This is a genomic window from Levilactobacillus mulengensis (assembly GCF_003946045.1).
GTDB lineage: Bacteria > Bacillota > Bacilli > Lactobacillales > Lactobacillaceae > Levilactobacillus > Levilactobacillus mulengensis.
Window position 1 is genome coordinate 172,483 of sequence record NZ_RHNW01000002.1, and the last position, 197,217, is coordinate 369,699.

General features: G+C 50.9%; 168 protein-coding genes and 2 pseudogenes (1 of these 170 only partly in view). 50 read left to right on the forward strand and 120 right to left on the reverse strand.

The window, feature by feature from the left end; all coding sequences use genetic code 11:
• The 10 genes from EKM84_RS03065 to EKM84_RS03110 form a co-directional block, all read right to left on the reverse strand.
• Window positions 1–925: the 5' portion of an ABC transporter ATP-binding protein gene (locus EKM84_RS03065; RefSeq protein WP_125763542.1), read on the reverse strand. The gene continues 722 nt to the left of window position 1, outside the view; only the first 925 of its 1,647 coding nucleotides appear in the window; it begins with the start codon at window positions 923–925; the stop codon falls past the left edge of the window.
• Window positions 913–1,809 (reverse strand): energy-coupling factor transporter transmembrane component T, encoded by an 897-nt coding sequence (locus tag EKM84_RS03070; protein WP_225418120.1) that lies wholly within the window; start codon window positions 1,807–1,809, stop codon window positions 913–915. The genes EKM84_RS03065 and EKM84_RS03070 overlap by 13 nt, the downstream gene beginning before the upstream one ends.
• Window positions 1,810–2,142: 333 nt before the next feature.
• Window positions 2,143–2,781, reverse strand: a complete 639-nt coding sequence (locus EKM84_RS03075) for a TetR/AcrR family transcriptional regulator (protein ID WP_125763546.1) — start codon at window positions 2,779–2,781, stop codon at window positions 2,143–2,145.
• A 437-nt stretch (window positions 2,782–3,218) separates the two neighbouring features.
• Window positions 3,219–4,433, reverse strand: coding sequence for an ABC transporter permease (locus tag EKM84_RS03080; RefSeq protein ID WP_125763548.1), 1,215 nt, complete (start codon window positions 4,431–4,433; stop codon window positions 3,219–3,221).
• On the reverse strand, window positions 4,430–5,155 hold the full coding sequence (locus EKM84_RS03085; protein WP_125763550.1) for an ABC transporter ATP-binding protein: 726 nt from the start codon (window positions 5,153–5,155) through the stop codon (window positions 4,430–4,432). The genes EKM84_RS03080 and EKM84_RS03085 overlap by 4 nt, the downstream gene beginning before the upstream one ends.
• 230 nt (window positions 5,156–5,385) lie before the next feature.
• Window positions 5,386–5,712 carry an arsenite efflux transporter metallochaperone ArsD gene (gene arsD, locus EKM84_RS03090; protein WP_125763552.1) on the reverse strand — a complete coding sequence of 109 codons (327 nt, stop codon included), beginning with the start codon at window positions 5,710–5,712 and terminating at the stop codon, window positions 5,386–5,388.
• A gap of 12 nt (window positions 5,713–5,724) precedes the next feature.
• Window positions 5,725–7,452, reverse strand: coding sequence for an arsenical pump-driving ATPase (gene arsA, locus EKM84_RS03095; RefSeq protein ID WP_125763554.1), 1,728 nt, complete (start codon window positions 7,450–7,452; stop codon window positions 5,725–5,727).
• Between the two features lie 5 nt (window positions 7,453–7,457).
• A complete protein-coding gene (locus EKM84_RS03100; RefSeq protein WP_125763556.1) occupies window positions 7,458–7,778 on the reverse strand; it encodes an ArsR/SmtB family transcription factor in 321 nt (106 codons plus the stop codon).
• A 346-nt stretch (window positions 7,779–8,124) separates the two neighbouring features.
• A complete protein-coding gene (locus EKM84_RS03105; protein ID WP_125763558.1) occupies window positions 8,125–8,823 on the reverse strand; it encodes a type 1 glutamine amidotransferase in 699 nt (232 codons plus the stop codon).
• A gap of 79 nt (window positions 8,824–8,902) precedes the next feature.
• Complete coding sequence (locus EKM84_RS03110; RefSeq protein WP_125763560.1) at window positions 8,903–9,448, reverse strand: hypothetical protein; 546 nt, start codon at window positions 9,446–9,448, stop codon at window positions 8,903–8,905.
• A 250-nt stretch (window positions 9,449–9,698) separates the two neighbouring features.
• Here EKM84_RS03110 and EKM84_RS03115 point away from each other — a divergent pair, with 250 nt between their 5' ends.
• From EKM84_RS03115 to EKM84_RS03125, 3 genes are read left to right on the forward strand one after another with little or no spacing between them, the layout of a single operon-like run.
• Complete coding sequence (locus EKM84_RS03115) at window positions 9,699–10,235, forward strand: DUF1697 domain-containing protein (RefSeq protein WP_125763562.1); 537 nt, start codon at window positions 9,699–9,701, stop codon at window positions 10,233–10,235.
• 56 nt (window positions 10,236–10,291) lie between these two features.
• Window positions 10,292–10,840 carry a DUF1697 domain-containing protein gene (locus EKM84_RS03120; protein WP_125763564.1) on the forward strand — a complete coding sequence of 183 codons (549 nt, stop codon included), beginning with the start codon at window positions 10,292–10,294 and terminating at the stop codon, window positions 10,838–10,840.
• Window positions 10,833–11,243, forward strand: a complete 411-nt coding sequence (locus EKM84_RS03125) for a peptide deformylase (protein ID WP_125763566.1) — start codon at window positions 10,833–10,835, stop codon at window positions 11,241–11,243. Before EKM84_RS03120 ends, EKM84_RS03125 begins: the two co-directional genes overlap by 8 nt.
• Window positions 11,244–11,299: 56 nt before the next feature.
• Here the strand turns inward: EKM84_RS03125 and EKM84_RS03130 are convergent, their stop codons facing one another.
• From EKM84_RS03130 to EKM84_RS03150, 5 genes are all read right to left on the reverse strand, one after another.
• A complete protein-coding gene (locus EKM84_RS03130) occupies window positions 11,300–11,671 on the reverse strand; it encodes a hypothetical protein (protein ID WP_125763568.1) in 372 nt (123 codons plus the stop codon).
• An 889-nt stretch (window positions 11,672–12,560) separates the two neighbouring features.
• Complete coding sequence (locus EKM84_RS03135) at window positions 12,561–13,901, reverse strand: dihydrolipoyl dehydrogenase family protein (protein ID WP_125763570.1); 1,341 nt, start codon at window positions 13,899–13,901, stop codon at window positions 12,561–12,563.
• Entirely contained in the window at window positions 13,902–14,225 is a 324-nt protein-coding gene (locus EKM84_RS03140) for a thioredoxin family protein (RefSeq protein ID WP_125763572.1), read from the reverse strand.
• Window positions 14,226–14,448: 223 nt separating this feature from the next.
• Entirely contained in the window at window positions 14,449–14,811 is a 363-nt protein-coding gene (locus tag EKM84_RS03145) for a hypothetical protein (protein ID WP_225418121.1), read from the reverse strand.
• Between the two features lie 21 nt (window positions 14,812–14,832).
• On the reverse strand, window positions 14,833–15,282 hold the full coding sequence (locus EKM84_RS03150; protein WP_125763574.1) for a hypothetical protein: 450 nt from the start codon (window positions 15,280–15,282) through the stop codon (window positions 14,833–14,835).
• A gap of 266 nt (window positions 15,283–15,548) precedes the next feature.
• On the opposite strand from EKM84_RS03150, the gene EKM84_RS03155 reads away from it, so the two are divergent.
• A complete protein-coding gene (locus EKM84_RS03155; RefSeq protein ID WP_125763576.1) occupies window positions 15,549–16,973 on the forward strand; it encodes an APC family permease in 1,425 nt (474 codons plus the stop codon).
• A gap of 49 nt (window positions 16,974–17,022) precedes the next feature.
• Here the strand turns inward: EKM84_RS03155 and EKM84_RS03160 are convergent, their stop codons facing one another.
• Window positions 17,023–17,967, reverse strand: a complete 945-nt coding sequence (locus EKM84_RS03160) for a 3-hydroxyacyl-CoA dehydrogenase family protein (RefSeq protein ID WP_125763578.1) — start codon at window positions 17,965–17,967, stop codon at window positions 17,023–17,025.
• A gap of 226 nt (window positions 17,968–18,193) precedes the next feature.
• Here EKM84_RS03160 and EKM84_RS03165 point away from each other — a divergent pair, with 226 nt between their 5' ends.
• Window positions 18,194–19,378: an MrcB family domain-containing protein gene (locus EKM84_RS03165; protein WP_125763580.1), complete on the forward strand. Its 1,185-nt coding sequence runs from the start codon at window positions 18,194–18,196 to the stop codon at window positions 19,376–19,378.
• A gap of 43 nt (window positions 19,379–19,421) precedes the next feature.
• Here the strand turns inward: EKM84_RS03165 and EKM84_RS03170 are convergent, their stop codons facing one another.
• Window positions 19,422–21,170, reverse strand: a complete 1,749-nt coding sequence (locus tag EKM84_RS03170) for a DUF262 domain-containing protein (protein ID WP_125763582.1) — start codon at window positions 21,168–21,170, stop codon at window positions 19,422–19,424.
• A gap of 232 nt (window positions 21,171–21,402) precedes the next feature.
• Here EKM84_RS03170 and EKM84_RS03175 point away from each other — a divergent pair, with 232 nt between their 5' ends.
• Window positions 21,403–21,750, forward strand: a complete 348-nt coding sequence (locus EKM84_RS03175) for an iron chaperone (protein ID WP_125763584.1) — start codon at window positions 21,403–21,405, stop codon at window positions 21,748–21,750.
• Window positions 21,751–21,881: 131 nt separating this feature from the next.
• Window positions 21,882–22,505: a DUF4867 family protein gene (locus tag EKM84_RS03180; protein ID WP_164511284.1), complete on the forward strand. Its 624-nt coding sequence runs from the start codon at window positions 21,882–21,884 to the stop codon at window positions 22,503–22,505.
• Window positions 22,506–22,580: 75 nt separating this feature from the next.
• Here the strand turns inward: EKM84_RS03180 and pcp are convergent, their stop codons facing one another.
• A complete protein-coding gene (gene pcp / locus EKM84_RS03185; protein ID WP_125763588.1) occupies window positions 22,581–23,228 on the reverse strand; it encodes a pyroglutamyl-peptidase I in 648 nt (215 codons plus the stop codon).
• Window positions 23,229–23,340: 112 nt separating this feature from the next.
• Window positions 23,341–25,560 carry an alpha-galactosidase gene (locus EKM84_RS03190; RefSeq protein ID WP_125763590.1) on the reverse strand — a complete coding sequence of 740 codons (2,220 nt, stop codon included), beginning with the start codon at window positions 25,558–25,560 and terminating at the stop codon, window positions 23,341–23,343.
• A 291-nt stretch (window positions 25,561–25,851) separates the two neighbouring features.
• Here EKM84_RS03190 and EKM84_RS03195 point away from each other — a divergent pair, with 291 nt between their 5' ends.
• Both EKM84_RS03195 and EKM84_RS03200 read left to right on the forward strand, forming a co-directional pair.
• On the forward strand, window positions 25,852–26,871 hold the full coding sequence (locus tag EKM84_RS03195; protein ID WP_164511285.1) for a PucR family transcriptional regulator: 1,020 nt from the start codon (window positions 25,852–25,854) through the stop codon (window positions 26,869–26,871).
• 20 nt (window positions 26,872–26,891) lie between these two features.
• Window positions 26,892–27,206: a winged helix-turn-helix transcriptional regulator gene (locus EKM84_RS03200; RefSeq protein ID WP_125763594.1), complete on the forward strand. Its 315-nt coding sequence runs from the start codon at window positions 26,892–26,894 to the stop codon at window positions 27,204–27,206.
• A 79-nt stretch (window positions 27,207–27,285) separates the two neighbouring features.
• Here the strand turns inward: EKM84_RS03200 and EKM84_RS03205 are convergent, their stop codons facing one another.
• Both EKM84_RS03205 and EKM84_RS03210 read right to left on the reverse strand, forming a co-directional pair.
• Window positions 27,286–28,722, reverse strand: coding sequence for a glycoside-pentoside-hexuronide (GPH):cation symporter (locus EKM84_RS03205; RefSeq protein WP_225418122.1), 1,437 nt, complete (start codon window positions 28,720–28,722; stop codon window positions 27,286–27,288).
• Window positions 28,723–28,749: 27 nt separating this feature from the next.
• A complete protein-coding gene (locus tag EKM84_RS03210) occupies window positions 28,750–30,309 on the reverse strand; it encodes a glycoside hydrolase family 31 protein (RefSeq protein ID WP_125763596.1) in 1,560 nt (519 codons plus the stop codon).
• 300 nt (window positions 30,310–30,609) lie between these two features.
• Between EKM84_RS03210 and EKM84_RS03215 the strand changes: the two genes are divergently transcribed.
• Complete coding sequence (locus EKM84_RS03215; RefSeq protein WP_125763598.1) at window positions 30,610–32,334, forward strand: phosphatase PAP2 family protein; 1,725 nt, start codon at window positions 30,610–30,612, stop codon at window positions 32,332–32,334.
• Window positions 32,335–32,403: 69 nt separating this feature from the next.
• On the opposite strand, the gene EKM84_RS03220 is transcribed toward EKM84_RS03215, so the two are convergent.
• The 4 genes from EKM84_RS03220 to EKM84_RS03235 all read right to left on the reverse strand — a co-directional run bounded on the left by EKM84_RS03220 (window position 32,404) and on the right by EKM84_RS03235 (window position 35,976).
• Entirely contained in the window at window positions 32,404–34,173 is a 1,770-nt protein-coding gene (locus EKM84_RS03220) for an ABC transporter ATP-binding protein (RefSeq protein ID WP_125763600.1), read from the reverse strand.
• A 42-nt stretch (window positions 34,174–34,215) separates the two neighbouring features.
• A complete protein-coding gene (locus EKM84_RS03225) occupies window positions 34,216–34,746 on the reverse strand; it encodes a MarR family winged helix-turn-helix transcriptional regulator (protein WP_125763602.1) in 531 nt (176 codons plus the stop codon).
• Between the two features lie 158 nt (window positions 34,747–34,904).
• Window positions 34,905–35,258, reverse strand: a complete 354-nt coding sequence (locus EKM84_RS03230; RefSeq protein WP_125763604.1) for a VOC family protein — start codon at window positions 35,256–35,258, stop codon at window positions 34,905–34,907.
• Between the two features lie 274 nt (window positions 35,259–35,532).
• Complete coding sequence (locus EKM84_RS03235) at window positions 35,533–35,976, reverse strand: VOC family protein (RefSeq protein WP_125763606.1); 444 nt, start codon at window positions 35,974–35,976, stop codon at window positions 35,533–35,535.
• Window positions 35,977–36,112: 136 nt separating this feature from the next.
• Here EKM84_RS03235 and EKM84_RS03240 point away from each other — a divergent pair, with 136 nt between their 5' ends.
• On the forward strand, window positions 36,113–36,829 hold the full coding sequence (locus tag EKM84_RS03240; RefSeq protein ID WP_125763608.1) for a sulfite exporter TauE/SafE family protein: 717 nt from the start codon (window positions 36,113–36,115) through the stop codon (window positions 36,827–36,829).
• Between the two features lie 56 nt (window positions 36,830–36,885).
• On the opposite strand, the gene EKM84_RS03245 is transcribed toward EKM84_RS03240, so the two are convergent.
• Window positions 36,886–38,274, reverse strand: a complete 1,389-nt coding sequence (locus EKM84_RS03245) for an MDR family MFS transporter (protein WP_125763610.1) — start codon at window positions 38,272–38,274, stop codon at window positions 36,886–36,888.
• Window positions 38,275–38,375: 101 nt separating this feature from the next.
• Here EKM84_RS03245 and EKM84_RS03250 point away from each other — a divergent pair, with 101 nt between their 5' ends.
• Window positions 38,376–38,810, forward strand: a complete 435-nt coding sequence (locus tag EKM84_RS03250; RefSeq protein WP_164511286.1) for a MarR family winged helix-turn-helix transcriptional regulator — start codon at window positions 38,376–38,378, stop codon at window positions 38,808–38,810.
• 142 nt (window positions 38,811–38,952) lie between these two features.
• Window positions 38,953–40,557 (forward strand): DUF5776 domain-containing protein, encoded by a 1,605-nt coding sequence (locus EKM84_RS03255; protein WP_125763614.1) that lies wholly within the window; start codon window positions 38,953–38,955, stop codon window positions 40,555–40,557.
• An 83-nt stretch (window positions 40,558–40,640) separates the two neighbouring features.
• On the opposite strand, the gene EKM84_RS03260 is transcribed toward EKM84_RS03255, so the two are convergent.
• The 10 genes from EKM84_RS03260 to argF all read right to left on the reverse strand — a co-directional run bounded on the left by EKM84_RS03260 (window position 40,641) and on the right by argF (window position 51,358).
• Window positions 40,641–41,405 carry an ABC transporter permease gene (locus EKM84_RS03260; protein ID WP_125763616.1) on the reverse strand — a complete coding sequence of 255 codons (765 nt, stop codon included), beginning with the start codon at window positions 41,403–41,405 and terminating at the stop codon, window positions 40,641–40,643.
• On the reverse strand, window positions 41,398–42,108 hold the full coding sequence (locus tag EKM84_RS03265) for an ATP-binding cassette domain-containing protein (protein ID WP_125763618.1): 711 nt from the start codon (window positions 42,106–42,108) through the stop codon (window positions 41,398–41,400). The genes EKM84_RS03260 and EKM84_RS03265 overlap by 8 nt, the downstream gene beginning before the upstream one ends.
• On the reverse strand, window positions 42,086–42,475 hold the full coding sequence (locus EKM84_RS03270) for a GntR family transcriptional regulator (RefSeq protein ID WP_125763620.1): 390 nt from the start codon (window positions 42,473–42,475) through the stop codon (window positions 42,086–42,088). The genes EKM84_RS03265 and EKM84_RS03270 overlap by 23 nt, the downstream gene beginning before the upstream one ends.
• Window positions 42,476–43,305: 830 nt before the next feature.
• Entirely contained in the window at window positions 43,306–44,721 is a 1,416-nt protein-coding gene (locus EKM84_RS03275) for an NAD(P)(+) transhydrogenase (Re/Si-specific) subunit beta (protein WP_125763622.1), read from the reverse strand.
• Entirely contained in the window at window positions 44,718–45,032 is a 315-nt protein-coding gene (locus tag EKM84_RS03280; protein ID WP_125575806.1) for an NAD(P) transhydrogenase subunit alpha, read from the reverse strand. Before EKM84_RS03280 ends, EKM84_RS03275 begins: the two co-directional genes overlap by 4 nt.
• A 2-nt stretch (window positions 45,033–45,034) precedes the next feature.
• Complete coding sequence (locus EKM84_RS03285; RefSeq protein ID WP_125763624.1) at window positions 45,035–46,234, reverse strand: NAD(P) transhydrogenase subunit alpha; 1,200 nt, start codon at window positions 46,232–46,234, stop codon at window positions 45,035–45,037.
• Between the two features lie 598 nt (window positions 46,235–46,832).
• Window positions 46,833–47,501 carry a hypothetical protein gene (locus EKM84_RS03290; RefSeq protein WP_125763626.1) on the reverse strand — a complete coding sequence of 223 codons (669 nt, stop codon included), beginning with the start codon at window positions 47,499–47,501 and terminating at the stop codon, window positions 46,833–46,835.
• Between the two features lie 255 nt (window positions 47,502–47,756).
• Entirely contained in the window at window positions 47,757–49,307 is a 1,551-nt protein-coding gene (locus EKM84_RS03295) for a YfcC family protein (protein ID WP_125763628.1), read from the reverse strand.
• Between the two features lie 108 nt (window positions 49,308–49,415).
• On the reverse strand, window positions 49,416–50,345 hold the full coding sequence (arcC, locus tag EKM84_RS03300) for a carbamate kinase (protein WP_125763630.1): 930 nt from the start codon (window positions 50,343–50,345) through the stop codon (window positions 49,416–49,418).
• A gap of 14 nt (window positions 50,346–50,359) precedes the next feature.
• A complete protein-coding gene (gene argF, locus EKM84_RS03305) occupies window positions 50,360–51,358 on the reverse strand; it encodes an ornithine carbamoyltransferase (RefSeq protein WP_125763632.1) in 999 nt (332 codons plus the stop codon).
• Between the two features lie 108 nt (window positions 51,359–51,466).
• Here argF and EKM84_RS03310 point away from each other — a divergent pair, with 108 nt between their 5' ends.
• The 6 genes from EKM84_RS03310 (at window position 51,467) to EKM84_RS03335 (ending at window position 57,908) form a co-directional block, all read left to right on the forward strand.
• Complete coding sequence (locus tag EKM84_RS03310) at window positions 51,467–52,762, forward strand: sensor histidine kinase (RefSeq protein WP_125763634.1); 1,296 nt, start codon at window positions 51,467–51,469, stop codon at window positions 52,760–52,762.
• A complete protein-coding gene (locus tag EKM84_RS03315) occupies window positions 52,762–53,595 on the forward strand; it encodes a DNA-binding domain-containing protein (protein ID WP_125763637.1) in 834 nt (277 codons plus the stop codon). Before EKM84_RS03310 ends, EKM84_RS03315 begins: the two co-directional genes overlap by 1 nt.
• Before the next feature lie 552 nt (window positions 53,596–54,147).
• On the forward strand, window positions 54,148–55,119 hold the full coding sequence (locus EKM84_RS03320) for a serine hydrolase (protein ID WP_225418123.1): 972 nt from the start codon (window positions 54,148–54,150) through the stop codon (window positions 55,117–55,119).
• A 194-nt stretch (window positions 55,120–55,313) separates the two neighbouring features.
• On the forward strand, window positions 55,314–55,685 hold the full coding sequence (locus tag EKM84_RS03325) for a cupredoxin domain-containing protein (protein ID WP_125763640.1): 372 nt from the start codon (window positions 55,314–55,316) through the stop codon (window positions 55,683–55,685).
• Window positions 55,686–55,701: 16 nt separating this feature from the next.
• Window positions 55,702–55,974: a cupredoxin domain-containing protein gene (locus EKM84_RS03330; protein ID WP_125763642.1), complete on the forward strand. Its 273-nt coding sequence runs from the start codon at window positions 55,702–55,704 to the stop codon at window positions 55,972–55,974.
• The gene (locus EKM84_RS03335; protein WP_125763643.1) at window positions 55,971–57,908 is read left to right on the forward strand and encodes a copper-translocating P-type ATPase; all 1,938 of its coding nucleotides are present in this window, start codon (window positions 55,971–55,973) and stop codon (window positions 57,906–57,908) included. The genes EKM84_RS03330 and EKM84_RS03335 overlap by 4 nt, the downstream gene beginning before the upstream one ends.
• Before the next feature lie 184 nt (window positions 57,909–58,092).
• Here EKM84_RS03335 and EKM84_RS03340 read toward each other — a convergent pair whose 3' ends face one another.
• The 8 genes from EKM84_RS03340 to relB (EKM84_RS03375) all read right to left on the reverse strand — a co-directional run bounded on the left by EKM84_RS03340 (window position 58,093) and on the right by relB (EKM84_RS03375) (window position 65,173).
• A complete protein-coding gene (locus EKM84_RS03340; protein ID WP_125763645.1) occupies window positions 58,093–58,563 on the reverse strand; it encodes a glutathione peroxidase in 471 nt (156 codons plus the stop codon).
• A 115-nt stretch (window positions 58,564–58,678) separates the two neighbouring features.
• Window positions 58,679–59,398 carry a matrixin family metalloprotease gene (locus EKM84_RS03345; protein ID WP_125763648.1) on the reverse strand — a complete coding sequence of 240 codons (720 nt, stop codon included), beginning with the start codon at window positions 59,396–59,398 and terminating at the stop codon, window positions 58,679–58,681.
• A gap of 157 nt (window positions 59,399–59,555) precedes the next feature.
• Window positions 59,556–60,008 (reverse strand): hypothetical protein, encoded by a 453-nt coding sequence (locus EKM84_RS03350; protein WP_125763650.1) that lies wholly within the window; start codon window positions 60,006–60,008, stop codon window positions 59,556–59,558.
• Window positions 60,009–60,354: 346 nt separating this feature from the next.
• Window positions 60,355–61,812, reverse strand: coding sequence for an NCS2 family permease (locus tag EKM84_RS03355; protein ID WP_125763652.1), 1,458 nt, complete (start codon window positions 61,810–61,812; stop codon window positions 60,355–60,357).
• A 268-nt stretch (window positions 61,813–62,080) separates the two neighbouring features.
• A complete protein-coding gene (locus EKM84_RS03360) occupies window positions 62,081–62,263 on the reverse strand; it encodes a hypothetical protein (RefSeq protein ID WP_125763655.1) in 183 nt (60 codons plus the stop codon).
• Window positions 62,264–62,397: 134 nt separating this feature from the next.
• Window positions 62,398–63,594: a multidrug effflux MFS transporter gene (locus EKM84_RS03365; protein ID WP_125763657.1), complete on the reverse strand. Its 1,197-nt coding sequence runs from the start codon at window positions 63,592–63,594 to the stop codon at window positions 62,398–62,400.
• Between the two features lie 470 nt (window positions 63,595–64,064).
• Window positions 64,065–64,871 carry a Cof-type HAD-IIB family hydrolase gene (locus tag EKM84_RS03370; protein WP_125763659.1) on the reverse strand — a complete coding sequence of 269 codons (807 nt, stop codon included), beginning with the start codon at window positions 64,869–64,871 and terminating at the stop codon, window positions 64,065–64,067.
• 83 nt (window positions 64,872–64,954) lie between these two features.
• Entirely contained in the window at window positions 64,955–65,173 is a 219-nt protein-coding gene (gene relB / locus EKM84_RS03375; RefSeq protein WP_125763661.1) for a type II toxin-antitoxin system RelB family antitoxin, read from the reverse strand.
• A gap of 394 nt (window positions 65,174–65,567) precedes the next feature.
• Here relB (EKM84_RS03375) and EKM84_RS03380 point away from each other — a divergent pair, with 394 nt between their 5' ends.
• Window positions 65,568–66,350: a DUF1828 domain-containing protein gene (locus EKM84_RS03380; protein WP_125763663.1), complete on the forward strand. Its 783-nt coding sequence runs from the start codon at window positions 65,568–65,570 to the stop codon at window positions 66,348–66,350.
• Between the two features lie 77 nt (window positions 66,351–66,427).
• A complete protein-coding gene (locus EKM84_RS03385; protein WP_125763665.1) occupies window positions 66,428–66,751 on the forward strand; it encodes a nuclear transport factor 2 family protein in 324 nt (107 codons plus the stop codon).
• A gap of 114 nt (window positions 66,752–66,865) precedes the next feature.
• Here the strand turns inward: EKM84_RS03385 and EKM84_RS03390 are convergent, their stop codons facing one another.
• A complete protein-coding gene (locus EKM84_RS03390) occupies window positions 66,866–67,750 on the reverse strand; it encodes a tyrosine-protein phosphatase (protein WP_125763667.1) in 885 nt (294 codons plus the stop codon).
• A 458-nt stretch (window positions 67,751–68,208) separates the two neighbouring features.
• On the opposite strand from EKM84_RS03390, the gene EKM84_RS03395 reads away from it, so the two are divergent.
• A complete protein-coding gene (locus EKM84_RS03395) occupies window positions 68,209–71,151 on the forward strand; it encodes a KxYKxGKxW signal peptide domain-containing protein (protein ID WP_125763669.1) in 2,943 nt (980 codons plus the stop codon).
• Window positions 71,152–71,673: 522 nt separating this feature from the next.
• Here EKM84_RS03395 and EKM84_RS03400 read toward each other — a convergent pair.
• Window positions 71,674–72,894 (reverse strand): RNA-guided endonuclease InsQ/TnpB family protein, encoded by a 1,221-nt coding sequence (locus EKM84_RS03400; RefSeq protein WP_125763671.1) that lies wholly within the window; start codon window positions 72,892–72,894, stop codon window positions 71,674–71,676.
• Between the two features lie 275 nt (window positions 72,895–73,169).
• Here EKM84_RS03400 and EKM84_RS03405 point away from each other — a divergent pair, with 275 nt between their 5' ends.
• Together EKM84_RS03405 and EKM84_RS03410 are read left to right on the forward strand one after the other, a co-directional pair.
• A complete protein-coding gene (locus EKM84_RS03405) occupies window positions 73,170–73,913 on the forward strand; it encodes a glucose 1-dehydrogenase (RefSeq protein WP_125763673.1) in 744 nt (247 codons plus the stop codon).
• Window positions 73,914–74,027: 114 nt separating this feature from the next.
• Window positions 74,028–74,255 carry a hypothetical protein gene (locus EKM84_RS03410; protein ID WP_125763675.1) on the forward strand — a complete coding sequence of 76 codons (228 nt, stop codon included), beginning with the start codon at window positions 74,028–74,030 and terminating at the stop codon, window positions 74,253–74,255.
• Between the two features lie 38 nt (window positions 74,256–74,293).
• Here the strand turns inward: EKM84_RS03410 and map are convergent, their stop codons facing one another.
• Window positions 74,294–75,082, reverse strand: a complete 789-nt coding sequence (gene map / locus EKM84_RS03415; RefSeq protein WP_125763677.1) for a type I methionyl aminopeptidase — start codon at window positions 75,080–75,082, stop codon at window positions 74,294–74,296.
• Between the two features lie 97 nt (window positions 75,083–75,179).
• Window positions 75,180–77,366 carry a hypothetical protein gene (locus EKM84_RS03420; RefSeq protein ID WP_125763679.1) on the reverse strand — a complete coding sequence of 729 codons (2,187 nt, stop codon included), beginning with the start codon at window positions 77,364–77,366 and terminating at the stop codon, window positions 75,180–75,182.
• 375 nt (window positions 77,367–77,741) lie between these two features.
• Between EKM84_RS03420 and EKM84_RS03425 the strand changes: the two genes are divergently transcribed.
• The 4 genes from EKM84_RS03425 (at window position 77,742) to EKM84_RS03440 (ending at window position 80,911) form a co-directional block, all read left to right on the forward strand.
• A complete protein-coding gene (locus tag EKM84_RS03425) occupies window positions 77,742–78,653 on the forward strand; it encodes a hypothetical protein (RefSeq protein ID WP_125763681.1) in 912 nt (303 codons plus the stop codon).
• A 132-nt stretch (window positions 78,654–78,785) separates the two neighbouring features.
• Complete coding sequence (locus tag EKM84_RS03430; RefSeq protein WP_125763683.1) at window positions 78,786–79,613, forward strand: undecaprenyl-diphosphate phosphatase; 828 nt, start codon at window positions 78,786–78,788, stop codon at window positions 79,611–79,613.
• A 239-nt stretch (window positions 79,614–79,852) separates the two neighbouring features.
• Window positions 79,853–80,251 carry an aggregation-promoting factor C-terminal-like domain-containing protein gene (locus EKM84_RS03435; protein WP_125763685.1) on the forward strand — a complete coding sequence of 133 codons (399 nt, stop codon included), beginning with the start codon at window positions 79,853–79,855 and terminating at the stop codon, window positions 80,249–80,251.
• A gap of 126 nt (window positions 80,252–80,377) precedes the next feature.
• Window positions 80,378–80,911 carry a hypothetical protein gene (locus tag EKM84_RS03440; protein WP_125763687.1) on the forward strand — a complete coding sequence of 178 codons (534 nt, stop codon included), beginning with the start codon at window positions 80,378–80,380 and terminating at the stop codon, window positions 80,909–80,911.
• 41 nt (window positions 80,912–80,952) lie between these two features.
• On the opposite strand, the gene EKM84_RS03445 is transcribed toward EKM84_RS03440, so the two are convergent.
• The 4 genes from EKM84_RS03445 to EKM84_RS03460 form a co-directional block, all read right to left on the reverse strand.
• On the reverse strand, window positions 80,953–81,441 hold the full coding sequence (locus EKM84_RS03445) for a hypothetical protein (RefSeq protein WP_125763689.1): 489 nt from the start codon (window positions 81,439–81,441) through the stop codon (window positions 80,953–80,955).
• 126 nt (window positions 81,442–81,567) lie between these two features.
• Window positions 81,568–82,746, reverse strand: a complete 1,179-nt coding sequence (locus tag EKM84_RS03450) for an AbrB/MazE/SpoVT family DNA-binding domain-containing protein (protein WP_125763691.1) — start codon at window positions 82,744–82,746, stop codon at window positions 81,568–81,570.
• Window positions 82,747–82,896: 150 nt separating this feature from the next.
• Complete coding sequence (locus EKM84_RS03455; protein ID WP_125763693.1) at window positions 82,897–83,760, reverse strand: aldo/keto reductase; 864 nt, start codon at window positions 83,758–83,760, stop codon at window positions 82,897–82,899.
• A gap of 6 nt (window positions 83,761–83,766) precedes the next feature.
• Window positions 83,767–84,636, reverse strand: coding sequence for an aldo/keto reductase (locus tag EKM84_RS03460; protein WP_125763695.1), 870 nt, complete (start codon window positions 84,634–84,636; stop codon window positions 83,767–83,769).
• 549 nt (window positions 84,637–85,185) lie between these two features.
• On the opposite strand from EKM84_RS03460, the gene EKM84_RS03465 reads away from it, so the two are divergent.
• Both EKM84_RS03465 and EKM84_RS03470 read left to right on the forward strand, forming a co-directional pair.
• Complete coding sequence (locus EKM84_RS03465) at window positions 85,186–86,061, forward strand: LysR family transcriptional regulator (protein WP_125763697.1); 876 nt, start codon at window positions 85,186–85,188, stop codon at window positions 86,059–86,061.
• Between the two features lie 108 nt (window positions 86,062–86,169).
• On the forward strand, window positions 86,170–87,210 hold the full coding sequence (locus EKM84_RS03470; protein ID WP_125763699.1) for an alcohol dehydrogenase catalytic domain-containing protein: 1,041 nt from the start codon (window positions 86,170–86,172) through the stop codon (window positions 87,208–87,210).
• A gap of 300 nt (window positions 87,211–87,510) precedes the next feature.
• Here EKM84_RS03470 and EKM84_RS14125 read toward each other — a convergent pair whose 3' ends face one another.
• On the reverse strand, window positions 87,511–87,675 hold the full coding sequence (locus EKM84_RS14125; RefSeq protein ID WP_164511287.1) for a hypothetical protein: 165 nt from the start codon (window positions 87,673–87,675) through the stop codon (window positions 87,511–87,513).
• Between the two features lie 131 nt (window positions 87,676–87,806).
• Entirely contained in the window at window positions 87,807–88,382 is a 576-nt protein-coding gene (locus EKM84_RS03475; protein WP_125763701.1) for an NADPH-dependent F420 reductase, read from the reverse strand.
• 754 nt (window positions 88,383–89,136) lie between these two features.
• On the opposite strand from EKM84_RS03475, the gene EKM84_RS03480 reads away from it, so the two are divergent.
• The 5 genes from EKM84_RS03480 to EKM84_RS03500 all read left to right on the forward strand — a co-directional run bounded on the left by EKM84_RS03480 (window position 89,137) and on the right by EKM84_RS03500 (window position 95,399).
• Window positions 89,137–89,568: an Rrf2 family transcriptional regulator gene (locus EKM84_RS03480; protein WP_125763703.1), complete on the forward strand. Its 432-nt coding sequence runs from the start codon at window positions 89,137–89,139 to the stop codon at window positions 89,566–89,568.
• 370 nt (window positions 89,569–89,938) lie between these two features.
• A complete protein-coding gene (locus tag EKM84_RS03485) occupies window positions 89,939–90,664 on the forward strand; it encodes a WxL domain-containing protein (protein WP_125763705.1) in 726 nt (241 codons plus the stop codon).
• A gap of 305 nt (window positions 90,665–90,969) precedes the next feature.
• Entirely contained in the window at window positions 90,970–92,052 is a 1,083-nt protein-coding gene (locus EKM84_RS03490) for a DUF916 and DUF3324 domain-containing protein (RefSeq protein WP_125763707.1), read from the forward strand.
• Window positions 92,053–92,070: 18 nt separating this feature from the next.
• On the forward strand, window positions 92,071–93,543 hold the full coding sequence (locus EKM84_RS03495) for an Ig-like domain-containing protein (RefSeq protein WP_125763709.1): 1,473 nt from the start codon (window positions 92,071–92,073) through the stop codon (window positions 93,541–93,543).
• A 635-nt stretch (window positions 93,544–94,178) separates the two neighbouring features.
• Window positions 94,179–95,399: an RNA-guided endonuclease InsQ/TnpB family protein gene (locus tag EKM84_RS03500; RefSeq protein ID WP_125763710.1), complete on the forward strand. Its 1,221-nt coding sequence runs from the start codon at window positions 94,179–94,181 to the stop codon at window positions 95,397–95,399.
• Window positions 95,400–96,715: 1,316 nt separating this feature from the next.
• On the opposite strand, the gene EKM84_RS03505 is transcribed toward EKM84_RS03500, so the two are convergent.
• From EKM84_RS03505 to EKM84_RS03520, 4 genes are all read right to left on the reverse strand, one after another.
• The gene (locus EKM84_RS03505; RefSeq protein ID WP_125763712.1) at window positions 96,716–97,846 is read right to left on the reverse strand and encodes a GGDEF domain-containing protein; all 1,131 of its coding nucleotides are present in this window, start codon (window positions 97,844–97,846) and stop codon (window positions 96,716–96,718) included.
• 841 nt (window positions 97,847–98,687) lie between these two features.
• Complete coding sequence (locus EKM84_RS03510) at window positions 98,688–99,368, reverse strand: GNAT family N-acetyltransferase (RefSeq protein WP_125763714.1); 681 nt, start codon at window positions 99,366–99,368, stop codon at window positions 98,688–98,690.
• 276 nt (window positions 99,369–99,644) lie between these two features.
• Entirely contained in the window at window positions 99,645–101,030 is a 1,386-nt protein-coding gene (locus tag EKM84_RS03515; protein WP_125763716.1) for a sensor histidine kinase, read from the reverse strand.
• A complete protein-coding gene (locus tag EKM84_RS03520; RefSeq protein ID WP_125763718.1) occupies window positions 101,011–101,715 on the reverse strand; it encodes a response regulator transcription factor in 705 nt (234 codons plus the stop codon). The genes EKM84_RS03515 and EKM84_RS03520 overlap by 20 nt, the downstream gene beginning before the upstream one ends.
• Window positions 101,716–102,374: 659 nt before the next feature.
• On the opposite strand from EKM84_RS03520, the gene EKM84_RS03525 reads away from it, so the two are divergent.
• Genes EKM84_RS03525 through EKM84_RS03540 form a run of 4 tightly spaced genes read left to right on the forward strand, consistent with a single transcriptional unit; the run spans window position 102,375 to window position 106,397 of the window.
• On the forward strand, window positions 102,375–103,412 hold the full coding sequence (locus tag EKM84_RS03525; RefSeq protein ID WP_125763720.1) for an ABC transporter ATP-binding protein: 1,038 nt from the start codon (window positions 102,375–102,377) through the stop codon (window positions 103,410–103,412).
• Complete coding sequence (locus EKM84_RS03530) at window positions 103,405–104,310, forward strand: carbohydrate ABC transporter permease (protein WP_125763722.1); 906 nt, start codon at window positions 103,405–103,407, stop codon at window positions 104,308–104,310. The genes EKM84_RS03525 and EKM84_RS03530 overlap by 8 nt, the downstream gene beginning before the upstream one ends.
• A gap of 1 nt (window position 104,311) precedes the next feature.
• Window positions 104,312–105,133, forward strand: a complete 822-nt coding sequence (locus tag EKM84_RS03535; RefSeq protein ID WP_404819512.1) for a carbohydrate ABC transporter permease — start codon at window positions 104,312–104,314, stop codon at window positions 105,131–105,133.
• Window positions 105,134–105,137: 4 nt separating this feature from the next.
• Window positions 105,138–106,397: an ABC transporter substrate-binding protein gene (locus EKM84_RS03540; RefSeq protein ID WP_125763724.1), complete on the forward strand. Its 1,260-nt coding sequence runs from the start codon at window positions 105,138–105,140 to the stop codon at window positions 106,395–106,397.
• 459 nt (window positions 106,398–106,856) lie between these two features.
• Here the strand turns inward: EKM84_RS03540 and EKM84_RS03545 are convergent, their stop codons facing one another.
• The 3 genes from EKM84_RS03545 to EKM84_RS03555 all read right to left on the reverse strand — a co-directional run bounded on the left by EKM84_RS03545 (window position 106,857) and on the right by EKM84_RS03555 (window position 110,065).
• On the reverse strand, window positions 106,857–107,534 hold the full coding sequence (locus EKM84_RS03545; protein WP_125763726.1) for a hypothetical protein: 678 nt from the start codon (window positions 107,532–107,534) through the stop codon (window positions 106,857–106,859).
• A gap of 466 nt (window positions 107,535–108,000) precedes the next feature.
• Complete coding sequence (locus EKM84_RS03550) at window positions 108,001–108,945, reverse strand: helix-turn-helix transcriptional regulator (RefSeq protein WP_225418124.1); 945 nt, start codon at window positions 108,943–108,945, stop codon at window positions 108,001–108,003.
• A gap of 112 nt (window positions 108,946–109,057) precedes the next feature.
• Window positions 109,058–110,065 carry an NADP-dependent oxidoreductase gene (locus EKM84_RS03555; RefSeq protein WP_125763728.1) on the reverse strand — a complete coding sequence of 336 codons (1,008 nt, stop codon included), beginning with the start codon at window positions 110,063–110,065 and terminating at the stop codon, window positions 109,058–109,060.
• Between the two features lie 502 nt (window positions 110,066–110,567).
• On the opposite strand from EKM84_RS03555, the gene EKM84_RS03560 reads away from it, so the two are divergent.
• A complete protein-coding gene (locus EKM84_RS03560) occupies window positions 110,568–111,110 on the forward strand; it encodes a TetR/AcrR family transcriptional regulator (protein ID WP_125763878.1) in 543 nt (180 codons plus the stop codon).
• Window positions 111,111–111,403: 293 nt separating this feature from the next.
• Here EKM84_RS03560 and EKM84_RS03565 read toward each other — a convergent pair whose 3' ends face one another.
• The 14 genes and pseudogenes from EKM84_RS03565 to EKM84_RS03630 form a co-directional block, all read right to left on the reverse strand.
• On the reverse strand, window positions 111,404–113,863 hold the full coding sequence (locus tag EKM84_RS03565; RefSeq protein WP_125763730.1) for a phosphoketolase family protein: 2,460 nt from the start codon (window positions 113,861–113,863) through the stop codon (window positions 111,404–111,406).
• Between the two features lie 614 nt (window positions 113,864–114,477).
• The gene (locus EKM84_RS03570; RefSeq protein WP_125763732.1) at window positions 114,478–116,067 is read right to left on the reverse strand and encodes a TIGR03766 family XrtG-associated glycosyltransferase; all 1,590 of its coding nucleotides are present in this window, start codon (window positions 116,065–116,067) and stop codon (window positions 114,478–114,480) included.
• Window positions 116,060–116,491, reverse strand: coding sequence for a 6-carboxytetrahydropterin synthase (locus tag EKM84_RS03575; RefSeq protein WP_125763734.1), 432 nt, complete (start codon window positions 116,489–116,491; stop codon window positions 116,060–116,062). The genes EKM84_RS03570 and EKM84_RS03575 overlap by 8 nt, the downstream gene beginning before the upstream one ends.
• Window positions 116,488–117,844: pseudogene (locus tag EKM84_RS03580) on the reverse strand (TIGR03111 family XrtG-associated glycosyltransferase). Before EKM84_RS03580 ends, EKM84_RS03575 begins: the two are co-directional and overlap by 4 nt.
• Window positions 117,844–118,443, reverse strand: a complete 600-nt coding sequence (gene xrtG, locus EKM84_RS03585) for an exosortase family protein XrtG (RefSeq protein WP_125763736.1) — start codon at window positions 118,441–118,443, stop codon at window positions 117,844–117,846. Before xrtG ends, EKM84_RS03580 begins: the two are co-directional and overlap by 1 nt.
• A 46-nt stretch (window positions 118,444–118,489) precedes the next feature.
• Window positions 118,490–119,698: a Firmicu-CTERM sorting domain-containing protein gene (locus EKM84_RS03590; protein ID WP_125763738.1), complete on the reverse strand. Its 1,209-nt coding sequence runs from the start codon at window positions 119,696–119,698 to the stop codon at window positions 118,490–118,492.
• A gap of 412 nt (window positions 119,699–120,110) precedes the next feature.
• Window positions 120,111–120,431: a hypothetical protein gene (locus tag EKM84_RS03595; protein WP_164511288.1), complete on the reverse strand. Its 321-nt coding sequence runs from the start codon at window positions 120,429–120,431 to the stop codon at window positions 120,111–120,113.
• Entirely contained in the window at window positions 120,432–120,839 is a 408-nt protein-coding gene (locus tag EKM84_RS03600; protein ID WP_164511289.1) for a nuclease-related domain-containing protein, read from the reverse strand.
• Window positions 120,840–120,969: 130 nt separating this feature from the next.
• A complete protein-coding gene (locus tag EKM84_RS03605) occupies window positions 120,970–122,625 on the reverse strand; it encodes an SWIM zinc finger family protein (protein ID WP_164511290.1) in 1,656 nt (551 codons plus the stop codon).
• Between the two features lie 300 nt (window positions 122,626–122,925).
• Window positions 122,926–123,390: a VOC family protein gene (locus tag EKM84_RS03610; protein WP_125763745.1), complete on the reverse strand. Its 465-nt coding sequence runs from the start codon at window positions 123,388–123,390 to the stop codon at window positions 122,926–122,928.
• A gap of 221 nt (window positions 123,391–123,611) precedes the next feature.
• Window positions 123,612–124,532, reverse strand: a complete 921-nt coding sequence (locus EKM84_RS03615; RefSeq protein WP_125763747.1) for a hypothetical protein — start codon at window positions 124,530–124,532, stop codon at window positions 123,612–123,614.
• A 133-nt stretch (window positions 124,533–124,665) separates the two neighbouring features.
• Window positions 124,666–125,229 (reverse strand): hypothetical protein, encoded by a 564-nt coding sequence (locus EKM84_RS03620; RefSeq protein ID WP_125763749.1) that lies wholly within the window; start codon window positions 125,227–125,229, stop codon window positions 124,666–124,668.
• Between the two features lie 30 nt (window positions 125,230–125,259).
• Entirely contained in the window at window positions 125,260–125,820 is a 561-nt protein-coding gene (locus EKM84_RS03625) for a hypothetical protein (protein ID WP_125763751.1), read from the reverse strand.
• 193 nt (window positions 125,821–126,013) lie between these two features.
• Complete coding sequence (locus tag EKM84_RS03630; protein ID WP_125763753.1) at window positions 126,014–128,269, reverse strand: BspA family leucine-rich repeat surface protein; 2,256 nt, start codon at window positions 128,267–128,269, stop codon at window positions 126,014–126,016.
• A gap of 282 nt (window positions 128,270–128,551) precedes the next feature.
• On the opposite strand from EKM84_RS03630, the gene EKM84_RS03635 reads away from it, so the two are divergent.
• Window positions 128,552–128,908: a hypothetical protein gene (locus tag EKM84_RS03635; RefSeq protein ID WP_125763755.1), complete on the forward strand. Its 357-nt coding sequence runs from the start codon at window positions 128,552–128,554 to the stop codon at window positions 128,906–128,908.
• 514 nt (window positions 128,909–129,422) lie between these two features.
• Entirely contained in the window at window positions 129,423–130,244 is an 822-nt protein-coding gene (locus EKM84_RS03640) for an aldo/keto reductase (RefSeq protein WP_125763757.1), read from the forward strand.
• A gap of 80 nt (window positions 130,245–130,324) precedes the next feature.
• Here the strand turns inward: EKM84_RS03640 and EKM84_RS03645 are convergent, their stop codons facing one another.
• Window positions 130,325–131,098, reverse strand: a complete 774-nt coding sequence (locus EKM84_RS03645) for an ABC transporter permease (protein ID WP_125763759.1) — start codon at window positions 131,096–131,098, stop codon at window positions 130,325–130,327.
• Between the two features lie 16 nt (window positions 131,099–131,114).
• A complete protein-coding gene (locus EKM84_RS03650; protein ID WP_125763761.1) occupies window positions 131,115–132,050 on the reverse strand; it encodes an ATP-binding cassette domain-containing protein in 936 nt (311 codons plus the stop codon).
• Window positions 132,051–132,199: 149 nt separating this feature from the next.
• Here EKM84_RS03650 and EKM84_RS03655 point away from each other — a divergent pair, with 149 nt between their 5' ends.
• From EKM84_RS03655 to EKM84_RS14130, 4 genes are read left to right on the forward strand one after another with little or no spacing between them, the layout of a single operon-like run.
• Window positions 132,200–132,718 (forward strand): MarR family winged helix-turn-helix transcriptional regulator, encoded by a 519-nt coding sequence (locus tag EKM84_RS03655; protein WP_125763763.1) that lies wholly within the window; start codon window positions 132,200–132,202, stop codon window positions 132,716–132,718.
• Between the two features lie 59 nt (window positions 132,719–132,777).
• On the forward strand, window positions 132,778–132,903 hold the full coding sequence (locus EKM84_RS14400; protein WP_263853620.1) for a hypothetical protein: 126 nt from the start codon (window positions 132,778–132,780) through the stop codon (window positions 132,901–132,903).
• The gene (locus EKM84_RS03660; protein ID WP_164511291.1) at window positions 132,890–133,063 is read left to right on the forward strand and encodes a hypothetical protein; all 174 of its coding nucleotides are present in this window, start codon (window positions 132,890–132,892) and stop codon (window positions 133,061–133,063) included. Before EKM84_RS14400 ends, EKM84_RS03660 begins: the two co-directional genes overlap by 14 nt.
• Before the next feature lie 24 nt (window positions 133,064–133,087).
• A complete protein-coding gene (locus tag EKM84_RS14130; protein ID WP_164511292.1) occupies window positions 133,088–133,264 on the forward strand; it encodes a hypothetical protein in 177 nt (58 codons plus the stop codon).
• A 75-nt stretch (window positions 133,265–133,339) separates the two neighbouring features.
• Here the strand turns inward: EKM84_RS14130 and EKM84_RS03665 are convergent, their stop codons facing one another.
• From EKM84_RS03665 to EKM84_RS03680, 4 genes are all read right to left on the reverse strand, one after another.
• A complete protein-coding gene (locus EKM84_RS03665) occupies window positions 133,340–135,877 on the reverse strand; it encodes an AAA family ATPase (protein ID WP_125763767.1) in 2,538 nt (845 codons plus the stop codon).
• Between the two features lie 239 nt (window positions 135,878–136,116).
• Entirely contained in the window at window positions 136,117–141,840 is a 5,724-nt protein-coding gene (locus EKM84_RS03670) for a lectin-like domain-containing protein (protein ID WP_125763769.1), read from the reverse strand.
• A 1,186-nt stretch (window positions 141,841–143,026) separates the two neighbouring features.
• A complete protein-coding gene (locus EKM84_RS03675) occupies window positions 143,027–144,388 on the reverse strand; it encodes an ATP-binding protein (RefSeq protein WP_125763771.1) in 1,362 nt (453 codons plus the stop codon).
• 137 nt (window positions 144,389–144,525) lie between these two features.
• On the reverse strand, window positions 144,526–146,565 hold the full coding sequence (locus EKM84_RS03680) for a MucBP domain-containing protein (RefSeq protein ID WP_125763773.1): 2,040 nt from the start codon (window positions 146,563–146,565) through the stop codon (window positions 144,526–144,528).
• 571 nt (window positions 146,566–147,136) lie between these two features.
• Between EKM84_RS03680 and EKM84_RS14265 the strand changes: the two genes are divergently transcribed.
• Window positions 147,137–147,772 carry a hypothetical protein gene (locus tag EKM84_RS14265; protein ID WP_191988060.1) on the forward strand — a complete coding sequence of 212 codons (636 nt, stop codon included), beginning with the start codon at window positions 147,137–147,139 and terminating at the stop codon, window positions 147,770–147,772.
• A 101-nt stretch (window positions 147,773–147,873) separates the two neighbouring features.
• Here the strand turns inward: EKM84_RS14265 and EKM84_RS03690 are convergent, their stop codons facing one another.
• The 15 genes and pseudogenes from EKM84_RS03690 to EKM84_RS03760 form a co-directional block, all read right to left on the reverse strand.
• The gene (locus tag EKM84_RS03690; RefSeq protein ID WP_225418125.1) at window positions 147,874–148,131 is read right to left on the reverse strand and encodes a hypothetical protein; all 258 of its coding nucleotides are present in this window, start codon (window positions 148,129–148,131) and stop codon (window positions 147,874–147,876) included.
• A 106-nt stretch (window positions 148,132–148,237) separates the two neighbouring features.
• Window positions 148,238–148,450, reverse strand: a pseudogene (locus tag EKM84_RS03695) (2,3-bisphosphoglycerate-dependent phosphoglycerate mutase); the annotation flags it as partial.
• Window positions 148,451–148,606: 156 nt separating this feature from the next.
• Complete coding sequence (locus EKM84_RS03700) at window positions 148,607–150,124, reverse strand: SIR2 family NAD-dependent protein deacylase (RefSeq protein ID WP_164511293.1); 1,518 nt, start codon at window positions 150,122–150,124, stop codon at window positions 148,607–148,609.
• A gap of 66 nt (window positions 150,125–150,190) precedes the next feature.
• Window positions 150,191–151,438 (reverse strand): SH3 domain-containing protein, encoded by a 1,248-nt coding sequence (locus EKM84_RS03705; RefSeq protein ID WP_164511294.1) that lies wholly within the window; start codon window positions 151,436–151,438, stop codon window positions 150,191–150,193.
• A 244-nt stretch (window positions 151,439–151,682) separates the two neighbouring features.
• Window positions 151,683–151,994: a hypothetical protein gene (locus EKM84_RS03710; RefSeq protein WP_164511295.1), complete on the reverse strand. Its 312-nt coding sequence runs from the start codon at window positions 151,992–151,994 to the stop codon at window positions 151,683–151,685.
• Window positions 151,995–152,298: 304 nt separating this feature from the next.
• Complete coding sequence (locus EKM84_RS03715; RefSeq protein WP_125763783.1) at window positions 152,299–152,904, reverse strand: zinc ribbon domain-containing protein; 606 nt, start codon at window positions 152,902–152,904, stop codon at window positions 152,299–152,301.
• 4 nt (window positions 152,905–152,908) lie between these two features.
• Window positions 152,909–153,421: a zinc-ribbon domain-containing protein gene (locus EKM84_RS03720; protein ID WP_125763785.1), complete on the reverse strand. Its 513-nt coding sequence runs from the start codon at window positions 153,419–153,421 to the stop codon at window positions 152,909–152,911.
• A 2-nt stretch (window positions 153,422–153,423) separates the two neighbouring features.
• Window positions 153,424–153,783, reverse strand: a complete 360-nt coding sequence (locus EKM84_RS03725) for a Mor transcription activator family protein (protein WP_225418126.1) — start codon at window positions 153,781–153,783, stop codon at window positions 153,424–153,426.
• 318 nt (window positions 153,784–154,101) lie between these two features.
• Window positions 154,102–154,635, reverse strand: a complete 534-nt coding sequence (locus EKM84_RS03730) for a hypothetical protein (protein WP_125763787.1) — start codon at window positions 154,633–154,635, stop codon at window positions 154,102–154,104.
• Between the two features lie 27 nt (window positions 154,636–154,662).
• Complete coding sequence (locus EKM84_RS03735; RefSeq protein ID WP_125763790.1) at window positions 154,663–155,406, reverse strand: hypothetical protein; 744 nt, start codon at window positions 155,404–155,406, stop codon at window positions 154,663–154,665.
• A gap of 162 nt (window positions 155,407–155,568) precedes the next feature.
• Window positions 155,569–155,820, reverse strand: coding sequence for a hypothetical protein (locus EKM84_RS03740; protein ID WP_125763793.1), 252 nt, complete (start codon window positions 155,818–155,820; stop codon window positions 155,569–155,571).
• Between the two features lie 112 nt (window positions 155,821–155,932).
• On the reverse strand, window positions 155,933–156,625 hold the full coding sequence (locus tag EKM84_RS03745) for a 2,3-diphosphoglycerate-dependent phosphoglycerate mutase (protein ID WP_125763795.1): 693 nt from the start codon (window positions 156,623–156,625) through the stop codon (window positions 155,933–155,935).
• Between the two features lie 174 nt (window positions 156,626–156,799).
• Window positions 156,800–157,891, reverse strand: a complete 1,092-nt coding sequence (locus EKM84_RS03750) for an AI-2E family transporter (RefSeq protein ID WP_125763797.1) — start codon at window positions 157,889–157,891, stop codon at window positions 156,800–156,802.
• Window positions 157,892–158,890: 999 nt separating this feature from the next.
• Complete coding sequence (locus EKM84_RS03755) at window positions 158,891–159,859, reverse strand: ROK family protein (protein ID WP_225418127.1); 969 nt, start codon at window positions 159,857–159,859, stop codon at window positions 158,891–158,893.
• A gap of 1,516 nt (window positions 159,860–161,375) precedes the next feature.
• On the reverse strand, window positions 161,376–162,278 hold the full coding sequence (locus EKM84_RS03760) for a hypothetical protein (RefSeq protein ID WP_125763801.1): 903 nt from the start codon (window positions 162,276–162,278) through the stop codon (window positions 161,376–161,378).
• A gap of 215 nt (window positions 162,279–162,493) precedes the next feature.
• Here EKM84_RS03760 and EKM84_RS03765 point away from each other — a divergent pair, with 215 nt between their 5' ends.
• From EKM84_RS03765 to EKM84_RS03775, 3 genes are all read left to right on the forward strand, one after another.
• Window positions 162,494–163,690, forward strand: a complete 1,197-nt coding sequence (locus EKM84_RS03765; protein ID WP_125763803.1) for an SAM-dependent methyltransferase — start codon at window positions 162,494–162,496, stop codon at window positions 163,688–163,690.
• Window positions 163,691–164,353: 663 nt separating this feature from the next.
• The gene (locus EKM84_RS03770) at window positions 164,354–165,229 is read left to right on the forward strand and encodes a hypothetical protein (RefSeq protein ID WP_125763805.1); all 876 of its coding nucleotides are present in this window, start codon (window positions 164,354–164,356) and stop codon (window positions 165,227–165,229) included.
• 321 nt (window positions 165,230–165,550) lie between these two features.
• Window positions 165,551–166,372 (forward strand): hypothetical protein, encoded by an 822-nt coding sequence (locus tag EKM84_RS03775; RefSeq protein WP_164511296.1) that lies wholly within the window; start codon window positions 165,551–165,553, stop codon window positions 166,370–166,372.
• Between the two features lie 182 nt (window positions 166,373–166,554).
• Here the strand turns inward: EKM84_RS03775 and EKM84_RS03780 are convergent, their stop codons facing one another.
• From EKM84_RS03780 to EKM84_RS03895, 24 genes are all read right to left on the reverse strand, one after another.
• Window positions 166,555–168,051, reverse strand: coding sequence for an RNA-binding domain-containing protein (locus EKM84_RS03780; protein ID WP_125763809.1), 1,497 nt, complete (start codon window positions 168,049–168,051; stop codon window positions 166,555–166,557).
• Window positions 168,052–168,395: 344 nt separating this feature from the next.
• Window positions 168,396–168,743, reverse strand: coding sequence for an AzlD domain-containing protein (locus EKM84_RS03785; RefSeq protein ID WP_125763811.1), 348 nt, complete (start codon window positions 168,741–168,743; stop codon window positions 168,396–168,398).
• Window positions 168,744–168,760: 17 nt separating this feature from the next.
• Window positions 168,761–169,567 (reverse strand): AzlC family ABC transporter permease, encoded by an 807-nt coding sequence (locus EKM84_RS03790; RefSeq protein ID WP_125763813.1) that lies wholly within the window; start codon window positions 169,565–169,567, stop codon window positions 168,761–168,763.
• Between the two features lie 195 nt (window positions 169,568–169,762).
• Complete coding sequence (locus EKM84_RS03795) at window positions 169,763–170,263, reverse strand: GNAT family N-acetyltransferase (protein ID WP_125763815.1); 501 nt, start codon at window positions 170,261–170,263, stop codon at window positions 169,763–169,765.
• Between the two features lie 87 nt (window positions 170,264–170,350).
• Window positions 170,351–173,365: a YhgE/Pip domain-containing protein gene (locus tag EKM84_RS03800; protein WP_191988061.1), complete on the reverse strand. Its 3,015-nt coding sequence runs from the start codon at window positions 173,363–173,365 to the stop codon at window positions 170,351–170,353.
• Window positions 173,366–174,104: 739 nt separating this feature from the next.
• Window positions 174,105–175,427: a serine hydrolase gene (locus tag EKM84_RS03805; RefSeq protein ID WP_125763817.1), complete on the reverse strand. Its 1,323-nt coding sequence runs from the start codon at window positions 175,425–175,427 to the stop codon at window positions 174,105–174,107.
• A 49-nt stretch (window positions 175,428–175,476) separates the two neighbouring features.
• Window positions 175,477–176,652: a sensor histidine kinase gene (locus EKM84_RS03810; RefSeq protein ID WP_125763819.1), complete on the reverse strand. Its 1,176-nt coding sequence runs from the start codon at window positions 176,650–176,652 to the stop codon at window positions 175,477–175,479.
• Between the two features lie 749 nt (window positions 176,653–177,401).
• A complete protein-coding gene (locus tag EKM84_RS03815; RefSeq protein WP_125763821.1) occupies window positions 177,402–178,091 on the reverse strand; it encodes a response regulator transcription factor in 690 nt (229 codons plus the stop codon).
• 491 nt (window positions 178,092–178,582) lie between these two features.
• The gene (relB, locus tag EKM84_RS03820) at window positions 178,583–178,837 is read right to left on the reverse strand and encodes a type II toxin-antitoxin system RelB family antitoxin (protein ID WP_125763823.1); all 255 of its coding nucleotides are present in this window, start codon (window positions 178,835–178,837) and stop codon (window positions 178,583–178,585) included.
• A 401-nt stretch (window positions 178,838–179,238) separates the two neighbouring features.
• A complete protein-coding gene (gene guaB / locus EKM84_RS03825) occupies window positions 179,239–180,378 on the reverse strand; it encodes an IMP dehydrogenase (protein ID WP_125763826.1) in 1,140 nt (379 codons plus the stop codon).
• A 199-nt stretch (window positions 180,379–180,577) separates the two neighbouring features.
• Window positions 180,578–182,269, reverse strand: coding sequence for a glycosyltransferase family protein (locus EKM84_RS03830; RefSeq protein ID WP_125763828.1), 1,692 nt, complete (start codon window positions 182,267–182,269; stop codon window positions 180,578–180,580).
• Window positions 182,270–182,275: 6 nt separating this feature from the next.
• A complete protein-coding gene (locus tag EKM84_RS03835) occupies window positions 182,276–183,925 on the reverse strand; it encodes a teichoic acid glycosyl transferase (RefSeq protein WP_125763830.1) in 1,650 nt (549 codons plus the stop codon).
• A gap of 82 nt (window positions 183,926–184,007) precedes the next feature.
• A complete protein-coding gene (locus EKM84_RS03840) occupies window positions 184,008–184,466 on the reverse strand; it encodes a histidine biosynthesis protein HisIE (RefSeq protein ID WP_125763833.1) in 459 nt (152 codons plus the stop codon).
• 203 nt (window positions 184,467–184,669) lie between these two features.
• Window positions 184,670–185,449 (reverse strand): hypothetical protein, encoded by a 780-nt coding sequence (locus EKM84_RS03845; protein WP_125763835.1) that lies wholly within the window; start codon window positions 185,447–185,449, stop codon window positions 184,670–184,672.
• A gap of 634 nt (window positions 185,450–186,083) precedes the next feature.
• A complete protein-coding gene (locus EKM84_RS03850; protein WP_125763837.1) occupies window positions 186,084–187,718 on the reverse strand; it encodes a glycosyltransferase family 39 protein in 1,635 nt (544 codons plus the stop codon).
• An 88-nt stretch (window positions 187,719–187,806) separates the two neighbouring features.
• The gene (locus EKM84_RS03855) at window positions 187,807–188,406 is read right to left on the reverse strand and encodes a hypothetical protein (protein ID WP_125763839.1); all 600 of its coding nucleotides are present in this window, start codon (window positions 188,404–188,406) and stop codon (window positions 187,807–187,809) included.
• A gap of 1,171 nt (window positions 188,407–189,577) precedes the next feature.
• Window positions 189,578–190,303, reverse strand: coding sequence for a DUF1129 domain-containing protein (locus EKM84_RS03860; RefSeq protein WP_125763841.1), 726 nt, complete (start codon window positions 190,301–190,303; stop codon window positions 189,578–189,580).
• 17 nt (window positions 190,304–190,320) lie between these two features.
• The gene (ychF, locus tag EKM84_RS03865; protein WP_125763843.1) at window positions 190,321–191,421 is read right to left on the reverse strand and encodes a redox-regulated ATPase YchF; all 1,101 of its coding nucleotides are present in this window, start codon (window positions 191,419–191,421) and stop codon (window positions 190,321–190,323) included.
• Window positions 191,422–191,426: 5 nt separating this feature from the next.
• A complete protein-coding gene (locus EKM84_RS03870) occupies window positions 191,427–191,630 on the reverse strand; it encodes a DUF951 domain-containing protein (RefSeq protein WP_125763845.1) in 204 nt (67 codons plus the stop codon).
• 20 nt (window positions 191,631–191,650) lie between these two features.
• A complete protein-coding gene (locus tag EKM84_RS03875; protein WP_125763847.1) occupies window positions 191,651–192,535 on the reverse strand; it encodes a ParB/RepB/Spo0J family partition protein in 885 nt (294 codons plus the stop codon).
• Window positions 192,525–193,292, reverse strand: coding sequence for a ParA family protein (locus EKM84_RS03880; protein ID WP_125763884.1), 768 nt, complete (start codon window positions 193,290–193,292; stop codon window positions 192,525–192,527). Before EKM84_RS03880 ends, EKM84_RS03875 begins: the two co-directional genes overlap by 11 nt.
• Before the next feature lie 14 nt (window positions 193,293–193,306).
• Window positions 193,307–194,140 carry a nucleoid occlusion protein gene (gene noc / locus EKM84_RS03885; RefSeq protein ID WP_125763849.1) on the reverse strand — a complete coding sequence of 278 codons (834 nt, stop codon included), beginning with the start codon at window positions 194,138–194,140 and terminating at the stop codon, window positions 193,307–193,309.
• A gap of 19 nt (window positions 194,141–194,159) precedes the next feature.
• Complete coding sequence (rsmG, locus tag EKM84_RS03890; protein WP_125763851.1) at window positions 194,160–194,888, reverse strand: 16S rRNA (guanine(527)-N(7))-methyltransferase RsmG; 729 nt, start codon at window positions 194,886–194,888, stop codon at window positions 194,160–194,162.
• A gap of 1,002 nt (window positions 194,889–195,890) precedes the next feature.
• Complete coding sequence (locus EKM84_RS03895) at window positions 195,891–196,772, reverse strand: metallophosphoesterase family protein (protein WP_125763853.1); 882 nt, start codon at window positions 196,770–196,772, stop codon at window positions 195,891–195,893.
• Window positions 196,773–197,217 lie beyond the last annotated feature (445 nt).

The following is a 197,217-nucleotide window of genomic DNA, read 5'->3' on the forward strand; positions in this document are numbered from 1 at the left end:
TTGGGTACCGTAGCGAGACGTGTTGCGCCTCGAAGTGCCAGTCCGCTGGCCGCGCAATGGCCTCGGGTTCCGGTAACGTCGCTGCTTTAAACCGCCAATCTCGCTGGGTAATCAGCCGCCGACCCGCCGTCACTGTCAACGGCAACGGTGTCGCATCCAGGTGATGGGCCAGAAAAAAATGGGGCACGGCCGGCACAAACGGCTGGAGCTTGGGAGCAGCCTGCATGCGCCGTAATCCCGTCGAGACATCCCCGTCATACGTGAGGTGCCCGTCTTCCAGGAGAATCAGCCGGTTGGCTAGGGCCAACACCCGATTCAACCGGTGCTCCGTCAATACGATGGTGATGGCAAGCTCATCGTGCACCTGTTGTAAAATGTTCAAAAAGTTCTGGGCTGTCGTCGGATCCAACTGGGCGGTGGGCTCATCCAGGAGAATCACCTGGGGCTTCAGCGCTAGGACCGAGGCCAAATTAACCAACTGGAGCTGCCCACCCGAAAGGTCCTGAATCGGCATGTGGAGAAACTGATTTAACCCTAGGAAATTAGAAACCTCAGCGATGCGACTGTTCATTTCGGCCGTCGAATAACCTAAGTTTTCTAAGGGAAACGCCAACTCCTCGATCACCGTGGCCATGATGGGTTGGACTTGCGGGTCCTGGGCGACGTAGCCCAACTGTTGCGCACTGACGGTGCTGGTGAGGTCGGCCACTGGCGTTCCCTGATACAACACGTCGCCACGCTGTTCACCAGCCGGCTTGAGTTCCGTCTTCAACTGCTTCAGTAAGGTGGTCTTGCCACTCCCGGTCGCCCCCACGACGGTGACGAACTCGCCGGCAGCGATTTTCAGGGAAATGTCCACCAGCGTTGGCTGTGTCTGCCCGGCATATGTAAATGATAAATTTGAACAGTTAATCAATTCTCGCATAACTTATATCCCCCCTCACCGACTAATGGTAATCCCACAAACGCTAGCAATGGGAGGAGTAACCAACCATCATGACTGCCCAAAATGGTAAATCTAGTGACATCACCAGTCCAGCCCCATCCTTGAAAACGGAGAATCATGGTCAGGCCGAAGATAACTAGGCTACCGACAATAAACCAGCCGTCCATAGCCTGCCAACGAAACGTCTGGTAGTGACTGCGCTTCTTGGCACCAAATCCACGGGCCTCCATCAAGACCGCCGTTTCCATGGCTGACGAAACGGAATCAATCAATAGGATTCGCAGCAACTGCCCCGTCTTCTGCAACCGCTCACGCCAACTGCCCTCGTTCAACACCACGTTGCGGGTCTTCTGGAGCATCAATAGTCGGCGGAATTTCTGAGTAAAGAGGTTGACCATTCGTAGCGAAATCGTCAGGAGCATGGCCAAACGTGGCACAACTGGGAATAATAGATAACTCAGCTTGGGCGTGGTGATGACCCCATTGAAGAGCACGAACGCCAGAATCATGCCACCCAACGAGAGGGCCATGGTCACCCCGTACAGTGTCGCGGTCTGCGTGATGCGAAAGGTCCAACCGCCCAACTGCCAGGACCACAACGTCTTGGCCCCCGTCTGATTTAAAATCACGTTAAAGACAAAAATCATCAGCATCAGTGAACCGACACCCTTTAGCGTTCCCCAAACCTTCTGGCGACTGAAGTACCAACTACATAAGACGGCTAACCCAACAAATAAAACGCCCGTTACTAATAAATGGTTAAACACCAGTAGGAGAACAAATAGTTCAACAAAATAAATTGTCGCCGTCAAAGGATGCAAGCGACTAAAGAAATTCAATTCGTCAAAGATCCCGACTCTCATGTTTGCTTCCCACCTATTCATTATGAAACCGTTTTCTAGTATTCTATGATAGCATCTCAGTTATTTCACAATCCCCAATATCTTGTTAAGGTTATCCTTTTTAGTACTACGAGTTGTGTTTTATTGCTATTTTTATATTTTCTTGTCACTACTGGTGGAAATTATACCAGGAATGTTGCTGCCGCGTTTAGCCAGGTCGACTGAACTGCTCCCTTGACGACCGCGTCGCCCCCATCACGGCGTCCTTTCCCCAAGTCACTTTTATTTTCACCGCACGCAAAAAGCCAGTCCCTCTCCCGCTACTGTGCGTGAAGGACTGACTTCTGATTAAGGTTATTTTGAAATGGTGCGCACGATTTGCTCACTGATTATCTGGAGGTCTTGTTGTTCCCCACCCACAATGCTGGGGGCAAAGTTGGACTCGATGATATAGCCGACCAATTGGCCCGCAATGATGCGAATGATTCCCGGACCATCAACGTCGTCACGTAATTCTCCCGTCTCACGAAACATCTTCAAAAGTTCTGCCAGGAAATTAAAGTCATCAACCGTCAACAATTTGCCAAACAAATCACGCATTTCCTGGCTAATCATCATTTCCATGGCCAGAATCTTAATCGCTTCTTTATTGCCCGTTATGAAGGCATATCGGTCGTGCACCATGAAGCTCACCATCTCTGGCAGACTTCCGCAGGCACGAATCCCATCAAAAAACGCATCCCGGTAATGGGGAAATAGATGTTCCATGATGGGTTCCACGATGGCCAACAGGAGATCCTGTTTCGTGTGAAAATACTTAAAGATGGTAGCTTGACTGATGCCCGCCTTTTCCGCTATTTGAACGGTCGAGGTGCCGTCGAATCCTTGCTCCGAGAAGAGCGTCAGCGCCGCCACCAACGCAGATTTCTTCCCCTTTGGCATTTTTTCGTGGTCTAGCCATTGGCGGTAACTACTAAATACATCCGGTTCCACACGCTTCACCCTTTCTAACGCTTTTGAACTTGATCTTTTACTCGCCTCCGGGTGAGTGAAAATAGGCCGTGACGCTGTGGGCGGGCGCCCGGAGCCGTAGAGCGGTCTCCGGGCTTACTTTGAGCCGCTTTGTGTCTCAAAGATACCAATTCCCTAAGCGGCACAGCCGCTAAGGGAATTCCTACGGCTGAACCCATTTTCATCATCCTTGCGACTTACTTCTGTTTGGGTCGTTAGAACGGACTCACTACTGGCTTAATCCCATTCCTCTTGGCGTTACGCCAGTACCTCAAGCTCCGTACTTACTTCTGTTTACACTGTAAGAACGTCCCCCACCACTTTATTTTCTAGCGGCTTAGCACGCTCTGGCTTTTATCCATTATTTGTTGATATCCAATTTATTATACGCGATTCGCAGCCCAATCTCTCGTCCTTTCCTAAACTTTCCGGTACCGCTTCAGGCCGATGATGTTCAAGAACGTCAGCACAACCAGGAAGACTAACAAGACCAGAATGTTCCCACCTTCGTCAAAGATGGACGTCCCCCGCATGATGACATCACTAACGGCATCGCCGGAGTATTTCAATGGGATGATGTAGGAAATATCTTTGACCCAATCGGCCATCGAGTCCAGTGGAATGATCCCGGAGAAGAAAATCTGTGGAATGACGACCAGGGGAATGAATTGCATCATTTGGAATTCGGAGTTGGCAAACGTTGACAGCAAAATTCCAAAGGCCAGAGCGACCAGCGCGAGAATCAGGTTGATCACAACCACGCTGGCCATGTTGCCGACCACTTCCATGCCAAGCAACCAAACCGTAATCAAAACGATGAGCACCGTTTGAATCACGGCCAGGATCCCATAGCTCAACATGTAGCCAAAGACGATGGACGACCGCTTAACCGGGGTTGCCAGCAACCGATCCAGGGTGCCCGTCGTCCGTTCCTTTAACAGCGCCATCCCGGAGATCAGGAAGACGAAGAAGAACACGAAGAAGCCCATTAGGATTGGTAACATTTTAGCAAAGTAGCCGGTATTCTTATCCCCATAAACGTAGTGATTGGTGATTTTGGGCGCCTGTTGACTAGTACTCTTGGTAGCCGTCGTCGTTGACTTGGCCTTTGCTGCTGCGGCCTGCTTGGCAGCGGCGGCGTTCCCTGTCGCGGCCGGGGTGCTAGCCGCCTGTTGCTTTTGCATAACCATCAGCTGAGCTTGGAGCTTGGCCATCCCGGTCGTGCTCTTCTTCAGTGCCGACTTCAGTTGGTCAACACTGGTGGCCGTGACGGCATTTTTAAACGCCATTTTAACCGCGGTCGTCTTACTGGAGTCCGTATTGGCGTAGGTCAAATCGTAGGTGTTGCCAGTCTTCTTGATAATGGCATCAATTTTTTCATCCTGCAACGCCCGCTTGGCAGCCGCCTTGGTGTCGTAGGTCTTCACGGCAACGTGCTTGATGTCGCCCATTTCTTGATTTAATTTCTGCGTGACGGCGACGGTTCCCACGTTCACGTCCGTGGTCGAGTTCGTGTTAAAGATCACACTCATTAGCAACATGATCAAGATGGGGGCGACAAACATTAACGCTAACGTTCGCTTATCGCGGATGAGTTCCTTCAGCACCCGGTTCATAATCGCAATTGTTCTCATTGTTCAACACCCTCCGCCTTTAAGAAAACGTCCTCAATCGTGTTCACGCCGTACTGTTGCTTCAACACTGCGGGCTTATCAAACGCCATGACCTTGCCGCCCAGCAACAGGGCCACCCGGTCGGTCAGTTCTGCTTCATCCATCACGTGAGTCGTAATCAAAATGGCCCGCCCCTCATCACGAATCTTCCCCAGTTCTGCCCAAATTTGCCGCCGCAGCGCCGGGTCAATGCCGACCGTGGGTTCATCTAAAATTAGCAGTTCCGGATTGCCCAGCAGCGCGATGGCCAACGACAACCGCCGCTTCATCCCACCGGAGTAACCGGCGACACGCTTCTTCAGGTCGGCCGTCAGATCAACGACGCCGGCGGCATGGGCAATCTCTGCGGCCATGTTGGCCTTGGCAATCCCCTTCATCAAGCCAAAGAATTTTAAATTCTCTTCCCCGGACAAGTCGTCGTACAACGCATCCGTTTGGGCCATGTACCCTATCCGCCCCAGCAATTCACGGTCGGGCATGACGGTGTCAAAAACTTTGGCAGACCCGCCGTTGGCAACTTCCATCCCCAAGGCCACCTTGATGACCGTAGATTTCCCAGCGCCAGATGGTCCAATCAACCCAACGATTTCGCCAGCGTTAACGGTTAAATTAATATCCTTCAAAACGGTCTGATCACCGAACTTCTTGGCCAAATGCGCTAAATCAATCATTGCTTGTGCCATAATAATGCCTCCCAAAACAGCTTTTGTGATAGGTGAGTGATTAATCACTTACTCAATAAGGTGAGTATATACTCACCTCTGATTTTTGTCAATAATGCTTAAAGTTTTTTCGGTCATTTACTGATTCAGCGCAGCATCCATCCCCCTGATTTCCTAGCGTTATGGCCAATTGTGCGCAGCAAAAAGTGGTCAACTTTTGACCGTCAACCACTCGTCTAACCTCATCTACATTAATGAACCTCGTCCCGCAACGTCAGGCCACTATAGTCTTCCATCTCCGCCGTCGTCGGGTAACCGCCCAGCTTCATGACCTTATCGCCCACAATGGTCACGGGTAGGACTTCAATGCCATAGTCCGCAATTAGCTTAGCAACCTGCTTTTCCCGCACGAACGCCTGGGGATTCTGAGCCAGGTTCCGCCGCAGGACCCGAACGTTATCGCTGTGATTGATCAGCTTGGTCTGCGCGGTCAGGCGAATCAGATTTGGGTTCACGCTGGGGCCACAAACCCCGGTCGGACAGCAAAGCGCTTCTTCGTAAATATTGATTTTTTTCATTTCGCTTATCTCCTAACTTTTGGCTGGTTGAAGGCGTTGGGCTTCGAAATTGGCTTGGACACCGACCACCGCCAAGTGATTGTCCGCGGCCGTGGCGACCCGGTCAATCCACGGTTGCTCATTTTGCGCTCGGACTTGGAGAAACGGACTCAATTTACCGGTGGTACCGAGCAAACTCTGGTTGACGACCCACCAGGTGTGGGCAATCTTCGCGCGGTCTAAGTCCCGTTGTAACCGGAGCGTTTCATACACCGGCGTGGCCTCTGGCAAGGTGACCATGATGGTTTCCGTCTGCTTCGGGTCTTGTAGCCGCGGGAACAAACGCGTAACTGCGGCGGGAACGGCGCCAGTCGTGCGTTTGACCTCGGCCGCGTAGCTTTCCGTCGAGGACAACAGGAGTAGCGTATGCCCGGTTGGCGCGGTATCGATGACCAGCACGTCGCTGTCGTCCTCATCCACGATCTTGGCAAAGGCCTCGAACGTCGCAATTTCCTGGGTGCACGGCGACTTCAGGTCCTCCATCACGTAGTCGACGTCCTCACTGCCCATGTCCTGCTTGGCTTGGGCGATGACGGCTTCCTGGTAGTCCTTGAGCACCTGTTGCTCATCGATGTGGCTGACCTGAATGGCCGGGTCTAACCGGAACCAGCTCAGGTGATCCGCGGGGTCGGTCGTGGTCAAATGCACGCGTTTGCCTTGGCGAGCCAGCTGTTGGGCCACCTGAACGGCGATGGTCGTTTTGCCCACGCCGCCCTTACCCATGGTGAAAATGATGCGCTGATTCTGTAGCGCTTGCACGACGCGGTCCAGCCCGGGATAATCGGCTACCGCTGGCGCTTGCTGGGTCAATTTTGGTTGTTCATCCGCTAGTAACTGACGCAGTTGGGGCACGCCACTCACGTTGTAGGCGCGCAGGGGCACCTGCCAAGCCACGGGTAAAATATTAAACGGAATCGCCGCCAGGTCGGCCTGTTGCTGCTGGTAAAGCTCTGGCGCTGCGGCCTGCTGGTCGGCGGGCAAGACGCCGTTGATCACCAGTTGATGATGCGTGATGCCCAGCTTAGCCAGTTCCGTGACGGTTCGACTGGCCTCCTGGAGCGTTGCCCGTTGTGGCCGTGCCACCAGCACCAACGTGGTTTGCTCCCCATCCGCCAACACCTGGGTGGCCTGATGGTAGCGTTCCTTTTCCTCGCCCAAGCCAGACAATTGACCCAGGCAACTCGTGCCAAATTTATTCTCATCGAGGTACTGACTCCACGCGGCGGGCAGCTGGAGCATCCGCAACGTGTGGCCGGTTGGCGCGGTATCAAAGAACACGTAATCATAGGTCTCGTTAACGGTTTGATTCGTCAACATATTCGCAAACTCATTGAAGGCGGCCACCTCGACCGTGCAGGACCCGGAGAGTTGTTCGGCCATATTGGTCAGTGCGGCTTCCGGCAAGACATTCCGGTACGGGCCAATCACGCTTTCCCGGTACGCCGCGGCGGCTTCGGTGGGATTGAAGTTGGCCACGTCCAGGTTGGGCACGGTCGCCACTGGCTGAAGGTGGTTGGTCAGTTCTCCGGGGAAAATGTCCTGGAGGTTGCTGGCCGGATCGGTACTGATCAGGGCCACGCGTTTGCCCTGATCCGCCAACTGAACGGCGGAGCTGGCCGCAATCGTGGTCTTGCCGACGCCCCCCTTGCCCGTGAAAAAGAGGTACTTGGTCAAATCAAGCTGATCTTGAACGTTTACCATGGCACTCATCCTTCCTTGGTCGTCGCCGGTTCCAGTTCACAAACGCAGCGCTGGTCGCTGGACAGAAGCGTGGTGGTCTGTTGGAAAAAGGCCGCCGCAAAATCCTCGCTGAGCGTGTAGTGCTTCCATTTGCCTTCTTTATAACTGGTCACAATGCCCGCATCCGCTAACACCCGCATGTGGTGTGACAGAGTCGGCTGGGTGAAGTTGAAGTGGTCCAAAATGTCACACGCACAGAGCGTGCCCTGCGAAAGTAACGAAATAATTTTCAAGCGGTTCTCGTCGGCCATCGCCTTTAGCGCGGCCACGTAAGCTGCATCATCCATTTGCTCGCCTCCCTATTCGTGCGTTTAGGTGTTGGGAATCACTGGTCGTTGTCATCCCGCGCTCTAGGCTGAGAAAGGACCTCAGCCAATACCGCCGACACAGCTGACCAACTTGGCCCACCTCTGGTCACTGACATAGACGATTAATTTCTACATAAAGCCACTGAATTCCTAGTTTTCCTCTATGTACCTCAGAAGTCACATTGATATTTATCTATATGAATATGATAACGCTTTCACAAACATTCGACAAGGCTCAGCCATCGTCATTTTACAAGCCGGCAGAAACCAAAAACACCCGCGCCGACAAAACGTTCGGTAGCGGGTGTTCACTCAATTATATTATTTACGTCAGCTGACCATTACCATCAGCCGAGACGTGCTTACTGATAAAATCTAGCAAACGGAAGGTCAACGCCTCAGTCTCAACGGATTCATCGTGGTCGAGGATTTCTTGGGGCGTCTGCTGCAAGACGGACCCCGTCGCGTAATCGCCATCGTTGACCACCATCTCACGCACGTTGTTAGGCTGCGGTTCGATGTGAAACTGTAGGCCAATCACGTTGTCGCCTAGCAAGAATCCCTGATTACGCAGATGCTGGCTAGAGAATAGCAGCTGGGCGCCCTGGGGAATCTCAAACATCTCCTCGTGCCAGTGTAAGACTTCCAAACTGGCGGGAATTCCCGCAATCGCTGTACTTTGCCGCGTGACTGGGGCCCAGCCCACTTCCTTAGCCGGGGCCTTTTTGACCGGGTAACCCAGCAATTTCGTAATCTGTTGGGCACCGAAGCACACGCCGAAGATTGGCTTGTGGGCGGCTAACAGTTCTTGGATCAACGCACGTTCCGCCTTGATCCACGGCTGGTCGTCATTGGGACTCATCGGTCCGCCTAGAATCACCAGCAGGTCCGTTTCCGCCGCGGTCGGTAATTTGCCATACGTGGCCGGATGATAAGTATAAAGCTCATGGCGGTTGGCGTTGGCCCAACTCGTAATGGCGCCGGGGCCCTCGTCGGCCGCATGCTGTAACACGTTGATACGCATGAAAATCCCTCCTACAATTGTCCTAATACTAGACACAGGATTGATTGGCCAGGCCTTGACGCCCCGCTAGTTCTTGCAGTTAAACATTCATGGGATAGTAAACTTCGTTGCTAAAGTACCGCGGTCCCCGTTGCTTGGCGAGTTGTTTCGTCCGGTAGTAGTGCGCGCTGGTCCAGATGCCGGCACCGCCAGCCTGGCTCAGGACGCTGATTTTCTTGCCATGATAGGTCTTGGTCATCACTTTGTAGTAATCGCCATCCCCCATGATTTGATTCCAGCCACGAACGTTGATCCATTGCGCTTGGTGCGCGGTTTTGTTTGTGACCATACTCCAGGAATAGTGTTTCTTAAATTTCTTCGCGCTTAACTTGTGATGATGAATGTGCGCCACGTACTTGGCCGCCTGCCCATCGTAATACGTCAGGCCAGAGATTCGCTTGGCACTAAACGTCAGCGTGTCCATCTTGCCATGTTCATAGTGGTACCACGTATGCCGGTAACGTTGCGGCACCGCTTTCAAAGTTGTCTTGGTTTTCGCCTGCGCCGTCACCGGTGTTCCCAGTGACACGCCCCCGACAGCCAACAGAGTGACAGCGGTCGCAACCGCCAGCATCATCTTTTTCATGTGTAAATCCTCCCCGAAATAAGAGTGGGTCTGGCCCGTCTCTACGCCCTTAATTATACGCTTCTGGGCGGTTTTTCAGCCGATAAAATCTGGTGAAATTGAATTTGTAACAATTGAAACGTGGGCGGGCACTAAACGCAATCTCGTCCTTCAAATCATCATTTCTACCAGTAATTGACTACTGGTTGCAAACGTCGCTACTTTCGACTAATCTAAATCGTAATTAATCCACTAATTAAGGAGTGACCCCATGGACTACTTACTCATTTTACGGGCGGTAAACGCTGGCACCCCACACATCGTCAAAATGGCCGACCTCCGTGACTGGCTCACGGCCACGGGCCTACAACACGTGGAGACCTACCGTAACAGTGGCAACGCCTTCTTCACGAGTCCCCACTCGCTAACCGACTGTGCTCGGCTGGTGGCCGATGTGTTAGCGACACACCTAGACTTCCCTCAGCCTTTTGGCCTCTTCACCCGCGAAGAACTCATCAATGCCTGTGCCCAGGCCCCCAGTTGGTGGGACGGGCACGGCAATCGCCAGCACATGTTGCTGTTCAAGTTGACCACCTATGCCCCCGGCCAGGATACCTGGCTGATGAACCAGCTAACACCTATCGACCACGTCGTCTGCACACCGCGCTTGATTTTCTGGACCGTCGATAGTCAACGCGGATTTCAGCGGTCCTTTTACCGTCAACTGATTGGGACGTCATTCTACCAGCAGACCAGTACCCGTAGCTATTCGACCGTCCAGTATTTTACCCAACACTTTGCCAAGTGACTGTCACAGTCATGCTATAATATAACCGACTTTAACGTTTAGAAGGGACTGACTCCATGGACTACCTACTCCTCCTGCGCGGCATCAACGTTGGTGGCAAACACCGCGTGCCAATGGCGGACCTGCGCAATTACCTGACGGCCGCTGGCTTTACCCACGTGCGCTCATATATCAATAGCGGCAACCTATTGGTCACTAGCAACCGGTCGCAAGTCGACTGCGAAACCACCATCCAGCACGTGCTCACCAGTCATTTTGACTTTCCACTACCCTTTCGCCTGTTAGCCCAGCCAGAATTTCTCACCGACCTCGCGCAGGCCCCCGCGTGGTGGGGTGCCGATAAGCAGCTTCGACACAATGCCCTCTTCAAGCTAAATGATTACACTAGTGCTAACGATACCTGGCTAATCGACCACGTCACCGCGGACTACGACCAGGTGCTGGTCACGCCCAACGTAATCTTCTGGACGTCGACGCTCAAGCACCACTTTAGCCGCTCCTTCTATTCAAAAATTATGGGCACGCCGCTTTACCAGCAGACCAGTACCCGCAACTACAACACGACCATGAAACTCAAACAACTTTTGGAGGCGTCCCATGATTAGACCCGTTGTTCACGACCAAACTCGTTTAGCACAAAAGAGCCGACCCGCTACTAAGGCCGACGCCGCAACCGTTACCGACTTACTCGACACCCTTAAGGCCAACAGCGAAAACTGCGTGGGAATGGCCGCCAACATGATTGGCGTTAACCTGCGGATCATCGTGGTCGACATGGGCATTCTGCCCGTCGCTATGATCAATCCGGTCATCACCAAGCAGGCCGGTCCCTTTCAAACCAGTGAGGGCTGCCTCTCACTGACCGGTGAGCGACCAACCAAACGGTTTAAGACGATTGAAGTTGACTTCCTCAATCAGGCCTACCAGAAACAACACCAGACATTCACCGGTTTCGTGGCGCAAATTATTCAACACGAAGTCGATCACTGCAACGGCATTATTATTTAAAAACCTAATTGACTGTAAAAAAATAACCCAGAGAAATCAGTGACGATTTCTCTGGGTTATTTCTTTTTAGCCGTTAACTTGAGCCAGCCCCAACCAATCAAGGCCAGGTTAAAAATCATAATCAAGGCCCATAGCCACAAGTAATCGCTGATGAGTTCAGGAATCTGGGCGTGCCATAGCGCCAAAGCCATCCCAACAATCAGGACGGCATTGATGGCCAGACCAATGCGCTTGGCCTGCCGCTGCTTCGCAAAGGCGGTCGCCGCAATAATCAGGAGCATCATCGACGTCATGACCACATTGGCCTCACCCCAATCAAAGTCGACGCCAAAACTACTCATTGTGGATGGCTGAAGCGAAATAATCAGGAGAAACATCAAGCTCCCCACCGCGTTCAACAGGGGGACACAGCCATAGAGTTTTTGCATGATTGTCACCCTTCCGTTATTATCGCCTCGACTGTAGCGGAGTTTAAACGGAAAGTAAACCAATCCGCTGGGGGTAGGTTGTTTGGGATTACAAACAGAGTGCGGAGCTAGCCGTTTAGGTCCTGAGCATTAGGGAGTCCTGGGGCTTCTGTTCGACAACGTCGGACAGGAGTCGCAGGACTTTCTAAGCGCAGGGACCTGGCTAGCGTAGCACGTTTCGGAAGCCGCCAGACTTGGGATTGAAAATGTGGGCGTTTAGCTGGCGAGCATTAACGTCACTAAGTGAATGACCCCGGGCTTGGGTCGTTTGCTTAGTGGGGTTAAGCGCAACCAGCTGCCCGCGGACGCACGTTTCAGAGGCTGCCAGACTTGGGATTGCGAATTCGAGAGACCAACTTTACTTGAGCATTAGGGAGTCCTGGGGCTTCTGTTCGACAACGTCGGACAGGAGTCGCAGGACTTTCTAAGCGCAGGGACCTGGCTAGCGTAGCACGTTTCGGAAGCCGCCAGACTTGGGATTGAAAATGTGGGCGCTTAGCTGGCGAGCATTAACGTCACTAAGTGAATGACCCCGGGCTTGGGTCGTTTGCTTAGTGGGGTTAAGCGCAACTAGCTGCCCGCGGACGCACATTTCAGAGGCTGCCAGACTTGGGATTGGAAATTCGAGAGACCAACTTTACTTGAGCATTAGGGAGTCCTGAGGCTTCTGTTCGACAGCGTCGGACAGAAGTCGCAGGACTTTCTAAGCGCAGGGACCTGGCTAGCGTAGCACGTTTCAGAAGCCGCCAGACTTGGGATTGAACATGCAGGAGCTCACTTCAACAATCGTATCCCCACATATTTCAACAAAAAAAGGAACCCAGAAGTCTCCTTCCAGGTTCCCCTCAAGCTAAGCTAAGAATTCCTTCAGTTTCGTGCCCAAGGTTGGGAAAATCAGAATCTGCTTCTGCTGGAAATCCTTGGCAGTCAAGCCCAACCCGATAACGCTGACCAACTGGTTCATGTCGTCCGTGGCGGTTTGACTGACCTCGGCTGCGCCCACCAGTCGTTGGTCGTGGTCAAAGACCCCAATTAATTCGGCGTCTTGATCATTGGTCCCCGCATAGGCAAAGTCTGGGGACAAGCCCATTTTCTTCAAATGGTATCGGCTATCTGCGGTTGCTTCGGCCACCGGAACCCCGACTTGTGCCACTTGTGGAAAGGTAAAGGACCCCGTGCCCGTGACTGGGTAGTGGATGGGTTCGTCGTCAGTCGCCGTTAAATAGGCGCCCTCAAACTGGGCAACCGGCGTGAGTTTCGGCGCAACTGCGGGTGACTTCGCCACCACATCGCCGGCCGCGTAAATGCCGGCCACGTTGGTTGCTAAATGGTCATCCACGATGATACCCTGCCGATTGGTCTCGACGCCCGCCGCTGCCAGATTTAATTGATCAATGTTCGGACGACGCCCGGTCGCGTCAATCACGTAGTCGGCCGTGTAACTGTCGCCTTCCGCGGTCGTCACGCTAAAGTCAGTCCCGGTCTGCGTCACTGCATTCACGGACTGGCCGAAGTGGAATTTGATTCCCCGTGCCTGCATCTGCTTGACCACCACGTTCACGTGTGGTTGGTAGAACGCGCCTAACGCATGGGGGGCGTGCTCAACGATTTCAACGCTGGCGCCCGCTGCGCTCAGTACCGTGGCCAATTCCATGCTGACGTAACCCCCACCAATGAAGAGCACGCGTTGTGGCAACTCGGCCAGGTCCAACACATCATTGCTGTTGTGGGTGAGTTCTTTACCTGAAATCGGTAGCTGATTAGCCGTTACACCAGTCGCAATCACGATTTTATCCGCCGTAAATTGTTCATCGTTGACCGCCACGGTGTGGGCATCGATGAAGCTGGCCGTACCTTGACGCGTGGAGACCGTTTCCGAATCAAACGCCGCCTGTGCATTCGCTGGGTATGGCGCAAAGGTGGCCTTCTTCGTTGCCATCAGCGCAGGCCAATCGATTTTAGCAGCCGTCTGAATGCCCCGTTGCTGAAGCTGTTGGGAAATCAAGACGGACCGCACAGCACCTTCTAGGAAAATCTTGGGTTCGCAACCATAATTGGGGCAGGTTCCCCCGAACAAATCGTTGTCCACAATCAGAACGGTCTGCGAACTGTGGGCTTCCTTCAACGCCGTCACGAGGCCGTACGCAGCTGGGCCACTACCTAAAACAATATAATCAAATTTTTGAGTCATCTAAGCACCTAACGCTTTCTTTAATTCTGCAGCAAACAACGGCTTGGGCCGAGCACCCACCAGGCGATTGATCACCTGGCCATCCTTCTTGATCAGGAAGGTCGGAATCCCCTGAACGTTGAATCGACTGGCCACTTCTTGGTCATGATCCACATTGATCGACGTGAAGGTCACCCGCTCACCAAATTCTTCACTGGTCGACAGGCTTTTTAAAATGGGGTCCATCATCTTACAAGGCGGACACCAGTCGGCCCGGAAGTCGACAACGGTGACGCCGGTATTGGTTTCATTTTCAAAATTATCATCGTGGATTTCTTTAATCATGAGAAGATCCTCCTGTTTACATACCCCAATAGGCATTCATCCATTAATTAGTCAACGTTTCAATTATTTCATTTCATCATCAAGGCTTATAAAACGTTAGCTAATTAACAACGAGACTCAATATACCCCCTTAGGTATATTTTAGCAAGCTTTTTTGCTTACTTTTTATAAGACGTGACGTAAAAACAGCGCTAGCACGCGAATGCTGGTGCTGAATTATTTTTTACTGACATAACTGATCCATCCAATCAAACAACTCGGGTAAGTCATAATCTCCACTGTGGGGTGTGGTCCACGGCATGGCGCAATCGACGTCATACCCTTGGTTACGGAGCTTCGTCGCCAAGATTATCGGAATGGCAAACGAGGTATCCCGGTCAGCGGCGCCGTGGCGAATCCGCCAATGCGGGGCGACCTGGGACTGTTTCTTTAATAGATAAGTCAACGGATTAACCGCGGCTACCAGGTCGGCATCGGCCAACTGTGCCGGCACAGTCGTATGCCTTTGGGCAAACGCAGTGAAGTGTCGGGCCGCCGTCAAGCGACTGCCGAAGAAGTCATTAGTGGAAATGCTGGTCGGACGCAATTCATTTGCCGAAACGCATGGCTAATTACGCGGTAGATCCTGATTTTGCGTTTGAATCAAGGTGATGAGTTGCCACCGCTCCGTGGGCAACGGCGGCCGTGCAGGACTGTCAACTGGTCGACAAACCTTGGTCGGCCAGCTGAGTTGATAGTCCAGGGAAAGCTCGCTGAACAGATTCAGCTGATGGCCCCGATAACCTTTGACATAGCTGTTGACCCGGCCATTAAAATGGATCACGTCGCCCCGCTCGAGCTGACCCAACCGCTGAAAACCCTTGGTCAGGTTGAACCAGAGGTGGTCCGTCAACAGCTGTTCGGTCGTTGCCAAGCGCACCTGCCGCAGTAAAATCGTCGGCTCCTCCCCCTTATAACCAGATTTAATACCGTACCGCTCAAAAATCCCCTTGAATGGGTGTCGCTCCGTGCTCCCTAAGTTTGCCAACTGTTGTCGCTGACTCGACCGCGTTTTCATGGCTGTTGCCCCCTTTTAGGTTAACTCCGTAATTAATCGCCAAATGTTTTTTTGAATTCAAAATAGTTTGCCTGTAACCTTTACCAACGTAACCACGTTCACTAACCGTCGGAACTGACGTCTACACCTATCCACAACCCATTTGTGAAATCAGCGAGCCATATCCGTTGTTGTAAGCGCTATCATCAGGTAGAATGACTAAAGGAATTTCACAAGTACATACGACCCGAAACCATTATTTAGTTCAATGAAAGCGAGCGATAACTATGCAGAATTTGTCCCGTCACATTTCGTTTCCCCGCCTCCTGATTTTGGGTGCGTCCAGCGTCATCGGCAGTAGTTGGATCTATACCAATGGCATTTTCTTCGACAAATACGGCGCTGGGGGCGAAATCTTTGGCTTCATGCTGACCACGTTCATCACCGTGCTGGCCTCCCTGTCCTTTGCGGAGCTCTCCTCCATCTTTCCGCGGAGTGGCGGGCCCGTGGTGTATAGCTATCTGGCCTTTAGCAAACGCTGGGGGTTCGCGACCGGCTGGGCGATTCTAGGCGCCTATTTGAGCGCGCTATCCTTCTACGTGACGGCATCGAGCATGTTGCTGGCGACGCTGGTGCCGAAGATTTCGACGGGGCCGGGCTACACGATTGCCGGGGCCCACGTTTCGTTGATGGAACTGGCGATTGGGGTGGCGTTCACTCTCTTCATTTTCGCGTTAAATATCCGCGGCACCAAGCTGACGGCGGGCGTTCAAGCGGTGCTGTTCATTGGCCTGGTGATTCTGGGTGGCGCGCTGGTCGTCACCGGCTTTACGCAAGGAAGTCCGAAAAACTTCTGGCCGGCCTTTGCCACCGGGAGTGATCCATTGGCCAACGTGGTGCGGTTCGTCCTGCCAGCCATGACCTTTCTGACGGGGTGGGAGGTCGTGACCATTCTGGCTGAGGAAGCGGCAATGCCTCCGCGGAAAATCGGCAAGGCCGTGGTCGGTGCCATCCTGCTGGCGGCCAGCTACTACATCATCGTGTTGCTGGCCAGCGCGTGGGTCTACCCGTGGCAAAAGACGGCGACCTTCAGCATGGGGTCCATCACAGCCTTTACCGAGGCCGGCTTCCCCCTCCTGGGAACGGCGGCCTACCTGATTGCCTTTCTGGGCCTGCTGACCAGTTTCATCGGCCTGTTCACGGCGGCGCCCCGGCTAATCTTATCACTGGCGCGGGCCGGTCTCTTGCCACCCAAGTTTGCGGAGATTAATGAAAAACACAATACGCCGGTCAACGCGACGGTGTTGGTGCTGGTCTTTGCGGTCGGCTTCGGCTGGCTGGGCAAGGGCGCGATGACCTACTTTCTGGACCTCGGCGGCTTCTTCGTGGCCATGGCCTGGGCAATCACGGCGGTCGCGCTCTGGCGGATTCGGCGCACCTACCCAACGCTCAACGGAGGCTTCCGGCTGAAACGCCTGTGGCCGAGTCTATTAGGTGGTCTGTTGGCCGTCACGATTGCCGTGGCAACGCTCTACCCCAAGTCACCGGTCGCACTGGCCTGGCCGACGGAATACATCATGCTAGCGGTCTGGATCGGCCTGGGCCTACTGTTCTACGCGCTTGGTCGCAAGGAACATCAGCCCAAAGATCAGGCGCTCCACCATCTGTTGGGCGAAAAGGAATTTCAACGCTTAAAGGATTTGAAAAAGTAGCCAAAAAAGACGGCCACCTCGCCATGGGGTGGCCGTCTTCACGTTTAGTTTAGTTGTCCTGATCCTGTTTCAACAGTTTTAGCAAATCACGGTCCCGCTGCGCCACAATTTCGGCGCCGGCATCCCCGTCCCAGTCAAAGAACCCGTGGCCGGTCTTGAGGCCCAGGTCGTGGTCGGCCACCTTTTTCGCCAACGCGGGGTCTTCGCCCTGAGTCGCGCCGAGGTCAGCGTAGAGGTACTTGCTGATGTTGTCGAAGATGTCGAGGCCACCCAGGTCGGCGCTGGCAACGGGTCCGACTAGACTCCAGCGACGGCCCAGACTGTATTTGATAATGTCATCGACGGCCGCGGGTGAGGCGATGCCGGCGTCGATGATGTGCAGGGCTTCCCGCATAACCGCCAACTGAATGCGGTTGCCGACAAAGCCCAGTGATTCGCGTTTCAGGCTAACGGCGTGCTTGCCAATGTGGTTCATCAGCGCCGTCGTCAGGTCGACCGTGGCCTGGTCGGTCTGCTTGCCGGGAACGACCTCGACCAGTGGCATCAGCTGTGCGGGGTTCCAGAAGTGGGCCACGACAAAGCGGTTCGGGTGCTGTAAGACCGACTGAATGGCGGTCGGACTGAGCCCGGACGTGTTGGTCGCCAGAATGGTCCCCTCGCTGACCAGGGACTCGACGCGTTGCCAGACCTGCTTCTTGACGTCGAGGTCCTCGATGATGGATTCAATCACGAAATCGGTGTCGGCCAAGGCAGCGGCGTAGTCGGTCGTGGGCGTGATACGGTCCAGGATGGTCGCGTCGTCTTCGTGCAGCAGGCCGGCCTCACGAAAGGTGGCCAGGTCATGCTTGATGGCGGTCAAGCCTTGGTCAAGCGCGGTATCGCTGGTGTCCAGCAACCGAACGGGATACCCCTTCATGGCAAATTGTAGCGCCGTGGCGTGCCCCATGGTTCCCGCCCCGAGGTTGGTAATGGTCTTGATAGCTTCTAGGTTCATTTGAAACGCCTCCAAATAAGTTGTTAGTTGGTTTGCGTTCTCTTTCTGCTCTCTGGGTTTAGTTTAGCATGGATGGTGGAATAATATCAGCTCGAGAACATTTATAAACGATATAATATCGAATTCAACGTTATCATTTACTCCGGTTCATACTTAATGGTATATTCTAAATAACTGCATACACCTTATGCTCTGACCTAAATCTACTATTTCCGGGGGAATTACTTTGAATCTAGTCCAACTACTCAAATACATATCGGTTAATTTTGCTAATGACAGTCAAGATGACTCATTATTTAAACAAAATGCATTTATCCGTACTTGGAAGGAAAGCCTTAACGATGCGCTACCGCTTCCACTACTCCCTTCAACGATTATCACCGACTTCTCGGCCGGCACAGGAAAATGGGCCCAGATTCCTTGGATGGCATTGTTGGATACAGAGATCACCAAATCAGTCCAAAAAGGGATTAGTATCGTTTTTCTATTCACTACTGATGCGCAGGGTGTTTACCTAACACTCAATCAGGGGTGGACTTCATTTGAAAAAACGTATGGTAAGGAGGCTGCAGCAAGTATTTCCACCATCTCTCAATACTTCCAACGAAAACTGGCAGCATCCGTCAGGGGCAATCAGTTTACAACTGAACCGATTCACCTAAATTCAAATGGCGACAAGTTACGTAAACTTGCCAAAGGCTATGAAGCTGGTACGGTCTTCAATAAGTACTACGATATCGCTAGCCTGACTGATAAAGACAATAATCAATTAATCCGCGATCTCTTAGCACTCGCTTTTACCTACCAGCAGCTCAAAGAAACCCTCAACGGCACCGAATACAAAGAGAAAGTTTCTGAAATTCTAAGCGAGTCCACAACCGTCATCGAGGACGACGCTCCCAACCAAGCTACCAGTCTCCACGAAGATTCCACACCCTATGTGGTTGACTCTCCAGCTGCTAAATCCGGTAGAGTTACCAAAACAGATTATCTAGAACAGGAAAAAAGAAATGCCGAGCTTGGCCGCCAAGGTGAACAATTTGTGATCGCTTGGGAAAAGGATCGGCTATCTATGAATCCCCTGCTTAAACCATACGTTGATCAGATACGCCATGTTTCTGTGGAACATGGCGATGGCCTGGGCTACGACGTTCTTTCTTTCACAGTCGACCCCAAAGATCAAGTCAAAGAAATCCATATCGAGGTTAAAACAACCAACTCTAAGGATTCAAAAACACCGTTCTTTATCTCAGCCAACGAATGGGCCTATCTAAATGCTAATAAGGATGATTTCCGTCTTTATCGTATTTATGATTTTTCTGGTAACCCACAAGTTAATACTTTTACCACTGCAGGATTACTTGCCGCAACCACACATACACCTGCCGATTTCCAAATTAGTTTCAAATAAAGAAGCACTCCCGCGGGAGCGCTTCTTTTATGGTTCTAAACAATTACCAAATCAACGTCACATCATCTGCAAATGATTCTTGGCGTTGCTTAATATCGTCCACGGTCCAGGAACCCGTTGCCAATTGATCGGCTAAGACCTGGTTGCCCTTTAAGCTGGACTTTCTTAACTGATTAGCAACCTGATCACTGTCCTTGAAGTTGGAAGCCGCTAGATTCTTCTCTAAAATGGTCCAGTTGCCGATATACGTTTGGTATTCGCCGACTTCTGGCGCCGTACTTAGCTGAACCAAACGATAGTTGTCGTCATCAAAAACTTTGTCGTAGAGGTCATCATTAAAATCATCGTAGTGAACTTCATACAGCTCTGACAACAAGTAAACCAGTGTCCACTTCTTAGCACCACGTAAGCCACCGTCTTTACTCAAGACACTAAAGGCTGCTTCAGTCGCCTCCTTTGTCTTAAGTAACCGACTATCCATACCGGCAATAATATCATCAACACCCGCATATTCCAACGACCAGATATTCTTAGCAATTTCGGAAAAACCAGTTTCTAGTTTGTTTGTCCCCTCATTAATGATCGTCCGGTGACGAATAAAGACGGAAACAATTTTATTCACAACTTTTAGAATATCGTCCTCTGTGTACTTACAATGGTACATAGCCATGACAATTGGGAAGTACAGTTTAACATTCATCCGCGACAAAATGTCTAACCGACGAGTCACTCCGACGTTGCCAAAGAACGTCGTGTGAGCCTTAGGTGTCATAGGGCTCTCCAAAACTGTATACAGGCCAACCAGGTTATCCAAATCCTTCAAAAAGTCTCGGGCTTGGTTAACATCATGCACTTTATCGCTGACTGCACGGTACAACTTATCTTCTGACACAATTTTATATTGTGCCGCCCAGTATGTCCGAATGAACCGCGTAATCCGGTCACTATTGCTGTCCAGTTTATCCGTAATAGCGCTCCACATTTGGTTAGCTTCTTCAATATTTTGACCCCTTAATGACATTAAATGAGTCTTAATAATATCAGAAGCCTTCAGGTCCTTGCCTCGACTGTTCAACGTTTCAAAAATAGTGAAGGCGTCCTGCAAGCTCGGGGCAGAAATCATGACAATATAAAATCCCTTGACGAACAGCTTATAAATGCTCTGTAGCTTATTAATCCGATCACTAAGCTGCTTTTCTTCCTTTAATGTGTCTCGAACTTTTCGTTCCATATCATGATAGGCCGTCTGCATGTTACGCATGGGTTCTGACCTCACACGATCATCTCGAGCACTCTGGCTGCCATGGGTTAGATCAAAGAAATACTCTTGCAGTGGTTTTTCATCACCGCTATCGGCACCTTTCTGAACCATCAGTGAAGGGTCGCCATCCTCATTGCCACGAATAACATCATTAACCCTATTGGCAACATCTCGCAATTGATCTCCACTCTCTATGTTAACCTTGACGTCATTGCCTTTAAACTTATCGGCATACATCTGCATGGCAATGTCTCGAATAACGGCTAGAAAAATGGTGCTCGTTGTCAACCGCTGCTGCCCATCGATAATTTCTTGTTCTTCCTTTTCGTTCTTATACGTCACAATTTGACCAAAGAAATGGCTACTTCGTTCACCATCAATCAAATCTTCCAAGTCATCCCAGAAATCTTCAACTTCATTTTTACCCCAAGCATAATTCCGTTGGTAACTTGGCACAATAAAGTTATTATTTTCAAATAAATCATTAATTCGGGACGTTGCGGGACTAGGAATACTAACTATTTGTACCATTTTCTACCTCGACTTCTTTCTAAAATTAAATGTTATTGACTACCAAATATATACTTCAAACGATTGATTCAATTATACCTGAATAGTCCACCAATTTAAAAGACATCATTGTAAAATAGCAGCAATGTTTCATTTCTCTCGGGCCCCGTGCTTAAACAGCAAGCATCAATTCCGTAAGCGCCATCAGATCTTGCTATAATAAACCCAAACAACCAGAAAGAAGGCCCCCCCAATGACCCCAATCCCCACCTACCTAGCCGCCGTCGCCACAGAACATCGCACCCAACTAACCGATCTGTATCACTTTCTGCAGGACCAGCTCCCAGACGCCACCGAGAAGCTCAGCTACGGCATGCCCGCCTTCTTCGTTGCCGGCAAGCCGGTCATTTACTTCGCCGCCATGAAACACCACCTCGGACTGTACCCGACGGCCGCGCCCATTGTCCATTTTGCCGATGACCTTACTAACTTCAAAACCTCTAAGGGTGCCATCCAATTACCCTATGATCAACCTTTGCCCACCGCCCTTATCGCCCAGCTCGTGGCGTTCCGCGTGGCTGAAATCCAAAACGTCGACTGACCCCCTTTCTCCGGTCAGCCGGCTTTTTTTCACGTCATCCGCGCCTTACTAAATTGTTTGCCCCAAAGTCTAAGAATCTTCACGATTAGCGACCATACTGAGCGCAACTTAAATTTGGAAGGATGATTCTGATGCAAATCTTTGATGTCACCGATGAGCGCTTTCGCCCATACGGCCGGATCGTTCACGCTGGCGACCTGGATGAACTGCTCACCAACCTCGCTGCCGTTCCCTATCCCGCTGAAAAGATGAAGTCCGTGGCCAACAAGACCTCCCTCGCCGATACCAAAGCGGCCCACCGGTTAGAGCAAACCTTCTTCGGTGGCCTGCCGACCGAGACCGGCTACTGCATCGGGCACAACCATCTTCTGAATAGTCTCGAATTCCACAGCAGTTCCGAAATCAACCTCGCCGCCACCGACCTGGTCCTGCTGTTGGGCAAACGCCAGGACATCCACGACGACCTGACCTACGACACCGACCAGCTGGCCGCCTTCCTGATTCCTAAAGGCACGGCCATTGAACTCTACGCCACCACCCTGCACGCCGCGCCCTGTGAAGCCCCCGGCCAGGATGGCTGCCGTTGGCTAGTCATGTTGCCAGCCGGCACCAACCGCGACCTGGAATTTTCCGTCAACCATGACGACCCCCTGAATCGGCTTCTCTTCAAGACCAACACCTGGCTGCTGGCCCACCCGGACGCGCCCGTGGACGGCGCTTTCGCTGGCCTAGTCGGCGAGAACTTACGGGTTTAATCCTAACTTCTCAATAAAAAATCGTGAACTGATTATCCCAGTCCACGATTTTTTCTGTCCATCATTATCAAAAGCCTAATTCAACGTTCCCTCAATCGTCGCCACATCGCCCTGGCCGTCGCGTTCCACGATAGCCGTGATGGCCGCCGTAATCCCACGAACGTCATCCGCCAAGGACAAAGACGGTTGGCCCGGCTTAGTCGTCACCTGACTGGGGAGGAACGGGATGTGCATGAAGCCCGCCCGCAACTGCGGGAATTCCGTGGCGCGCAGGTACTGGACCTGGTACATGATGTGGTTGCAGACGTAGGTCCCCGCCGTGGTCGACACGCTGCTCGGCAGACCCGCCGCCCGAATGGCCCGGGCCATCGCCTTGACCGGCAGTTGGGTGAAGTACGCCGCGGCCCCATCCACCTGAATTGGCTGATCAATCGGCTGTTGCCCAGCATTGTCTGGAATCCGCCCGTCATCTAAATTGATGGCGACCCGCTCCGGCGTCAAGGCCGCACGCCCACCGGCCTGGCCAATATTTAACACGATATCTGGTTGTTCCGTCAAAATGGCCTGCCGCACCACCGTGGCACATTGCCCAAACACCGTGGGAATCTCCAGCTTCACGATGGCTGCGCCAGCAATCTCATCCGGTAGCTGGTTAACCGCGGCAATCGCTGGATTCGTAGGTTCGCCGCCAAATGGATCAAACCCTGTGACTAAAATTTTCATCTCATCGGCCTCCTATTATGAGTATTTGATGAGAATTATACGCCAGTTCCGCTAAAATTGCGCAAAAAATCAGGCAACCAACCCAACGTCGGCCACCTGATTTTTAATTCACTTATTTTACAGCGTCAATCACAAACAACCGTGAGCTAAAGTCCGCCGACTCCTCGACGCCCTCCGTTGAAGCCAGGAGGTGCGGAATGAACAAACCGGCATGCATCAGCTCATCGCCGTAGTACACGTGCTGGTCGCCAGCCACCCGATACTGTTGGTCGGGCACCAGTCCCCGCAGATACAGGCGGTTATAGGCTGGGTTAGGCCGGTTTAAAATTTGGTAGCGCGCCGCAATGGCATGGTGGCCGTCGGGACTGACGACCGCCCAGCTACCCACGTTGCCATCCCCGGTAAAGGGATTGTCGATGCGGTAGAACGCGCCTTGCTGGAACAACTCGCGGTGTTGCTTGTAGAACGCCACCTGTTCCTTGATGGCCGCCTTCTCTGCTGGCGAACATTTCGTCACGTCCAGCTCGTACCCCAGGTCGCCAAAGTAGGCCACGGCCGCCCGCGTTTCGATCGAGGTGATTCGCCCAGTCTGGTCGTTGGGTACGGCCGAGACGTGCGCGCCCATCATGGCTTGCGGATACCCGTATGAGGTGCCGTACTGAATTCGCAACCGCTCGATGGCATCGGTATCGTCGCTGGTCCAGGCCTGTGGCGCGTAGGCCATCATGCCCAAGTCGAACCGGCCACCACCGGAGGCACAGGATTCGAACAGGACTTCTGGATAGTCCGTGGTCAGACGAGCGTACAGCCGGTAAACGCCCAGCATGTAGCGGTGGGTGAATTCCAGTTGCTGGTCGGCCGTCAGCGTGGCGCTGTAAGCTTCCGTGATGTTTCGGTTCATATCCCACTTGATGTAATCCAAATGGGCTTCCACAATCAATTTACTAATCTTGCCGTAGAGGTAATCGACCACGTCCGGATTGGCCATGTCGAGGACAAATTGGTTCCGTCCCGGCGTCTTCTCCCGGTGTGGCGCCACAACCAGCCATTCTGGATGGGCCCGGTACAGGTCACTATCGACGGAAATCATTTCCGGTTCGAACCATAAGCCAAACTTGAGGTCCATGCCGTGAATCTGTTCGGCCAGGTGGGCAATGCCGTTCGGGAGCTTGGCGGCATAAACGTCCCAGTCCCCTAACGACGTGGTGTCATCGTCCCGGTGGCCGAACCAGCCGTCATCGAGGACAAACATCTCAATTCCCAATGCCTTGGCATCACTGGCAATCGCCGTGAGCTTGGCCTCGTCGAAGTTAAAGTAGGTGCCTTCCCAGTTGTTGATCAGCACGGGCCGGGGTTCCTGGGCAAACCGCGGATTGACCAGGTGATGCTGGTAGAAGGTCCCCATCTGCTGGCTCAGCTGATTCAGGCCGGCCGACGTGTAGCTCAGGATGGCTTCCGGCGTTTGAAAACTGCTCCCCGCCGTCAGTTGCCAGCCAAATTCGGTCGGGTTGATACCGGTCAAAATCCGGGCGGCGCCGTAGGAATCCACCTCAATTTGGTCCAGGAAGTTCCCGGAGTAGACCAGGTTCAAGCCAATCGCCGCCCCCTGATCCTCGGTCGTTTCCGGACGAGCCAAGGCGATGAAGGGGTTCTGTTGTGGACTGGAGGCGCCCCGCAAACTGCCAATGCTCTGGGTGCCGCTGTGTAACGGCGACCGCACCAGGTGGCGTTCGCGCGCCCAGCTCCCAGAGAACTGGAGCAGATCATACTTCGCGTCCAGCAAGTCCAGCTGGAGGCTCAGGGCGCGGTCCAGCATCACCGTCTGTTCACCCTGGTTATCAAACTTGGCACTGCGCACAATCACATCTTGGTTGGGGAACACGGCGTAACTCAGCGTCAACGTGACGCCATTCACCGCATCCTTCAGGGTAACCAACAACGTCTGGGCGCCGTCGTCTGAATCGTCAAAGGTCGCTGGTAAATCAACCAGTCGCTGCTTGCCATCAATAATTTCATAATCCTGATACTGAAATTCACTGATGCGGCTGCCATCCGGTCCCGTAATCTGAAACGCCGGGTCGCGATAATCACCCTTGCCCAGGCTAGCAAATTCCTGCTTCAGCGTTTCCGGTTGAAAATCTGGTTTATCCAACCGCCAGGCCGGGGCAGCCCCGTGAACCTCACGAACCATCAGCTCAGGATAAGCGGCCTGGTCGTGGATGCGCGGGCCGTAATAGAGTTGGCCCAATTCCCCATTTTCCATCACATGAAAAACATAACTACTGTGGGCCGTTTGCAGGTGAAATTGGTGCTGGTTAACTAAGATTGACATGATTGTGCTCCCTTCAATTGTTTTAACTGCTGTACCTATCGTAGCATATTTTGTAAGCGCTGACATCTCGAACTAAACAACTCCCGAGTGACACAACAATCACCACCGTCGTTCAGGAATCAATCCATTTTCTCGCCAGCAAGCGTCGTCTCAGTGGACAAGTTGCCCACTAAATGCTAAGCTATTTTTCAGCTAAGCGTGATGACAACGCTGTTATATCAAGTATCAAGCGGCAATAGTGACCACCTAATTATAAAATTAATAGGCACTCTGCACACCGGAGGAATAATTTTGACAAACGAAACATTTTTACTGAACGCCATTCAATGTGCCTCACTCGACCAACTCATGGGGTTGATTGGAACTTACTTAGAACAACCCGTTTCAATTGTGGACCAAGCCGGCACGACTATTAGCCAGAGCCCATCCGCCATCACCCAACCCGATCAGTCACGCACCCGGATTCTGTTAGATCCCCAAGCGCTGCACCCCTGGTACCTGGTCCGGGCGCAGCCCCAAACCATCCCCGCAGACCAACTGCGGCTTGCCTTGCAGGTCATCAACAACTTCACCGACCGGTACGCGCTCAATCCCAATCAGCGCGAGGTCAACGCGGTGCTGGCGCAGCTCTTACAGTCGCCCGCTCAAGCAGACACCCACCTGCTCCGGTCACTCATCACCGACAAAATTGTCTGCGTCACGGTGACCGCCGAGCCGGGAACCGCCCATCCAGCCGAACTGGTGACCGCCCTACAGACTTTAGCGGCCCCACTGCCCCTGACCGAAACGTCAGCCGGCCTGGTTCTCCTTCTGTCAGCCAGTCAATTACCCCAAACCCAGGCCGTTTTGACCAAGCTGGGTAAGCAGACCCACCACGTCTTCTTCATTTCGGAGCCCTACGAAGACGTGGCCCAGACGCCCGAATTTCTCAGCATCTGTCGCCAGGCCGAACAGATTGCCCGGCGTTTAGGAACGGTCACGGTGCTCAACCCCACGCAAAAGTACAACATCTACATCATTTTGGACCACGTGGACAACGGCAAACTACTCAAGAACACTATGTGCACGCAGCTACTCACGTTAAAGCAGTATGACGAGGCCCACCACGCCGCGCTCTTCAACACGCTGTACGCCTACCTGGAGAACGACTGTCACGTCACCAAGACGGCGGCCAAGCTACACTTACACCGCAACAGCCTGGGCAAGCGACTCACCAAGATTCAAGCCCTGATCGACATCGACTTTGACAATCCCGACCGGACCTTTGGCATGCGTCTCAGCTACCGGCTTTTCAATTACCTAGCACTCTAATCACGAAAGGATCCTGCCTCATGGCATTAACGCAACTAAATTTGGGTAGCGAACTGGGCTTAGAGGTGCTCCACCAACGCTGGTACGCCTTGATTCTGTACCAACTCGATTCCGCCCCCACGGACTTCATGGAGCTTCGCCGGACCGTCCGCGGTATTTCCACGTTCAACCTCTTGCTCCGTCTTAAAAAGTTGACCGAGCTGGGCCTGATTGAAACTATCCCCGAAGACGACTACAGTTACCGACTGACCACTGACGGCGCCACGTTTCACACGATTCTAACGACGCTGGAGGACTGGGGCAATCTGCAGCTGACCCGCGAACTTTCTCGCTAAATTCCAGTTCAACATCCTATTTGAATACGCCAAAAGCGGTTGGACGCACCACATGCCAACCGCTTTTTTGACGTCATTTTTACTTGTCACTCTCGTCCTTGTTCCAAGTCTTTTCTAGTTCAGTCACGATTTCCGCATGCTTTTCTTCGGTAATCTTGACCTTCTTCAGGAAGATGAACGTCCCAATCAGCACGGCAATTGCTGGTCCGACCACCATGATTAGCTTAAAGGTCATGACGTTGCTGGCGGTAATGTCGGTCACTTTGGCGTTTCCAGACATCCCGGCAAGGACGGCCGTCATACCCGTAATCCCAGTAACCACGGCGCCGGCACACTTATCAATCAGTGGACGCACGGAAAGCACCAGGGATTCGTCCCGGTGACCCAACTTCAGTTGCCCGTATTCCACGATATCGGTGAAAGTCATCAGCACAACCAGGAAGATCAGCGGTTGTGGCAGGTTAAACAGCGCACCCGCTAAGATGACCAGCCAAACGTTCTTGTCGGCAAAGGAGAACAGGGCCAACGCAACTAAGAGAATCACGATACAGGACACGAACACGTTCCGCCGCTTAAATTTCTTGGCTAAGGCTGGGAACATGGAAACGGCTAACAGACCGATGACCATGTTGGCCATCCCCAGAATGGAGAACATCGCCGCGTGACCCAACACGTAGGTGAAGTAGTACAGCATCAGGGAGTTGGTCAGGTAAGCGCCCATCCCGTAGAGCAGGTAGGCAAAGGACAACCACATCAGTTGGTCGTTGTGAACCAGGACACCAAGCACTTGCTTGAAGCCAGTTTCTTCCTTGTTTTCCCGCAGTGGTGATTCCACTTCACGAGTTCCAATCCCAATAGAAAGCGCTCCCAAAATTGCGATAATGGCAGCGATAGCGGCATAGATAAACCACCCACGGGAGTCCCCGGTTCCCCCTTCATTACTCTTAGAGAAGAAGAGGATGACCGGAATAATGGTCACGGTCACGATGGTTCCACCTAAGGTTGAGCCAATCCGTGCAATGGTTGCGGTCTTTTCCCGTTCCAGGGAATCAAAGGACAGTGCGGGTAACATGGACCACAGACCGATATCTTTGAATGAGAAGAAGATATCCATGATGATGTAAATAAAGGTGAAGACAAACAGGTACATGAATGGGCTTTCCGTCAGACCCCAGAGGTTACTGAACAGCAGCATCATGCAGACCCCGGAAATCAAGGTCCCAATGATCACCCACGGCTTGAACTTGCCCCATTTGGTATTCGTCTTATCAATCGTATTCCCAATGAAGGGGTCGATAAACAGTTCGGCAATCCGCAGAACAAAGATAATGGTCGTCATAATCCCGATCATTCGGTTGTTGGCGGCGGTATCGCTCCCGTTAAATAAGTGATTGGTCACGAACATAATAAAATAGCTATTCATGACTTGATTAAACAAATCGTGACCAAAGGCCCCAAAGGCATACGTGGTTCGCGTTAAAATCTTATTTTGATTGACGTTCTGTTCCATTTCCATGCTTTCATCCTCGATTCTATCAATTAATTACAGACGCCGATAAGCGGGTAAACTACTGAGCGTAACGGGCACGTCCACTTCAGCCGGACCAGTGATGGTTGCGGCGGTCTCGTCCGTCACGGACTGCCACTGTCCCGCTGGGAAATACACGGACTTGGTCGTCGCGTGGGCTTCCAAGACGGGCGCCACTAGCAAGGCGGGGCCAAGCTTAAATTGGGTCTTCAGGTAAGCTTGGGGCGTCTCTGGATGGTCATAAGCCATCGTTTGCACAATCGGTTCCCCGGTTTTAGCAGCGTGCTCGGCTAATTTAATAATGGTGGGCGCGAATTGTTGATGCAGATCAGCTGTTTGCCGACAAATGTCTAGATGTTCCTGATCTAAGACCCGCCACGGTGCTAAGGAGAATTGCATCATCGGCATCAACGCGGAGCACTGTGCCGAGCGCACGATGAGCTCTTGGTCGAAGGTCTCGAGGGATTTCAGACTGCCAATCTCCCCGCCACCAATCATGTCAGGACAACTGAAGTAATACCCCATCAGCCCCTGCGCAATGGTATCCGGAATCAATTCGGACAACCCCTGCTCGCCCCAGACAAATTGCTTATCCTGTAAGCGGTTTACTAGCGGTGCACCTTGATTCTTGTAGAGGGCCCGGAACTCATTGTAAGGGAACTCCTTGCCAAACTTGCCCCACAACTCGGTCTGCTGGACTGGAGATAAATTCATGTGGGACACGTCATCGTCCCGGTAGAAGTAGCTATCGCCGGCATCCAATTTGAACCCGTCTACCCCAGTGGTTTCCTGGAGATTTTGCAACGTTTCCTTGAACCATTGATAGGTGGCCGGGTTGCTGAGATCCAGAATAGCGCTGTAGCCGTTCCACCATTCACGAACGACTGGCTTCCCATCAGGGCGTTTCAACAGCATATCCCGGTCCCGCAAATCACGGAACTCTGGTGAATCTGGGCTGACAAATGGGCACGCCCAGACCATCACCTTAAAGCCCAAAGTATGTAGCTCCTGAATCATTGCTGGGGCATCTGGGAACTTCCGCGCCGAGAATTCCCACCGACCATAGTAATCCGCCCACAAATCATCGATCATGATGATGCCGGCCGGAAAGCCGTTAGCCACAATGCTGTGTGCATAGGCTAAAATGTCGGTCTGGTTCTGCTGGTACAACAGCTCCATCCAAGTATTCCACTGGGGGAGCTCGAAGAACTCTTGTGGTGGCAGACTGCCTAACGCAAACGTGTGCTGTGCCAGCCACTGCTGTGCCCCCTTGAGACCATCATTGCCCGCAACTAAATTGACGTGGTCTTGCGTGACAACGCTCAGGCGGTCCCCACTAACTGTCAGTGAAAATGGCGTCTGACTGGTCAAGACGCGACCCTTGGACGAAATGAAGGCTGACGCCACCTGATTGTACGTTTCCAGGTGGAACAGGTCTAAGGTGTACAAACTCCCTTTGGTCAAGGGATACTGTGAACCAGCAAAAATGTCGCCCCCATACCACTCCTCTCCGGTTAAAATCTCAATTTGAAGTGGTTGCTTTAGGTTGGTCGTTAATTCGTTGACAGTGATCATCACAAAATTCCTTTCCAATGCTAATTTTTAAAACCCGACTCCGCACACATCATATCGAATGAAACGGCAAAATGACAGTAAAGTGAATCGCTTTCATTTGACCCCCCAAGACATCCTACCCCATAATTAGTTAAATCACTTGCTTTACCGGTCTAAAACGAACGCTATGTATTGATTCCGTATGCTTTCTGTATCATTTTCATTAACCCTACTGACTTTGTAAACTAGGTCGGTTATGATGAAAACGTACCTGAAAGTTGAAAATGACTCGACACGTTCAAGATGAAAGGCGGAATTTTCATGAAAATGCGAACACGCACCTGGACCCGCAAAGCAGCCGCGATGATTTCTCTCGCAGCCGTCACTTTACCCCTGATGACCACGGTCGCCCAAGCCAAAACGGTAACGGACAACCTGGCCCCACAAGCTGCGCCTTACGGCTACTTCGTGGACACGTACCAAGCCAACGTCAGCAAGAACACGACCCAGCAAAACAACCCGGTCGTGGGTGAAATGGCTGAATTCTCTACATATTGGGCAGACGGCAAGAAGTTAAATGAAGGCCTGCTGGCTCAAAACGTGGCCAAGGCTGCCGATATCACCCAGCACAGAAACGATGCCGAGGCCGAACGGTCCTACCTCACCGACCGGCGGGACCTGCGCTACAATCTGATTTCCGGCTTAGGGCCTTACGCCACCGCCTTCGTCAAGAACGCCGACGCTCAAACCGATTTCACCTCGATGCCGAGCGAACCACTTCCCGCTAACGCCCCTTACAGTAAGGTCAACTGGGCCTCTACGACCTCAACGCTGGGGCCCCTGGTCCAACTCGTGAACACCACGGCCCGCTCACCATTCTCTGGGACCGGGGTCGTCAAGCACGTGGTGAAGTACGTCCGGCCTTACCGCCAGAGTGATCAAGTGAAAGTCGTGCCTGCCCTGTCTAAGGTCATGGCTGCTGCCAAGGCTGACGACTACGACTTCCCTAGCGGTCACACAACTGCCGCATTTGAAAGTGGGTTGACACTGGCCTACGCCGTGCCTGAACGGTTCCAAGAACTGCTGACCCGTTCCTCCGAAGTTGGTTACGACCGGGTTCTGGCTGGCCGGCACTCCCCACTCGCCGTTATGGGTGGCCGGATGGTCGGGACGGCCATGACCGCCGCAACCTTGAACGATAGCAACAACCGCGACCTCATGAAGCAAGCTTACCAAGTAGCGCACTCTGATGCCCTGCTCGGTAGCAAGGACACGACCGCCACAGATACCTTCAGCGATTACCAAACGAACCGTGACGCCTACCGTTTCCGGATGACTTACGGCTTCAACCAAACCGGTGACACGACCCAAGCGATGCGTGTGCCGAAGGGTGCCGAAGTTCTGCTGGCCACTCGCCTGCCTTACTTAAGCGATACCCAACGCCGCGACGTGCTCTACACGACTGGGATGCCTTCTGGATACCCCGTGATGGACGACGCTGAGGGATGGGGCCGCTTAGACCTCTTCTCCGCCGCCAATGGTTATGGCGCCTTGAACGACAACGTCACCGTCAATATGGATGCCAAGCAAGGCGGTTTCAACGCCAAGGACAACTGGCGTAACGATATTGCCGGTCAGGGTCAATTGACCAAGCAAGGATCCGGTCGCCTGATTCTGAGCGGTCACAACAGCTTCAACGGCACGACCTTGAAGGCCGGCACGTTGGAACTCGCAAATGCCACCGCAGCCGGTACGGGTAACGTCAAACTGGCCGGTGGTGTGCTGCAACTCAGCACGGCCAAAGTCACTGTTAAAGGCAACTACCAACAAAAGGCTGGTCAACTGAAACTGGCCCGCAACGCCCACGTCACCATCAAGAAGACCGCCAAATTGGGTGGCACTTTGAAGCTGACCAAGGGTAGCCTCAAGAGCGGTACCAAGCTCCTGACTTTCCACAAACGGACGGGTAAGTTCACCCACGTTTCCGGCTTGCCTAAGGGCTGGCACATCAGCTACACCAAGCACGCCGTTAAACTCGTTAAGTAGTTTTATCCAAGCATGACAAAGGGACCGCAATGACTGGTATCGGCCAGTTGTTGCGGTCCCTTTTGTTGTCTATTCTTTAAATTGAATCCGAACGTAATCCCGGTAAATCGGTAAGCTAGCCATCAGTTCCTGGTGCGTCCCGTTACCACTAATGTGACCGTCCTCCACGAAGTAGATGTTATCCGCGTCCACAATGGTACTCAACCGGTGGGCAATGATCAGTGTGGTCCGGCCCTTCATCAGTTCCGTCAATGCCTGTTGGACCATGGCTTCGGACTCGGAGTCCAAGCTCGCCGTGGCCTCATCCAACAATAAGATCTTCGGGTCTCGCAGGAAGGCGCGGGCAATCGCCAGCCGTTGGCGTTGACCACCACTCACCTTGACGCCCCGTTCACCCACCTGAGTGTCCAGATTGTCTGCCATGTTGTGGACAAAACCATCCGCGGAAGCCAACTGTAAGACGTGCCAGAGTTCGTCGTCGCTATAGCTCTGGTCCGCCCCATAGGTCAGGTTATGCCGGATGGTCCCCGCCATGATGGCCGAGTCCTGACTGACATACCCAATTTGAGACCGCCAATCGCTCAGGTTAAACGCCTCAACATCCTCGCCGCCAATGGTGACCCGCCCCTGTTGTGGGTGGTAGTAGCGTTCAATCATCCCAAAGATGGTCGACTTCCCGCCACCGGACGGCCCCGCGAAGGCCACGACCGTGTTGGGTTTCGCTTCAAAATTCACGTCCCGCAAAACCGGTTGACCGTCATCTTCGTAGGCAAAGTCCACGTGTTCCATAGCCAAGGTCTGGTCAGTCACGGACTGAGTTGGCCCACTGGTCAGGCGTTCTTCCGGTTCTGCCAGCAAGTCCCGAACCCGTTCGGTCGAGCCATTGGCCTTGGACAGGTCCGTAAAGAACCGGGCCAAGGTACCGGCTGGGCCGATGATTTGAAAGAGGTACATCAGGAAGGAAAACATGGTCCCCATCGTCATGGTGCCGGCCGATACCCGCGCAGCCGCGTAGGCCAGGACCCCGACAAAGACCGCCAGCATGGCCGCCGTCATGGCGGGACCCGCGATGGAATCGTAAATGGCCTCCTTCAGTCCAATGCGGTACAGGTCATTGATCTGGGTCGCCCCATTTTGCGTTTCGTACCCCTCAGCATTGGACGACTTCACCAGCCGAATCTCACTCAGTGTTTCGTCCGTGGCACCGCTAAACGTGGCCATAGCGTCCTGCCGTTGATGGCCGATTTTCCCAGACTGCCGCATGATGGGGAACATCACCAGCATGACGACGGGCACGGCGACGAACATGATGGTCGTCATCCGCCAATCCATCAGGGCCATAATTACTAGTGCCCCCACTAGTTGGAGTAAAGAAGTGACCATCTGGGGAAACGAATTGGCCAGCAGATTTTTGATCTGCATGGTATCGTTGACCAGCCGCGAGGTCATCTCCCCGGTCTTCACGTTGTCAAAGTAGCTGACCCGTAACCGAACTAACTTTTGCCATAAGGTCTCACGTAACCGGGCCACGACATTTTCACCAAAGAACCCCAGGAGCGCGCCGGAAATGGCACTCACAACCGCACTCACAATAAATAACACGATCACCATTATCAGCATGGGCTTGTTCAGTGCATGACCCAGTCCGTTGATTAAAGATTGTGCCAGTTTGGGCACCGCTAACTGTGCGCCCGTGGCCAACAAGCCTAGGAACAGGCCGACCCATAACTGCCAATACTTCGGCTTCGTTTGCCGAATCAAGTGTAAAAATCCTTTGATATCAAACTTGCCAGTCGGCCGTTTGCGGGCGGTCGCCGGTGCTGCCATTCTGTGTTCCATCTCTCTTATGCCTCCAGCACTCTATTAATTAGCGACGATTGCTTACCAGCGGGGCCGCTGTCCCATGGGTCCCATACCGCGGTGGGGCCAGTTGTGATGATTAGGCATGAACTCATCCAGTTTCAAATCGCCCACGTGGTGCGTCACCTTCGTCAGTAGGTCACGCAGTTGCGTTTGTTCTTCATCGGATAAACTGCCAAATAACTTTTCGGACCAATCGTCGACGCGTTCATCATATTGGTCAAACATCTGGCGCCCCTGGTCGGTCAATTTAACAATGACGGCCCGCTTGTCGTTTTCACTCGGCACCCGTTCCGCCAGTCCGGCATCCGCTAACTTACTGATGCCAGCACTGACGGAACTGGGTCGGATATCTAGCATTTCGGCAATATCCGCATTGGTCAGTCCATTCTTGGCCTGATACAACAGGTGGAGTAGGCGCATTTGACCGCCCCGGCCACCAGGTCCCCCGTGACCGCCCATCCCCGGCTGATGCCCCACGGACATGATGAAAGCTCGGTTCTGTAATAACTTGCCAAACGTTTGCATTAACTCACGACTTTTTTCACTCATCGAAAATGCCTCCTCGTTCTTGATGGAAATTATATTATCACGATAGTTAGCTTTTGTAAACTAAAGCTAACTATTTTTGAACTATTTATTTTTCCGGGGCAACACAAAAGGCCGTCCACGTACGGGCGACCTTGAAATTTACGATTACATTTGCATGCCTAAGCCTTGCCCACGGCAAAATACGTGCCCTCGGGATCTGGAAATCCAAAAGCCAGTTGACCGTTGTCATCTACAATCGGCGTGGCGCCCGCCAACTGCTCATGTAACGTCTCAAAGTTCTCACTGAAGAACATGAGTGACGGGACGTTGTCGAGCACCTCTGGCGAATGGGCTTGAATAAACGCCCGTGAGAAGAACGAGAGCTCGGTCCCCGCGTTCATCTGGAGGACAACGTTCTGTGAACCATCGGCCAACTCATTTGTGGCGACTAATGGCAGGTCAAAGGTCTCCTGCCAAAATTGAACGACTCGGTCAACATCTTTTACGTACAGCATAATTCGGGTTTTATTCATCAGCCCACGTCCTTCATTTTTGATTATTCTCAGTCTACCCTAGCGCCGAATCAAAAACAATTTAGACAACTTGCCAAATAACCCTAGCTATTCCACCACAAAACAGTTATGATGGGTTATGCAGGTTTGCGCCTGCCTAGTTGCTCTGTACATTCCAGATGTAACCTATGGATCAACTAGTTGCCCTCATCTCGGATTGATGAGGGCTTTTTTGTACGCTCATTTAAAAACGCCAGCGAGGTCATCCCTCACTGGCGTCATTTAGTCGTTAAGCTTAGCGATTCCACGGTGCACTGTTAAAAATCCAGAACACGCCATACCGATCAATCACGGTGCCCATCTTATTGCCCCAGAACTGCGTCTTGTACGGCACCTTCACGGTCACTTGCCGCGAGGCCACGACCCGTTGATACAGCTTGAGCAAGGCCGCTTCGGCTGTCGGGTCCTGACTATTGATATCCAGCATGACCGACACCTGATTGGAGGCCTGTGGCTGGTCGCCCGAAGCATCCGAGAAGCAGAAATTCAGGTCCATGATCTTGAACCCGCCGTAAATCGTGATGTCGGCCAAGTTCGTGTCCGGCGGGAGGTTCAACGCCTGGGCCTGTTGTTGATCCGGACTCAGCCGGTAAACCTCGGTCGCCCCCAAAAACATCTTGGTAGTAGGCAACGGCCTCTTTCGCGTTGGCAAAGGAAAAATATGGTGTGGTTCTGGCATCCATCGTGAACATCTCCTTAATCGTCTTAACTTCATTAAACGAGTTGCCCGCCAAACTGTCAAGCAACATTAAGTATTGACAGCTAACCCCATTTCGGCCAAACTAAACAGTGACTTAACAAAGGAGGCACTCCCGTTGGCTTGGCTCATCGTTTTATTCGCGGGCTTTTGTGGTGGCTTGGTCCAAGGCCTGACTGGCTTTGGCGCCGTCATCATCATGATGATTTTTCTACCAAATATTCTGCCCATCGACCAAAGTGCCGGGGTGGCCGGCCTAATGATGCTCGGCAGCGTCATCACCCTGGTCTATCGCAACCGCCATGAGATTCGACTACCCCGCATCATTATCCCCTTCCTGGTTTACGCCAGCGTGGCGACCTGGTCGGTACATCTCGGCCACGTCCTCGACGTCCACCTCTTGCGGATATTGCTGGGTGGCCTGTTAGTCGCCCTTTCCATCTACTTTACCTTCAGCAAGCGGCAGAGTGACAGCCAGTATCCCTGGTTCATCGCCGGCATGTTCATGATCATCTCGGGTTTTTTCAACGGCCTGTTTGGGATTGGCGGCCCGCTGATGGCCCTCTATTTTCTCTCCAAGGCCCATTCGATGTCCCAGTACCTGGCGGACCTCCAGACCTTTTTCCTGATTGACACCTTCTACATCACCAGTCTGCGGGTGGCCAGTGGCATCGTGACCCTCCACCTGGTGCCCCTGATTCTGATTGGCATGGTCGGCGCCATCACCGGGACCATGATTGCCGCTCACCTGCTGAACCGCCTGAACGTGGTGACCATGAAACGCTTGATTTACGTGTTTATTGGTCTCAGTGGGTTATATTACTTATTCATTTAAACTAAAAGGAAGCAGCCAGCGCGGTTGCTTCCTTTTTTCAAACGAAAAAGCCCGACCTAGTCGGATTCGACCGGATCAAGCTTCGTAGACTTTTTCAATTGACGGGCCAGCAACCAGCAAACGAAGACCATCCCCGTCGACAGCAGGTAACTGAACTTGATGCCGACCAGCTGGCTGTTCATCGACCAGTGAATGTGGCTGGTGCTGGTCAGACTGATGATGGCCACCAGGAGCGCCGTTCCAAACGAGGCCGCCACCTGCCGCAACGTGTTATAGACCGCGACGCCATCAGGAATCATCTGCAACGGCAACATCGACCAGGCGTGCGTCTGAATCGGAATCAGGACTAAGACCAGGCCTAATTGCCGAATTGTTTGCCCCGCGACCACGTAGGCCATCGAGGCGTGACTCCCCGTGGCGCTCAACATCAGTGAGCCACTCATGTCGATGGTCAGGCCAATCATGACCATCCGCCGGAAGTTATACTTATCATAGAATCGTCCACTCAGTGGGGAAATGATGGCCGTGCAGACCGACCCGGGTAGGAGTGTCAGCCCCGAGACGAAGGCGCTTTGGTGGAACACATTTTGGACCAGCACCGGAATGATGATGGCATTGCCGTACATCGTGACCATCAGTAACATGTTGATGATCAGTGGTAAATTAAATTGGCGATAACGGAACACGTGTAAATTTAATAACGGGTAGCGCTTGGTCCACTGGCACTTGACGAACAGGCCCAGCAGGATCACGCCGGCCACCAGGGGCACGACGCCCTTCAGCGACCAGAATGCCGTCTCGCCAACGTTGGAGAAGCTATAGAGGGCTAACGTCAAGCCGAACCCAGACAACAACAGGCCCGTTCGGTCGAGCCGTTGCTTGTGGAGCTCCCCCACGTTGCGCAAGAATTTAGGCGCCAAAATAACGTCGACCAACATTAATGGCAGCGTCAGACCAAATAAGTATTGCCAGCTCAGGTGCGTCAGGATGACCCCCGCCACGGTGGGCCCGAGGACCGGTGCTAGGTTCAGCGCCAGCCCGACGATGCCCATCGCCGCGCCCCGTTCACTGGGCTTGGTCGAGGTCATGACGACCACGTTGACCAGCGGAATGATGATGCCGGCCCCCAACGCTTGAATCATCCGGCCAATGATCAGGATGGGATAGATTGGTGCTGTGGCCCCAATCAGGGAGCCGATGATGAAGATCAGCGACGCCGTTAAGTACAGTTGCCGCGTGGTGTAGCGTTTGATCAGGTACGCCGTGGTCGGAATCATTAGGGCATTAATCAGTAAATACCCGTTGTTGAGCCATTGTCCCTGGGCGGTCGTAATGTGAAACGCCCGCATGATAGCGGGTAAGGCGGTGGACATCAGCGTCTGGTTCAGCACGCTGAGTAACGCCCCCACCATGATGAGGCTAAAGGAGAAGCGGTTCTTATGCATATGTAAGTCAAACGACCTTCCGGAGAATTTAGTTGACAAAAGCAACTTATCTAATCATAATGGCGATAGTTGCCTTTGTCAACTACAGAAGGAGCCTTGCCATGAATAATGAAGCCATTACCCAAATTCGGGCATTCGACCGTTTCTATACCCGAATCTTTCACCTCGCCGATAAGTACCACCTCAAAACAAATTTAACCCTGCTTGAAGCCCGCATCCTCTTAGAAATCGGGGAACACCACCGCGACACCGCCAGCCTCCTGATCCAGGAACTGACCGTGGACAAGGGCTATCTCAGCCGGGTCCTCAAGCGGTTGGTCGAGCAGGACTTACTCCGCCAAACCCCGGACGAAACCGACAAACGGGCCAAGCGCCTGTCGCTGACCCCCACCGGCCAGGAACAATTGGCTCTGTTGAATCAGCGAGCCGACGACCAGGTCGCCACCCTCTTCGCTGGCCTATCCGCGGTGGAAACCCAGCAGCTGCTGGCCGCCATGCAATACGTGGAAGACCACGTCCACTTACCCCAAGACTAGTAAAAGCCCCTGAACGTTGCCGATCACTCGGTCGTTCAGGGGCTTTTAATCAGGATATTCCCGAAAACAGCGTGCAATTCGACAAAACACGACTATACTAAATGAATGTATAAATCATTTAAGCATTCAAGGGAGTGAGTCGATGTATTTAAAAAGGGGATTATTTATTGGCGTTGCTACATTGGGACTGGGGCTAGTGGGTGCCAGCATCCCAGGAAACATGTCACCAAGAACCCAAATTACCGCCCATGCTGATGACAGCACTGAAAAACAAGAGGCTATTACCTTATCTCTTGTTTTTCCAAGTGGCGATTCCATGAATCCCGGTGCCTATATGACTGAGGCCGATCGAGGAAAGATAACCTATGGCGAACTCCTAGCTAGCTATGAAAGTCACAATCAAACGTTACCTGGGGGCATAACTGCAGAACTCCAAGCCATCAGTAATATCGAATCTCAAATTTGGACACCAGAACAGGCAGGCAAGGTTGTGATTTTCGCTCAGACACCGACACTGACTATTGCAAAACTTACGGAAGCACAAATAGAAGATGGTATTACAACCGAAGCTAGAATACTAAATAGTTTTATGCCATGGATGGTAGACTCAAGTACACATACAAAACGTCTGTTTAACAAAGAGACATTTAAAGCTTCTGGAGAAGAAACTGCTGAGTTCGCTGGAACCGCCGCTGACTCAGTAGTCGTCAACTACACTTTACCGGTAGAACCAATTGACACCACAATGAAAATCACTTATAAAATGGCCGACGGTACCAAGCTACCAACTGAGGTCACCAGCCTTGCCGACAGCAACACCAGTGCCGATGGCAAAGCAGTAACAAAGATTATTTCTGGCTACAGCAAAGGAACCGACCCCGACGCTGAAACGTACTCAGATGCAAAATACCACTACCTGATTCCAGAAGTCCCTGGCTACGTTGCTGACAAAGACCAGGTCACTTTTGACAATAGTAAGCTAGACGCTGATGGTAACCAGGATGTTACCGTCACCTACGCCAAAACATCATCGTCATCAGGAAACACCTCTACAGCAACGACAACTGATCCTACGCCGAAGCAGACGACCGCTCCCACGTTCAAAGTCTATGGAAAACGTGCGCTCTATCGTTATACCAATCGTAACTTTAAAAAGTCTGAACGCGTACAGAACTATGCTAAAAAAGCAAAAATTTACGCACCAACCTTTACTGTTGTAGATACGCTAAAATCAGACGCCGGCAACCTGCGCTACCAGTTATCTGATGGCACTTACATTACCGCACAGCCCAGCTATGTGGCCAACGATTATTGGCAAGGTAAGCACTATACCAAGCTCTACGTGACAAATCCCAAGGGCATTAACACCTATGGCACCACTACCTTCAAGAACCCACTGAGCCACCTAAAGCAAAATCAGGCAGTCACTGTCACACAAGTTGTAAAGAAGGGCACTATGACCCGCTACGAACTGACGGACGGAACCTACATTACTGGTAATAAGCAATTTGTCAGCCCAACGAAGCCCACTACACCAACCCGCGTCAAGACCAAAACTAAGGTCCGGCTCTACCAAACTGTTGGCCTTAAACAGGTTCGCAAGACCTACAAAAAGGGAACCCTTATTACAATTAAAGGCTGGGACTACTCTCATGGGACGAACTATAGCTTAACCGGCACCAAGCGTTATCGCGTGGCTAATGGGTACATCACTGCTAACCCTAAGTTTGTTCAAGCCATGCATTAATCAATCGCCCATATCTATCTAACCAAAAATAGTGTCCTAATCGGAATTAACTGATTAGGACACTATTTATTTAAATTGACAGATTAATTTGGAATCGTTTCGACCCACTTCTTCAGCAGGAAGATGTTGATCACGGCCTCAATCACGGCGATGACCAGGATACCAACGATGTTAAGGATAAATTGTCCTTGCCCGCCCGTACTCATGATGCCACCGAGGTTATTGACCTCATGCAGCATGAAACCAGCGACCCGCACAACCAGGTAAATGACGACCACGTAGAGCACCACGTTGATGGCCCGGCGGCTCACATTTGGTAAGAAATTGTTCGTTGCGCTAACCACTAAGTGCACCAGTGAAATCGTGGTCCAGCCGAGAATCACCATCGCTAGTCCCATCAACAGCAAGCCAATGACAATCTTGCCGGCTTCCAGGTTCGTGTACTCTGGCCCGGTGATGCCATCCAAGATGCCCTTAATAAAATCGGCATCAATCGATGCGGTGATGGTGTAGAGCACCACCTGAACAATTCCGAAGTAGAGGTACATGACGAAGGAAGATAGCAGATTCGTGGTATATAATTTTGTCTCGCCAACCGGAATCAGTCGGTAAGTGTCGCGCGTATAAACGTGTTCGTTAGCGACTGACATCAAGATGAACACGGCAAGAAAGGCTGGCCCCGACCAGGACGCCGTGACGCCAAAGAATTCCCCGGAAGAAACTCCCCGTGTCGCCACGCTCCACAAGAGGGTGACCGCAATCACAGCCAGTTCCGCCAGAATCACCTTGCTGGTGGTCCGGAACCGGTCCTTACTCATCACTTTAAAAACTGACCCAAAACTAGTCATGCTTGACGCCCCCCTCGTATAAACTTTCGTAGTAAGCTTCGATACCAATGCCAAACTCCTCACGGATGGCGTCGCTTGGCTTGTGGGCATAAATTCCCTGGTCCTTAACGATGACCACTTCATCCAAGATTGGCGCAATTTCTGACACGTAATGGTCCGAGATGACCATGGTGGCGTCCTCTGGCTTCCATTTGATAATGCTACTGATAATCCGCTTCCGGCTCATGGAATCAATCCCGCTAAACGGTTCGTCCAGCAGGTACAACTGGGCTTGGCGCGCCAAGGTCAAGGCGATGACCACCTTTTCCTTCATCCCCTTGGACAACGCCCCCAGCTTCAGGCTGGTATCAATCTGTAAGAACGTGATCAGTTCTTCAAACCGCTGCCCATCAAAGTCTGGGTAGACCGTCCGGTAAAAATTCGCCACCCGGTCGATTCGTGTGTTGGACTTGAATCCCCGGAGCTGTTCCGTGAAACTGACGTGGCTCTTATGGTGCGCCACCACGCTGTCACCGCACACGGCAATCGTGCCAGCCCCCTTGGCGCTCCCCGTGATCAACCGCATCAAGGTCGTCTTCCCGGCACCGTTTTCCCCTAACAGGCCGACAATTTTCCCCGTCTCCAGGGTCAGGTCAACATCCTTCAAAATCGTTTTCAAGTTGTGCTTATAAGTTAATTGATTAATCGCTAACACGTTGGTCATCTCGCTGCCCCCTTTGTGCAATATATTGTTTCAAGCTCGCAATGATTTGTTCATCGGTTAAGTTCAGTGCGTGTAATTGTTCGTAGACCCGCTCCAACTGTTCCATGACTAACTGCTCCTTTAACTGGGTAATTCGTTGTTCATCCATGGTGACGAAATTCCCCTTTCCCCGTTGGGATTCGAGAATCCCCTCCGTGATCATTTCCCCGAGTGCCCGCTGCACGGTGTTGACGTTAACCGTCAAATCCACCGCCAACTGACGAACGGCCGGCAGCTTGTCCCCTGGCTTCAAAGCGCCGGTCATCATTTCATGATAAAGATAATTTTTAATTTGATAGTAAATCGGGACCTTATCATCAAACTTCATTTGTCCTGCCTCCCTAGTGTTCTATTTAACTATTACACTATAACATATAGGTCACTCGTTAGCAAGTCTCTGACGCCAAAATAATTCTGCGGACACAGTAAAAAGCGCGTCCCAACAGCCTTCGTCGTTAACAACGAATTTTGTTGAGACGTGCTCTTTCACCAAATTCGGGTGATTATTTTTAGCGAATCAAGCCAGCATAACTGCCTTCAGCAAACACTGAACATACCAGTCAAAGTAAACTGTCCGCTAACAGCCAACCCATCCGGACCAGCAGGATCACCAGTAGATTGCGGCCACCACAATGGAATAGTGAGACTACAATCAGGAGCCGGAGGAAGCCAGGACGGAGCCAGCTGTGTCGGTGATGTTAGACCAAGCGGTTTTTCTCGGCCTTACATCACGGGACGACTTTGGAAACTCGCGATTCTCAGCGAGGTTTCAAATCGAGGTGGGAGCCCGCCCCTCAGGCGGAAACCGGCCCCACAGCAGGCGTAGTCCTGGAAGCCGCAGGCGACAACATCCACAACCTCATCACCAAACCAACCGGAATCAGCAGGATCACCAGTAGATTGCGGCCACCACAATGGAATAGTGAAGCCACGACCAGGAGCCGGAGGAAGCCAGGACGGAGCCAGCTGTGTCGGTGATGTTAGACCAAGCGGTTTTTCTCGGCCTTACATCACGGGACGACTTTGGAAACTCGCGAACTTCAGCGAGGTTTCAAAGCGAGGTGGAGGACCGCTCCTCAGGCCGGAACCGTTCCCCACAGCAGGCGTAGTCCTGGAAGCCGCAGGCGGCCAGCATACCGCAATCTCGTCAGCAACTACTTATTCCAAATACTGTTTAGTAGCCGCCACAATCTCCTGGAGACCCTTCTTGGCGTCGGAGAAGAACATTTGCGTGTTGTCCATCGCAAACAGCGGGTTCTGCACCCCAGCGTACCCGGTACTCATGGAACGCTTGATGACGACTACGGACTTGGACTTGTCCACGTCCAGAATTGGCATCCCCGAAATGGCGTTGCCGCTTTCTCTGGCCAGTGGGTTCGTGACGTCGTTGGCCCCAATGACCAAGGACACATCGGTGCTTTCAAACATCGGGTTGGCGTCATCCAACTGCTTCATTTGCTCATAAGGCACGTTGACGTCGGCCAACAAGACGTTCATGTGCCCCGGCATCCGCCCAGCAACTGGGTGAATCGCGTAGTTCACGCTGATGCCTTGGTCGGTCAAAACCTTGGCCAACTCGGCCACTTCATGTTGGGCCTGTGCGGCGGCTAGACCATAGCCAGGCACAATCATGACGCTGTGGGCGTAGGCCAGCTGCAGGCCAATGTCGTCGGCAGAGGTTTCCTTCACGTCGACGGGCACGTCCGCTGCGGCCGCACCACTGTCGCTATCACCAGTCCCAAAGCCCCCAGCCAAGATATTGGCCACGGAGCGGTTCATGGCATCGGCCATTTGTAAGGTCAAAATGGTTCCGGCCGCCCCCACCAAGGCCCCGGCAATAATCAGGACTTGGTTGTTGATGACGAAGCCGGCAAAGGCCACAGCTAAACCCGTGAAGGCATTTAACAGCGAAACGACAACCGGCATGTCGGCCCCACCAATTGGCAAGGTCATCAGTAGGCCAAAGATTAAACTCATCGCCAATGCCAAGGTGACGTACCAGACGTTGGTCGTCAGCCCCATCATCAGGTAGGCGGAAGCCAGAATCGCGATGACCACAACGATATTTAATAATCGCGACCCCGGAAAACTAATCGGCTTCCCGGAAACGTGGCCGGAGAGCTTCCCGGTCGCAATCAGTGAGCCGGAAAAGGTGATGCCCCCGATGACCACGTCCAGAAAGACGGGCAGGGAGAAGGCCACGCTCAGACTGGCACCGTCGCCCTTTAACAGGTAATCGAAGATCCCAATCGTGGCGGCAGCCCCGCCACCCACGGCGTTGAACAGGCTGACCAGCTGTGGCACGTCGGTCATCGGTACCTTGCGTGCCTTGACGATCCCGTAAAGAATCCCCAGCGCCAGGCCGACTAGTAAGACGACCCAGCCAATTGCATCAATTTTACCTTCAATAATAATCGTCACAATAATCGTGATGACCGCGAGAAACATCCCCACGGCGGAGAGGCCGTTCCCCTTCCGCGCCGTCTTTGGCGAGCGCATCAGGTGGACCCCCAAGACGTAACAAACGGCGGAGACCAGATAGATTAAAGACGAAATTGTTTGTAGCGCACTCATTTCTGCTCAGCCTCCCCCTTCTTAGCAGCTGGCTTCCGGTCAAACATGCCCAACATCCGGTCAGTCACGGTGTACCCACCAGCCACGTTGACGGCCGCAAAGAAGGCACCCAGAAAAGCAAGAACATAAAATAACGCGCTGTTGGCCTCCGCCGCAATCACGAAAGCCCCCACGACAACGACGCCGTGAATGGCGTTAGCCCCGGACATCATGGGCGTTTGAAGGGTCGCGGGAATTTTACTCATGACTTCAAATCCCACTAACAGACTCAAGACAAAAATTGCTAAATTTGTAAATAATTCCTGACTCATGCCTAATCAACTCCTTTGGATTCAGTTGATTCTGCGGGTGATTCCGCTGGCTGGGCGGGCTCACGTGGGGGTAACTTCATCGCTTCACGCACCCGACTACTGATGATGTCACCCTGATAGGTGGCCAGTAGTTCGCCAACCACTTCGTCGTCCACGTCCAGCGCCAATTGGCCATCCTGGACGATGGCGTTCAGTACGGCCTGCACGTTCTTGGCAAACATATCGGAGGCCGAAGCGGGTAATTGACTGGCCATGTCGCCAGCCCCTACAATCTGGGCCTGTTGCGGCGTCGTCACGGTCTTGCCTGGTTGTGAACCGGCAACGTTGCCACCTAAGTCACTCGCCGCAAGGTCGATAAATAGGGTCCCCGCCTTGGCCGCGTCCACGGATTGCTGGGTAACCAGCAGTGGTGGTCGGCGTCCGGGCACTTGTGCCGTCGTGATGATGACATCGTTTTGGGCAATGAAGTCCGCTAGCTCGGCCTGTTGCTGCGCCGTCTCTTCTGGCGTCAAGGCCCGGGCATACCCGCCCTCACCGGTAGCGGAGACGGACGTGGTGAGGAACGTGGCGCCCAGTGATTCGACTTCCCCGCGAGAGGCTGGCCGAATGTCATAGCCAGATACCATGGCGCCGAGCCGTTTGGCGGTCCCAATAGCCTGCAGGCCGGCAACCCCGGTCCCTAAGACCAACACCTTGGTGGGTTTTGCCGTCCCGGCAGCCGTGATCATCATCGGTAAATACCGGGCGAATCGGTCGGCCGCGAGCAATGCCGCCTTGTACCCCGCGACACTGGCCTGCGAACTCAAGACATCCATGGTCTGAGCCCGTGAAACCGTTCGTGGCAACAATTCAAAGGCTAAGGCATTGACCTTTTTCGCCGCCAATTCTTTGACATAGTCCAAATCCGTTAGCGGTCGTAACAGGCCCAGTAACGTTTGCCCGGCCGTCAACTGGTCGACCACGTCAGCGCCGGGCTGGCCAATGGTCGCAATCACATCGGCGCCTTTGATGACGGCGCTTCGCTCACCAATCTTGGCTCCGGCCTGCTCGTAAACGGCATCCGGATAGAAGGACCGCGTTCCGGCCCCCGCTTCAATCAGTACTTGAAACTCACTCTTGACCAGCTTCCGTACCACTTCTGGTGAGAGGGCAACCCGGTTCTCCCCGGGCGCTTCCCGTAAAGCAGCAATCGTTAATGACATGCCACCCATCTCCTTTTGAGAATTCCTTCACAATCTCAGCATAGGCTTCTGCGAGGGCCAAAACAAGTTTGCCCCCCTTTATGAGACGGTTAATAAGTTGAACGTCCAACGCAATTTACCAGCTAGTCATTCACCATAAAAACCAGCTAGGACAACAAAAATGGCCACTCAGCATGATTGTGAGTGACCATTTTTGTCGGCGCAAATAAATTCAGTGAATGTCCTGACTTGCAAATAATCGTGAATTCTGATTTATCAGAACCGTCTAAAGCCTGGTAGATTTAGACTGATCTTGTTCAGTGAACACCAACAAAGTTGTGAGTTAAAGGCACGCCAAGCGTAGGGCTGGGAAAACTGGACCGGTTGTGGAAGTGACCAGAGGCGAGCCAAGGTGCCCGGCTGTGTCGATGGTCTTGGCTGGAGTCCTTTTCCAGCCTAGCCCATGGGACAACCTTTGAGACCGCTTTTCAGGCTCAAAGTTGAGGTGGAAGCCCGCCCTTCGGCTGGAACCGGCCCCATAGCAGGGCACCTTGAGCTCGCCGCCGGGAACGGACGCGACCAGGGCCAGTTTTCATCAGCCCGGAGGCCACGGCAGCGTTTAGCTCAGCCAACCATCCATTTCGAACTTCTTCATCTGGATGATTTCAGCAGCGACCGCCGTAACTTGCTTGACGGTTTGCACGTAACTATCCCCGGCCGTGGCGGCGGCAAACTGTTCTGACAGTGCCGTTACTTCAGCCTCGTCAAGCAGCCATTTCAAGGCGTCCTGTTGCGTTAAAATCAGGAACAGATTACTGCCAGCCCGGGTCAGCTTGCCCGCCTGAATCTGGTCCTTGAGCGTGGTCAGAACCGCCTGTTTACTGGTCGCCGTAGGTTCGTAGATTACGTGGGGCTTCAAATTATTTTGAAAGAGCACCCGCTCCGTGGTCTGCTCCGCCAGCGTTTCTGCGCCGATGCCGTCGTAAATGGCGTTAACGATATCCCAGCTCGTCACCAATTTCAAAACCGTTTTCAACCGGTCATCCTGGGCAATATCGCTGGTCAACCGAATCCGGAATGAATTCAGGTATGCCGGCTGTTGATCCAAGTGGGCCTCGTCAGCCACAATCAGCCGGTCACCTTCTACCTGGAGAATCTCTTGGTCCAATAGGTCGAGGAGCGTCGCCAGCACAAAGTATGCCTGCGTGGTGAAGCGCGTCCGCAACGTGGGTTTTTGCCCAATATGTTCGGTTACTAGTAAAAAGTTTTTGGCGGTTGTGAGTGCCAAGTTGGTTCCCCCTTAGAAAATCTCGAAATTAAAGCCTACGAAGCGTTAGTATACCACACGTTTGCCGGGTCTCAGCTGTTTTTCGGATAGATAGTGTTCCTAGCGCCACCAATTTAACCGGAAAATGATTAAACCCCAATTTACCGATGACACAAAAGGACCGACCCGCAAGTCGATCCTCAGTTGCGTTAATCTTAATTGGTTCTAACTGCTTTACGCTCTGTGACAGTCGGTAACAGAAACTACATCACTGTTCTAGCTGAACAGCACTTCCATCACGAGGATGGCGCCACCAAAGAACAGGACAAACAGAACAACTGGCCAAACGAATTTGAACCAGTGCGAATACTTCATGTCCAGCATTTGCAGCGTTGCCATGACCAGACCGGTTGGGGCCAGGAACAGCATTGCGTATTGCCCGAATTGGTAAGCGGTAACCACGGCGAACCGGGGAATATCAACTGTATCGGCTAAGGGCGCAAAGATTGGCATGGCCAAAACAGCTAAACCAGAAGATGATGGCACGATGAATCCCAGAACGAAGAAGATCAGCATCATCACAATGATGAAGACGGACCCACTGACATGGGCAACCAGGTTCGAGGAGTATTGTAAAATCGTATCGGAAATCATCCCGTTGTTCATCACCAGGTTAATCCCACGAGCTAACCCAATGATCAATGACACCCCAACTAAACTTGCGGCCCCATTGGTGAAGGCATCAACCACACCCTTTTCACCGATACCATACTTACCAGTAGCGGTAATAAACATAATGATAATGGCAAAGAGTAGGAAGGAAGACGCCATGGTTGGGAACCACCAGCCCTGGGACATAACACCCCAGACCATGATAGGGAACGTCACCACGAACAAGACCAAGATGATCTTCTTACGCATCGTGAAGGCCGTGTTGGCCGTGTGCTCAGAGGAAACGGACCACATTTTATCAAAGGAACTCTTATCCTCATAGGAGTATGAGAATGACGGCGTGTCCTTAACCTTCTTGCTGTACCAGTGCAGGTAGGCAACGACGAAGGCCGCAGCCACCACCAACCCAGCGATCCGCCAAGTGATCCCTTCGGTAAAGTTAATCCCGGCAGCGTTAGACGCAATCACGACGGAGAACGGGTTAATCGTTGAGAAAGCGGTACCAATTGAACTCGACAGGAAGATTGCCCCCACACAGACGATGGAGTCGTAGCCCATCGCAATGAAGATCGGCACCAGAATCGGGTAGAAGGCCACCGCTTCTTCTTCAATCCCACACAACGTCCCACCAAGAACCATGAGAATGGAAACCATAAAAATCAGTAAGAACTCGTGCCCTTTCGTCTTCTTCGTCAACGCCATCAGGCCGGATTCAAAGGCCCCACTGGCCTTGACGACCCCAATCAGGCCCCCCAGAACGAAGATGAAGACCATGATGTCGACGGCCTCAATCGTCCCGTTGACCATACTCGTCGTAATGGCGCCGAGTCCGGCTGGCCGTTGCTTCAAGCGGTGATAGGTATTGGGAATCGAGACCGCCTGGGTGATTCCGCCAGACGTAAATTCTTTGATTTTAATCTTCACGCCCAACTTATCTAATTCCTGTTGGGTCGCTGGTACTTTAACGGTCTTACCAGCTGGACGAGAAATCTCCAGGTGGGAACCGCTATATGATAGCTTAGAATATGAACCGGCTGGAATCATGTAGGTTGCGAGCACGGCGACAATCGTCAAAATAAATAAGATGACGAACGCGCCGGGCATTTTCAATTTAAATCTTTTCTTCTTCGGTTTTGGTGCGACTGATGCATCCATTAATTTCACCCCTTAAGTGATTTTTAACGCCAAACGAAAAACGTGGTCCAAGAACGGGTGTCACCAACATCACCGTACGATTGGACCACGTTCCGTTAATTTAACTGATTAAGCTTTGATCAGCGTCCCGACCTTGCCAGCTAAGGCATCGTCGAGGTGATCCAGTGAGGTGATCAGTGCCGTGCGGCCGTTACCGGAAGCGACGAAGCTCAAGCAAGCTTCAATCTTAGGTAACATACTGCCTGGGGCAAACTGACCCTCGTCAATGTAACGTTGGGCGTCCTTGGTCGACAATTCACGCAAAGCCTTTTCATCTGGCTTGCCGTAGTTCACGTAAACGTCATCAACGGCGGTCAAGATGATCAGTTGTTCTGCGGAAATGTTGGCAGCCAATAAGGCACTCGAACGGTCCTTATCGATGACGGCTGGCACACCCTTCAGACCCTCGTCAGTTTCGATGACGGGCACCCCGCCACCACCACCGGCGATTACCAAGTTATCATTTTCAATCAAGTCATTGATACTCTTGATTTCAATGATAGACTTAGGAAGTGGGGATGGGACAACTTGACGGTAGCCCCGACCTGCATCTTCAACAAACGTGTAGCCCTTTTCAGCGGCAATCTTGTCAGCGTCTTCCTTACTGTAGAAAGAGCCAACTGGCTTGGATGGGTGATCAAAGGCGGCGTCATTTTGGTCAACTTCAATCTGGGTCACAACGGAAGCCACGTCCTTCTTGATGCCTTGACGGTGCAATTCGTTGTGCAGACTTTGTTGTAAGTGGTAGCCAATGTAACCTTGGCTCATCGCGCCACATTCTGGGAATGGGAAGGCCGCGCCTTGGCCATTTTCAGCGGCGTAGTTCATGCCTAAGTTAATCGCCCCAACTTGGGGACCGTTACCGTGGCTGATAACCACTTTGTTACCGGCAGCAACCAGGCCAATCAAGGACTTGGCGGTGTGCTTTACTAAATTTAATTGTTCTTCTGGTGATTTACCCAAAGCGTTTCCGCCTAAAGCAACAACGATTTTAGCCATATGTTATTCCCCCACTATTCGCCTAAGGTTGCAACCATGACAGCCTTGATGGTGTGCATCCGGTTTTCAGCTTCTTGGAAGACCACTGAAGCATCGCTTTCGAAGACTTCATCCGTAACTTCCATTTCAGTGATGCCAAACTTGTCAGCAATTTCCTTACCAACCTTGGTTTCAGCATTGTGGAATGAAGGCAGGCAGTGTTCGAAGATGACGTTAGCATTGCCCGTCTTGGCCATCATTTCGCTAGTGATTTGGTATGGTGAGAGTAACTTGATCCGTTCTGCCCAAACTGAGTCGGGTTCACCCATGGATACCCAAACGTCGGTGTATAAGACGTCAGAATCCTTAACCCCTTCGTCGATGTCGCTGGTGATTAAGATTTCAGCACCGGTCTTTGCGGCGATGGCGTTAACTTTGTCACGGAGTTCCTTGGTTGGGCGTAATTCCTTAGGGCAAACTAAGTGGAACGTCATCCCCATGATTGCGCCACCGATCATCAAGGCGTTGGCCACGTTGTTCCGGCCATCACCCACGTAAGTGAAGTGGATGTCGCTGTAGTTCTTCTTCAAAACTTCTTTAGCCGTCAAGAAGTCAGCTAAGACTTGGGTTGGGTGATCTTCATCGGTCAACCCGTTCCAAACAGGCACGCCTGAGTACTTGGCTAACGTTTCAACCGTCCGTTGAGAGAACCCACGATATTCAATTCCGTCGAACATCCCACCTAAAACGCGGGCAGTATCTTTGGCAGATTCCTTCTTACCCATTTGGGTCCCAGTAGGTCCTAAGTATGTAACTTGTGCGCCTTGGTCGTGGGCACCGACTTCAAAAGCACAACGGGTACGAGTTGAACTCTTTTCAAAGATTAAAGCAATGTTCTTACCAGCTAATTTTTGTTGTTCAGTCCCAGCGTACTTGGCCTTCTTCAAGTCTTCAGCTAATTGAAGTAAATAGCCCATTTCCTTAGGGGTGTAGTCCAATAAAGTTAAAAAGCTACGGTTACGAAGATTAAACATTGTGTGTTCCTCCTTTAGTTAATTACAGTTACTAGTATAGAAAGCGGTTTCATAGAACTTCAAAATGCTTCAAAACTTTGTTAAACTTTTTTCGAAGGAGCTCAAAATATGATGAAACAGTTCCATTTATACCGTCAGGAACGTTATCAACGGATTATCCTGGCCGCGATTTGCATTGCCCTAGCCTCGCAGGTGAATTTTCAAACCTACGCCCCCGGCTTCATTATTACGCTGTCCGTTTTCATTTTGCCGGTCATCCTGTACTTCAATAGTGACCTAAATCCCATTCAGTTGCTGGTGGCGGTTACGATTGCCTCACCGATTTTCAGAGGCCTGCTGTTATTCATCGGCCACGCCGTCGATCCGTACGACAACGTCATCTACATCCTCGCGGACATGGCGTTCTACATGTGTTACGGCATTCTCTACTACTTCTTGTACTGGCGCAAAACGGAACGGACCAACACCACCTTTTTCCTCACCATCGTGCTGTGCGATTACCTTTCCAACCTCTTAGAAGTTAGTTTGCTGACCGATTTCTCCCATTATACATACAGACTTTTTCAGATTTTATTTATCGCCGCCCTGGTCCGCAGCATTGTCAGCTGCCTCTTGGCCTTTCTCTACCACTACTTTAAACTGATGTTACGGGACGAAAAACACGAGCAGCGTTACTATCATTTCATCTGGGTGGCCTCGGCTGTCAACAGCGAAGTTTATTTCATGCGCAAGAACATCAGTGAAATCGAGAACGTCATGAAGAACGCCTACCTCTTGAACCAGGACCTCCAGCACACAGATATCGACAAGGCCGAGCAGGATAAGGCCTTACAGATTGCCCGGGACGTGCATGAAATTAAGAAAGACTACCAAAACGTGATTCGGGGGCTGGGCGATTACTTCAATGACGATGAAGATACCGCCATGCAACTGTCAGACATTCTAACCATTACGACTTCTTATATCCGGGAATCCATCAAGGCCAAGTTCCCACACGTCACCATTGAGGTCCACAACCACGTGGATCTCGTCATCCCCAACCACTATTACGTCGTGTCCATCCTGTCCAACCTGATTTTTAACAGCGTGGATGCCATGGAAAATCAGCCTTCCGGAACCGTCGTCGTCAGTGCCACCGACCGCGGTAACCACATCATCCTCAATGTTAGCGACAACGCCAGCGGGATGGACCAGGAAACGCTGTCGATGATCTTTCAGCCCGGCTTCACTACCAAGTTCAACGAGAACGGCGACGTTTACCGGGGAATTGGCCTGTCGCACGTGAAGATCATTGCCCAGGAACAGTTTGACGGCGACATCAACGTCACGTCCGAACTCGGCAAAGGCACCAATTTTGAAGTGACCCTCAGTAAGAAACGCTTAGAGCAGGAGGAAGAAGCCTAATGAATTTCTACATTGTTGACGACGACCCCTCGATTCCGATGATTTTACGCCAAATTTTGGAAAAGAACCCCGACAATACGGTGGTCGGCATCGCCCACGACGCGAAGAAGGCCCTGTCAGACATCATGATCATGGACGTCAACATCGTGTTGGCGGACCTCTTGATGCCGGGCATTTCTGGTATCGACCTGATCAAACAGCTCAAGGACCTGAAGCCCGACCTGCGTTCCATCATGATTTCTCAGGTCAAGGACAGCGACTTACGCGCCCAAGCCTACGAGGCCGGTATCGAATTTTTCATTGATAAACCCATCAACGTGATCGAAGTGAAAACGGTGGTCGAGAAGGTCGCCCAGAGCGTCCAAATGGCCACCAAGCTCAACAACATTCAATCGCTGGTCGGTGGCGGCGCCGTCACGGCCGCTCCCATGGTCGACCAGCATCAACACCAAAAGGAAAAGATTCTCTCGATTCTCCGGTTCCTGGGAATCACCTCGGAGGCCGGCTCGTCAGACATCTTAGCAATTGCTCAGGTCATGCTCGACCAAAACATCAGCTTCCGCGACATCGACTTCAATGCCACCTACCACATCGACGACCGCGAAAAGAAAATCATGTTCCAGCGCATCCGCCGCGCCATCAAGACCGGCCTGACCAACCTCGCCAACATCAGCCTAGACGGCATGGGCGACGAAATCGTGGTCGAGTACGCCAACACCCTCTACGAATACAAGAACGTCCGCAGTGAGATGCTCCTACTGGAGGGCACCCGGACTACTGGGGGGAAGACGTCTTTGAAGCGGTTCTTTGATGGGTTGGTGCAGGAGGTTTAGAGTGCGGAACGAGCCGCTTAGGTCCTGAGCATTAACGTCGACTAAGTGATGACCCTGGGCTTGGGTCATTGCTTAGTCGGGGTTAAGCGCAGGGACCTGGCTCGTGTAGCACGTTTCAGAAGCCGCAAGGTCCGGGATTGTTCCAGGAAGAACCAGTCAAACGATCTAAGAAAATAGAAAACCAACGGCAAGTCCCAGACCTAAACCAACGACGTTAAGCGCAGGAGTCTGGCTCGTGGAGCACGTTTCGGAAGCCGCAAGGTCCAGGATTGTTCCAGGAAGAACCAGTCCAACGACCTAAGAAAGTAAAGAGTCAACGGCAAGTCCCAGACCTTAACCAATGAAACTAACCGCACACAAAGCTGTTTTCAGACCCAACAAGCCCCCATCCAAACACCTCCCCCAAAAAGAATGGCCGCCGCCATTCTTTTTTAATCCCCCACTACCAAAACAATTACCTACCGTTATTTTCACGTGTACGCCATCGATATTTGGGCGTATAATTAAAAACATTAATTAGTTAGCCAGCCAAACCCTAGAGAAGTGAGATAGATGCCCATGAAACACGCCAAACGCCTCCCCATCAAAGATCTACTATTCAAGTACCGTATCGTTGTCATGCTGGGCGCCATTGTGGTCCTTGGTTTTACCGGCATCTTTAGTGTACAAGCACGCCAAAAGCAAGCCACGCCTCACGTCCAAGCTGATAAGCCAGCCACTAGCCGGCAGATCAGCGCGCAACAGCGACACGTCAAACGACAACTGCATACATATTTCAAGAAACTCACCGCCGATGGCACCACCAGCATCACCTTCTACAATCTGGGCGCCAACAAGGGGAGTCAGTCGGCCAAGTCAGCCGTCGCCAATCAATTCTACAAATCCGGTAAGCTAGCCACATCGGCCAATGCCCATACGCCAGAGGTTACCGCCAGCACCTACAAGATCTACATCGCGGCCTACCTTTTCCACCTGAGCAGCCAACAGGCCTACACCTGGACGCCGACGAATCAGGACGGCTTCCACCGGATGATTGTGAATAGTGACAACGACTTTCCCGAAGGTATCCTCGATACGTACGGCCTCGCTGGCATCAACGAGTACCTCGGCAGCGAGGGCCTCTACGCCCCCACCTTTGTCATGAACCAGGAATCGATGACTACGGCCGCCAGCCTGCAGAAGATGCTGGTCAAATTGGCGCGGGCAGATGCACCATTTAATAACGCCCATAATCGTCAATGGCTGCTATCCTTAATGAAGCAACAGGTTTACCGTGACGGGATTCCCGCCGGAGCGGCCGCTGCAACCAAGGGCACCCTCGTGGCGGATAAAGTCGGTTGGTTGGCCGATACCAACAACGACGCCGGCATCGTCACCCTGCCGAACGGGCAACGCTACGTGCTGGTCATCATGACCCACGGCCACGGTCAGACCGGCTTCACCGGGTTCCCCCGAATGGCTAAAATTACCAAGCACGTGCAGAAGCTCGTGTACAATCCGCAACTCGTTAAAAACTTAGAATAGGCTTTTTCTGAACGAGCAATCGCTGCACGACTGGCGATCTGCTCGTTTTTTCGTTTCATTTATTCCGCAATATTCCCCACCAAATATCTAATCTTGGCATACCGATTTTTTATCGTTGACAAATGTAAACGATGGCGGTATGCTTAATTCATCAATTAAGGATTACAGATGTAAACATAAAGGAGATCGCGCTCATGACAAAAATTTTAGTGCTTATCGTTGCCTTACTACTCATCGGATTTATCGCTTGGTGGTTCTTCGGCAAGCACACCACCGCCGCGGTTGACGCCGCCGTGACTGGTTCCAGCCAGGACGTTGGCGTTGAAGTCAGCGGTGGCTACTCCCCTAGCACCGTGGTCTTGAAGAAGGGCGTGCCCGCCACGCTCACGTTTAACCGGAAGGACCCCTCCAGTTGTTTGGAACAGGTCGTCTTCCCCGACTTCGGCATCAACGAATTTCTCCCGCAAAATGAAGCGCACGTCATCCCCATCGACACCAGCAAGCCTGGCGAATACGATTACGCGTGCGGTATGAACATGTTCCACGGCAAGGTAATTATCAAATAAATCGGAGGTCTTCATCATGACAAACAAACAATCAGCAACGGTCATCGTCAACGGCGGCTACTCCCCAGCAGAAGTCGTACTCACCCAAGGCGTACCCGCTGAACTCACTTTCAAACGCATCAACGACGCCGGCTGTCTGGACCAAGTGCATTCCGAGAGCCTGAACTTCAGTGAAGACCTCCCCTTAAACGAGGCCCGCACCGTCACCATCGACACCAGCAAGGCCGGCGAATTCCCATTTAGCTGTGGGATGGACATGTTCTTTGGAAAGGTGGTCGTTCAGCCATGAGTATTAAAAATCGGTTCGTCTTCTCACTCATCCTGTCCCTGCCCTTATTAGTTGAAATGTTTACCGCCCCACTCGGCATCATGTTGCCCGGCGGCGTTTGGACCATGTTCTTCCTCACCACAGCAGTCATGGCCGTTTCGGCGGGTCCCTTCATCGAAAGTGCCTGGGCCGCCTTCCGTCACCACCACGCCAACATGGATACTCTGGTCGCCATCGGGACGATCACGGCTTACCTGTACAGTTTCTACGCGATGCTAGCCGGCAAGGACGTCTTCTTTGAAAGTGCCGCCTTCGTGGTTACTCTGATCTTATTGGGCCAGTATTTTGAAGAAAAAATGAAGCACTCCGCTTCCGGCGCCGTCAGCAAGTTAGTCGACCTGCAGGCCAAGGACGCCGAGGTCATGCGCGACGGGCAACTGGTCAAGGTTCCTCTGGCCGAAGTCGCTGTCGGTGACATCATCCGCGTCCGTCCCGGCCAAAAGATTGCCGTCGATGGCGTCATCACCGAAGGCACCTCGACCATCGACGAATCCATGGTCACCGGTGAAAGCATGCCCGTCACCAAGCAGGCAGGCGACCACGTCATCGGCGCTACCATTAACAGCAACGGGACCTTCATGTTCAAGGCCAGCAAGGTCGGTAACGACACCCTGCTTTCCCAAATTGTGGAAATGGTCAAGAAGGCCCAAACCAGCCACGCACCCATTCAAAAGTCCGTGGACAAGGTCGCCGACATCTTTGTGCCCGCCGTCTTGATTGTGGCCATCGCCACCTTTACCATCTGGTACGTCTTCATTGGCGCCTCCCTGGTCACGGCCATGCTCTTCGCCGTTTCCGTGGTCATCATCGCCTGCCCCTGTGCGTTAGGGATTGCGACGCCAACCGCCTTAATGGTGGGAACCGGCCGCAGTGCCAAGATGGGCATCCTAATCAAAAATGGGGAGGTCCTCGAAGCGGCTAACCACGTTAAGACGGTCGTTTTCGACAAGACCGGGACCATCACTGAAGGTCATCCCCAGGTCACGGACATTGTCGGCGACGAAACCACGGTCTTACGGGTAGCTGCTAACCTTGAAGTTTCCTCAGAACATCCCCTGGCCGCCGCCATCTTGGACAAGGCCAAGGCTGAAAACGTTGACGTCACCGCTGCCGAAAACTTCCAAGCCATCGAAGGCAAAGGGGTTCAGGCCACAGTTGACGGGCAACCAGCCTTTATTGGGAACGATAAATTGATTGCCGATTACAAGTTAGACGCGACCCTGAGTGACCGCATGGCCCAGCTACAAGGTGAAGCCAAAACTGTCGTCCTCGTGGGCATCGCCGACCGGATCATTGGGTTGATTGCCATTCAAGACGCGCCTAAGGTCAGTTCCGCTGGTGCCATGGCTGCACTCAAGGCACGCGGGTTACGGACGGTCATGTTGACCGGGGATAACCAACGGGTCGCCGAGGCCATTGCGGCCGAAGTGGGCATCGACACGGTCATCGCCGACGTGCTTCCCGGCGACAAGGCCGACCACGTCAAGCAACTCCAGGCCGCGGGGCCGGTGGCCTTCGTCGGTGATGGAATCAACGACGCGCCCGCCCTAACCACGGCCGACGTCGGCATCGCCATGGGTTCCGGGACCGACATCGCCATCGAATCCGGTGGCATCGTCCTGGTCAAGAATGACCTGATGGACGTGGTCCGGGCCCTCGAACTCAGCAAGAAGACCTTTAACCGGATCAAGTTGAACCTGTTCTGGGCCTTCATCTACAACACGTTGGGCATTCCTGTTGCCGCTGGCGTATTCGCCGTCTTCGGCCTGGCTTTGAATCCTGAAATCGCCGGTCTGGGCATGGCCTTAAGTTCCCTGTCCGTGGTTGCCAGTTCCCTGTTGTTGAACAAGTCAAAATTAACGTCAACGCCGGCGACCGACGCCCACGTTGCCTAAACCGGAGGAATCTCTCATGGATGAAAAATTTTGGAGCAAAAGCACGCGGTTGACCGCCATCGCCGCCATTGTCTACCTCATCGTAGCCACGGGCGTTGGCATGTTGATTACGAATCACTAATTTTAGCCAAATGAAAACCGTTGCCATCGGCGCCTGCGAGCGTTGGTAGCAACGGCTTTTTGATTACCTTTGAAGAGCTGTAAGAATATCGGGTTCCACCTTCTCAGGCGTGGTAATTGGCGCGTAGCGGTCGATCAGCTGACCATCGCGACCAATCAGAAACTTGGTGAAATTCCACTTGATCCGGCCGTGACCCGCGGTGGCCTTGAGATAGGTAAACAGTGGGTCCTCGTCATCCCCGTTGACCGCAATCTTTTTGGTCATGGGAAAGGTGACCCCGTAATGCATCTGGCAAAAGTCGCTGGTGGCGGCGTCGGTCGCTAACTCCTGGTGAAATTGGTTGGATGGCAGGCCCAAAACTTCGAAGCCCTGCTCACGATACTTGCGGTAAAGCGCCTCAATACCTTCTAACTGGGGCGCGAGGCCACACTTACTGGCAGTATTCACGATCAACAGCACCTTGCCCTGATAGTCCTTGAAGTCAATGGTTCTGCCACTCATTTCCGTTTCGGTAAACTCATAAATCGTCGCCATAGAACCGCATCCCTTCTGATTGTGTGCTTAATGTTTAGCTTCTAAACCAGTTGTGTACAAATCAATTATACATTATCAGGTTTGCATTAGCTCGCAATCCACTGGGCGTCCGACTCTAGTCTTTGTCATAGATCGCCCGTAGGCTGGCCAAATCTGCCGTGGACAGCTGCGTCTTGCCATGATCCAACGGCGTCATGACGGAAGACTTGTCCGAACTGTGGTCCAGGCCCAGCGCGTGCCCCAACTCATGAATGGCAACAGAACGCTTGAAAGCATGCGGATAGGTGGCGTTGAGCTTGGCCGTGGCCGTGTTGGTCGTCAAGATGCCCCGCCAACTGATGCGCTGCGTAATCTGCGGGCCCCCGTGGCCGTACTCGATGATGGTCTGACCCTTAGGCTCGCGTTTATGATAGGTGCCAAAGGTGATCTGGTTGGTCTTGGAACTTCCGGTGCCCGCCACCAGCTGAACGATGCCGGTCTGATTATAGACGTCGACGGCGTAGGCAAAGACCTCGCGCACTTTCTCCGGCGTGTTCTTGGCAAAACGATAGTAGTATTTCTTCTGGAGTAAGAGTCCCTGCATGGCCTCCTCCACCGGCGTCTCGTCCGCACCGGTCTGGGTGGTGGCATCACTGGTGTTGCGCAGGATATAGCCACTCGCCCGATAATTTCCGGACTGACTCTGACTCGCGGCCGACTGGGCCTTGCCCGTCAGCGTGGCCACGATTGCCGCACGGTAATAGGTAAACTGGGTCGACAGCGGCTGCCAATTGACAGCGATAAACACACCGATTCCCAAAACAATGGCAAGTAACAAACGTCTAACAATTTTCACAGCGCAATCTTCCCTTCGACTCTCTTCTGCCCCGACAATGTTTCCAATTAAGTTGATTCTAGGCTATCTAGTTGTGGGGCGCAACTAGATTGACCTCATAATTTCTGGCCACACCGATTGGGCGAAAAAAGCCCGCCGGAAGCGGACTTTTAGTGATTTATTTATAGTAAACGTGACCGTAAGTGGGGTGCTTAATCGGTGAGGTTTCAACACTTTCACCGGTTTGCTTGTAGCCGTACCACTGAGCCTTGTAAGACTTGTGCTTGCGGTTGGTCTTGCTGACTTTGAACTTGTAATAATTCACCAGTTTGCCATGGGTCCAGCCCATTTCGTGCCCCTTGAGGTAGTAAACGTGACTACCCTTCTTGTGTTGGTAAGTCATGTTCTTATTCGTGACAAATGGCAGTAACAAGGCATTGGACTTGATTGTAAACCAAGGGTAATAGTCTAAAGTCTTATCTTTCTTCGGATCAACCCACTTGCCCCGCAAAACCTTCGGCGTCCCCTTGTGCCAGGTTGCGGCATTGGCGGATTGGGTGGTGCTGGCGCCAATAGCTAAACCAGCAACAACGGCTAAAGCAGTGGTTCCTACTTTCAACATGTTCTTCATGAAGAACCCTCCCAGAGTGAATTATTTGCTCTTACAAGGTTAATCATACATCAGTAAAACCAAATTGAACTTAAGTAATTTCGGGGCAAATCTTTTCGGTGAATTTAGATACTGCTTTAAGAAAATAAAAACGGCTGGATTTTAGTCCAACCACTTTTTGAGTAATATTCTAAATTTACGTCCTGTTACTCTCAGAGACAACCGTTCAAGTGAGCAAAATTTTAAGTTAACGTCCCGTTGCCCTCGGAGATTCTCGTACACCAATAATATACCCTGACCCAGCAAAACGTAAATTTTATCTGCCTCACTACAACACATAATGTTTCGAATCAAACCAAAAGTCGACTTAAACTAAGGCCAACACCGTAAAGTTAATCACAAACAGAATCGATACGATCCAGATCAACGGATGAACGTCCTTAGCCTTCCCCAAGACCACCTTGACGATGCAGTAGAAAATGAAACCAGCCGCAATCCCATAGGTAATGTTGTAGGCAAAGGCCATGACAAATGTGGTCATGAAGGCTGGAATCGCCTCGTTTAAATCGTGCCACGGAATCTTGCTGAGGGAACTCATCATCATGATTCCCACTAGGATCAGTGATGGCGCAATGGCCGCCGTCGGAATGATCGATAGTAACGGTGAAGCCAGAGAGCTGGCCAAGAAGAGCACGGCCACCACAACACTGGTTAACCCTGTCCGGCCACCGGCCCCAATCCCCGCGGAGCTTTCCACGTAGGTCGTCAGGTTAGACGTCCCAAAGATGGAGCCAACGCCGGTCGCAATCGAATCGGCAAATAACGCCTTATCCAGCTTGGATTTAAACCCGGGTTGGCTTTCCAGCTCAAGTTCCCGTTTGCCGGAGAAAATCCCGGTTTGCCGGCCCGTCCCAATGAAGGTCCCCAGGGAATCGAAGGTGTCAGACAAACTGAAGGAAAGAATTGTCATCAGAACCAGGATAACGCGATTGTGTTCCGCAAATAATGACCCCATCCCCTCGTGAGAAAAGGCCGCCAGGAAGGTCGTGCCCAGCTGATGGACCGACGCACCAAATGAAAAGCCACTGGCTAAATGCAGGTTGGTGACCCCCATGGGAATCCCAATAATGGTCGTCGTTAGGATTCCAATCAGGAGGGCGCCCGGCACCTTGCGAACCTTAAAGATGACCGTAATCACCAAGCCAATCAAGGCCAGCACTAATGACGGTGAGTTAAAAACTTGGAGCGCTGGCACAATGCCACCACCCGTGACGACTGAACCGATACCCTGGCCAAACGCCTTTTGCGTGGCATCAAAGGCCTTGCCGTTGATTGACACGATGTTGCTGGCATCACTGGTAAATTGGAGAAAGTTCGCGTTTTTCAGCCCCACGTAGGCGATGAACGCCCCAATTCCCCCGCTGATAGCTAGTTGAAGGTTAATCGGAATCGCTGAGATCAGCATTTTCCGAATCTTGGTAGCGGTAATAATGATATTGATAATGCCACAGAAGAAAACCAAGGCCAACGCCTGCTGCCAGCTAAAGCCCAGCCCCATAACCACGGTGTAGGTGAAGAAGGCATTCAGCCCCATCCCAGGTGCCAGCGCATAGGGCACGTTGGCAAAAAGCCCCATGACCAAGGTCCCGACGACGGACGCGATAATTGTGGCGAGAAAGACCGCTTGTTGCGGCATCCCCGTTTGCCCCAAGATGGTTGGATTCACAAATAAGATATAGGACATGGCAAAGAAAGTCGTGACGCCAGCTGCAACTTCGGTACCGACAGTTGTTCCCGATTCCTTAAGTTTAAAGAATTTATCCACAATCAATTCCTCCTAGAAAATCCGAACATTAAAATAATTATAATCAATAAATGTTAGCTATTACATTCATGACTATACCAGATTCAGGCCGAAAAAGATAGACAAATATAATTTAACGAACTTTGACTGATTCATCATCAACTGATTATATTCTAATCATCACACTCCGTCGTCCCCAGTCGCCCGCTAGTGTTGGCACGTTCACTTAATTATTCCGAGAAAACAAAAAGGCTAACAATCGTCCTGATTGCTAGTCCCATTTACGCCGTCACCGCACGCTATGCTCTGCGTCCTGTCGTAGTTTTTGTAAATCACGGTCACTGACCCGCAGCTTGACCTCCCCGGTAGCCAAATCAACGTCGGCCACCACGTCAACCGCCTTTGGCGCGACACTCTCCCGTTTGAGTTTCAAGGGGCCAGTGAACGCCACAGTTGCCAATCTTTTCTGCAAATTGCTACGCCTCCTTCCTAAACTTCGGCACCAGTATAGCACCGGTATACCGCGGTTTCTGGGCAGACGTCTTACAAATTTGCTTATAAAAAGGGCCCCGCACCGGTCGCCAGACCAGCCGCGGGACACCCTATTTACTCTTCTTGCACAGAAACTCGTGACGACCGCTGGACCAGGCCAACGAACCCGACCAGCATGCCACTACATAGTCCCAACACGTACCACGGCAGCGTTTCAACGGCCCCATTGTGGAGCCAACTCATACCATAGGTCAAGGCGCTGACCACTAAATAGTAGCCGAGACTGAACCAGCCACTGGCACTGCCCATCACGGCCTCGTAACCCACCAGCGCGCGGTTCAAGGCATTGGGGAGGGTCACGTTGAGGCCGAGAAAAGTGAGAAATACAAATGCTAATAAGAGTCCCGCGTGGTCCAAGTAAGCGGCACCCACTAGCCCCGCACTAGCAATCACACTAAACAGCAAGCCACCCAGAGCCACCTGTTCCGGCGTTGCCCAGTTCAGTAGCCAGTTGACCAGCACGGCGCCAAGTAGACTGGCACCGGCCAGGATCAATCCCAGCCAACCGTATTGCACGGCGGAATAGCCAAAACGGCTGATAAAGATGAATGGTGCTTCGGCATAGTAACTGAACAATACGCCATTAATACCACCGATTAATAAACCATAACCCCAAACGACCGGGTCTGTTAGCAAGCGGCGCAACAGGACCATTTGATTGACCCGTTTGACCTTTGTCGTCATCGGTTGTGTTTCGGGCAAACAAGCCCCGGCATACAACCCAACGGCCACGGCCATCGCGACCAGCGTGCCAAAGACGCTACGGTAGCCAAAGTAAGTCTGCATGATTCCCCCAATTAAGGGACCCAGCGCGGGGGCTAACGCCATGGCGGCACTGGTACGGGCAAAGACTTTGGCCCCGGTCAGCCCACTGAAGCTCTCGCGCATGATGGTCTGGGTCACCACAGACCCGGCACTGGCGCCAAACGCCTGAACTAGCCGGCTGCCAATCAGCCACCCGAAAGTCGGACTAAGCGTCAGTCCCAGGTTCCCCGCCAGGTAGACGGCAATCCCCGCCAGCATGGCTGGACGCCGCCCCCATTTGTCAGCCAGTTGGCCCCAAATCAGGACGCCAACGGCAAAGGCGACGAAGTACGTGCTCATGGTTAACTGTGCCCGGTTGGCACTCACGCTAAAGGCACTCTGTAGCTGTGGCAACACCGGGGTGAAAATAGATTCGCTGATCTGGGGAAACCCTACCAGCGCAATGATCAATCTCAAGGAAGGGACTGTTTGACGGACGTTTTTCAAGATTTTTCTCCTTTTAAAGTTAATCTAGGGAAAAACGTCCTTGTCCGTTTGCGGGGGCACACGCCATTAATTTATCAATACTCATGGGTTGTCACCCCTCTCTGTTGAATGTTTCCCTACTTTACGGGATTCCGGGGGTTCTGTCAAGGCGTGTAGATATCCAGACGCATTGACAAATAAAAAAGAGGTCGCAGCATCGGCCACAACCTCGTTAACAATTTAAATTTAAGTGAACAACATCACCCACCAGCAACGACTGACGAAGGAATTAAACCAGTGTCAGCCGCAGGGCTAGTGAAAATGGGCTCAGCCGTGGGAGTTGCCTTAGCGGGTTTCCCGCTTAGGCAACTGATATCTTTTAGACGCGTTTCTCAGCGGCTCAAAGTAAGCACGGAGACCGCTCTATGGCTCCGAGCGTGCGCCCACAGCGTCACGGCCCATTTTCACCAGCCCGAAGGCGAGCCCAAAGACTAAAGGATAAATTCCTGAATCGCGTCTGCTACGCCGGACTCGTAGTCGTGCGGCGTCACAAACTTAGCAACGCGTTTAACCTCATCAATCCCGTTAGCCACGGAAACGGGCATTCCCACCTTCGTCAGCATGCCCAGGTCATTGGCGTTGTCGCCGATTGCCATGATTTCGTCGGCCCCCACGCCCAGCTTGCGCCCGAGGTCCAGAATCGCGGTTCCCTTGTCGACGCCGGCGTGGTTAACTTCCATATAGATACCGGAAGAATAGGTACAGTTGATCTCATCAAACGCCGCGGTGATGGCTTGGAAAACGTTCTGGCGCACACCCAAGTCGGGGTTCATGACGATGACTTTCATGATTCGCTCGTTTTCAAATTGGTCAAAAGACCCGGTCATTTCGTCAAAGGTCACGCCGCGCGTCTTGAGGTAAGCCATGTCATCTGCCCGGGGCCGATAGATGTACAAGTGGTCCAGCGTATAGACGTGGATGTCGACATCAAACTGCGTCATGATTTCAAACGCCTTTTTCGCTTCCGCAAACGGCATTTGATTGCTGACGATGACTTGATTGTCTTGATTTTCCACGACCACGCCACCATTGTATGACACGACATACTCACCGGGCTTCTGGTACAGGTCCAGTTGTTTCAACAGGTTTTGCACCGTCAAAAAGCTCCGACCGGTGTTGGGCACAAACTTCACGCCCTTGGCCGAGGCCGCCGCAATCGCGTCGATGTTGGCCCGAGAAATCGTGCCATCCGTCCGCAGCAGCGTTTCGTCTAAATCGCTGGTGATAATCTTGTACAAGGTAATCCGCTCCCTCTGTGGTTTAAGTTTAGTGTACCATGGGATTGACAATAGGTATAGGCCAATCTATTTTGTTTCAAAATCTATTCAAGCTTTAAGTGAGTCATAACTTCATACCGTGAAACTACTTCACCTTGACTAGCTTGTAAGTTCTTAACTACATCTTGATAATCTGATTCATCTTCTAGTCGTTCCAAGATTACTCTTTTCATAAAGGCCGTGACCGTTTCGCCATAAAAATCGGCTAATACTTTAATCGCCTCATATTGATCATCTTTAAACCGTAATGATGTTACAGTCATTTCGCAACACCTCCGTTGCCTTAATATAACACGTTAAGCCTTTATCTAAAGCATATTCGTTCCGAACGAACTATTTCGTCGATTTAGCCCGGTAATATAAAGATGAACCCCTCCCTCTATGGCTTAAGCGTAGCGTCCCATATAGGATGAAAATAAGCTTAGGCCAACCCTGCCACTTGATAGCTCTTTACATATCAAATACAAAAATTTCGTTAATCAATCAGTATCTCCACTCCTCCGTACATGCTATGATGAGGTGATATTAAATGGCTATCAGCGCAGAGGAGACGCAACCACATGGAGACTGACTAGTTTCAGCAGCTATTGCCATTCTAACTACCGCTATCACCAAATTCGTTACCTACATCAATCTAAAGTTAGCAGGTGTTGCCTAATGCTTAATGCACATTCATTGAACCAAGATTATCTATCTTGGCTAGACTCGAACACCACCTTTGAACAGCTCGGTCCAGAAAACGTTCGCATTGACAGTCCCTTCACCGACGCAATTGATGATGAGATTGTCATGTATGCCCTGCAACAGTCAGACAACATGATTCTCCTCACAGATGATGGTTGGACGCTCAACAATTTGGCCGCACGTGGCATTACCTTCTCGCGACCATCCCACCGTCAAAAACTCTTCCACAACCAATTAGTTGCTTATGGCGTCCAGCTTAGTGACGGTGATCTCGTCGTTCACAGTGACCGTCGTCATTTTGCTGAAGCAAAACACCGTTTACTTCAGGCAATCTTGTTCATCAATGACATGTTCACCTTAGCACCAACTGAAACCGCTCCAGTTTTTCTAGAAGATGTTGCCCATTTTCTGACGGAAAATAACATTCGGACCAATCAAAATATGGCCTATGTTGGCGAAAGTGGTCTGATCCATAAATTTGATTTTTCTATTCCCGGTATCAACCAAATTCCCGCCAAACTCATCAAAGTCTTGAGTAGTGCCAACAATTCATTACTAGCTAAGGCCACGTTAGCTGATATCGAGCAAACACGGCCAATTGTTCCTGGACCAACTAAATTCTACGTTTTTCTGAATGACACGCCTAGCAAGCGTAAGTCCATCAATCCAGATATTTTGAGTCTGTTTCGCCTAAATCAAATCGTCCCACTACTCTATTCGCACCGAACGGACTACCTCACTGATTTGATCCGTTAATATAGCTAGCCCACAAGTGTTGACCCCCACCAGGAAAAGTGGTTAACTAAACGCAACTTGAGGAGGTAACACACAATATGACAATTCCGACTGTGATTACGAATTTTATCACCACCACTAATAACGCTGATTCAACCGGCTTCGTCGCCCTTTTCACCGCTGACGCTGTCCTGAATGATTGGGGCACTGAATACCACGGCCCCAGTGAAATTGCGAAATGGAATCAAACCGACAACATCGGTAAGCAATCCCACTTTGAGCTCGTCGCCGCTACCCAAAATGACAACGGCAGCTGGACGGTCAACCTAACCGTTAGCGGCAACGGCTTTAACGGCACCAGCCCCTTCCAAATGACGGTTGTGGGCGAGCAGTTACAAAGTGTTCAGATTTTACCAGATTAATCTCAAAAACGCCCGTCACCTATTTTTGCAGGTGACGAGCGTTTTTGTTTGGAATCGTTAGAAAATTGTCCGCGACAAGTTTCTAAAAAGTCAGTACTATTTTATTAATCCGCGTTATTTCAGGTAAAGTTTCTGTAGCTTCGTTTGATCTGCCTTTGTCAGTCCCAAGCCCTTTTGCAGGTACTTGTCTACTGACCCATACTTCTTGTTGATGGCAGAGAAGGCCGCGTTCAAGTAGGACTTCTTGACACTCATCATGTCAGTCATCATCTTAATGGTGGCGGCGTCTGCGCCCTTATCTTTCAATTGTTGAATGGCGGCCTTATTGCTGGCGGCCAGGTACTTGTTCGATAACAGGTAGTCACTCATAACCGTCTTACGGTTCACGCCTAAGGCAGTCAAGACTAAAGCAGTTCCCACACCCGTCCGGTCCTTACCGGCAGTACAGTGCCAGAGCACAGCTTGGCCCTTAGGATTCTTCAACAGTACCTTAAACATCTTCTTGTAGGCCGTCTGCCCCTGCTTAGTCATGACCATGGCCTTGTAGCCGTCCTGCATGACCTTGTTGCCATCCTTACTCGTCAGCGAGAACTGTTGGGAAACATCTTTCACGACCGGGTCGAACACGTAGTTCACGCCTGACATTTTCACGTCGGGATCCTTGGCGGCTTCCGCCTTGGAACGCAAATCAATATCAGTCCGGACGTGGTAAGTCTTCTTCAGCTTCTGAACATCCGCCTTGGTCAGCTTGTTTAGAGCCGCTGCCCGCAACAGCACGTGGGCCTTGACCGTCTTCCCCGTCTTAGTTCGGTAGCCGCCTAGGTCACGAACATTGACGGCACCTTTCAGTTTGATTTGTGACCCAGTCTTGGTGCTGGCACTAGTCGCCACCGCATGTGTGGCCGCTTGAACGGGTGTGGCCACTACCTGGGCACCCAACCCCAGCGTGACCAAAACGGTTCCCAACGAAAGTCCTAACCGTAACTTAGATTTCAACATAATCTACCTCCTAATTTTTACGCCAAAATCAGGATAACAAGCTACTGTAGATTTTTGATATGAATGCTGTAAAGGTCTTGTAGACGTCTGATTACAATTTTTATAATCAGTGTCACTATCATTTTCGTTACTTTTTTTAAAATCTGAGAAGTCACAGTCCATTGACTTTTCAGCCCCCTTTCAAGCATTTTTGCTTAAAGTGAAAAGGGTCACACAAAGGTCGCAAATAACTACAAATTTTCGCGTCACGACGGCTATCAGTGAATTTTCAGTCCATTATTTTGACGACAGCTAAACCGGCAACGAGGATAATCGTTTTCGACGATTAACTACCATTTACTATAACTGTTTTATGTTATTATTAAATTATCAATGAAACACACGACCGCGTCCGTTTTTTCGGATCTGCTTCTGACATCCCCTGCCACGGCCAATGTGTAGGATAGGAGCAGACTCTTATGAAACAAGCACACACACCGACCACGACCAAGGTCCATTACAAGCTTTACAAGGCTGGTAAATTCTGGCTAGTTGGTACACTGGCCACGGTATCTTTGGTGGCTAGTTTGGCGGTCACCAACTCTGCTCAGGCAGATACGGCCGCGACCACTAATTCAGACGCAACGGACAGCTCAGTTGAATCGGAAACGAGTTCTACCGATAGCAAGGCTGTTGTCCTTCCGAAATCAACGGATTCTTCAACTACTAAGTCCGACACCGATGACACCAAGACTAGCGACGTCGATGAAACGACCACTCCCGCAACTAGTAAGGGAACTGATTCATCTGATAAAGGAACCAGCGAGCCGGCCTCAACCAATTCTGAAACAACTGATTCAAATAACAGTACAGAGAAATCAGACACTGAATCTTCCACAAACTCTACTGCTACAGGTGCGCTCAACACTCAGTCAACCACGCAATCTTTAAATACCAGTAACGATAACAGCGTACCAGCTGACTCAACAACTAATACAAATGTCTCAAGGATTCCAGCACAAACAGTCAAGACCTCTGCTGTACTGGCTTCCAGTGGCTTAACTGTGAAGAAGTCTGTTGACTCATTAATGAAGTTGCGTCTTGCTCCAAAGTCGCTGAAACATACAGCCGTTTCTCCTGTAGCCGAAACAATGACAGATACAACCACCGGGGTTAAGCCGACTGCACCTACGCTTTCAGCTGTACCTTTTGTCAACAATCTCTATATCACCGCAACTGGTGAATATGTTTTATACAACGCAAAGGCTTCAGCCAATGTCTATCCTTACGTCGTCACAAACTATACTACGTCCAAAGGAAACACAATTATTCAGCCTTATGATTTGCGAATTCAATTATATGGATTCTACGTCATTTTACCCCAAACAATTTCTGGTAACCTCACTGAATTTCAAACGGCTGCTGATGCATACGTAACAGCCTTACAACATTTTACGCTACCAGATTCTACCGGTGCCCAGCAAAACGTTTTCGACATCCAAAGTATTACTGCCTTTGATTTGGGGCTCACTACTGACGGTACCAGCCGACAAGTTTATTACTTCAGACCCAACGACGGGGCAAAAATCGTCACAATTCCCAGTACCGCTCCAGCTCAGCATTATCAGCCTGCCTTACAATTGCCCATTTCCACCGGAAGCTCTGCCAACGGACCCTTACCAGCCGTTCAAATTAACGCACCCGTACCTAATGTTACTACCCCAACTATGGACCAATACATTGCGTCTGCTAAAGAATATGATATTTTATTTGCAGGAACCAACAGCTTTAGCTCGCTATACAAGGGCCAATTCGGCTACACCTTAATTCCAACAAGCAATCTCATCGCCAATGCACCAGACGTATATATGTTAGGTGAGATACCAAATTTGGATGGAAGTACTGCTCGTTGGGCTCATACCCTGACCTACGTACACGTCCCCGTAACCGATACCTACAACGTGATGAATGCTGCTGGGACTCTACTTAAAAAGATTACTGTCAATAATCAAGATGGTTCCACCTATCAAAGAACAGGCATGATTGATACTGTTTCTAACCTGGATAGTTTGTCTAACAGTATCACTTCAGATAACACCAGTTTCACTGTTACTAATACAACTTCTACTCCTCTAAGTAAAAATTACTGGGGTATATCAACACTTACATCTACCACAAGTGACAATCCAGGAACTACCACTCAAGAGGCGACACTTATGCCTACCTCTTTGGAAGTTTCCGACCCAACAATAGGTGTACCCGGGAACATCTACACGGTCACCCTAAAAAACATTCAGACGACTCTCACCCCTAAAGATGGGACACTAATTGCTGGTCAAAGTTGGGACCCCGCGGATACATTAACCGGCCTTTCACCTGATGGCAGCGCGTTAGCTGTTGATGATGCTATCCATGGCCTAACACCGACTCTCGGTTCTTTGACCTACACTATTACTGACGCCAACAACAAACCAGCCGATGAAGAATCCCTGAAAACACCTGGCACTTACTACATCAGCTACAGCTATTTAGACGCTCAAGGAAATACAACGACGAGCACAACCAGATCAACTGTAACTGTTGCCCCAAACAAAGCGGCCCTCACAATTGCGCAACCAACAATTTCACTGACTGCTGGTAGCGCCTGGAATCCGACTGCTAACGTCACTAGCATTACAGCTGCTAATGGTACTAACGTCAAACCGGCCGATGCCTTAACTGATAAATCCTTAACGGTAACTGTCAAGGATAAAGATGGAAATCCTGTCACGATTGATTCTTCGACCAAGCCTGGCACCTACACCGTCGTCTACCACTATACCGACCCAACTACAAAACTGGATGTCGTCTCTGACCCCGTCACGTTGACCATTGCCCCCGCCCCAACCACTGGCGGCGCATCCACGCCGGACAACGGTGAAACGCCAACCACACCGACGACACCTGTCAAACCAACTAATCCAGCCAAAACGACGAAGCCAGCGAAGACGGTTCGTCCTGCGAAACCAGTGACTGCCAAGGGGGTCGCCATCAAGGATCCGCCAATCAGAGCCATCGGTGAGCCACAGTACACCCCAGGCATTCAGACGGGCGTTACCTTCAACAACGCACCCCTTTCCGGTGGTGAAGCTGCAGCGGCTTTAGAAAATCAGAACGGCCAGGCCAATCCGGCAACCGTGTTAACCCAGGCCCAAGCCGACCAGTTAGCCGCTGAACGAACGACTGCACGTGAGGATGCTGATCGTAACGCCAACGCTAACAACGCCAACCAAAAGAACCAGCAAAACCAACTGGCTGACGGCACCAACGCCACTACCACGTTGCCGCAAACCAATGACCAGACCGCTACCTGGACCGCCCAACTCGGCGTCCTCCTGCTGGGCTTGGCCGGTGCACTGGGTTTCCGGCGCAAACGTAACTAATTTTACACACTAAACGCGTGACCCTAGCCCTATTCGGCTGTGGTCACGCGTTTTTTGACGGTTGGCTTACGTGCGTCGTAAGCACCTAATAACTGACCGTATTGAAATACAGACTAAAAATAAGGTAGCCCTTCCTCGATTTTTGGGGGACTATCTTATTTCCATGCCTTAAGCGGCTGTCGGGTTTAATTCACGGCGGCCAGCCGGTCGCTGTGTAAAATTTCATAGTAAATAAGCTGCTAACTCAGTTTTTTTCTCGAATGCCGGCACTTGGGGAATATTTTTTAAAGGCGAATTTAGAGCTTTTTTTGTTCCTTATATCTCTTAACGGCATATGGAACGATCATGCTGATTGCTATGTAGGCAAAGATGTACCCGACGTCAATTGCCCCTGAATAAATTCAGAGGCTTGTCGCTCACGTGTCTTGCGACACAGTAGTCCAACATGTCCTGTTAAGACACTCCTACTCGTAGTGGCAACATCATCGGGTAATTGACGGCTACCCGTTTAACTATCAGGATCTACCCAACAGTCGTTAGTTTCTTAATCTTTGGGTGCTTGATACCGTTCAACCAATCTCGGCCGAGCATCTCAATATTCATGGCTCCCAAGCGGTCATCGTTACAACGATACTGGCACTGTTGACACCAGTACTCGTGAGTCTCGTGATGACGATTGGTCTTCTCAACTAGGCCACACTTCGGACATCTCTGCGAAGTGAATGCTGGGTTCACCTTCACAACGGTACTTTGAACAGCCTGAGCCTTGTACGTTAAGAATGATTCTAGCTGGAAGAAAGACCAGGAACGATGGCTGTTTCGTAAGGGCTTAGGCAGATCATCGGTGTTGAATGTCACGTTGGTTAAGTCTTCCAAAACAAAGAGTGTATGCGAACCGTATCGTGCAACGAGTGTCTTAGCTAGCCGATGATTCACATCAGTTATCCAGCAGTTCTCTCGTTGCGCTAGCCGTTTCAACTTTTTCTTGGCAGATTTAGTACCTTTACTTTGTAGTTGTCGACGAATCTCCAGGAACTTCTTTCGTTTAAGTAAGATTTTTTGACCATCAAAAAATAGTACCTTGCCTTCATTATCAAAGATAGTCGCTAGAAAACGCAGACCACGGTCAATACCCACAATTTGAGGGCTATCCTTGGGATTGAAATCACTAGTTTCCTTCGTGATACCAATATGCAAAAACCACTTACCCTGGGTGTGGACCAGCTTAGCGGTACCCAGCTTCCAGTCGTCGGTGAAGTATTTCTCGAATCCTTTATCAGTGAACCCCAACTTAGTTCGTTTACCTAGAGTCGTTATTGAGATCTGTTGCATCTTGTCGACAAAAGAGTAATTACTCTGGCGAACCAGATCTGCTTGTGGTCGTCGAAACTGGATGGGGTTCACCAACCAGTTCAGGTCTCTAGGAACTTGAACCCACTTCTTTTCCTCGTTCTGGTAACGGTAAGGGTGTTGCTTCATTTGTTCCTGAACAGTTTTGTAGCGAGCTACTACTGTCCGAAAAACAGATTGGACCATCTGACTGTTAAGTGAGGATTCTTGCCGAAACATTTTGTACAGTTGGTGATTGATTTTTAACCAGCTTAACTGAAATTCATGGTCAAAGATCCATTGACTAACAATATTAGCTAATCGTTGATACTCTTGACTCATTGCTGAAAATTGTTCTGCCTGATTCGTGTCTGGATAGAGTCTCAGCTTAATTGTTCGCCCTAGTTTAACCAATGGATACCTCCCCTGTAGATTGGGTTAAGTATACCATTTTTAGTTCTTTTGGGGAACGTATGTTTCAAAAAAGATTATTAAGTTCTGGTATTCATCCTGCGATTAAAATCGCAAGTTTTCTGCTTAGTCTTTAATAAATAAAAACCTCACCAATTTATTTGATGAGGTTATCATATCGTGAATTTACTGCCAATCATAGGCGGTCAGTTATTACGTGCGTCCCACCCATTGTGATAACATTAACCTAAGCTCTAAAATTTTAGGAGGTCTTGGGTATGACGGATCGTTTACAAAACAAAACCGCGTTGATCACCGGGGGTGCCGGTGGCATTGGGATTGGCATTGCGACATGTTACCTGCGTGAAGGGGCGCGGATTATTTTGACGGATTTGAATGAAAGCGCTGCCGAAAAGGACTTGGTTCAGGCTAACGACCAGGCAACCTTTGTGAAGCAGGACGTCACCAGTGAGGACGCCTGGCAGGCCATTATCGGCGACATCACGACCAAGTATGGCCAGCTGGATATTCTGGTCAACTGTGCAGGAATTTTGCCCGAAATGAAGCCACTTGATGAGATCACGCTCAGCGAATGGCAACGGGTCATTGACATCAATTTGACTGGGAACTTTCTGGGGATGAAGCACGCCATTAAGGCGATGAAGGCCCACGGCGGCTCAATCATCGACATTTCTTCCATTGCCGGCATGGTCGCCAGCCCCCTGATTTCGTCCTACTCCGCTTCCAAGGGGGGCACCCGCATGCTGACCAAGGCCGCCGCCATCGACGCCACGACCAAGGGCTACAACATCCGCGTCAACTCCGTCCATCCCGGCGTGATCAACACGCCAATGACCAGTGGCCCTAACGACCAGGTGGCACAGGTCTCCGCGGCCATCCCGATGAAGCGTGTCGGTCAGCCCCAGGACATTGGTGAAATCTGTGTCTACTTGGGTTCGGATGAATCCAACTACGTGACCGGGTCCGAATTCACCGTTGATGGTGGGTATACGGCTGTTTAATCTCAAAGATGGTTCCAAGGTGTCGCCTCGTTGCGGCACTTTTTTTGAAGAGATTATCATTGCTTATCCAACGGTAGACCGTTATTCTTATGCTAATAGGAGGAAGACTCGCTCATGCTAAAAGTACATTTCAAATGCGAACCTCAAACTTTCACAAGCCTACCGCTCCCTTTCAAGCTCACTAACTTTGTCTTTAAGGCAATCCCAGGTAATCAGGACTCGCCGATATTTTTACGCATTAGTCCCAATCCATTCACCGACCCCGAATTTATTCGGGAACATCTCGACTGTGCTGATGAAATTCCCTTTATCCCTGTCACATTGCTGGATAGTGAATTCTAAAAAAGGACCGACTCCTCAACAGGAATCGGTCCTTTCGCTTACTTCAATAAATATTTCGCATCCAGCTCATGGTCAAACGAGGTCAAAATCTTCGGACCGTCATCCGTGATCACGATGGTGTGCTCGTACTGACAACTCAGGCTACCATCGACCGTGCGGATGGTCCAGCCATCATCGGCGGGCGCGCTGCATTCCTCGCTCCCCACGTTGATCATGGGTTCGATGGTGATGGTCATCCCCGCCTTCAGCCGGGTGCCATGGCCCGGACGCCCATAGTGCGGCACGTCTGGGTCTTCGTGCATGGTCGGTCCAATGCCGTGGCCGATGTAATCGCGTACCACGCCGTAACCTAATTGGTTTTCCGCGTAGTCCTGAATGGCAAAGCCAATGTCGCCGATACGGTTGCCGACAACGGCCTGGTCGATGCCCTTGTACAAAGCCTTCAGCGTCACGTCCATTAACTTTTCAACCTCGGCGGATGGCTTGCCCACGACAAACGCGTGGCAGGCATCGCTCAGGTAGCCGTCGTAGTCGATGACCGTGTCCATTTTGATCAAGTCGCCCTCGTGAACCAGAATATCCTTGCTGGGGCAACCGTGGCAGATCATGTCGTTGACGCTGACACAGGTCGAGTACTTGTAGCCCTCAAAGTTGAGCTCCCCCGGGGTGGCGCCGTGACCGACGATGTATTCGTAGGAAAAGTGGTCGATGTCCCAGGTGGTAATACCGGGCTTGATGTAGTCTTCCAGCTCATGGAAGAGGCCGACCAGAATGTCGCCAGCCGCTTGCATCCCCGCAATTTCCCGTTGTGATTTTAATGCTATCATGTTGTGCCTCCTGATGGTTTGATTGCTCTTTTTAGTATACCCCAAGCCGAACAAAAAGGCTGGCAAACTCACCAGCCTCTTGCGTTATTTATTAAAATTAGGAAACGCCATCGATCAGCTGCCAGCCGACGACAATCGTATAGTCGCCCACAATGGCATCACTGTTGATCTGCGCCTGCATCCCGGCCTTTTGGCCCCAACTACTGGTCACGTCCGTCGTGCCCGTATCCGTCGCCGTATTGGTATGGGTCATCACGGTCTGCGGCGTCTGATTCAGCGTGACCTCGGTGCCATTCTGGCGTTTATAAACCAGATTCCCCGAGAGTTGGCCATCCGGCGTGGTCGCTTGGGCCGTAGCGTTTGCCTGCAAGGTCCACGCACTCCCAGTGCCGCGGGTGTCGATCACGTTAATGGTCCACCCCGCATCCGGCTCAACCGCTTGCGCCGAACCGGTCAGTTTGGTGGTGAATTTCGCCTGATCGGAAACGTTGGCCAACTGGAGCACCCCCATGTTTAGCGTCCAGGTGGCGGCGTCGGAGCTGTTGCCTTCCTCGTCGCTTGCCTTCACCACCAGTGAATTACTGCCCGACACCAGGTCGGCAGCGGGAATCGTGAAGTTAAACTCGCCTTCGTCATCCGGTTGGGTCATCAGCGTTTTACCGTTGAGGGTCCCCGTCACGGTAACGTTTCGGTAATCGTAGTCGTCGGGAATATTGTCCATCACCACCGTCCCAGTCACCTTAGTGTCCTGGTTGGGCTGCACGTTGACCGGGTCGCCGCTGAGCTTGTGGATTGAGATCAAGCGGTTCGGCGTCAGGGTAAACGGCACCGTATCGGTACTCAAAATGTTATTCGTGCCGTCAAAATTACTGGTCGTGGCGGGCACGGTCGTTTCCTTGGTCACATCATCGGCCGTCCCCAGTAGCGTAATGCTAGCTTCTTTATTTGAATTACTCAAGTCTTGCGGCAACGTGTACTTGGCCAGCTGACTGGCTAAGTTGTCCCCGGTCAGGGTCGCTACCTTGCTGTCGCCGTAGCTGACGATTGCCTGATTAAACGTCAGGTCACGTGGCAGGCTGAGCTTAGCCACAATGTTCTTCCAGTCCTGCCGGCCATCGACGTACCCCAGGTTGTAGGTCAATTTAACCTTGTCGTCCGACTTGACCTTGTCCCCGCTGGCAACGTCTTTGCCGGTCGTGACATCGTTCAGGGTGCTTTTCGCCGTTGCGTTGACCAGCCCGGGAATCTGTTCAAAAATCACCAAATTATTTTCCCACTTAGACGAATCCGTCGTCCCGGTAAAGCCCCAGCGGGTTTCGCCGGAGTCCGTGGTCGTGATAGTGGTCGGGTCATTGCCCCCACCCACCAGGCCGCCGGGGTCCAAACTGAAGTCGGCGCCCTGACCCTTCAACTTCTCACCGGTCTGGGGATCCTTGTCATCAATCACATAATTCATCTTGCTGTACCCGTCCCACGTCAGGGTGAGGTGGTGCCATTTACCATCGGATAGACTTAGATTGTTCACGGTTCCCCGATGTAACATATATGGGGCTGAAATAGCTGGGTCAGAAACATACGTCTTGGTATCACTGGGATAATTCCAGGCAATGTGTGCGCCAGAAACACTCGCAACATTATCGAACGAATTACTGTAATCTAGGGCACTGCTAGGTGTCTTATTAGTTTCTGTATCAAACTCCATCGCCCAACTGTGCTGAATGGCTGATTTTGCTATCGTGTCAGGCGTGGTATTGGTGAAGTAACTCGCCCCCCAAACACCTAAACTCTCGCCCTGAATAACGGGCCCGCCTATCAGTGATGACTGATACTTGGTCGTCGCCGCTAGCCCATTGCTGTCATTCTGCAAGACGAAGGCCATCCCCTCGCCCGCAGTCCCGGCACTCTGCTTGTTGCCAAAGTACATCCACATCGACGCCGTTTCCTGCACATGCTTCGAATTCAGCGGAAAGGGATTGTTGTCCGTGGACCAAATGGCGCCAGATTGGCCAGAACCATTCGTCACCTCGACCGCTTGGGTTCCGGAGACCCCAGCACTCTCGGGAACGTCAACCACCTTGGACTGATTGAATTTCTGTTTGCTCCAAGCCGTCCCGGGCGTAAAAATGTTGGCACTGCTGTCGCTAGCATCTTGAATCTTGATGCCTTGGGGCGCCGTGTTTAACGCATTGTCTAGATCCGCGTCAGCGTGTGCCACCCCATTGGCACCGATTCCCATCGCCACAATAAACCCTACTAGTCCTAGGCCCCATTGGGTTAACCGCATGTCTGCTCACTCCTTCGATTTACTTTGAAAGCAATTTCTGTCGAACATATTCAATGGTTTTTATTATACACTAAAATCGTTTAAATCGTAAGGTATTTTAAATAACAAACTATTTCGCTTTGCCGTTATCAGGTGAACACCGACTTCTAAGCAGTGAAAATCACCTGTCTGGCTTTCTTGAATTTGTCACAAAAATGAAAAAGCATTGCCCTAGTCGCTATTAAACCGGCAATTAACTCCCTAGAATCCTGCAATGACAGCGGTTTCACGCCTCGTCGGACCTGAAAATATACGAATAACGTGCTATAATCAAAAACAACTATTCGAAAATTCTATTTGTATATAAATCAACTGCTTAAGGAGGACCCCTGCACCATGTCATTGTCTAAACTTGAAGTCCGGGATTACCTGATAGGATTCGCTTTTGTCCTGTCGCTGGTCTCCATTGCCACCCTGCTCGGCGACTACGAGATCATCCTACCCGAGATTGGCGCATTAACGGCCGGCACTTGGATCTACCACAATAGTAGTTGGATCGCGCAGCCATTTAAGATTTTCCTCGCCCCATCCGGCACCGCCGTAATTGGCTTTCTGGTCAACCAACTAGGCATCACCTACGCCGAAAAGGTCTATCTAACGCTATTGCTCATCTTACTGTTACTTAGCGTTTTGCGCTCAACCCTGGCGCCGTCCTTCGCGACCGGCCTGTTGCCCATCATCATCAACGCCACGCACTGGTCATTTATCGTAGCCATCCTGGTCTTCACGTTGTCACTGACCGTGGGCGTCCTGTTGCAGGGCCACTACCGCGGCAAGCCAGCGGGCCAACCACTCCACGTGTCCCACATGTTAGGCTTCACGTTGGTGGCTTCCGTCTGGGTCGCAGCGGTCTGGCTAGCCGGTTTTCCACAAATGGCGGGGATTCCGCCGGTACTGGTCGTCTTTTTCGAGGTGTCCCAGATGCCAACCTATCCCGGCAAGCTCGCTATCAAACAGATCATTGCCCTGGCCGGCGCCGCCACTCTGGGCGTTATGATTCACCTGGTCTTGGCCTCCTGGCTCTTAACCACGCTGCTTGCGCTGCCACTGGTCTTTGTCCTGCTGCAACTGTTACGCATCAAGCTACCGGCAGCCTACGCGTTCCCGTTGCTAGCGTTGGTCTTACCGGCAAATATGTTCCACACCCTGCCCATCGCGGCCACGCTGGCGGCCTGCTTCTTCCTGGGGTCGGTCTTTGCCTTTCGCAAGGTCACGGCGCTACGGGGCCTGGCTTCGGAAAATAATTAAACTTGCGGTTCACAACGTTAATTGGTTGTGGGCCTTTTTCATTTACCAATCTTTTACTGAACCATCATCAGAGTTTTACACGACTCCCGTAAACTAGAAATTACTATTCTTCTACATAAAAGGAGTCTTCTTGTGTTAGATATTATTAAAGCCATTATTCTCGGTATCATTGAAGGGGTCACGGAGTTCCTGCCAATCAGTTCTACCGGTCACCTCTACCTCGCCGATGAATTTATTAAATTAGACGAGCCCACCGCCTTCATTAACATGTTAATGGTCGTCATCCAACTAGGTGCCATTCTGGCCGTCCTGGTTCTCTACTTTAATAAACTGAATCCCTGGGCGCGCAGTAAAAACCAATTGGCGCGTCACCAGACCTGGACGCTCTGGGTCAAGGTCATCATCGCCGTCCTACCCTCGGTCATCATTGGCCTCCCATTAAACGATTGGATGGATGCCCACCTGACTAGCTGGCAAGTCATCGCCACAACCTTAGTCTTGTACGGCATTTTGTTCATCCTCATTGAAAATTACAATCGGGCCAAGACGCCCCGGTTTACTGACTTGAACCAGTTGCCGCTGACCTTAGCCATTAGCATTGGCCTCTTCCAGGTGCTGGCCATGGTGCCCGGCACCTCCCGCTCAGGCGCCACCATTCTGGGGGCCATCTTGATTGGCGCCTCCCGTTACGTGGCCACCGAATTTTCCTTTTTCCTAGCGATTCCGACCATGTTTGGCGCCTCCTCATTGAAGGTTCTCAAATACTTCATTCACGGCAATACTTTCACTTACAGCCAAGTGATCGTTCTCCTGACCGGGGTCATCGTCTCCTATATCGTGGCCTACCTGTCGATCAAATTTCTCCTAAGCTACATTAAAAATAACGACTTCAAGCCCTTCGGCTGGTACCGAATTATCCTCGGAATCATCGTCATTGGCTATTTCGGATTAATCCGGTAGATTTTATTGGCTGCTAATAAGTCTTCCTATTCACTATTGAAACATTTGTATAAATTCGGTTACATACTTAGAGCCATCTAGGTTGAGGGGGTATCGTAACCCCTATGTATCCAAGGTTTACGTCATATAACTTTACTCGCTTGTGACGCCCTTTTAATTGCGTAGTAACACGATTGCAACATTTATCGCGTATCCTACAGGGTAGAGATTAACAAACGAGGAAGAGTGTTTAAAAAAATATGACTAAATTTAAAATCAAATTAGCTTCAATCTTATTAATTTTCGGCTTCTCATTCGGCATGATCGCCAATGTTGCCACTAGCTTCACTTCAGAACCTAGTGTGACCGCTGAAGCCGCTACACTGTCTGCTAATCAAAAGAAGCAAATCGCCCAAATCAACTCCGGCCTGTCCAAGAAGCAAAAGGCCGCCAAGAACTGGATTGCCTTCCGCGAATCCCGCTTCAGCTACCGTGCACGTAACGGTAACTGTTATGGTCGTTACCAATTACTGAAGTCTTACCTGCACGGTGACTTATCCGCCGTCAACCAAGAAAAGACTGCCAACAAGTACGTTGCTGGTCGTTACGGTTCTTGGACGAAAGCAAAGTCCTTCTGGCAACATCACCACTGGTACTAAACTAAATTTTAAGTTGCGACCGAACGTCTAAACCCGTTCGGTCGTTTTTTCTTGTCCAAATTTGTCATCCGCGCCTAATTCCCGTACACTGGGAACCAAACGCTACTCTACGAAAGAATGATGATTTTGAAAAAATGGCTAATTACCGCCGGTGCCGTCGCCTTATTGTTACTTGTCGGTGGCCTGGTTTGGACCCACCACAGCCCTTCGACCGCCCCCACAGCTAACTCCCAGTCGACTAAGAAGGCGGTCAAACATACCACGCCACCGCTCACCCTAGCTGAGTTGAAGGCCAGTCCCAAGCTCACTTACAGTTGCCTGATCTACTACGCCATCAAGGACACCAAGCTTCAGCGGTGGCAAGAGGTCAACGACTTTCAAGCCGGTTGGCAGGTCGAACACTTTGCCAAGAAACACCCGACGCGCTACCTGGTCTGGTCGGACATGAACATCACGTCCGCGGAAAAGAACCTGGCGCCCAACTGGTTTTCTCTCAGCGGCGACAAGGTCACCTACGACAGCATGATTGTCCACTCGTTTCATAAGGATCAGACGGCCACCACGACCTTGGCTAAAGTTATCAAAAGACTAAACGCCGATCACGCCATGAAGAAAGTCCGGTCGATGCCCACGAAGATGACGGTTTTGAATCATCGGTAAACAAAAGGGACTGATTCTTTTACGAACCAATCCCTCGAACGTTAATATTTGCCGTTAGCTAAGCCAGAGTAGCGATGAGTTATCTTGTGGCCTTTAATGAAATCAAACCAGTAACCGCTTTGGAATCCTCGCACAACCTTATACCGCTTATGTTTAATCTTACGAGTCGCTAGACTAAAATCATTTTCTGGAAACATGCTGCTAGAACTATCTTTTAACTTACTGTTCAAGGTAAAAAGGATTTGCCCTTTATACCGTCCAAATGTCTTAAATGCTAGCTTATGATTATTGGCCTTGGCATTAGCCTTTGCCTTAAATGGTTTTTTTCCATAATCTGGTCCAGAAATCTGAGCACTATGCTTTCTGATAATCAGTGTGTCCCACTTTTTATGGCCAGAATATCGATAGAATGTGCCACGAAACTTTGCTGGTACTGTCTTAGAAGATGCACTAGCACTAGTCGGCACTCCCAACAAAACAAATGCTACAATAACGCTAATGATGACTAGAACCTTTCGTTTTATTACCATTAAAATCCCTCCTATTACCAGAATAATCGTTTGAATTACACATTAACAGCATTCCCTAACCAGCCATGCCCAATTGGCTAGCAATCATATATCGTATCAAAAAATTGGTTAACGCCCCAACAGGCATTAACCAATTTTTTCGTTCTTTTCACGTTCTAAGACACCCTCGGTTCCCACATCAATCAACGCTTCAATTCGGTCCAGCAGCATTAACAGCCACCCAAAGGCCAGGACGAACGCCATCATTTCAAATGCAGTCAGGGAGAAGTAGCCAAACACCTGAAACAGCAACGCCGCAACCACCAGGGCCACGCCGACACCGTCCGACAGGTACAAGAAATCCTTGGTGATATCTGGCAAGAGCCAGCGCACACCCACGATAAGCGCAATGATAAAGTACACCAACAACACGGCGACTTGGTCGTGAAGCGCATGCGAATTCGCATTGTTCGGGAAAACCCCGACCATCCCCAAATCCAGTGCCGTTAGCGTCAACAGTGTGCGTAACACCAGCAGCTGCCGCGACTTGGGAAAGACCTCATGCAGCCGAACGAAGAGGTAATCGATCAACGCAATCATCAGTAGCGCTGAGAAGATCAGCGTCGCGTTGAACTGCCAACCGCTCGCCGCCCCATTGGTCCCTAGGAAACTCAGGTTATGTTGCCACCAGTATTTCTGGTTGTTCACGGCCATGGCAATGACCACGCCGCTAATAATCACCAGAATCAGCACGGTCGACAACACGCCGGCGTCCACCACCAGGGCGAAGTAGATCATCACCGCATTGGTCACCACGCCAAAAGCAAACAGAATCAGGCTGGCCGTCACCCGACCGAAGCTCGCCCCCTTGAATAGCACGCCCAACAGCCACATGCTTCCGGTCAGGACCAATCCCAGAATCAGGGCAAAAGACAACACGATGACCGGAAAGTTTCGCCAGTAAATGTTTTGGCTAAAATGCGTGTGGGGGTTCTTGCGGTCGCGAATAAAGAAGCCGGCGAACAAGAGGGTTCCCATGCTAACCCCCAGCAGAATGATCATCGTCGCTAACGAGTAGTTGCCCACTAGTTTTACCGTGTGAATCCCTTGAATCCGTAAGAAAATATAGAACGCCAGACTGACCACTAACGCCGTCAACACCGGCCACAGCAGTACCCGATTCTGAAATAATTGTTGCCGGGGTTCGTTGAGTTGCACCACCAGCCGGTCCCGCTTGACCACCAATTTGACGGGCGTATCTTCCTTCAAATGCAGTTGGTTGCTGATTTCTGCGGGTATTTTTAAATGAAACTCTTTCTCTGTCATTTTTCCTCCAGGTCGTTCACGTCACAATGAAGCCAATTATAACAAACTTTGTGACGCCCCGCCCGCCATTCTGGTGAAGCACGTGCTTAATTTCCCCTGAAAGCCAAAAAGGAACCGACCCATTCGCGGTCAGTTCCCTTTCATCAGTTATTAATCATCGGCGTGCACATCGTAAGCCGCTAACATCTGTTCAACGCCTGGGGCATCGGGATCATGCGACCCCTTGCCGGTATCCAGGGCTTCCAGCTGCTTCATTTCATCAGCCGTTAAGGTGAAGTCAAAGATGTCCAAATTACTCTTGATTCGGTCGGCGTGCACCGACTTAGGCAAAACAATGACGCCCAGTTGGTTTTCAAACCGGAGGATAACTTGCCCCGCATCCTTGTGGTATTTTTCAGCCAATTTGGCAATCACTGGGTTGGTCAACAAGGCTTGGTTCCCTTGACCTAAGGGTGCCCAGGCTTCCAGCTTCACATCGTCAGCCGCCATGATTTCACGGATGGCGTGTTGCTGGAACAGCGGGTTGAATTCAACCTGGTTAACGGCTGGCATGACCGTAAAGTCGGGCACAAAGTGGTTCCAGATTTTAGGCGTCATGTTGGAGACCCCAATCGCGCGAATCTTGCCCGCCTGTTGGGCTTCTTCCATGGCTCGCCAAGCGCCGACCACGTCACCATAGGGTTGATGAATCAAGTAAAGGTCTAAATAGTCCAGGCCCAACTTCTTCAGGGATAAATCGATGGCCTTCTTGGCTGGTTCGTACCCGAAGTCTTGGAGCCAAAGCTTGCTGGTGACCAAAATCTGGTCGCGAGGAATGCCACTATCCTTGATAGCCTGACCGACTTCGGCCTCATTAAAGTAGGCCACGGCTGTATCGATGTGGCGGTAACCATCCTTGAGCGCTTCCGTTACAGCCTTGTAAGTGGACCCGTCGCTAGGAATTTGGAAAACACCAAATCCAATCGCGGGAATCTCGTTACCATCATTTAACTTAATCGTTGGTGTCGTTGTCATATTATCTTACTCCTTTAATTGTTTTAAACTAGAACCGAAAATTTGTTCAATCGTGACCGGATCGCGGTGGTCAAAGAACTGGCTTTCCTGCCGGTCCAATGCCGCCATCGTGGTCATTTCTGCTGGAGTCAATTCAAAATCAAAGACGTCGATATTTTCTGCCATGCGTTCTGCGTGCACGGACTTGGGAATCACCGTGATGCCGCGCTGCAGGAGCCACCGCAGGATGACCTGTCCCACCGTCTTGCCGTGAGCCTGGGCAATCCCAGCAATCGTTTCATTGGTGAAAATATCATGTTTGCCCTCGGCGAATGGCGCCCAGGCTTCGACGCGGATGTCTTCGCCCTGGTTAAACGCCACCTCAGTGGGCTGTTGGTACCACGGGTTGACCTCAATCTGGTTAATCACCGGCTTCACGTTCATGGTCAGCTCCAGGTTCTTCAGCTGATCGGCGTAAAAGTTGGAGACCCCAATCGAGCGAATCTTGCCGGCCTGTTGAGCCTCCTCCAGTGCGCGCCAAGCTCCCATCGTGTCGCCGTAAGGCTGGTGCAACAGGTATAAGTCCAAATAATCCAGGCCCAGGCGTGCCAGTGAGGCGTCGATGCCCCGCTTGGCCCGGTCATAGGTGAAGTCAGACACCCACAGCTTCGAGGTCACAAAGATATCGTCGCGGGGCACGCCACTGCGCTTGATGCCGCGGCCAACGGCTTCTTCGTTTTGGTAAGCCGTCGCGGTATCCAGTAACCGGTAACCGGCTTGTAGGGCGGCAATCACGGCATCTTCGCATTCCTTTAAATCGGGAACCTGAAAGACCCCGAAGCCTAATTGTGGCATCTCATGACCATCGTTTAATTTAATTGTTGGGACATTTGTCATTTAACTCATCTTGCCTTTCGCTTAACTGATGAGATTACTATAGTCCCAATCCAATCCGTTGAAAATTACCAATAATTTATGCTAGTATTCGTTTAGCGTATACTAGTCTTGGATTTCGCCTCCGGGACGGTGAAAACAGACCGGGACGCTGCAGCTAGTCCGTTCCCGCCGGCGGGATCAAAGCGCCCTGCTGTGGGGCCGGTTCCAGCCAAAGAACGGGCTTCCACCTCGACTTTGCGCCTGAAAAGCGGTCGCAAAGGTTGTCCCATGGGCTAAGCTGAGTAAAAACCACTCAGCTAAGGCCATCGACACAGCTGGTCACTTTGGCCCGCCTCTGGTCACTAACAACGGCTAACCAATTCTTATCATCCTTGCGGTACAGCCAACTTTAAATCGCCAATTAACCCCTCATCAGCAATGACTGATTGGCCTTCAGCCTTAACCACAAAATCCATTATAGCCACGCCCCCACCAAATAAAAGAAGGCACTTCAAAGTACCTCCGCACCCTGCTCAAAATTCCGTTTATCCATCAAGGAGGTTCACCAATTTGCTAGACAATTACCTACTCCAAGAACTCATTACCTTTGCCCAGACGGGAACGCTGGCTAAAACGGCGGCTACGCTCAACGTGACACAGCCGACCGTGACTCGGGGCATGCAAAAGCTCGAGACCGACCTAGGCGTGCAGCTCTTTGACCGTCAACCCAATCGGATTCGCCTGACCGCAACCGGGGAACTCGCCGCCCGTGAAGCCGCCAAGTTATTACAGGCTAATCACGAGACCGCGGTCCGCATTCAAAACTTTGACCGCAATCAACGCGTGCTTAAAGTGGCGGCCTCTCTGCCCGGACCCATGATTGTCTTGCAATCACTGAAAGACCGGTTGCCCGCTAACCTCCAACTTGCCCCCGTCGCTTCACTCCCCAAACCAGCGGAAAGTCTCCGCAATCACGCGTACACGTTAGTCTTCACCAACCACCCGCTGACCGCCACCGACATTGCCAGCCAACTAATTGGCACGGAAAATCTGGCCATCTACCTCAACCAATTTATGTATCAAGCCAATCAGTCCACAGTCACCTTCGCGGATCTGGCTGGCCTGAGCTTCGTGGTACCCGTCGACATCGGCCCCTGGCGCGCCATCATCCAGGACAACATCCCCGACGCCAAGTTCTTCTACCAAAAGGAACGGGAAGCGTTGGCGGAGATTACCAAATTTTCCGACTTCCCCTACTTTGCCACCAACGTCTCACCCTTCGATTCGGCCTTGCCGCCTGAAGCCACGGTCAACGACAACCGGCGACTCCTGCCCATCAGTGATGCGGCGGCCCACATGACCATTTACGCCAACTATTTAACATCCGCGTCCTCGCGGGTCAAGCCAGTCATCACAACCCTACAGGCGGCCTGGCCAGAGGCGTGACGTGAAAATACCACTCACCCGACAGAAGAATTGAAAAGTTCAGTTACTTTACATTCAAAATTTAAACGCCTAAAATTCAACTAGATATATTTAGGAGGTCACAAACTTATGAAATCCACCATGTTCATGGAACCTGGAAAAGTTGAAATTGAAGATATTGACAAGCCAACGGTGCAAGCACCCGATGACGTCATCATTCACGTTGTCCGGACCTGCGTCTGTGGCTCCGACCTGTGGGCTTACCGCGGGCTCGAAGACAAGGAAAAGCATTCCGAAAACACCGGCCACGAAGCCATCGGGATCGTTGAAGAAGTCGGCAGCGACATCACGACTGTCCAACCCGGCGACTTTGTCATCGCGCCATTTACCCATGGTTGCGGTCACTGTGCGGCTTGCCGGGCCGGCTTTGACGGCGATTGCCAAAACCACACCGACAACTTCAGTAACGGCGTGCAAGCCGAATACATTCGTTTCCAACACGGCGAATGGGCCCTGGTCAAGATTCCTGGCAAGCCAGCCGACTACAGCGAAGAAATGCTGAAGTCCCTGCTGACCTTAGCCGACGTCATGGCTACCGGTTACCACGCCGCTCGCGTCGCTAACGTTTCCGCTGGCGACACGGTTGTCGTCGTCGGTGACGGTGCCGTGGGTCTCTGTGGGGTCATCGCCGCTCAAATGCGCGGGGCTAAGCGGATCATCATCATGAGCCGTCACGAAGACCGGCAAAAGCTGGCCACTGAATTTGGCGCCACCGACATCATCGCTGAACGTGGTGACGACGCGGTTGCCAAGGTGATGGCCATGACCAACAACGCCGGTGCCGACGCCGTGCTCGAATGTGTCGGGACGGAACAGTCTAACGACACCGCCATGAAGGTCGGCCGTCCAGGCGCCATCGTCGGCCGGGTTGGCCTGCCTCACGAACCCAAGATGGACATGAGCAGCTCCTTCTACAGCAACACCATCATCGCTGGGGGTCCCGCTTCCGTAACGACCTACGACAAGCAAACCTTGTTGAAGGCCGTGCTCGACGGTGACATCCATCCTGGGAAGGTCTTCACGAAGTCCTTCACCTTGGACGCCATTGACGATGCTTACCAAGCTATGACGAAGCGTGAAGCGATCAAGTCCTTGGTCGTTGTCGACTAAAAATAGGTGATTGATTCCGTTCCCGGCGGCGGGCTCAAAGCGCCCTGCTGTGGGGAACGGTTCCAGCCTGAGGGGCGGTCTTCCACCTCGCCTGAAAACCTGGAAAATCACCAGTCTCTCAGGTCGTCCCGTGCTCTAAACTGAGAAAATCGCTCAGTTAAGACCACCGACACAGCTGGGCACTTTGGCCCGCCTCTGGTCACTAACAATGATCATCTATTTTCAGTTTTTCGTATTGATTAATCAGTTCTAAATTGATGCGCATCATATTAAAACAAGGATTAAGCCAGCAACATTGGCTTAATCCTTGTTTTCGTCTGGCTCTAACAACCACTCGTCTAATTCCTTGTCGGTCTTAATTTCTCGAACCCGGCCAGCGGCGATTTCCTGTTGAATTGCCACGCTTAATGCTTTTGCCGCCTCAGTTTCAGGGTTTACGTGTTGCTCATTTTGCTGATTAGCCATTACCGAATCACTCCTTGCAACACAGTATAACAGGTTCTTAGAAAATGATACCCTTCCGCAACTCACAAAAGGACCCGAGAACGTTGATGTTCTCGGGCCCTTACTATTTCACTAATCTTCTATTCTACTCTTTACTTTAAAACGCCGAAGCCACCGGTCCAGCCAATCTTTTCGCTGGCAGCCAAGGTCATTTGTAAGAAACCAAAGCTTTCGAGTTCCCGGGCACGCTTCAATGAACCAGCGTCAACGAAGGCCACACCACTGTCGGTCAAGGCGTCAGCTAATTCTTGCTTAGCAGCGGCGTCATCTCCAGCGGCCATCACGGTCGTTTGGACTTGGTCGCTGACCTTGCGGCTCTGTAAAGTTGCGGCGAAAGTCGTGTTGAAGCCCTTAACCACCTTGGAATCTGGCAACAAGGCAGCGATTTGTGCGGCTGCGGAACTGTCAGCGGGAACAACTAATTCGTCCCAAGTGTCAAAGTTCAATGGGTTGGTAATGTCGACGACAACCTTGCCAGCTAAAGCGGCTTGGTTAGCCTTGGCAATGCTCAACGCAGCGTTGAATGGCACAGCCAAAACGACGATTGAACCCAAGTCTTCAACGGCGTCACCAGCGTCAATAAAACTAACCTGGTTCCCACCTTGCGTGAAGACGTCACCGATTGCTTGACCCATGTTACCCTTACCAAAAATTATAATTGCTGCCATAATGCAGACCCCCTGATGTGTTTTTATATTTTGTATTATTTTTAAGTACACTTTTAAGATACGTCAATTAACGATTAAAGTCAATGAATTCGCTTAAATTAATTTAATCAAACGGTTTTACCTGATTTTTTTACCAAAGTGTTATAGAATATAATACAGAAATGATTTGTGATTCCTATTTAACTACCAACTGTATTCAACAATTCCATTCATCTATTTTCAAGTATAATCTGCTCAACGGCTAACAGCGTTCCCACAACAAACGCAAAAAATCAAAGTGGAAAGAACCGGCGCCGAGTCATTCGACACCGCCACCACTGGTTCTGGGTTCAGCCAGTATCAGCCGCAGGGCTGGGAAAACTGGGCCGATCGTGGGAGTGACCAGAGGCGCGCCAAGATTAAACCTCGCCAGATATAGCAGACCACCTCACAACCAACGGAAAAATCAAGACGGCAAGAACCGGCGCCGACTCATTTGAACCCACCACTAGTTCTGGGTTCAACCAGTGTCAGCCGCAGGGCTGGTGAAAATGGGCTCAGCCGTGGGAGTTGCCTTAGCGGGTTTCCCGCTTAGGCAACTGCTATCTTTGAGACTCGCTTCTCAGAGGCTCAAAGTAAGTCTGGAGACCGCCCTTCGGCTCCAGACGTGCGCCCACAGCGCCACGGCCCATTTTCACCAGCCCGGAGGCGCTGATAACAACATTTGTTGGACCCCAAACCAATGTAACCCAAAAATAAAGGAGGCGCCAAAAACATGGCGAACACGCAGTTCAGTGACACCATCCACGTCCTAGTCTACATCGCCTACTTCAAAGGCAAAAAAATGACCAGCCAAGAAATTGCCAGCAGTCTAGAAACCTCACCCAGCCTCATCCGCAAGATCATGGCCAATTTAAAACGCCACGACCTACTAGCACCAACGCACGGGCCAACCCAACTGGCGCTGGCCCGCGAACCAGCGGCCATCACGCTGCGAGACATCTACGCGACGCTGCCTAACCAGGCGCCACTCCTCAACGTAGATACCCACACTTCGGAGAACTGTCCGGTCGGGCAAACAGTACCGAAAGTTTTAACCAACTACTACCAAGAGATTCAGGCCGCCGCGGAGGCCAAGATGGCGAAGATCACCCTGCAGGACGTCCTCAATGACGTCACCCTGATGCAGCGACTCACCACCGAGTAACTTGTTTAAATTGCCGACTAATTGTGCTAACAGCCAATTAGCCGGCAATTTTTGTCTCCCCTGTACCACGCGGAGGGCTGCGCCACAATTTACCAGCAAACACACCCCACGTTTTGCAGTTGGTGTACTCACCACGCTAAGCCCCGCTTTCCCATAACGGTCACTACCCAATCCCTGTTACCATACAGTTGCCACCGGAGGAGAGCGACACTTATTTAACCCTAACTTGGTTCCCGTGACCAACCATTGCCGGCCAACCCCCGCAAACAGCCCCCTGTCACCCCAGTGCGACCGGCACCGTTGGCCACCCAACCAAGTCGGTACTTTGCTTAGTCAAACTTGGGTTTAACCCAGATTGGAGGAGAAAATTATGCGTGTTCTAAAATTACTGAGTGGCGTTGGCAGTACTGTGGCCGTCGCCGCAGCCGTGCTGGCCTTGAATCCGTTAGTCGCCGGCGCCGCTGGTCCTGGGACCGCAACCAGTAACTTGACCAACGTTTCCAGTGGCTACGTTGCGGACAGCACCGGCAATGCCGAAGCCACGTCCAACGCGGAATTTACGGTGACCCCCGGGACGTTGAGCCTGAACCAGGTACCTAACATCATGTTGGGCACCGTCAGCGTTAAAGACATCGCCACGGCTAACACCACGGTTCCGGTCACCAGTGGGGCACCCACTAGTGGAACCGCTTACGACGGCAACAATACCGGTACCCTGAACGTGACTGACTTCCGTGGCAACAACGCCGGCTGGTCACTTTCCGTGGGGTTAAGTCCCTTTACCTCAGGCAAGTCGACCATTACCAACGCAACGTTGAACTTGAATCAGACGCCGGGTACCCTCGACAACAGTGCCACCGCTGCCCCAAGCAGTCTGAAATTAACGCAGTCCGCCGTCACCAACGGGTGGATCAGCAGTCCCCAAACCTTGTGGAACGCATCCGCTGAAACGGGTGAAGGCAACAACAGCGCCACAACCGCTACGAGCAGTAACCTACTGGTCGATCAGCAACCCACCATCGTTGCCGGGACTTATGACGCGACGCTTTACTGGGCCTTGCAAAATGCCCCAGCAACTACCACACCGGCACAATAGTCACTCAGCCGTCATTTGTCAGTTAAATAGTTTGGGATTAGACGCCGTTTGACTTCGTAGCCGAGTGGCGTCTAATACCCGTAGGTCCGGGTTTAGCCAGCCGTTTACGTTAGCTAAACCCGATACTTACCGCAACCGGTTAATCTAACTAACCATCCGCGTCGCGATTGACGCCGGCTTCTGATCACTTTTCGTCTTAGTTACTCAAGCAGCTTTCTCCTAACCCACCAAGCAATTAAGGTCACCTGACTAAGACGTCTCCCCGCCAACGGCTGCGGTTTACCCTCAAGGAAGGTCGTGCTGAAATGAAATTCAAATGGCTTTACCCCCTCCTCGCCGCCAGCCTACTCCTGACGGGGGGACTGGCTGGTGCCGCGCCCGCTTTTGCCGCCAAGGTGCCCGCTAATTTTGCGGCGACCCCCCTGCTGCCTAAAAATCAGATTTCGACGAAGGCCGGCTACTTCGACCTAAAGGTTACGCCCGGCGCAACCCAGGTGTTGAAACTGTCGGTAACCAACCCCAGCAACACCTCCCGGACACTCCAGGTCATCCCGGTCAATGCCACCACCGCCGATAGCGGCAACGCCGTCTACATCCCCTCCAAGCGGACCGACCCCTCGGCTCAGACCACGTTTACCAAAATGACGTCAGGTCCCGTCAGCATCACGCTGGCGCCACGCCAGGGGAAAACGGTCACGTTTCATACCCAGATTCCCGCGGCCGGCTTCTCCGGTGAGGTCCTTGGTGGCCTGTTCGTGACCGACCCGCACGCCACCAAGGCCCAAACGGAAAACGGTGACGCCTCCGACTTCCGGCTGAACAACCGCTACGCCGAGGTCACCGCCGTGGCGCTTCAGTGTCAGCCCGGTCAGACCTTTCGCACCAATTTAAAATTAGCCGGCGTCGGCGTGCGGCAACCGAATACCCACCCAACGGCGTTCGCCCGCATCCGTAACCTGACGCCCGCCATGTTTGGCCGCCTGGACATTGATGCCCGGGTCTTGCAAAACAGCACGGGCAAGCAAATTGCCACGGAAAACCTGCACAACGGGTCCATGGCACCCAACAGCTGGTTCGACTACCAGGTCGGCCTTGGCAACAAAAAGCTATCGGCCGGCAAGTACACGCTGAAGCTTCATGTCACCAGCGGCAAACGCTCGTGGAATTTCAGCGGCACCTTTACCCTGACCCGAAAACAAATCGCGGAACACAATTCCGTCATCAAATCCGATGAGCAACCGACCTACTGGTGGCTCTGGCTAATCCTCTTCTTGTTCTTATCCTTACTGTTGATCATTGGCGCCTACCTGCTGGGCAAACGGCGGTCACGCGACGATGATGACGATGATTCGGACGATTCGCAATCAACAAACGATACGCACGCGTAAGACTTGGGGGTGTTGGACATGCGTAGATGGCAACAGCAATTAATCCGGTTGGTAATTGGACTCCTGATTGGCTTGAGCACCCTCGGTATCGGCATTTCTGCTCAAGCGGCCAGTGCGCCCCAGACCCCAACGTCTCCCCCAACGACGATCATGGGCATCAACCTGGCTGGTGGTTTCACCCAAGAGCCAATTGACTCCAACCATATTTCTGGCGACACGGTCACGCTATCCGCTAAGGGGACCCGAAACATTTTGGAAGCTCTGACCAACCCCTTTGGCAGTCGGAAATACGTCTGGTGGGAATCCACCGATGGCGGCAACACGTATAGTACCGTTGGCTCCAACAGCACGACCTATTCGTTTACGGCGCCCACCGTCAGCAGCGTCACCAACCTGTACTTTCAATGTGAATATGACTTCACCGGGATTGGCTTCTTCTATAGTGAGTGGTCACGAATCGCGACCGTCACGGTTTTGCCTAACCGGGTACCGACGACTAGCATCAAAGTTAGTGCCGACAGCACCTCTCTGTATAACGGCGAAATCACGACGGTTCACGCGACACTCACACCAAGCACCGCGACCGACCCCATCACTTGGACCAGCAGCAATCCGTCGCTGGCCACGGTCGATGAATACGGGAACGTGGTCGCAACGGATACCTCCAGCGATACTAGTGGAACCGCTGACGACCACGGGACCGTCACCATTACCGGCTACAGCAACGGCAAAAGTGATTCCGTCAAGATTACCATCGGGACATTGCAAAACGTCACCGTTAACGAAGGCAGCGACGCCACGTTTACCCTGAAAGATCTCCCGGATGGCATGACCGTTGCCAATTGGTATCGGGTCGAGGACGGCACAGCCACGGCACTAAACTCGACGGCGACTAGTTACACCGTCAGCAAGGCTACCGTGGCGGGTGACAACGGCACATCGTACTATGCAACCTTGAATTACACACTGAATGGCAGTACCAAATCGGTCAACACCAACTCCGCGCTGCTGACCGTCAATAAGAGCGGCTTGTTAGCCTTAACGGCGGTCCCCAACTTTAACTTCGGTGGTATCGAAGCCACCACGCTGTGTCAGGGCGACGTCACGCTAGATAACATGGATGTCGCTAGCAATGACAGCAATGGCAGCGCCTATGATGGCAACGACGAAGGCTCACTAAGCGTCACCGACAGTCGCGAGACCGGCGGCGACTGGACGCTCTCAGCGACCCTGCCCCAATTTACGTTAGCGGATGCCGATACCGATGGTCACTTAGGGGCAACGACGCTTGACGTCTACGACCCCGCCGACCGCCTGGACCAGAACGTGCCAGCCAATAATGAGGCCACCACGATCTACACCTCCAGCGATTACGACGGCCAGGACTTCGACGTCACCGACAGTCAACTGTTGTTGGGCCAGGATCCACTGGTGACGGCGGGCGACTACCAGAGCACCATTACTTGGACCCTCTCCGTCGCCCCCAGCTAGCTTCCTGTCAAATGGCTGTCAGGTTGGCTTAGTGAAAAGTTCGCGGTAACTGGTCGTTCCCGCCGGCGGGCTCAAACCGCCCTGCTATGGGGTCGGTTCCAGCCTGAGGGACGGGCTTCCACCTCGATTTTGAGCCAAAAATCGGTCTCAAAAGTCGTCCCGTGGGCTAGGCTGGGAAAATACCCCAGCCAAGACCACCGACACAGCCGGGCAGTTTGGCTCGCCTCTGGTCACTAACGACAACCGTGCTTTTCACTAGCCGCCTGGCCGACAGGTGGTTGCTCTGGGCTGGTCTCCCCGAAGTGTATTTGGTTGGACTGGCCCTGATTAGAGTGGTTGTTGGTCTGTCTATTTGGATTCGACCGACTAGTTATTCTTTCACATCTCACAAAAATACTGAGTCCGCAATGCCGCGAACCCAGTATTTTTGTGCGGTCCTAGCCGTTTAACTTGGTCGTAGCTACTGCTGATTCCCACCACCATTTCCCATCTGAGAATTTATTAAAAGTCAAGCAGAAAACCTGCGATTTTAATCGCGGGATGAATGCCAGAACTTAATGACTTCCCTCGAAACGCATGTTCCCCTAGGAAGTTAAATATGGTATACTAAATCCAATCTACAGGGGAGGTATCCATTGGTTAAATTAGGGCGGACAATTAAGCTGAGACTCTATCCAGACACGAATCAAGCAGAACAATTTTTGGCAATGAGCCAGGAATATCAACGATTAGCTAATATTGTCAGTCAATGGATCTTTGACCATGGGTTTCCGTTAAGTTGGTTAAAAATCAATCACCATCTGTACAAAATATTTAGACAAGAATCACCACTCAATAGTCAGATGGTCCAGTCTGTCTTTCGGACAGTGGTGGCTCGTTACAAGACAGTTCAGGAACAGATGAAACAGCATCCTTACTGTTACAAGAACGAGGAACATAAATGGGTTCAAGCTCCTAGAGACCTGAACTGGTTGGTGACCCCCATCCAGTTTCGTCGGCCACAAGCAGACTTGGTACGTCAGAGTAATTACTCTTTTGTAGACAAGATGCAACAGATCTCAATCACCACTCTGGGTAAACGAACTAAGTTGGGGTTCACTGACAAAGGATTTGAGAAGTACTTTACTGAAGACTGGAAGCTCGGTACTGCCAAGCTGGTCCACAATCGAGGTAAGTGGTTTCTGCACATCGGCATCACAAAGGAAGTTAGTGATTTCGATGCCAAAGATAATCCTAATGTTGTGGGAATTGACCGTGGATTACGCTTCCTAGCAACTGCCTTTGATGATGAAGGAAAGACGCTATTCTTTGATGGTCAACAAATCTTACGTAAGCGGAGAAAGTTCTTAGAGATCCGTCGGCAATTACAAAGTAAGGGTACCAAGTCTGCCAAGAAGAAGTTGAAACGACTAGCTCAACGAGAGAACCGCTGGATGACCGATGTGAATCATTGGTTAGCTAAGACACTCGTTGCAGTATACGGTTCGCATACACTTTTTGTCCTGGAAGACTTAACTAACGTGACATTCAACACCGATGACTTACCTAAGTCTCTGCGTAATAGTCATCGTTCCTGGGCTTTCTTCCAGCTAGAATCGTTCTTAACCTACAAGGCACAGGCTATTCAAAGTGCTGTTGTGAAAGTTAATCCGGCTTTCACCTCACAACGCTGTCCCAAGTGTGGACTGGTTGAGAAAACTAACCGACATCACGAGACTCACGAATATTGGTGTGCTCAATGCCAGTATCGTTGTAACGATGACCGATTAGGAGCCATGAATATTGAGATGCTTGGACAAGATTGGTTGAATGGTATCAAGCACCCAAAGATTAAGAAACTAACAACTGCTGGGTAAACCTGGCAGTTAAACGGGTAGCTGTCAATTACCCGATGATGTTGCCACTACGAGTAGGAGTGCCTAACCGGCATGTTGGACTACTGTGTCGCCAGACACGTGAGCGACAAGCCTCTGAATTCATTCGGAGGCAATTGACCAGCAAAACTTCAGGAAAACCCCAGTGAAGCGATTGGAACAACCCGTTATGATGGGTTCAAGGATCGCGATACCGTTTCAACTATCGCCGCCACCTTCAAACTATTTGACTGTAGCCTTTGAACATTGGCGAAATTCCTTGCAAAATAGATGCATACCGAACACAACTCTAACTCGAACCATTTTAGCCAACAAGTACTGCGCTATTCAGGCGCTGTCACATTCTGTATCCCCTACACAAATTTCTGAATAGCGCCAAAAAACGCCACTAACCTTCCGCATGAAGTTAGTGACGTTTTTGGTTATCTATTTTTTTAGATTAAGGGCAAATTGGTGGTCAGTTGTCGTTCCCGCCGGCGAGCTCAAACTGCCCTGCTATGGGGTCGGTTCCAGCCTGAAAAGCGGGCTTCCACCTCGATTTTGAGCCAAAGAGCGGTCTCAAAAGTCGTCCCGTGGACTAGGCTGGGAAAGCACCCCAGCCAAGACCACCGACACAGCCGGGCAGTTTGGCCCGCCTCTGGTCACTGACATGGATCAACAACCAGCACAGCTTAGCACGACCACACCAATCCCACACCACGCTACCAACACCACCAACGTCCCACCAGAAGCAGGTCACCGGGGCTTAGCCCTAACGCCAGCTTCCGGTCAGAAATCAACCAAGAGCCGGAGGAAGCCAGGACGGAGCCAGCTGTGTCGAGGGTGTTAGTCGGCGTTTTTGAGCCGGCTTACAGCCTGGGACAACCTTTGAGACTTGCACGAACTTCGCAAGGCTCAAAGTTGAGGTGGGAGCCCGCCCCTCAGGCGGAAGCCGGCCCCACAGCAGGCGTAGTCCTGGAAAACGCAGGCGGCAATGTCCATCAACACCCACAACACCAACCCCAACGACCAACAGAGACAGGTCACCGGGGCTTGGCCCTAACACCAGCTTCCGGTCAGGAATCAACCAAGAGCCGGAGGAAGCCAGGACGGAGACGGCTGTGTCGAGGGTGTAGGCTGGCGTTTTCTGCCAGCCTACACCCTGGGACAACCTTTGAGACTTGCGCTTTTCAGCAAGGCTCAAAGTTGAGGTGGGAGCCCGCCCTTCGGCGGAAACCGGCCCCACAGCAGGCGTAGTCCTGGAAGCCGCAGGCGGCCAATCATCCACCACACCCAGAACCAAACAGGTGTAAAAGAGGCTAAGCCACAGTAACCTGCATCCGGCCGTTGCGCTTGGAGTGGTAGAGGTTCTGGTCCACACGGTTGTAGAACTCGATTGGCGACTGGTCATCCTCAGAAATCGCCGAGACCCCCACGGAAATGGTCACGTGAATGACGGTCTGCGCGGAATGAATTTCCAAATGGTTCACCGCGGTAAAAATCTGTTTGACGATATGCTCGGTCTCAGCCAAATCATAGCCTGGGAAAAGAATGTTAAATTCCTCGCCCCCGGTCCGGTAGAGTTTGACTGCCGAATCGTTAGCCGCCAGCACGGTCTGGACCGCGTCGGTGACCTGTTGCAGGACGGCATCCCCCGCCGAATGGCCGTAGGTGTCGTTGATATGTTTGAAATGATCGATATCAAACATCATCATGGCCAGCGGCCGACGACTGTTCTGGTGCTCGTCGAACAGATACTGGATGGCATCCGTGTAGGCCGCAAAGTTTTCCGTCTTAGTCAAGGCATCGTGACTGGCAAACTTGGCCAGCCGTAATTTTAACTCAACGTCGTGCGACAGCATGGATACGTAAATGTAGAGCAATACCTCGAAGATGATCAGGTAGGCCCATTCTTCCCAGAACGTCATCCAGGTAAAATCAAACTTCAGTTTCATCCACAGCCACAGTAGGCCCCCAAACGGGACACCGACCGCCATGTACAGCACCGGTGCCATTTTGTGATTGTGATAACGGACCCGAATCACATTTAACGTGATGAAGAACGCCATCATCGTGGCCGCGTGGCCCCACGATTCCCAGTATCCCAGCGAGCCGTTGAACGTCATGTACGCCAGCAGAATCGGGAAAAACCAGTAGTAGGGCAAGTGGATATTTAAGAAATACGCACAGAAAATAACGGCAATCAGCTGAAAGTTCATGAACTCCCAGGAATTGGTCTGGCCGACCACAAACGTCTGAATACCAAACGCAAAGGCCACCATGTACGCGATACCGTACCACGTGTTGATGGCTTCCTCTGAAATTTTCAGGCAGTGGTTCCGCGCCCAGGAGGCAATCCAGTTATACGAGACCCAATAGAGCGTGAAAACTCCTAAAACAAAGAACACACTGGTGATAAATGGCGGCACTTGCCAATGAGACCACGTCATGGCGAAACCCTCTTCTTTTCTAAATTTTTTTACGTGAATAGCCAGCGCCACGCTTGGCCCTGGTTTTAACAGTTGTTAACTTCGCTTCTGGTCCGGTGAAACCTGAGCCAGGACGCGCGGTTAATGCTTGCCGTTCCCGGCGGCGGGCTCAAAGTGCCCTGCTATGGGGTCGGTTCCAGCCTGAGAAACGGGCTTCCACCTCAACTTTGTGCCTGAGAACCGGTCACAAAGGTTGCCCCGTGGACTAGGCTGAGCAAAAACCTCAGCCAAGACCACCGACACAGCTGGTCACTTTGGCCCGCCTCTGGTCACTGACATCGACCAACTCGGCTCATTTTCACCGGCCCTGCGGCTGACACCGGTTTTAAACCACAAACTGGTGGCTGGTTATTAACTCGATTGTGGGCCGCATAGCTGACTATGATTCATCAATCTTCTGTCAGAGTTTCTGACCGCCTGCATTCAACAAGCCGACGCAACCTCAACCCACACTCATGTAGCTGATCATTAACCAGCTTAACTGATACCTAGCACTGATTAAAGGGGTCATTTACGCTTAGTTGCCGGGAATTGATACCTAACACCTCTGCTAAATTACCCAATTAGTTGTCTACGCAGTCAATTTATTACCACTTAATTGACTGTGTCCAATATTAGGCTATTTATTGCGGGAAAACTATCACCAGAATGGCTAAAGTGCTGAATTATGTAAACAATTATACTAAGCGTCTTAATATAACTATTAACTAATTGTCCTGAAACACAAAAAGACCGGTTCATAATCAACCGGTCTTCGTGGTTTATTTAGTTGCTGACCTTGAGCGAACGCAACCCGTTCGGCTCAGGCCTGACCTGACTCCTTGCATAGCCGGTGCTTGGGGGCAGTCGCCAAATCACTGACATGGCCCGTGTACAAATACCCGGCTAACTGGCGCGGCTGGTCGGCCGCTGGCCAATCAACTTGCTCACGTTGGCTTTCCTGAAAGCCCTGCTGGCGGTAGAAACGCCCCAAACGTTCTGCCGCAGTAAATAAGTACACCTTATCAACCGGTGCCGCATCCCAATACTCAGCAACCGTTTGGACCAGTCGGTGGCCGATGCCCAGGTTTTGATACTCCGGGTCGACCATCAACAACACGATTTCCCCCAAGAACTCGCGTCGTTGCAGGCTAGCCAAGAGATGTTCGTCAATCGTGCCCCGCTCACGTAACTGCCGCAACAGCTGACAGCCCCCCGGCCGTACGGCTAAAGCCGCCTTGGCCACTGTCAGTTGCCACAGATCATATGACCGCTCCTTCTTGCGGTACTTGGTATCCGCCAAGATGGCCCCCACCACCTGGTTCTGCCACACGGCAACGCGGACGTAGTTTTGTTGCGTCAAGCACGTCCGCAAGTAAACGCGCGCCGCCACTTCATTTAACCCGCGATTGGCTTGATCGAATTGCCAGAGTTGACCGACAATTTTGGTCAACGCCGACACGTCTGCGTAATGGAACTCGCGAATCTGTAATGGACTCTGCATGATTGGCTGCCCCCTTTCTGGCGTCGTGACCGTCCCCACAGTCCGGCGCCCATTTTAAAATTTTTCCGTCCTACGCCAATAACCATCAACCTGCTTCTATTCTGCTTACTCCTGGCCTCTGCTGTGTTGCTCCCCCGCAGATGGTGCCGGGATGATGCTTTCCCCCGTTAATCAAAAACCCCTTCCTGATTAACTGTGACTCATTCTACACAGTTTTCGAAAGGGGCTCTATCTATTTAAAAAGAAACTTACCTGAGAATTTCTCAGAAACGGCACTCATCGTGGCAGGGTCACTTCAAACACACTCCCCCGCGGCTGGTTATCCTTCACCACGATGTCGCCATGGCTGAGCGTGACCAACTGATGGACAATGGCCAGACCTAACCCGTTACCGGCCACGCTGTTGCGCACATTGCTGGTCCGGTAAAAGCGGCCGAAAATAAGGGCCTTCTGGTCGTCCGGCACCCCCATCCCCAGGTCCGCCACGGCCACCGTCAGCTGTTTGCCCACGGCCGCCAACGTAACCGTGATGGGCGCGTCCGCTGGCGAATATTTCTGAGCGTTATTCAACAGGCTCGTGAGGATCTGCGTGAGACTGTCCGCGTTGACCTGCGCCGTCACGTGGTGTTGAACGTTTAAAATGACCTCGCGGCCCATCGACGTGCCGTAATTTGCCGCCGTCTCCGTCACCATTTGGCTCAGGTCCACGCTGGTCGTGGTCAGCTCCAGTTGATTGGCCCGTGACAGCTTCAACAGACTCTCCACCAACCGCTGCATCCGCTCGGACTCCTGATCGATGAACTGCAGGGCCGTCGGAATCACCTCGGGATGCGCCGTGCCACGCCGTTTGACCATGGAGACGTACCCGCGAATCGTGGCGATAGGCGTTTTCAATTCATGCGAGGCGTTGGCCACGAAGCGCCGGTCGGCCTGTTCCTGCTCACTCAGCGAATGCAGCAGCAGGTTGAACTCGACCGTTAAGTCGTGAACTTCCTGGGGCGACGCCGGCACCGGTAACTGCCGTTGATAATTTTCCGAAATGTCTTGGTTGATGGCCTTGGTCGTGCCGGTCAGCTCAACCAGCGGTCGGTTCAGTTGCCGCGCTAACAGGTAAATGAACCAGGTCCCAATCAGCAGAAACGCCAGTGAAATCAGCAAAATTAATTTCACCAACAACAGCAACAGATCCGTGACCTCGTTGAGCTTCAACCACACGTCGTAGCGCACGGTCGGGTCCCGTTTATCCGTGGCGATGTCGGACGCACGCACGTGGTAGTACAGCCCCGACTTCTCCAGATAGCCGAAGTTGGGCGTCACCTGATGCACGGTCCCGTTGGCTTTGCTCCGCAAGAACCGTTGGGTGTTGGGCGAATAGAGGTGCTTAGTGGTCTTGCCAGGCTTGGTGACGCTGATGCGGATAAAGGTCGTCCGCTTGTCGGCCCAGCTACTCATCCGCCACCAGTACCAGTCATCGCGGTTGGCCACGAAGGTCCGTTTCAGCCCGCGCACGATACCCAACGCCTGTTGCCGCTGGACCTCGGCCTGCTTGACCCCGACCACGGAAATGATGACGCCACCCAGAATCACGGTGATGCCCAGCAGAAGCAGCGCGTACACCTTGGTGATTCGCGCCGCGCTGGTATTAAAGAGCGTTTTCTTCATCAGCGGCACCCAGTTTGTAGCCCACGCCCCGAATCGTTTGAATCATCTGGCTGGCAACACTTTCCTTTAATTTATTGCGGAGGTAGCGGACGTAGACGTCGACGATGTTGACCTGCCCGTCGAAATTGGTGCCCCACACGGCGTCCAGCAGGTCGTCACGGGTCAGGACCTCGCCCGGATGCTGCATGAACGTCAGGAGTAAATCGAACTCGCGTTGCGTCAGCTGAATCTCGGCGTCGGCCGCAAAGACCTGGCGCGTCTTAGTATCCAACGCCAGTGGCCCCACATGAAATTTCTTATCGTTGATATTTTTTACCACGTTGCGCCGCAAAATCACGCGAATCCGTGCGAGCAGTTCCTCGGTATCAAACGGCTTGGTGATATAGTCATCAGCGCCGGCGTCCAGACCGGAAACCTTGTCGCCCACGTAATCCCGTGCGGTCATCATGATTACCGGAACGTCGTAGTGCCGCCGAATCTTCCGCAGCACGCCCAGTCCATCAATGCCGGGCAACATCCAGTCCAAAATGATCAGTGAAATCTCCTGCTGGTGCGCAGCGAACTGTGTCAGAGCATCTTCCCCGCTGGCACACGGAATCACGGTGTAATCCTCAAACGCCAGCTCGGCGCTCAGTAGCGTCCGCAGCCCCTCTTCGTCCTCGACTAACAAAATGGTTACTTTCATGTGTGGTCTCCCCCTTAAAACATCCCTAGTTGTTCTTAATCGTTACTATCTAATCACCAACTCGCACGATAGGTCACGCTTCTCATCAATTAACTAATTAAAATATTCCTGTTTTAATTCACCTCAAGTGCGGGTGATTTCATTTTAGCATGGTTTCTCCCCTAACTTAGGCGGCTTAACCAAATTCTAAGCTTTACGACGCCGGCTCAATACCATTCCACCGCAAAATTATTGATACCACCTCCTGTCCAGATAGGCTATAATGGGACATATCTAAACAACGACACAATGTATACATTTGGTGCTGGTTAGATTCAAGGATTGCTAGACCACCAGCCATCAAATTAAAAATAGCCCTCATCAATCACCCATCCAATTGCCGCTTACCTGAAAACCCACGACATCGTAAAAACAAACGACCATGTCAGTGACCAGAGGCGGGCCAAATCGCCCAGCTGTGTCGATGTTCTAAGCTGAGCGGTCCATTCTCAACTTAGAACATGGGCCGACCTTGGAAACTCGCGGTTTTAGCGAGGGTTCAAGGCGAGGCGGAAGACCGCCCCTCAGGCTGGAGCCGTGCCCCATAGCAGGGGTACCTTGAATCCGCCGCCGGGAACGAAACCGTGAATCAGTTTATTTTTAGAAAGGAGGCTGGACCCATGCAGGTCACCCTAAAAAATATCACACTAGCCTACGACCAACAGCCGCCCATCCTCACCAACTTTGACTGCCAGATTCCAGACGGCCAACTGACGGCGCTCCTGGGTCCCAGCGGCAGTGGCAAGTCCACCCTTTTAAATCTGATTGCGGGCCTGCTAACGCCCAGTGCCGGTCAGATTATCTTCAACCAGACCGACGTGACCGCCACGGACAGCCGCCACCGCAACATCGGCATGGTCTTCCAGGATTACGCGCTGTACCCGCACTTGACCGTCCGCGATAACATTGGCTTCCCGCTGAAAATGGCCCACGTCAAACAGGCCGCCCGCTACCAACGCGTGGCCGAACTGGCCGAGTTGGTTCAGGTGACCGACCAGCTGACGAAGTTTCCTCAAGAACTCTCCGGCGGCCAGCAACAACGGGTCGCCATCGCCCGGGCCCTGGCCAAGCAACCCAGCCTCTTATTGTTGGACGAACCGCTGTCGAGTCTGGACGCGACGCTCCGCGAAGAACTCCGCGGCGTCATCCGCCAAATTCAGCGAACGACCGGCGTGACCACGGTCTTGGTGACCCATGACCAGGAGGACGCGCTCCAAGTGGCCGACCAGATCATGGTGCTCGCCAACGGCCGCCTGCAACAGGTCGGGACCGGCCGCGACCTTTACCAGCACCCCGCCAACCTGACCGTGGCCCAATTCATTGGCCGGCCCCGCATCAACGTGGTGCCGCTAGGTCAGCTACCGGCCGCGTTCAAATTCTGGTGGCCAACCACGACCCCAGCCACCACGCTGGGCATCCGCAGCGAGGCCATTCGCCTGGCAACGGCCGACCAGCCCCACCTAACCGCCACCGTGACCCAGCAGATCCAACTGGGCCGCGACGTACAAACCCATTTACAAACGGCAATGGGGCCACTCATCAGCACCGCCATCCCCACCACGACCGACGCAACGATTACCGTCACCCTGGCACCGGCCGGCTGCACGCTCTTCACCGCCAATGGTCACCGTCTCGCGGGAGGTGACCGCAATGCTTAACCCAACGCCGACTCTCAAGTCCACGCTCAAGGCCCTGCTCTACCTGGCCCCGTTGCTAGTGCTCACCGCAGTCTTCATCCTCTGGCCGCTACTGAACGCGTTTCTCATCTGCCTATATACCAAATACAACTACTATACCGGCCACGTCGGCGCCCTGGGCTGGGCCAACTTTAGCTACCTCTGGCACGACCCGGTCTTCCACCTGGCCGCCCGCAACACCTTACTCTTAGTCCTAGTCGCCGTGCCCCTATCGGTGGCTTTAGCCCTCGCCATTGCGCTGGGTATCAACCAGATTCCGCGACTCGCCGGCTTTTTTCAAACGGTCTACTTTCTGCCGTTCGTCACGTCGACGGTCGCCATTGGTCTGGTCTGGAACTGGATCTTTCGGCTGGACGGCGGCCTGCTCAACCGACTCCTGAACCTCCTACATATCCCCGCCATTGACTGGCTCAACGACCCGCACTACTCGCTGGCCGCGCTGATTATCGTCTGCATCTGGCAGGGTCTGGGCTTCAATATTATTTTATTTCTCGCCGGTCTGAACCACATCGACCACCGCTTTGCCCGGGCGGCCGAACTGGACGGCGCCAGCGATTGGCAACGGTTCACCAACGTGACCTGGCCGCTCCTGATGCCCATCACCATCCTGGTCATCGTCAACACCAGCATCACCAATTTCAAAGTGTTCGACCAGGTCTACGTGCTGTTTCACGGCGCCGCGGGACCGGGGGACGCCGACCTCACCCTGATGGTCTACCTCTATCAAAAATTTTATGTCGAAAATCAAATGGCCGTCGCCGCGGCTTGTGGCGTCGTGTTCTTCCTGTGTGTGAGCGCACTGACCCTGATTACGGTCGGCTACTTCCACCACCGGCAACGTCAGTTAGGGGGGCGGTAACGTGGCTCATCCCATTCGCACCACACTCTGGTACCTGTTGTTAACGGCGGGCGCCATCCTAACGCTCCTGCCCTTTGGCTGGATGGTCATCACTAGTCTGCAACCGGCCGCAACAACGCTGACCGCAACGACGACCTGGCTCCCCAAGTCCCTGCAGTGGCTCAACTACTGGCACGTCTGGCAGGCGGCGCCCTTTGCGCGTTACTGCCTGAATTCCTTGCTGGTGACCGTTGCCACCACGGCGGGCGAGCTGTTTACTAGCCTCCTCGCGGCATTTGCCTTCACCCACCTGCGTTTCTACGGCCAGCGGTGGCTGTTCGCCCTCATGGTGGCGCTGATGCTGGTGCCCGGTGAGCTCCTGCTTATTCCCAACTTCATCACCCTGGCCCACCTCCACTGGATCAACACCTACGCCGCGCTCATCTTGCCGTGGCTGGCCAGTCCCTTCATGCTGGTCGCCCTCCATCAGGCCTTCAAGGCCCAACCGCAAACGCTGTACCTGGCCGCGCGGCTGGACGGTGCCAGCGACTGGCAATACCTCTGGCACGTGCTGGTGCCCATCAACCGCCCCATCATCACGGCCGTGGCGCTCTTACAGGTCATTGGCTCCTGGAACGCCTTCATGTGGCCACTCATCGTCACCAACACCGACGCGTTACGCACGTTGCCGGTGGGCCTGATGACCTTCACCAGCGACCAGGGCACCAACTACCCGCTCCTAATGGCCGCCTCCGTCTGCGTCATTTTGCCCTTATTCATTCTCTATCTCGCTTGTCAAAAATACTTAATCCTCGGGGTGACCGCATCCCGTTTGAAAGGCTGATCACATGAAACACCATTTCCGTTTACTCTTAAGTCTCACCGTCATCCTGGCGCTGGGGTCGCTGGCCGCCTGTTCTGGCAAAACGACCACGACCCAGTCCCCGCACAAACGGGTCACGCTGACCTTCTGGCACGGCATGACCGGCACCAGTCAACAGACGCTCAACGAATTAGTTCGCGGCTTTAACCACTCCCAGTCTAAATACACCGTCGTCGCGAGTGCCCAGGGCAACTTCACCAACGTCCAGCAGAAAATCATGGCCGCTGCTAAGTCCGATACCCTGCCGACCATCGCCCAGACTACGTACACCAACGTGCCCGACTACGTGCATGGTAAATTTATCGTGCCACTGAACAATTATCTGCCGAAACGCACCATGGCCCGTATCGACCCCCATCTCCGGCAGGTCAGCTACTATCGCGGGCAAACATACGCCCTACCTTTTTCCAAGTCCATTGGCCTGTTGTTCTACAACCGCGACCTACTCAAGCAGACGCACACGGCCGTGCCTAAGTCCTGGGAGGCACTCCAACGTGACGCTACCCGGGTCAAGGCTCAGGGGCTGACCGGGCTAGCGCTGAACCAAAATTTTTGTGCCGAATGGGATACGCTGACCTTTCAGGCGGGTACCCCGCTGATGACGCCCCGGCCCAAGTTGACGAGTCCCAAGATGCTTGCAGCGACCCACGTGGTCTACGACATGTTAAAGGCCAAGACGGCCACCACGGCGGGAACGGATGGCTACGGCAACGTGCAATTTTTCAAGGGCAAAACGCTCTTCTACAGCGGCTCCTCGGCCGCAATCGGTGTGCTCCAAACCAGCACGCCCAAGGGGTTTCACTGGGGAACGGCCCCGCTACCCAGCTATCGGGGCAACCGTCATGTCAGTGCCATTCAAGGTAATGATCTGGTCATGTTCAAATCGGCGTCTAAGGCCCAACGCCGCGGGGCTGCAGCCTTCATGACCTACCTACTGGGCCAGAAGCAGACGCTCAAATGGGCCAAGGCCACCGGCTACCTGCCGCTGACCACCCAGGCCCTGAAGAGTCGCGACTATCGGCGTTACCTGACCGAGCACCCGGCGGCCAGGGCGACCGTGCAGTCGTTACCGCATGCTTCACCGGATCCGACCTTCTACGGTTACACGGCTTATCTGAACGCGGTGAACCAGACGGCGGACCAGCTGAGCGCCGGCACCACGACGCCAGAAAAAGCTCTGAAACAGCTCCGGCAACAACGCGCGAAGCAGTTACGGGCACAATAGCCTTTGTCCTCGCCTCCAAGCTGGTGGAAATTGCGTCGGTACGCGGTGCTGGGCGTTCCCGGCGGCGGGCTCAAAGCGCCCTGCTGTGGGGCCGGTTCCAGCCGAAGGGCGGGCTTCCACCTCAACTTTGTGCCTGAGAAGCGGTCACAAAGGTTGTCCCGTGGACTAGGCTGAAAAAGAACTTCAGCCTAGTTCACCGACACAGCTGGTCACTTTGGCCCGCCTCTGGTCACTGACAACGACCATCGCAACTCATTTTCACTAATCCTGCGGCTGACATGGCGTTGGTCCGTTACTGGTTCGCTGATTTTGCGGACGGTTTGTGGCCCTGTGTCTGGCCTTAATTTAAGCCGTTGTACTAAAAAGACGTTACGTGTTAGCTGTCATTGGCAGTTACGCGTAACGTCTTTTTCATATCTAAAATTATAGATAGCTTACTTAATTGGCGCTTAAAATACGCTAATTTGCGATACTATCCCAAAAACCATAGGCCGTATAGGAAACCACATTGACATGTTTAAATTTCCCCGTCTTACCGCCCTTGTCGACTTTCTTTTTCACCGCTGCACCAAATTGCTTTTTCACAATTGGATCAATTGTCCGGTAAAACTTGCGATTTTTCAAGGCATCTTTTCGCGTGTAGACGGACATCCCAAACGGGTTAGAACCAGAATAGACCTTTTGGACTGAAGCCTTTTTAGTTCTAGTGAAGATGGTTAAGATAGTCCCGTGTTCTTGCTCATTGTATTGAATTAAGACTGGCTTGCCCTTAATCGTCGTCCGCCGAACCGTGCTTATTCCCGTGCCATTCAATAGATACAGCGTCTGCTTACGAACCTTCTTGCCACTCAATCGATATGGCGTAAAGTATTGTTGACTGGCAGCACTATAGCTATTACGATCCAAGGCATGCCGATAAGTTGAGATATCAAACTTCTTCGCACTCGCCTTGATTTTGCGCCCCTTACCTTTATAGCTGGTATACCAAGTTCCCCGAAACGCCTTAGGCAAACTTGTCAATTTGTGGGCCTTCACCGCAGCGCTAGCGGTTTCTGGTGCCTGGCCAATCCCACTGACCACTAAACCCAAGCTCGCCGCTACCAAGGCCACGCCAATCATTTTTGTTAACCGATTCATTATTGTTTCCTCCTCAAATGAATTCACCCAGTTCAAAATTAGATGATGAGGTCATTATACAAAATGGTGGCGTCATAGTTTGTCGTTTAGGAAAGTGCAATTAAAAACGCTGCCCGTTATCTGTTTTTCGCAGATGGAAACAGCGTCATTTATGCACCCAAAATACTGGGGAAAATATTTATTTGATATTAAACTCTATTGCACACTGGCGGGAACTCAATCAATAACCAACTGCCAATCAACCCGACGTGAAAAATCATCGGCCGATGTCAGTGACCAGAGGCGGGCCAAACTGGCCAGCTGTGTCGGTGGTCTTAACTGAGTGGTTTTCTCAGTTTAGACCACGGGGCGACCTGAGAGACTGGTGACTTTCCAGGCTTTCAGGCGAGGTGGAGGACCGCCTCTCAGGCCGGAACCGTCCCCCATAGCAGGCCAGCTTGAGCCCGCCGCCGGGAACGAAACACTTTCACTCGTATTGATTCAGTGTGTGGTGGAGCTCGGACTTGATGCGGTCGACCAGCGACACCGGCGACAACACCCTCAGCCCCGCGCCCTGACTCATCAGCCACAGCAACGCCCCATCCACTTTGACGTAGGCTTCGATTACAACACTGCCATCCGCATTTTGCTTGACGACCCGTGAGCCGGGAAAGTGGTCGAGGGCCGTTTGCACATAGTTATGGTACTCGAAGCGAATCTGCGTCAGTGCCCCTGAATCTATCAAATAGGTATAGTTGCGGTGTTCCTGCAGGGAAAAGCGTTCGGCGTAGTCGAGATGATCTCCCGGCAGCTTGTCTAAAATGTCCCCCATTCGGTCCAAGCGATAGAGCCAGTAGCCGTGGTGTTCCTCACTCAGCATGGCAACGTAGAAATAGTAGGTCTCGAAGAACAGCGCCACCGGCTGGGCGTGGTGAACCTGTAGTTGAGAATTGTTGTGACTGCTACTACGGTAGGTGAAGACCATTTTCTCCGTGCGCATGATACTGGCCGCGACCTCCCGCAACCGGTGTAGCAGTGGCTTGGCCCGGGATAGCGGCACGTAACTGCCTCGCGACAAAGTTAATTGTTGCCGGACCACTGCCTGCATCACCGGTGACAGGCTGCTACTGATGTAATCCAAGGTCGCCGTCAGCTCGTCTTGGTCTAACGCGCGGGACCCCAACAGAATGTTGCTCATCGTCAAAACCATTTCCACGTCGGTCTCTTCACTCTGCCGAGCCAACCGGTAGCTGCCGTCGTGTTCCACTAGGTCGCCCGCCGCATACTCCGACAGCGCACTGCGCACGTAGGAAAAGTCCCGTTGACACGTTCGCCGACTGATATGATATTTTGCTTCCAAATCGCTCTGTTTCAGCGTTTCACCGGACATTAACTGCACCATGAGTTCTGCGATTCGTTGATTACTCTGCACGTGCCGTCACCCCGCTTTCTGCCAATCTCGTTAACCCTCATTATACCAGCAACCTTCAAAAAACTCGTAACCAAATTAAAAAGCGGCCACCCCGCAGAGTCGCCGCCTTCGTTTACTTATCAAATTGGATGAGCACTTTGCCCTTAGGACGGCCTTTTGCGACCAAGTCCAAGGCCTGGTTAATGTCAGTCAAATGGAACACCGTGGGGTCAATGGCGGGTTCAATCTGATTCTCTTCGACCACCTGCGTGATTTCCCGCAATTGTTCGCCATCGCTGCGCACGAAGATGAACCGGTAATCGGCACCCACGCTGGCCGCTTGCTTATCAAAGTTGCGGCCGGCTAGGGTAAACAGCGCCGTCTTCCACCAGGATAACTGGTGGTCCTTGGCAAATTGCCGGTTGGGTCCCATCCGTAGGGACAGCACCCGGCCACCAGGCTTCAAGACCTGTAACTCGTGGGCAAATTCCTTCGGCCCGATCGTGTCGATCACGTAGTCAACTGGCGCTAACTTTTCCCAGTAATTTTCTTGACGGTAATCAAAATAGTTGGTCGCGCCCAAATCCATGACACCCTCTCTGGCGCCAGCATTACCGCTAACACTGACTTCCAGTCCCATTTGCTTGGCTAACGGAATGGCCATTTGGCCAAAGGACCCGGAACCTCCTGGAATCATCACGGATTGGCCGGACTTGGCGCCCAATTCTTCGTGAAGGCCTTGGTAGGCGGTCAAACCGGTCAACGGCACGGCCGCCGCGTGGGCAAAGTCGAGGGTCGTTGGCATTGGCGCTAACGCTGCCTGGTCCACGGCCACGTATTCGGCAAAACCGCCCTGTTGGGGCAAGGGTAACCGCGCGTAAACGGCGTCGCCAACTTGGTAATCATCGACGTTGACCCCGACACCCATCACTTCACCGGAGATTTCATTCCCCATCGTGACTGGCATCTGGTAGTCTTGAATCAGTTTAACGCTCCCGGTACCGATCAACATTTCTAAGGGATTCACGGCCGCATAGCGCACCTTGACCAACACCTCGTTGGCGCTGGGTGTGGGCGTGGGGATGTCACGCACCACGAGTTTGAATTGCTTGTCATACTTGTCTAGTTGGGCTGCTTGCATGTTATTGGCTCCTCCCCGACCTTGGTCGGTATCTTTTTTGTTTTAGTGAAAATAATCTACGGTGACGCGTGATTCCGTTCCCGACGGCGGATTCAACCTGCCCTGCTGTGGGGAACGGTTCCGGCCTGTGGGGCGGTCCGCCACCTCGCCTTGAAATCTCGTAAAGCCCACGAGTTTCCAAGACCGTCCCATGCTCTAGGCTGGGAAAGAACCCCAGTCAAGACCATCGACACAGCTGGCCAGGTTGATCCGCCTCTGGTCACTGATACTGACCTCACTGACCATTTCACCACCCAGGTAATATGTCCGTTTGCCACCGACTGCTACAATTACATTTCTAGTCAGTCAAACGTCCATCACTCACCGGTAACTTCTAAGTAAGAATAAATCATTTAGTAACAAAAGTCAAATAAAGTAACTTACTGCTATTTTGTGTTACACTAGAGGAAATACCAATAAAGGAGTTAGGACTCGTGACGCTTGCGTTCAGTCCGTTATGATTATGGCTAAAATTACCCGCGAAAAGATTCTGGCGACCGCCGAAACACTGATCACCGCGAACCAACAACCAGCTGTTACCTTAGATCAGATTGCCCAACAGCTCGACGTGACCCACGCGGCCATCTACAAGCACTTCACCAACAAGCAGGCACTCTGGGAGGCCGTGGCCGCCGCCTGGTTCCAACGGACAATCATTGATCAGATTCCGTTGCCCACAACTGGCACGCCCGCTGAACAGCTTCACGACTGGCTGTGGGACTTTGCCAATGCCAAGAAACACGCCTACAACGACCATCCCCAAATGTTTGCCCTCAACACCCGCTACATCGACAGCAATCCGACCGCCCTGCGCGCCGTTCTGACCAGTGCCTACGTGGTGATCGACACGATTATGGATTACGATGACGCGCATCACGAGCGAGCCGAGACCATCCTGTCAGCCTTTTCCGTCTTTGCCCTCCCCACTTTCAAGGACACCTGGAACGACGATGACTACGCCGCTCGCTTTGAAGCGCTCTGGCAATTGATTGTCCGGGGGCTCTAAATTAATACAAATATGATGCCTTAGCCTGAGATTTTTCTCTCAGGCTTTTTTCTATCCAATTTTATATGGCCGAAACGTGGGACAAAAGGCAGCTGGTTCCGCTTAAAACTGATAACCAAACAATCCAGGCCCAGGATTATTTAGTTACCAGCCTTAATGCTCGCCAGCTAACCGCCTTCTGTCCCACTCTTTTCACAATAAAAAAGGCCAACCCATCACTGGATTGACCTTTCATCACACGCCTCACGAACGAATCGCAAGTCATGCGTTTAAGTTTTGATTTAACTAAAGAATTACTTCTTCAGTGGGGTCCATGCCCACTTAGTGAATTCTTCAATATCGCGACCTTCGTCACGGGTAACCTTGAAATGCTTAGCTAAGATGTCATCCATCTTCTTGTCGAAGGCCTTACCGGCAGCTTCGTCAATAACACCCTTGGCAATCAAGGTGTTAACAGCATCCTTGGCTTGGTGGAAACGGTCAAGTTCGGAGTATACACGCATGTCGTAAGCAGTCGTGATATCACCGTCTTCACGGTAACCGTGAACGTGTAAGCCTAAGTGTTGACGTTCGTAGAAGAAGGATTCGATCAAGTCTTCGTAACCGTGGAAACCAAAGACAACAGGAGTCCCGGATTCGCCGAAGAATGAACTGAATTCAGCATCGCTCAAAGCACGGTCGTCGTTCAGAGGCCCGTTCTTCTTTTGCAGACGTTCTAATTCAACCACGTTGACGTAACGCATCTTAACAGCTGGGAATGCAGCATTGAGCAAGTCAATGGCAGCCAACGTTTCGATGGTTGGTTCAACACCAGCGGAAGCAAAGACGATATCAGCATCTTCGCCTTCAGCAACAGTGGAAGCCCAGTCGATAGTCTTCAAACCGGTGTTAGCCAGTTCTTCGGCTTCGGCAACGGAGAACCATTGTTGACGAGGTTGCTTGGAAGCAACGATGTGGTTAACCTTTTGACGGTCCTTGAAGGCACGGTCGAAGACAGCCAACAACGTGTTCCCATCAGCTGGCAGGTATTGGCGAATGAAGTTAGACTTCTTTTCGGACAAGTGAGTCAGCATACCTGGGTCTTGGTGGGTGTAACCGTTATGGTCTTGTTGGAAAACAGTTGAAGTTGAAACCAGGTTCAATGATGGGTAATCATTACGCCATGGTTCAGCAGCAGCCTGACGGATCCACTTGAAGTGTTGCGTCGTCATTGAGTCGACAACCCGCAAGAATGATTCGTAAGAGGTGAACACACCGGTACGACCAGTTAAGGTGTAACCTTCAAGCCAACCTTCAGCTTGGTGTTCTGATAATTGGGCATCCAAGATACGGCCTTCTGGGGCTTCGTATTGGTCATTTGGTTCCTTGACCTTACTCATCCATTGACGGTTCGTAATCTTGAACATTTCCCAAAGACGGTTAGACATCGTTTCGTCAGGTCCGAAGATCCGGAATGACGTAGGGTTCTTCGTAGCAACACCGGCGAAGAAGGTTGACAGAACGTTCATATCCATGTTCTTGTTACCATCTGGTAACTGAGTCCCACGGTTGTTTTCGTTGATGTCGTTAGCGAAGTCTTTCCAGTTAGGCAGGTCGAGCGTGTCGGCCTTGGCACCGCGAGCACGGCCACCATTGGCAACTGGGTTAGCAGCCATCCGCTTGTCGCCCTTAGGAGCGAAGTCAGCGACTTCTGCCTTCAATGAACCATCAGCATTGAATAATTCAGTAGGCTTGTATGAGTTCATCCAAGCTTCGAATTCTGGTAATTCATCAAGCTTACCTTGTGCTAAGCCAAGTGGAACTTGGTGAGCACGGAAGGAGCCTTCGATTGGTTCGCCAGCTGGGTTGTGCGTAGGACCGCCCCAACCTTTAGGCAAACGAGCGATAACAACTGGCCAAGCTGGGATAGTCCCATCTTCGTACTTGCCGTTTTCGCGGGCATCCTTTTGGATTTGTTGGATATCAGCGATAGCTTGATCAAATAACTTAGCAGCTTTTTCGTGGTAAGTCATGTAATCATGGATATCTTCGTTTTCAAGGAAACGTGGTGACCAGCCTAAGCCTTCGAAGAACTTAGCAATCTTGTCATCGCTCATCCGTGAGAACAGGGTTGGGTTAGAGATCTTAAACCCGTTTAAGTCAAGGATTGGTAATACGGCACCATCGTTCTTAGGGTTCAAGAATTTGATGGAGTTCCATGCAGTCATAGCAGGGCCGGTTTCAACTTCCCCATCACCAACAACCGTGAAGGCGATTTGGTCTGGGTTGTCTAAGACAGCACCAGTTGCGTGGGAAAGTGAGTAACCAAGTTCTCCACCTTCGTGAAGGGAACCTGGCGTTTGGGCAGTCATGTGGGAACCAATTCCACCAGGGAATGAGAACCGCTTGTACAGACGTGACATCCCTTCGAGGTCCTGAGTAATTTCAGGATAAGCATCCGTGTAGGTGCCGTCCAAGTAAGAGTTCGTTACCATAACTTGGCCACCGTGACCTGGACCACCGATATAGAACATGTTCAAGCCGTACTTGTTGATTAAACGGTTGGCGTGGGCGTACAGGAAAGTTTGTCCTGAGATAGTACCCCAGTGTCCGATAGGCTTAACCTTAACGTCGTCCTTTTGGATTGGTGTGTTCGTAACTGAGAACAATGGGTTGCTCTTCAGGAAGATCATACCACCGGAAAGGTACGTAGTGGCACGCCACCATGCGTCAACTTTTTCCAAGTATGACTTGGAATCGTAATCTACTGCCATGAATTCATACACTCCTTCGTGTCGTTGAGTTACATCATCTAAATCAACATCAATGATCGAGGTTAATTTCTATTCTCTTATCATACTAAACTTTCACAAAAAGTCAACCTTTTTATAAATTGGTTCGTCCCAATTATAAAATAAATTGATTTTCATGCGTGAATCCTTGGAAAAAGGCCCGCCGATTCACCCGCATTCAACTGCTGGTCACCCTTTCTCTTTGCTGACCTAACAAGCTTTCCCGCGCGCTGAAACTAAAAATCACATTTGCGCTTAAAGTATAGCAGACTTTTAAAAAATTTCGCATTGGTTTGCTCAGCAAACGCAATTTTCATTGGCATTTCTGTTGAAAATGACTGAATTCAGTGTCGAACTGTCCTCGGCGGCCCCGTTTTGAATCTGCCCACACGGGTCACCGACTCACGTTAACCCGCCCGCCCACTGGCAGGCAGTCGCTTAACGTGAGTCGAGTATAGCAAAGGCCATTCGGGATTGCCGGTAATCTGTTAGGAATTGGTGGGGCTTAGGAAATCCTTTAAGTTCTGGCAAATGAAAAAGGCACTCAGTCTCAGCAGACCAAGTACCCGTTTAAGCTATTCTAATAAGAGAAAACGTTAATCATGACCAACGGCATCCGCCGCAATCGCCGCGGCCAACTTCGTTTTGTACCAGGTCAGCAACCGGTTCACGTTGGCCACCGCTCGGTCGAAGGAAATCGTCGCCAGTAATAGCAGACATGGCAGGTACTGAATGATATACCGACTCCGCCCACCTTCAAACAATAGAAGGAACGCAAAACCACCAATCATGGCCACCTTTAAAATCTGAATGACCCGCTGCTCCGGCCCAAAGCCCAGTGCGATGATTGTGAGGAGCGTGATCCACCACAAATGGGCTGCGAACCGGAAGTCAGCGATGTGCCTCCCGTACAGGTAAATAAAGTTCTTAAGCTTGTTGGTGATGCCTTTATTATTGGGCTTTTGATTTTCCAGGAAGAAGTGCCCTTCCTTTAACCACCCAAAGGTCCCGTCAGCGGTGTTGTTGCGCTGCTTCATCACCAAGAATTTTAGATAGCCGACTGGCCCCAATTGCTTCAATCGCTTCTTCAACATCATCACGGAGTAATCCGTCTTCTGCTTCTTGGTTGGCAGGAACGTCATTTCAACGGCTTGCCACCAACTGTAACCACCCTGACCGTAGACCCCCATGGCCATGAAGTGAATCGCGGGAATTCCCCGCGACTTATCAATCTGAATGTACGTTTGATTCTCAACCTTATGATTCACGTATTGATAGGTTTCGTACCCACTCCGGCCAACGAACAGGACCATGGCAAAGGCAATGAACAATGCTTCCATGTGTAAGTGTTTATGATTGGCCATCGCCATTAAAATCTCAATAATCACAATCGCAATCACGGGAATAATGGACGACGGCTTCATGAAGTACGTCAGCATGACGCTAATCCCAAAACCATTGGCCGCCGCTGCCCGAATCAGCGAATGGATGGACGACTTCCGCATGACAAAATAGCACAGCAGATAGAACGATACCAGTGGCAGTCCCCAGGCATCTGTATAGGGCATGATGATACTTGGAAAGACGGCGAGCCAGCCGACGTGAATGTACATGGCCGCACCCAAGGCCTTTTTCTTAACGACCCAGACGCTTAACAGGTTAAGGACCGCCGACAAATCAACGAAAAACAGCGTGACAAAGTCAAAGAACTCCCACGTAGTCTGGTTAAACGTCGTTGAGATCCAGTGCATGAACAACATGATGGGCATGTTATTTTGGTTCAGACTGAAGTAAGACGTGATATCTGGATCCGTCACACTGGTCGGGTCCGTCGCCGTATGGAGCAACATCCCCGAGTCAAACCCACTATTGGGGTGCACAAAGTAGACGAAGAACAGTTGACCCACCAATACCATCAATAAGAGAATTGTCCCCGTCCGCAACCGTTCCGTGATGAAGATGCGGTACAGCCACGCACGAAACCGCGGATAGGCATAGATGCCGACCGCCACGGCCACCAACCCAATCACCAAGCCCGTCGTCAACATCGTGGTGCTCGTCCCAAAGGTATTGTTATCCCCTAAGATAATGTTTGGCGACGTCACCGCAAAAAAAAGTGTCAGAAAAAACAGGACGCGCCAAAAGAGGTTGATCACTGCTTGACTGAACTTATAGAACCTACGCATCGTCGTTTACCTGTTTCGCCACCTCAGCAGCTACTTCGTCTTCCGTCGGGAATTTCCGTTCCGTCACATCAATACAGAATGACCGGGTTGGCGAGTCACTAACTTCGATTCGCAGTAAAACCGCGTTGTTCTGCCGCAAAATGCCATCAATTTCATTAAACAAGTATTCCGTGACGTTTTCCACGGTCGGATTGATGACCTTAAATTCGGGCAAATCATTTAAATACTGACCGGACAAGGCATCGATGGCCTTACCCAGAGATTTCTCGATATCAAAGAAGGAGACCATCCCTTCAAACACGTGAAGCTCACAGACGATTTCCCAAGTATGATTATGCTTCTTACCCGTCCCGGACTTCCACCGGACCGCGTGACTCGCATTAACGTATGATTTAATTTTATAGGACCGTTGTTTCATACTCATTTTCCTTTCCTACGCCGCCGGTACTGTTCGCGAAGGGTTTTACCATCATCCCGTAGTACCGCCATTAATCGACTCGTTTCTTCATTAATCCCCCGCATCCGCCACGTGGCCTTGGTGGTCATGGCATTAATGATGCCGACCAACCGAATCCATGAGTTGACGAACTGGTAGACTGGCAGCGTCAGTGTCACCCACCAGAGATGTAGGTAGTAATGTTGCTCGCTGGGATATTTTCGTAGCAGGATCGCCACACTGGCAAAATTGATGAGCGCCACAAAGACATACAGCGAGTAAATCAGCAGATACGACATCCCCACGACCAGGGTCGAATACCCCAAAGGCAATCAACACGATACTCGCGAAGGTCCAGATCATCCGGGGAAACACAAACGTGTGATCAATAATCATTCGCCGAACTAAGAAGTTGTTAAAGAATCGTTTCAAACTGGAAGACTGGGTCATATAATTCTCGGTAACCTCGAGCTCCCCCCGTTGCCATCGCTGGCGTTGGGTGTAGAGCTCAGAGAACCCGGAGATGGGCTCGACGTAGAAAATAGCGTCGGCACAGATGACCACCTTCTTGCCCAGCCGGGTCCGAATCTGGAAGGTCATGTCGGTGTCCTCCCCAATGCTATCAATATCATAGAGGAAGGTTTCCATCAGGACTTCCCGCCGGAACGCAGAAAACGCCCCTGACATGGTAAACAACTGATCCTTAGACGACTCAATGGTCCGCCCGGAAAGAAAGGCCTGCGCGTACTCGTAGTACTCATTCTTGGCCAGTATCTTGTGCCAGAGGCCTTTAACGCCTTGGACCATTTGCCACTTGGGGAGAATGGCGCCCGTCATGGCCGCGATACTGGGATCATTTTCAAATTTTAACACCATATTCTTAACGGCATCTTTTTCTAACAGACCGTCACTATCGATGTTAATGACGTAGATGCCAATGCTTTCATAAATCGCTGTGTTTAACGCCCGCGCCTTGCCTTTATCCGTATTGACATACCGTAAAATCAGTTCGGGAAAGGTGTTTTGGGCCTTGGCATAGGCGCCAAAGCTATCATCCGTACTCTGATTATTGGCCAAAACAACCTGCATGGCGTTCTTGGGGTACGATTGATTGTTAATGGATCGAATACACTCAAATAAAGTGTCCTCGGAATTATAGACCGGCACAATGATGGTGACCCATGGCCATTTTCCTGGTGGCACTAGTTTAGGCTGGTGGAGATGCAGGTGCATTAATTTAATCGTCGAAACAATTGCCGGAATAATTTCCACAATAATTGGAATTAACGCCCATGTAATCCAGAATCCCATTCTGGTCAGTGCTAGATTGATCCAGTACATCACAGCTTATCATGCCTCCAATCAACAAAGTCTCGATACAGCCCCTGGGCCAACTGAGAATAGGTAAATACATTGTAGTACAGGACAATAATCAGGACGTAAAAGATGAGCCGGCCCAGAATCGAGTGGGCCAGGAAGAACGTCTCACCACCCCCAAAATGAACGAAGGTAATCACCACGCTTAAGCGCAAGACGTTGATGAGGAAGATGTAGATCAGGCCAAATAGTGAGTAGAACACTTTTTCCTTCCGTTTGTACATCGGAAAGAACGCCACTAACGCAATGAAGGCACAGGTCTCAATGATTCCTGAGCATTCATAATCGATTGACATGATGACCGAGTTGCCCGCATTTGAAATGTAAACCAGGCCCATCTTATACATAATCGTGCACCAATTGGTTACGTCGTTAAACAGTGCGACGCCGTGAATCACCGCATGGGTAAAGAACCAGACCCAATATGGCCGGCTAATAGATGTCAGGATAAAGAAGAGTCCGGCACTCCCCGCAATAAAGTAGAAGGCAGAGAGCCGAGCTCTTTTTAATACCGATAGAACGTACAGCCACACCACGATTCCTAGTAGAATACTTACTCTCATCAATACCAGTCCTATTAGTTAACTTATCAAACGGTTGCTGCGCTGCTTACTTACCGGCAGCATCGTTTTGACGCCGCTTCAGCTTACCAGACTTTCTGAGTCGCCAGTAACCGAAGCCAGCGATGAGCACCCCAATACCGGCAATGACGTAAGGACCGGTGGACCCACCGGCAACGGTTACTTTTTCGTTCCCGATGTTGGGGTTGACCATGGTGATGGTTTGCCCCGTCATACTGGAGAGCTTTAACTTGCTGACGTCAATCTGGAACTCGGCAATGCTATGACCCTCACTGTCGCTGGAGATATAACCGTTGCCAACTGTCCCATACTGGTGGCCTTCATTATAGTCTCCAGCAGTGAAGTTAACGGCTTTGGGACTATCAGAACTGACCGGACTACTTGGTATTTCATCAGTCCACACGTAAATCTTCTTACCATTAAAATCAAAGTTGTAATCCCCATAGCCAGGAACCGTTCCATACTTCATCTTGACGTAGACGTAGACCTTATCGCCATCAGTCACCATGGCCGTATAGCCGTTGTACCCCTCCGTCAACGTGACATTCTTCCAGTCCGCAAATTTACCATCAATCTTAATGTTGAGGTTATCATTATCATTGTTCGCATCGTTATCAGTGGTTGTGGTGGCCTTGGAGCTACTGTCAGCCTTACCATTGATAACCCCTGAAGTCGCCGTAGCGGTACTATCCGTGTCATTCTCAATGGCATCGACCTTCGTCATAGCCGGATCACTACCAATATTAGAATTGGTGATACCCACTTCTTCGCCGTCAGCGCTCTTTGACAAGCCAAACTTAGTCAAATCCAATCTAAACTCGGCGATGTTGTGACTCCCATCATTGGACGCATAGCCCATCCCAACATTACCGTATTGAGTACCATCATAGTTATTGCCACCCGTTAACGTGAAGTTTTTTACGTCACCTTTACTTACATTGCCAATATCATCAAACCACGCGTGATACGTCTTCCCACCAATCTTGATGATGTAATCACCATGGCCAGGGACCTGTGAATATTTCATTTTCACGTAAACATTGACGTACTTGCCGCTGCTGACCAACGCCATATAACCGTTATTATTCTCGGTCAAATGGACATTGTCCCAATCCGAAAATTTCCCATCAATCGTGATATTATCACTTGCCTGTGCCGTCACCGGTTCAGCAGTGACGACTGCACTAGCTAGTCCTAGCGCAACAACCCCAGCCATCATTAACTTCCACAACTTCATGAGGTAAACTCCTCCCTCCAAGAACAAATTGTCACCCACCCAATTGGCCGATGACCTCATTTAAATTTACAACTTAACTTACCATTATACGGTTAGTCTATGCCACCATAGTCAATTAAGCAAGACAACATTTTTCACGCAAATATGCTTTTTTGACCGCGCTTTTCACCTGGACTTGCGCCGGCCTGAAAGCACGCCATTACGGGAATTGATTAACGCCTGCAAGTATTTGCTGACGATAAATCTAACCCATTGGCAACCACCCCCATTGTACTAGGTTTTGGGCCAAGTAGCGATCAAATAATCTTTAAGAATTGCGAGGGACCACGAATTTCTCTGATGTGAAAAGGTCAGCCCATTAAATGAGCTGACCTTTTCAACGTTTAACCATTTTATGTTTGGTAATTCTCGCTTAATCCAACACCACGGTCTCATGAATCAACCGCGCAATCGCGTTGACCTGTTCGTCGGTGAGGCCCAACCAATCGGGCAACTTTTCGTGGACTTCACTGTAGAAACTCCGGAACAAGGCTGGCTTGGAAAAGCCCTCACCCCACTTGTTAAAGTCATCGTCGTACGGTTGGTCCAAGACGTTGTGCAGATCGATGACCTTGTTATCGGGGTCCTCACTCACGTAATTATAGAAAACAAATTCGTGGATGTAGGGTTTAATGCCCAATTGATTGAGTTTATTTTGAATCAGCCGGTTCAGGCTCAGCCCGGAGAGCACCACCTAGTTAATGGGATTCTCGTCCCCCGCATAAACCTGGATATTATCAGGATTCTTGATGCACATGGTAAAACTCTCGGTGCCCTGCTGCATGACTTCCTTGGGCAGCAACCGCTTCACCAAATACAGACCATCCATCGACCCATCTTTACCAACACCGACCATCCGCAGTAGGTCAGCGAGCTTGATGTTGTGGTACACGGCCCCGGTCCAGTATTTCGTTTCAATCATGAAAATACCCTTACGGCAAACCACTAAGTGATCCACTTGCCGGTTGGGAAAACGATTGTCGTCCGAATCAATGTAGAGGTTGGCAAAAATATGAAATTTGTCCTCCGGGAATCGTTTATCGAGTTGGCGTAGCATTTTATAGGTGCGGTATTCACCGCGATTAGTATAGTTTTCTGACATTTTACTTCCCCCCATAGAACCAGTATAGGCCAAAAGCGCTGACTCACCTAGTGAAGTCGGTTGGCCCTTTTAGCCGTACGCTGTTGACCCGCATGTAAGCGGGCTGACAACCGGATTGGCTAGTCGGTCGTTAAGACGGTGACCCGTCAAACCGCCGAAGCTCATCCAGCATGGCCGTGCGCCGTGGATAGGCCTGGCGCCATTTCTCGATTAAGTCCGTTGCGGCTGAGAGGCCACCACGATAGGCAACCATCCCGTTTAAGACGGCCACAATCTGCCGGTAATGCTGCCGCGTTCCAGTTTGTTGGGCCATCTCCTTGGCCGTTTTAACGTATTTTCTTAACAACTGACCAGGATATAGCGGTTTGAGCACGTCTTCATAGCTTTCGACCCCGTACAGATCAGGCTCCGCTAATACGGCCTTCAACAATTGCGGGTACAGCTCATCCTCCGCGTACAACGGCTTCAAGTCCACTTCTTGGGGCATGGCTTCGAAGAGTCGTTCCCGTTCAGCTGGCCACTGGGATTGGCCAACCAGACCTTTTAACTCCCGATAGAGAGCCACATTGGCGGCTTCCGGCCCCGTCAACAGATTCCACAACTCCTGGCGATAGGCCTCTGGTTGGCCGGTCTTCCGGTAGATATCTTTCAATTGCTGACTAAACTCACTCACAACACCCCAAAAGTGCTGCTTTTGGCCTTGTTGCTTACCGGCCCGCAACAACTGAATCGCTTGGGTATAATCTTTTTGTTGTAACCGCCGCGCAATCAGGAACTTACGAACATCGGTAAATTTCAAATTAGCCTGGGCAAAGGCCTCAATCTCCGCTGAATCCAGGTGCAGCTCATCCATCAACTGCAACCGAGCCATGGCCCAATCACCACCACCGTACACGCTTATCCAAGCATCCTTAGCATCTTGGGACTGCTGAATCTGCTGATCGACCCAGTCCAGCTTTTCCCGTAAATATTTCTCCTCTGAAAAGTTCGCCATTAACAGGTCCACCAATATTTCATCAAAAGCATCTAACGACCCATCGGCGTGCTTCTTAAACCAGTTGAACATCTGCCGGCGGAGCTTTGCATCAGCCTGCTGAATCAGTTGTGTCCAAATCTCTTCGCAAGTCTGCGCCAGCATCGTGACTTCCCCATCCGAGTCGTCAATGTCGACCTGGCTTACCTTGAGCGCCACAACATTGACCACCTTAAAGGCCAAGCTCAGCTGACCCCCGGTAATAATCGCCTGCACGTCGGTCACTAGGAAGTTATCCAGGTCCTGCCCAAACCCGTCTGCGGCGTAGTAATCAATAAAGTGATGCCGGTCCGTGTGTGCCTGAAAAATCGCTGAAATTTGCTGGCGGTACAGGTTCAGATCATTGTTGCCAGCGGCGGGCGTAATCTGCATTTTAAATTGCTGCGCTAGCCGACCGTCCGCCGTTAAAACTTGGGTCAAGAAATCTCGCACTTGCTTATCCGTGGCGCTGGCTACTAGTTCGGACAGCTTAGCTGATGGCTTATCTGTCGCAGTCTGCCCACCCTTGTCCCAGTAAAATAGGACGGCCGCCTCATGCTTGCAAGGCTTGCCATCCGCGGCGTACGGACAGGTACAATCTGCCGTCTCAACCTCGTCATCGTCGAGCTGAACGGTCACCTGGTAAGTCTTAGTTCCCAGAACGGTGGCCGAAATCTCGGTCGCAGTCTGCTGAAAATCAGTCACGGCTCCCTGTTGATAATACCCGAGTCCCCGCTCGATAATTTGCGGTTGAAATAAATCTACCCAATCCATGGTTGCCATCTCCTTCGTGCTTTCCCGAATCTATTTAACGACTAGGCGTCCGCCAACAGGGCGTTGGTACTCCGACAGATGTACTCATAGGAAGCTTTCTCTCCTTATCATGTCAGCTGGGAACCCGTCCACCTGCCCCGACGAATACTTGGCAATCCCTCTGTCGTCTGCCGAATGACAGCTAAAAATCTGTCATCTTTTATTTGGCACCCATCCTCATCATCTTGGATTTTATTTATAACACCACGCGTAAAAACGGCTCAATCCCATTGTACCAGGACTGAACCGCGGACACATCTTCTATTTAGCGGCCTCGAGCACCGCAATCTCGATTTTCTTCATCTGCATCAACGCCTGCACCTGCGCTGGTGTCTGGGTCAGCTCGCCAATGTTCTCTGGAACAATTTGCCAGGAAACCCCGAAGCGGTCCTTGACCCAGCCACACTGCTCGGCCGCGGGCACGTGGGACAGCTTTTGCCAGTAGTAATCAATCTCAGCCTGGTCAGCGCATTCAATCGTAAACGAAATGGCCTCGTTGATGCGAAAGCTCGGCCCACCATCGAGCGCCAAAAACTTTTGCCCGTTTAAATGAAAGGACGCGTTCAAGATTTTTCCCTGCATGTCGGCGAAGTGCTCATCGAGATTGGCATCGGGATAGTAAGTGACCTCATCCAGCGTCGAATTGGGAAAGACGCTGAGGTAGTAGTGCACAGCCTCGTCACAGTTGTTATCGGCGAACCACAGACTTGGAACGATTTGCTTCATGGGAAACCCTCCTGGAAAGCTTATTTTTCGTTAAGCGTACTGGATTTTGGGGTTGGTTTCAAGTGAAGATGTTCCAGCGTTATCCCCGCTTTCATGTCGCCTGATGTAGCGCCAGCACGGCCAATCCGACATACGTCACACCTGTTAAATAACTGAACTCGCAAAAGAGCGACAGTCAACATCCTTAGTGGTGTTGACCGTCGCTCTTCTTTTACTTCAAATCATTCATCATACAAAGCGATTTCGCCGTAGTACGCCGGAACCCGCACGATACTAAACATCGCGTAGTCCCCATTGGCCAGCCGTTTGACGCCGACCCCCACCTTGGCGGGAACGTAGAAGTTTTGTTCCGTCACACCATCGGTCCCGGAGCCATCAAACATATTATCCTCGACCCAGGTCTCCCATGCCAAGCCGTTCAGCACGTCGTCCTTGCTACCGACGACCACCGTACTGAGGGTCTTGTCATACCCGAAGCCATAGGTCAGATTGTTGGCTGCCAAGAGCTTGCTAAATTGGTCATTGTCGGACAACCCCAGCCAGCTAGTCAGTGGGCCATTCCAAAAGCCTGGCGTGATGCTCGTTGAACGGGAAAAATGGTAGGTTGGCCCCGCCAGCTGCGAAACGACCTGTTTGGCCCGTGCCATGGTTGCGGCGTCTGGCTTCACACCCCCGACCAGACTATTGGCAATCTTCAGGGCCAACTGGTCATCCGTGCTGGTTGCTGGCTTCGCGGTCGGTTGCGTCGTCGTTTTAGTCGTTGCTGGCGTCGTCGCAGTCGTGGCCGCTTTCAAATACCCGCGCCAGATCCAGCCGCTCAGCGTGCCATCGGCCGATTTGACGTGATAGTAAATTGGCGTGGTCCCCTTACGCTTGTTGTACAATTTTTCGTGCGCATCGGTCGTCCACACCACGGTCGGCGTCACGTCATTGTTGCTGTAACGCAGCCCCAGGTGCTTCGAGTAACGGGCACCGGTGGTTGCCGTGTAGCTGTGCTGGCGCATACTCCGCCGCCACATCAACCGCACGGAACGTGACCGAGCCGCCGAATACTGCTGGTTGGCCGAGGCACTCTGACTAACGCTCAGGCCGCCGCCCAGACTGACCAACGCAATACATAATCCCAACATTCTTTTATTCATGAAATCTCCTCCTAGACGAAACTAATTTTACCATTCACAATTGGTTAACGCACGGTCTAGCGCAAATTAAAAAGATGACCGGTCTCTCAGGATTTCTCCTTGGAGACTGGTCATCTTTTAGGTTCACGTCTACTTAATCAGTGAAGTCTTCGCTTGCTCCGGTTGGGTTGAAGGCTTTCGCCTGGCCCTTGGTCTTGTAGTAGTGTTGCAGGTGGACTTCGCCGTTGCCGACATTCCACATCGCATTCGTATACAGTGACTTGATGGTCTTGCCTTTATAATGACGGCTGACAATCTTGTAGCCTTCCGTTCCGGGCGTCCCCATTGCAGAAGCCTTGGTGTGGTTAGCCCATTCTTCATCAAGCAGCCACCCCTTGCTCATAAATAGCAATGTATTATGTTTCCCAGTTTTAATATTCCTCATGTTTTTGTTCAAGTTGGCAACCTTTATCGGACTATAACCCGTGACCCACTTTTTCCCATTAAAATTCCGGTAAGAAGTTTTCTTAGCCGCAATCGTATAGCGGTCATAATGACCATTCTGGTAATAGTACCAAGTTCCCTGAAACTTCTTCGGCGCGCTAGCCAGACTCATCTTGGCGCTGGCTTGCGCATCAACTGTGGGGTTGGCAACGGCCAAGACCGCGCCAAAACTAACTGACGCCAAGAGTGCGCCCATCATGTTGGTAAATTTCATTGTCCTGTTCCTCCTTATTTCTCGAATCGCTTATTTGTGTAGCGCACCAACTGGATTGAAGAACTTAGCTTGGGCCTTGGTTTGGTAATAGTGGTCCCCCAGCTGCTTGCCCCAGTTTTTCACAACTGCCTTGTTGTACAGGACTTTGACAGATTTACCCTTATAGGTCTTGTGAATGACCTTATAAGTTCCGCCCCCATTGGTCGCAAACATGCCGTAAGCCACAACCTTGGTATAGCCGTCCTTAACGCTCTTGGCGCTGGTCCAGTGAAGCTTCTTATTGCTCCAGCCTTCTCTAAAGTTTTCTTGGTCCTTAGTCGTATGTAGCGTCCCGGTCCATTTGGCCTTCTTCTTACCAAAGGCATCGAAGTAGTTCTTCACCGTCATTGTCTTGGCCCCGATGGTCACCGTCTTATAGTAATAGCCATTGTTTTCCTCGTAGTGGTACCAGGTTCCCCGGATACTCTTCGGAAATGCGGCCAAGCTGGTCTTCGCCGCTTGGGCTTGAACCGTGGCGGGACCGGCAATCGCCGCCGTGGCGCCAATCGTGGTTGCGACCATCAGCGCGCTAAAAATATGAGTCATTCGCATCGTGTGTTCCTCCTTAATTTCAAATCCGTTAGCGTGTTTCGCACATCTATTAGGTACGATAAATGTTTATGTAACTAACAAATTTAAGTATAGCAATCACCGGTGTCACAATTTGTCGTTTGCCCGCTATCGAACAGAAATAATCAAAAAAACGTTCCCGGCATGGTGTCGAGAACGTTTCGTCATGATTGATTTAGTTAAAAATGCGTTGAACAAAGCGCGGATTGGCCGTGACAAACCCGCCAGCCACGCGGTAACGCCGGGTCCCGTGATCCGAGAAGTCCCAGCCCCGCACGACCAACCGCCGTCCGGCTGGCACGCGGCGCTTACGCTGTTGGCAGTTGACGTCCCGGTACAGAACAATCGCCCGTTTCGTCCGGATACGCTGGGGATAGCTCTGCCGCCCCGTCTGAACCAGTTGACGATTGGCCGTCACGTACTGGCCGTTCGTCAGATAAAACCGGGTCGTCAGGTGATGGCGAACCAGCCGTTTGACCCGCAGTTGTTGGCCCTGCCGGACGTGGCGGACCTTGCCCGTTAGAGTCGCGTGGTGATACTGATTGACCCCACGCGGATTGATGACCGTGATGACCCGGGCCCTCTGCCGCGGCGAATAGTAGGTTGGCTGAACGTAAGCCGGCTGGGCGGTCACATAGCCCGTCAGTCGGTACGTTGGCGATTGATGATTGACATCGCGGACCCGATACCGCGGTCGTCCATGCCGTGACAGCCGCCGCCCAATAACCACTAGCTGGGGTTGTCGGCCTCGTGGTTGACGTTTATACCAGGTCAGGCGCTGCCGGGAGGTGAAGGTCAGCTGCCTATAGAGGCCGAGTGGGCGAACGGCCGTGAGACTACTGCCAACAAAAACGTCCGCTCCCGGTGTGGGTTCCGGGGCCGGCTGGACTGGCGGCAGTGGTGGCTGGACTGGTGGCGTAACTGGATGGACCGGCCGATTAACCGGTTCCCAAACGTAGACCTGCCTGCCAGCCGGGCGGTGATTGCCCGTGTAGGCCGCAATCAGACCGTCACTGGTATATCTGGCGCCCAGCGGATTCGCTTCGGTCCCGGTACCCACGGCCTGCCACTTTCCCGTGGTCGTGGCCGTTACTGGTACGGGTGACAGTTGTGGGTTTTGTTCCGAATCTATCCAGATGCCCTCATGTTTTAAGGTATCCTTCGCATAGAATTGCATCTTGGGGCCCAGAACCAGTCTACGAAGCGCATCGTCACCATTGAACATATCCAGTGTATAAGTATATTGACTGGCCTTAGCATCAAACGTCACTTTGAATTTAGAAATGTCTAAACTGGCCAGCTGACTGTCTCCTGCGAACATTTCCAATAACCCATAGAAGCCTCCGCTCTTATCGTAGGGATCTGAAAGGGCCGAGTCCGTCTCAAAGTTCGCCAAGTCAAGCCTTTTCAGACTAGTATCATTATTGAACATCCGACTAAAGTCCTGGACCTGTTTAGTCTCGAAACTTTTTAAATTGAGCGACTGCAGATTCTTCATCTCAGCAAACATGTTTTTCATGTAACGGGTCCGTCGCGTGTCAAAACCAGACACATCCACGTGACGCAACGCCCCGTCATATTCAAACATCCCCGCCATATCGACGACCTGACCGGTTTTAAACTTGTCCTTATCGATGACTAAAGTTGTTAACTGTCCATCAAAACCAAACATATCCAACATGCTAGTAACCTTGGCCGTGTTAAAGCCAATTTTCAACTGCTTCAATGCCTCCATATTGGAAAACATGGTGCCCATCCGTGTCACGTTGTCCGTCTTAAAATGCGACAAATCTAAGTACGTCAGCCCAGACCCCCGAAACATGCCGGTCATGTTCGTCACGTTCCTTGTATCAAAGCCACTAAGGTCAAGCGACTTAACCGACGATGCCGCAAACATATGATCCATGGTTGTAACCTGCGCTGTATCTAGTCTAGACACGTCTAGCTGTTTGACACGCAAACTACTAAACATCCCCGTCATATTCGTCGTTTCATGCGTATCCAGGTTGGTCAGTCCCGTAAACGTACTATTCTCGCCCAGCCCACTGAAAAGGAAACTAGCATCTTGAGGCGCCTTAAGTTTGCCTTTTAGTTCGATTGACTTCAGTTGGAGCCAAAAGTTTCCTGGCAGACCTTTAGCCAGCGCGTAAACAATAACGCCTTCATCATAACTGGCTCCTGTAACCGACTGCTCATCCGGTAAAATTCCCCCGTCCCCGCCATCAATCACCAGATGCTGACCAGCATCGTCACTGGTCAACTGCCACTGACAGTTGGTTCCCATCGTTCCGTGGTAGTCCCCCGTTGTCAGAAACTCAGCCCGAGCGGTCACTGGCGGTACAAGAAATGCTCCACCTGACGACCAAACTAATCCCAAACTAGCCCCAACGACTAATCCAGCAAACAGCGTGACAATTTGTTTCTTCTCCATCCCGACTCCCCCAGCCCAGTAAGATTCCAATAATCATTTCTGGTGTTGATTGTAGCATAGCCCCACCGTTTAATTCAGCTCACAACGGCTCAAAATCAGGACTTTCGTTTTAACCGCTTTTTAGTTGGCAATCTGTATTAATATCGTAATCCCCATAGCGCAATCTTTCGTCGCGGAATCTATACGATTTGGCAAACATTCTGCCACGTAGCCATAAACGCATCGCACTTATGCTATATTTAATGACGTTTCACGGGGACAAATTTGGGGAGGATTTATTTTATGAAAAAAGCAACCATACTTTTAAGCATCGTCGGACTGGCCACTTTGGGGTTAAGTCCGGTCATCGGCTCCGCTAGTACCATGACAGGCGCTGTGCGCTACCAGCAGGTACACGGCACGACGACCATCAAACGCAACTACCAGAAATTCCAGCTGACCAATCATCAGCCTAACAGCAATTATCCACACATCAAGGTCACGAGCTGGAAACATGCCAAGCTCAAGGCCGGGAGCAAGGTCAAAATTGATTTGATGGCCAATCAAGGAACCCAGTATAACTGGTACCGTATCCAGACGACCACCAACCGCACCACGCACCGTTACTGGGTTTATGGCCAGGCTTTGCGTGGAAAATGATCAGGTCTATGTGGACACTTATGTCATACCTAATATCTGTCTAAAATGGTCAGTCCTTGACAATAGGGACTGACCATTTTGTTTGCCACGTGGTCTAGGTCGTAATAGGACTAAACAACTAAGTCTGAACAATCCCGTAAAATTAGTCATTTTGTTTTAGCCCATTTTTCTACTCAATTCCGCCAGCTTATTCGAACTTATCACAGCTTATCAGAGCTTATCAATGCCGTCCTCATGCTTTTTTTAGTTCAAGCCTCTCACCTCTTATTCACAAAATACCCCAACTTATTTGTAACTTATTCTAATTCTCGCTGCAGAGGAAACAGTGCTTTCATAGCTTCCATTACCAGAAAGGATTGAACCGCATTTTTCATATCGGGAGCCGACTGTCACACGAGATACGAGGTATTCATTTTTCAAATAGTACCTATGTAATATAGGCATTTTACCTATAGCTAAATCACGTGTAATCTAGGGACAATCAAAAAATATTCGCTTAAAAGGAGTGCTTCTTATGGAAAACATCACATTCAACAACGGCGTCACCATGCCCGTCCTGGGCTACGGGACCTTCCAAACGCCCCCGGCTATCACCGAGGAAAACGTCGCCAAGGCCATTCAGATCGGTTACCGCAGCATTGATACCGCACAGGTCTACGGCACCGAGGCCGGTGTCGGCGCCGCTATCGTCCACAGCGACCTGGCTCGCGACCAGTTCTTCGTGACGACCAAGACCCAAACGGATGGCTACGCGGCCACAGTTCAGGGCTTAGACGAGTCGCTGCAACGCTTTGGTCACGACTACTTTGACCTCGTCATCATTCACTGGCCAACCGCCAACAGTCTGGGAACCTACCGCGCCCTGGAGGAAGCCTATCAGGCGGGGAAGGTCCGGGCGATTGGGTTGAGCAACTTTAACAGCGCTCAAATTGATCACCTGCTGGCCAACTCCCAAGTGAAACCCGTCATCGACCAAATTGAGACTCACCTTTTCTGGCAACAGGCCAAGATGCATCCCTACCTGCTGGACCACGACATCGTCCACGAATCCTGGGCGCCACTGGGTGAAAACTTTGGCCGTGAAATGATGAGTCTTCCTGCCGTGACCGCGCTGGCGGAAAAGTACAACGTGGCTCCGGCCCAGGTGCTCCTGCGCTGGTTGACCCAACAAAGTATCGTCACCATCCCCAAGTCCACCAACCTCGCCCACATTCAATCCAACTTTGACGCGACGACCTTTAACCTGACTCAAGCTGAGATCGACAGTCTCCGCCAATTCGACCGGCACCATTCCATCAAGGACTGGCCGCAATCCATGCGTGAGGATGCCTACTAAACGCTGATAGCAACGACAAAACGATTAGTACACTCCGAAATTTTCGGGTGTATTAGTCGTTTTTTTGCTAGCAGGATTTTTTAATTCCGGTCGTAAGCCCAAACGGCCAGCGGCGCAAAGATGACAACGATGATGAGGTCAACCCCCAAGACCAACAAGGCCTCGTGCGTCCAGCTGCCGGTGGCTAGAATCTGGCGAATCGCGGTGATCACGTAGGTCACGGGGTTCAGGTGGGCAATAAATTGAAGTGGCTTGGTCAGCGACTTCAGGGGAACGAAGGCGTTGGACATGAAGGACAGCACCAGCATCGTCATCAACGACACGCTCTGCACGGCCCCGGCACTCTTGGCCAGCAGGCCCAACAGCGCGAACAGCCAGGACAAGGCCCAACCAGTCACGATGGCCAGTCCGGCGATGGCAACGACCCAGCCGAACCCAACGGCTGGCCGCCAGCCCATCAGGTAGCCGGTGGTCAGGGACGCCACCGTCGCCATCAGTAGGCGCAGGCTATCCGCAAAGAGTTGGCCGGCTAATGGCGCCACGTGAGCCATTGGCAGGGACTTGAAGCGGTCAAAGACACCGGAGTCGAGGTCCTCTCTGATTTGCGCGCCCGACCCGGAAGCCGCCGACAACATGGTCTGCATCAAGATACCGGGCACGATGGTCGGCAGGTAGGCTTGTACCCCACCGGCGATGGCCCCACCGAATAAATACCCAAACATGAGCATGAACATGACCGGTTGAATGATCACATCCATGAAGCGATCCGGATTGTGGACGGTCTTCAGTAAGTTCCGGTAAGCCATGGTCGCTGTGTTCATGAATAAATTGCCGCTGTGCGTTTGTACATCCATTTTATAACCCGCTTTCTTAATTCTTGCCGACGGTCAGATTCAAGAAGACATCGTCGAGCGATGGTTCCTGAACGGCCAGTTGACTGATCGTAATCTTGGCTTGGTTCAGCGCCGTTAAGATTGGTGCTGCCTGGGCCATCTGTGTTAGCCGCACGCTCAGTTGTTGTCCGGTCTGCTGCACGGCGTCCGCTACCTGAGCCGCCACCAGCTTAACGGCCGCGCCGACCTGCGTACTCCGGTCGACTGTAAAGTTCAGCCGCGTGCCGCCAATCTGTTGCTTGAGTTCGGCGGGCGTGCCCGTCTTCACCAGCTTGCCGTGGTCGATGATGGCCAGGTTGTCGGCCAGCTGGTCGGCCTCGTCCAGGTATTGCGTGGTCAGCACGATCGTTGACCCCTGCTGGACCAGGTGACGAATCGTGTCCCACATCTGGGTGCGCGTCCGCGGGTCCAATCCGGTCGTGGGTTCATCCAGGAAAATCAGGGCCGGCCGCGTAATCAGGCTGACGGCCAGGTCCAACCGGCGCCGCATCCCTCCGGAAAAGTCCTTCAACGCCTTATCCGCGGAATTCTCTAAGGAAAACTCATGCAGTAATTCCGTCGTGCGTTGCTTGGCGTCCGGCCGGGACAGGCCGTTGAGCCGGGCAAAAATCATCAGGTTCTGCCGCGCGGAAATGTCTTCGTCGACCACGGCGTATTGCCCGGTCAGGCCAAACAGCGACCGTGCCAACCGCCCCTCCTTGACCGTGTCGTGACCAAAGATCTTGACCTGCCCCGCATCGGCCTTGAGCAGCGTCGTCAGCATGCGCAGCGTCGTGGTCTTCCCCGCCCCATTGGGCCCGAGCAGCCCGAAGACCTCGCCCTGCCGCACGTTAAACGACACATCATCGACGGCTAGCTTCTTGCCAAATTTTTTCGTTAAATGACTGACTTCAATTGCGTTTTTAGTGGTCATATGATTACCTTCTTAGATTTACTTTTTAATCAGGTCCCCCTGACTAAAATTATAATAAGGCCCCCTGATGAATTTGTCAACTGTTTGTGGAAAAATGTTGCGCCCGCTCTCAGCATTGTCGGGTATAATGGCAACAGGAGGACGGTCTTATGCCTAATTTAGCAAAACAAAAAAATGCGGCGGGCAAGCTGATCGAGTTCGGCATGATCAGACACACCGCCGACGAAATAGCCCACCGCAACCACACGGACAAGGGCGAGCGCCCACTGCGCTTTCAGGGACAGGGCAAGCTGCTACTAGCCCTATCCCAAGAGGATGGCCTCTCACAAAAAGAGCTGGCGACGCGCCTCAATTTAACGGTCCAATCGACCGCGGAGTTTGTTAACAAACTGGTCAAAAAGGACCTGGTGACCAAGGAAAAGTCCACGACGGATCGGCGCAAAACCATCATTCGCCTGACGGACCAGGGCCGCGCCGCCGCGGAGACGGAAACGGCGAAGGTCCCCGAATTTTTAACCACCCTGACGGACACCGAGTTGGATCAACTGACGAGCATTCTGACCAAGATCAACGCCAACTTGTATGACGAAATCAATACCGCCGACGATACCAAGTCCAGCAAGGTCCAGCAGGCCGTGTCGGATTGGCTACGGGATTGGTTCCTTTAGTGATTTTGAGGGGATACTTTAAGAACGACGTGAATTTTGGCGTCAAAGGAGGACCTAGCATGACCGAATTCTTTCTCGTTAACCAACAGGATTACTTTGCCGCTGGCTTTATGGTCAATAACGGCAACGCCTACATCGATACCGCCGCGGGACTGGATGTCGCCGGCAGCGGTGAAGACCGCTGATCAGGCGAGCGCCAAGACCGCGTTATATCAGCAGGTCTTAGCGCACCCCGCCGCTGGTAGCGAACGCCCAGAATTAACCGCGGCGGAACAAGCCCAGTTGACCCAGAAGCTCGATGAGCGGTTTAATTTAATCAGTACCGATAACCTGGAAAGTTGCTAACGGACAGAATAGGAGACGATAATCATGGCTGAAAATAAGCAAAAGAACGAACCAAAAACGGACAATAATCCCTTTTGCCATGCCGGCATGACCTGTGCCCCTGGCTGCGGCTGTGCCAGTGCCGATGTCATTTGCCACTGTCCAATGATTTCTGACCGCAAGTGTGCCTGCGATGGCTTCTGCGGAACGCCTAAGCACTAGTGATTTTATCCTGATACGCAAAAATACGGTTGGTCCCGATTGGGGACTGACCGTATTTTTTGTTGCACAAATTTATTAAACCAAATGAAATTTTTCAAAATGGGCCTTCAGATACTCCAGCGTCAGGCTCTTGCCCGTCTTGATCAGCTGTTGCGGCTCACCGCTAGCCATCAACCGGCCACCGGCTTGCCCACCCTTGGGGCCGAGATCAATCAGGTAATCGGCGTTGGTCATCAGGTCGAGGTCATGCGTGATGATGATAATCGTGGCGCCCTTGGCCTTCAGGCTGTTGATCACGCCCAGTAGCGTTTGCACGTCTTGGGGATGCAGGCCGACGGAGGGTTCGTCGAAGATAAACAGGATCTTGCCCTGGCGTTTGTTCAGGTGGCTCATCAGCTTTAACCGTTGGGCCTCCCCACCGGACAGGCTCGGCGTGCTTTCGCCTAAATGCAGGTAGCCCAGCCCCATTTCATCCAATAGCTGGAGCTGTTTCTCAATCTTGGGCACCGATTCGAAGACGGACAATGCCTCACGGACCGATAAGTTCAGCAGGTCGACAATGTTGTAGCCGTGCCAGCGAATCTGTTGAATCTCGTCCTTGTACCGCGCGCCGTGGCAGTACGGGCAGACCTCTTCCATGTCCGGCAAATACTGAATATCCAGGGTAATCGTGCCCAGTCCGCCGCACTGCTCGCACGCCCCCTGCTTGTTATTGTACGAGAAGTAAGCGAGGCCAAACTTCTTGGCCTTGGCTTCCGGTAAATTGGCAAACATCCGGCGCAGGTTATCCATGATGGTGGTGTAGGTGGCAATCGTCGAGCGGGCATTTTTCCCGATTGGCTTGGCATCCACGGACACCACGTCTTTCAGCTGCGTCTTCAGGGTCGTCACCTGTTTGGGCAGCGCCGCCTGGGTATTTGCCGCCTGAATGGCCGGCACCAGGCTGTCTAAAATCAAACTCGTCTTGCCGGCGCCGGAAAACCCAGTGACCGCGGTGATTTCGTTGCCGGGGATGGTTACGGCAATGTCGTGTAAATTAAAGTAATCCTGCACCTCAAACTGCGTGGTGAGCGCGCTGGCCTTCTGACTAGCGGGCACCTTGTCGTGCATGATCTTAGCCTGACCCGAAATGTAGGGACCAATCAACGACTGCGGATTCCCTACTAAGTCTTGGGGCGTGCCCTCGGCAATGATTTGACCGCCGGCGTCCCCCGACCCCGGGCCAATCTCGATCACCCAATCGGCCGCTGAAATGATGTCGACTTCATGGTCGACCACGACCAAAGAGTTTCCTTGGGCAATTAGTTCCCGAAAAATGCGGATGAGCCCCTTAACGTTATCGGGGTGTAATCCAATGGAGGGCTCATCCAGCACGTACAGAACGCCGGTCGTCTCCGTCCGAATGGTCTTGGCCAGCTGAAGCCGTTGGAGTTCTCCGGTCGACAGCGTATTGCCGTTCCGCGATAGGGTCAGGTAGTCTAGCCCCAGTTCCAGCAGGGGCCGCAACGTATCCGTTAAATTTTTGAAGAGGACGTCAGCCATGTCCTTCATTTCAGCGGGCAACTCGCTTTGCGCCGCAGCTTGCCAATCGGACAAGGACCCCAGGGTCAGGTCGGACACTTCGGCAATATTTTTACCGCCAACTAATTGCGTCAAGAGTTCTGGGTTCAGCCGCGTGCCGTGACAGGTTGGGCACACGGAGAAGTGGAAAAATTCGTTGACCTTCTTGATGGCGCGCTCACTTTTCACGGTCTTCAAAGAATCGTAAACGGCTTCATGGGCGTTCTCATACAGCGTGTTGTCGGTATGGAAAACCCGGCCGGTCGAGGTCCGAAAGTCCACGGGATACTGCTTCTTGGCACCGTTGAGGACGATACCTTTTTCCCGGTCGGTGAGGTCCTTATAGGGTACATCAATGCGCACGCCCAAGGTTTCCGCCACCGTCGGCATAAAGTTGCGGCCAGGCAAATGCCAGGAGGCCACGACCCCTTCGGCCAGGCTGAGGCTCTCGTCGCCAATCAGCTTCGCCTCGTCCAAGGTTTGAACCGTCCCCGTCCCATGACATTCGGGACAAGCACCGCCGGAGTTGAAGGCAAAGTCCTCGGCCGATTTCGCCATAAATTCGACGCCACACTCTGGGCAAGTCACGATGCCCATCTTGCTGTCTGCGCCACCCGGTAGATCCATGGCCTGAGCAACTTTCAGGCTAGGCGCAATCCGATGCCCGTTGGGACACACCATCGAACCGAGGCGCGAGAAGATGAGACGCACAACGTTAAACAGCTCACTCATCGACCCCACCGTTGAGCGCTCGGATGGGACTCCCGGCCGTTGCCGCAGGGCGATGGCAGAGGGAATGTGCCGCACTTCCTGGACCTGCGACCGCTTGCTTTGCCCGATTCGCCGTCGGGTATAGGTGGAAAGGGCTTCCAGGTACCGCCGCGACCCCTCCGCGTACAAAATTCCCATGGCTAACGAACTCTTCCCGGAGCCCGAGGGACCGGAGATTGCGACGAACTGATTCAAGGGGATGTCCACGTCAATATTCTTTAAATTATGGACGTTCCCACCACGCACACTAATATGTTCACGTTGTTTTTCACTCGTTGTCATACTTGCCCACCTTTGTGTTTATTTCTGTTTATCATATCTATCATTCTAAACTATCCCGTAACGTTATAGTCAAGGAATGGGGCTGGAATTTAGCCATCTTTTCCTGGTTGATGGCCTTGACTGCCTTTCTCCTGATTACCGGGTAGTTTCCCGCGACCAACGAACACGAAAAAAGCCGTCCCTCGACTCGAGACGGCCTCTTCGCGTATCTGTATTTCTGAAAGTTCTAGTCACTCAAGTTAATGTGAACGCCGACGAACAAATGGCGTGATCAGCAGTGCTAATAAGAGTGCACCTAACTGAGCCAAGAAACCTTCATTCTTTTGACCCGTTTGTGGCAACTCTGTTGACTGTTGCTCTGCCGGTTGACCGTCCTGTTGCGACTCATGGCTAGTGGCAACGGCCTTAGCCGCCAGTGCGCCATTAACCCGACGAGTCGTTTCATTTTGAGCCAGTGGCTTCGCAGCGGCTGCTTGCTTACGCCCGTTGTTGTTTTGGGCTGCATCGATCTTCTTCGTTGGCTTCTTCTGTGACGCGCCATAGTGGCTAACGGCATCAAGCCGACGTGAATAGGTTGGAGCGACTGCGCCGTCCGCGTCAAACTCAATGGTGGTCGACCCGCCCTTGCCGTCAGACAGAACTGCCAGTAAGACACCTGGTGTAATCGTGCGTTGCTCAACGAGCTTGCCGTTGTCCAACTCCTGAATCATCCGTTTACCGCTTACTGGATCATACGTGTAAACGACCTGAAGACCATCAGACCATTGCTTGGTAAACGTCACAATCTTATCGGCGGCCGTGTCTGAGGTTGGTGCACTAACACCCCCACTGTAGACAGCTGGCGCATGCGTAAACGTTGGCACGCCATCTTGACCGAGTTTGATAGTGGCGGTCCCACCGGCACCATCCGACAGGGTCACTTCCGAAGCTTTGGTGGCATCGGGGTTATCTGGGTCAACAACTGGTTGTTCAATTGTCTTCTGAGCAACCGTCTTCCCGTTTCTTTGCTCCGTCACCATCTGAGTGCCATGGTCGTTGGTGTAGATAGTCTCGCTACCATCTTTCCATTGCTGAGCGACTTTGACGATATTGCCGTCAGAATCTTTCGTCGTGGCAGTCACGTTACCAAGTTTATCAGTCACTGTCGCCGTCGTGTCGTGTTCAAACGTTGGCATTTCGCCTGGTTGTTGTCCCGTGTTAACGATGGTTTCAACGCCATCCCCACTCTTCAACGTGGTCGTCGAAGGAGAAGAAACATCTTTGTGCTGATCGGTCTGGTTCCCGTTGTTTACCTCAGTTATCGTCGCGTTATGATTGGTTGGATCATACGTGTACGTCGTCGTACTATTATCCTTTGGCCACGTCTTAACGACCTTGATGACATTGCCAGCATCGTCCTTTGTCACAGTAGTAACGATTCCAGAATCATCTTTCGTTGTGTCCGTCGTGTCATGCGCAAACGTTGGTGCTGAACCTGGTTTTGCTACTGTAACGGTTGTATCAGTGGCACCTTGCTTTACCGTTGTCTGCGTTGCACCTTCGGTGAATTCCTGCGTAACAGGGTCTTCCCCTTCTTTTTCTTCCTTGACCGTTTGCGTTCCACCATTCGAAGGATCATACGTGTACGTTGTCGTACTATTATCCTTTGGCCACGTCTTAACGACCTTGATGACATTACCATCGGCATCTGTCGTCGTTGTCGTAGTGCTGTCGTTGGGATCCGTCGTCGTTGTATCATGCGCAAACGTTGGTGCTAACCCCGGCTGTGCTGTAACAGTTGTATCAGTGGCACCTTGCTTTACCGTTGTCTGCGTTGCACCTTCGGTGAATTCCTGCGTAACAGGATCTTCCCCTTCTTTTTCTTCCGTGACCGTCTGCGTTCCACCATTCAAAGGATCATACGTGTACGTTGTCGTACTATTATCCTTTGGCCACGTCTTAACGACTTTAACAACATTCCCATTGGTATCTGTCGTCGTAGTCGTATTGTTGTCGGTAGGCGTCGTTGTATCATGTTCAAACGTCGGCTGATTGGTTTTAGGGTCAAGGGTAACAGTAGTGCTCGTATTTTCAGTGTCACCATCAGTTAACGTCACCTTAGCATCACTGGTAAGCGATTGTGATTTACCAACCTGCACCTTATCTTTTTGTTCACTCACAGATCTAACATCAGTATCTGGATTATAGGTGTAAATTGTTTCACTGCCATCAGCCCACTGCTTATCAATCCGCACCACTTTACCAGCTGCATCTTTTTCAGTGGTTGTCTTATTACCCTTACCATCATCAGTCTGACCCAAAATCTTCAGTGTCCCATTGTTAACGGTAACGTCATAGTTTGCTGAATCAGACTTTCCAGTAATTGTGTACGTCCCAATAGCAGTCTCAGAGATTGGGTTCAGTGTAACAGCAAGCGCATCACTCTTTTCGCCATCGACTAATTTATCACCTTCTGCAATGCTAAAGCCATTCGCACCATGTGCCGAGCCGTCGTAATCAGTAGTGACATCAGTAATGTTCACCGTAATTGGCCGCTTGTTCACGGTCAATGTACCTGTCCCAAAAGTAAGTTTGAAGTTGCCATTGGCCGCACTCAGAGCATCCTGAGCAGCTTGGGTTAATTGTACCGTGTAGCTACCAGCTGGTAATTTAGCAGCAGTTACCACCGAGTTTGTCGTTGTATCAACAAACTTAAAATTGTTCGCAGGATACGCAGTAGCCGGTGCCCCATTAACTGAGACTGACAGACTTGGTAATGAATCACCATAAGTCACACTGGTCCCCGTTACAGTCACGTTGCCATCCGCTGGGGTAACGGTTAACTTGGCCGTTCCAAAATTACCAAAAGTATAATTCGTGTCTTTCTTCAAATTGTTCTGTGCATCAGTGGTGTATTGGATCGTGTAGTCACCGCCAGCTTGTAGCTGATTACTCAAAACAACCTTTTTAGTAGTATTATCAATAATTTCAAAATCATTCTGATTAAGTGGATCGTCTGTATTTGCTAAATCCGATCCTAAACTACCCGTGATCGTTGGCACTGCACCGTACACCACACTACTGTCTTGAATCGTTGGTGTTGCAGCTGCGGGAGTAATCGTGAGCGTCCCAGAAACGTAGAGCCCAGCATTCGGGTTGTCTGGCGTCAAACTCTTAATATAGCTCCGTCCTGCTTCCGTTAATTTGAAGTAGTAGGTACCAACATCTTTTGGCGTAACGTGTGTATTTAGGTCAAGTGCATCGACATAATAAAAGTTAGCTGGGTCCTTAAATAAACCTGTCAATTGGTCAGCCAATTGGTCAGCAGAGGCCGTAGCACTAAACCCATCACCAAAATCAGCTTTAGGATTTCCCAATGCCGTCCCGTAGACTTGAGACCAAGAGCTAAAGGTCACCATACTAGCTTGGGTTGCGGCGTTAGTCGTCGACATATTATCTACATCGTTTTTAAATTCACTGAGTGACGTATCCATGCCACTGATGCCAGCATAACCAGCCTGACTATCTTTAACAATGGTTGCAGGATCCGTTGAATTCTTCGCATCCTCCAGAGACGCTTTAGCATCCGCATTGGTCTTCGAAAGTTGGTCATAGACGTTGTTCACAGAGTCCAATAAGCTCTTTGCGGCAGTCTTTTGCTCATCCGTAATATCAGGTGAAGCCACAAATTTATCATAGATATCTTGCGCCGCAGCCTTCTCAGTATCGGCCTTAGTTTGATTGTCGGTCGCCTGTTGAATCCACTTATCTAGCGTCGACTGAGTTGGAACCAAGATACTCTTACTATCCTGAGGCGTCGTGGAATCGGTAGAATCAGAACCATCAGCAGTAGGAACAGTAGACCAGTAGTAGTCATCGCTCGTAATCCCTGCCGTAGCACCATCAGTTGCGAGTTGGCCGTTAAGGGCGTCAGTGATAGATTGGTTGGTCCCTACCGTGACGGTTGCATTAACTGGCTTGCCGTCAATGGTTGTACCAGAAGCCGTGTAGTAATGAGCAATTGGGTTAACGTCCCCGGTCGTCGTGGTTCCTTCAGCCGCTGTCTTGCTCATATCAATTGTTAAATTATAGTTAACTGGCTGGCCATCTACAGGCGCAGGAATTGTGATTGTCGCTGGGGTAAACCCTGGGATTTGAACCACAGTACTCTTACCAGCAACTGCATTCACTACGATGGGACTCATCCCTGGAATCGACTGTCCTGTCGCTTTATCGATTGGCGTGACAGTTGCCTTATAAGTCAAACTAACTGGAACTGACATGCTTTGAGTCGCATCCCCAGTCACCGCATAGCTGTAGTAGGCGCCATCTGATACGGTTTGATCGTTACCGATATAATGGACCGGTCCAGCTGTAGAAGCTTGACTCCCATCAATAACGTACACATCGCCATCTGTGTCGGTTGGAATTACCGTCACCAAATTAGGATTTATTTTAGGATCTGCCGCAATGGCCCGCTGTGCAGCCGCCTCTGAAGAAAATACTAAAACAGTATCCCCAACGTTAGCCACTACTGATGCCGGCGTAGTGGCACTAGTCGTCGCCAAGGGCGTAGTCGTTGAAGAGGTAAAGTTAGCATTTACTTGCGTCGTCTTAGGTGTGTAATCAAAAGAATCAATTCTAGCTGAATAATTGTTTGTTTGGTAACCAGTAGAAGCGGCGATTGAAATAGAGTATCCAGAGGTAACATCACTGATTGTTCGTGTAAAAACGTGTCCACCCAAAGTAACTGTCAATAGTTTCTTTGAAGCATTATAAGTCATTGTGAAATCATTGAGTGGGTTTTTTGTTCGATCATTCAAGTTCAACGAGCTTGCAGCAACTATCCCCGTATCGGTATCTGCTTGAAGGTGGCCTTGACTATCCGTTGTCCGCCATCCAAAGTAATCCGCCGTGCCGGGATCAGCAACATAACCATCTTCGGCATTGTTGTGAAGATTATCGTAGACGAATCCAAAAGCATTGTCCAGACCGTTTAGCCCTAGCTTCCGCCCTGAACCACCCTTGGTCGCGGTTGCAGGGTCGCCGGGAGCAAAGATAATCCCAACACTATCCGCACCGTCCTCGGGATTATTTCCAACATTGGCATTATTCCCAATTCCTAAAGCTCCAGTCATCGAAAAGTCATGACTAAAATCGATTTCGTGTTCAAAGGAGACGTGGGCTACCTGGTGGCCGGTCATCGTACCTTTATCGCCAAATGAATTATAAAAATCGTGAGAACCTGTGCTGGTCAAATCAACGGCTCCTGTATCACTGATGGAAATATCATGTGTGTTATATGGCCGAGAACCAGTGGTATTCGAATCATTGGCATCATTATTCACAAGGGTACCCTTGAAATGGTCCTTAATCTGGTCAGCTGTGAGTTTAACCGTGCCATCTGTACCATCAACCTTGCTAACATCCACCTGTTGACCGGGTGTTAGTACTGGGTATTGTTGTGCCGCATTGTCATCTGACGTAACGGATGCAGATTCTGCCACTGCTGCTTTAACGGCTTTAGGAGCGTCTTGCGCTGGGGCATCTTGATTTGAGGCACCTTGACCTGAAGCATCTTGGCCTGAGGCACCTTGGCCTGAAGTATTTTGCCCTGAGGTACTTTGGCCTGAGGTGCCTTGGCCTGAAGTATCTTGCCCTGAGGTACTTTGGCCTGAGGTGCCTTGGCCTGAAGCATCTTGTACGGAAGTGGTTCCTAGCTTCGATGAGTCACTTGTTGACCCAGTCTTAAGTGTCGCACTCCCCGTCACCGCTGGCGTTGATACTGAAGATGCATCCGCAACTGGGGTCTCATCCCCCGTTGCCGCATGGACGTCAACCACGCCGGTACTTTCAGCGATAGCTACCGCAGAAAGACTAACTAAAAGCGTCCCAAATAAACGGGTCTTAATTTTCCAGCCCGTATGTCCCTTGTATAAAATGAAATTTTTCTTCGCGTTTTGATTTGCTACTTTTTGTCTCAAGCTTGACCTCTCCCTTTTAAATGGTACCGAATACTTATTTGTTTAAAATAAATCCATCCCCAGAATCCGATTGACAATTCTGATAACCGATTGCCAGGATATTACGGCCGGCGACCAGTTAGTAAAATTCCCTTTCATTGGTTAACCTACCGATAATCCTCATGATTAACTCGTAGACTCCCGCATGAACTTAGTCGCTTCTTTCGAGAAATTCCTTGGAATTTAAAAAGCGTGTTTGCCTTTGCTCACTTAAAACAGTCTGTTGGAAATCAGTTGATTAGTCATCATTCTGCCAGATTTGTACATAAACTTGGCGGCACTGTCTTACAGCTAAAAAGCAATCTATAAACATTCTAGTCCGAAACCGTCATTTATAATAACCTTTTCACGGCTATTTCAATTGCAGTATCATTATAAATGTGATGGGACTAACATTCAAGACGTTTATGTTCCACATTTAGTCACAGTAACAAATGATTCCATGTGTTACCAAAAGTGTTATATAGCGCTATAGATTATCCCTTTAGCCGGTTTACTTTTAAATAAACATCTTTGTTTCATTAGGAAGAATCGCTAACAATCGCCAGTTCGCATCAATTAGATACATGGTGAATTATTTTCATAATAATCGCTACCTCAATCTTGTTTAAACCTCACTTACTTCTAGCCACATTTTTCATAAAAAAACAGGTTGCCTTAATCAACCTGCTTCTACTATCAAATATTCAGTTTGACTGGCGCGTTCGCACCTCAGGATTACGAAAAAACACGAGACGTGTGCTTTTCAATTGCAACACGTCTCGCGTTCTCTTTGACTTCTTTTTAAAATTTACTTGGCCGCATGACCATGCCATTTAGGTAAATGGGTAAAGCTGTGCATCTTGGTATACGTTCGATGGCTATTCCAGTCCTTATCAAAGAAGAGATTACTAACCGTCAACGTCTTATGTGACTTGCTTAGCTTGACCTCAAAATAGTCATAGTCTCCACCCTCTTGATGGCTATTATCTTCGGCTAAGTACCAGTGTCTAGCCCCATCTTTATAGTAACTAATGCTCTAACCCGTCAGCCATGGAAGTTTGCCCCCCAAAAACATACTTCGTCACGTAGTTGTAACCGCAAAAATCGTACGGAACACTTCTATCTCCCGGTATCTCCCGGTATCTCCCGGTATCTCCCGGTGAATCTATTTATTTTGAATCTGATGAACCAATACATACCTTGTTGCAGGGCCCGCACCAACTCTTTTTAAAACATCAATATCAACAAGCTGCTTCAAATATCTATTGGCCTGTGTTCCCTTTACTTCCAAAATCAATTCAACAATTGCTCTGGTAACGTATAAATGATTCTTCAAATATTCAACAATCCGTCCTTGCTCATCGAGAACCACCTTGACTGCTCCGGGTTCATCAATCTCTACAACGTCAGGGAATATTGGCTTAGAAAGGTGTTGTCTATAGTTTGAATTTGGAAGGCAAACCTTTACAAAATCCTCATTCGTTTTAAACTCCGGCTTTTTCTTCTCATCATCGTAACTACTCAAAATCCTTCTAATTCCCGTTCCATAGTCCTCAATATACTTCAGCTTATTAAGAACCTTAACCACCTGTGGATTTCTAGGAAGTGTTTGTCCTGCCAACACGGCATTCAGTTTCATTCCCCCTGGCAAAGGTCCTGGAGACATGATAGTCAGGTGGTCATCGAAAATTTCAATTTGAATAGGCGATTTGCTGAAATAAGAACGATGGACAATTGCATTAATAACTGCCTCACGGATGGCAACGCTAGGATAACTTCTCTTTTCGTCTCTCATCGCTTGTCCTGTGATTCGTGCTGATAATGGATTGTTTAGATTGATATATGTCAGAATTTCGTCAATCTGCTTTGGCAAACATCCACTAAACTCTCGTCGATCCTTAAATTGATCAACCTTCACACCATCAAAAATAGCAACCTTTACCACAAAATTATTTTGACTACTCATCAGGAAAGCAACATTTGTAAACAGGCCTTGTGAATTTAAAAATCCTAAAGCTTTGGCTTTAAAGTTAAGCTTTTCTCGCTTAAAGACACTTTCAATTTCATCCAACTTCAACTCTTGAATAGGTGATTCTGAAACGTCAAACGAGCTTAAATCCTGAAATGCAATCATTTTAGTAACACGTTCTTGAGACGCCTTAATCGATTCTGAGCCATTCCTGACATATACCCTGCCATCTAGGAAATAGGGCTTGGCATTTCCAGGGTGTATCTCAATACAAAAAAGCTGTCGATCCGTCCGCACATGTACGACACCCACGGGACTCGGATAATATATGGGACTTGATAACCAACGCCCCACTTGCTCTTCAATTTCATGTTTTTCATCATCCGTATAGATGTGCGTAACTTTACGACTGAGATCATTCACCCCAAAGTAAATACACGCTGGTTGTGTACCATTTAGAAGGGCAGCAATTTCTCTTTTACACTTTTCATTAAATACTTCCTTATACTCAATAATTTCATTCTCTATCGGAAACGGTTGCCTATCATCAAGACTCAACACGTATTTCACCCCTATTCAATTCTAAGTCCGTATTACCAAGATAATCCCCATCCAAATGTATGTTAGCCCTCAATATTTCTTGTATATTTAAGTCCTAACTTATTCTCACCCCCTTCAGCCATGCGACTATATTTCTACTGTCGGCGCCGCTTAAACCACCAGCCACCAAGACAGGCAACCAAGACTCCCCAACCTAACCAATGAATCGGCATGACCCGTTCATTCGTAGCAGGCAAAGCCACCGGTTGTTTCTTAGATTTCGTCGCTGTCGCAAATGCACTCCCCACCTGGATTGGCAACGTCGCGGTTGGCCGATTGGTCTGGCCGTTGCCACTTGCTGCTCCGTTTTCAACTGGCAAAGTTGGTTTGGCTGGCTCACCACCATCTCCTTGGCCACCACCCACCACATTAGGCGCGTAGATATAAGTCACGTCCACCGGCTGCTCGCCAAAGATGCCGACAGCGTTCGTTGGCCGACCAATGACATGATAGTTTGCCAGCGGCAATGGTTGCGTCTGATAACCGCTCCCCACCTGGCCAACAACACTGGTATTGCTGTGAACCGGTGTCCCCTCAGCGGTCTGATAATGTACCGTCACGCGACCTTGCTTAATGGCCGGCAAGGTTGGTTTCGACCCCGGGGTGGGCACCGGTTGTGGATTAGGTGTCGGGTTCAGTGTCGGCGGGGTAACCGGTGGTACGGGGAGCGGTTTACGATAAATATAGGTCACCGTGATTGGCTCTTCGCCAAACGTCCCCTGTGCGTTGACGGGTGCTTTCGTTAGCTCATAGCCGGGGATCGCGGTGGCTTGCGTCTGATAGGCATCACCGATATCCCCCTGCAAAGTTTGACTGGCCGCCAGTTCCTGGCCTTGTTCATCCTGATAGTTCACCGTGACTGGCTCGGCGGCATCGCCGATATCGTACCTTTGTACAATCCAAAAGAAATAATCACCCTTCACATACTTTGCAATTAAGAAATAAAAATTACCGGCCTGATCGCCACCCTCGGAAAACTGAGCTTGGTCTTTAATATTCGCGAAGTCGAGTCCACCCTTGCCATCTTCCGTGACTTCACCACCCTGGGTGTACCAAAAATTAACGGGATTGCCACCGTAACCCAAGGCCCCACCCTTATAATTGTGGACCAAATACATATCCTCGAGTCGTTGGACGACACCCGTGGCTAGCTCGCCGTTTTGTAAATGAATCGGAATGTTCAAGTGAGCCTTTCGCGTCCACGAGTTAACCTTGATAGGCTCTGGAAATATGTACTGATACGTTTGATTATCACTGACATCAGCCGGAATATTTTTCAGACTTGAAAAGTCCGCGATAAAATTATCATGAAGTCGCAACTCCGTGAGATTGGTTAGCCCCGCCAGCGGCGATACATCACTGATTTGGTTATTGCTCAGCCATAATGTTTTTAGGCTAGTCAGATTCTTTAACGGCGAAACGTTCTTAATATTGCCAAAATTTTGATAGGGCGCTTCATCCGTGCCCCCACCACCCATCATAAGGGTTTCTAAATTAGTGGCGTACTCCAGTCCATCAAGCCGGTATTCTTCGCCATCCGGGTTGTAGGTCGACTCGCCATTCTCACCGCCGTAATAACCAATAAATAATGCCTTCAACCGTTTCATGTCAGCCTTCGTAATGTCAGCGGTCGACTGCCAAGTCTTGTCATCATCCGGGACTGGAATGAGATGGGTCAGTTGATAAAAAATTGCCCGTTGGAGCCGTTTATTTGGCATCCACTGGTCAATCGACTCGGTGGCCGGTTTGCTGGTCTTACGTGGTCTGTCGACCTCGACAGTAGCCGGCTTAGGTGTGTCAGGTTTCTTGGGCTTAGCCACAGTCTCCGTTGTCGCTGTTTCATGAGTTGTGCCGGCATCCGATTCAGCCGTTGTGGGCGCGGTGACTTCCGCTGCCGGCAACCTTGCTTCACTGTGACTGTCCTCGTTCAGTCCATCCGACGAAGACGAGCTCCCCAAAGGCGTCTCCCCCGAGCGATTCCCCGGGGCCTGCTCGGCCGTCATGGGAGTCGCCGCTAGGGCCCTCACCGGTGTGATGAGTGGCCCACCAATTTCGGTTAAAATAACTGCGGTGACCATCCAGCTTTTAATGTGTCGTGTGGCTTGGTGTCGCCTGACTTCTGCTCCCCAATGCATGTCAAAATCCCCCTGAACCTGTGGTAATAGTTACTGACTACCATCGATTACCCCAGAATAATAATGATTACTCATCTGTTGTGAGTTGCTTTTAGTATATCGAAATTCATTTGGAATTTCCACATGACATTGACATTTTATATTGTATTCAATCAACGATTTGCTTCGACATCAATTGATTATTGACTGTAATTGTTCGACGAAGTGTTGCACTTAGTTGGCCAATCTGTCCTCTAAAATTGGCAGATTTTCGGCTGAATCTAGCCGTTTTTGTTTACTTTCTTCTACGCAAGTTTTCCATCACAAACATGTGCTTGTCACCCTCCTGTGTTAGTTCTACAATGATGAGTGATTGCCGGTACATAAGCTGGCAACCAAGATACATCGGAGATTGTCCAGGTCATTTTCAAGTGTCAGGAGAGGAAAGTTAATTATGAAAAAAGTTATACAAGTGCTAATGGTTTTGGGAGTTGGAGCTGGCGTTTTAGGAGCAGCCAGCGTCACAGCTTCCGCGAACAGTCAGTATTCAGCGGCTCGGTCCAAGTCAGTCCGGTTGGTTTGGCGTAAAAGTATGAAACGTCATGCTCTGATGGCAACTACCGGCGCACGTTATTCAAAGCACCTGGGGATTCGTTATAGTAACAATGACGTGACCCCAACCGTTGTCTGGTATACGGATGCTCATGAAAAACTGTACGAAAAGAACAAGGGTGTTAATGCCATTTACTACCACGTTAAGAGTGGCGACGGGACCCTCCAAGGTTGGATTTGGCGGGGCTATTTGAAAACAGCCACTTCTCAAAAACCAGCTTCATCTACGGTGACAACTCAGACCAACCCAGCTGATCCAGCGGAAAATTTGCCAATCACAAATGAAAACACACTGATCCAAGAAATCTTGAGCTTATTCCCAGGAACGACGGTCGACCAGAAGCTGTCTAGCCAAGCGGGTAGCGTCGTTTACACTGACGATGGTGAGGAATCACCAACGGTTCCAACCGGTGAAACCTACATTCACTTAAGTAACTCGTCCATGACCATGGATACACAGAATTATCAAAACCTGTTGACGCAGGCTGGCTATCCTGCCGCCAAACGGGCCCAGTATCGCGGCTGGCACATTGGTGTCCGCGTGCAGACCGAAGATGGTTATGGCGAAGGTGTCAACCAAGGGGATGCGGCAATCTTCTTGTCCCCAGCAAAGTAGTTTAACCTTCACGTCGCTTTTGAAATTTCATTAAATAACAGAACGCCAAATAGGACTAGCCCCTCAACTGTGGGCTAGTCCTATTTGGTGTTTTCGACTATTTAGCTGGCGTCTGCGTCTTCCGTCACAAACGTGTGCTTGTCGTCTAACACATACTGAAATTCAACGGCGTTGAGCATTAGGCTTGCCCGAAACAACGCCTTGATTCCCTGTTCGTTACTCATGACCACGAAGAATTCACGGTCGGTGCCACTGACGCGTTGGAACGTTTCGTACTCACCCTTGAATCCTTCTTTTCTAAACAGTGCAATAATCTTCATCATTTCAATTTGTGATACTTCTTTGTCTGCCAAATTCAATTTCTTTTCTCTTTATGGGTTAGTTGCGAATTATCTATACTGATAGCCAGTTTTAGGCCACGAAAAAGCCGCCCCCCATGTGCGAGGCGGCTTCGATTCAGAAGGACTACTTGCCCAACTTCGTCTTGTTAGTCATGTTTAACTTGTCATCGAAGTCGTAGACAACTGGTTCACCAGTAGCCATTTCGAGGTCCATGATGTCATCGTCGGAGATCCGTTCGATGTACTTGGAAAGGGCACGGAGCGAGTTCCCATGAGCGGCGATGATAACGTTCTTGCCATCAAGCAACTTAGGAGCCACTTGGTCTTCCCAGAAAGGGTTGAGAGCAGTACAGTAGATTGGTTGCTAGGCCAGCCTTTCACAACTATGCTTCTCTTGAATAGGTGCCAGGTAGTGACAAGAAAATGGACATAATATTCAAAACAATCTCAACTCGCCAGCCAATACTTACTTACAAATAATTTAAAATCCAATCTAACCATTATCGAGTTCTCCATGCCACTTTACTAGCTGTCGTAAATAACCAACATCAGCTTCAGAAATACTTTTTTTAAATTGGTAGGATTTATCAGATAAATATTTTTGCATAATAGATTGGCGATCCAATGGATTTTCATACGTTGTATGCGCCATCAAGTGAGCTGTCTTTATTTTAAATCGTGCGAATACTCGTAGGTCTCGAGGTAATTTCTCAAACGGCATACTCCCCTTAATTACTTTACTTAGATATGACCAAAATGTTCCCGGAACTTTTTCTTCTTTTTTAACAATATTATCACAAACAATCGCTGCCAATACGACATTACACGTACATGTTGACTGCAAATCAACTAGCCCTATATTCCCTAATTCTTGTCCAGTTAAACTAAGATTTTTAATTGCAAGCAACATATCATACATATTTTTCAATTTAAGCTTTCGTACTTTTATCAAATCCATAATACCCGAATAATTACTCAGACTGTTGATCTGCTGATATGTATTCGATCGCTTATAAATCTCTGTCATCTGATTGGACACTAAGATATACGCATCTTGAGGAATAATAGTAAATCCTGAATACAATTGTCGAAATTCGTCAAAAATTTGCTCAATACTTTCAGTCAACATGTTATGTGAAAGTGCTTCAATCTCTCTAATTGTAGCGACCTTACTAATCGATTTAGTATTAAAAGTATCATGCTCTTCCCTTTTAATATTTGCCGACAATGCCATATCACTTAATTTCACCATCAGTTTTGAAAAGGCCGTTGCATTATCATCAACCGGATAGAACTCCTTTGGAGCAATCAGTGTAATACCATTATCCTCACACATAGACTTCAGTTGTTCGCTACTGTTATAGGCAATTAGAAATGCTGGGAGACTGTTAGTTCCAATAATTGGTCGTAATTCATCAATTAGTTTATGCAAATCAGGATCAGACATGCTATACCCAATAAACAGTAAATAATTTGTCATTAAGTGAGATTTCAAAATTATATCCAATGGCGACCCCTTATCCATACGAGCCTCATAGTCTTTTTTGGTAAAAACCAACTCATCAGGATGTGTATAATCACCATGAAACTTAATTAATTGCTGATGTAAATTATCCGCCTTCAATGCATCTTGCTGTGTATAGATTACCTGTAGAGGACGCTTATACTTCGTCATCATGGACTCAATCATATTATCAAAATTGGTAGTATAAATAACTGGAAAGGCTCCACCGAGGAACGTCAACGGTACTTCTCCCAGCTCATCATCAAATGAAGAAATTTCGAGATATTTTTGCAAAAAGTGGCAGAGTTCTGCACGTCCAAACTCATCTTCATATTCTTGTGCAATCGCTAAATTATCATCACTCTCAGTGGATTTAGATAATGCCGTTTTCATTAGCGCCGTTAAGTGATTCCAGTCTGGTGCAATCCTTATTGATGATCCTGCTCCCAGAAAAGGAATTATTTTTTTAGCCGACATATACTCTGCTAATTGTTCCAATATACTCACTTACAGTACACCTCACTTTAATTGTAAAAATGATCTATTCTTATTACGAAAAAAATCCAAATCAATTTATCCTTCCGCCTTAACAGATTTCATGTAACGGGACATCACCCAACCATACTTGATGTGCTGACTGTCTATCTTTACTCGTGTCCATTTTCCTTTTCGCTCTACAGCTTGCATAACATCATCTTTTTTTGAAATACCGACAATAGGGCTATTACTTCTACGAGGTGATAATCTAACAAACAACTTATCAGCAACAACTTGTTTGTAACAATTAAGTCCTAAGTTTCTCCCTCTAGCGCGTTCCGTCATATTATATACAGTATTTGGTAAAGCATTATCTATAAAGTACCCGCTAAGCGTTCCAGCTGTGGAATTCATAACTGCAACTGCAAGCAAAGGAAAAACTATACAGTCCCAAATAAACCTCAGCCATGACTGCTGACTCATAGTTAATTTTCCAACTGAATGATTCTGTACAGCATCTAGTGCAACCTGCTGCTCTGATTCATCAATCTCATCTTGCACTCTGCCTATGTCTACTGTATTAAACTGCGTGTAATTAACTTCATCATCAGTAAGCGCAGCAAACCCTGATACATCTCCCTTTCCAAGATTTCTCATGTTGTTCCGGATTATCTTTTTCTCAGACTCATTAGGTAATCTTTCAGTAACCATTCTTTCAAAGAAACTACTAAACCCATTAGCTTCTGTTCTGGAAATAAACTTATTGGCAATGCTTACGTCGAAATTAATCCCCGAATTTATCCTAGACTCTGACAAGAGACGTAAAGATGACTTAAACGCAGTACTACTTGCAACCTTATTGAGTTGATCTATACTAGCGTTCATCGTTATCAAACTTTTTTGAAATTCAGTGTAATGAGTTCCAGCTATGCCTACGCCATTTTTCATAAACTGGCTTAGCTGCATGGATACAGGTCGAGACATGTTAGATATTTTATCCATACTATCCTTCATAGCCGATACTGGTGCTGAGATATCTGTCCGTGATAAACTAAGCATTTTATCAATACGTCCCATATTATCTGACAACATGCGCATTGATGCCGATAAATCTTCGTATCTTGGCTGTTGTGCAATTGATTCAAATACTCTTAACTGTTTCCAGCTGCCGGTATTTGATAAATTATCCATCGCCTTAACTACGGCAGATAATTCAGAACCATTATTCAAGATTGAAGCAGATACTTGCTTTTGTTGCCTGCCTATCGCAGACACTCCCTCACTAAGTTTTCCAAGAGCAGAGGGATTTTTAAATGGATTATTGATGATAGACACCTCCAGCATATTAACTTATTTCATCCTTTTCCAGAACGTTTGTTTGCATTTAAATTCATTATACGTAAAGTAGTCAGCTAAAGCAAAAAAAATAGTAAACACCATAACAGTGTTTACCATCTTTCATTTTAAATCTAAACGCACCCTCGCTTCCGAGCCTCCTTAGCCTGGATATCCACAACTCGCACCAACTCCACAATTACGGCTGCACCCATCTTCAATAAGATTCGTTTCATTAAGTAGCAATCTATTCTCATCTGACCTCATCCCCTAACTCAGCCCAACTCAGTTTGCCGTCCACCAATACACCCGCCACATATATGATATCTCGACGCTCACTGGTAAGAATATACCCCCATACATTACTTCCATCAGCCTCATACATGTAAGCAAGCACTTGCTCAGGTAATCTTTCAACATTCAAATCAGCAGGTAATAGGTTGTCATCCAGTTCATCTCGTCCCAAGACATCTGCTTCGCTACTTAAATCAAAAGGAATTCTTCGCTGACTAGCGCTGACCATCTTCAATCGAATCCAATCCTTCCACATCCTCTGGTTATTCATTAAGCTACACCTCATTTTTTCTATGTTCCTATGATCCGAATCAAAAAAGCCACTAGCTTCGACTCAAGTTAGTGACTCATCTACCACCATTCAATACCCGACTTCTCTAATTACCTACCCAAGCTATCCACACACCCTCCATATAAATTCTGAAAACAACAATGAGATATCTACCTATTGTCGCAGTAATGAAGTTCCCTAATTGGCGGATCAAAGTACCTTCAGCACTGGTATCCTCTTTCCAAGACAAAAAATAATGCATGACTCTTCTGGGGGAGTCATGCATTATTTCGTTGTGTGAATCTTAGTAATCGTCGTTAGTAATTTCAAGGTCAATGGTATCACCAGCACCACTGCCCCAAATCCAGTACGAGCCATCGTAATCCCCTGAAGAAACGTCAAAATTGTACTTACCAGGGAACAGTCCGCTACTCAATTCTTGCTTAGTGATTGTCTGGTTTCGACCACCATCAGTGATTTTAACCTTCAGCGGGTCCCCGTTACCGGTGTAATTATAAAGCTTGACTGGTGATCTCCGGGTTGTCAGATAGTAACTGTCAAAAATCCCCAGTACCTTCTTACTCTCAACACTGAATTCATATGTGGTCTTAGTCCCAGCGACGTGCCGGCCATCCACAATTATTTTACCGATTTCGCCAATGGAGTCAGTTGAATTGTTGTGCATGTCTTTCACGATACTCTGCGCACCAATCTCACTAAATTTGATGTTTTGTTGGTCCTTAGCAAATTGCTTTAAAAATAGCTGGCCATCTTTATTTTGAACGGCCTTAGTGATGTTGGCTGCCAACCGGTTCTCGGACACAGCGATACGGGTCTTCACAAACATGAAGCCACCAAAAATAATCACTACAGCAACAATCACAAACGCAATAATGTCCTTCTTCCTCACTCTTCTAATCCCCCTTCCGATCAAGAAGCATCAATATCGTTGGATATATCGTCAAGACTGGAATAAGGAGCAGCCAACCCAAGCCGGGATTCTGATTAATGTATTTTAACCGTCTCATAGTCGCCGAAACCAATAGAATATCAGCAACCCAGCCTAGTAACCAGCCGATGGCAGGAATGAAGATTAAAACCATGTCCAAAATCAACACACCTAAGACTCCCCACCAGAACACAGACTTACGACTTTCAGGAATGTTCCCATTAAATTCGAAAGCATGCTTTAAGATATATTGGATGCTCCCAACAAAACCCAATTGGGGTTGATCATCTTCTACCGTTTGTTGATACGATTCCTGCTGTTGCCCTTGCGCTGCCTGTGGCTCTGGTTGCACAGCTGTCTTCTGACTCATTGATTCTTGTGGTTGAACCGTTTCTCGTTGTTCTACTGGATGACCGCATGATGGACAAAATTTAGCACCCTCTGCTAACTCGTGACCACATTTCACACAATATCTCATACCTACAACAACTCCTCATGATTTTTTTGATTAACTTTTTCTTGATTGTTATTTTCTCGTGTTACCTGACGAATCCACTTCTGGGAGTAGCCATACTTTCTAGCTAACTCTTGTTGATTGTGACCGGTGTATTCTTCGTTAACTCTTTTTGCCGCTAACTCTCTATCGTACAAATGTGTTGGAATCGTCATTTGCATTCCTTTGTACTGGTGATAGATTTTTAGCATTGATTCTACCCCCACCAGCTCACTAAGCCCCCGGTAGAAGTGATGTAGTGCTGATACTTCAATCTTATCGCCCATCTCACGCTCACCACCTTTAGCTCTAATATTAGATAAATCATCTGCCTTTCGGAACAGCACTTTGGCCATCCCCTTTCCTTGAACTCTACCGGTAACTATTAAGCAACGCTTCCTTGCATTTCCTACACAGCAACAGAATGTAGCTACCTGTTTAGGGGAAAGTTAGTAGCGTAGTATGTGGTTAAGGTGGTCCATTAATGGCTATCATTGTGGTAACAAAAAAGATTACATGAGTTAGCTCATGTAATCTCTTCATACGAACTGTGAAATAAGGTTCCTACTTCTGACAGTGGTGGTCCAACGCCAACATCGTTCTTTCATTTGGGATAGCTTAAATTTAGCGTGTTAGTTCGTCCCAACTTTCTTTCCGATACATAGTCAGTTCACAACAAAGTCGTCCCAAGACAAAACCTTTTTCTCTCGCAAAGCCTTTACCCGAGGATACATACTCTTTCTGGAATAGTAATAACGAATGTCCACACCAGATTCATCACCAAAAAGCCATTCTCTTAAAGTTGCGTTTCCTTGCGTATCTTTGGTCCATTTTTTAAAATGATAAATTCCACCAAAGTTCGCACCACCGAGTGTCCAGTACCCTTTAGCCGATTTATGAGCCGCAACAGCAAGATCAGGATGATGGAGTCCAGAAGAAAAATGCTTGCCGCTTAATGTTATGCTCATATTGCCAAGGGCTGTGCTGGGACGCATCCGTTCCGTTTCAAACTTATACTTTGTAATCGTAACCCGTTGAAAGAGGCTCCCATCCACAACAGAATACCAAGTACCTCGCAAACTCTTGGGCGTAGTGACATAATAACGTTTTGAAGCATTTGCCTTCTGCGTATCCATTCCTAGAAAAACGCCAACAATCAGCCCAAAAATTAAAAGTGTTTTAAGAAGTTTGTTTTTCATAATCTACACTCCCACTATCAACAATGACTATCTCTGTAGCCCATCAATTGGATCAGCCATAGCATTTGCCAGCTCTGTGGCCTGAACCCGTTGCGTATCGAACGAATCGCCACCATTTACAGCGTCCAGATACTTAGCATATAATCGTTGCAAATTGCGGTTGACATTTGTGCTGAAACGTCCAGCAAACAGTTGATATTCAGCGATTCCGCCAGCAACATCAACTTGATTGCCATCATAGACTTCCGCCGCGATTCTTACGGAAACCTGAGCTAAATTATTTTGCGCATTTTCTGTTGAGTAGGCATGTTTCAAGGATAGCTTATCGAACTGTGGCATGATATACTTCTGAGCCCGCGGTGTCATGTTCAAGACAATTTTCTTCATGGCTGCGACATCTTTCTTAGCCTGACCATACTGCTGGACTTTTTGCAGATTGCCTTTCCAAATCCAGCCTTTAATACGCTTATTACTGCTCTGCACGTAGTAATAGATGGCCGACTTGCCATTTCGCTTTTTTACCTTTGATGATTTTGTCGCGTAAAATTTTGTGTTTAAGTATTTAGCCGCATTGTACTTTTTCTTAGTCAATTTGGCACTAGTATAAATATATCCCCCAGTAGTTTGATAGGCTATTTTATTGAGCTTAGTCGTCTTCACGACCTTAGCACTCTTCACTTTTGCCGAAGCCACATCTGGAACTGAAACAACCGACGCGACCATCCCTAAAGTTACGGTCAGAATTGCTGTTGCACATAAAACTTTCTTCATCGAAAACCCTCCTAGAATAAATTAGTCTAATCCAGTTTGAGTTTATACTTAAGGGACATAAACATGCAAGATACGAACCACCAGTCGCTTTCCTTATACTTGTCCCCAATTACTGCACAAAAAAAGGATGTAGCCATTTTAGTGGCTACATCCTGATTCAAACTAGCTAGCGTCCGCATCTTCCGTCACAAACGTGTGCTTGTCATCTAACACATACTGAAATTCAACGGCGTTGAGCATTAGGCTTGCCCGGAACAGCGCCTTGATTCCCTGTTCATTACTCATGACCACGAAGAATTCACGGTCGGTGCCACTGACGCGTTGGAACGTTTCGTACTCACCCTTGAATCCTTCTTTTCTAAACAGTGCAATAATCTTCATCATTTCAATTTGTGATACTTCTTTGTTTGCCAAATTCAATCTCTTTTCTCTTTATGGGTTAGTTGCGAATTATCTATACTGATAGCCAGTTTCAGGCCACGAAAAAGCCGCCCCCCATGTGCGAGGCGGCTTCGATTCAGAAGGACTACTTGCCCAACTTCGTCTTGTTAGTCATGTTTAACTTGTCATCGAAGTCGTAGACAACTGGTTCACCAGTAGCCATTTCGAGGTCCATGATGTCATCGTCGGAGATCCGTTCGATGTACTTGCTTAAGGCACGTAATGAGTTCCCATGAGCGGCGATGATAACGTTCTTGCCATCAAGCAACTTAGGAGCCACTTGGTCTTCCCAAAATGGCATAACCCGTTCCAGGGTAACCTTCAAGTTTTCACCACCGGGGACGATGTTAGGGTCCAAGTTTGCGTAACGTGGGTCCTTAACAGCTGAACCTTCAGCGTCTGCATCCAAAAGTGGAGGCAAAACATCGTAAGAACGACGCCAGATGTGGACTTGGTCATCGCCGTACTTTTCAGCGGTTTCCTTCTTGTTCAAACCTTGCAAAGCACCGTAGTGACGTTCGTTCAAACGCCAAGTCTTGGTTTCTGGAATCCAAAGTTGGTCGGATTCTTCCAAAACGTAGTGTAACGTCTTGATTGCCCGCTTCAGAACTGACGTGTAAGCGTAGTCGAACTTCAAGCCAGATTCCTTGATCTTGTTCCCAGCTGCCTTAGCTTCTTCGACACCCTTTTCGCTTAAATCAACGTCAACCCAACCAGTGAACTTGTTTGCCAAGTTCCATTCACTTTGGCCGTGGCGAATCAATACTAATTTTGCCATCACTTATAACCTCTTTCTGTCGTAGAATACTTTGTCATTTTACACCATCTAGCCGCGAATTTCAGCTAAATTGTGTGGTTCTTTACATGAAACCGTTTTCTTCTGTGAGAACTCTCAGAGCGCCCGCAACCTAACAAAAAGTGGCGCTCACCATTTCGGCTGCGCCACGTTCATTTACTCTTTTTTATCGCTGCTCGGGCCGTAATTGCGCCGAATTTCACGTAATTTTTGCACATCCACGTGGGGTGGCTGATGCAGGCCATGGACCGGCCGGACACCCAGGATGTCCAGGAAGAAGGTGAAGATTGGCACCCCGACAATCAGGCCCCAAACGCCAAACAGTTGCTCACCCGCCAACAAGACCACGAAGGTGTAGAAGATGGGGAGTTCCGTTCTGCTCGACATGAATTTGGGATTCAGCACGTAGGCTTCCAGTGCGTGGACCACGACGATCATCACTAGGATGTAGACCACGTAGCGGAACCCACCGACTGAGTACCCCAGAATCGTCAATGGTACCACGGACACGATGACCCCGGCCACGGGAATCAGGCTCAGGATAAAGATCATGATGGCCAGCGTTGGCAGTTGCGGCATCCCCATGAAGGCCAGCACAATCGTGGTAATCACGGTGTTGCACAGGGCAATGAAGAATTGCGCTTCCAGCACGACCCCAAACGTGTTGACGAACTTGGTCGCAAAGAAGTTGATATCCTCAAAGAACCAGCCGTAAGTACTGGTCAGGAAGCGTTTGGAAAACTCGCCCATCTGCTTACTTTCAATCGTGAAGAAGAAACTCAAGATCATTGACATAAACAGCGTCGCCCCGAATGAGCCAATCGTGGAAACGTACGTCAGGACGAGCTTGGCGCCATTTTGCAGCTGGCTCACAATGTCAGACGTCTTGATGTAGTTCGCCACGTAACTGATGATTTCGTTGCTGTCATTTTTCGGATTCTGATAGAACTTAAATAACTGTTCAATCCCGTGCATCGATGAATTCAAGATCTGCGGTAAATAGGTTGTGACCGCCCAATACAGGCCGCCAATGATGACGACGTAGGTTACCGTCACAATCAACGCCGGCGGTAATTTGACGACCTTGCGCACCGCCTTGACCAGCTGCAGCACCAAAAACGTGAAAATAAACGTCAGTAGAATCATGTTCATTTCCGCTCTGATCAGCCACAGGACAAAGATAATCAGCGCCAGTACCGTAAATCGCCGGAGCCGGACATTTTCTACGAAGCGTTGCCATACACTCACTTGTGAATCTCCCCCATCCATTCAATAGCTTTATTATACCGTATCTCGCCAGATTCCCTAGTGGTTTACCTGGAAAATATTCGCTGGCTGACGAGTTCTACGAAACCATGCCGCCTGCGGCCTCCAGGTACGCCACCAGCTGTGGGGCCCGCTTCCGGCCTGAGAGGCGGTCCTCCAGCTCGCTTTTAAGCCGCGAAGCCCACGCGTCTCAAAAGTCGTCCCGTGCTGTAGGGCCGAGAAGCCCACTCGGTCCAACACCACCGACACAGCAGGCTCTGTACCTGGCTGCCTCCGGCTCAAGCTGGGTGGTGCCCAGCGAATTTGTTTCGGTTCGTAAACGGCTACGGTTGGCGTGTCCGTTCTGACATTCGTTCCCGGCGGCGGGTTCAACCTGCCCTGCTGTGGGGCCCGGCTCCAGCCTGGGGAACAGGCTTCCACCTCGCCTTGAAACCTCGCTAAAACCGCGAGTTTCCAAGGTCGACCCATGGCCTAAGCTGAAATAGCCCCTTCAGCTAATGCCATCGACACAGCTGTTCAGGTTGACCCGCCTCTGGTCACTCAGACTGGCCAACTCGTTTACTACGCTAGAACCAATTCAACGTTCCAGCTAATACTAGGCTTCACTATTGAGCGTCACACGTAACCTGGTTTACTTTCCAAGCTGAGTCAACGTAAAAACGAATTCCCCCCCCGAAGAGAGACACCAATTTATTACGCCCTTAAACCAGTCCAAGCCGTGAGGGCGGGGCAAATAGGCTCAGCCGGGGGATTTAGCTCTAGTCAGCCCTGCTGACTAGAGCTAAATGGTGACTTTGAGACTCGTTTCCCAGAGGCTCAAAGCAAGTTCCGAGACCGCTCTTCGGCTCGGAACGTCCTGCCCCCAGCGTTCCGGCCTATTTGCCCCGCCCGGTAAGGCGCCATCAACGACCAATTTAAAGGCAAAATAAAAACTTCTGTCCGCGATGAACAGAAGCCCTTACGTATGCCGTTTCGTTTTCGTTATGCTTCGACTCCCTCTAAGACTGCCGACCGCTGATTACTAAAGGTCAGTTGTAAGTCGTCCAAGGCCAATGCCCGGTGAATGATGGCTGACGCGCCACCCATCAGTGAGGCTTCCTTGGAGTTCTTGGTTAACAGCAAAGGTGCTTTTCTTAAAATTTCTAACTTGCCCACGTAGTCACGCACCTGATCCATCAGCTCTGGCAACAGCTCCAAAATTGGGGCGTTGACGATGATGGCGTCTGGGGCGAACGTGCTGGACAGGTTGCCCAAGACCTTGCTCAGGTAGTAGGCAAACTCGTCCAAAATGGACAACAGTTCTGGCCGGTGACCCAGGTAGTCGCGCCGAATCCGGTTGACGTCGACCCGGTCAATGTTTTGGTAGGCCATGATCCGTTGCAGGACGTTGCCCTCCGCAACATAGTGGTTCACCGTTTCCATATTATCTTCTTTATACCGATCGGCCAATGGACAATTCCCAATGTTGCCGGCCTCGCCGTTGTGCCCCCGGTACAGGTGACCTTCCGTAATGATTCCGGCCGAAACTTGATCACGAATCGTGACCGAAATCAGGTTTTGATAAACACCCTCGCCGGAGAAGTCCCGTTCGTAAATCGCGGACTCGTTGGCCAAGTTTTCCAAGACCACCGGCACCTGGAATTTATCGCTAAAGTATTTTGCCAAATCAAAGTTCTTAAAGCCCTTCAGTGAGGCACCTAAAATCTGATTCTCATAAATCGTGCCATCCAAGCCAAACGCGATACCTAATAACCGGGTCTGGCTTGCCGCCATGATGTTGGCGATACGTTCGTCGATCATATCTAACACGGACGTCAGATCAACGTCTCTGGTCGACACGCTTTCGTAGTTCTCAGACCGCCCGTCCAATCTGCAAGTGATCATTGAGAAGCGAGAACGTAAAATGTTGATGCTGATGACATAACCATACCCCACGTTTAGTAATGCCATAACGGGCTTCCGCCCACCATTCCGGGTGCTTACGCCGTGACCAACCTCACGGATCAACCCTTCATGAAGTAACTGACTATAAATATCCGAGACCGTAACTTTATTCAAACTAAGATTTCGTGATATCTGGCTCCGCGAAATCGGGCCAGCATTCACAATCTGCTGCAAAACCTGTTTCTCATTGGTGGTGCGCATAATGTGTTTGTTGATAATCATAATTTTCTTGATAACGTGCCCCTATAAATAGCTTGTGGCGATTCGGGAATCAAATCAGTTTAGGTTGCCCCATCCCCCAAGATTGGTGCTCACCCGCTATTTGCGGGGGTCGCGTTACCTAACCCCCCTTGTAGATTCTGATTCTAACTATATAGTAAATCCTCCTAACGAATATAGCATGGAAAACGACTCGTGAAATTTTTGGCGGTTTTTTCGGGAATATTCCAGACAAACCGCGTGCCTATTGGGATACAGCTCGTGAAATCACTAAATGTGTTAGCTATTTAGCCAATCAGTTGATTAACCAATTTGTTTACTAACCTACCTTACATGTCAAGTTTTGACCCCTAATCGTTGGAAATGGTAAAGTTTCTTACTTAATCGACTTAACTCTTTTTGCATTAATGCATTTTGGTGGTCGTTGAATGTACTCCACCTGCGGCCTCTGGGCATTCCGTCTGCTGTGGGGAACGGTTCCGGCCTGAGAAGCGGTCCGCCACCTCGCTTTGAAACCTCGCTAAAACCGCGAGTTTCCAAAGTCGTCCCGTGCTGTAAGGCTGGGAAAGCCCGCCCAGTCTAACACCACCGACACAGCCGCCTCCATGCCCAGCTGCCTCCGGCTCCGTGGCAACGGCCACCAAATTCCTTAATGTCCCGGCTAAACTAGTTGTCAGTCCTGCCTCCGGGCGGTGAAAATGAGACCGGAACGCGGTGGGCGCCCGTCTAGAGCCAAAGGACGGTCTCCAGACTTACTCTGAGCCGCAGACCACGTCTCAAAGATAGCAGTTCCCTAAGCGGCCCAACCCGCCACTAAGGGAACTCCCACGGCTAAGCTCATTTTCACCACCCCTGCGGCTGGCACTGGTTTAGCCCGTGGCCACCCCGATTCATATAACAATAGTCATCAAGTAATCAATTAGCCAAATACTCCAGCTAGACAAAAAGAACGTCCCACACCGACAACTGTCGATACAAGACGCTCTCCAAAATCAAATTAAATTATCCTATTCATTACAAACCATACTACCCAACCATCACGAACAGAATCAGAAGTCGCCACCTTGGTGGTCAAACTCACTGTCAGCCGTGAGGGCGGCGAAAATAAACTCAGCCGTGGGAATGGTCTTAGTGGCGTATGCGCCGCTTAGACCATTGGTGTCTTTGAGACTCGTTTCTCAGAGGCTCAAAGCAAGTCCGGAGACCGCCTTTTGGCTCCGGGCGTCCGCCCCAGCGTTCCGGTTTATTTTCGCCGCCCGGTAAGGCGCTGGCAACGCACAATCTGGTTCTCGACCACCAAGACCTACTTCAGATACTGTTCTGTGTACTTGGTGAGGGAGATGCCCTTCTTGCTGGCCGTCTGTAAGGCGACCCGGACGTCCTGATCACTCATGGCGTCTGCCTGGCCACCGGCCGCGTTGATAGTCTTGCGGGCACTGGTGATTTGGCCGGCCGTGATGGTCTTGCCGTCCAGTTCCTTTTGCTTTTGCGTGACCGTGTATTCGTTGCTACCGGAATAATTGTTGGCCGCTGACTGTTCTGACGACGTCAATGACGCGCTGGAACTGTTGGTGGCACCGGTATTGCTACTGCTGGACGCCGTTGACGACGAGGAACTGCTACTGCTGTCACTCGAGGCTGCCGACGTTTGACCGGCATTGTTGGCCTTGCGCAGGGCTAAGGCTTGATCGTACAAGTTCTTGTAATACTTCTGGCGGAACTTGGCGTTGTTGAAAAGTTCATCCAACGTGGTGTTCGATTGCCCGTAGTTTAACGCTTGATTCTGGCCCGAAGCCGTCTTCAAAATCTTCTTGAACTGTTTAACGTTGGCGCGGATATCCTTGACCAATTTGGCCTTGGTGGTTGCCCGCTTGACCAGCACCGTGGATGCGTTGGTCGTGTTCTTGACCTCAGCATAGTGGTCCGCTGCGCTAGCGAATTTCAAATCGTCCAGTGCATTTTCCGCAGACACGAAGCGTTGTGTCTGCGTTAAGTAGCGTTGGGCTGGCTTATCGTTCAGCCGCCGTTTTAAAGCGTTTTGGAAATAACTTTCCGCTTGCGTATAATGTTTATCCTGAATGGCAGTCCGACCGTTGGCCATTGCCGCTTGGTACTCCTTGGCTGTCGCGTGATGATTGGAATACGCGTACCCGCCAATCAGCAGTGCCACAACGATTGTTGCCACGACCCATACCCATTTTTTCAAATGAAAGACCTCCGCTGGTTAATTGTATCTTCATTATACCATGCAAGCCTAATGAAACCCCCAATTTTACCGCGGACTAATCGCAAATTAATGTTAACCGCTTTCACCAAAGCTCCCCCTTACCCTTTACCCACTTAAAGGCGTATAATGTCCAAGTGAATTTTATTTTCTTTGTGTCCAAATTCAAATCTAGAAAACCGGAAAGGACCCCTGTCATGCTTGAAAAAACATTTTACAAAACGTTTCTGAGTCACACTTTCAACATCCCCGTTCGCGTTAACTATTGGGACGGGACTTCCGATGTCTATGGGACCGGCACTCCCGACATCACGATCACCATCCACGAGGCCATTCCGGTCAAGGAAATCTCCCGCAACGCGTCCATCGCGCTGGGTGAAGCCATCATGGACGGCACCATCGAAATCGATGGGAGCATCGAAGACTTACTGACGGCCGCTTACGAAAATGCCGACAGTTTCTTCCACAACAAGAAGTTCATTCATTTCTTACCTAAACAAAAACACACGGAAAAGGAAAGTATCACCGACGTTCAAAACCATTATGATATCGGTAATAATTTCTACAACTTATGGTTGGATGACACCATGACGTATTCCTGTGCCTACTTTAAAACACCGGAAGACAGCCTGTACACGGCGCAAATGAACAAGGTCCACCACATCATCAAGAAGTTGAACCCGCAACCGGGCAAGACTCTCTTGGACATTGGTTGTGGCTGGGGTACCCTGATGTTAACGGCAGCGAAGGACTACGGTCTGCACGTTACCGGGATCACGTTGAGCCAAGAACAATACGACTACGTGAACCAACAAATCAAGGACCAAGGCCTCGAAGACGTTGCCGAAGTTCGTTTGGAAGACTACCGCGAATTGGGCAACGAACAATGGGATTACATCACCTCAGTGGGGATGTTTGAACACGTTGGTCAAGAAAACTTGGGCCAATACTTCGACTGCGTTCAAAAATACCTGATGAACGATGGTGTCGCCTTGATTCACGGGATTACCCGTCAACAAGGTGGGGCCAACAATGGTTGGCTGAACAAATGGATCTTCCCAGGTGGCTACGTGCCCGGCTTGATTGAAAACACCACGCACATCATCGAAAGTGGTTTGCAAATTGATGATATGGAACCCCTGCGCCGTCACTACCAAAAGACGGTGGAAATTTGGGATGATAACTTCAACGCCCACCGCGATGAAGTTGCCAAGATGTTTGACGAAAACTTCGTGCGCATGTGGGATCTTTACCTGCAGGCTTGCGCGGCTTCCTTCAAGTCTGGTAATATTGACGTGATTCAGTATTTGATTTCGAAGGGCCCTTCTGCCCGGATGCTGCCAATGACGCGGGACTACATGTACGATGAGACCCACGACAAGGTCGCTAACTAATTCAAATGACTCGGGTGACCGCGGATCACTCGACTAAAAAACACCTGCTAACCGGATTGATCACCGGTTGGCGGGTGTTTTTTGTTGGGGTCGGGTGTAGCCATCGCCTCCAGGCTGGTGAAAATGGCCTGGAACGCTGGGGCGGACGTCCAGAGCCATGGAGCGGTCTCTGGACTTACTTTGAGCCTCACAGAACGAGTCTCAAAGCTACCAATCCAGTAAGCGGGCTCGGCCGCTTACTGGATTCCCACGGCTTAGGCCATTTTCACCAGCCTTGCGGCTAACACAGGTTGAACCCTAAACACCTGCCCCTTCTCCGTTCCGCCGTGTTATCTGGACGGATTATTTGAAAACACAATCACCTAGTTTTCATAACTACATCTACGGACTTTGATAACGTATTTTCATCAGGCTTACCTGGTTCGTCACGGTTATCGAAACCACAATTTCACAAAGTTTTTAATATCAAGATTGTGAAAACGACACTTTATGTAATCGCTTCATTTACCGTTTGATTCCAGTTTCCTCAATCTCGTATTTAGTGAAGTGATGGCCCTCAACCGTTGTTTGTGATTTTCAGTTATCCTTTTTTTGACCTTGTTTTCATGATAAACTCTGGGTACACAATTAAATTGTGCCTACTAAAGAGTAAGGAGACTTCATATGATTACGGGGATTAAGCAAGCGCTGTTACTGACAACAGCTGTGACGCTTGCCGCCGGCGGGGAAATCAGCGCGCTGGCCGCAACCAAGACCATTGGCAAGCTCACTCAGGTCCGGGTGACCAAACACACCCTGACTGGCAAAACGACCAAGAACGCTAAGGTCCAGCTCTTCAACGCTCGGGGGAAGTCGTTGGCGAGTGGCCGGACCAATCATCTCGGCAAGTTCAAACTCAGCTTGAAGCATCAAAACTTGGGGAAGTTGAAATTCAAGCTAGCCGCTTCAAAGCCAGGTTATCGGTCGCGGACGTTTACCAGCCAGCAGATCAATAAGGCGGTCACGCAAGCGTTGGCTAATCAGGTGACAAACACGCCAACCAAGCCAGTACCTGCCAAACCGGGAAAGCCCGTCAAACCGACGCGGCCCACGCAGTCGACGAGCAATAATCGGCCCAGCACCAGCGGTAATTCTGGGGGGAATGCCGCGGATACTGGGGCCAACGTGTCCAAACTGATTCGGGCCAAGCGCGCGGAAATTGCGGCTGCTAAGGCGGAATATCTTCGGCTGACGCAGCAGTTAGCGCCCACGTCCAATCGGATTACGGCATGCGGCACCATCATCCGTAATGAAAGGGCTAATCGTGACGTCGTCAAAAAAGATTTAGCCGACGCCACCGCCCGGCAAGATGCCGCGAGAATGCAATCAGCTAATCAGGAGATTGCTAATATCAACGCTATCATCATCGCCGCACAGAACGAACGCGCTGAGTTGTACAAGTATTTGATTCCATTGGAAGACGCGCGGACGAAGCTCAGCAGTCTAATGGACGAGCTAGAATCACTAGATAAGACCTATGTGCCAGAGGAGATTAGGTAAGCAACACACTATTTTGGGGGAAATGAGGACGAAGCACACGGTGGGGGCTGTGTGCTTTTTGGGTTGGTCTCCCCTATTAGCTAACTCATATCCATTTAGCTATTTTTACATACCCTTTCATTAATTTTTGACACAACTGTATTTATTGTGAAAACGTGTGGCTCCTGGATTGCCGTCACCATTGGTGATTCGCACGGCTAATCGTATGAACCTTTTTCAGTGATTTTCATCTCTGCTTTTGCCGGGGTGACCCCCATGCTATAGTAGCTTCAACCAGCAGAATAGTTGGCCAATCAAGATATAAAGGGGATTATATTTAAGATGGATATGAAGAAGATTGTTATGGCTGCCACGTTGCTTTCGATTGTTACCGGGGGAGAAGTTAGCGCCCTAGCTGCCAAGACCCAACACTCTGTCGCTAAGATTACGCACGTTAAGGTCACGAAGCACAAGGTCACGGGCTACACAACCGCCCAGTCCCACGTCAAACTGATGAAGCTGAAGCACGGGGAAAAGGTTTCGGCTACTGCCAACAAGCATGGTAAGTTCACGCTGAAGGTTAAGAGTAATAACCTGACAAAACTGAAGTTTAAGCTGAAGGCTACTAAGACTGGCTTGAAGGCCCGGACTTACACGCATAAGGTTAAGAAGGCCGTGCAGTCGATCGATGATGGGGCCACTACTGAGACGCAGACTGCCCCTGCTGTGGTTAAACCTGATAGTTCTAGTGCAGATAAGCAGACTGAAAAGAAAAAGGAGACTCATAAAGAGGCTCCTAAGATTATCAACGTGTATAGCACCCCCAAGACTGAATTTGAAAGCGCACAATTGGCTTTTGACAACGCAATTGGTTTGGCAGCAGCCGACAAAACTGCTCAAAAAGATATGCGTGCACGTATGTTTACCCTAATTAACGATCAGATTACACCTAGTCATCCAAACCCAACAGCTGCTACAGATTTTTCAGAAAATGTCTCTGACCACACTTACAACACCTTCAAGGAAAAAATCAAGACATCAAAGAACTATAGTGCTATTCTTTCAGCAGCCAAACGTCTTATCAAGGCTAAGGCAGCTATTACAGCTTTGAACTCATTAACTGAAGGTCTTCAAGTTCCAAATCCAGAAGTTCACCCCCAATAATCACAGTCTTAATAAGAGATAGAATTTAAAATGCCACTCTAAAAAGCGAAGCCAAATGGTTCCGCTTTTTTAGCAATCAATTTTATTAACTCCACCCACATCTAAGTACTAACCAAATTATTTATAAACTACGGAAATTCCCTGGATAAAGTACAAGTATCAGTTCAATGCCCTTCAATCGGTCACATCTTCTTAAACATCTGCCGCATCAAGTCCGGCATAGCTTGAAATTGAGCTAAAACCTGATTCTGTGTTTGTCTGATTATATACTTCGTCGCTCTAGCCTTACCAGTACGCTCGATAATTTTTTTATCAATCAATTTACTCAGTTCCTGGTTGACCACTGAACGAGAGTATCCGGTTTGACTCTCAATATCTTTATGAGAAAGCCGCTTTCCTGGCTGACTGATTATCACCTTGATGATATTACGCTCTCTATCTGAAACCTCTTTTCCAGAGAATGAATCGGCTAAATCCACCTTCCAAATCTTCAAGGAAGTTTGACTGATGTCTGTAGTAATTTCAGGCGACTTGAACTCATTAACCAATGCCGATTCGTAAATCTTTTCTCCACCATGACCAGCCCGCTCACCATAACCCGCTTGCAAAAACAGCTTCGAAATCACCGTGTTTCGATTACGCGATTTGTTAGTCGTAAAAAAGTCCGACGAGGCAATCTTCATTTTTCCTGGATTAGTAAACTCATAATAATTGATGGTATTATTCAACGTTAATGGCATACTCTCAAAGTAATCCGCATGCATCAGCATATTTATTAGCCCTTCACGCAAGGCCACCGACATAGCCCCAAATGTATCAATTCGCTGTCCTTTATCATCCAGCTTAAATGATCCTGGCGCAGAAACCTGAAGCAACTCATCCACCTTTTTAAAGAAACTATACACATTAAGGTTTTGTTCAATCGAAGATATTCGCTTACGCCACCGGTCTTGATTAGGCTGTGTCTTATCAAAGTAGTCTAATTGAAAATCAGGGAAGTGATGTAAAATTGCGTTGTTGCTGCCAAAGAATAGTAACCCGCCTGCAGTTAAGCCGAGTTCTCCAGTCCCTGAAAAGTCCTTTGAAATGACGCCAATCTTGCTCAAAAACTCTGGTATTGAAAAACGTTCATAACTTCTATACGTCTCACGTGCTAACAGCTCTTTACGATAGCTGTTCACATCTTCCATGTTTAGCTCATCAATTCCATAGTTCTTAAGGACCTCAATATCCAGGCTCTCCTGTGATAGTCGAATTAACGCCTTTAAGTTTTCTCCCTTTGCTTGACCATCGATAGCCCCCTCCCTAATGAAGGTCCGATGGATATCTTTATTCAAAAATACTGGTTTCTTATTGTCAGGCGCTTCATCCACTCTGATTTCAATCACTGCTTTACCACTATCAAGCTCTGACACAATTATGCTTTCATTTGAAATGGAACTATAACTCAGAAAACCCTTATTGATTGCAGACCAAAAATCATCCAAGATTTTCTGACGTTCATTAACTCCCTCCGCTGCAAACGAATGATTTGAATTTTCAACAATACCGAGGAATAAGCTCCCACCATCTGTATTTTCGAATGCCGAGATTGTTTCCCACGCTTCTTTAGGGAATGCGTTCTTGGCCTTCTTATATTCACGATGTTCATTCTCAATGGGAATCTCATCAAATTCCATAGACTTTTACCTCCTCAAGCCCCATTACACCCTTATGTAGTAACTACCCTTCACATTAATCACGTCGAATCAATCTGCAGATAACCTGCAGATTCTCGAAAAGTACAGAGTCCATTAAAAGCCCGTCATACCAGCGTTAATCTGCTTTATTTTCTCAGCTAAGAATTAAGTAATGCAGATAACCTGCAGATACTTTGGAAAGTTCAAGTCACCAAATTTCCATTTTAAATCTGAAGACAACCATTATTTCCCATGTCTTCAGTATACCAACATCCCATCTAAATAAAACAAAAAGGCGAGGAGAGTCCCCGCCTTACAACAAAATCAATTTAATTTAACCCACGTCACGCAATAAACATGCTCAACAGGAACACGGCTAGTAAGCCGGTGACCACCGAAATGATCATGGAGCGCGTGCGGTAGGCAATGATGACGACGATGACCGCCGCAATCATTTCAGAAAAATGGTTAAAGATAATTTGATAAGTGGCACTGTCGATGAAGATATCCTTCACAATCAGCGCGGTAAATAATGAAACTGGCACAAACTTCATCCACTCGTTGAACCATTCGGGAATGGCCCGCTTCGTGAACAACATTAAGGGAATGAAGCGCGGCACGAAGGCAACACAAAAGCCAAGAATGATCAACCAAAAGTGTTGCGTACTGTTCCACGTATTAACTGCATTCATATAGCGTCTCCTGTATCCTAATCAGCGTCCGATTCACTCTCCACCGTTGACTTCTTCGAACCTGGACTGCGGAGTTTCCACAGCCAATGGCTATCTGGCAAACGTTTGCGCAACGTCGTCTCCAGGAAGAACCCAATCAATGAAGCAATAATCGTCGAAATAACCAGCCCTAACGTACTCTTGGTGAGCATCATGCAGAGCGCTGCCAGCACCCCAGAAAGCACACAAATGGCAATCGTCAAGCGGTTCTTGATTTGCATCACAATCATGTACAAGAACAACGCCGTTAGCGCAAAGTTTACGACTCCCAGGTCAATCTTCAGCGTGCTACCGATTAAACTCCCGATAACGTTGCTGACGGCCCAGAACAGCAAGGAATAGTGCTCCACCATCAGGGCTTCCTTACCCGTCCACTTTTTATCCGTGGCAAATTTTAAGTAGTTTATGGCGTAATTTTCATCGTTTAAAGAAATCGCAAACGCAAATAAAAAGCGATTGGATTGGCCTTTTAAGTAAGGCGATAAACTCGAACTCAGTAATGCATACCGTAATTCCAAAAAGAACAACATCAAAACAATTGAAAGTAGTGGGGAATTAATGGTCAACATCGTGGCAATTAAGAATTGTGCCCCACCAGAAAAGATCAATATCGAAACTAATCCAGTCAGTAAGGTATTGAACCCTGCCGCGTGTAGCAAAATCCCACAAGCCAGCCCAATCGGAATGTAACTCAAATTAAGGGGCATGGCTACCCGCAGTGTCGACCGCCATAAGGGTTCATTGGGGTCCGGCACCTGCTTGGGGTTTGGCCGTCGTTTATTCAAGAATGTTTGCCTCCGTCGAATACTCTGAGATATGAAGCAAGTTAATGGGTTTACATGATAAAACCACACGATGATATTTTAACATGTTTCACGTCATTTTCATATAACAGTTGTGATATTTAGCAAAGGTCAGCCGTTATCACCCCCGGTTTGATTAGAGGTTTGTGAAAAAGTCCAGCGAATTTTCATCGTTTGCTAGTCGGTTAAATGCTTACCGTAGACTTCCAAATCGGCCGTGAATCCCTGCATGTCAGCAATCGCTGGCAAATGCCCCCAATGTTCGTAGCCGTGCTTCTCAAATAAATGGCGACTGGCCTGGTTGTGGCCAAAGATCCGCGAAATAATCGTCGTCAGTCCCAGGCGTTTGCCGGCCCTCTCAGCCCATTCTACGGCTCGTCCACCTAAGTGGTGGCCCTGCGCCTCAGACGCCAGATACAGGGCAATTTCGGCCGTTCGCGCGTAGGCTACGCGGTCACTGTAGGGTTCCAGCCCGACAAACCCGACAACTTGGCCGTCTGCTTCGATGACCCACAACGGAAAGTGGTCCGCGGAGAACTCTTGAAACCACGGCTGGCGCTGAGCGACCGTCATCGGCGTCAGGTCGGCGGTACTCCCCTTGGTGGCAATTGCCTGATTATAAATTGCGACCACCCGCGGCTGATCAGCGGTGGTGGCTAACCGAAACGTGACTGACATCTTCATCCCTCATTTCTCTCAATAAAATCGATTATACGCAAAAAGCGCCGCAAAACCAGTGGTTTCACGACGCTTCCATTTTAAATCTTATGAATGTGAATTCGACTCTGGGTCTTCGACGGCCTGGAGTTTTTGATTATCATCCAATTGTGACTTGCCCATGAGATGCTTCTTCTGGAGCCAAACCATGGTTGGCCAGAGCAGTGCTAAACCAATGATGGTAAAGAGTGCTAAGACCCATAAGGCTTGACCGACCATTCCCGACATCCCCGACGTAATGGCTTCACGGAATCCGAGGATTGAGTAAGTCATTGGCAGGAATGGGTGAACGACGTTGTAGAAGTGGTTGGTGACTTCCATTGGGAACGTCCCACCGGAACCACCAAGTTGTAGCATCAGGAGAACCATGGCGATGAAACGACCAGGGTTGTCCAGTAACATTGACAGGAACATGACGATAAACATCGACGCTTCCGCGAAGAAGATGGAAATCAGAATCATTTGACCTGGGTGATCAACACTCAAGCCACCTAACATCATCAGGACGGGTTCGATCAGCCCCATGGCGAGCCCTTCGGCGGCACCAATGGAAACCTTACTCAAGTACCAGCCAGTGGCACTCCCGCCTTCGCGTGAGACCTTCCGAATTGGGAAGGCAAAGTTGAAGACCAGGGCCCCAACGTAGAGGGCAACGGATAACACGTAAGGTGCTAAGGCGTGACCATAGTTAGGTACGTAGCTGTAGCTTTCGTGCTTCAAATGCGTTGGTGCGGCAAACATGTCGGCCGTCTTGTTGGTCAACGGTTGGGCCTTGAGTTGATCAGCACCACTCTTCAGGGACTTGGCCAGCGTGCCATTTCCCTTCTTGAGCTTGTTGGCACCTTGCATCAGCTTGTTGCTGTTGTCGTCCAATTGTTGTGAGCCATCGGCCAGTTGGTTGACCCCACTGGTTAAAGCAGGCACCTTGCTGTTCAAGGTGTTCAACCCAGAGGTCAGTTGACCGGCACCGTTTGAAAGTTGGCTAGAAGCACTAGTCAGCTTGTTGCCAGCGGCCGTCAGCTTAGGCGTGTTGGCGTTGAGCTTGTTGCCGGCAGCCGTTAACTTGCCCGTGTTGGCGTTCAACTGGTTCACACCAGCAGCGGCCGTCTTCAGCCCACCGTTCAATTGCGTAGCCCCAGCGGCAACCTTCTTGGACCCACTCTTCAGGGCAGGACCATTCTTAGCTAACTTGGCCGTCCCGTTCATGATCTGGGTGACCCCGTCGGTTAAGGTTGGCACTTGGCTGTTAAGCGTGGATAACCCCTTGTTCAGCGTGGTTGAGCCTGCGAAGGCTTGGTCGACGCCGGACGTGTATTGGGTAACACCAGAAGCTAACTGATTAACACCAGCGACTAAGCTAGTTCCTTGTGATGGATTCACGGCTGCATTAAGTTTCTGAACACCCGCCATGAATGCCTGCAAGCCTTGAATTTGATCAGTTAGGCCAGAAGTATCCGGTATACTCAAATTAGCAAGACTAGCATTAATCTTAGCAATACCCGCGGTCATTTGTCCAGTGGCACCTTGAATGGTAGCAACGTCGGTAGCAATAGTTGCACTATCAACGGTTCCACCAGAGGCCGTAATACCTTTAACAGCAGCAGTGGCTTTGGTAGTATCACTAATGACTGCATCTGCCAACGTCTTAGCGTCCTCAACTGTAGTAGCATCTTTAATCTTCGCAGCACCATTCTGAGCATCCGAGATGTACCCCTGAGCGGTATCTTGCCCAGTTATTTTGGCACTGCCATCAGCTTTCTTTAAAGTAGCAGTAATGTCACTACTCTCACTGTTGATTAGTGCAATAGCCTTTGAAAACTGGCTTAACCCTGTTTTCAAATCAGTAATTGAAGTCGTATCACCACTTAATCCAGACAGAGAAGATGTCATACTATTCAACTGTTGCGAAATAACTGCTGCATTTTGGCCTAAAGTAGCCACACTACTTGATAAAGTAGATGCTTGCGTTGAGAGTGTATTAGCGCCGTCGTTCAACGACTTAGAGTTACCACTCAAAGTAGACAGTCCAGAGTTCAAACTCTTACTCCCGTCAGCCAGCTTAGTAACGCCGCTAGCCAGAGAAGTCGAGCCCTTACCCAGAGTCTTCACCCCAGAGTTCAACGTGTAAACCCCATTAACGTAGGTGTAGGTCCCAGACTTCAACGTCTTGGCACCAGAAGCTAATTGGGAAGTCCCGGCGGTCAACTTAGGCATCCCCGCACTCAGTTTGCTGACACCACCGGTAAATTGGTTAACGCCATTGGTGTATTGGCCAACCCCACTAGTATAGGTATTAACCCCACTAGCGAATTGCCCCACACCGGCCGTGTAGGTGCCTAAGCCGGTCTGCAACGTCTTCGCCCCGGTCGACAATTGTTGAATCCCGGTAGCTAGTGGCGTCACGGACGTCTTCATTTGTTGCAGGCCGCCATTCAACGTGTGAACCCCGGTCGTGTAAGTGTTCAGGCCATCCGTCAAGGTAACCGTCCCGTTCTTCAACTGAGCGGACCCCTTGGCAGCCTTGTCCATCCCCTTACCAACGGCAAAGATTTGCTTAAAGGTCGCTTGGGCATAGGCCTTCGTCACCTTGGCACGAATTTCACTGTCCAGCTTGGAGGACCCCACTTCACTCATAACCTGAGCGATGTAGTTGGCGGAACCGTTCGTCTTGTAGGTAAACGTCATCTTCTTCGGGTGCTTGTTCAGCGCCGTCGCAGCGTTTGCCGAAAAGTTCTTAGGGAATGTAATAACGGTATAGTATTTGTGGTGCTTCAGCCCGTCAGCCGCCGTCTTAGCGGAAACGAACTTCCATCCCAACTGCTTGTTCTTTTTCAAGTTGGTAATCGTTTGATCCCCAACGTTTAATTTTTGGCCTTGGTAAGTCACCGGCTTATCCTGGTTAACCACCGCAACGGGCAGTTCACCGGTTTCACCGTATGGGTCCCAAACCGATTTCAGAAAGAAGATACTGTAGAGGAATGGAATAAACATAATGGCCAACACGGAGATCAAAATCAACCGGTTGTGCCGAATGTAATTCCACTCGCCTTTAATCATGTTCACGAATGCCAACTCCCTTTTCCTCAAAATAATCTTAAAATTGCGTGTTCTCAGCTAATGTTAAAGAGTATCTTCGCACATTAATACTTGACTTGTCAAAACAACAACACGCCATCAACAATCTAACGAAATCGCCACCAACAGTGTAAAATCAACGTTTCGCCAACTTTTTATAAAATAAAATAAATTTCAGACACGGTTAAGGTTGACCCTTTAGTACATAAAATATTATATCCCACGCGTCAACTAGGTACATTGATTTGAATCAAGCGGACGGCGGACCACTGCCGCCTCTGGAGTTTCCGCCGGCTACGAGCAACTCCACTTGAACAACTAGTCACGCTTCAAACACTCGCCCCACTAAAAAATCCCCAACCAGAGTAACCACTCCGATTGAGGACTTTGCTAGACACATTTAATCGAAACCACTCACACAAACGACAACCGTCAGTTTGTTCTAAACCGGTGTCAACCGCAGGGCTGGGAAAACTGGACCGGTCGCGGAAGTGACCAGAGGCGAGCCAAGGTGACCGGCTGTGTCGATGGTCTTAGCTGAGGTTTCTCACTCAGCTTAGACCATGGGACAACCTTTGAGACCGCTTCTCAGGCTCAAAGTTGAGGTGGAAGCCCGCTCTTCGGCTGGAACCGGCCCCACAGCAGGGATCCTTGAGCGCGCCGCCGGGAACGGACGCGACCAGGCCCAGTTTTCACCAGCCCGGAGGCGCAATCAAAGCACAAAAGTTTAGAACAATGCGACGATGGCGCGCCAGAGGCGGACGAAGACGTTCGCCTTCTCCACCGCCCCAGTAACCTTAACCGGCACGCGAGTCGTTTTGGTATTCCCCAAGAAGCCCAGTTGATCGCCCTTCAAGGAAATGTTGGCGGTCCCGACGACCGTGTTCTTGGCAACGGGGGCTTCCAAGGCCTTGTTCTTAACCAGTTTGCTCTTCAGCGTCGTGGTGGATTGGACATTGCTAGCGACTTGGTCGTTGCGAATCCACAGCTTCACGCCTTGAGTCAACGCCAGTTTGGCCGTCTTTTCCTTGGCATCGTTGGTCTTGACCGTCTTACTACCAGTCACCTGGCTGCCGACCTTGACGTTAACCGTCTTGAAGTTGTTGTAAACGTAAGACATCATCTTTTGCGTTTGCTTGAAACGTGAAGGATCAGTTTCGGACTTGTGGGCCGCGTGCAGGACGACGGTCACGATCCGGTTGCCGTTATTGTTGGCAGTCCCGGTAAAGTTGGCGCCGGCCGCGTCGGAGGTCCCCGTCTTCAAGCCGTCCACGTGAAGTTTTGCGTATGAGGCGGACAGGCCCTTCAACATCCAGTTCCAGTTTTCCATCTTGGTGGCGTCATTGGTGCCCTTTTCAAACCACATCTTCTTAACGCTGGTGGTCTGCAGGACTTCTGGATACTTATCTAACAGGGCGACGGCCAACTTGGCTTGGTCGGCAGCGGACCATTCGTTTTCGGTGGAACCGGCCACGTTGTCGTAACCCAACTTGCCGACCTGCTTGTTCGTCAGCCCACAAGCGTTGTAAATTTTGGCATTCGTCATACCCAACTTCTTGGCTTGGGCCCGCATCTTATCCACGAAGGCGTGCGGTGACCCGGCAACCGCCGTCCCCAGGGCTTCGATGGCCCCGTTGGCGGAGTAGATCAGGGACGCCTGGTACAACGCCTTGACCGTGTACTTGTGACCCGCGCGCAGCGGCACGTTGGACAGATTGGTGTTTTGTGCGACCTTGGCCGTAGCCTTGTTCACGGTGATTTTTTGGTCCCACTTCAGCTGGCCACTGTGGACCGCGTCGAGCACCAGGTAGATGGACAACAGCTTGGTCATCGAGGCGACTGGCAAGGCTTGATCACTATTTTTATCGTAGAGAATCTGCCCCGTCTTGGCGTCGACGGCAATCCCGGCTTTGGCCTTCAGGTTGACCGTGGTGCTGGTACTGGTCGTGGCCGCTTGGGCCGTGACCGGCGCGCTAAGGGTACTGAGGCTTCCGGCAAACAGCATCATCGCCGTTACCAAGCCCATAACAACTTGTTTTAAACGTTTCATCAATGAAAACTCCTCTATCTTATGTAGTTACCGGAAAAGTCCGGCAGCTTTAGTTGACCGCTCCCGCCGTTTTTAATCGCTGGGGAATGGCCAAGGGTTGATCATGTTTAACAGGTAAATGAATCACGAAACTGGTCAGGTCGTCGTCGGATTCGACGTAGATGTACCCGCCGTGCAGAGCCACGATTCTTTGCGCAATCGCCAGCCCCAGCCCGGTCCCGCCAGTTTCCTTGGAACGGGATTCTTCCACGCGGTAGAACCGTTCGAAAATGAGGGCCAACGACTCCTTGGGAATCTTGGGACCATCGTTGGTCACGCGGACCTCCAACTCGTTGTCGCTGACGCGTTTGGCTAGCAGGTTGATTTCTTTCCCGCCGTCGCCGTACTTCAGCGCGTTTGAGACCAGGTTGTTAAACACCCGGACCAACTTTTCGGGGTCGGCTTCCATCATTAAACTAGCTGGCTCGCTGGCCGCGCCAATCGTCATGCCCTTCTTCTGGGCCTCCAGCTCGAAGCTGGCGCCCAGTTGTTCGAGCATGGCGGCCAAGTCGATGGTCGTCAGGCTCAGTGGCGTGTCCGTCTGGCGGACCTTGGTGTACTCGAACAGGTCGTCCACCAGGGACTTCATCTGTTTCGATTTCAAAAAGGCCGTGTGCGTGTATTTCAAAACGTCCTCTTGACTGTGGTACTGCTGGTCTTCGATCAAACCCAGGTAGCCAATGATCGACGTCAATGGCGTCCGGATATCGTGGCTGACGTTGGTGATCAGTTCGTCTTTGGACTTCTCAATCGCCCGCTCCTCATCCATCGAGTGAATGACAGAATCGACCAGGGCATTGACGGAATCCACGACCCGCTGCACGTCGCCGCTGACCCGGAACGGAATCCGGTGGTCAAAATGGCCGTTGGCAATGTAATGCAGCTCCTCAATGATATGGTGCAGCTGCATTTGCCGGTAGCGCCGAATCAGCCGCCACCAAACGACCAAGGCGTCCGCGATGATCATGAAGCCAACGAAGACATTTTCCCAGCTCCACAGCTGAAAGTGATTCGGGCCAAAGACTACGGACCGTTTGATGATAAAAATCCCGTCCCGCAGTCCGGGGTTGCTTTGAATGGCTTGGCTGATCAGCACCAGTAGCGCCAGGTTCAGCATCAACAGCAGGATGACCGTGACGACGCCTTCCATGAACAGCGCGCTTTTCTCACGAGTGGTTAGCTTCATGCTGCGGCCCCCCGCGGACGATTCAATTGGACTTGTTCCCATTTGCCCATAACTTACTCCTTCTCCAATTGGTGAAACTTCTGTTTTAAATTAGATTGTGTTGGTGCGGAAGTGCTCGTGCTGGTCGCCTGCGGCTTCCAGGTACTACGCCTGCTGTGGGGCCGGTTCCCGCCTGAGAAGCGGGCTCCCACCTCGACTTTAAGCCCTGCGAAGTTCACGCAGGTCTCAAAGGTCGTCCCGTGCTGTAAGGCCGAGAAAAATCGCTCGGTCTAACACCACCGACACAGCCGTCTCCGTACCTGGCTTCCTCCGGCTCAGATGGTGCGCTCACGTGAAACTGGTTGCGGGCGTGTCACCCATTGACTTGGTGGCGGGTAGCCGCAACTGAGCGACGCCACTTGCATGGCCACGGGAAAGGAACCCACGCCAACCACACAGGATGAGGCCGCGAGTGAACGCTGCCATCAACGGCAAACACACAAACCCAAGTAGCTACCAGCTTGACTCACACGACTATCGCGGCCATTAAAAACCAGTATACGCCGAGAGGACACGCAAATATGGCTCAGCCATGGGATTTATGACGCGCGTGCGCGTCATAAATGGTGACTTTGAGACTCGCTTCTCAGAGGCTCAAAGCAAGTCGGAAGACCGCTTCTCAGGCTTCCGGCGTCCTCCCCATAGCGTTCCGGCCATATTTGCGTGTCCGGTAAGGCACCAGCATCCACTAAACTATCTTTAAACCAATATTAGTGTGATTCAATCTTGTAGCCAACGCCCCAGACGGTCTGGATGACCTTTTCCCCGTTGGTAGCGTCTTCGATCTTATCACGCAAATGGCTCACGTGAACCATGACGGTCTTAGCGGAGACAATGCTTTCTTGACGCCAAACGCGTTCGAAAATTTCGTCAGCGGAGAAGACCCGGTTGGGGTGGCTCGCTAACAGGTAGAGAATCCCGAACTCTAAGGCCGTCAGGGAAATCGTCTTGCCGGCAATCGTTTTGACTTCGTGAGAATCCTTGTTGATGGTCAACGTCCCAATGTCCAGGACATCTGGCGCATCGTCGGTCACTTGGTCTTGGCTCCGCCGCAACAGCGACTTAACTCGTGCCATAACTTCTAGCGGGTTAAATGGCTTAGTGACATAATCATCGGCACCGGAAATCAATCCCTGAATCTTGTCCATGTCACCGGTCTTGGCTGACAGGATCAGAATGGGAATTTGGGAGTCTTTCCGAACTTCCTTCATGACTTCGATCCCACTCATTTCAGGCATCATGATGTCCAAAATCATCAGAGCAATGTCCGGCGTGGTGTGTAATTTGGTCAGCGCTTCCTTACCGTTGTAGGCGGTCAGGGGTTCGTAACCTTCGTTTTTAATATAAATTTCGAGTAATTGGGCAATTTCTTTATCATCATCGACAACTAAAATTTTCATAATTGGGCTAATCTCCTTTAACGGCTAGGTCTAACACTAGCGGTCTTCCCCGTAGGTTTACGTCTATTCTAGCAAATAAACTGCGTGACGTGACCGGAAAACCCGAACCTTTAGTCGGGCGTAAGGCACTTTACCATTCCTTAATCTTACACTATTTGCGGGCGACCCGCCAACCCGACATTAAGCTCCGATTAAGTCCTAACCTGGTTTACGCGCCTCCGGGATGGTGAAAATGAGAGCGGCAAGTCACCAGCGTTCCCGACGGCGGATTCAAGATGCCCTGCTGTGGGGAACGGTGCCAGCCTGAGGAGCGGTCTGGCACCTCGCCTTTGAGCCCAAATTCGGTCTCAAAGGTCGTCCCGTGCTCTAAGCTGAGAAAAACCACTCAGCTAAGACCACCGACACAGCCGGCCACCTTGATCCGCCTCTGGTCACTCAGACTTGCCACTCATTTTCTACCTACCCGTCCGCTGCCACTACATTGCTCGTACTTACTCTGTCTTTGCCGGTTTAATATGCTCATCTCCACCAAATTCAGCCAACACCTGTGCCATCGAAACGGTCGACTGGTCCTTGGCGTGGTAATATTTGTACGCGGACTCAGCCATCAAGACATCGTAGGCATCTTCAAGTTGCTCAAAGGAATATGTCAGAATCAGTGCCGACAACGATAACCCATAAAACTTAGCCATCCGCTGTAACCATACCTTTTCGGCGGCGCTCACCCGAATAGAAATTGTTGCCATCCCACTTCACCTCACTTGTCCTGAAGTATACGCCTCCCCCCTGACAATCCTAGAATTTGCGCTCAAAAAAGGCTAACCAGAAATTTCCGGTTAGCCTTCTGTTTATCTCATTTGAGTTTATACAATCACACAGCCAAAACGCCTGACTGCGGCAACCCACAAACAAACCCGTTGCGGGTCAAACTAGTTGGAGCCGTGAGGGCGGTTTAAAATGGACTCAGCCGTGGGATTTATCACGCGCGTGCGCGTGATAAATGGTGACTTTGAGACTCGCACTATGAGGCTCAAAGCAAGTCCCAAGACCGCTCTTTGGCTCGGGGCGCCCTGCCCACCGCGTTCCGGTCCATTTTAAACCGCCCGGTAGGCGCTGCCAAGCTCAGTTTGACCCGCCCCGAACGGTTTTATTTGTAGTTAGGGGCTGCCTTGGTAATTTGGACGTCGTGGGGGTGCGACTCGATCAGGCCGGCGTTGGAAATCCGAACAAACTGCGCGTCATTGATCAAATCCTGAATCGTGGCGCTCCCGGTGTAACCCATCCCGGAACGCAGGCCACCAACCATTTGGAAGATGATGTCGTTGACGCTGCCCTTGTATTCTACGCGGGCTTCGATGCCTTCTGGCACCAGTTTGTCGGCTTCGTTGACGCCACCTTGGAAGTAACGGTCGGCTGAGCCGTGAGACATGGCAGCCAAGCTCCCCATCCCCCGGTACGTCTTGTATTTCTTACCGTTGTCTTCGATGACTTCGCCAGGTGCTTCGTCGGTTCCGGAGAACATGGAACCAAACATGACGGCGTTCCCACCGGCAGCGATGGCCTTCACGATGTCACCAGAGTACTTCATCCCGCCATCAGCGATGATGGGCTTGCCAAATTCACGGGCCACTTGCGCGGCGTCGTAAATGGCGGTCAATTGGGGCACACCGACACCGGCAACCACCCGCGTCGTGCAGATAGAACCAGGGCCGATACCCACTTTGACCACGTCAACACCGGCTTCGAACAGGGCCCGGGTACCTTCACCCGTGGCGACGTTCCCGGCAATCAGCGTGGCGTCTGGCAATTGTTGGCGAATTTCAGCAACCTTGCGTAACACCCCAGCGGAATGACCGTGGGCGGTGTCGATGATGATGGCATCCGCGCCAGCTTTAAGTAAGGCGCTGGCCCGGTCGAACGTGTCGGACGTGACCCCAACGGCAGCGGCGACTAACAAATGATTGTTCGCGTCGACTGCAGCCTTAGGGAATTGGCTAGCATCGTTTTCGATGGCCTTCACGTCAGCGACCATTTGAGCTTGGTCGTCGGCACTCATGTTCTTGTGGATGACCCCGAGGCCCCCGTTACGCGCCATGGCAGTGGCCATCTTGGTTTCAGTAACGGTGTCCATGGAGGCACTCAAAAACGGAACGTTCAGCTTTAGGTTCGGGGCTAATTGGACACTCAGATCGACTTCATTCGGTAAAACGTGGCTTTCAGCGGGTATTAACAAAACATCATCAAAAGTGAATCCTTCTTTAGCAAACTTCGTGTCCCAATTAGACATAGTTGATATCGCTCCTCTTAATTTTAGTCTCAGGCTCGGTTAGGAATCCTGGGAGATATTGTTTCTTAATTTACCAGTCTAGGCCATTCAGGTCAAGGCTTCTCATTGAACTATCATGGAGTAATTAACGGTAGTGATTAAATGGATCAGGTGACGAACTACTTTAAATGGCATTTATCGAGCTGCCAAATTGTCCCATTTACCGCTGTAGACGTCGCCAAGCTTTCCAGCCGAGCCAGCCCAGCAACGCTACCCATGCCAGTGCGGAAATCCACGCTGAAACCCGTTGAATCGGCGTCGCCACGTAGGCTACCCGAATGATGTTGGTTCCCTGCTTGACGTTGGCCAGCAGAATGGCCATTCGGTTCTGACGTAGCGGTTGCCGGTGGCCATTAACGGTCACCTGATACCCTGGATAGGCCAGGTGTGGCAACTTCAGCCGCCGCGCGCGACGACTCCAGAGACGGTAAGTAAATGAATCCGCCCCCACCTGGCGACTGGTCTGCCGCAGCGTGGCCTGCCCCTTTGTCGGGTTCATTACCACAATGGAATGCGTTTTTAGCGCCGGCATGGCAGGTAGCGAAACCGGTTGGACGTAATCCGTGCTAGCCACGTCCGTTGCCACCGTGTGATAGCTCTCGGGCGTAATCGCATTGCTATAGGGATTCTGGAAAAAATTCACGAACCCGGCCGCATTTAGAATGATGCCCAAGGCAACCATGGCTGCCAACAAAATCCCCCGGACGCGGCGGGTATTTCGTGGCAAGACCAGCACTAGCGCCCGGGTTCCCACTAAGGCAATCAGGAAGCTAGCAATCGCCAGGAAGCGCCAAGGAAATTGAATCGTTCCCAGCACACCCTGAAACAGCGACCACGGAAACCAGGTCGTTGCCAGCCACACGAAGCCAACCGCTAACCCAACTAGATAACGCTCCACGCCGTTAAATTTCCAGCATACCCCCAACGTCAAAATCAATAGCATCAGCATTAACCAACCCAGGTTGATCTGACCCGACCCCATTTGATTCACCGCCGAGTTGACCAGAAACGGCCATGGCTGCACCGCACTACTGGCCAGCTGAAATTGCATGACCCCAAGTCCCTGCATGTGATGGAGCTGTTCCATCAGTGGCGCCAGGAAGGTCAGATCCAGTAAGCCGGTCGTCACCACCGCTAGTATTAGTGCACCCAGTCGTTGCTGAAACCCCATTCGTTTCAGGAAAAAGAGTCCCAGCGTCAATAGGACCAAGACGGACGCCAAAATCAGCGAAACCACGTGGGTCAGGCCAATCAGCGCCATCCCCAGCGCGAGCCAGTACCACTGATGCACGTCACCGATGGCAATGCTATAGGCCCCGTAAAAGACCAGCGGGAGAAACGCAAAGACGATGCCCTCGGCCAAGGCGCCCCGGACGAAGAAGTCCAGCACCCGGTACTGCGAGAAGCTGTAGAGCACCGCTAGCAGTAGGCCCTGGTAATAACTCCCCAGCACCCGTTGCCCCACGAATCGGGTCGTGTACAGGGTGAGTAGCGTAATCAGAAACAGGAAAATCGCGTACGCGTGCACCCCGCCGACCCAGACCTGCAGAACGGCCATGGGCAGTAGCGTGTACGCCGGGTAAAACAGATTGATTGGGTAGCCCCACCCCTGAAAGGTGGTCGTGGCGATGTGGCCCAGGCCCCAGTGACCAGAAATCAACTGCTGGTACAGGCCCTGGACGCGATTTAGGTGAAAGCCCAGATCATCCCCGAGATAAATCTTCCCCTGTGCCGCCCACAAAAAGAGCCAGAACAGACTCAGGCAGCTAAACAACCCCAACTCTAACAGCCAGCGGTACCGTCGCAGCCAATCCGACCGCAACGGCTCGTTTGCCGTGTCACTCGTTGACATGTTGGCTTACCCCTTTCGTTCAAACAGCCAGTACTTCACGTCGACCTGTTCAAAGACCTGACGATGCGTCTTGACCAGCCGGTAATGCCGGTAGAGCGACTTCGCCAGCTTGGACGTGCCGGGGTTCAGGTTCCCGCTGGAAATGCGGCCGGGAATTTCTTTGTTTCCTGCCCATTCGCGCACGGACTGCTTGGTTGGCGTGTTCAAGACGACCCATTGGACCTGGTGACGCTGAATCACGCGTCGTTGGGACCGCAGAATCTGGGGGGCCGCCTTCTCTGGGATATTATAATTTTGGAAATAGTAGGTGGTCGGCACGGCATCGGCCGCCGTGTAGAAGCCCATGTCGATCGACCCGTAATTTAACAGCGTTGGGTGCGCGGACTGCTGGCGCATAATGTTCCCAAACTCAATTTGGGCGGGCTGTTGCGGCTTGCGCGTACTGCGTTTGGTAATCGCCGCATTGTTCGGAAATAGCCGCGAGACCGTCACGTTGTCATTGACCCCCAGCACCAGGAAAAAGCTGAGTACCAGGGTACTTAAAATGATAAACGGATCGTCCACGGACGGGAGCCGGACCCAGTTGAAGAACAAATTCAGGAAGTAAATGAACGGTACCACGAAAAAGGCAAAGTACACCAACTGATAGTACTGGTAGAGCGACCCCGTTTGGTAACCGTAAAGCGCCAGCAGGTCGGTCCCCAAAAAGGCCGCCAGGTACAGCACCCGCGTCAGGCGGCGCTGCAGGATCGTCTGTTGGAACAGAATCAGCAGCGTGCCCCCGACCCCCAACAGGAAGAAAAAGACGTCGCTCAGATAGAAACTGGCCACCAAGATGGTCGACTGAATCAGATTGGAAAAGAACGACACGGACGAGGTCATATAAACTTTGGTATTAAATAAAATGTAGACGTTAATAAAGGAACCCAACGACCCGGTCGCCAGGAAGTAGATCAGCCAGGGCACCGTCGCCAGCAGGAAACCCACCCCACTCCATAGAACGAGTTGGCCCAGGAGCCGCCACTGCTTTTTGACCAATAAATAGCAACCATAGGCCAGGTAAAAGGCGATCCACGCCCCCAGCAGGGTGTATTTGGCCAGGAAGATAATCCCGACAAATAACCCCTGCGCGAAGAACCACCACGGACTGACCGTGAGTTGGTGCTGGTCTAGCAGGAAGATCAGGTAAATCAGCAACAACAATAACGGTAGCGTAAAGAACTCCACCGTGTCCCCGTAATTGTAGTAGGGATGGTAGAGAAATAGCATGGGCGAGAGCATCGCCACCAGAAAGGCCGGTAGCTCGGCTAATTTCATGACCCGGGCAATCTTAAACGTTAAGATCATAGCCGCTACCAGCACACCGATTTCCACCACGAAAATTAGGATGAAGCTGCGGTGACTGACCAGGTAGGCCAAGCCATGCAAGAGGTACACGTAGGGCCCCTTCTGCTCAAAAATGTCTTTGTACGGCGTAATCCCGTGCATCATGGCCTTGCCGACCGTGAAGAAGGCGTTGTTATCCGGCGAGGTGTCGAAGTAATACGCTGGTGAGGTGTAGGAACAAAACGCCATCATAAAAATCCCAATGAACGCGAGTAAGATGAAATACTGAGTTTCGTGGCGCTGCATTTTTTCCTTGATTCGTAAGTACACGGACCCGACTCCTTTTCCTAAAAAATGAGAAAAGAAAAGACGTGGTTCTGCCACGTCTCCTCAATGCTTGTTTTAAAAAGCGTTACTTCTTGATGGTAACCTTAACCGTGTAAGCTTTGTAGCCCTTCTTGGTAACAGTCATGGTGAACTTCTTACCCTTGTTAAGCTTCTTAGCTTGCTTCTTGGTCAACTTCAAGGTCTTCTTGCCGCTCTTCTTAACGGAGAACTTCTTAACGGATTGCTTCTTGCTGTTCTTCAAAGCAATGCTTGAACCCTTGGTAGCCTTCTTGATGTAAACTTTACGAGCATTCTTCTTGTACTTCTTGCTCAGTTGAACGCGCTTTGACTTCTTGACAGTCTTCTTAGTTGCTTTCTTAGCAACCTTCTTGGAACTGCTTGAAGCAACGACACTAGAAACACCACTACCGCTACCACTAGTAGCTGCGGCATTGTTGCCGGCAGCGTTAGCAGTCGTCGCAATGACACCAGCAAACGTTAAAGCGGCTAATAAACTAAGAACGTATCCAAATACTTTCTTCATGAAAAATTCCTCCCAGTATATGTAATTCTAATAAAACCATAAACCGATTTTACTACTAAACAATCGTAGTTCTTTCGCATGATTCCGTCAAGGGGCATTTTCAATTATCTTAGCAATTAATGTAAGCCTGGATAATTGAACCTAAAAATGGGTAACTGCCCGTTGAAGACAGCTACCCATTGGTTACGCATTTATTTAGAAAATTAAGCCTTGATCGTGTACTTGATGGTGTAAGGCTTGTAGCCCTTCTGCGTCACCGTGACCGTGAAGTAGTGCTTGTTCTTCTTGGTGCGGTTCAACTTCTTGGCTTGCTTCTTGCTCAACTTGATGCTGAGCTTACCAGACTTCTTCACCTTAAGGGTCTTAACGACTTGGCCCTTGCTGTTCTTCAAAACGACCTTGCTACCCTTAACGGCCTTCTTGAACTGAACGCGGCGTGAATTCTTGGTGTAGTGCTTTTGTGCACGCATCTTCTTGGCCTTGGCAACCGTCTTCTTGGCAGAGGTCTTAGTGGCCTTCTTGACCGTCTTGGTCGCCTTAGTAGCCGGCTTGGAACTGCTGGTGGCAGCTACTTGGCTGGAACTTGAGGAAGCCACACTAGTTGCGCTTGATACGGGTGTCGTGTTGCCGGTGTTAACAGTCGTTCCGGTTGTCGTACCAGTAGCCGGTTTACTGGTACTTGATGTATCAGCTTCTGGTTCGCTGACACTTGATGTTTCAGTAGCCGGTTCACTGACACTTGATGTTTCAGTAGCTGGTTCACTGACACTTGATGTTTCAGTGGCTGGTTCACTGACACTTGATGTTTCAGTAGCTGGTTCACTGACAGATGTCTCGGCGCTTGACGTCTCAGAGCTTGATGTCTCAGAGCTCGGCGTACCGCCCGTAGCATCTTCACCTGCAGCATTGGCAGACGTTGCCAACACTCCACCAAAAGTTAAGGTGGCAACCAAAGCTAAAACGTACCCATAAATTTTCTTCATGAAATTCCTCCTAAAATATGTAAATTTCAATCAAGCCATTTGTGGTGTTGATTACGCCTCCACCCTAGTCCCGATTTATGAAAACATCAAGACAACACTTTTCACGATTTGACCCCAAACTGAAAATAAATTTATACATCAAAAAAGAGAAGCATCCTTGATATCAGGATGTTTCTCCTAACAAATATATTCATAAATTGGATATTTTTAGTTACTTCAAGTAAGCAAATATTTCAAAAAAAGCGTAAATCAGTGAACCACATACTATCAACTCACAAAACTACCGAAAGTAAGCGCGCAAACCTGAGTGACCAGAGGCGGGTCAACTTGACCAGCTGTGTCGATGGCATTAGCTGAGTGATCTTCTCAGCTTAGGCCATGGACCGACCTTGGAGACTGGTGTCTTTCCAGGCTTCAAGGCGAGGTGGAAGACCGCTTCTCAGGCTGGAACCGGGTCCCACAGCAGGGCAGGTTGAGCCCGCCGCCGGGAACGGAAAGACTCGCACGCTTACTTTCGAAACGTGTTCCCCAAGGCAGCTGGTTCCGCTTAACCCCACTAAGCAAACGACCCAGGTTCGGGGTCATTCACTTAGTGACGTTAATGCTCGCCAGCTAACCGCCTTGGCTCACACTCTTATTTTCGTTCAAACAACCAATAAGTCACGCTGACCCCTTCAAACACCTGCGTATGCTTCCCCACCGGCAGATAATTGCGGTACAGCGTCTTGGCTAATTTGCTAGTGCCCGGGTTCAGGTTGCCGCTGGTAATGCGGCCGCCACCGCCCTGCCACTCGCGAACCGTCTTGCCGGCCGGCGTGTTGAGGACGACCCATTCAACCTTGTGCTGGCGAATCTGATCGACCTGTGAACGCAGAATCTGGGGTGCCGCGCTCTGGGCGATGTTGTAGTTCTGGAAGTAATACGTCGACGGCACCGCGCCAGAGGCCGTGTAGAAACCCATGTCGATCGACCCGTAATTTAGCAGCGTCAGGGGCAAGCCACTCTGACGCATGTAATTGCCGAAATCCACCTGGGCCGGCTGTTGCGGCACGCTGGTCGTCTCCTCCGTGACCGACGCGTTGTTAGGAAAGACCTTCGAGTTGGTCACGTTGTTGTTGACGCCGAGCACCAGGAACCAGCCAATCACCAGCGTCGCCAGGATGGCAAAGCTGTCATCCCCATTTGGCAGGCTCAGGTGGCGGAACAGCAGCTGGCAGAAGACCGCGAACGGCAGCACGAAGCTCGCAAAATAAATCAATTCATAATACTGGTACACCGCGCCGGCCTGGTAGCCGTACAGGGCAAACATATCGCTGCCCAGCGTCGCCACCAGGTAGAGTCCCCGGGTGAAATTACTGTGGAAGACGCCGCGTTCAAAGGTCACCACCAGCGTCCCCACCACGCCCAGCAGAAAGAACAGTACGTTGCTCAGGTAAAATTGGGACACCAACGCCATCGACTGAATCAGGTTGGCGAAGAAGGCCACCGACGAGGTCAGGTACACCTTGGTGTTGAACAGGATGTAGACGTTGACGAACGCGCCCAGGCTCTTGGTCGCCAGGAAGTAGATCAGCCACGGCACCGTCGCCAGCAGGAACCCGGCCGCACTCCAGCCAATCAGTTGGCCCAGCGCCCGCCATTGGCGTTTGACCAGCCGGGTGACCAGCATCACCAGGTAAAAGACAATCCAGGCGCCCAGCAGCGTGTACTTGGACAGGAAGACCACGCCGACCAGCGCGCCCTGTGCGAAGTACCACCAGTGACTAACGGTCAGGTCGTGACGGTCCAGCAGCAGAATCAGGTAAATCAATGAGAGCAGGAACGGCAGCGTGAAGAACTCCACAGTGTCGCCGTAATCGTAGTACGGGTGGTACAGGAACAGGACCGGCGACAGCAAGGCCGTCAGCAGCGCCGGTAACTCGTGGGCATCCAGCAGCTTGGCGATGCGGTAGACCAGGTACATCGCGGCCACCAGCGTCGCAATTTCATACACGAAAATCAACGCGAAACTGCGATGGCTCACCAGGTAGGCTAACCCGTGCAGGAAATAAACGTACGGTCCCTTTTGCTCAAAAATGTCCTTGTAGGGCACGATGCCGTGCATCATGGCCTTGCCGACCGTGAAGAAGGCGTTGTTGTCCGGCGACACGTCGAAATAGTAAGCCGGGGAGGTGTACGAACAGAAGGTCATGATGAAAGCCCCGACAATGGTAAACAAGCCAAATACTTGGGCGCTGCGCTTATGCAGCATTAATCTAATGCGTTCCATAATGGTTGCCCCTCCCCATTAGTTCGCTTAACAATCGATCTGACGCCATAAGAAAAGACGCGGTCACCCGCGCCTTTTCACTAGCAAGCTAGTAAATCTTAACCTTGACTTCGAAAGCTTTGTAACCCTTGGCCTTAACCTTGATCAAAAAGCTCTTTTCACCCTTGGCTAACTTCTTAGCTTCCTTCTTGGTCAAGCGAATGTCGAATTTGCCATTCTTCTTGACCGTGCACTTCTTAACCAATTTGCCCTTGCGAGTCAGCAATTCAATCTTTTCACCTTTGCGACCCTTTTCCAGGTAGAGAATCCGGGCATCCTTGCGGTAGTGCTTGCGGAGCTTAACGCGCTTGGACTTCGCTAAAACTTTGGCCTTAGCTGGTTTTTGCAATGGCTTCTGTGATTCTGAAATTGCGGAAGAGCTGTTGGCAGCTGAACTGCTTGCGGCGGATTCGCTGCTGGCAACCGCACTGGAGCTGTCGGACGCAATGATTGCGCTGCTTGAACCCGCACCGGCACCGCTATCTGGCGCACCCTTTGGAATCACGTAACCGCTCGCTGAAGCGTCACTGCCTGAACTCCCACTCGCAGCATCCGCACTACTCCCGTCAGCGTTCGCGGTCGTGGCAATCGCCCCGGCAAAAGTCAACGCCGCAACCAAACCTAGAACATACCCAAAGATTTTCTTCATAAGAAATCCTCCCCGAGATGATGACATATTTTTCGTCGAACTATTCTCTAGCTCGATTACTTGTGAGCATCATAGTGCCATCCCAAGAAAGGGTCAAGCACCCGCCTTTCAGGTTTCACTAGGAAAATGAAAGTGCGGCTGTAAATGGCGTCAGGCCTTAAGTTTCGGGCGTTTGCGGCATCCTTAGTGCCCCGTGGATTTTGTCTAAGGGGATAAGATACTCACGCGCGACGTCGTTTAAAACCTGGCGCAAAAATCTTTTTTCACTTAGGTCAGGCGGCTTACTAAACGAGCGTTTCCCGTTGCCTTTTGTCTAGTCACAGCTGGGAGTGATGTGCGTTAAATTGCCGCCTGCGGCTGCCGGGTACTCCACCGTCTGTGGGGAACGGTTCCAGCCTAAGGAACGGGCTTCCACCTCGCTTTGAAACCTCGCCATGAGTTGCATAACCGACTCACCTCCGGGATGGTGAAAATGGGTCGGAACGCTGTGGGCGCACGTCCGGAGCCAAAGAACGGTCTCCGAACTTACTTTGAGCCGCCAGGACCGCGTCTCAAAGATAGCACTTCCCTAAGCGGCCAAGCCCGCCACTAAGGGAAGTCCCACGGCTAAACCCATTTTCACCATCCCTGCGGCTAACACAGTTCTGGCCCTATGGTTGGTTTTCCCTGGTGCATTGCGTGACACTCAGTTATACACGCGTACTCTTTTCTGGACTCTAATCGGTGGCGGAACCGGACACGGTTGAACCCGGAACAAAATAAAAACGAGCAAGCAATCCCAATCTGGAATTTCTCACTCGTTTAACTGATAACTGACTTAAGACTATCAAGTCAGCATCAAACATCATTTATTTAGTTAGCAAGTCCAGCCACCCTAGTCGGCGAGCACAAACACTCACCAACCATCCACCACCAAATTCGTGACGGGTTCGGGCCAAACCAACGTTGCCAGAGAACCGCAACATCAGCGACCGAAGGCGGCCGGGGCTCAGCTGTGGGATTTACGGTGCGCAGCAGCGTAAATGGTGTCTTTGAGACGCGCTTCTCAGCGGCTCAAAGCAAGGCCGGAGACCGCTCTTCGGCTCCGGGCGTCCTCCCCTCAGCGTTCCAGCCCCAGGACCGCCGCAGGGAGCGATCAGCTCCCGCACGTCCCTAGGCACTGAACAAATTTTTACCCGAAGAACCCGCCACGAATCTGGTAACGGCGGCGAATCCAGAACATGAGGGCAATCGACACAACCCCCAGCACGATACTTGGCCATGGCAACAACACAGGGTTGATGACTGGTGGCAACAGTTGGGCAGCGTAGAACAGGATCATCCAGACGATGAACCCTAACAGCACGAACAAGGCGCGAATCCAGCCGTTGTATTTATGCTTAACCTTAGGGTCGAACAGCCGCGGCATGATTGGTAAGATAAACCCAGCCACAACGGCACTGACCGTGATGGCCGTGATCCCAACGGGTTGGCTACTGGTCATCAATTTTGGACTGAAGAGGTACATGATCCCAAACATCAAGTTAAAAATCATGAAGAACGTCAGCGCGTTGTAGATCATGTTGGGCCAGTAGTTAGGGCCACCGATAACGGCCGTGGCCGTTTCGGGGCCGTCAACGACAGCCTTCACACGCGCATCGACGTCGCCGTAAAGGTTCTTGGCGGTCTTCCCCGCCTTTTGGCCCTCAACCAGTTCAGTAACCATGTCTTGAACGGCGCTAGCCTTCTTTTCTGGGCTCAACTTGGTCTTGTCTAAGGCCTTGTTGAACCGGAACATGTAGTCCGCGTTACGCTTGGTCAGCCCGACGTTGTCGAAGGCCGCCCGTTCGTTCACGGCCACGCTATTGCGGTCCTGACGAACACCGGCGTTACGCGGCGTTTGCTTGTTATCACTCATTTATAGTTGTTTCCCTTCTAAACGTTGAAACGGAATTCGACGATATCGCCGTCAGCCATCACGTAGTCTTTCCCTTCGACCCGCAGCTTACCGGCTTCCTTCACGGCAGCTTCGGATTCGAGCTTGTCTAAATCATCAAAGGCCATGACTTCGGCCCGGATAAACCCACGTTCAAAGTCGGAGTGGATGATCCCGGCCGCTTGAGGGGCCTTGGTGCCCGTCTTAAACGTCCAAGCCCGGGTTTCCTTACCACCGGCCGTAAAGAACGTTTGCAGGCCTAAGAGGTGGTATGAGGCCCGAATCAGACGGTTCAACCCAGGTTCTTCAACGCCTTCAGCTTCCAAGAAGTCTTGCTTCTCGTCATCGTCCAGTTGGGCGATTTCTTCTTCGGCTTCGGCGGCCACGGCAATGGCTTCGGCGCCTTCCTTGGCAGCATAATCCTTGATAACACCAAAGTACTTGGAGTTTTCGGGGTCAGCCATGTCGTCTTCGGCAATGTTGGCCACGTACAGGACGGGCTTAGAGGTCAGAAGGAACAGCCCCTTCACGATAGGCATTTCATCTTCATCAAAGGCAATCGTGCGGACGGCCCCACCGGCTTCGAGGACGGGCTTGATCTTTTGTAAGACGTTCAGTTCAGCCTTGGCTTCCTTGTCGCTCCCCTTGGCAGCGCGTTCGACCTTAGCCAAGCGCTTGTCAACGGCGGCTAAGTCGGACAGGCCCAGTTCCAAGTTGATGGTTTCAATATCATCAATGGGGTCGATCTTCCCGGAAACGTGGGTGATGTTGTCGTCGTCAAAGGCCCGCACAACGTGAACGATGGCGTCGACCTGGCGAATGTTTTCCAGGAATTGGTTCCCGAGACCTTCACCCTTGCTGGCACCCTTAACGATCCCGGCAATGTCGGTAAACTCAAACGTAGTTGGCACAACTTTTTTCGCTGGAATTAGGTCTTGAATACGGTCTAACCGGCTATCTGGGACTTCCACCATGCCGACGTTTGGGTCGATCGTGGCGAAAGGATAGTTCGCCATTTCGGCCCCAGCCTTTGTAATCGCGTTAAATAACGTGGACTTCCCAACGTTTGGTAGCCCAACGATCCCTGCAGTTAATGACATAACAATTATTCACTCTTTCCATTATTGGCGTCGGCCTTGACCAGCACCTTTTTCAATTTCTTCTCAAACTCACGGCGTGACAGCATGACAACGTGGCCGCAGTTGGTACACTTGATCTTGATATCCGCGCCCATCCGGGTAATTTCCCAGCGGTTGGTGCCGCAGGGGTGGGCCTTTTTCATTTCTACCAAATCACCTAAATCGTACATGGCGTTCCCTCCAATGCTCGCTAATCTAAGTGGATGTCCAGCAAATCTAGGATGCGGTTCAGATCATCGTTGGACAGGTATTCAATCTCAATCCGGCCTTGATGATCCTTGTTCGTGGCCTCGTTGATGGAGACCTGCGTCCCGAACCGTTCTTGCAATTGGTTTTCAGTCGACCGAAGGAACGGGGACTTCTTCTTGGCGGGCTTCTTGGCTAATTTCTTAGCGGCGCCGTTCAGCTTGTTGACTTCGGCTTCGACCGCGCGGACGGTCATCCCCTCGGCCACGGCCTTCTTGGCCAACGCCACCAACTTGGTCTTGTCCTTCAAGGACAACAGCGTGCGGGCCTGGCCCATCGACAGCTCGTTGTGTTGCAGCATGTCTTTGACGGCCTTCGGCAACCCCAGCAAACGCAGATAGTTGGCGATGTACGGCCGGCTTTTGCCCAGCCGTTCGGAGACCTGGGCCTGCGTCAAGGTGAGCTTGGTCATCAGGGTATCGTAGGCTTCGGCTTCTTCTAGCGGTGTGAGGTCTTCGCGTTGAAGGTTTTCCAGCACGGCGATCTCCATCATCTGTTCCTCAGTAATGTCGCGGATGATGCCCGGAATCGTGGCCTTACCAGCGATCTTAGACGCCCGAAAACGCCGTTCGCCAGCTAAGATCTCGTAGCGTTCCAGCGTCTTGTCCGGTTGGCGGACGATGATGGGTTGGAACACCCCGGTCTTCTTGATTGAAGCAGCCAGATCGTCCAGCCCCTTCTTATCAAATTTCTGCCGTGGCTGATACGGGTTGGGCCGGATGTCGGCCAACGTCAGGTCAACAACGGTTTCTTCAGCGGTATCCACGCCATTTTCGGCAAACAACGCGTCAATTCCCCGTCCTAAACTTTTCTCTTTCTTACTTGCCATGGGCAGCTAGCACTTCCTTTGCGAGTTCAGAGTAAACTTCCGCACCCTTAGACTTTGGCGCGTAATCAATGATTGGCATCCCGTGACTTGGTGCCTCCGCCAACTGCACGTTACGCGGAATAATTGTGGCATAAACCTTGTTTTGGAAATACTTTTTAACTTCTTCATTGACCTGTTTCCCCAGGTTGGTCCGGGCGTCATACAACGTCAGGAGCACACCTTCGATCTTCAGGTCGCGGTTAAAGTGTTTTTGCACCAATTTGACGGTGTTCAACAGCTGCGTCAACCCTTCCAGCGCATAGTATTCACTCTGCACGGGAATCAGGATGGAATCGGCGGCCGTGAACGCGTTGATGGTCAACAGGCCTAGCGAAGGCGGACAGTCGATCAAAATGTAATCGTACTGGTCCCGCACTTCGTCGAGGGCGGCCTTCAGCCGGGTTTCTCTGGCCATCATCGGGGTCAACTCAATTTCGGCCCCAGAAAGCTGGATGGTCGCCGGAACGATGTCTAACCCGGGGTGTTCCGTGTGTAAAATGGCGTCTTGAATCGGCGTCTCGTTGACCAGCACATCGTAAATTTCTTGTTCAATGGTGGCCTTCTGAATGCCGACCCCGCTGGTAGCGTTACCCTGCGCATCGGTGTCCACCAGTAAGACTTGCTTGCCATCGGTGGCCAAAGCGGCCCCTAAGTTCACGCCGGTCGTGGTTTTACCCACGCCACCCTTTTGATTGGCTAATGCAATGATGTAGCCCATATGTCGTTTCACCTCTAGCTTTCTTTGGGAATGTCAATAATAATGCGGTAACCGTCCGCGGTTTCTTCTTCTTTGGTGGTGAGCGTCATGCCCGCATCGCTGACCATCTTCACCGACTTGCGAATGGTGTTGACGGCCACGCGGGTGTCGCCGGAAACGCTGTGCTTGGTCACTTTGCGGCGGCGCTTCTTGGGGTGCTGCTGCTTAGAAATAAGCGCTTCGGTCTCCTTGACGGTCAGCTTGTCAGCCACGACCGTCTGCAGTACGGCGACCTGAGCGGCTTCGTCTAAGGCCAATAGGGCCCGACCATGTCGCTCGGAAATGTCGCGGTTCAAAATTGCCTCGCGCACGGGTTCGGCCAGCTTCAGGAGTCGCAGCTTGTTGGCCACAAACCCCTGACTCTTGCCGATGCCCTCAGCCAGTTGCGACTGGGTCATGTGGTTGAGTTCCATCAGTTTCTGGTAGGCGTGGGCCTCTTCCACGGCGGTCAATTCCTCCCGTTGGAGGTTTTCAATCAGGGCCATGGAAGCCGTTTCGTCGTCATCCATTTTCTCTAAAATGGCTGGGACCGTGTCCCATTTCAGACTCGAAACGGCCCGAAAACGCCGTTCACCAGCGATGATTTCGTAGTGGTCGTCCTCGTATTCCCGTAAGACAATGGGTTGGAGGAGGCCATGTTCTTGAATCGTTTGGGCCAGTTCGGCGATTGCCGTTTGGTCAAACCGTTGCCGGGGTTGAAACCGGTTGGGAATGATCTGGGCGACTGGAATCATCACCACGTTTTGTTTCACGGGATGGGCCGGATGCGTGGCCTTCTCCCGATTATTTCCAAATAATGAAAATGGCAATTATCTTACCCCCATCCCATTAATCTTCTAACGGCTCCCGGTTGGGCGTGCCAGCTTTACGCGGGTAGCGTTTGGGTGTGTGCTTGACCTTGTCCACGACCACAATGTGCCGCGGGTCGTTGGATTCTGGTAAATTGAACGCAAAGTCGCCGGCCACTTGGCCACCTAACGTGGTGATTCCGGTCTGGCTAACGGCCAATTCGTTCTCAGTCTGAGCGGCCTTCAAAGCCACGAACTGCCCACCGACCTTGGTCAGCGGTAAACACAGTTCACTCAGCACGGACATGCGGGCCACGGCGCGGGCAGTGACCAGGTCAAAGCCCTCGCGGTATGGCGCCCGCTTGCCACCGAATTCCTCGGCCCGGGCGTGATGAAAGGCCACGCCGGTCAGGTTCAGCTTGGCGGCCAGCTCATTTAAGAACGTGATTCGCTTGTTTAAGGAATCCACGATGGTCACCTGGAGCTGTGGAAAGACGATTTTCAGTGGCAGTGACGGGAACCCGGCCCCGGCGCCGACATCACAGAGTGTGAGTGGCTCGGTTCGGATTGCGGGCACGTAAAAAGCGGGGGTCAACGAGTCGTAAAAATGTTTCAAGTAGACTTCGGGCTCCGCAGTAATGGTCGTCAAATTGACGTGTTCGTTCGTCGCTACCAAGAACTGATAATAGTCAGCAAATTGTTGTTGCTGTGTTGCGTTTAATTCGATGCCTTGCGCCGACAGCGCGGCACGAAATTCTTCAGGATTCATGCAATATCTCCCTGCTCAGTTCTCTGTGAAACACAATTGTTTCACGTTTGATTATACTTTACCTTACTTACAGGTGAAACGCAACCGAACCGGTTGGGCTTCGCCATAGCGTCGTTACCTATTATACCGAAAATCCCCGCCACATGAAACGCCTATCGGTTACTTTTGGGTTTTGCCGGTCTTACTCGCCTTACCGGGCAAGCCACTGACTGACGCTGACTACCAACTTAATCTTGTTGAGGTGTGGTCGCCTGCGGCCTCCAGGGATTCCGCCTGCTGTGGGGAACGGTTCCGGCCTGAGGAGCGGTCCTCCACCTCGCTTTGAAACCTCGCTGCAGCCCGCGAGTTTCCAAAGTCGTCCCGTGCTGTAAGGCCGGTAAGCCCACCGGTCTAACACCACCGACACAGCCGTCTCCATCCCTGGCTGCCTCCGGCTAAGGTTGATCACCAATATGAAATTGTGAGTGAAGCGTCAGTGGCTCGTCCGGTGAGGCTGGACGAGCGAAAATCGGAAGAACCGATTGGTGGTTTCAGGTTAGGTTGTGCTACAACATTTAATTTTGAGAGAGCCTACAACTAAATCCGCCGCAAACTTTCTCCCAACCTGCACATGTCTTACTCACTACTGACAAAACACGCCGCCCAATGGCATTAGCGCTAGTCGCGGGCTAAACCAGTGTTAGCCGCAGGGCTGGGAAAACTGGGCCGGTCGTGGGAGCGACCAGAGGCGAGCCAAGGTGCCCGGCTGTGTCGATGGTCTTAGCTGAGTGATTTTCTCAGCTTAGAGCATGGGACAACCTTTGAGACCGCACCTCAGGCTCAAAGTTGAGGTGGAAGCCCGCTTCTCAGGCTGGAACCGACCCCACAGCAGGGCACCTTGAGCACGCCGGCGGGAACGGACGCGACCAGGCCCAGTTTTCACCAGCCCGGAGGCGAGAGTTTAGAACGTGAAATAGCGCCACAAAACCGTTGGTGCTGGTTTTGTGGCGCTAGGTTAGCTTGTTAAATTAACGGCAGCCCATTGCCCGCCCGGCGCGGATTAGTCAGCCGTGGCCGGTGCTTGGCGAAGCCCGTGTTGGTGATGTCAATCGTATCAATCACGGACTGACCCAGGTAGAGTGGATGGTTGGTGATACTGGCCATCCCCCGTTGAATCGTGATGACATTGTAACTGGTGGCGTCGTGAACCTCGTGGTGGTGTGGGTCCTGACAATCGATGTAGGTCGAGGCCGAGGCCACCGTGGTAACCGGAATGGTCGTATCCACTAAATAGTTGGCCCCGAAATGCAGGTGACCGGCGAAGATACCGCCAATGTTGTGGCCGTGAAGAATCGCCAACAGCTCCCGGTTGTTTTGTAAGAGCGCGTACCGCATTCCCCGCAGCGCCGGCGCATCCAGTGGGTGATGCAGAAACAAAAAGGCGCGTCGACGTGGCGCTAGGTGAAGATTTTTGTTGAGCCAATCCAGTTGCTCCCGGTCCAACCAGCCGGCCTCTTTGTTCGGCTCCCATTTGGAATCCAGAAAGTAGAAATCCATGTTTTGATAAACCTGCTTGTAGGCATAGTACGGCTGATGTGGCTCACCCAAATAGCCTAGATTAAAGGCCTCGCGATCATCCTGGTCACCCAAGATGACTTGAATGGGCGCCTGCAGTCGGTCGGACTGGGTAGCTAAGTAGTCGCGTAGCTTGGCGTAATCGCGACTCGTGCCGGCCGTCAGTAAGTCCCCACTAATCACGATGAGGTCCGGTTGTAGGTCGTGCGCCATGATGTCATCAAAGATACGTTGTAGTTTGGCTGCCGGCGGGAGCTGTTGGTTGTACTGTGGCCCATTGGCCGCCGATAACTGTGGATCTGATAAGTGAACAATTGTGAATTTATTCATACCCCCGTGGCCCCCATCAAATAAGTCGCCATTACCGGGGCACCACCCGGCAACAGTCCCCGACTATTACTAAGTTAGGTCCAGCATACCGAAGCGATGTAAAGATTTGATGTTGTCCCCGTCAACATCTTGTAAAATTTTTGCCAACGGTGAGCAAAGTCTCCGCAACAAAAAATCCATCACGCCACTTCTGTGATGGATTTAAATTTACTTTTTCTCACGGCCGCTTCGGCTTCTTCATGAAGAATAACATCGGTAACCAAGTGACGACCAGCAAGACGAGCGTGTCAAAATGCATGGCAGACATGCGATCATCCTCTTTCCCCTGATTTTCCTTTAGTCTACCAAGCTCGTGTAACGATTTCGTAGTGAGCACCAAATAACTGACCGTATTGAAATGTAGATAAAAAGGGAAAGGGCGTCCTCGATTTTTGAGGACGCCCTT

Coding starts and splice junctions, on each gene's coding strand:
- EKM84_RS03395 (WP_125763669.1), top strand. CDS start 68,209: ATGAAACAAGCACACACACCGACCACGACCAAGGTCCATTACAAGCTT.
- EKM84_RS03340 (WP_125763645.1), bottom strand. CDS start 58,563: ATGGCGACGATTTATGAGTTTACCGAAACGGAAATGAGTGGCAGAACC.
- EKM84_RS14265 (WP_191988060.1), top strand. CDS start 147,137: ATGAAACGTCATGCTCTGATGGCAACTACCGGCGCACGTTATTCAAAG.
- EKM84_RS03590 (WP_125763738.1), bottom strand. CDS start 119,698: ATGAAGTTGTGGAAGTTAATGATGGCTGGGGTTGTTGCGCTAGGACTA.
- EKM84_RS03795 (WP_125763815.1), bottom strand. CDS start 170,263: ATGTCAGTCACGTTTCGGTTAGCCACCACCGCTGATCAGCCGCGGGTG.
- EKM84_RS03250 (WP_164511286.1), top strand. CDS start 38,376: ATGAATAATGAAGCCATTACCCAAATTCGGGCATTCGACCGTTTCTAT.
- EKM84_RS03175 (WP_125763584.1), top strand. CDS start 21,403: ATGACCCCAATCCCCACCTACCTAGCCGCCGTCGCCACAGAACATCGC.
- EKM84_RS03665 (WP_125763767.1), bottom strand. CDS start 135,877: ATGACAACGAGTGAAAAACAACGTGAACATATTAGTGTGCGTGGTGGG.
- EKM84_RS03720 (WP_125763785.1), bottom strand. CDS start 153,421: ATGAGATATTGTGTGAAATGTGGTCACGAGTTAGCAGAGGGTGCTAAA.
- EKM84_RS03545 (WP_125763726.1), bottom strand. CDS start 107,534: ATGAATCGGTTAACAAAAATGATTGGCGTGGCCTTGGTAGCGGCGAGC.
- EKM84_RS03630 (WP_125763753.1), bottom strand. CDS start 128,269: ATGGAGAAGAAACAAATTGTCACGCTGTTTGCTGGATTAGTCGTTGGG.
- EKM84_RS03860 (WP_125763841.1), bottom strand. CDS start 190,303: ATGAGTGATAACAAGCAAACGCCGCGTAACGCCGGTGTTCGTCAGGAC.
- EKM84_RS03230 (WP_125763604.1), bottom strand. CDS start 35,258: ATGAATAAAACCCGAATTATGCTGTACGTAAAAGATGTTGACCGAGTC.
- EKM84_RS03855 (WP_125763839.1), bottom strand. CDS start 188,406: ATGAAGAAAATCTTTGGGTATGTTCTAGGTTTGGTTGCGGCGTTGACT.
- EKM84_RS03730 (WP_125763787.1), bottom strand. CDS start 154,635: ATGAAAAACAAACTTCTTAAAACACTTTTAATTTTTGGGCTGATTGTT.
- EKM84_RS03475 (WP_125763701.1), bottom strand. CDS start 88,382: ATGGCAGCAATTATAATTTTTGGTAAGGGTAACATGGGTCAAGCAATC.
- EKM84_RS03710 (WP_164511295.1), bottom strand. CDS start 151,994: ATGAATAACCAGAGGATGTGGAAGGATTGGATTCGATTGAAGATGGTC.
- EKM84_RS03745 (WP_125763795.1), bottom strand. CDS start 156,625: ATGGCAAAATTAGTATTGATTCGCCACGGCCAAAGTGAATGGAACTTG.
- EKM84_RS03485 (WP_125763705.1), top strand. CDS start 89,939: ATGCGTGTTCTAAAATTACTGAGTGGCGTTGGCAGTACTGTGGCCGTC.
- EKM84_RS03160 (WP_125763578.1), bottom strand. CDS start 17,967: ATGAACCTAGAAGCTATCAAGACCATTACCAACCTCGGGGCGGGAACC.
- EKM84_RS03275 (WP_125763622.1), bottom strand. CDS start 44,721: ATGAGTGCGCTACAAACAATTTCGTCTTTAATCTATCTGGTCTCCGCC.
- EKM84_RS03805 (WP_125763817.1), bottom strand. CDS start 175,427: ATGAAACGTTTAAAACAAGTTGTTATGGGCTTGGTAACGGCGATGATG.
- EKM84_RS03565 (WP_125763730.1), bottom strand. CDS start 113,863: ATGGCAGTAGATTACGATTCCAAGTCATACTTGGAAAAAGTTGACGCA.
- EKM84_RS03330 (WP_125763642.1), top strand. CDS start 55,702: ATGACAAACAAACAATCAGCAACGGTCATCGTCAACGGCGGCTACTCC.
- EKM84_RS03335 (WP_125763643.1), top strand. CDS start 55,971: ATGAGTATTAAAAATCGGTTCGTCTTCTCACTCATCCTGTCCCTGCCC.
- EKM84_RS03410 (WP_125763675.1), top strand. CDS start 74,028: ATGCTAAAAGTACATTTCAAATGCGAACCTCAAACTTTCACAAGCCTA.
- EKM84_RS03845 (WP_125763835.1), bottom strand. CDS start 185,449: ATGAAGAAAATTTATGGGTACGTTTTAGCTTTGGTTGCCACCTTAACT.
- EKM84_RS03225 (WP_125763602.1), bottom strand. CDS start 34,746: ATGAGTGAAAAAAGTCGTGAGTTAATGCAAACGTTTGGCAAGTTATTA.
- EKM84_RS03490 (WP_125763707.1), top strand. CDS start 90,970: ATGAAATTCAAATGGCTTTACCCCCTCCTCGCCGCCAGCCTACTCCTG.
- EKM84_RS03655 (WP_125763763.1), top strand. CDS start 132,200: ATGCCTAATTTAGCAAAACAAAAAAATGCGGCGGGCAAGCTGATCGAG.
- EKM84_RS03520 (WP_125763718.1), bottom strand. CDS start 101,715: ATGAAAGTAACCATTTTGTTAGTCGAGGACGAAGAGGGGCTGCGGACG.
- EKM84_RS03840 (WP_125763833.1), bottom strand. CDS start 184,466: ATGAAGAAAGTATTTGGATACGTTCTTAGTTTATTAGCCGCTTTAACG.
- EKM84_RS03445 (WP_125763689.1), bottom strand. CDS start 81,441: ATGGTAATAAAACGAAAGGTTCTAGTCATCATTAGCGTTATTGTAGCA.
- EKM84_RS03125 (WP_125763566.1), top strand. CDS start 10,833: ATGATTAGACCCGTTGTTCACGACCAAACTCGTTTAGCACAAAAGAGC.
- EKM84_RS03285 (WP_125763624.1), bottom strand. CDS start 46,234: ATGTCATTAACGATTGCTGCTTTACGGGAAGCGCCCGGGGAGAACCGG.
- EKM84_RS03785 (WP_125763811.1), bottom strand. CDS start 168,743: ATGAATGCAGTTAATACGTGGAACAGTACGCAACACTTTTGGTTGATC.
- EKM84_RS03875 (WP_125763847.1), bottom strand. CDS start 192,535: ATGGCAAGTAAGAAAGAGAAAAGTTTAGGACGGGGAATTGACGCGTTG.
- EKM84_RS03245 (WP_125763610.1), bottom strand. CDS start 38,274: ATGCATAAGAACCGCTTCTCCTTTAGCCTCATCATGGTGGGGGCGTTA.
- EKM84_RS03315 (WP_125763637.1), top strand. CDS start 52,762: ATGAATTTCTACATTGTTGACGACGACCCCTCGATTCCGATGATTTTA.
- EKM84_RS03380 (WP_125763663.1), top strand. CDS start 65,568: ATGCTTAATGCACATTCATTGAACCAAGATTATCTATCTTGGCTAGAC.
- EKM84_RS03270 (WP_125763620.1), bottom strand. CDS start 42,475: ATGAAGTTTGATGATAAGGTCCCGATTTACTATCAAATTAAAAATTAT.
- EKM84_RS03420 (WP_125763679.1), bottom strand. CDS start 77,366: ATGCGGTTAACCCAATGGGGCCTAGGACTAGTAGGGTTTATTGTGGCG.
- EKM84_RS03235 (WP_125763606.1), bottom strand. CDS start 35,976: ATGCCAGAACCACACCATATTTTTCCTTTGCCAACGCGAAAGAGGCCG.
- EKM84_RS03480 (WP_125763703.1), top strand. CDS start 89,137: ATGGCGAACACGCAGTTCAGTGACACCATCCACGTCCTAGTCTACATC.
- EKM84_RS03425 (WP_125763681.1), top strand. CDS start 77,742: ATGTCATTGTCTAAACTTGAAGTCCGGGATTACCTGATAGGATTCGCT.
- argF (WP_125763632.1), bottom strand. CDS start 51,358: ATGTTTAATCTTCGTAACCGTAGCTTTTTAACTTTATTGGACTACACC.
- EKM84_RS03615 (WP_125763747.1), bottom strand. CDS start 124,532: ATGAATAAAAGAATGTTGGGATTATGTATTGCGTTGGTCAGTCTGGGC.
- EKM84_RS03390 (WP_125763667.1), bottom strand. CDS start 67,750: ATGTTGAAATCTAAGTTACGGTTAGGACTTTCGTTGGGAACCGTTTTG.
- EKM84_RS14400 (WP_263853620.1), top strand. CDS start 132,778: ATGACCGAATTCTTTCTCGTTAACCAACAGGATTACTTTGCCGCTGGC.
- EKM84_RS03310 (WP_125763634.1), top strand. CDS start 51,467: ATGATGAAACAGTTCCATTTATACCGTCAGGAACGTTATCAACGGATT.
- EKM84_RS03460 (WP_125763695.1), bottom strand. CDS start 84,636: ATGACAAATGTCCCAACAATTAAATTAAACGATGGTCATGAGATGCCA.
- EKM84_RS03525 (WP_125763720.1), top strand. CDS start 102,375: ATGCAGGTCACCCTAAAAAATATCACACTAGCCTACGACCAACAGCCG.
- EKM84_RS03515 (WP_125763716.1), bottom strand. CDS start 101,030: ATGAAGAAAACGCTCTTTAATACCAGCGCGGCGCGAATCACCAAGGTG.
- EKM84_RS03625 (WP_125763751.1), bottom strand. CDS start 125,820: ATGCGAATGACTCATATTTTTAGCGCGCTGATGGTCGCAACCACGATT.
- arsA (WP_125763554.1), bottom strand. CDS start 7,452: ATGGTAAACGTTCAAGATCAGCTTGATTTGACCAAGTACCTCTTTTTC.
- relB (WP_125763823.1), bottom strand. CDS start 178,837: ATGGCAACAATTTCTATTCGGGTGAGCGCCGCCGAAAAGGTATGGTTA.
- EKM84_RS03450 (WP_125763691.1), bottom strand. CDS start 82,746: ATGACAGAGAAAGAGTTTCATTTAAAAATACCCGCAGAAATCAGCAAC.
- EKM84_RS14130 (WP_164511292.1), top strand. CDS start 133,088: ATGGCTGAAAATAAGCAAAAGAACGAACCAAAAACGGACAATAATCCC.
- EKM84_RS03325 (WP_125763640.1), top strand. CDS start 55,314: ATGACAAAAATTTTAGTGCTTATCGTTGCCTTACTACTCATCGGATTT.
- EKM84_RS03555 (WP_125763728.1), bottom strand. CDS start 110,065: ATGCAAGCAGCCCAACTAGACAAGTATGACAAGCAATTCAAACTCGTG.
- EKM84_RS03405 (WP_125763673.1), top strand. CDS start 73,170: ATGACGGATCGTTTACAAAACAAAACCGCGTTGATCACCGGGGGTGCC.
- EKM84_RS03880 (WP_125763884.1), bottom strand. CDS start 193,292: ATGGGCTACATCATTGCATTAGCCAATCAAAAGGGTGGCGTGGGTAAA.
- guaB (WP_125763826.1), bottom strand. CDS start 180,378: ATGTCTAATTGGGACACGAAGTTTGCTAAAGAAGGATTCACTTTTGAT.
- EKM84_RS03510 (WP_125763714.1), bottom strand. CDS start 99,368: ATGCAGAGTCCATTACAGATTCGCGAGTTCCATTACGCAGACGTGTCG.
- EKM84_RS03505 (WP_125763712.1), bottom strand. CDS start 97,846: ATGACGTGGTCTCATTGGCAAGTGCCGCCATTTATCACCAGTGTGTTC.
- EKM84_RS03645 (WP_125763759.1), bottom strand. CDS start 131,098: ATGGATGTACAAACGCACAGCGGCAATTTATTCATGAACACAGCGACC.
- EKM84_RS03850 (WP_125763837.1), bottom strand. CDS start 187,718: ATGGAACGCATTAGATTAATGCTGCATAAGCGCAGCGCCCAAGTATTT.
- EKM84_RS03680 (WP_125763773.1), bottom strand. CDS start 146,565: ATGCATTGGGGAGCAGAAGTCAGGCGACACCAAGCCACACGACACATT.
- EKM84_RS03190 (WP_125763590.1), bottom strand. CDS start 25,560: ATGTCAATCTTAGTTAACCAGCACCAATTTCACCTGCAAACGGCCCAC.
- EKM84_RS03105 (WP_125763558.1), bottom strand. CDS start 8,823: ATGCGTATCAACGTGTTACAGCATGCGGCCGACGAGGGCCCCGGCGCC.
- EKM84_RS03735 (WP_125763790.1), bottom strand. CDS start 155,406: ATGAAGAAAGTTTTATGTGCAACAGCAATTCTGACCGTAACTTTAGGG.
- arcC (WP_125763630.1), bottom strand. CDS start 50,345: ATGGCTAAAATCGTTGTTGCTTTAGGCGGAAACGCTTTGGGTAAATCA.
- EKM84_RS03265 (WP_125763618.1), bottom strand. CDS start 42,108: ATGACCAACGTGTTAGCGATTAATCAATTAACTTATAAGCACAACTTG.
- EKM84_RS03205 (WP_225418122.1), bottom strand. CDS start 28,722: ATGGAAATGGAACAGAACGTCAATCAAAATAAGATTTTAACGCGAACC.
- EKM84_RS03650 (WP_125763761.1), bottom strand. CDS start 132,050: ATGACCACTAAAAACGCAATTGAAGTCAGTCATTTAACGAAAAAATTT.
- EKM84_RS03150 (WP_125763574.1), bottom strand. CDS start 15,282: ATGAAAACGCGGTCGAGTCAGCGACAACAGTTGGCAAACTTAGGGAGC.
- EKM84_RS03815 (WP_125763821.1), bottom strand. CDS start 178,091: ATGAAAATTTTAGTTGTCGATGATGATAAAGAAATTGCCCAATTACTC.
- EKM84_RS03350 (WP_125763650.1), bottom strand. CDS start 60,008: ATGAAGAACATGTTGAAAGTAGGAACCACTGCTTTAGCCGTTGTTGCT.
- EKM84_RS03560 (WP_125763878.1), top strand. CDS start 110,568: ATGGCTAAAATTACCCGCGAAAAGATTCTGGCGACCGCCGAAACACTG.
- EKM84_RS03755 (WP_225418127.1), bottom strand. CDS start 159,859: ATGGCATTACTAAACGTGGGGTATGGTTATGTCATCAGCATCAACATT.
- EKM84_RS03080 (WP_125763548.1), bottom strand. CDS start 4,433: ATGAGAACAATTGCGATTATGAACCGGGTGCTGAAGGAACTCATCCGC.
- EKM84_RS03120 (WP_125763564.1), top strand. CDS start 10,292: ATGGACTACCTACTCCTCCTGCGCGGCATCAACGTTGGTGGCAAACAC.
- EKM84_RS03530 (WP_125763722.1), top strand. CDS start 103,405: ATGCTTAACCCAACGCCGACTCTCAAGTCCACGCTCAAGGCCCTGCTC.
- relB (WP_125763661.1), bottom strand. CDS start 65,173: ATGACTGTAACATCATTACGGTTTAAAGATGATCAATATGAGGCGATT.
- EKM84_RS03295 (WP_125763628.1), bottom strand. CDS start 49,307: ATGGATGCATCAGTCGCACCAAAACCGAAGAAGAAAAGATTTAAATTG.
- EKM84_RS03385 (WP_125763665.1), top strand. CDS start 66,428: ATGACAATTCCGACTGTGATTACGAATTTTATCACCACCACTAATAAC.
- EKM84_RS03610 (WP_125763745.1), bottom strand. CDS start 123,390: ATGAAGCAAATCGTTCCAAGTCTGTGGTTCGCCGATAACAACTGTGAC.
- EKM84_RS14125 (WP_164511287.1), bottom strand. CDS start 87,675: ATGGCTAATCAGCAAAATGAGCAACACGTAAACCCTGAAACTGAGGCG.
- EKM84_RS03435 (WP_125763685.1), top strand. CDS start 79,853: ATGACTAAATTTAAAATCAAATTAGCTTCAATCTTATTAATTTTCGGC.
- EKM84_RS03575 (WP_125763734.1), bottom strand. CDS start 116,491: ATGAGTATGAAACAACGGTCCTATAAAATTAAATCATACGTTAATGCG.
- EKM84_RS03620 (WP_125763749.1), bottom strand. CDS start 125,229: ATGAAATTTACCAACATGATGGGCGCACTCTTGGCGTCAGTTAGTTTT.
- EKM84_RS03830 (WP_125763828.1), bottom strand. CDS start 182,269: ATGTCAACGAGTGACACGGCAAACGAGCCGTTGCGGTCGGATTGGCTG.
- EKM84_RS03765 (WP_125763803.1), top strand. CDS start 162,494: ATGCTTGAAAAAACATTTTACAAAACGTTTCTGAGTCACACTTTCAAC.
- EKM84_RS03605 (WP_164511290.1), bottom strand. CDS start 122,625: ATGGATTGGGTAGATTTATTTCAACCGCAAATTATCGAGCGGGGACTC.
- EKM84_RS03640 (WP_125763757.1), top strand. CDS start 129,423: ATGGAAAACATCACATTCAACAACGGCGTCACCATGCCCGTCCTGGGC.
- EKM84_RS03180 (WP_164511284.1), top strand. CDS start 21,882: ATGCAAATCTTTGATGTCACCGATGAGCGCTTTCGCCCATACGGCCGG.
- EKM84_RS03320 (WP_225418123.1), top strand. CDS start 54,148: ATGCCCATGAAACACGCCAAACGCCTCCCCATCAAAGATCTACTATTC.
- EKM84_RS03775 (WP_164511296.1), top strand. CDS start 165,551: ATGGATATGAAGAAGATTGTTATGGCTGCCACGTTGCTTTCGATTGTT.
- EKM84_RS03280 (WP_125575806.1), bottom strand. CDS start 45,032: ATGAGTCAGGAATTATTTACAAATTTAGCAATTTTTGTCTTGAGTCTG.
- EKM84_RS03220 (WP_125763600.1), bottom strand. CDS start 34,173: ATGGAACACAGAATGGCAGCACCGGCGACCGCCCGCAAACGGCCGACT.
- EKM84_RS03140 (WP_125763572.1), bottom strand. CDS start 14,225: ATGATTAAAGAAATCCACGATGATAATTTTGAAAATGAAACCAATACC.
- rsmG (WP_125763851.1), bottom strand. CDS start 194,888: ATGAATCCTGAAGAATTTCGTGCCGCGCTGTCGGCGCAAGGCATCGAA.
- EKM84_RS03085 (WP_125763550.1), bottom strand. CDS start 5,155: ATGGCACAAGCAATGATTGATTTAGCGCATTTGGCCAAGAAGTTCGGT.
- EKM84_RS03155 (WP_125763576.1), top strand. CDS start 15,549: ATGCAGAATTTGTCCCGTCACATTTCGTTTCCCCGCCTCCTGATTTTG.
- EKM84_RS03770 (WP_125763805.1), top strand. CDS start 164,354: ATGATTACGGGGATTAAGCAAGCGCTGTTACTGACAACAGCTGTGACG.
- EKM84_RS03135 (WP_125763570.1), bottom strand. CDS start 13,901: ATGACTCAAAAATTTGATTATATTGTTTTAGGTAGTGGCCCAGCTGCG.
- EKM84_RS03070 (WP_225418120.1), bottom strand. CDS start 1,809: ATGAGAGTCGGGATCTTTGACGAATTGAATTTCTTTAGTCGCTTGCAT.
- EKM84_RS03780 (WP_125763809.1), bottom strand. CDS start 168,051: ATGGAATTTGATGAGATTCCCATTGAGAATGAACATCGTGAATATAAG.
- EKM84_RS03600 (WP_164511289.1), bottom strand. CDS start 120,839: ATGTCAGAAAACTATACTAATCGCGGTGAATACCGCACCTATAAAATG.
- EKM84_RS03635 (WP_125763755.1), top strand. CDS start 128,552: ATGAAAAAAGCAACCATACTTTTAAGCATCGTCGGACTGGCCACTTTG.
- EKM84_RS03470 (WP_125763699.1), top strand. CDS start 86,170: ATGAAATCCACCATGTTCATGGAACCTGGAAAAGTTGAAATTGAAGAT.
- EKM84_RS03705 (WP_164511294.1), bottom strand. CDS start 151,438: ATGCTGGAGGTGTCTATCATCAATAATCCATTTAAAAATCCCTCTGCT.
- EKM84_RS03110 (WP_125763560.1), bottom strand. CDS start 9,448: ATGAAAAAGATGATGCTGGCGGTTGCGACCGCTGTCACTCTGTTGGCT.
- EKM84_RS03170 (WP_125763582.1), bottom strand. CDS start 21,170: ATGGTACAAATAGTTAGTATTCCTAGTCCCGCAACGTCCCGAATTAAT.
- EKM84_RS03130 (WP_125763568.1), bottom strand. CDS start 11,671: ATGCAAAAACTCTATGGCTGTGTCCCCCTGTTGAACGCGGTGGGGAGC.
- EKM84_RS03540 (WP_125763724.1), top strand. CDS start 105,138: ATGAAACACCATTTCCGTTTACTCTTAAGTCTCACCGTCATCCTGGCG.
- EKM84_RS03100 (WP_125763556.1), bottom strand. CDS start 7,778: ATGGATGATGCAGCTTACGTGGCCGCGCTAAAGGCGATGGCCGACGAG.
- EKM84_RS03260 (WP_125763616.1), bottom strand. CDS start 41,405: ATGACTAGTTTTGGGTCAGTTTTTAAAGTGATGAGTAAGGACCGGTTC.
- xrtG (WP_125763736.1), bottom strand. CDS start 118,443: ATGAGAGTAAGTATTCTACTAGGAATCGTGGTGTGGCTGTACGTTCTA.
- EKM84_RS03495 (WP_125763709.1), top strand. CDS start 92,071: ATGCGTAGATGGCAACAGCAATTAATCCGGTTGGTAATTGGACTCCTG.
- EKM84_RS03810 (WP_125763819.1), bottom strand. CDS start 176,652: ATGAAGCTAACCACTCGTGAGAAAAGCGCGCTGTTCATGGAAGGCGTC.
- arsD (WP_125763552.1), bottom strand. CDS start 5,712: ATGAAAAAAATCAATATTTACGAAGAAGCGCTTTGCTGTCCGACCGGG.
- EKM84_RS03200 (WP_125763594.1), top strand. CDS start 26,892: ATGGCATTAACGCAACTAAATTTGGGTAGCGAACTGGGCTTAGAGGTG.
- EKM84_RS03870 (WP_125763845.1), bottom strand. CDS start 191,630: ATGTACGATTTAGGTGATTTGGTAGAAATGAAAAAGGCCCACCCCTGC.
- EKM84_RS03115 (WP_125763562.1), top strand. CDS start 9,699: ATGGACTACTTACTCATTTTACGGGCGGTAAACGCTGGCACCCCACAC.
- EKM84_RS03210 (WP_125763596.1), bottom strand. CDS start 30,309: ATGATCACTGTCAACGAATTAACGACCAACCTAAAGCAACCACTTCAA.
- map (WP_125763677.1), bottom strand. CDS start 75,082: ATGATAGCATTAAAATCACAACGGGAAATTGCGGGGATGCAAGCGGCT.
- EKM84_RS03455 (WP_125763693.1), bottom strand. CDS start 83,760: ATGACAACGACACCAACGATTAAGTTAAATGATGGTAACGAGATTCCC.
- ychF (WP_125763843.1), bottom strand. CDS start 191,421: ATGTCATTAACTGCAGGGATCGTTGGGCTACCAAACGTTGGGAAGTCC.
- EKM84_RS03895 (WP_125763853.1), bottom strand. CDS start 196,772: ATGAATAAATTCACAATTGTTCACTTATCAGATCCACAGTTATCGGCG.
- EKM84_RS03215 (WP_125763598.1), top strand. CDS start 30,610: ATGAAAATGCGAACACGCACCTGGACCCGCAAAGCAGCCGCGATGATT.
- EKM84_RS03570 (WP_125763732.1), bottom strand. CDS start 116,067: ATGCGTAGGTTCTATAAGTTCAGTCAAGCAGTGATCAACCTCTTTTGG.
- pcp (WP_125763588.1), bottom strand. CDS start 23,228: ATGAAAATTTTAGTCACAGGGTTTGATCCATTTGGCGGCGAACCTACG.
- EKM84_RS03255 (WP_125763614.1), top strand. CDS start 38,953: ATGTATTTAAAAAGGGGATTATTTATTGGCGTTGCTACATTGGGACTG.